This is a genomic window from Cupriavidus basilensis (assembly GCF_000876015.1).
Classification (GTDB): domain Bacteria; phylum Pseudomonadota; class Gammaproteobacteria; order Burkholderiales; family Burkholderiaceae; genus Cupriavidus; species Cupriavidus basilensis_B.
This window is the reverse complement of record NZ_BBQM01000028.1, coordinates 1-168,466: the sequence shown is the minus strand read 5'-3', so window position 1 is coordinate 168,466 and position 168,466 is coordinate 1. Positions and strand designations below refer to the sequence as shown.

The 168,466-nt window shown below is 70.5% G+C and carries 152 protein-coding genes; 77 read left to right on the top strand and 75 right to left on the bottom strand.

The features are described from left to right. The first annotated feature begins 493 nt into the window (after window positions 1–493). The 13 genes from KF708C_RS29970 (at window position 494) to KF708C_RS29920 (ending at window position 10,834) form a co-directional block, all read left to right on the top strand. Entirely contained in the window at window positions 494–739 is a 246-nt protein-coding gene (locus KF708C_RS29970) for a hypothetical protein (protein WP_059415172.1), read from the top strand. A 397-nt stretch (window positions 740–1,136) separates the two neighbouring features. Next, complete coding sequence (locus KF708C_RS35155; protein ID WP_082080108.1) at window positions 1,137–1,424, top strand: hypothetical protein; 288 nt, start codon at window positions 1,137–1,139, stop codon at window positions 1,422–1,424. 32 nt (window positions 1,425–1,456) lie between these two features. Next, on the top strand, window positions 1,457–1,789 hold the full coding sequence (locus tag KF708C_RS36160) for a hypothetical protein (protein WP_156174019.1): 333 nt from the start codon (window positions 1,457–1,459) through the stop codon (window positions 1,787–1,789). Between the two features lie 242 nt (window positions 1,790–2,031). Then, window positions 2,032–3,156, top strand: a complete 1,125-nt coding sequence (locus KF708C_RS29960; RefSeq protein ID WP_059415167.1) for a transglutaminase-like domain-containing protein — start codon at window positions 2,032–2,034, stop codon at window positions 3,154–3,156. Window positions 3,157–3,182: 26 nt separating this feature from the next. Beyond that, window positions 3,183–4,238, top strand: coding sequence for a selenide, water dikinase SelD (gene selD, locus KF708C_RS29955; RefSeq protein ID WP_370552879.1), 1,056 nt, complete (start codon window positions 3,183–3,185; stop codon window positions 4,236–4,238). Window positions 4,239–4,466: 228 nt separating this feature from the next. Then, window positions 4,467–5,255 (top strand): MetQ/NlpA family ABC transporter substrate-binding protein, encoded by a 789-nt coding sequence (locus KF708C_RS29950; protein WP_082080105.1) that lies wholly within the window; start codon window positions 4,467–4,469, stop codon window positions 5,253–5,255. Window positions 5,256–5,376: 121 nt separating this feature from the next. After that, window positions 5,377–6,771, top strand: coding sequence for a selenium-binding protein SBP56-related protein (locus KF708C_RS29945; protein WP_059415156.1), 1,395 nt, complete (start codon window positions 5,377–5,379; stop codon window positions 6,769–6,771). A gap of 9 nt (window positions 6,772–6,780) precedes the next feature. Next, window positions 6,781–7,455: a hypothetical protein gene (locus tag KF708C_RS29940; RefSeq protein WP_020204008.1), complete on the top strand. Its 675-nt coding sequence runs from the start codon at window positions 6,781–6,783 to the stop codon at window positions 7,453–7,455. A gap of 60 nt (window positions 7,456–7,515) precedes the next feature. After that, window positions 7,516–7,857 (top strand): FKBP-type peptidyl-prolyl cis-trans isomerase, encoded by a 342-nt coding sequence (locus KF708C_RS29935; protein WP_020204009.1) that lies wholly within the window; start codon window positions 7,516–7,518, stop codon window positions 7,855–7,857. Window positions 7,858–7,968: 111 nt separating this feature from the next. Beyond that, window positions 7,969–9,654, top strand: coding sequence for an FAD-dependent oxidoreductase (locus KF708C_RS29930; protein ID WP_197090448.1), 1,686 nt, complete (start codon window positions 7,969–7,971; stop codon window positions 9,652–9,654). Further along, window positions 9,651–10,016: a 4Fe-4S dicluster domain-containing protein gene (locus tag KF708C_RS29925; RefSeq protein WP_059415207.1), complete on the top strand. Its 366-nt coding sequence runs from the start codon at window positions 9,651–9,653 to the stop codon at window positions 10,014–10,016. The genes KF708C_RS29930 and KF708C_RS29925 overlap by 4 nt, the downstream gene beginning before the upstream one ends. Next, window positions 10,013–10,147 carry a hypothetical protein gene (locus KF708C_RS36965; protein ID WP_020204012.1) on the top strand — a complete coding sequence of 45 codons (135 nt, stop codon included), beginning with the start codon at window positions 10,013–10,015 and terminating at the stop codon, window positions 10,145–10,147. Before KF708C_RS29925 ends, KF708C_RS36965 begins: the two co-directional genes overlap by 4 nt. 228 nt (window positions 10,148–10,375) lie before the next feature. Beyond that, entirely contained in the window at window positions 10,376–10,834 is a 459-nt protein-coding gene (locus tag KF708C_RS29920; protein WP_059415153.1) for a hypothetical protein, read from the top strand. Window positions 10,835–10,911: 77 nt separating this feature from the next. On the opposite strand, the gene KF708C_RS29915 is transcribed toward KF708C_RS29920, so the two are convergent. Then, on the bottom strand, window positions 10,912–11,859 hold the full coding sequence (locus KF708C_RS29915) for a LysR family transcriptional regulator (protein WP_020204014.1): 948 nt from the start codon (window positions 11,857–11,859) through the stop codon (window positions 10,912–10,914). 154 nt (window positions 11,860–12,013) lie between these two features. Here KF708C_RS29915 and KF708C_RS29910 point away from each other — a divergent pair, with 154 nt between their 5' ends. The 3 genes from KF708C_RS29910 (at window position 12,014) to KF708C_RS29900 (ending at window position 15,480) form a co-directional block, all read left to right on the top strand. After that, window positions 12,014–13,843: a gamma-glutamyltransferase family protein gene (locus KF708C_RS29910; protein ID WP_059415151.1), complete on the top strand. Its 1,830-nt coding sequence runs from the start codon at window positions 12,014–12,016 to the stop codon at window positions 13,841–13,843. 118 nt (window positions 13,844–13,961) lie between these two features. Beyond that, on the top strand, window positions 13,962–14,942 hold the full coding sequence (locus KF708C_RS29905) for a Bug family tripartite tricarboxylate transporter substrate binding protein (RefSeq protein WP_059415145.1): 981 nt from the start codon (window positions 13,962–13,964) through the stop codon (window positions 14,940–14,942). Window positions 14,943–14,946: 4 nt separating this feature from the next. Further along, entirely contained in the window at window positions 14,947–15,480 is a 534-nt protein-coding gene (locus KF708C_RS29900) for a GAF domain-containing protein (RefSeq protein WP_059415139.1), read from the top strand. Between the two features lie 11 nt (window positions 15,481–15,491). On the opposite strand, the gene KF708C_RS29895 is transcribed toward KF708C_RS29900, so the two are convergent. The 3 genes from KF708C_RS29895 to KF708C_RS29885 form a co-directional block, all read right to left on the bottom strand. Then, window positions 15,492–17,984, bottom strand: coding sequence for a TonB-dependent siderophore receptor (locus tag KF708C_RS29895; RefSeq protein ID WP_059415138.1), 2,493 nt, complete (start codon window positions 17,982–17,984; stop codon window positions 15,492–15,494). A 148-nt stretch (window positions 17,985–18,132) separates the two neighbouring features. Beyond that, the gene (locus tag KF708C_RS29890) at window positions 18,133–19,173 is read right to left on the bottom strand and encodes a FecR domain-containing protein (protein WP_059415136.1); all 1,041 of its coding nucleotides are present in this window, start codon (window positions 19,171–19,173) and stop codon (window positions 18,133–18,135) included. Then, window positions 19,170–19,682 carry a sigma-70 family RNA polymerase sigma factor gene (locus tag KF708C_RS29885; RefSeq protein ID WP_020204020.1) on the bottom strand — a complete coding sequence of 171 codons (513 nt, stop codon included), beginning with the start codon at window positions 19,680–19,682 and terminating at the stop codon, window positions 19,170–19,172. Before KF708C_RS29885 ends, KF708C_RS29890 begins: the two co-directional genes overlap by 4 nt. 184 nt (window positions 19,683–19,866) lie before the next feature. Between KF708C_RS29885 and KF708C_RS29880 the strand changes: the two genes are divergently transcribed. From KF708C_RS29880 to KF708C_RS29860, 5 genes are all read left to right on the top strand, one after another. Continuing rightward, window positions 19,867–20,988: an AbrB family transcriptional regulator gene (locus tag KF708C_RS29880; protein WP_197090447.1), complete on the top strand. Its 1,122-nt coding sequence runs from the start codon at window positions 19,867–19,869 to the stop codon at window positions 20,986–20,988. A 24-nt stretch (window positions 20,989–21,012) separates the two neighbouring features. Then, the gene (locus KF708C_RS29875) at window positions 21,013–21,318 is read left to right on the top strand and encodes a hypothetical protein (RefSeq protein WP_059415133.1); all 306 of its coding nucleotides are present in this window, start codon (window positions 21,013–21,015) and stop codon (window positions 21,316–21,318) included. 69 nt (window positions 21,319–21,387) lie between these two features. Continuing rightward, a complete protein-coding gene (locus KF708C_RS29870; RefSeq protein WP_059415131.1) occupies window positions 21,388–22,026 on the top strand; it encodes a TetR/AcrR family transcriptional regulator in 639 nt (212 codons plus the stop codon). A gap of 241 nt (window positions 22,027–22,267) precedes the next feature. Next, window positions 22,268–22,789: a (2Fe-2S)-binding protein gene (locus KF708C_RS29865; protein WP_082080102.1), complete on the top strand. Its 522-nt coding sequence runs from the start codon at window positions 22,268–22,270 to the stop codon at window positions 22,787–22,789. Continuing rightward, window positions 22,786–25,098, top strand: a complete 2,313-nt coding sequence (locus tag KF708C_RS29860) for a xanthine dehydrogenase family protein molybdopterin-binding subunit (RefSeq protein WP_059415129.1) — start codon at window positions 22,786–22,788, stop codon at window positions 25,096–25,098. The genes KF708C_RS29865 and KF708C_RS29860 overlap by 4 nt, the downstream gene beginning before the upstream one ends. A 94-nt stretch (window positions 25,099–25,192) precedes the next feature. Here KF708C_RS29860 and KF708C_RS29855 read toward each other — a convergent pair whose 3' ends face one another. Further along, entirely contained in the window at window positions 25,193–26,101 is a 909-nt protein-coding gene (locus KF708C_RS29855) for a LysR family transcriptional regulator (RefSeq protein WP_020204026.1), read from the bottom strand. 163 nt (window positions 26,102–26,264) lie between these two features. Here KF708C_RS29855 and KF708C_RS29850 point away from each other — a divergent pair, with 163 nt between their 5' ends. Together KF708C_RS29850 and KF708C_RS29845 are read left to right on the top strand one after the other, a co-directional pair. Continuing rightward, window positions 26,265–26,948 carry a CoA transferase subunit A gene (locus KF708C_RS29850; RefSeq protein WP_370552878.1) on the top strand — a complete coding sequence of 228 codons (684 nt, stop codon included), beginning with the start codon at window positions 26,265–26,267 and terminating at the stop codon, window positions 26,946–26,948. Then, window positions 26,945–27,595 (top strand): 3-oxoacid CoA-transferase subunit B, encoded by a 651-nt coding sequence (locus tag KF708C_RS29845; protein ID WP_370552877.1) that lies wholly within the window; start codon window positions 26,945–26,947, stop codon window positions 27,593–27,595. The genes KF708C_RS29850 and KF708C_RS29845 overlap by 4 nt, the downstream gene beginning before the upstream one ends. 6 nt (window positions 27,596–27,601) lie before the next feature. Here KF708C_RS29845 and KF708C_RS29840 read toward each other — a convergent pair whose 3' ends face one another. After that, a complete protein-coding gene (locus tag KF708C_RS29840; protein ID WP_059415124.1) occupies window positions 27,602–28,633 on the bottom strand; it encodes an isocitrate/isopropylmalate dehydrogenase family protein in 1,032 nt (343 codons plus the stop codon). 562 nt (window positions 28,634–29,195) lie between these two features. On the opposite strand from KF708C_RS29840, the gene KF708C_RS36555 reads away from it, so the two are divergent. Then, window positions 29,196–29,585, top strand: coding sequence for a DUF1484 family protein (locus tag KF708C_RS36555; RefSeq protein WP_059415122.1), 390 nt, complete (start codon window positions 29,196–29,198; stop codon window positions 29,583–29,585). A gap of 101 nt (window positions 29,586–29,686) precedes the next feature. Here KF708C_RS36555 and KF708C_RS29830 read toward each other — a convergent pair whose 3' ends face one another. Next, window positions 29,687–30,166: a hypothetical protein gene (locus KF708C_RS29830; RefSeq protein WP_059415120.1), complete on the bottom strand. Its 480-nt coding sequence runs from the start codon at window positions 30,164–30,166 to the stop codon at window positions 29,687–29,689. 85 nt (window positions 30,167–30,251) lie between these two features. Further along, window positions 30,252–30,695: a MarR family winged helix-turn-helix transcriptional regulator gene (locus KF708C_RS29825; protein WP_059415118.1), complete on the bottom strand. Its 444-nt coding sequence runs from the start codon at window positions 30,693–30,695 to the stop codon at window positions 30,252–30,254. Window positions 30,696–30,799: 104 nt separating this feature from the next. On the opposite strand from KF708C_RS29825, the gene KF708C_RS29820 reads away from it, so the two are divergent. Beyond that, window positions 30,800–32,335 (top strand): DHA2 family efflux MFS transporter permease subunit, encoded by a 1,536-nt coding sequence (locus tag KF708C_RS29820; RefSeq protein ID WP_059415117.1) that lies wholly within the window; start codon window positions 30,800–30,802, stop codon window positions 32,333–32,335. A 10-nt stretch (window positions 32,336–32,345) separates the two neighbouring features. On the opposite strand, the gene KF708C_RS29815 is transcribed toward KF708C_RS29820, so the two are convergent. Continuing rightward, entirely contained in the window at window positions 32,346–33,026 is a 681-nt protein-coding gene (locus KF708C_RS29815) for an alpha/beta hydrolase (RefSeq protein ID WP_059415114.1), read from the bottom strand. Window positions 33,027–33,201: 175 nt separating this feature from the next. Between KF708C_RS29815 and KF708C_RS29810 the strand changes: the two genes are divergently transcribed. After that, window positions 33,202–33,642, top strand: coding sequence for a GFA family protein (locus KF708C_RS29810; protein ID WP_059415111.1), 441 nt, complete (start codon window positions 33,202–33,204; stop codon window positions 33,640–33,642). A 21-nt stretch (window positions 33,643–33,663) separates the two neighbouring features. On the opposite strand, the gene KF708C_RS29805 is transcribed toward KF708C_RS29810, so the two are convergent. The 4 genes from KF708C_RS29805 to KF708C_RS29790 all read right to left on the bottom strand — a co-directional run bounded on the left by KF708C_RS29805 (window position 33,664) and on the right by KF708C_RS29790 (window position 38,608). Next, a complete protein-coding gene (locus tag KF708C_RS29805) occupies window positions 33,664–35,061 on the bottom strand; it encodes a Dyp-type peroxidase (RefSeq protein WP_059415109.1) in 1,398 nt (465 codons plus the stop codon). Window positions 35,062–35,304: 243 nt separating this feature from the next. Next, complete coding sequence (locus tag KF708C_RS29800) at window positions 35,305–37,488, bottom strand: TonB-dependent receptor (protein WP_082080098.1); 2,184 nt, start codon at window positions 37,486–37,488, stop codon at window positions 35,305–35,307. 94 nt (window positions 37,489–37,582) lie between these two features. After that, the gene (nikR, locus tag KF708C_RS29795) at window positions 37,583–38,050 is read right to left on the bottom strand and encodes a nickel-responsive transcriptional regulator NikR (RefSeq protein ID WP_020204038.1); all 468 of its coding nucleotides are present in this window, start codon (window positions 38,048–38,050) and stop codon (window positions 37,583–37,585) included. Window positions 38,051–38,083: 33 nt separating this feature from the next. After that, window positions 38,084–38,608: a hypothetical protein gene (locus KF708C_RS29790; protein ID WP_059415107.1), complete on the bottom strand. Its 525-nt coding sequence runs from the start codon at window positions 38,606–38,608 to the stop codon at window positions 38,084–38,086. Between the two features lie 191 nt (window positions 38,609–38,799). On the opposite strand from KF708C_RS29790, the gene KF708C_RS29785 reads away from it, so the two are divergent. Beyond that, window positions 38,800–40,194: an MFS transporter gene (locus tag KF708C_RS29785; protein WP_059415197.1), complete on the top strand. Its 1,395-nt coding sequence runs from the start codon at window positions 38,800–38,802 to the stop codon at window positions 40,192–40,194. Between the two features lie 195 nt (window positions 40,195–40,389). Here KF708C_RS29785 and KF708C_RS29780 read toward each other — a convergent pair whose 3' ends face one another. From KF708C_RS29780 to KF708C_RS29770, 3 genes are all read right to left on the bottom strand, one after another. Next, a complete protein-coding gene (locus KF708C_RS29780) occupies window positions 40,390–41,367 on the bottom strand; it encodes a Bug family tripartite tricarboxylate transporter substrate binding protein (RefSeq protein ID WP_020204041.1) in 978 nt (325 codons plus the stop codon). Between the two features lie 89 nt (window positions 41,368–41,456). Next, on the bottom strand, window positions 41,457–42,269 hold the full coding sequence (locus KF708C_RS29775) for an SDR family oxidoreductase (RefSeq protein WP_059415106.1): 813 nt from the start codon (window positions 42,267–42,269) through the stop codon (window positions 41,457–41,459). A gap of 105 nt (window positions 42,270–42,374) precedes the next feature. Then, window positions 42,375–43,274, bottom strand: coding sequence for an IclR family transcriptional regulator (locus KF708C_RS29770; protein ID WP_059415099.1), 900 nt, complete (start codon window positions 43,272–43,274; stop codon window positions 42,375–42,377). Between the two features lie 476 nt (window positions 43,275–43,750). Between KF708C_RS29770 and KF708C_RS29765 the strand changes: the two genes are divergently transcribed. From KF708C_RS29765 to KF708C_RS29745, 5 genes are all read left to right on the top strand, one after another. Then, window positions 43,751–44,611, top strand: coding sequence for a branched-chain amino acid ABC transporter permease (locus tag KF708C_RS29765; protein ID WP_020204044.1), 861 nt, complete (start codon window positions 43,751–43,753; stop codon window positions 44,609–44,611). A 10-nt stretch (window positions 44,612–44,621) separates the two neighbouring features. Then, complete coding sequence (locus tag KF708C_RS29760) at window positions 44,622–45,653, top strand: branched-chain amino acid ABC transporter permease (protein ID WP_059415094.1); 1,032 nt, start codon at window positions 44,622–44,624, stop codon at window positions 45,651–45,653. Further along, window positions 45,646–46,410, top strand: coding sequence for an ABC transporter ATP-binding protein (locus KF708C_RS29755; RefSeq protein WP_059415091.1), 765 nt, complete (start codon window positions 45,646–45,648; stop codon window positions 46,408–46,410). Before KF708C_RS29760 ends, KF708C_RS29755 begins: the two co-directional genes overlap by 8 nt. Next, window positions 46,397–47,104, top strand: coding sequence for an ABC transporter ATP-binding protein (locus KF708C_RS29750; protein ID WP_020204047.1), 708 nt, complete (start codon window positions 46,397–46,399; stop codon window positions 47,102–47,104). The genes KF708C_RS29755 and KF708C_RS29750 overlap by 14 nt, the downstream gene beginning before the upstream one ends. 101 nt (window positions 47,105–47,205) lie before the next feature. Beyond that, entirely contained in the window at window positions 47,206–48,378 is a 1,173-nt protein-coding gene (locus KF708C_RS29745) for an ABC transporter substrate-binding protein (protein ID WP_059415089.1), read from the top strand. 80 nt (window positions 48,379–48,458) lie between these two features. Here KF708C_RS29745 and KF708C_RS29740 read toward each other — a convergent pair whose 3' ends face one another. Then, complete coding sequence (locus tag KF708C_RS29740) at window positions 48,459–50,921, bottom strand: DUF6600 domain-containing protein (protein ID WP_059415087.1); 2,463 nt, start codon at window positions 50,919–50,921, stop codon at window positions 48,459–48,461. Between the two features lie 296 nt (window positions 50,922–51,217). After that, complete coding sequence (locus tag KF708C_RS29735; protein WP_059415085.1) at window positions 51,218–52,534, bottom strand: putative bifunctional diguanylate cyclase/phosphodiesterase; 1,317 nt, start codon at window positions 52,532–52,534, stop codon at window positions 51,218–51,220. Window positions 52,535–52,901: 367 nt separating this feature from the next. On the opposite strand from KF708C_RS29735, the gene KF708C_RS29730 reads away from it, so the two are divergent. From KF708C_RS29730 to KF708C_RS29695, 8 genes are all read left to right on the top strand, one after another. Then, the gene (locus tag KF708C_RS29730; protein WP_059415083.1) at window positions 52,902–54,533 is read left to right on the top strand and encodes a methyl-accepting chemotaxis protein; all 1,632 of its coding nucleotides are present in this window, start codon (window positions 52,902–52,904) and stop codon (window positions 54,531–54,533) included. Window positions 54,534–54,558: 25 nt separating this feature from the next. Then, on the top strand, window positions 54,559–55,023 hold the full coding sequence (locus KF708C_RS29725; RefSeq protein ID WP_059415081.1) for a chemotaxis protein CheW: 465 nt from the start codon (window positions 54,559–54,561) through the stop codon (window positions 55,021–55,023). Then, complete coding sequence (locus KF708C_RS29720; protein ID WP_059415078.1) at window positions 55,020–56,354, top strand: CheR family methyltransferase; 1,335 nt, start codon at window positions 55,020–55,022, stop codon at window positions 56,352–56,354. Before KF708C_RS29725 ends, KF708C_RS29720 begins: the two co-directional genes overlap by 4 nt. Continuing rightward, on the top strand, window positions 56,347–57,096 hold the full coding sequence (locus KF708C_RS29715; protein WP_231586633.1) for a chemotaxis protein CheW: 750 nt from the start codon (window positions 56,347–56,349) through the stop codon (window positions 57,094–57,096). The genes KF708C_RS29720 and KF708C_RS29715 overlap by 8 nt, the downstream gene beginning before the upstream one ends. Continuing rightward, window positions 57,093–59,468 carry a hybrid sensor histidine kinase/response regulator gene (locus KF708C_RS29710; protein WP_059415075.1) on the top strand — a complete coding sequence of 792 codons (2,376 nt, stop codon included), beginning with the start codon at window positions 57,093–57,095 and terminating at the stop codon, window positions 59,466–59,468. The genes KF708C_RS29715 and KF708C_RS29710 overlap by 4 nt, the downstream gene beginning before the upstream one ends. After that, window positions 59,465–60,493: a chemotaxis response regulator protein-glutamate methylesterase gene (locus tag KF708C_RS29705; RefSeq protein ID WP_059415073.1), complete on the top strand. Its 1,029-nt coding sequence runs from the start codon at window positions 59,465–59,467 to the stop codon at window positions 60,491–60,493. The genes KF708C_RS29710 and KF708C_RS29705 overlap by 4 nt, the downstream gene beginning before the upstream one ends. 24 nt (window positions 60,494–60,517) lie before the next feature. After that, window positions 60,518–61,528 carry a response regulator gene (locus KF708C_RS29700; protein ID WP_059415070.1) on the top strand — a complete coding sequence of 337 codons (1,011 nt, stop codon included), beginning with the start codon at window positions 60,518–60,520 and terminating at the stop codon, window positions 61,526–61,528. Between the two features lie 351 nt (window positions 61,529–61,879). After that, window positions 61,880–62,662 (top strand): DUF4397 domain-containing protein, encoded by a 783-nt coding sequence (locus KF708C_RS29695; protein ID WP_059415068.1) that lies wholly within the window; start codon window positions 61,880–61,882, stop codon window positions 62,660–62,662. Between the two features lie 144 nt (window positions 62,663–62,806). Here KF708C_RS29695 and KF708C_RS29690 read toward each other — a convergent pair whose 3' ends face one another. From KF708C_RS29690 to KF708C_RS29680, 3 genes are all read right to left on the bottom strand, one after another. Then, on the bottom strand, window positions 62,807–63,109 hold the full coding sequence (locus KF708C_RS29690; protein WP_020206914.1) for a helix-turn-helix transcriptional regulator: 303 nt from the start codon (window positions 63,107–63,109) through the stop codon (window positions 62,807–62,809). A 222-nt stretch (window positions 63,110–63,331) separates the two neighbouring features. After that, window positions 63,332–64,834, bottom strand: a complete 1,503-nt coding sequence (locus KF708C_RS29685) for a tripartite tricarboxylate transporter permease (RefSeq protein ID WP_059415066.1) — start codon at window positions 64,832–64,834, stop codon at window positions 63,332–63,334. A 13-nt stretch (window positions 64,835–64,847) separates the two neighbouring features. After that, the gene (locus tag KF708C_RS29680; RefSeq protein WP_020206838.1) at window positions 64,848–65,309 is read right to left on the bottom strand and encodes a tripartite tricarboxylate transporter TctB family protein; all 462 of its coding nucleotides are present in this window, start codon (window positions 65,307–65,309) and stop codon (window positions 64,848–64,850) included. Window positions 65,310–65,481: 172 nt separating this feature from the next. Here KF708C_RS29680 and KF708C_RS36155 point away from each other — a divergent pair, with 172 nt between their 5' ends. Together KF708C_RS36155 and KF708C_RS29675 are read left to right on the top strand one after the other, a co-directional pair. After that, on the top strand, window positions 65,482–65,727 hold the full coding sequence (locus tag KF708C_RS36155) for a hypothetical protein (RefSeq protein ID WP_156174018.1): 246 nt from the start codon (window positions 65,482–65,484) through the stop codon (window positions 65,725–65,727). A 208-nt stretch (window positions 65,728–65,935) separates the two neighbouring features. Then, on the top strand, window positions 65,936–66,481 hold the full coding sequence (locus KF708C_RS29675) for a MarR family winged helix-turn-helix transcriptional regulator (RefSeq protein WP_059415064.1): 546 nt from the start codon (window positions 65,936–65,938) through the stop codon (window positions 66,479–66,481). Window positions 66,482–66,495: 14 nt separating this feature from the next. Here KF708C_RS29675 and KF708C_RS29670 read toward each other — a convergent pair whose 3' ends face one another. Further along, a complete protein-coding gene (locus tag KF708C_RS29670) occupies window positions 66,496–68,043 on the bottom strand; it encodes an MATE family efflux transporter (protein WP_059415062.1) in 1,548 nt (515 codons plus the stop codon). Between the two features lie 284 nt (window positions 68,044–68,327). Between KF708C_RS29670 and KF708C_RS29665 the strand changes: the two genes are divergently transcribed. After that, window positions 68,328–68,669 carry a hypothetical protein gene (locus KF708C_RS29665; RefSeq protein WP_020206841.1) on the top strand — a complete coding sequence of 114 codons (342 nt, stop codon included), beginning with the start codon at window positions 68,328–68,330 and terminating at the stop codon, window positions 68,667–68,669. A 78-nt stretch (window positions 68,670–68,747) separates the two neighbouring features. Here KF708C_RS29665 and KF708C_RS29660 read toward each other — a convergent pair whose 3' ends face one another. Genes KF708C_RS29660 through KF708C_RS29650 form a run of 3 tightly spaced genes read right to left on the bottom strand, consistent with a single transcriptional unit; the run spans window position 68,748 to window position 71,300 of the window. Then, on the bottom strand, window positions 68,748–69,500 hold the full coding sequence (locus tag KF708C_RS29660; RefSeq protein WP_059415192.1) for an enoyl-CoA hydratase/isomerase family protein: 753 nt from the start codon (window positions 69,498–69,500) through the stop codon (window positions 68,748–68,750). Beyond that, window positions 69,497–70,102, bottom strand: coding sequence for a cysteine dioxygenase (locus tag KF708C_RS29655; protein ID WP_059415060.1), 606 nt, complete (start codon window positions 70,100–70,102; stop codon window positions 69,497–69,499). Before KF708C_RS29655 ends, KF708C_RS29660 begins: the two co-directional genes overlap by 4 nt. A 19-nt stretch (window positions 70,103–70,121) precedes the next feature. Further along, entirely contained in the window at window positions 70,122–71,300 is a 1,179-nt protein-coding gene (locus KF708C_RS29650) for a CaiB/BaiF CoA transferase family protein (RefSeq protein ID WP_020206844.1), read from the bottom strand. A gap of 159 nt (window positions 71,301–71,459) precedes the next feature. On the opposite strand from KF708C_RS29650, the gene KF708C_RS29645 reads away from it, so the two are divergent. Both KF708C_RS29645 and KF708C_RS29640 read left to right on the top strand, forming a co-directional pair. After that, window positions 71,460–72,260 (top strand): IclR family transcriptional regulator, encoded by an 801-nt coding sequence (locus tag KF708C_RS29645; RefSeq protein WP_059415058.1) that lies wholly within the window; start codon window positions 71,460–71,462, stop codon window positions 72,258–72,260. 155 nt (window positions 72,261–72,415) lie between these two features. Then, window positions 72,416–73,843 (top strand): NAD-dependent succinate-semialdehyde dehydrogenase, encoded by a 1,428-nt coding sequence (locus tag KF708C_RS29640; RefSeq protein WP_020206846.1) that lies wholly within the window; start codon window positions 72,416–72,418, stop codon window positions 73,841–73,843. Between the two features lie 444 nt (window positions 73,844–74,287). Here the strand turns inward: KF708C_RS29640 and KF708C_RS29635 are convergent, their stop codons facing one another. From KF708C_RS29635 to KF708C_RS29605, 7 genes are all read right to left on the bottom strand, one after another. After that, window positions 74,288–75,514, bottom strand: coding sequence for a DUF2252 domain-containing protein (locus tag KF708C_RS29635; protein ID WP_020206303.1), 1,227 nt, complete (start codon window positions 75,512–75,514; stop codon window positions 74,288–74,290). Between the two features lie 46 nt (window positions 75,515–75,560). After that, window positions 75,561–75,923 carry a cytochrome C oxidase subunit IV family protein gene (locus KF708C_RS29630; RefSeq protein WP_020206302.1) on the bottom strand — a complete coding sequence of 121 codons (363 nt, stop codon included), beginning with the start codon at window positions 75,921–75,923 and terminating at the stop codon, window positions 75,561–75,563. Window positions 75,924–75,931: 8 nt separating this feature from the next. Then, window positions 75,932–76,627: a heme-copper oxidase subunit III family protein gene (locus KF708C_RS29625; RefSeq protein ID WP_020206301.1), complete on the bottom strand. Its 696-nt coding sequence runs from the start codon at window positions 76,625–76,627 to the stop codon at window positions 75,932–75,934. A 32-nt stretch (window positions 76,628–76,659) separates the two neighbouring features. After that, entirely contained in the window at window positions 76,660–77,316 is a 657-nt protein-coding gene (locus KF708C_RS29620; protein WP_059415056.1) for a cytochrome c oxidase subunit 3, read from the bottom strand. After that, complete coding sequence (ctaD, locus tag KF708C_RS29615; RefSeq protein WP_059415054.1) at window positions 77,313–79,067, bottom strand: cytochrome c oxidase subunit I; 1,755 nt, start codon at window positions 79,065–79,067, stop codon at window positions 77,313–77,315. The genes KF708C_RS29620 and ctaD overlap by 4 nt, the downstream gene beginning before the upstream one ends. A gap of 17 nt (window positions 79,068–79,084) precedes the next feature. After that, complete coding sequence (locus tag KF708C_RS29610) at window positions 79,085–80,272, bottom strand: cytochrome c oxidase subunit II (RefSeq protein ID WP_059415051.1); 1,188 nt, start codon at window positions 80,270–80,272, stop codon at window positions 79,085–79,087. Window positions 80,273–80,532: 260 nt separating this feature from the next. After that, entirely contained in the window at window positions 80,533–81,036 is a 504-nt protein-coding gene (locus KF708C_RS29605) for a hypothetical protein (RefSeq protein WP_059415045.1), read from the bottom strand. Between the two features lie 390 nt (window positions 81,037–81,426). Here KF708C_RS29605 and KF708C_RS29600 point away from each other — a divergent pair, with 390 nt between their 5' ends. Together KF708C_RS29600 and KF708C_RS36550 are read left to right on the top strand one after the other, a co-directional pair. Further along, entirely contained in the window at window positions 81,427–81,609 is a 183-nt protein-coding gene (locus KF708C_RS29600; protein WP_006163669.1) for a hypothetical protein, read from the top strand. 62 nt (window positions 81,610–81,671) lie between these two features. After that, window positions 81,672–81,848: a hypothetical protein gene (locus KF708C_RS36550; protein ID WP_020206295.1), complete on the top strand. Its 177-nt coding sequence runs from the start codon at window positions 81,672–81,674 to the stop codon at window positions 81,846–81,848. A 104-nt stretch (window positions 81,849–81,952) separates the two neighbouring features. On the opposite strand, the gene KF708C_RS29595 is transcribed toward KF708C_RS36550, so the two are convergent. Then, window positions 81,953–82,138, bottom strand: a complete 186-nt coding sequence (locus KF708C_RS29595) for a rubredoxin (protein WP_020206294.1) — start codon at window positions 82,136–82,138, stop codon at window positions 81,953–81,955. A gap of 85 nt (window positions 82,139–82,223) precedes the next feature. Beyond that, the gene (locus tag KF708C_RS29590) at window positions 82,224–86,171 is read right to left on the bottom strand and encodes a DUF748 domain-containing protein (RefSeq protein WP_059415041.1); all 3,948 of its coding nucleotides are present in this window, start codon (window positions 86,169–86,171) and stop codon (window positions 82,224–82,226) included. A gap of 509 nt (window positions 86,172–86,680) precedes the next feature. On the opposite strand from KF708C_RS29590, the gene KF708C_RS29585 reads away from it, so the two are divergent. Next, entirely contained in the window at window positions 86,681–87,994 is a 1,314-nt protein-coding gene (locus tag KF708C_RS29585) for an MFS transporter (protein WP_020206292.1), read from the top strand. Window positions 87,995–88,091: 97 nt separating this feature from the next. Here KF708C_RS29585 and KF708C_RS29580 read toward each other — a convergent pair whose 3' ends face one another. After that, on the bottom strand, window positions 88,092–89,264 hold the full coding sequence (locus tag KF708C_RS29580; protein WP_059415036.1) for an extracellular catalytic domain type 1 short-chain-length polyhydroxyalkanoate depolymerase: 1,173 nt from the start codon (window positions 89,262–89,264) through the stop codon (window positions 88,092–88,094). A 365-nt stretch (window positions 89,265–89,629) separates the two neighbouring features. Between KF708C_RS29580 and KF708C_RS29575 the strand changes: the two genes are divergently transcribed. Then, window positions 89,630–90,343, top strand: coding sequence for a Crp/Fnr family transcriptional regulator (locus tag KF708C_RS29575; RefSeq protein WP_082080095.1), 714 nt, complete (start codon window positions 89,630–89,632; stop codon window positions 90,341–90,343). Between the two features lie 128 nt (window positions 90,344–90,471). Then, window positions 90,472–91,002 carry a hypothetical protein gene (locus KF708C_RS29570; protein WP_020206289.1) on the top strand — a complete coding sequence of 177 codons (531 nt, stop codon included), beginning with the start codon at window positions 90,472–90,474 and terminating at the stop codon, window positions 91,000–91,002. Between the two features lie 15 nt (window positions 91,003–91,017). On the opposite strand, the gene KF708C_RS29565 is transcribed toward KF708C_RS29570, so the two are convergent. The 3 genes from KF708C_RS29565 to KF708C_RS36545 all read right to left on the bottom strand — a co-directional run bounded on the left by KF708C_RS29565 (window position 91,018) and on the right by KF708C_RS36545 (window position 92,612). Next, window positions 91,018–91,383: a hypothetical protein gene (locus KF708C_RS29565; RefSeq protein WP_231586632.1), complete on the bottom strand. Its 366-nt coding sequence runs from the start codon at window positions 91,381–91,383 to the stop codon at window positions 91,018–91,020. Between the two features lie 141 nt (window positions 91,384–91,524). Continuing rightward, a complete protein-coding gene (locus tag KF708C_RS29560; protein ID WP_020206287.1) occupies window positions 91,525–91,830 on the bottom strand; it encodes an IS3 family transposase in 306 nt (101 codons plus the stop codon). Window positions 91,831–92,372: 542 nt separating this feature from the next. Continuing rightward, window positions 92,373–92,612 carry a hypothetical protein gene (locus KF708C_RS36545; RefSeq protein ID WP_196812945.1) on the bottom strand — a complete coding sequence of 80 codons (240 nt, stop codon included), beginning with the start codon at window positions 92,610–92,612 and terminating at the stop codon, window positions 92,373–92,375. Between KF708C_RS36545 and KF708C_RS29555 the strand changes: the two genes are divergently transcribed. The 3 genes from KF708C_RS29555 to KF708C_RS29545 all read left to right on the top strand — a co-directional run bounded on the left by KF708C_RS29555 (window position 92,583) and on the right by KF708C_RS29545 (window position 95,855). Further along, complete coding sequence (locus KF708C_RS29555; RefSeq protein WP_059415186.1) at window positions 92,583–93,542, top strand: LysR family transcriptional regulator; 960 nt, start codon at window positions 92,583–92,585, stop codon at window positions 93,540–93,542. The two genes, KF708C_RS36545 and KF708C_RS29555, sit on opposite strands and share 30 nt — an antisense overlap. Before the next feature lie 197 nt (window positions 93,543–93,739). Further along, the gene (locus KF708C_RS29550) at window positions 93,740–94,435 is read left to right on the top strand and encodes a response regulator (protein ID WP_029044297.1); all 696 of its coding nucleotides are present in this window, start codon (window positions 93,740–93,742) and stop codon (window positions 94,433–94,435) included. Window positions 94,436–94,505: 70 nt separating this feature from the next. Then, complete coding sequence (locus tag KF708C_RS29545) at window positions 94,506–95,855, top strand: cobyrinate a,c-diamide synthase (RefSeq protein ID WP_059415030.1); 1,350 nt, start codon at window positions 94,506–94,508, stop codon at window positions 95,853–95,855. Window positions 95,856–95,892: 37 nt separating this feature from the next. Here KF708C_RS29545 and KF708C_RS29540 read toward each other — a convergent pair whose 3' ends face one another. From KF708C_RS29540 to KF708C_RS29500, 9 genes are all read right to left on the bottom strand, one after another. Then, window positions 95,893–96,384, bottom strand: coding sequence for a MarR family winged helix-turn-helix transcriptional regulator (locus KF708C_RS29540; RefSeq protein ID WP_059415028.1), 492 nt, complete (start codon window positions 96,382–96,384; stop codon window positions 95,893–95,895). 132 nt (window positions 96,385–96,516) lie between these two features. Beyond that, window positions 96,517–98,115: an MFS transporter gene (locus KF708C_RS29535; protein ID WP_059415026.1), complete on the bottom strand. Its 1,599-nt coding sequence runs from the start codon at window positions 98,113–98,115 to the stop codon at window positions 96,517–96,519. Window positions 98,116–98,300: 185 nt separating this feature from the next. Continuing rightward, on the bottom strand, window positions 98,301–100,508 hold the full coding sequence (locus tag KF708C_RS29530; protein ID WP_059415024.1) for a DEAD/DEAH box helicase: 2,208 nt from the start codon (window positions 100,506–100,508) through the stop codon (window positions 98,301–98,303). Between the two features lie 6 nt (window positions 100,509–100,514). Next, the gene (locus KF708C_RS29525; RefSeq protein ID WP_059415022.1) at window positions 100,515–101,813 is read right to left on the bottom strand and encodes an ATP-binding protein; all 1,299 of its coding nucleotides are present in this window, start codon (window positions 101,811–101,813) and stop codon (window positions 100,515–100,517) included. After that, complete coding sequence (locus tag KF708C_RS29520; protein ID WP_231586631.1) at window positions 101,810–104,011, bottom strand: TerB N-terminal domain-containing protein; 2,202 nt, start codon at window positions 104,009–104,011, stop codon at window positions 101,810–101,812. The genes KF708C_RS29525 and KF708C_RS29520 overlap by 4 nt, the downstream gene beginning before the upstream one ends. 595 nt (window positions 104,012–104,606) lie before the next feature. Continuing rightward, window positions 104,607–104,876 (bottom strand): hypothetical protein, encoded by a 270-nt coding sequence (locus KF708C_RS36150; protein ID WP_156174017.1) that lies wholly within the window; start codon window positions 104,874–104,876, stop codon window positions 104,607–104,609. 228 nt (window positions 104,877–105,104) lie between these two features. Continuing rightward, complete coding sequence (locus KF708C_RS29510; protein ID WP_059415017.1) at window positions 105,105–106,085, bottom strand: amidohydrolase family protein; 981 nt, start codon at window positions 106,083–106,085, stop codon at window positions 105,105–105,107. Between the two features lie 106 nt (window positions 106,086–106,191). After that, window positions 106,192–107,121, bottom strand: a complete 930-nt coding sequence (locus tag KF708C_RS29505; protein ID WP_020203087.1) for an MBL fold metallo-hydrolase — start codon at window positions 107,119–107,121, stop codon at window positions 106,192–106,194. A gap of 76 nt (window positions 107,122–107,197) precedes the next feature. Then, the gene (locus tag KF708C_RS29500; RefSeq protein ID WP_059415181.1) at window positions 107,198–108,646 is read right to left on the bottom strand and encodes an aldehyde dehydrogenase family protein; all 1,449 of its coding nucleotides are present in this window, start codon (window positions 108,644–108,646) and stop codon (window positions 107,198–107,200) included. Between the two features lie 219 nt (window positions 108,647–108,865). Between KF708C_RS29500 and KF708C_RS29495 the strand changes: the two genes are divergently transcribed. After that, a complete protein-coding gene (locus tag KF708C_RS29495) occupies window positions 108,866–109,648 on the top strand; it encodes a coniferyl-alcohol dehydrogenase (protein WP_059415015.1) in 783 nt (260 codons plus the stop codon). Here KF708C_RS29495 and KF708C_RS29490 read toward each other — a convergent pair. The 10 genes from KF708C_RS29490 to KF708C_RS29445 all read right to left on the bottom strand — a co-directional run bounded on the left by KF708C_RS29490 (window position 109,645) and on the right by KF708C_RS29445 (window position 121,433). Continuing rightward, entirely contained in the window at window positions 109,645–110,604 is a 960-nt protein-coding gene (locus KF708C_RS29490) for a helix-turn-helix domain-containing protein (RefSeq protein WP_059415013.1), read from the bottom strand. The two genes, KF708C_RS29495 and KF708C_RS29490, sit on opposite strands and share 4 nt — an antisense overlap. Before the next feature lie 45 nt (window positions 110,605–110,649). Then, window positions 110,650–111,984, bottom strand: coding sequence for an MFS transporter (locus tag KF708C_RS29485; RefSeq protein WP_059415011.1), 1,335 nt, complete (start codon window positions 111,982–111,984; stop codon window positions 110,650–110,652). A 60-nt stretch (window positions 111,985–112,044) separates the two neighbouring features. Next, window positions 112,045–113,505, bottom strand: a complete 1,461-nt coding sequence (locus tag KF708C_RS29480) for an aldehyde dehydrogenase family protein (RefSeq protein WP_059415008.1) — start codon at window positions 113,503–113,505, stop codon at window positions 112,045–112,047. Between the two features lie 46 nt (window positions 113,506–113,551). Then, on the bottom strand, window positions 113,552–114,556 hold the full coding sequence (locus KF708C_RS29475; protein ID WP_059415003.1) for a Bug family tripartite tricarboxylate transporter substrate binding protein: 1,005 nt from the start codon (window positions 114,554–114,556) through the stop codon (window positions 113,552–113,554). A gap of 57 nt (window positions 114,557–114,613) precedes the next feature. After that, complete coding sequence (locus tag KF708C_RS29470; RefSeq protein WP_059414997.1) at window positions 114,614–115,336, bottom strand: class II aldolase/adducin family protein; 723 nt, start codon at window positions 115,334–115,336, stop codon at window positions 114,614–114,616. 46 nt (window positions 115,337–115,382) lie between these two features. Then, window positions 115,383–116,480, bottom strand: coding sequence for a porin (locus KF708C_RS29465; protein WP_059414993.1), 1,098 nt, complete (start codon window positions 116,478–116,480; stop codon window positions 115,383–115,385). A gap of 88 nt (window positions 116,481–116,568) precedes the next feature. Beyond that, window positions 116,569–117,879 carry an MFS transporter gene (locus KF708C_RS29460; protein WP_020203078.1) on the bottom strand — a complete coding sequence of 437 codons (1,311 nt, stop codon included), beginning with the start codon at window positions 117,877–117,879 and terminating at the stop codon, window positions 116,569–116,571. An 88-nt stretch (window positions 117,880–117,967) separates the two neighbouring features. Beyond that, window positions 117,968–118,807, bottom strand: coding sequence for a VOC family protein (locus KF708C_RS29455; protein ID WP_020203077.1), 840 nt, complete (start codon window positions 118,805–118,807; stop codon window positions 117,968–117,970). 39 nt (window positions 118,808–118,846) lie between these two features. Beyond that, entirely contained in the window at window positions 118,847–120,544 is a 1,698-nt protein-coding gene (locus KF708C_RS29450; RefSeq protein ID WP_059414991.1) for a bifunctional 3-(3-hydroxy-phenyl)propionate/3-hydroxycinnamic acid hydroxylase, read from the bottom strand. A 40-nt stretch (window positions 120,545–120,584) separates the two neighbouring features. After that, the gene (locus tag KF708C_RS29445; protein ID WP_020203075.1) at window positions 120,585–121,433 is read right to left on the bottom strand and encodes a fumarylacetoacetate hydrolase family protein; all 849 of its coding nucleotides are present in this window, start codon (window positions 121,431–121,433) and stop codon (window positions 120,585–120,587) included. Between the two features lie 181 nt (window positions 121,434–121,614). On the opposite strand from KF708C_RS29445, the gene KF708C_RS29440 reads away from it, so the two are divergent. Beyond that, on the top strand, window positions 121,615–122,349 hold the full coding sequence (locus KF708C_RS29440) for an IclR family transcriptional regulator (RefSeq protein ID WP_020203074.1): 735 nt from the start codon (window positions 121,615–121,617) through the stop codon (window positions 122,347–122,349). Between the two features lie 52 nt (window positions 122,350–122,401). Here the strand turns inward: KF708C_RS29440 and KF708C_RS29435 are convergent, their stop codons facing one another. Together KF708C_RS29435 and KF708C_RS29430 are read right to left on the bottom strand one after the other, a co-directional pair. Next, window positions 122,402–122,875, bottom strand: coding sequence for a MaoC family dehydratase (locus KF708C_RS29435; RefSeq protein WP_059414989.1), 474 nt, complete (start codon window positions 122,873–122,875; stop codon window positions 122,402–122,404). 50 nt (window positions 122,876–122,925) lie between these two features. Then, window positions 122,926–123,900, bottom strand: coding sequence for a tripartite tricarboxylate transporter substrate binding protein (locus KF708C_RS29430; RefSeq protein WP_059414987.1), 975 nt, complete (start codon window positions 123,898–123,900; stop codon window positions 122,926–122,928). A 189-nt stretch (window positions 123,901–124,089) separates the two neighbouring features. Between KF708C_RS29430 and KF708C_RS29425 the strand changes: the two genes are divergently transcribed. Together KF708C_RS29425 and KF708C_RS29420 are read left to right on the top strand one after the other, a co-directional pair. Beyond that, window positions 124,090–124,998 carry a LysR family transcriptional regulator gene (locus KF708C_RS29425; protein ID WP_059414984.1) on the top strand — a complete coding sequence of 303 codons (909 nt, stop codon included), beginning with the start codon at window positions 124,090–124,092 and terminating at the stop codon, window positions 124,996–124,998. 98 nt (window positions 124,999–125,096) lie between these two features. After that, entirely contained in the window at window positions 125,097–126,287 is a 1,191-nt protein-coding gene (locus KF708C_RS29420) for a CaiB/BaiF CoA transferase family protein (RefSeq protein WP_082080092.1), read from the top strand. Between the two features lie 12 nt (window positions 126,288–126,299). Here KF708C_RS29420 and KF708C_RS29415 read toward each other — a convergent pair whose 3' ends face one another. Further along, window positions 126,300–127,580 (bottom strand): LLM class flavin-dependent oxidoreductase, encoded by a 1,281-nt coding sequence (locus KF708C_RS29415; RefSeq protein ID WP_059414979.1) that lies wholly within the window; start codon window positions 127,578–127,580, stop codon window positions 126,300–126,302. Between the two features lie 40 nt (window positions 127,581–127,620). Next, window positions 127,621–128,604 (bottom strand): Bug family tripartite tricarboxylate transporter substrate binding protein, encoded by a 984-nt coding sequence (locus tag KF708C_RS29410; RefSeq protein WP_020203068.1) that lies wholly within the window; start codon window positions 128,602–128,604, stop codon window positions 127,621–127,623. A 343-nt stretch (window positions 128,605–128,947) separates the two neighbouring features. Here KF708C_RS29410 and KF708C_RS29405 point away from each other — a divergent pair, with 343 nt between their 5' ends. From KF708C_RS29405 to KF708C_RS29375, 7 genes are read left to right on the top strand one after another with little or no spacing between them, the layout of a single operon-like run. Beyond that, window positions 128,948–130,333 (top strand): LLM class flavin-dependent oxidoreductase, encoded by a 1,386-nt coding sequence (locus KF708C_RS29405; RefSeq protein ID WP_059414977.1) that lies wholly within the window; start codon window positions 128,948–128,950, stop codon window positions 130,331–130,333. Between the two features lie 53 nt (window positions 130,334–130,386). Next, the gene (locus KF708C_RS29400) at window positions 130,387–130,932 is read left to right on the top strand and encodes a carboxymuconolactone decarboxylase family protein (protein ID WP_059414975.1); all 546 of its coding nucleotides are present in this window, start codon (window positions 130,387–130,389) and stop codon (window positions 130,930–130,932) included. A gap of 60 nt (window positions 130,933–130,992) precedes the next feature. Continuing rightward, complete coding sequence (locus tag KF708C_RS29395; RefSeq protein WP_059414969.1) at window positions 130,993–132,228, top strand: ABC transporter substrate-binding protein; 1,236 nt, start codon at window positions 130,993–130,995, stop codon at window positions 132,226–132,228. Further along, a complete protein-coding gene (locus tag KF708C_RS29390) occupies window positions 132,228–133,055 on the top strand; it encodes an ABC transporter ATP-binding protein (RefSeq protein ID WP_197090445.1) in 828 nt (275 codons plus the stop codon). The genes KF708C_RS29395 and KF708C_RS29390 overlap by 1 nt, the downstream gene beginning before the upstream one ends. Beyond that, window positions 133,052–133,825, top strand: a complete 774-nt coding sequence (locus KF708C_RS29385; RefSeq protein WP_231586630.1) for an ABC transporter ATP-binding protein — start codon at window positions 133,052–133,054, stop codon at window positions 133,823–133,825. The genes KF708C_RS29390 and KF708C_RS29385 overlap by 4 nt, the downstream gene beginning before the upstream one ends. A gap of 12 nt (window positions 133,826–133,837) precedes the next feature. Further along, complete coding sequence (locus tag KF708C_RS29380; protein WP_020203062.1) at window positions 133,838–134,716, top strand: branched-chain amino acid ABC transporter permease; 879 nt, start codon at window positions 133,838–133,840, stop codon at window positions 134,714–134,716. 11 nt (window positions 134,717–134,727) lie between these two features. After that, a complete protein-coding gene (locus KF708C_RS29375) occupies window positions 134,728–135,624 on the top strand; it encodes a branched-chain amino acid ABC transporter permease (RefSeq protein WP_020203061.1) in 897 nt (298 codons plus the stop codon). 32 nt (window positions 135,625–135,656) lie between these two features. Here the strand turns inward: KF708C_RS29375 and KF708C_RS29370 are convergent, their stop codons facing one another. Beyond that, window positions 135,657–136,487: an IclR family transcriptional regulator gene (locus tag KF708C_RS29370; protein WP_197090450.1), complete on the bottom strand. Its 831-nt coding sequence runs from the start codon at window positions 136,485–136,487 to the stop codon at window positions 135,657–135,659. A 296-nt stretch (window positions 136,488–136,783) separates the two neighbouring features. On the opposite strand from KF708C_RS29370, the gene KF708C_RS29365 reads away from it, so the two are divergent. The 4 genes from KF708C_RS29365 to KF708C_RS29350 all read left to right on the top strand — a co-directional run bounded on the left by KF708C_RS29365 (window position 136,784) and on the right by KF708C_RS29350 (window position 138,964). Next, entirely contained in the window at window positions 136,784–137,512 is a 729-nt protein-coding gene (locus tag KF708C_RS29365) for an SDR family oxidoreductase (RefSeq protein WP_059414961.1), read from the top strand. A gap of 100 nt (window positions 137,513–137,612) precedes the next feature. After that, a complete protein-coding gene (locus KF708C_RS29360; RefSeq protein ID WP_059414959.1) occupies window positions 137,613–138,230 on the top strand; it encodes a 2-hydroxychromene-2-carboxylate isomerase in 618 nt (205 codons plus the stop codon). 130 nt (window positions 138,231–138,360) lie between these two features. Then, window positions 138,361–138,657, top strand: coding sequence for a hypothetical protein (locus KF708C_RS29355; RefSeq protein WP_020203057.1), 297 nt, complete (start codon window positions 138,361–138,363; stop codon window positions 138,655–138,657). An 85-nt stretch (window positions 138,658–138,742) separates the two neighbouring features. Then, the gene (locus KF708C_RS29350) at window positions 138,743–138,964 is read left to right on the top strand and encodes a DUF2188 domain-containing protein (RefSeq protein WP_020423779.1); all 222 of its coding nucleotides are present in this window, start codon (window positions 138,743–138,745) and stop codon (window positions 138,962–138,964) included. An 82-nt stretch (window positions 138,965–139,046) separates the two neighbouring features. Here the strand turns inward: KF708C_RS29350 and KF708C_RS29345 are convergent, their stop codons facing one another. Further along, window positions 139,047–140,297 carry an MFS transporter gene (locus KF708C_RS29345; RefSeq protein ID WP_020203055.1) on the bottom strand — a complete coding sequence of 417 codons (1,251 nt, stop codon included), beginning with the start codon at window positions 140,295–140,297 and terminating at the stop codon, window positions 139,047–139,049. A 97-nt stretch (window positions 140,298–140,394) separates the two neighbouring features. Between KF708C_RS29345 and KF708C_RS29340 the strand changes: the two genes are divergently transcribed. Then, on the top strand, window positions 140,395–141,372 hold the full coding sequence (locus KF708C_RS29340) for a LysR family transcriptional regulator (RefSeq protein WP_059414957.1): 978 nt from the start codon (window positions 140,395–140,397) through the stop codon (window positions 141,370–141,372). 166 nt (window positions 141,373–141,538) lie between these two features. Here KF708C_RS29340 and KF708C_RS29335 read toward each other — a convergent pair whose 3' ends face one another. Both KF708C_RS29335 and KF708C_RS29330 read right to left on the bottom strand, forming a co-directional pair. Then, window positions 141,539–143,593, bottom strand: coding sequence for an NAD(+) synthase (locus tag KF708C_RS29335; RefSeq protein ID WP_020203053.1), 2,055 nt, complete (start codon window positions 143,591–143,593; stop codon window positions 141,539–141,541). A 144-nt stretch (window positions 143,594–143,737) separates the two neighbouring features. After that, the gene (locus tag KF708C_RS29330; RefSeq protein ID WP_059414955.1) at window positions 143,738–145,342 is read right to left on the bottom strand and encodes a hybrid sensor histidine kinase/response regulator; all 1,605 of its coding nucleotides are present in this window, start codon (window positions 145,340–145,342) and stop codon (window positions 143,738–143,740) included. Between the two features lie 267 nt (window positions 145,343–145,609). On the opposite strand from KF708C_RS29330, the gene KF708C_RS29325 reads away from it, so the two are divergent. The 4 genes from KF708C_RS29325 to ada all read left to right on the top strand — a co-directional run bounded on the left by KF708C_RS29325 (window position 145,610) and on the right by ada (window position 150,959). Next, window positions 145,610–147,916 (top strand): ATP-dependent DNA helicase, encoded by a 2,307-nt coding sequence (locus KF708C_RS29325; RefSeq protein WP_059414953.1) that lies wholly within the window; start codon window positions 145,610–145,612, stop codon window positions 147,914–147,916. A gap of 60 nt (window positions 147,917–147,976) precedes the next feature. After that, on the top strand, window positions 147,977–148,981 hold the full coding sequence (locus KF708C_RS29320) for a tripartite tricarboxylate transporter substrate binding protein (protein ID WP_059414951.1): 1,005 nt from the start codon (window positions 147,977–147,979) through the stop codon (window positions 148,979–148,981). 111 nt (window positions 148,982–149,092) lie between these two features. Beyond that, window positions 149,093–149,803, top strand: coding sequence for a 2OG-Fe(II) oxygenase (locus tag KF708C_RS29315; RefSeq protein WP_059414949.1), 711 nt, complete (start codon window positions 149,093–149,095; stop codon window positions 149,801–149,803). 67 nt (window positions 149,804–149,870) lie between these two features. Then, window positions 149,871–150,959, top strand: a complete 1,089-nt coding sequence (gene ada, locus KF708C_RS29310; protein WP_059414946.1) for a bifunctional DNA-binding transcriptional regulator/O6-methylguanine-DNA methyltransferase Ada — start codon at window positions 149,871–149,873, stop codon at window positions 150,957–150,959. 19 nt (window positions 150,960–150,978) lie between these two features. Here ada and KF708C_RS29305 read toward each other — a convergent pair whose 3' ends face one another. Genes KF708C_RS29305 through KF708C_RS29285 form a run of 5 tightly spaced genes read right to left on the bottom strand, consistent with a single transcriptional unit; the run spans window position 150,979 to window position 157,214 of the window. Then, on the bottom strand, window positions 150,979–151,797 hold the full coding sequence (locus KF708C_RS29305; protein WP_059414942.1) for an enoyl-CoA hydratase: 819 nt from the start codon (window positions 151,795–151,797) through the stop codon (window positions 150,979–150,981). A 14-nt stretch (window positions 151,798–151,811) separates the two neighbouring features. After that, a complete protein-coding gene (locus tag KF708C_RS29300; protein WP_059414939.1) occupies window positions 151,812–153,227 on the bottom strand; it encodes an aldehyde dehydrogenase family protein in 1,416 nt (471 codons plus the stop codon). Window positions 153,228–153,268: 41 nt separating this feature from the next. Continuing rightward, on the bottom strand, window positions 153,269–154,054 hold the full coding sequence (locus KF708C_RS29295) for an enoyl-CoA hydratase/isomerase family protein (RefSeq protein WP_020203045.1): 786 nt from the start codon (window positions 154,052–154,054) through the stop codon (window positions 153,269–153,271). A 43-nt stretch (window positions 154,055–154,097) separates the two neighbouring features. Beyond that, entirely contained in the window at window positions 154,098–156,170 is a 2,073-nt protein-coding gene (locus KF708C_RS29290; protein ID WP_059414932.1) for an acetate--CoA ligase family protein, read from the bottom strand. A 60-nt stretch (window positions 156,171–156,230) separates the two neighbouring features. Beyond that, window positions 156,231–157,214, bottom strand: a complete 984-nt coding sequence (locus KF708C_RS29285; protein ID WP_020203043.1) for a Bug family tripartite tricarboxylate transporter substrate binding protein — start codon at window positions 157,212–157,214, stop codon at window positions 156,231–156,233. A 157-nt stretch (window positions 157,215–157,371) separates the two neighbouring features. Here KF708C_RS29285 and KF708C_RS29280 point away from each other — a divergent pair, with 157 nt between their 5' ends. After that, on the top strand, window positions 157,372–158,298 hold the full coding sequence (locus KF708C_RS29280; protein ID WP_020203042.1) for a LysR family transcriptional regulator: 927 nt from the start codon (window positions 157,372–157,374) through the stop codon (window positions 158,296–158,298). Between the two features lie 24 nt (window positions 158,299–158,322). Here the strand turns inward: KF708C_RS29280 and KF708C_RS29275 are convergent, their stop codons facing one another. The 5 genes from KF708C_RS29275 to KF708C_RS29255 form a co-directional block, all read right to left on the bottom strand. After that, complete coding sequence (locus KF708C_RS29275) at window positions 158,323–159,162, bottom strand: ABC transporter permease (RefSeq protein WP_020203041.1); 840 nt, start codon at window positions 159,160–159,162, stop codon at window positions 158,323–158,325. 13 nt (window positions 159,163–159,175) lie between these two features. Continuing rightward, window positions 159,176–159,949 carry an ABC transporter ATP-binding protein gene (locus KF708C_RS29270; protein ID WP_059414926.1) on the bottom strand — a complete coding sequence of 258 codons (774 nt, stop codon included), beginning with the start codon at window positions 159,947–159,949 and terminating at the stop codon, window positions 159,176–159,178. A 17-nt stretch (window positions 159,950–159,966) separates the two neighbouring features. Continuing rightward, the gene (locus KF708C_RS29265; RefSeq protein WP_231586628.1) at window positions 159,967–160,971 is read right to left on the bottom strand and encodes an ABC transporter substrate-binding protein; all 1,005 of its coding nucleotides are present in this window, start codon (window positions 160,969–160,971) and stop codon (window positions 159,967–159,969) included. A gap of 120 nt (window positions 160,972–161,091) precedes the next feature. Further along, a complete protein-coding gene (locus tag KF708C_RS29260; RefSeq protein ID WP_059414922.1) occupies window positions 161,092–162,825 on the bottom strand; it encodes a hydantoinase B/oxoprolinase family protein in 1,734 nt (577 codons plus the stop codon). After that, a complete protein-coding gene (locus KF708C_RS29255) occupies window positions 162,822–164,957 on the bottom strand; it encodes a hydantoinase/oxoprolinase family protein (RefSeq protein WP_059414920.1) in 2,136 nt (711 codons plus the stop codon). Before KF708C_RS29255 ends, KF708C_RS29260 begins: the two co-directional genes overlap by 4 nt. 280 nt (window positions 164,958–165,237) lie before the next feature. Here KF708C_RS29255 and KF708C_RS29250 point away from each other — a divergent pair, with 280 nt between their 5' ends. From KF708C_RS29250 to tdh, 3 genes are all read left to right on the top strand, one after another. Continuing rightward, complete coding sequence (locus KF708C_RS29250) at window positions 165,238–165,963, top strand: TetR/AcrR family transcriptional regulator (protein ID WP_059414918.1); 726 nt, start codon at window positions 165,238–165,240, stop codon at window positions 165,961–165,963. Between the two features lie 115 nt (window positions 165,964–166,078). Next, window positions 166,079–167,281 (top strand): glycine C-acetyltransferase, encoded by a 1,203-nt coding sequence (locus tag KF708C_RS29245; protein WP_059414916.1) that lies wholly within the window; start codon window positions 166,079–166,081, stop codon window positions 167,279–167,281. A 47-nt stretch (window positions 167,282–167,328) separates the two neighbouring features. Further along, window positions 167,329–168,408 carry an L-threonine 3-dehydrogenase gene (tdh, locus tag KF708C_RS29240; RefSeq protein ID WP_059414914.1) on the top strand — a complete coding sequence of 360 codons (1,080 nt, stop codon included), beginning with the start codon at window positions 167,329–167,331 and terminating at the stop codon, window positions 168,406–168,408. Window positions 168,409–168,466 lie beyond the last annotated feature (58 nt).

Here is a 168,466-nt window from a genome sequence, read left to right as displayed (position 1 = left end):
CGATGCCCTGACCGCCCCTAAAAAGTAGATAATAATTCACATTACAAAATGTGGGTAGAGAATGGGGTAGCGGAAATATCGGAAGTCATCAGCGGCTTCGCTATTGGCTTTGTCAAGCGCCAATGGATGTTGCTGCTTTCCGCCACGAGGTTTTCCGGTTTCTTGCCGGACACGGCAACAGGCAAGGATTTGCACAGGGCGCGCTGTCTTGCCTTTCCCGCGGGTTTTCGAGGTTGAATGGCGCCCGGCCGGCGAAATGATGCCCGGCCTACGGCCGGAGATCGTCCGCCACGCGCCACGCCTCGCCCTCCAGATCGTCAGCGAATCCCTGCCCCGGCGCGGGGACGAGGCCCCGATCCGATCACTGTATATCCATACAGTAAACTCAACTATACGCACTCGGCCCAGGATGGCTCATACACTGTATATTCGTACAGTATCCAAACCGCTGCATTACCTGATTACCGCAGCCACCATCCGGAGAGTCGCCGTCATGTCCGATACCCGCGCCATCAAGTACATCGTCGTGCCATACCGTCAGGGCAAAGGCGACTCGCTCCAGCCCGGCGAGATCCGCCAGGCCTCCAGCGAGGTCGGCGCCATCCGCATCGCCAACGCAATGGCGTCCAGCTTCGCCGGCGTCGCCGCCTACGAAGTGCTGGTGGACGAGGAAACGGGCGAGATGGGGTCGCCGCGCATCCTGGTGCAGGAGGGGAGCATTCCGGCGCTTGGTGAGTGAGAAACGGGCAGTAGCCGCCAAAGTCACGGCGCCTGAGCCAGTTCCTTCGGGCGGCACGCTTTTGCGCCGTTGACGAAAAATCGGAAATCCTGACATGCAGTCCGCTTTTCCCGGCCCCTCGTGCCAAGCGGCATGGCCGTCGAACCAGCGCGCGCGTTCGGCTTCGAAGTGACGCCCCTTGCATCGAGACGTACGGTGCTCTCTGTGGGCACGGTAGAACGTTAGGGGTGCCCGAACCATGCGTATATACGCATCACCCATTCTCGGATGCATGGGCTCCACGTAAAAGATACCAATAATCCACATATCGTTGTCGCGATTACACTGAAACGCGGTGCAATGCCAAATCACGTGTAACACACCTTGAGAATCGAACCTTGCATCTGTATATACACCTATGAGTGTTGTCATCCCGCCGCGCATCAAGGCGAAGTTAGCCGATGAGAAGCATCGGGTCTCGGAGGAAGAGATTCGACAAGCCTTTGACAACATTTGCGGGAGTTTTCTGACCGATTCCCGAGCAGACCACCAGACTGATCCGCCAACCCTGTGGTTTGTCGCCGAAACGCGAGAAGGAAGACTTCTTAAGGTGATGTTCGTGCCACGAGATGGCAACAACATCGTGAAGTCAGCGTACGACGCCACTGAGAACATCCAGCGCATCTACGACAAATTCGCAAAGTGATACCCGCCGCGGCAACCACTCCAGGAGATGACATGACGCAAGCCGCCAAAATCCCAGATACCGAAGAAGCATGGGACAACGGTACGCTAGGCGCTGACGAGCAATATGTGCAAGTAGCGCCAAAGGCGCTCCAAGACGAAGTAAACGATTCGCTTGGCATGCAAGCAATCTCTATCCGCCTTCCGAAGGCATTGGTTGAGCAGTACAAGGTGATCTCCCGTTTCCACAAGATCGGGTATCAGCCCCTGATGCGCGACGCGCTTGCGCGTTTTGCCACCCACGAAATGAAGCGTCTTCTGGTCGAGATAGCCGAACAGCGCGACGAAGAAGCTGCCGCTGCGGTGAAACACGACAAGGCTGCTTAGTCTGCCGTTATCCATGGAAAGCCCATCTCCGGATGGGCTTTTTCTTTGTTGCCATCTGTCCGAAATCTGACGACATTCTTCGGACTCTCCCGTCGCCTCCCTGCCGTACCGCAACATCCCCGCACAGCACTTTTTTGCTCCCCCCTTCCGCCCCGGCGGCCTACTATGCATTGGTCAGGCGAACCGCCGCGACTACCGCGACTGCCCCGCGCCGCCCAGGCCACCGAACCGGAGGAATGCAAATGGACCGTCGTTCTTTCCTGAAAGCGGGCGCCGCCGCGCCCGTGCTGGCGGGCGCAGCCGGGATTCCCGGGCTGGCCCGCGCCGACGCGCCAGGCGCCGAGGCATTGCCGGCCGCCGAGGGCTGGCGTGTCTATGAAGTCACCACGGAGGTGACGCTGCCGCCCGCGGCCGCGCCGGCCAGCGTGTGGGTGCCGATCACCGCCGGGCGGATCGGCGACTACCAGCGCACGCTGTCCACCACCTGGGCCGCGCCCGGCGCACGCGCGGAAGACGCCCGCGCGCCCGGCTACGACGTGCGCATGCTGGCGCTGAACTGGCCCGCCGCCGCCGAAGGCCAGCCGCTGCATGCCACGCTGACCAACGTGGTGGCGCTGCGCGACCGCAAGGCGGATCTCGGCCAGCCGCCGTCGTCGCGCGGGCCGCGCGAATCGGCCGAGACCCTGCGCGAATACCTGCGGCCCACGCAACTGCTGCCGACCGACGGCATCGTCAAGGCCACCGCGCAGCAGATCACCGCCGGCGCGCCGGACGACATGACGCGCGCCCGCGCGCTCTACGAATGGGTGGTCGACCATACCTGCCGCGAGGCCAGCGTGCGCGGCTGCGGCGTGGGCGACGTGGCGGCCATGCTGCGCGCGGGCGGCATCATGGGCGGCAAGTGCGCGGACATCAACGCGCTGTTCGTGGCGCTGGCGCGCGCCTCGGGCATTCCGGCGCGCGATGCCTACGGCGTGCGCGTGGACAATTCCGCATACGGCTTCAAGGCGATGGGCAAGGCCGGTGACATCTCCAAGGCGCAGCACTGCCGCGCCGAGTTCTACAACGCCGGCTACGGCTGGGTGCCGGTGGACCCGGCCGACGTGCGCAAGGTGGCGCTCGAAGAGGTGCCCGGCGGGCTGCCGATGACGCACTGGAAGGTGCGCTCGGCGCGCGCGATGCTGTTCGGCGCCTGGGAGATGAACTGGGTGGCCTACAACCACGGCCACGACGTGGCGCTGCCGGGCAGCAAGGCGGCGCCGGTGCCGTTCCTGATGTACCCGAACGGCGAGACCGTCGCCGGCACGCTCGACAGCGTCGATCCCGCCGCGTTCGGCTACCGCATCGCCTCGCGCCGCATCGCATAGGGAGACCCATGACGGCAAACAACACGATGGCCGACCGGCCGGCCGCCGGCGCAATCAGGCTGACGGCCTTTTCCCACGGCGGCGGCTGCGGCTGCAAGATCGCGCCCGGCGTGCTCTCCGAGATCCTCAGGAACACGCGCGGCTTCCCGGCGCCGCCCGCGCTGATGGTCGGCATCGAGACCAGCGACGACGCCGCCGTCTACAGGCTCAACGACACCCAGGCGCTGGTCGCCACCACGGACTTCTTCATGCCGGTGGTGGACGACCCCTACGACTTCGGCCGCATCGCCGCGGCCAACGCCATCTCCGACGTCTACGCGATGGGCGGCACGCCGATCATGGCGCTGGCGCTGGTCGGCATGCCGGTGGACAAGCTGCCGCCGGAGGTCATCGGCACCATCCTGGCCGGCGGCGAGGCGGTCTGCGCGCAGGCGGGCATTCCCGTCGCGGGCGGCCACACCATCGACTCGGTCGAGCCGATCTACGGGCTGGTGGTGATGGGGCTGGTGCACCCCGACCACGTCAAGCGCAACAGCGCCGCGCGGCCCGGCGACGTGCTGATCCTCGGCAAGCCGCTCGGCGTGGGCATCATGTCGGCCGCCATCAAGAAGGACAAGCTGGACGCCGACGGCTACCGCGAGATGATCGCCAGCACCACGCGGCTCAACACGCCGGGCCGACGGCTGGCGGGCCTGGCGGGCGTGCACGCGCTCACCGACGTGACCGGCTTCGGCCTGCTCGGCCATCTGCTGGAAGTCTGCCGCGGCAGCGGCGTGGGCGCGCGGCTGGCGATGGACCGCATCCCGCTGCTGCCCGGCGTGGCGGCGCTGGCCGGCGCGGGCGTGGTCACTGGCGCGTCGGGGCGCAACTGGGCCAGCTACGGCGCCGAGGTGGCGCTGGCGGCAGGCATCACGCCGGCGCAGAAAGCCCTGCTGACCGATCCGCAGACCAGCGGCGGCCTGCTGGTGGCATGCGCGCCGGCGGCGGTGGACGACGTGCTCGCCGTGTTCCGCGACGAAGGCTTCGCGCATGCCGCCGTGATCGGCGAGACCACGGCGGGGCCGGCGCGCGTGACGGTGTGAGCGGCGGCGGCCGGGTGCTTCCTGGCCGCGCGCATCCCAACGTGTCCAAACGCATCCCGCGCGAGCCGCCCGCGACAACCGAACAAGCTATTGCCCCGCCCCGTTCTAAGCTAAGACGAAACCATCAGTTCGCGCGGCGTCGTGCCGTTCCTATACTTGGCGGCCACGCAACAGCCTGGGAACGGGACCATGAAACGATGGCACGCGGCCGCGCTGGCGGCTCTGGTGATGGCATTCGGCGCCGGCGCCGCGCAGGCACAAACGCAGGCACAAGCGCAGGCGCAGGAAAAAACGAAGATCAAGGTCGGCGTCTCGGTCGGCAATGCCGAGCAGACCTTCGAGGTGGTGCGCAAGGTCGCCGCGCGCGACGGCCTGGACATCCAGGTCATCACCTTCAGCGACTACCTGCAGCCCAACGAGGCGCTCGCCGCCGGCGACCTCGACGCCAACGCCTTCCAGCACAAGCCCTTCCTCGACAGCCAGATCAAGGCGCGCGGCTACAAGATCGTGCCGGTGGGCCTGACGCTGACCGCGCCGCTGGGCATCTACTCCAGGGCCTACAAGTCGGTCGCGCAACTGCCGCAGGGCGCGCGCATCGGCATCCAGAACGATCCGTCCAACGGCAACCGCGCGCTGCTGCTGCTGCAGAAGGCCGGGCTCATCAAGCTCAGGCCCGGCGTGGGCGAGAACGGCGTCAACGCCACCCCGCTCGACGTGGTGGAGAACCCGAAGAAGCTCAGGCTGATCGAGCTCGACGCCGCGCAACTGCCGCGCGCGCTCGACGACCTCGCCGCCGCCTCGATCAACAACGACTATGCCTATCGCGCCGGCCTCTCGCTGCAGCGCGACACCATCGCGGTGGAAGACGCGCGCGGCCCCTACGCCAACCTGATCGCCACGCGCGCCGAGGACAAGGACAAGCCGTGGGTGAAGAAGCTGGTGAAGGCCTACCAGTCGGAGGAAGTGCGCCGGTTCATCGAGACCGAGTTCAAGGGCTCGCTGATCCCGGCCTTCTGAGCGGTGCCGGGCCGCCCCGCCGGGGGCCGGCCGATCCCGCCGATGTGTCCTATAGTACAAAGCCGCGATAGCCGGTGGGGCAAGGCATGCGAGCCGTACAAGGCATACAAGGAGGCACATCATGGCAACCTGGAAGCCCGATCCGAGCTTTTACCCGTCGCCGCGCCTGGCGGCGAAGGCACCGCCCGAATCCCTCGCCTACGTGGCGATGTTCGATCCCACGCGCAGCCAGCCCGACGGCATCGCCGTGGTGGACACGGACCCGGCCTCGCCCGCCTACGCCACCATCGTCGGCCGGGTGGCCATGCCGCACACCGGCGACGAGCTGCATCACTTCGGCTGGAACGCCTGTTCCTCCTGCCTGTGCCCGAACGCGCCGCACCCGCACATGGAGCGGCGCTACCTGGTGGTGCCGGGCCTGCGCTCCTCGCGCGTCTACATCCTCGACACCAAACCCGATCCGCTGCACCCCGTCATCGTCAAGGTGATCGAGCCCGGCGAGCTGGCCGAGCGCACCGGCTACACGCGCCCGCACACCGTGCACTGCGGTCCCGCCGGCATCTACATCACGGCGCTCGGCAACGGCGCGGGCAAGGGGCCGGGCGGCATCATGCTGCTGGACCAGGAAAGCTTCGAGCCGCTCGGCCAGTGGGAAGTGGAGCGCGGCCCGCAGCAGTTCGCCTATGACGGCTGGTGGCATCTCGGCTACGACACGCTGGTGACCAGCGAATGGGGCACGCCGGACATGTTCGAGGACGGCCTGGTGCCCGAGATCCTGCTCGGCTCGCGCTACGGCCGGCGCCTGCATTTCTGGGACCTCAACAAGCGCAGGCACCTGCAGGAGATCGACTTCGGCGAGGAGCACCAGTTGGTGTTCGAGCTGCGCCCCGCGCACGACCCGACCCGGGCCTACGGCTTCGTCAACTGCGTCATCAGCCTCAAGGACCTGTCCTCGTCGATCTGGACCTGGTACCGCGACGGCGACAGATGGGCCGTGCGCAAGATCATCGAGATCCCGGCCGAACCCGCCGACCCGGACCTGCTGCCGCCCATCCTCAAGGACTTCAAGGCGGTGCCGCCGCTGGTGAGCGACATCGATCTGTCGATGGACGACCGCTTCCTCTACGTCTCGTGCTGGGGCACCGGCGACCTGCTGCAATACGACGTCTCCGACCCGTTCGCGCCGCAGCAGACCGGGCGCGTGCGCATCGGCGGCATCGTCTCGCGCGCCACGCACCCGGGCGCGGGCGGCGCCGCGCTCAACGGCGGCCCGCAGATGGTGGAGGTGAGCCGCGACGGCCGCCGCGTCTATTTCACCAACTCGCTGTACGGCGCGGTGGACGCGCAGTTCTACCCGGAAGGCATCGACGGCTGGATGGTCAAGCTCGACGCCGCGCCCGAGGGCGGCATCGCCTTCGACCCGCGCTTCTTCCTGCGCTGGCCGGCCGGCCACCGGCCGCACCAGGTGCGGCTGCAGGGCGGCGACTGCTCGTCCGACTCGTACTGCTACCCGTAGCGGCGCGCCATGCCCGGAGCCGCGCCGGATACCCATCTCGCCGCGCAATGGGCGGCGCTGTGGCCGCTCTGGTGGCCGTGGCTGGCGATTGCCGCGCTGGGCCTGTTCCACGGCATCAACCCGGCGATGGGCTGGCTGTTCGCGGTCGCGCTCGGGCTGCATCGCGGACGGCGCAAGGTGGTGCTGCTGGCGCTGCTGCCGATCGCGCTGGGACATGCGCTGGCGGTCGCGCTGGTGCTGGCCGCCGCGCTCACGCTCGGCAGTCTGCTGGACCCGGCGTGGATGGCGCGCATCGGCGGCGCCGCGCTGATCGGCTGGGCCGCGTGGCACGCGCTGCGCGGCCACCGCCGCCACCCGCGCGTGGGCATGCAGGCCGGCATGGCGGGGCTGGCGCTGTGGTCGTTCCTGATGGCCGGCGCGCACGGCGCCGGGCTGATGCTGGTGCCGGTGATGCTGCCGCTGTGCGCCGCCGCGGCGCCCGGCGGCGGCGCGCTGGTGCCGGCGCTGCTGGCGCTGGGCCTGCACACGCTGGCCATGCTGCTGGCCATCGGCACCGTGGCGCTGCTGGTGTACGACCGCCTCGGCGTGGCCTTCCTGCGCACCGGCTGGCTCAACCTGGACCGCGTGTGGACCGCCGCGCTGCTGGCCTGCGGCGCGTGGCTGCTGTTCGCGTCCGGCCACTGAGCGGGTACCATCGCGCACCACACGCCAGACACGCAAAGCGCAACCCAACCAGACAACGCAATGAGCACCGAACTGAAGATCGAAGACATCGAACCCGGCACCGGCAAGGCGGTCGTCAAGGGCGCCCTCATCACCACCGAGTACACCGGCTACCTGGAGGACGGCACCATGTTCGATTCCTCCCACGAGCGCGGCAAGCCGTTCCAGTGCGTGATCGGCACCGGCCGCGTCATCAAGGGCTGGGACATCGGCCTGATGGGCATGCGGACCGGCGGCAGGCGCCGGCTGTCCGTTCCCGCGCACCTCGCCTACGGCGAGCGGCAGGTGGGCGAGCACATCAAGCCGAATTCGAACCTGGTGTTCGAGATCGCGCTGCTGGAGGTGCTGACGCGCGACGACTGAGCGCGCCGCCAACCGTATAAGGTTTTCACCAATCCTTCGTTGTGCGCGCGGCGCGCCGTGGCTACTGTCATCCGATACATCCGCTATGCCACCGCCCCGGAGGACCGCCGCATGCCATCCCGCCCGCGCGAGCCGCGCGCCGCACCCGCCCCGCTGGACACCGCCCCGCCGAACGCCGATTGGCTGGACACCGACGTGCTGGTCATCGGCGGCGGCCCCGCCGGCACCTGGGCGGCCGTGGCCGCGGCCGAGCGCGGCGCGCGCGTGGTGCTGGCCGACAAGGGCTATTGCGGCGCTTCCGGCGCCACCGCGGCGGCCGGCACGGCGATCTGGCACGTCGCGCCCGACCCGGCCGCGCGCGCGGCGGCCAGGGCCAGCCGCTACACGCTGGGCGGCGAGCTGGCGGAGCCGGCCTGGATGGACCGCGTGCTGGACCGCACCCACGCCGGGCTGGAACGGCTGGCCGAATGGGGCTACCCGTTCCCGCAGGACGAGCACGGGCAAAGCCAGCGCATCTCGCTGCAGGGGCCCGAATACATGCGGCTGATGCGCCGGCGCGTGAAGGCCGCGGGCGGGCGCATCCTCGACCACAGCCCCGCGCTGGAACTGCTGGTGGACGACGGCGGCCGGGTGAGCGGCGCGCGCGGCCTGCGCCGCCAGCCGCGCGCCGGCCAGGCCGCGCAATGGCGCGTGCGCGCCGGCGCGGTGGTGATCGCCACCGGCGGCTGCGCGTTCCTGAGCCGCGCGCTGGGCTGCAACGTGCTCACCGGCGAAGGCCACCTGATGGCCGCCGAGGCCGGCGCCGAGCTGTCGGGCATGGAGTTCTCCAACGCCTACGGGCTCGGCCCCGCGTTCGCCTCCGTCACCAAGTCGCTGTTCTACCAGTGGGCCACGTTCTACGACGCGCAGGGCCAGGTGCTGGAAGGCGCCGGCTCCGCGCATGGCCGCGGCGTGATCGCGCGCGCCTTGCAGACGCAGGCCGTGCATGCGCGCCTGGACCGCGCCGACGCCCGCGTGCGCGCCTGGATGCGCAGCGCGCAGCCCAACTTCTTCCTGCCGTTCGACCGGCTCGGCATCGATCCCTTCACGCAGCGCTTTCCGGTCACGCTGCGCCTGGAAGGCACCGTGCGCGGCACCGGCGGCCTGCGCATCGCCGACGCGCAGTGCGCCACCGGCGTGCCCGGCCTGTACGCGGCCGGCGACGCGGCCACGCGCGAGCTGATCTGCGGCGGCTTCACCGGCGGCGGCAGCCACAACGCGGCCTGGGCGCTGTCGTCCGGCTGGTGGGCCGGCGAAGGCGCGGCGGCCTTCGCGCAAGGCGCGGGCGCGCACGGCGCGGAAGACCTGCGCGGCGCCGGCGGCAGCCCCGACGAGGGCGCGCAGGCCGCGCCCGATCCCCAGGCGCTGGTGGACGCCGTGCAGGCCGAAGTCTTTCCCTACGCGCGCAACTGGTTCCGCGACGGCGACACGCTTTCCGCCTCGCTCGCGCGCCTCGACGCGCTCTGGCGCACGTGGAGCCGCTACGCGCCGCCGCGCGACGACGCGCAGGCGCTGCGCGCGCGCGAAGCCACCGCCATGCTGGCCACCGCGCGCTGGATGTACCGCAGCGCGCTGGCGCGCACGGAAACGCGCGGCATGCACCGGCGCACCGACCATCCGGAGCTCGACGCGGGCCAGCGCTACCGCCTCGTCAGCGGCGGCCTCGACGAAGTGTGGACCGCGCGCGAGGCCGTGCGCGACGCGCCGCCGCAGGAGCGGCAGGAAGGCCCGAAGCCAGCATGGAGAGCCGCGGCATGATCGAGCTGCTCAACGGCGCGCGCTGCACGGGCTGCAATATCTGCGTGCGGGTCTGTCCGACCAACGTGTTCGCCATCGTGCCCGGCAAGATCCCCGCGATCGCGCGGCAGCGGGACTGCCAGACCTGCTTCATGTGCGAGCTGTATTGCCCCGAGGACGCGCTCTATGTGGCGCCGCTGGCCGATGCCTGCCAGCCGCCCGACCACGCCGCGGCGGAGCCGCCGCGCCACGCCGGCAGCTACCGCGCGGCGGTGGGCTGGGGCAAGGGGCGCGCGCCGACCGCCGCGCAGGACGGCAGCCACGCGCTGCTCGCGCTGGTGCGCCCGGCGCCGCGCGCCGGCGGCAAGCGCAGCGCGCCATGAAAGACCTGCTCGACTGGATCACCGCCATCGCCGCCGTGGTGCTGGTCTACGCGGCCTTGCGGCATCCGCTCTACCCGCCGCGCGGCGACAAGGAGAAGGAACCGGCCGGCAAGGACGATGCCGGGCACTGACGCCGCGCCCGGTGTCCTGCCCCGCAAATTTATATTCAAAAATTCTGAACGATAAATTCGGATAAGCACGGTCCCGGGCTTTGGTGGCTCTTCTATAGTTCGTCACATGGACGGCGCGCAAACAAGCAGCAGCAAGCAGCAACAAGCAGTAGCGCAGCGGCGGCGTCCTGGCAGATGCAGACGAACAATCAACGAAATTCAACGAATTTTCAGATACTGGAGCCCATCATGACCAAGACCTTCGCCCTCAAGCTCGCTTCCGCCCTCGTGCTCTCGCTGGCCGCCATCGGCGCCGCGCAGGCCGCTTCCGCCCGTGACCTGCAGGCCGGCGACAAGTACGGCTACAACTTCCGCAGCACCGTCCCGGCCGACCAGTACGGCTACGACTTCCGCACGCACGACACCTTCACCGACGGCGCCCGCAGCGGCAAGGCCGATCCGTTCACCGACGGCGCCCGCGTCGCCGGCCTCGACCGCAGCGGCGTCTCGGCCACGCCGGCCCGCGGCTTCGACCCGTACACCGAAGGCGCCCGCAGCGGCAAGGCCGATCCGTTCACCGACGGTGCCCGCATCGCCGGCCTCGACCGCAGCGGCGTCTCGGCCACGCCGGCCCGCGGCTTCGACCCGTACACCGAAGGCGCCCGCAGCGGCAAGGCCGACCCGTACACCGACGGCGCCAACGCCTGATGCGGACCACCCGCCGCTTCCATCGCGCCCGCGGCGCCGGCTGATCCCGGCGCCGTTTTTCTTTTGGCGGGCCGGATTCACTCCCGCTGCGGGACCGCCAGTTGCAGCGCGCGCACCAGCGCCAGCAGCGGCTCGCTCTGCCCGGCGCGGCGCAGCCACATCGCGCCGACCGCCGGCAGGTCCCAGGTCAGCGTGTGCGGCAGCACCGCGGCGGCGCCGGTGGCGGCCAGCTCGGCCGCCACCCCGCGCGGCACGATGGTGATGGCGCGCGGCTGGGTGCGCAGCAGCGTGGCGATGGTCTTGATCGAGTAGGTCTCCACCATCGGCGTGGGCGGCACCGCGCCGGCGGTGGCGAACAACGTGTTGACGGTGCGCCGGATCGGCGTGTGCCCGGGCGGCAGGATCCAGTCCAGCGCGGCCAGGCGCTGCCAGTCGAGCTTGCCGCGCGCCAGCCGCGCCGCCGCCGCGGTCGGCACCACCAGCGCCGGCTCCTCCCGGTACAGCGGCGCCTGCACGATGTCGTCGCCGGGCGCATAAAAGGAGCGCGCGATCACGCAATCCAGCTCGTGCGCGCGCAGCGCCGCCACCAGTTCGTCGGTGGTGCCCTCGCGCACCACCACCGCCGCGCGCGGCTGCTGGCGCAGGCCGTGCGAGCAGGCCGCGTCCAGCACCACCGGCGCCACGTAGGGAATCACGCCGATGCGCAGCCGCCCGTGCAGCCCGGCGCCGATCACGGCCAGCTCGCGGCCCAGCGCCTCGGTGTCGGCCATCGCCAGGCGCGCGTGGACCAGCACCGCCGCGCCCGTGTCGGTGGGCTCCAGCCCGCGCCGCGAGCGCGCGAACAGCGGCACCATGAAGATCTCCTCGATCTCGCGCAGCGCCTTGGTCACGGCGGGCTGGGACAGCCCCATCTCGGCCGCCACGCGCGAGACCGAGCGCTGCCGGTCCAGCGCCAGCAGCAGCGCGAGGTGCTTGAGCCGCAGGCGGGAAATCAGGTTGTGCTGGAGCTTGTCGGCGGATGGCATGGCGGGTCCGGTGCGTTCTGCGGAGTGTTCCGCGGGTCGTTCTTTGTATAACCAAACCTTCATACAACAATAATTATTCGGCTGCAAACGGTTATTCAGGACTCTTATACTGGCGTTCAGCCCTTCCTTGTCACCGATCCTTCACGGAGTCCCCATGTTCACCACCCGCCCGGAAATCGTCGGCACCTTCGGCGTGGCCTCGTCCACCCACTGGCTGGCCTCGCAGACCGCCATGAGCGTGCTGGAGCGCGGCGGCAACGCCTTCGACGCGGCGGTGGCGGCCGGCTTCGTGCTGCAGGTGGTGGAGCCGCACCTGAACGGCCCCGGCGGCGAGGTGCCGATCCTGCTGTGGAGCGAGCGCGAGCGCGCGGTGCGCTCGATCTGCGGGCAGGGCCCGGCGCCGGCGCTGGCGGACCCCGCCGCGATGCGCGCCAGGGGGCTGGACCTGGTGCCCGGCATCGGCCTGCTGCCGGCCACGGTGCCGGGTGCCTTCGGCGCCTGGCTGACCATGCTGCGCGACTACGGCACCTGGGAGCTGGCCGACGTGCTGGCCCCCGCCATCGCCTACGCGCGCCACGGTTTCCCGCTGGTGCCGCGCATCTCGCAGGCGATCCTGGCGGTGCGCGAGCTGTTCCAGCAGGAGTGGCACAGCTCGGCCGAGGTGTGGCTGCCGGGCGGCCGCGTGCCGCGCCCCGGCACCCTGCATGCCACGCCGGGCGTGGCGCGCACCTACACGCGCATCCTGGAGACGGCCGCGGCCGCCGGCGGCACGCGCGAGCAGCAGATCGACGCCGCGATGGCGTGCTGGTACCGCGGCTTCGTGGCCCGGGAGATCGACGAATTCTGCCGCACGCAGGCGGTGCGCGACACCACCGGCGAGCGCCACAAGGGCCTGCTGCGCCTCGACGACATGGCCAACTGGGCGCCGACCGTGGAAGCCCCGGCCACGCTGGACTTCGGCCGCTACACGGTGGCCAAGTGCGGCATCTGGAGCCAGGGCCCGGCCTTCCTGCAGCAGCTCGGCATGCTGCGGCACGCCGACCTGGCGGCCCACGCGCCCACCTCGCCGGAGTTCGTGCACCGCATCGCGGAGGCGGCCAAGCTCGCGATGGCCGACCGCCTGGCCTGGTACGGCGACCCGCGCTTCGGCGACGCGCCGCTGCCCGGCCTGCTCGAAGCCGGCTACCTGGCCGCGCGCGCGCAGCTGATCGGCCAGCAGGCCTCGCTGGAGATCCGCGCCGGCACGGTGGACGGCCGCGCGCCGCGCCTGCCCGACCTGGGCGCGGCCGAGCGCACGCTGCGCGATGCCGACGTGCGCTTCGGCGTGGGCGAGCCCACCTTCGCGGCGATGCCGCCGGTGACGGAGTGGGCCGAGCGCGAGATCTTCGTCGGCGACACCTGCCACATCGACGTGATCGACCGCCACGGCAACATGGTCGCGGCTACGCCGTCGGGCGGCTGGCTGTCGTCCAGCCCGGTGATCCCGGCGCTCGGCTTCGCGCTCAACACGCGCCTGCAGATGACCTGGCTGGAACCGGGCCTGCCCAACACGCTGGCGCCGGGCAAGCGCCCCTGCACCACGCTGTCGCCGTCGCTGGCGCTGCGCGACGGCGAGCCCTACATGGTGTTCGGCACGCCCGGCGGCGACCAGCAGGATCAGTGGTCGGTGGCGTTCTTCCTGCGCCACGCGGTGCACGGCATGAACCTGCAGGAAGCCATCGACGCGCCGGCCTGGCACATCGACCATTTCCCCGGCTCGTTCTGGCCACGCTCGGTGGTGCTCAACCGCCTGAGCGTGGAGTCGCGCCTGCCCGAAGAAACCATCGCCGAACTGCGCGCGCGCGGCCACGAGGTGAAGGTCGGCGAGCCGTGGTCGGAAGGCCGCATGTCCGCCTGCACGCGCGAGCGCGACGCGCAGGGGCGGCTGGTGCTGCGCGCCGGCGCCAACGCGCGCGGCATGCAGGGATACGCGGTGGGACGCTAGGCGCAGCGGCAATAAGCAGGACAAGGAGACGCAAGCCGGCGTGCAGCCGCCGCCGGACCACACCAATCAAAACCGGGCCGCCCCGCGCGGCCCGCATCGCCATCGGAGAGTTGAAGACATGAAAGCCGTACTCAAGCGCTGCCTGCTGGGCCTTGCCGCGTTCTCGCTGTTGTGTGCCGCGTCGGGCGCGGGCGCGGCGGATGCCTATCCGCAGAAACCCATCACGCTGATCGTGCCGTGGGCCGCCGGCGGCTCCACCGACATCCTGGCGCGCGTGCTGTCCGAGCAGTTGACGCGCTCGCTGGGCCAGCCGGTGATCGTCGACAACAAGCCGGGCGCCTCGGGCAACATCGGCTCCGCCGCGGTGGCGCGCGCCAAGCCCGACGGCTATACGCTGCTGGTCGGCTCCATGAGCACGCACGCGATGAACCCGGCGCTGATGCCCAACATGCCGTTCCGCGGCGTGGAGGACTTCACGCCGCTGGGCCTGCTCGCCTACGTCACCAACACGATGGTGATCCATCCCTCGGTGCCGGCGCACAACGTCAAGGAACTGATCGCCTACGCGCGCGCCAATCCGGGCAAGCTGGCCTACGCCAGCGCCGGCGCCGGCTCCACCAACCACCTGAGCGCCGTGCTGTTCGAGAAGATGGCCGGCGTGCAGATGCTGCACGTGCCGTACAAGGGCGGCGCGCCGGCGGTGGTGGACACCGTGGCCGGGCAGACCCAGCTGCTGTTCTCCGCCGGCACGCAGACGCTGACCCACGTGAAGGCCGGCAAGCTGCGCCTGCTCGCCGTCACCGAGAGCAAGCGCTCGCCGCTGCTGCCCAACGTGCCGACCGTGGCCGAGACCGTGCCCGGCTATGAACTGTCGGTCTGGTACGGCGCCTTCGGCCCGGCCGGCATGCCGCCCGCGCTGGTGACGCGCCTGAACCAGGAAATCAACCGGATCATGTCGCTGCCCGAGGTGAAGGAAAAGATGAACGCCATCGGCGTGGAAACCGCCACCTCCACGCCGCAGCAGTTCGCCACCATCCTGCGCCGCGACGCGGACCGCTACGGCAAGCTGATCCGCGAGCTGGGCATCAAGGCGGAATAAGGACGTGAGCGGCCTCATTTCCGACGCGGCCCGCGTGACGCTGCCGGCTGCCGTGCTGGACGCGCTGTGCGGCCAGCTGGCGCGCGCGGACGCGCCCGCCGCCGCCTTCGATGCGATCGGCAGCGCCACCGCGGCGCTGCTCGGCCCGGGCCTGCTGACCATCAACGCATGGCGGCGCGACAGCGCCGAGGTGGAGCGGCTGTGGTCCTCCGACCCCGCCGCCTATCCCGTCGGCGGCCGCAAGCACAAGCCCGATTCCCCGTGGTCGCGCCAGTTGCTGGGCCAGGGCGAAGTCTTCGTCGGCGAGGGCGACCACGCGCTGGCCGCCGTGTTCGACGACATCGCGGTGATCCGCGCGCTGGGCCTGTCCGCCGTGGTCAACGTGCCGGTGTGCGAGCGCGGGCAATGCGTGGGCACCTTCAATTTCCTGGCGGCGCGCGCCGCGTGGGCGCCGGGCGAGGTGGCGACGCTGCGCATGCTGGCGCAGATGGCCACGCCGGCGGTAGTGGCAGCGGCGGCGGCGAGCCGGGCGGACTGAAACGCCGCGCCTCAGTACGTCAGGCGCAGCGTCGCGGTGACGTTGCGCGGCGCGCCGAACTCGCCGAAGAAGGAGTTGGGCACGCGCGCGTAGTAGTGGCGGTCGGCGATGTTGTTGAGCGCCAGGAAAGCCTCCACGTGGCGGTTGAAGCGATAGCCCACGCGCGCGTTGAACAGCGCGTAGCCGCCCTGCGCCCAGTAGCCGCGCGTGGTGCCGCTTTGCGCCAGCATGCTGGCGCCGAGGAAGGTGCCGGCCAGCGGCCCGGACGAAAGCCGGTAGCTGGTGGCCAGCTTGAACAGGTGGCGCGGCTCCTCGGCGTCGTAGGCGCTGCCCTGCAGCGTGGGGCTGGAGGTGTAGCGCGTGTTCAGCAGCGTGTAGCCGGCCGAGAGGTTCCAGTTGGGCAGCGGCGTGCCGGCAAGCTCGGCCTCCCAGCCCTGGCTGCGCACCGCGCCGCTGGCGACCGAGCCGGTCGGGTGGTCCTGGTCGGCCACCGCGAGGTCGCTGCCGTTGATGCGGAAGGCCGCCACCGACGCGTTCAGGCGGCCGTCGAGGAAGGCGGCTTTCAGCCCCGCCTCGTACTGCTCGCCGGAGAACGGCGGCAGCGCGCCGCCGCTGAAGGTGGTCTGGGTCTGCGGCGAGAAGATCTTGGCGTAGCTGGTGTAGGCCGACAGTTGCGGCGTGATGCTGTAGACCAGCCCGGCATACGGAATGAACTTGTGCTCCTCCGACGCGGCCACGCTCCAGTCGCCGCCCGGCGCCGGCAGCACGGCGCGGGTCTTCTGCTGGAACCAGACCTCGCGCCCGCCCAGCACCAGCGACAGCGGCTCGAGCACCTGCAGCCGGGCCTGGCCGTACATGCCGTACTGGATGGTGCGGGTGTCGGTGCCGTCGTCGAAATGGCTCAGGTCGGGCGCGGGGATGACCGGGTTGAAGATGTCGTGCGTGCCGAGGTCGGCATAGGTGTTGAGGCTGTCCTGCCACAGCGACGAATAGTTGGCGCCGAACAGCAGGTGATGCTCGCGGCCGAACAGCTTCACGGTGCCCGACACGCTGGAGTCGAAGCCCAGCCACTCGTTGGTGTTGCGCTGCCCCTGCCCGAAATAGTCCGCCAGGCCGGTGCCCGCCTGCGGCGTGGCGGCATAGGCATACGTGCCGCGGCTCAGCGCATGGCGGTAGTACAGCGTGGTCTGCGACTTCCAGTCGTTGTCGAAGCGGTGCGTCACCGTGCCGTTGACTTCCTGCATCGACTGGTAGGAAGTGTTCCAGCCCGGCCCGTAGTTCTGCGAGCGGCCGCGCGGGCCGGTCACGGGCGTGCCGCTGGTGTCGACGCCCACGCCGTAGTCGAAATCGTCGAGCGGGTTGACCTGGTAGGCGGCCGACAGCGACACCGTGGTGCGCGGCGTGAGGTCGTACTCGATGACGCCGTAGGCCAGCCCGAGCTTGCTGCCCTGGCCGTCGACGAAGCCGTTGCTCTTGCTGCCCACCGCCACCGCGCGGCCGCGCAGCGTGCCGGCCTCGTTGAGCGGCCCGGTCACGTCCACCATCTCGCGCAGCGCGGCCCAGGAGCCGACCGAGGTTTCGCTGACGAAGCGGAACTTGTCGCCGGGCTGCTTGCGCACCAGGTTGACGCTGCCGCCAAGCGCGCCCTGCCCGTCCATCAGGCCGGAGGGGCCGCGGAAGACTTCGAGGCGGTCGTACATGGCGAGGTCGAACTGGGACTGGTACTGGATGCCGTTGAGCAGCGAGATGCCGTCGTACTGCACGTTCACGGGGAAGCCGCGCGCATTGAAATAGGCCGAGCCGTCGCCGTAGTTCACCGAGGTCAGGCCGGGCGTGTACAGCAGCGCGTCCTGCAGCGTGCGGATGTCCTGGTCGTCCAGTTGCTGGCGGGTCAGCACCGAGACCGAGCTGGGAATGTCCTTGCGCGCGACGGGCGCCTTGCCGAACATCGTCACGGCGCGCGCGCCATAGCTGCCGCTGCCCTCGGTGGCCGCGCTCGGCTCGCGCTGGCCGCGCACCTCCACGGCGGGCAGCGTGGGCCCGGCGGCGGCGGGTGCCGCGGCGGTGGCGACGGCCTTGCGCAGGCTGTAGCCGCTGCCGGCCTGCGGCACGGCCTCGAGCCCGGTGCCGTCCAGCAGCCGGCGCAGGCCGGCCTCGATGCCGTAGCTGCCCGACAGGCCTTGCGTGGCCAGGCCGCTGACGGCGGCCGCGTCATACGAGAGGTTGATGCCGGCGGCGCGCGCGAACTGGTTCAGCGCGGGCTCCAGCGGGCCGGCGGCGATGCCGTAGGCGTGGGCATCGGCCTGGGCCGTGGCCGTCTGCGCGGATGCGATGCGCGGCACGGCGACGCTCCCCAGCGCCAGGCCCAGCAGCGCGGCGCGCAGGGCCAGCGTCAGCGGGCGCGGGGCCGGCGCCAAGGTAGAGGCGCGGCCGGCGGCGAAGGTGGCATCGTTGGAGCGGACACGGCGGGACAGGCGCGGAAAACGGGAGGCGGGAGCGGTCATCGGCAGGATTCGGGCGGATCGGATACGGCAGGTTGCAAGAGGGCTTCTACTTGTCTGCCGAGCGAGAACGCCAATCCCCTCAGTTTTTTTCCGATTTTTTTTCGGGCGCGCGCCGCCGCTGCCCGCGCGCCGCGCTTCAGACCGCGCTTCAGACCGCGCCGTCCGGCCCGACCATGACCCAGAAGCGCGTCAGGAAGCGCACCCTGACCGGCAGCGTCTGCACCAGGAACTGCAGCGTGGCGCCGGTATCGCCCAGCTGGAACACGCCCGACACGGGCAGCGCGGCCACGCGCGCGTCGCAGGCGATATGGCCGACGCGGTAGCGCCCCAGCTCGGCCAGCAGCGCGTCCAGCCGCATGCTGCGCGCGGCGATCACGCCATCCACCCAGCCGGCCGGATCGGCCGCCGGCGCCGGCACCAGCGAGGCGCCGTCGGCGGCGAGCCGGCCGCTCTGCCCCGCATGCACGACGGGCGCGCCGGGATCGGCCGGCGCGCCGCTGGCCGGATGCAGTTGCACCGCGCCTTCCTGCACGCTGATGCGCGCGTCGGTCTCGTACAGCCGGACCGTGAAGCGCGTGCCCAGCGCCTGCATGGCGCCGAACGGCGTGCCGACCCAGAACGGCCGCCGCGCGCGCGCCTGCGCGTCGTGGCCGGTAGTGACCAGCATCTCGCCGCGGCGCAGCGCGATGCGGCGCTGCACGCTGTCCATGCGCACGTCGATGGCGCTGTCGGTGTTGAGCACGATCACGGTGCCGTCGGCCAGCGCGACGGTGCGGCGCTCGCCGGTGGCGGTGGCGTAGTCGGCCACCAGGCGCTGCCACGGCGCGTGGCGGTAGCCGGACCATCCCGCCGCCAGCGCCACGCCGCCGAAGGCCAGCGCGCGCAGGGCGTCGCGGCGCCGGCGCGCGCGCGCGCCGCGCAGGGCATCGGCGGCGTCCAGCGCGTCGTGCGCGAGCCGCGCCGGCAGCCGCGCGAAATCGGCGTTGAGCGACTGCACCCGCGCCCACGCGGCGGCATGCAGCGGGCTGGCCGCCAGCCAGCGGGCGAAGGCGGCGCGGCTCTGCGGCGTGGGCACGTTGAAGTCGAGGCGCACCGCCCAGGCGATGGCCTCGTCGACGATCTTGCCGGGAATCTCCGCGGCCTCCGCCGCCGCGGCCAGGCCGGCGGAGGCGCTGCGTGCCGCGCTCATGCGTGGAAGCGCAGCTGGTAGCAGTGGCGCAGCGCGCTGGCGACGTAGCGCTCCACCGTCGCCAGCGACACGCCCAGGCGCGTGGCGATCTGCGGGCAGGTCAGCCCGTCGAGCTGGGCCAGCAGGAAGGCGGTGCGGACCTTGGGCTTGAGGCTGTCGAGCATGGCGTCCACCGCGATCAGCGCTTCCAGGAACAGCAGCCGGCTCTCGGGCGACGGCGCCTCGGGCTCGGGCAGCGCGGCCAGCGTCTCCAGCCAGGCCTGCTCCAGCTCGCGCCGCCGCCAGCGCTCGACCACGAGGCCGTGGGCGATGGTGCTCAGGTAGGCGCGCGGCTCGCGCAATTCGTCGGCGGCCGGGCGCGACAGCAGGCGCATGAACACGTCCTGCGCCACGTCGGCGGCATCGAAGGCATTGCCGAGCTTGCGGCCAAGCCAGCCTTGCAGCCAGCGGTGGTGGTCGCTGTAGAGCGCGTGGATGCGATGGTGCGGGAGAGGTGCGGCGGCCGGCATCGTGGTTTCCCAGGCAGGGCTCGAGCCCCCGATCAATTGCAAATAAGAATTATTTTCAATTCTATCCAAGGGCATACCGGCCTGCAATGTCGGCGCGGGCCGCATTGACTTATGCGAGACCACCCTCTACTATCTTTTGCGAATCTATCCTCGCATATCGCCACCCCGCAAGCAGCGCGCCAACATGCCCGACGCCATCACGCAGGAACTGCCCGGCAGGTCCGGACCGCCCGGAGCGCCGGCCCGCAAGGCCGGACACGCGCTTCGCTGGACCGCCCTGGCCGGGTCTTCCGTGGCGCTCGCCGCCCTGCTGGAATGGCTGGGCCTGCCGGCGGCGCGGCTCTTCGGGCCGTTGCTGGCCGGCGTCGTGATGACCGCCGCCGGGGCGCGCCTGCGCGTGGCGCCGGCGGCATTTCTCGTGTCGCAGGGGCTGATCGGCTGCATGATCGCGAGGATGCTGCCGTCGTGGTTCTATGGCACCGTGGCCGGGCGCTGGCCGGTGTTTGCCGCCGGCGCGGCGTCGGTGATCGCGGCGAGCGTCGCGCTGGGCTGGTGGCTGACGCGCCGGCGCGTGCTGCCCGGCACCACGGCGCTGTGGGGGCTGAGTCCGGGTGCCGCCACCGCCATGATCGTGATGGCCGAGGCGTATGGCGGCGACGCCGCGCTGGTGGCCTTCATGCAGTACCTGCGCGTGGTCGTGGTGGCCGCGGTCGCCGCGGTGGTGGCCAGGGTGTGGGGCGTGGGCGAGCACCATGCGCACCTCGCCACCGGCTGGTTCCCGCCGGTCGCCTGGCTGCCGCTGCTCGGCACGCTCGCGCTGGCGGTGCTGGGCCCGCTGGCGGCGCACCGCCTGCGGATACGCGCCGGCGCCTTCCTGCTGCCGCTGTTCGCCGGCATGTACCTCGGCCACCAGGGCTGGCTCCGGCTCGAGCTGCCGCCGTGGCTGCTGATGCTGGCCTACGCCGTGATCGGCTGGCGCATCGGCTTTCGCTTCACCCGGCCGCTGCTCGCGCACGCGGCCAGGGCGCTGCCGCGGCTGCTGGCCTGCACGCTCGCGCTGGTCGGCGTGTGCGGCGCGCTCGCCGCGCTGCTGGTGGCGGCCACCGGCATCGATCCGCTCAGCGCCTACCTGGCCATGAGCCCGGGCGGCGCGGACACGGTGGCCATCATCGCGGCGTCCAGCCATGTCGACGTGCCGTTCGTCATGGCCATGCAGATGCTGCGCTTCATGACGGTGCTGCTGCTGGGGCCGCCGCTGGCGAGGTTTCTCGCCGGGCGCGCCCGCGGGCCGGCCGCGCTTCCCTGACCTTCGTTTCCCCTGCCTTTTGCCATGATCCACTTCGCCACCTTCTTGTGCGGGGCACTGCTCTGCAACAGCATTCCGCACCTGAGCTCGGGCCTGCGCGGCGTGCCGTTTCCCACGCCGTTCGGCCGCCCGCGCGGCGTCGGCGATTCCCCGCCCGTCGTCAACAGCCTGTGGGGCTTCCTCAACCTGGTGGCCGGCCTGTTGCTGCTGTCGCGCCATCCGGTCGGGCTGGCGCCCGGCGCGGACCTCGCGGTGCTGCTCGCGGGCGCGCTGGCGATGGGCATCTACCTGTCGCTGCATTTCGGCAAGGTCCGGCGCGGCCGGCGCTGAACGCGGGCGGCGCGGGCCGCGTGCTAGCATGCCTGGCTCGCCTATCGTCCCATCGCACACTCCGCCGACATGTCTTCCGAACCCAGCAGCCAGCCCGGCGCCGGCGCCACCGAACCGAAGCGCGAGCGCGGCCGCATCCGCGTCGCGGCGATCCTGGCGGCGGGCGCCGAGCTCTTCCTGGAAAAAGGCTACGAGGCCGCCACCATGACCGAGATCGCGGCGCGCTCGGACACGGCCATCGGCTCGCTCTACCGCTTCTTTCCGTCGAAGGAGGCGCTGGCCGACACCCTGCTGATGCGCTACGCCCGGCTGGCCATCGACGGCCTGGCGGAAGTGGAGCGGCGCGCCGCGGCGCTGTCGACCGAGGCGCTGGCGGCGGCGCTGGTGGACTCGATGCTGGCGCTCAAGGCCGAGCGCAGCTTCGCCATCGCGCTGCTCGACGCGGGCGCCGGCAGCGACGACAGACGCGCCCAGTTCCGCGCGGCGATGCGGCAGGGCATGCTGGCCATCCTGAAGAACGCCGCGCCCAACGTGCCGGCGGCGCGCGCCGAGGCGATGGCGGCGGTCCTGCTGCTCCTGCTCAAGGGCGTGCTGGGCGCGCGCGGCGCCGACCCGGACAAGCCGGCGCTGCGCCGCGCGGTGGCGAAGGAAACGCGCGAGCTGGTGCGCCTGTACCTGGCGGCGGCGCGCGCATTGCCCGAGGCGTAGCCCGGCACGCGAGCACCCGGCGGGGGGCCTTTCCCGGCGCGATGCGCCCGCGCCGGCCTCTCGATTCCATTTTCCGGAATTCAGAAATCCCGATCCTGCCATTCCCGCGCTCCGGGTGGCGGCATCACAATGCGCGTAGCGCAACGTTGCCGCTACAGCCTTCATGCTGGCGCGCCGCAGCGCAGGCGGCCGGCCCCGATGCCGGCCATCCCTCCCCGCTCGACCAATCCCCCGCAAAATCATGAGAACAATCACGATCAACGGTCAGCCGCATTCGATCGACCTGCCCGACGACGCCCCCCTGTTGTGGGCGGTGCGCGACCACCTCGGCCTGACCGGCACCAAGTTCGGCTGCGGCATGGCGCTGTGCGGCGCCTGCACCATGCACCTCGACGGGCAGCCCATCCGCTCGTGCGTGACGCCGATCTCGGCCGCGGACGGCAAGAAGATCACCACCATCGAAGGCCTGTCCGCGGACAAGACCGGCCAGGCGCTGCAGGCCGCGTGGGAGGAATTCGGCGTGCCGCAGTGCGGCTACTGCCAGGCGGGCCAGTTGATGTCCGCCACGGCGCTGCTGCATTCGAACCCGCATCCGACCGAGGCCGACATCGACGGCGCCATGAGCGGCAACATCTGCCGCTGCGGCACCTATACGCGCATCCGCGCGGCGATCCAGCACGTGGCCAAGTCGGGCGCAGCGGGCGCCAAACCGGGTGCGAAACCGGGCGCCGGCAAGGCCGCCGCCAAGCGGAGCGCCCAATGAACGCGCGCGACAACCTCACGGGCGCGGCCGCCCGCCCGCAATCGGCCGCGCGCCGCCGCTGGCTCAAGGGCATTGGCGCGGTCGCCGGCCTGACGCTCACGGTGGGCCTGGACGGCATCGTGCTGGCCGCCGAGGAAGCCAAGAAATATGGGCGCGACGGCATGCCGGGCGGCGCGGTGGACAGCCCGCTGGTGTTCCTCTCGATCGGCGAGGACGGCAAGGTCGCCATCGTCTGCCACCGCTCGGAGATGGGCCAGGGCGTGCGCACCAGCCTGCCGATGGTGGTGGCCGACGAGCTCGAGGCGGACTGGGCGCAGGTGCGCGTGGTGCAGGCCCCGGCCGACGAAACCCGCTACGGCAACCAGAACACCGACGGCTCGCGCAGCGTGCGGCATTTCTTCGAGCCGATGCGGCGCGTCGGCGCCAGCGCGCGCAGCATGCTGGAGAGTGCCGCCGCGGCGCGCTGGGGCGTGCCGGTAAGCGAGGTGCAGGCGCGCAACCACGCGGTGGTGCACACCCCCAGCGGCCGCAGCCTCGGCTACGGCGCGCTGGCGCAGGACGCCGCGCGCCTGCCCGTGCCGGCGCCCGCCAGCCTCAAGCTCAAGGACCCGGCGCAGTTCCGCTACATCGGCAAGGACAGCACGCGCAGCATCGACGGCCACGACATCGCCACCGGCCGCGCGCAGTACGGCATCGACGTGCGCCTGGACGGCATGCTGTACGCCGTGGTGGCGCGCCCGCCGGTGTACGGCGGCAAGGTGGCCAGCTTCGATGCCGCCGAAACCATGAAGGTGCCCGGCGTGGTCAAGGTGGTGGAGATCGCCGGCAGCCCCGAGCCGGCCATGTTCCACCCGCTTGGCGGCGTGGCGGTGATCGCCACCAATACCTGGTCGGCCATCAAGGGCCGCGAGGCGCTCAAGATCCAGTGGAACGACGGCCCCAACGCCAGCTACGAGTCCGCCGCGTTCCGCGCCAGCATGGAAAAGGCCGCGAGCCAGCCCGGCAAGGTGGTGCGCAACCAGGGCGACGCGATGACCGCGCTGGCCGGCCCCGGCAAGCGCGTCACCGCGCAGTACTACCTGCCGCACATCGCGCACGCGACGATGGAGCCGCCGGTGGCCACCGCGCGCGCGGCCGGCGGCAAGTGCGAGGTGTGGACCTCGGTGCAGGCGCCGCAGGCCACCTGCGAGACCGTGGCCGCGCACCTCGGCCTCAAGCCCGCCGACGTCACCGTGCACGTGACGCTGCTGGGCGGCGGCTTCGGGCGCAAGTCCAAGCCGGACTTCGCCGCCGAGGCCGCGCTGCTGTCCAGGGCGATGGACGGCAAGCCGGTCAAGGTCACATGGACGCGCGACGACGACCTGCACCACGACTATTTCCACACCGTCTCGGTCGAGCACATGGAGGCGCTGCTGTCGCCCGACGGCCGCGCGCAGGCGTGGCTGCACCGCACCGCGGCGTCAAGCATCAGCTCGATCTTCGTGGCGGGCTCGAAGAACGAGGCGCCGTTCGAGCTGGGCATGTCGGCGGTCAACGTGCCGTTCGACATCCCCAACGTGCGCGTGGAGAACCCGGACGTGCCCGCGCACACGCGCATCGGCTGGTTCCGCTCGGTGTCCAACGTCCCGCACGCATTCGCCGTGCAGTCGTTCGCGGCCGAGCTGGCCGCCGCGGCCGGGCGCGACCACCGCGACTACCTGCTGGCGCTGCTGGGCCCCGACCGCAAGATCGATCCGGCGCAGTTGTCCGACTCGTGGAACTACGGCGAATCGCCGCAGCAATATCCGCTCGACATCGCGCGCATGCGCAACGTGATCGAGGTGGCCACGCGCGAAGCCGGCTGGGGCCGGAAGCTGCCGAAGGGCCGCGGCCTCGGGCTGGCGGTGTGCTACAGCTTCGTGACCTACGTGGCGGCGGTGATCGAGGTGGCAGTGGACAAGGATGGCGGCATCCGCGTGCCGCGCATCGACATCGCGGTGGACTGCGGCGCGCAGGTCAACCCGGACCGCATCCGCTCGCAGGTCGAAGGCGCCTGCATCATGGGCATCAGCCTGGCCACCACGGGCGAGATCACCTTCAAGGACGGGCGTGTCCAGCAGGACAACTTCCACCAGTACGAGGTGATGCGCGCGCCGTCCGCGCCGCGCGCGATCCACGTGCACCTGGTGCCGGGCAGCTTCGACGCGCCGCTCGGCGGCGTGGGCGAGCCGGCGGTGCCGGTGATCGCGCCGGCGCTGTGCAACGCCATCTTCGCGGCCACCGGCAAGCGCATCCGCGCGCTGCCGATCCGCGAGCAGTTGAAGGCGTAACGGCATAACGACGCCGCGGCGGGCACCAGGGTGCAAGCCCCGGCGCCGCGCAGGGCCGGGCCTGGCGGGACCTCCGCCGCGCCCGGCCCTTTTTCTATTTGCGGCGTGGGCCCTTCCGTTCGCGGCACCGCGCCAGCAGTTGCAGCACCGCCGGCGAGCGCTCGTTGCGGCGATGGATCACCGCCAGGTGGGACAGCACGTCGTTGCGCGCGAGCGGCTTGAATACCACGTCCGGCGGCGCGAACGCGCGCATCGAGGCCGGCACGAACGCCACCCCGAAGCCGGCCGCCACCATGCTGATGATGGTGGCCATCTGCCGCGACAGCGCCTCCACGCGCGGCTGGAAGCCGGCATGGCCGCAGATGGCCTGCGTGATGGCATAGAAGCCGGTGCCGTGCTCGGTGTGCGTGCAGATGAAGGTCTCGTCGCGCAGCAGCGCCACGTCGACGCGCGCGCGGCGCGCCAGCGCGTGCGTGGCATGCAGGGCCACCACCACGGGCTCCGCGTCGATGTCGAACAGCGCCACGCCTTCGGGCAGCGCGCGCAGCGGCGGGCGCACGAAGCCGATGTCGAGCTCGCCGCGCGCCACGGCTTCCAGCTGCGCCGGCACGTCGGTCTCGCGCATGGCCATGACGACCGCCGGATGCTCCTGCCGGAAGCGGTGCACCAGCCCCGGCAGCAGGCCCGACAGCGCGGCCGAGGCCACGTAGCCGATCGACACGCTGCCGACGTCGCCGCGGCTGGCGCTGGCCGTGGCCAGCTCCGCCTGGCGCACCTGCCGCAGGATGCCGGCGGCTTCCTCGTGGAACACGCGGCCGACCTCGGTCAGCGCCAGGCGGCGCTTGTCGCGCGCGAGCAGCGGCGCGCCCGCCTGCTGCTCGATCCAGCGGAACTGCTGGCTCAGCGCCGGCTGCGAGATGCCGAGCCGCTCCGCCGCGCGGCCGAAATGCAGTTCTTCCGCCAGCGCCACGAAATAGCGGTAATGGCGCAGTTCCAGGTTCATCGCGCGCGTCTCCTCCGGGTTCCCGGTCTTTGCCATGTCGATAAGGCGAGCTTATCAAAGATTAAGCCAGCGATACTTGCACCTATGGCCGCGCAGGCCGCATGATGCTTGCCTTGGCGGCGCGCGGCGCCGCGCGCGGAGCGGGAGCGTGCCCGGCATGGAACTGGTGAACAAGCAGGTGGCCGACTGCGGCGAGGCCGTGGCCGGCCTGCACGACGGCGCCACCGTGATGGTGGGCGGCTTCGGCAGCTCGGGGCTGCCCGGCGGCCTGATCGACGCGGTGCTGGCGCACGGCGCGCGCGGCCTCACGGTGATCTCCAACAACGCCGGCTACGACGGCGAGGGCGTGGCCAGCCTGATCGCGGCGGGCCGCGTGCGCAAGCTGGTCTGCTCCTACCCGCTGACCGCCGGCGCCACGGCGTTCCGCGACGCCTACCGGCGCGGCGAGATCGAGCTCGAACTGGTGCCGCAGGGCACGCTGGTGGAGCGCATCCGCTGCGCGGGCGCCGGGCTGGGCGGTTTCTACTGCCCGATCACGGCCGGCACCATCCTCGGCGAGGGCAAGCCCGTGCGCGAGATCGGCGGCGTGCAGCACGTGCTGGAGCTGCCGCTGCGCGCGGACTTCGCGCTGATCCGCGGCCGCCACGCGGACCGCCTCGGCAATCTCGACTATCACCTCGCCGGGCGCAATTTCAATCCCGTCATGGCGACGGCCGCGCGCGTGGTGGCGGCCGAAGTGGACGGCATGGTCGAGGCCGGCGCGCTCGACCCGGAACAGGTCGTGACGCCGGGCATCTTCGTGCACCGGGTGGTGGTGGCAGACCAGCGATATGGAGGCGGGCGATGACGACGACGGCCATGACCGGATGGACCCGCGAGCAGATCGCGCGGCGCGCGGCGCTGGACATTCCCGCCGGCGCCTACGTCAACCTCGGCATCGGCCTGCCGACCCTGGTCGGCGACCTGATCCCGGCCGGGCGCGAGGTCTTCCTGCACAGCGAGAACGGCATCCTCCACCTCGGCCCGCGCCCGCCGGCCGGCGAGGAACACCCCGACCTCATCAACGCCAGCAAGCAGCCGGTCACGCTGCGCGCGGGCGCGGCGATCTTCGACTCCGCGCTGAGCTTCGCCATGATGCGCGGCGGCCATCTCGACCTGGCCATCCTCGGCGCCTATGAAGTGGCCGCCAACGGCGACCTCGCCAACTGGACCCGCGGCGACCCCGGCACGCCGCCCGCGGTGGGCGGCGCGATGGAGCTGGCCTACGGCGCGCGCGCGGTGTGGGTGCTGATGGAACACACCACGCGCGACGGCCGCCCGCGCCTGCTGGAGCGCTGCCGCCTGCCGCTGACCGCGCGCGGCGTGGTCGGGCGCATCTACACGGACCTCGCGGTGCTGCGCGTCACGCCCGCCGGCCTGCAGGTCGAGGCGATGGCCGAAGGCATGACGCTGGCGCGCCTGCAGGCGCTGACCGAGGCGCCGCTGCTGGCCTGAGACGCATCAGGCCAGGCGCTTCACCACGGCGTCGGTGAACTGCTGGGTGGTGGCCGAGCCCTTGAGGTCGCCGGTGCGCACCTGGTCCTGGTTGAGCGCGGCGTCGATGGCGCCGCGCAGCCGCGTGGCGAGGTCCTGCCGGCCCACGTGCTCGAGCATCAGGCCCGCGGCCAGCATCAGCGAGATCGGGTTGGCGATGCCCTTGCCGGCGATGTCCGGCGCCGAGCCGTGCACGGCCTCGAAGATGGCGGCGCTCTCGCCGATGTTGGCGCCCGGCGCCATGCCCAGGCCGCCCACCAGTCCGGCGATCTGGTCCGAGAGGATGTCGCCGAACAGGTTGGTACACAGCAGCATGTCGAACTGCCACGGATTGAGCACGAGCTGCATGGCGCAGGCGTCGACGATGCGGTCGTCCATCTCCACGCGGCCCGCGTAGTCCTGCGCCACCTCGCGCGCGGCATCGAGGAAGATCCCGGTCAGCGCCTTGAGGATGTTGGCCTTGTGCACCACGGTGATCTTCTTGCGGCCGTTCTTCACCGCGTACTCGAAGGCGAAGCGCGCGATGCGCCGGCAGGCGTCGCGCGTGTTGGTGCCGGTGGAGACCGCCACCGCGTGCGGGTCGTCGCCCACGGCGATGTAGTAGTCGTGCGCCACGTAGAAGCCGCCCACGTTCTCGCGCACCAGCACCAGGTCGATGTTCTCGAAGCGGCCCGGCACCAGCGTGCGCGCGGGCCGCACGTTGGCGTAGAGGTTGAACGCTTCGCGCAGGCGCACGTTGACCGAACGGAAGCCCCCGCCCACCGGCGTGGTGAGCGGTCCCTTGAGCGCCAGGCCGGTGCGGCGGATGCTCTCCAGCGTCGCCTCGGGCAGCGGGTCGCCGCCCTGCGCGATGCCGGCCATGCCGGCTTGCTGCACGTCCCAGGAGAACGGCGCGCCCAGCGCGTCCAGCAGCTTGACGGTGGCTTCCACGACTTCGGGGCCGATGCCGTCGCCGGGAATCAGGGTGGCGGGGATCTGTTTGGGTGTTTCGGTGGCCATTTGGGCGTCCTGTGGTTGAAATCAGGTTTACAAGGATAGGTGATCGGGCGCGCCGCGGCGCGCGGCGGCGTGCGCGATGGGGCCGCGCCAGTACGCCAGTGCCGCGTGACACCAGTCCCGGCGGCGGCCGGAACGCACCACGCCGAAACACAAAGTTCACAAATCCACGCCGCGCGCCGGCTTGACACCCCCGACCCCGATCGTCAAGAATCGCTGATCGGGTTGCCTGCGTGCCAGGCGCACCGCATGCGTCGCGCCGGGGCTGCGGCATTGGTGCCGGCAGCGGTGCTGGCAACCGTGCCGGCATTGATTGATGCCGGCGGCGGCAGTCGCACCGGCAGGCACCGCGGACACGGCAGGCACCGCAAGCACCGCAGCACCGCAAACACCGACGGTCTGGCCCCACGGGCAACAGGCCGCACGCTACCGCCAACGTGCCACGCGCACAGGCAACACGCATGGCGCCGGGGAAGCAGCGCAGAACCGCCAGGCGATCTTTCCGGGTCCGCTTCCCTTGCATGGGAACAAGCGCAAGCGGGCCGCCAATTCCAGGGAGGCTCCCTTGCGCCAGAACGCCCGCAACAGCACCAAGCCCGCCGCCGCAACCGCCGGCACCGCCGCCAGCGCGACGCTGCCGTCCGGCTCCGTCCTCAGCCAGCACGGCGAGCTCATCACCGAACTGATCGACCTGGCCGTCGCCGCCGGCCCCAAACCCGATTCCCGCGTGCCCGAGCTTGCCGGCCTGATCGAGGTGCTGGGCGAGGAAATCCGCCAGCGCGTGACCAGCGGCTGCGCCGAGCTCGAGAACGTCGGCGCGGGGCTGGACAGCGTGCTGATGCTGGCGGACATGCAAAGCGAGAGATCGGAGGATGCCTACGGCATGTACTGCCTGCTGAAGCTGCTCAAGCAGCAGCTCGACAAGGCAACGGGACAGTTGCGGCAGGTGCTCTGAGCCGGGCGCGCGCCGCTACCACGCGGCGGCGGCCGGGAAGCAGCAAGGAAGCGGCAAGGACAAGGACCGGGAAACCGGGGGCCGGCGCGGGCCCCGGCGGTTCAGGCCGTGGTGTTGACCATCGAACCTGAGGCGCTGCCGCTCTCGGCCAGCAGGGCCTGGGTCAGCGCGCCCATGGCCGTCTGCAGCGATGCCGAGGTGGAGGCAACCTGGGACTGGATCGCGCCCATCGCGGCCGCCTTGGACTCGTCGTCCATCTTGCTGGCCTGGATGGACTGGAGCTGGCGCTGTTCCTCGGCCAGTTGCTTCTGCAGGTCGGCGATCTGTTTCTTCAACTGCTTGACGGTGTCGGACTCGGTGCTGCTGCTGTCGCTGCTGGAGCCGCTGGCGCCGCCGGCAGGCGCGGCGCCCGACAGCGACGGGCCGGCAACGCGGCCGCCCGCGGCAGCGCCGGACGATGCCGACGACGCGGACGCGGCCTGGCTGTCCTGATTGCCCTGCTTGTCGGCCTGGGCGGCGTTGACGGGGGTGCTCGATCCGGGCAGCGTCACCTGCGGGTTGACTACGCTGATGCTCGACATGTCGGGTTGTCCGTTACGTTGGGGATGACCACATCATCGGCACGATCCCGCGAAACTTTAGGGCGAACAGAACCCGCGCGCCCGTTTATTTGTCGACGATGGTGCCGAGGTTGACCCGCACGCGCCGCAGCAGGCCGATCAGCTGGTCGCGCTCGTGCGCGCTCAGGCCGGCCAGCGCTTCCGCGGCCACCTCGTCGCCGACGCGGCGCGCCTTGTCCAGCGCCATCTCCGCCTTGTCCGTCATGCGCACCACGCGCTCGCGGCGGTCGTCCGGGTTGGGCTGGCGCTCGATCCAGCCGCCCTCCTCCATGCGGTCGAGCAGGCGGCCGGCGGAGATCGGCGCCACCTCCAGCAGGTCGGCCAGCCGCGCCTGGTTGACCTCGCCGTAGTGGCTCAGGTAGGCCAGCGCGCGGCACTGCGCGCGGGTCAGGTCGAGCGAGGACTTGGCCAGGTCGTCGAAGCGCTTGCCGCACAGGCGCCCGACATCCGAGACCAGGAAGCCAAAGCGCTTTTCGAGTTTCGTTTCCATGCAGCGATTGTACAAAGATCCGAGCGGCGCCCCGCGCATGCCACGCATGGGCGCCGCCGCCGTATAATAAGCATGCTTATCATCCTGCCAGGCCGTCCCCCGACATGTCCTCCCTAGCGGTGCCCGCGCGCGCCGAGATGCCGCTCAACCGGCCCATGATCACCATCGCGGTCATGGCCGCGACCCTGATCCAGACGCTCGACAGCACGATTGCCAATGTTGCGCTGCCGCACATGCAGGGCAGCCTGTCCGCCTCGCAGGACGAGATCACCTGGGTGCTGACCTCCTACATCGTGGCCGCGGCGATCGCCACGCCGCTGACCGGCTGGCTGTCCGACCGGCTCAGCGTCAAGCGGCTGCTGGCCATCTCCATCGCCGGCTTCACGGTGGCGTCGGCCTTCTGCGGACTGTCCGAGACGCTCGCGCAGATCGTCGCCTCGCGGCTGCTGCAGGGGCTCTTCGGCGCCGCGCTGGTGCCGCTGTCGCAGTCGATCCTGCTCGACATCAACCCGCGCGAGAAGCAGGGCCAGGCGATGGCGGTGTGGGGCATGGGCGTGATGGTGGGGCCGATCCTGGGCCCCACGCTGGGCGGCTGGCTGACCGACAGCTACAACTGGCGCTGGGTGTTCTTCATCAACGTGCCGATCGGCGCCTTCGCGCTGTCCGGCGTGCTGTCGTTCCTGCCGAGCCGGGCGCCGCAGCGCAGCGTGAAGTTCGACGCCTTCGGCTTCGTCACGCTGGGGCTGGCCATCGGCGCGCTGCAGGCCATGCTGGACCGCGGCGAGCAGCTCGACTGGTTCGGCTCGCTCGAGATCCGCGTCGAGGCCATCCTGGCGGCGCTGGCCTTTCTGTATTTCATCGCGCACACGGCCACGGCGGGCCCCGGCTCCTTCTTCCGCTATCAGTTGCTCAGGGACCGCAACTTCACCACCGGCGCCTGCTTCATCTTCGTGATCGGCGCGGTGATGTACGCCACGCGCGCGCTGCTGCCGCCGATGCTGCAGAACCTGATGGGCTACCCGGTCGCCACCACCGGGCTGGTGACGGCCCCGAGCGGCGCCGGCACCATGCTGGCCATGCTGCTGGCCGGGCGCCTGCTCAGGCGCATCGACGCGCGCCTGCTGCTGCTCTGCGGCTTCCTGATCTCGGCCTTCGCGCTGTGGCAGATGATGCAGTACACCATCGTGCTGTCGGTGTCGGACATCGTGTGGCCCGGCATCATCCAGGGCTTCGGGCTGGGGCTGGTGTTCGTGCCGCTGAGCGCGCTGACCTTCTCCACGCTGACGCCCGAGCTGCGCGCGGACGGCACCGCCACCTACAGCCTGATGCGCAATATCGGCAGCAGCATCGGCATCTCGGTGATCCAGACGCTGATGACGCGCAACACCCAGGTCGCGCACGCCGACCTCGCCGCCAACGTCAGCATCTTCAACCCGGCCATGCAGTCGATGCTGGCCGGCGGCTCGCGCTACGACCTCGCCGTGCTCAACCAGTCGATCAACCAGCAGGCGGCGATGATCGCCTACCTCAACGACTTCAAGGTCATGTTCGTGGCCACGCTGCTGGTGGTGCCGCTGATCCTGCTGATCCGGCCCAGCCACCACGCCGACGAGGCGGTCGCCCGCGCGGCGATGGACTGAAGCCGCGCGCTCAGGCCGCGCCGGCCGCGCGCGCCTGCTGGTCGAGGTACCGCGCCACCGCGCGCTGGAACACCGGCAGCTTGCCGGTGAAGAAATGGTTGGCGCCCGGCACCACCACCACCGGCAGCTCCTGCGGGCGCGCCCAGTCGAACACCCCCTGCAGCGGCGCGTTGGCGTCCTGCTCGCCGTGGACGACCAGGGCGCCGGCCGGCACCGCCGGGGTGTCGTAGCTGCGCCCGGCCGGCACCGGCCCGGCCGGCATGCCGGCCAGCACCAGGCTCGCCACGCGCTCGCCGCCGGCCGTGAGCCGCTGCGCCACGCGCGTCTGCACATAAGCCCCGAACGAGAACCCGGCCAGCGCCAGCGGCAGGCCCGGATGCGCGCGCATGAGCTGCCCGACCACCGCCAGGGTGTCCTCGGTCTCGCCCTCGCCCGCGTCGTGCTGGCCCTGCGTGCCGCCCACGCCGCGGAAATTGGGGCGCACGGCGAGCCAGCCGCGCGCCTCGAACAGCCGCGCCAGCGCCACCGGGATCTTGTGCGTGGCGCTGCCGCCGAGCAGCGGATGCGGATGGGCGATCACGGCGATACCCTTGAGGGCACCTGGCGGCGTGTCGGCCAGGGCCTCGACGCGGCCGGCGGCGCCGTCGAACCAGAGCGTGTTGTCGGGAGAGGAAGACGAAAGCGAGGACATGAGGGGCGAGGGGCGAGGAGCGCGGAAGATGGAAAGCGGCGCGCGCAGATGCGCGGCGACCCGGCATTGTAATGCGCCGGGCGCACGATGACCGATGCGCCGCCCGGCAGCCCGCGAGCGGCCGCGCCCGGCCGCAAGTAGAATGCACCTCGCCATACCAAGACAGGAGACAGCCATGCCGATTCCCGCCACGCTGGCGTGCCTTTGCGGCCAGGTCCAGTTGCGCATCGCCGGCGAGCCGGTGGCGAGAGCCAATTGCCACTGCCAGGCCTGCCGCGACTTCTACGCGACCCCGGTATTCGCCGCCACCGCCTGGGAGCCCGCGCAGGTAACAATTGCGCACGGCGCGGGGCACGTGGCCACCTATCACCACGCCACCCGCGCGCTGCAGCGCCAGTTCTGCCGCCATTGCGGCGAGACCCTGTTCGGCATCAACCGCCTGGGCATGTCGGTGGTGCCCAACAGCCTGTTCGCGCGCGCCGCCGGCGGCACACTGCCCGAGGCGCTGCAGCCGGCCATGCACCTGTTCTACCGCCACCGCGTGGTGGACGTGGCCGACGACCTGCCCAAGTACCTCGACGACTGGGACGGCCCGCTGCACAAGGCCGGCTTCTGAAACGCCGGCGGCGCGCGCCGCCTACGCGCCCAGCCCGCGCAGGAACGACAGGCTCGGCGCGAAGAAATACTCGCCGCCCTTCATCGTGACGTGCCCGGAGAAATCCAGCGGATCGCTCAGCGTCTGGCCGTAGACCACCGGCCAGCGCTGCTTGCCGCCGCCGGCCGGCTGCCCGATGACGGGATCGATGCCGGTGCCGCTGCCGGGGAAGCCGACGTTGTTGACCCACTTGACCTGCGTGAATTCGAACTGCCCGGCGATGTCGCTCTGGTAGGCCATGAACAGCAGCCCCACGCCGCCGGACGGCTTGTTGTCGATGCGGCCGTCGTTGGGATCGTCGCTGCGCGCGCCGTAGGGAATGCCCCGTCGCGCCATCAGGTGGCTTTTCGAGTTGGCGATGCCGTCGCGCGGGTTGCTCTTGCGGATATGCCCGGCGAACGGGCATTTCAGGCCATCGGGATCGCCCGCGTAGCTGAAGTTGTTGGGCACGCCCGGCGCCGCGAACGGCAGCTCGTCCGCGGACGCGACCACGGGCGTGCCGTTCTCGAAGCGGCCCACCACGCTGGCGCCGGCACGCTCGCCGATGCCGCCGAGCGTGTCGGCCAGCGCGTCCTCCCGCGCCTTGAAGGCCTTCACGTCCTGCTCCAGCTTGCGGAACACGAAATAGCTGCCGAAGCTCACCGCGAGCTTGCCGCCCGGGTCTTTGGCCAGCACCTGGCTCAGCGGAATGGCGGGGTTCCACTTGTCGATGCCGTCCGTGTTCTGCTGCTCGTTGTCCACGTCTTCCTGCAGCGGCAGCGGCTGGCTGCGGCCATCGACATAACCGAAATGCTCGATGCCCTGCTGGTCGCTGTTGAACAGCGCGTTGCCCATCTCCTCGCCGGCGATGCGCACCGCGCCCAGCGTGGCGGCCACGAGCTGGCGGAACTGCGCCGCGTCGCGGTCGCGCTGCGCGGCGGTGCTGCTGGCGATCAGCATCATGGCGTGCACGTCGCCGGCGAACGCGCCGCCCCAGGTAGACGGCGCCGGGTCGCCCAACTGGCGCGCCTTCATGCCGGCGAGGAAGGCGGCGTCGCCGGGCCTGGCGTCGGCGCGGCCCAGCGCGTCGTAGCCTTTGGCGGTGAGCAGCAGCGAAACGAAGGTGCCCGCGTCCAGCCCCGAGGCCTTGAACACCAGCGCGCCGGTCAACTGGTCCAGCGCCGAGCCGATCTGCACGGCGAGCGCAGACAGGAAGTGCCGGCTCGCGGCCTGCCGGGCCGGATCGAACACCAGGAACAGATTGGCCGTGCTGTGCCGGCCGTGGCCCTTGAGGATGTTTCCCTGCAGGTCGCTGAGCATGGCAAGCTCCGCGGCCGCGCTCGGCGTGGCGGCGGCGAGGCTTTTCTTCCATGACAAGGTCTGGCTGAGATCGAGGTCCATATTTCCTCCTTGCTGGAGATTGGACGTGACCGGTTCCCCCGGATGCGGCCGCCTCCTGCCGGGCAAGGCGCGGCTGGCGCGGCTCAACCACTCTAGGCACTCGGCGTGGCGGTGCAATTAGATCGATTGCAGGGGAGTGATGCGGCGTTTCTACTTCGTAAGGATGATGAAACGCCGGCCGGCGCCGACCTTCCCGACCCGCGCCCAACCCGCGCCAACATCGCAAAAATGCCCGGAAACCCGTCAAAAATTCCAGGTCGCGCCAATGCGCAGGGTGCGCGGCTCGGCCGGATGGACATGGTGGTCGTCGATGCCCGCGGGCGCGCCGCCGGCGCCGGGCGGCGAGGCCTCGCCCTTGAGCAGCGAGGCGTAGTAATAATCGATATCGTTGGCGCGCCGGCCCAGCGCGTTCAGCACTTCGGCGAAGACCCGCACGTTCTTCAGCACGCGGTAGCCGAGCTTGAGGTTGACCAGGAACGACGACGCCGAGCGCACGCTGTCGTCCTCGACCAGCGGGCGCGAGCCGAAGTAGCGCATGCGCGCGCCGAACGACCAGCGCCCGCGCTCGGCCGACGCGCCCATCGACGCGGTGGCCTGGATCGCTTCGGGAATGTCGTCGCCCACGCTGTCGTGGTCGCGGTAGCGCGCGCGGGAGAAGGCCGCGTCGGCATCGACGATGATGCCCGGCGCCGGCACGTAGTACGCCGCCAGCTCGACGCCGGTGCGGCGGCTCGGCCGGCTCGGCTCGGTGGTGCCGCTGTCGCCCGAGAACACCAGCTCGGAGCCGATGTCGAGCCGCCACAGCGAGGCCGACAACTGCAGGCCCGGCAGCACGTCGGCGCTGCGCACGCCCAGCTCGTAGCCGGTGGCCGGCACCAGCACGCTGACCTTCCGCGCGGGCGCGCCGCTGGCCGGGTCCACCGTGGTGGTGGCGCCGCGCACGTCGTTGCTGTGATAGCCGCGGCCCCAGTTGAGGAACACGTCGGTATGCGCGCCCGGCGACAGCACCAGGCCCAGCTTGGGGCTGACGATGTGGTCGCCGCCATTGCCGGAGTTGGCCGGGTTGTCGCTGGCCACGCCGTACCAGAACTGGTCCGCGCGCAGGCCGGCCACGGTGCGCAGCCACGGCAGCCACTGCACGGCGTTGCGCGCATAGAGCGCGGCGCTGGTCTCGTTGACGCGGTCGCTGCGCACCTGCTTGTAGACCTGCCGCGCCTCGGTGCCGTAGAGCGCGATGGGGTCGAGCCGGTCGTAGCGCAGTTGCGTGCCGAGCTCGGTCTCCGCGTCGCGCCCGGCCAGCTTGCCGAACCACGTGCGCGCGGCATTGGCGCCGGTGGTCACGCGGTTCTCGAACTGCTCGAACTGGTCGCCGCGCCCGGGGTTGTCGAGCGCGTAGGTGAAGTCGGAGAACAGTTGCAGGCGGCTCTTGATGACGTAGGCATTGGCCTTGACCAGCCCGTCCGGCAGCGGCCGCTGCCAGTCCGCCGACAGGCTGTAGCGCGACGACGCGCCGCCGTCGCTCGGGTCGATGTAGCCGAAGCGCGAGATCAAACCCTGGTCGATGGCGCGCTGCGGCACCTGGTCGGTGGACTGCCAGCGGTTCTTGTAGGCCATCGCCGTGACTGCCACGCGCTCGCCGCCGCCCAGCGGCAGGCTGTAGCGCAGCACGCCGTTGAGCTTGTGCACGCCCTCGGGCAGCACCCACGGCCCGTTCTCGCCCATCCATTCCAGCCCGTACAGCAGCGTGCCGGGCCCCGCCTGGAGCGAGTCGGCCAGCAGCCCGCGGCGGTAGCCGTGCTGGCCGATCTCGCCCTGGGCGATGCCCCGCGGCAGGCTCGGCGCGTAGTCCATGCGCACCGCGCCGGCGGCGGAGAAATCGCCCTCCTCGGCATGGTAGGTGCCCTTCTTGTAGGCGATGCCGCCGACCAGCTCGGGGATGACGAAATTGAGGTCGGTATAACCCTGGCCATGCGCGTGGGTGCGCATGTTGACCGGCATGCCGGCCACCGTGGTGGCGAGGTCGGTGCCGTGGTCCAGATTGAAGCCGCGCAGGAAATACTGGTTGGCCTTGCCGTCGCCGCTGTGCTGCGTGACGATCAGGCCCGGCACGGTCTCGAGCAGTTCGCCGGGCCGCAGCAGCGGCCGGGTCTCGAGCTGCTCGCGCGTGACGTAGCCCTCGCTGGCGCTGTCGCCGGCCAGCGCTTCGGCCGGCGCGCCGCGGACCGTCACCGCCTGCAACTGCGCATCGGGCCCGGCCTGCTGCAGGCCACCCGCGCCGGCGACGCCGTGCAGCCCCGCGCCGCAGCTTGCCGCGGCCCACAGCGCCAGCCGCAGCGGCCGGCGGCGCAACGCGCGCGGCAGGCCGGCAATGGCGGGCGCGCCCGCCGGGTCCGGGAAGCGCGGCAGGCGCCGGAGGTAGTCCCGCATCGTTATTTTTTTTGCAATATGAAAATGTATGAAGTTTTTAGCAAACTTCATACCATCGGGCAAGCACCATCACGGTGCGGATGCCCGGCGTCTTTCACTCGTGCGGGTGAGGATGCGGATCGGGATGCGGATGCGGGTGGGAGTGCGAGTGGAAGTCGTCGGCCTCGGCCATGACCACGTTCAGCGTCGCCTGGCGCACGCCGCGCTCGCTGCCGATGGCGTCGGCAAGCTGCCGCACGGCGCTGGCCGGGCCTTTCAGGATCACCGTCTCGATGCAGTTGTCGCTGTCGAGGTGGGCATGCATGGTCGAGACCGTGAGGCTGTGATGGGCGTGCTGGATGCGCGTGAGCCGCTCGGCCAGCTCGCGCTCGTGGTGGTTGTAGACGTAGGACAGGTTGGCCACGCAGGGGCCGTCGGCATCGCAGGCCTCGCGCCAGCGGTCGAGGTGGCTGCGCAGGATGTCGCGCACCGCCTCGGAGCGGTTGTCGTAGCCGCGCTCGGCGATCAGCCGGTCGAATTCCTCGGCAAGCTGGTTGTCCAGCGAAATGGTGAAGCGTTCCATGATGGGAGCGAGAAGGCCGGACGGGATGCGCGCCTACTTCGAGCGGCTGCTGTCGCCGCCGAGCGGGTCGAGCGTGATCTGCACCTGGCGCAGCACGCCCTGGTCGTCGAAGTAGCAGTTGAACAGCGAGGGCAGCATGCCGTCCTGGCGGAAGCGGTAGGACCACACCAGGCGCCGCATCAGCGGGAAATACTGCACCGGCTCGCGCGGCTTGCCGAAATGCTCTTCCACGTCGCGCTGGGTCCAGACGTCGACGCGGGCCTTGTAGATTTCCGCGTTGGTCAGCATCTGGCGGAAGCTGGTCAGCTTGCCGGCGGCGTCGAAATCGGCCGCGTAGGCCTGGTAGCCGAGCGGCTGCCGCGAGTAGATCCAGCGGGTCGTGCCGTCGGCCAGGTGGTAGACGTCGGTCGGGTTGCCGAAGGTGGTCTTGACCGCGTCTTCGGGCGCGCCGATCATCTTCTGCGCCGTTTCCACCGGCTGCAGCAGCGTGCAGGCCGGCAGCATGGCGGCGGCCGCGCACAGCAGCCAGCCGCCGAGATATCGTGAGGTAGTCTTCATGGTTTCGCTTCAGGTCCGGGCCGGCGCGGCGGCCCGGGGCGCCGCGCCAGCCTGCAATATAGATCATCGGCCGGCATGGCGTGCGGGCCTGCCGTGAAGCCGCCATTTGCGGACACCGCCGCGGCAGACGATAATTGCGCGGCCGCGCACGCCGCGCGGCGCTGTCCTCGCCGGTTCTCTTCCTCGCCTCCATGCAGCCACACCAAGGCCTACCCCGTCCCCAACGCACCTGGGCCATCCTCACCGTGTTCTGCGGCCTCATCATGGCCGTGCTCGACGGCTCGATCGCCAACATCGCGCTGCCGTCGATCTCGCGCAAGCTCGCCTCCGACCCGAGCAGCACCATCTGGGTGGTCAACGCCTACCAGCTCACCGTCACGGTGTGCCTGCTGCCGCTGTCCTCGCTGGGCGACATCCTCGGCTACAAGCGCGTGTACCGCACCGGGCTGGCGATCTTCCTGCTCGGCTCGCTGCTGTGCGCGCTCTCGCCCACGCTGCCGGTGCTGGTGGCCGCGCGCGTGCTGCAGGGCATCGGCGGCGCCGGCATCATGAGCGTGAACACGGCGCTGGTGCGCTTCATCTACCCGCCCACCAAGCTCGGCCGCGGCATCGGCCTCAACGCGCTGGTGGTCGGCATCACCATCGCCGTGGGGCCGTCGGTGGGCGCGCTGATCCTGTCGGTGGCAAGCTGGCAATGGCTGTTCGCCATCAACGTGCCGGTCGCGGTGTTCGCGCTGCTGCTGGCGCGCAGCGCACTGCCGGCCACGCCGCCGCAGCCGCACGGCTTCGACTACCGCAGCGCGCTGCTGTCGACGGTGGTGTTCGCGCTGTTCATCCTCAGCGTGGACGCCGCCGGGCACGCCGGCCTGCGCGCCGCCGCGGCCGCCGGGCTGGCGGCGGCGGCGCTGCTGGGCTGGTGGCTGGTGCGCATGCAGCGCGGCAAGCCCGCGCCGCTGGTGCCGGTGGACCTGTTCCGCAGCCGCGCCTTCACGCTGGCGGTGGGCACCTCGTTCTGCTCGTTCATGGCGCAGATGCTGTCCTTCGTGGCGCTGCCGTTCTACCTGGAATACCAGCTTGGCCGCTCGCTGCACGAAACCGGCCTGCTGATCACGCCGTGGCCGCTGATGGTGGCGGTCATGGCGCCGCTGTCGGGCCGGCTGTCGGACCGCTATCCGGCCAGCATCCTGGCCGGCATCGGCCTGGCGCTGCTCGGCAGCGGGCTGGTCGGCCTGGCCATGCTCGGCCCGGAGGCGTCGAGCTTCGGCATCGGCTGGCGCATGGCGATGTGCGGGCTCGGCTTCGGCCTGTTCCAGTCGCCCAACAACCGCGCCATGATCGGCGCCACGCCGCCCGCGCGCAGCGGCGGCGCCAGCGGCGCGCAGGCAACCACGCGGCTGCTCGGGCAGACCACCGGCACCGCCATCGTCGCGCTGCTGTTCAGCATCGAGCCGTCCGGCGCGGCCCGGCTGGCGCTGTTCGTCGCGGCCGCGGTGGCCGCGGCGGGCGCGGTGGTGAGCTTCAGCCGGCTGCGCAGCGGCAGCGGCAGCGGCTCGCAGGCGCAGGGCGCGGCCGAGGCGGACATCTGAGCGAAGGGCGCGTGGCGCGGCGCCGCCGGGGAAGTTCGCCGGCGTCGCCAGCACGCCCGGACACGGCGCCCAATGTCCGCGGCAACGTCAGGGATAGCCAGCGATGGCGCGGCCGCCTCCCCATGTCGGCTGACGCGGCAGGCGAACACGGGAAGCCGGCACCCGCGCCGGGCGCCGAATGCCGGAAGGCTCGCGCTACTCCGCCTTCGCGCCCGACTCCTTCACCACCTTGGCCCACTTCGCGATCTCGCTGCGCTGGTAGCTGGCCAGCTTCTCCGGCGTGCCGAGCACCGGGTCCAGGCCCAGCGTCTTGAGCTTGGCCTGCACATCGGGCAGCGTGTAGATGCGGTTGAGCTCGGCGTTGAGCCTGGCGATCACGTCCTTGGGCGTGTTGGCCGGCGCGAAGATGGCGAACCACGAATCGGCCTCGAAGCCGGGCAGGCCCTGCTCGGCCAGCGTGGGGATGTCCGGCGCCGAGGCGGTGCGCTTGGCGCTGGTCACGCCGAGCGCGCGCAGCTTGCCTTCCTTGACCACCGGCAGCGCCGACGGCAGGTTGTCGAACATCATCGTGATGTGGCCGCCGAGCAGGTCGGGGATGGCCATCGCGCGGCCCTTGTACGGCACGTGCGTGATCTTGACGCCCGCCATCGAGTTGAACAGCTCGCCCGCCACGTGCAGCGAGGTGCCGACGCCCGGCGTGCCGAAGGTGAGGCCGCCCGGCTTGGCCTTGGCCAGCGCGATCAGTTCCTGCACGTTCCTGGCCGGCACGGAAGGGTTGACCACCAGCACGTTGGGCGTGGACGCGACCAGGATCACCGGCGTGAAGTCCTTGACCATGTCGTATGGCATGTGCGCGTAGAGCGCGCCGTTGATCGAGTGCGTGCCCACCGTGCCCATCGCCAGCGTGTAGCCGTCGGGCGCGGCGTGGGCCACGGCCTCGGCGCCGATGTTGCCGCCGGCGCCGGGCTTGTTGTCGACCACCACCGGCTGGCCCAGCGAGATCTTCTCCGAGAAGATGCGCGCCAGGATGTCCGGCGCGCCACCGCTGGGAAAGCCGACCACGAGCCGGATCGGCTTGGACGGATAGGTGTCCGCGCGCGCCGGCGGCGCCGACAGGACGGACAAGGCGGTGCAGGCGGCCAGCATGGCCGCCGCGAGAGGTTTGCTGCGCATGGTTGTCTCCAGGTGTTTTTTTGCTTTTTGGGTAATACCGGTACTGCCGATGCTGCGGGTGCCGCGCGGCGCGCGGCCTTGCTCACTGCTTACACCACGCTGCCGCCGAACTCCGCCATCACTTTATCGTGCAGGCGGCGCATTCCCTTGAGCCAGCGGTCGTAGTCCTGGCCCTTGCGCTGGTAGTACTCCAGCACTTCGGGGTGCGGCAGGATCAGGAAGCGCTCGTCCTTCACGCCGGCGAGCGTGACCTGCGCCACGTGCTCCGGCGTGACCGAGCCGGCCTGCAGGAAGCCCTTGCGCGAGCCGTCCTCGCCGAACAGCATGTTGGTCTGCACGCCCTGCGGGCAGATGCAGCTTACCTTGATGCCGCGCTCGCCGTAGGTGATCGACAGCCATTCGGCGAAGCCGATGGCCGCGTGCTTGGTCACGGCGTAGGGCGCCGAGCCGATCTGCGACAGCAGCCCGGCGGCCGACACGGTGTTGACGAAATAGCCCTCGCCGCGCGCCAGCATCTGCGGCAGCACCGCGCGCGCGGCGTGGATGTGGGCCATCACGTTGATCTCCCAGATGCGCTGCCATTCCTGCGCGCTGGCGTCGAGGCCCTTGCGCAGGATGATGCCGGCGTTGGAGCAGAACACGTCGACCTGGCCGAAGCGCTCGGTGGCGGCGTCGGCCAGCGCCTGCACCGCGGCGGCATCGGCCACGTCGGTGCGCTGCGCGAAGACCTGGCAGGCGGGACTGGCCTGCGCCAGCTCCGCGGCCACCGTGCGCGCGCCGGCCTCGTCGAGGTCGGCCACCGCCACGCCGCGCGCGCCGCCGGCGGCGAAGGCCAGCGCCAGCGCGCGCCCGATGCCGGTGGCGGCGCCCGTCACGATCACGGTCTTGTTGCGGATGTCCATCGTTGTCTCCTTTGTTTTCTTTGTCTGTATTGCCTGCTGGATGTCTGGCCCTTGCGGCGCATGTCCGCCGGGCCGCGTCGATGCGCGATGATGCCCGTTATCCGCTTATCCGTGCCCCTGCCACAGGCGCCCCTGCAGCGCGTCGGCGAGTTCGCGGATGCGCGGGCCGAGATTGCCGTCGAGGATCTCGGGCGCGAGCCGCGTGGCCGCGCCGCCGATGTTGATGGCCAGCACTTCGGCGCCGCCTTCGAGCACCACCGGCGCGGCCGCGCCGCTCACGGTGCGGTCCCATTCCGCGTGCGCCACGCAGAAGCCGCGCCGGCCGTAGTCGCGCAGCGCGCGCTCTAGCTTGGCGCGCAGCGGCGCCCAGCGGCTGCCGTAGAACTGTTCGAGATCGGCGATGGCGGCGGCGCGCCGCGGCGCTTCCAGCCCGGCCAGCCACGCGCGGCCGATGGCGGAGGTGGCGGTGGGCAGGCGCGAGCCCGGCGCCAGCCGCATCACCAGCGCGCCGCGCGGCTGGCAGACCTCGAGGTAGACCATCTCGTGGCGGTCGGCGGTGGCCAGCGCCACGGTGCAGTCGGTGGCGAACGCGAGCGACTGCATCAGCGGCCGCGCGATCTCGCGGATGCGCGAGCCGGCGAGGTAGCGCTGGCCGAGCACCATCGCGCCCTGCCCGAGACGGTATTTCTCGAGCGATTCGGAATAGATCAGGTAGCCCAGGCTGGTGAGCGTGTAGGTCAGGCGCGAGACGGTCGGGCGCGGAATGCCCGCGCGCCGCGCGAGCTCGGCGTTGCCGAGGTAGTCGTCGTGCGGGCCGAACGCGCGCAGCAGGTCCAGTCCGCGCGCCAGCGCGGTGACGAAGTTGCGGTCGTCGCGCGCGGCGTCAGCGAGCGCGCCGGCGCACGGCGGCAGCGTATCGGCATCGGCGTCGGGCACGGACGCGGGCACGGATGCCGGCACGGGCACGGACACGGGCGACAGCGGGATCGACGAGGTGCGCTTCATGGATGGCGGCGACGCTGGAGACGGGCTGCAAACCGCGGGCCGTGAACTGCGGACCGCGGGCCGCGGGAGGACGCATTCCGCACCGCGCCGGCATGCCGAAGAAAACGGGTTGCGCCGGCTATTTCGCTGTGCGGAAGACTATTCCGTATTCCTTGACTGTGCCTCAGGCCGTATGCAACAGTCAATGAAAACGAACGATCGTGCTGGAAAGTGCATATGCATGCAAACGCATCGCGCTTTCACCGGCCGACGACACCGGCAGCGAGGCATCGCCCTCGCCCCGCCAATCCGCACTGCACAGGCATTGCACAGGAGACAGAACATGCACCGCACGACCCGCCAAGCCGCGTCACCGCCCGGCTGATCCCGCCCTCGCCTCATGAGCGGCGCCGCCTTCGCGCGGCGCCGCACGTTCCACGCCATCCGCGCCGCGGATTGCGTGTCTTCGTTCGTGATCCGCAAAGAGGTAAGCCGAGATGTTGTTTCTCCAACAAGTCCTGAACGGCCTCACGCTGGGCGGCGTGTACAGCCTGGTGGCGCTGGGCCTGACGCTGGTCTACGGCATCCTGCACGTGCCCAATTTCGCGCACGGCGCGTTCTACATGGCCGGCGCCTACGTCTCGTACTACATGATGGCCGCGCTCGGCCTGAACTACTGGCTGGCGATGGGCGCGGCGGCGCTCGCGGTGGCAGCGCTATCGATGCTGGCCGAGCGCCTGGTGTTCCATCCGCTGCGCAACGCGCCGGAGCTGCACGACATGATCGCCGCCATCGGCATCATGCTGTTCCTCGAAGCCGGCGCGCAGGCGCTGTGGGGCGCGGACTTCCTGCGCATGCCCACGCCCTACGGCCAGATGGTGGAGCTGTTCGGCCTGACCGCGCCGGCGCAGCGCCTGCTCATTATCGCCGCCGCGTTCGGCCTGATGGTGCTGCTGCACCTGTTCCTCACGCGCACCGTGACCGGCTCGACCATCGTGGCGATGGCGCAGAACCGCGAGGGCGCCGCGCTGGTCGGCATCGACGCCACGCGCGTCACGCTGCTGGTGTTCGCCATCTCGGGCGCGCTGGCGGCCATCGCCGCCACGCTGTACGCGCCGATCAACCTGGTCTACCCGAGCATGGGCAACCTGGTCATCACCAAGGCCTTCGTCATCATCATCCTCGGCGGCATGGGCAGCATCCCGGGCGCCATCGTGGGCGGGCTGATCATCGGCATGGCGGAGAGCTTCGGCGGCTTCTACGTCTCCACCGACTACAAGGACATCATCGCCTTCGTGCTGCTGGTGGCCATCCTGTCGGTCCGGCCGCAGGGCCTGTTTGCCGGCAAGACCGCCTGAGGAGCGCAGCATGACCAAGACACTGCAAGGCAAGACCGGCTGGGCGCTGCTGCTGGCGCTCGCCGTCGCGTTTCCGCTCATCACGCCCAACAGCTACTACCTGACGGTGATGACGCTGGCCTTCATCTACGCCATCGCTACGCTCGGGCTGAACCTGATCACCGGCTATACCGGCCAGCTCAACCTCGCGCACGGCGGCTTCATGGCGATCGGCGCGTACACGCTGGGCATCCTCACGGTGGACCACCAGGTGCCGTTCTGGTGGGCGTTCGCGCTGTCGGGCGTGGTGTGCATGGCGGTGGGCTACTTCGTCGGCGTGGTGTCGCTGCGCCTCAAGGGCCATTACTTCTCGATCTTCACGCTGTGCATCGGCTACATCATCTACCTGCTGATCGAAAAGTGGGAAAGCCTCACGCACGGCACGGTGGGCCTGATCGGCATTCCGGTGCCGGCCGCGGTGGGCCCGCTCGCGTTCGACAACGTGCAGGCACAGTACTACCTGGTGCTGTTCTTCCTGGCGGCGGGCACCTTCCTCATGCACCGCATCGTCACCTCGCTGCTGGGCCGCAGCTTCATGGCCGTGCGCAACAGCGACGCGCTGGCCGAGGCGCTGGGCATCAACCTGATGCGCACCAAGGTGCTGTCCTTCGTGCTGTCGGTGGGCTACGCGGGTTTCGCCGGCGCGCTGTACGCGGGCCAGGTGCGCTTTCTCGGTCCCGACATCGCGCGCACCGACCTGACCTTCGACATGGTGATGGCGATGCTGGTGGGCGGCACCGGCACGCTGCTCGGGCCGCTGCTGGGCGCGGTGCTGGTGCCGTGGGTCACGCAGACGCTGCAGTTCCTGCAGGACTACCGCATGCTGGTGTTCGGGCCGGTGCTGGTGCTGCTCATCATCTTCGTGCCGGATGGCATCGTCGGTTCGTGGCTCAAGCGCCAGGCGCGCCGCGCCGCCGCCGCGCGGCGCGGCGGCAAGGACCGCGCGCCGGCCGCCACGCCGGCCAGCACAACCGCAGCCAACGCAGGAGCCGACCATGCTTGAGATCCGCAACCTGACCCGCAAGTTCGGCGGCCTGACCGCGGTGAACGAGGTCTCGGTCACGTTCGAGACCGGCCACATCAACGCCATCATCGGCCCCAACGGCGCCGGCAAGACCACCTTCTTCAACCTGATCGCCGGCACGCACGCGCCCACCTCCGGGCAGATCCGGCTCAAGGGCCGGGACGTGGCCGGCCTGCGCGCCGACCAGATCGCGCGCCTGGGCGTGGCGCGCACGTTCCAGGCCACGCATCTGTTCGACCGCGCCACGGTGCTCGACAACCTGATCGTGGGCCACCGCCTGCGCACGCACTCGGGCCTGGCCGACGTGCTGTTCAACACGCGCCGGCTGCGCGAGGAAGAGCGCCTGTGCCGCGACAAGGCCGAGGAAGCGCTGGAGTTCGTCGGCCTTGCGCACCTCGCGCACGAGGTCGCCGCGGACATCACGCAGGAAGAGCGCAAGCGCGTGGCCTTCGCGCTGGCGCTGGCCACCGGCGCCGAGCTGCTGCTGCTCGACGAGCCGGCTGGCGGCGTCAACCCGGAAGAGACCGTGGGCCTGGCCGGGCTGATCCGCAAGATGGTCGGCCACGGCAAGACGGTCTGCCTGATCGAGCACAAGATGGACATGATCATGCGGCTGGCCGACAAGATCATGGTGCTCAACTACGGCGAGAAGATCGCCGAGGGCACGCCGGCGCAGATCCAGCAGGACCCGCACGTCATCGAAGCCTACCTGGGAGCCGACCATGTTGCAGCTTGAACGCGTCTCGCTGTCCTACGGCAGCTTCCGCGCGCTGGACAACATCACGCTGCACGCCGGCGCCGGCGAGCTGGTGGTGCTGCTCGGCGCCAACGGCGCCGGCAAGAGCTCGATCTTCCTGGCCATGAGCGGCATCCACCGCGCCAGCGGCGGCACCATGCGCTTCGACGGCCGCGAGCTGTCCGGCATGAAGCCGTCGCAGATCGTGCAGGCCGGGCTGGTGCACTGCCCCGAGGGACGCAAGCTGTTCCCGGCCATGAGCGTGCAGAAGAACCTGACGCTGGGCGCCTACGTGCACCGGCGCGACACGGCCGGCATCCGGCGCTCGCTGGAAGAGGTGTTCGAGATGTTCCCGATCCTGCGGCAGAAGAAGGACGACCCCGCCGGCTCGCTCTCGGGCGGCCAGCAGCAGATGGTGGCGCTCGGCCGCGCGCTGATGAGCCGCCCGCGCGCGCTGCTGCTCGACGAGCCGTCGCTGGGGCTGGCGCCGCTGGTGGTCAAGCAGATGTTCGAGGTGATCCAGCGCATCAACCGCGCCGGCACCACGGTGCTGCTGGCCGAGCAGAACGCCTACGCGGCGCTGGGCATCGCGCACCGCGCCTACGTGATCGAGAGCGGGCGCATCGTGATGGAGGGCGACCGCGACGCGCTGCTCGGGGACGAGGGGGTCAGGCGGGCGTATATCGGGGGCTGACGCCGCCGCGTGTTGCATGTTTTCTTCCCTCGCCCGCTTGCGGGAGAGGGAAGAAAACAAGAACAACAACAGGCAGTACCAACACAACAGGAGACAGCCAGATGCAAACCAAGACGATCCGCCGCTTCTTCCCGCTTGCCGCCACCGCCGTGGCCGCGCTGCTGGCATCGGGCGCCGCCTTCGCCCAGGAGGTGGTCAAGCTGGGCTACACCGGGCCGCTGTCGGGCGGCGCCGCGCTGTACGGCAAGAACGTGCTGTCCGGCATCCAGATGGCGGTGGACGAGATCAACGCCGCCGGCCTGGAGGTCAAGGGCAAGAAGGTCAAGCTGGAAGTGACCGCGCTCGACGACAAGTACGCGCCGGCCGAGGCCGCCATCAACGCGCGCCGGCTGGTGCAGCAGTACAAGACGCCGGCCGTGTTCGTGCCGCACTCGGGCGGCATCTTCGCGCTGCAGGCGTTCAACGAGCAGGAGAAATTCCTGGTGATGGCGTACTCCAGCGTGCCGCGCATCACCGATGCGGGCAACAAGCTGACCATCCGCATCCCGCCGGCCTATACCGGCTACATCGAGCCGTTCGTCAAGGCGCAGATGAAGCGCTACGGCAAGAACGTGGCGCTGGCGCCGGCCGACCACGACTACGCCAAGGCCTGGGTGCAGGCCTTCGTGCCGGCATGGGAAGGCGCGGGCGGCAAGGTGGTGGCCAACAACCCGATGTCCTACACCAAGGCCACCGACTTCTACAGCGGCGTGTCGCGCGTGCTGGCCGACAAACCCGACGTGATGTTCGTGGGCGGCCCGTCCGAGCCGACCGCGCTGGTGGTCAAGCAGGCGCGCGAGCTGGGCTTCAAGGGCGGCTTCATCGTGATGGACCAGGCCAAGCTCGACGAGATGGCCAAGGTCACGGGCGGCCTGGGCATGCTCGAAGGCGCGATCGGCGTGATGCCGCTGGCCAACGACAGCCGCCCGGCCGCGCAGACCTACAACGCCAAGTACAAGAAGCTGCACGAGGGGCGCGACGCCACCACCGAGATGTCGCTCAACTACACGATGGTGTACGTGCTGGCCAATGCGATGAAGCTGGCCGGCACCACCAGCGACGTGGCCGCGATCCGGGCCAGGATGCCGGAAGCGGTGAAGACGCTGGCCAGGGACGCCAACCCCAACGAGATCGAGAGCATCGACGCCAGGGGCGGCACCGTGGCCGATACCGTGGTGGGCTGGGTGCAGGGCGGCAAGATCGCCCAGGTGCGGCTGTCGGAACTGGCCAAGTAACGCTGCGCCGGACCGCGCGCGCCGGCCGGCGGCCAGCGCGCGCTTCGTGTCTCCCACGTCCGGTCACCCGGCGACGGCGCCTAGGTGTGCTGCTGCTGGCGCTGCAGCTCCTGCTGGCGGCGCTGCTGCTCCTGTTGCTGGCGCTGCATGTTCTGCTGCTGGCGTTGCATTTCCTGCTGCTGCCGCTGCATCTGCTCTTGCTGCTGGCGCTCCATCACCTGCTGCTGGCGCTGCTGCTCCTGGACCTGGCGCTCCTGCTGCTGGCGCATCTGCATGCGCTGCTGCTCCATCTGCTGGCGCTGCGTTTCCTGCTGCTGCCGCTGCATGGCCTGCTGTTGCTGCAAGGCCTGCTGGGCGCGCTGCTGCTCGCCGCGCTGGCGTTCCAGTTGCTGGCGCTGCATCTCCTGCTGTTGCTGAAGCGCCTGCTGCGCGCGCTGCTGGTCGCCGAGCTGGCGGGCCTGCTGCTGGCGCTGCATCTCCTGCTGTTGCTGGAGCGCCTGTTGCGCGCGCTGCTGGTCGCCGAGCTGGCGCGCCTGCTGCTGGCGCTGCATTTCCTGCTGTTGCTGGATCGCCTGCTGCGCGCGCTGCTGATCGCCGAACTGGCGCGCCTGCTGCTGGCGCTGCATGTCCTGCTGTTGCTGGAGCGCCTGCTGCGCGCGCTGCTGGTCGCCGAACTGGCGCGCCTGTTGCTGGCGCTGCATGTCCTGCTGTTGCTGGAGCGCCTGCTGGGCATGGAACTGGTCGCCGCGCTGGCGATCCAGTTGCTCGCGCTGCATGTCCTGCTGCTGCCGGATGGCCTGCTGTTGCTGCATGGCCTGTTGCTCGCGCGCCTGGTCGGGGCGGGTCGTCCAGCCGCGCGCGCGCGGGTCGCCGCCCGGCGCCGGCGGCTGGCCGCCGGGGGCCGCGCCCACGAAGCCCTGCGGCATGGCGCCGCGCGGGCCGCCTTCGGTGCGTTGCGGATTGAAGGCGGGGTTGGCGGGGTTGGCGGGGTTGGCCTGGCCGCCTTCGCCGCGCCCGCGCCAGGCCGGCGCGGCCTGGCTCAGCCGGACCTGGCCGCCGGCCGCGGCCGGGCCGGCGGGCTGGGCGTTGCCGCCGCGCCAGGCCGGGCCCGCGCCGGGCACGGTGCCGCCGCCGCGCGCAAGGCGCTGCGCCAGCTCGTCGCCGGCGGGGCGGCCGGGCGCGCGCACCGCGATGGCGGGACGGGCGAAGCCCTGCACGACCGCCGGCGGCGCCGGCCGGCCCGGGCGGGCACCCAGCAGGCTGGCCTTGACCGGCGCCAGCGGCGGCGCGCCGTTGGCCTCGCCGCGCGGCAGGTCACGCCAGGCCTCGTGGCGGGCGCCGGGCGGCACGCGCTGGCCCTGCACGAAGGCGCGCGCCGGCATGCCGGTGATGGCGCCCGGCACGTCGCGGTTGGCATAGGCGCCGCGCGCGCGGTCGTTGGCGAACTCGCGGTTGACGGTGAAGCGGTTGACGCGGCCGAGGTAGGCGGCGCTGGCGCCGTAGGCCGGCCGGTAGCTTTCATGCGGGCCGAGCGGATACCAGGCCACGCCGGGGCCGCCGCGGCCGCCGCCGACGAAGCCCACCAGCGCGGGCGCGTACACCGGGCGCACCGCGCGCGGCCCCGGCATCCAGCCCCAGCGGCTGCCGATGCGGGCCCAGCGGCCATAGTGGAACGGCGCGAAGCCCCACGGCGCCTCGTCGCACCAGGTCCAGCCCCACGGCGCCACCCAGGCCCACGAGCCGGTGCTGTACGGTGCCCAGTCGGCCGCCACCACGCGCGGGAACCACACCGCGCCGTAGCCAGGGTCTTCCTGCCAGTCGCCGTAGCCGTCCAGCGCGGCGTAGCCGGTCATCTCGGGCGGCACGTACATGGCCGAGGGCGAAGCATCCTCGCGCGCGTCGCGCGCCGTGGTCCAGCGGTCGAACTCGTCCTCGGGCGGATTGAAGGCGGTGCCGGCCTCGGCCAGGTCGCTGCCGGCGAAGCGGATCTGCTCGCCGCGGCGCATCTCGCGCGAGCGGCTCTCGCCGTACACCACGGCCGAGCCGTGGTGCATCGTGACCACGGTGGCGCTGCCGTCGGCGGCCACGTCGAGGCGGTAGTCGCCGGGCTCGCGCGGCACGAAGGCGAGGTTGGGCGTGTCGATCTCGACCGGCTGGTCGGGCGGCAGCGCGCGCACCCGCAGTTGCAGCGTGCCCTGGGTCAGCTTGACCTGGGTGGCGCTGTCGTCGAGGTTGAGCACCGTCGCCGCGGTGGCGCCGCCGAGCCGGATCGCGGTGGAGCCGGCATGCAGCTCGGCGCGCCCGCCGTTGTCGACCCACAGGCGGTCGCCGGTGGTGATCGGCCGGTTGAGCGCGGCCTGGGCCCAGTCGTCGGAGCCGGCGGGCGCCAGGCTCAGGCTGCCGGCGGCGTCGGTGATGGTGGCGATACGGTCGGAGGGATCGGCGGACTGCGCCAGCGCCGGCGCCAGCCAGGTGGCGCAAGCGATACCGATGGCCAGGAGCAGGGCCCGGGCGCCGGGGCCAAGCCTGCGGGCAGGAAACATGGAATTACCTCGTCGATGCGAAGGGCGGCGGGCCGGTGCCGGCTGTCCCTGTTGTCACGATACTGCGCCTGGCGGCAGCCGGCCGGCGCGGCGCATCTGACTTTGTAAGCACATATTTCCCCGCGGCGGCCAACGCGCCGCGCGCGCGGCCCGGCGGCGGGCGCGGGGAGCGGACCGGCGCCGCCGGGACGGGCGGCGGCCGGACAAAGCCGGAAACAAATTATCGCAGGGTGGCGGGGCAGGCGAACGGGAGGGGAGAAAGGACGGGACGGGACGCGGCGCGGTCCGGCGCCGGTTCAGCGCGCCTGCAGGAACTCGGTGAACTTGTCGGCCGACATCGGGCGGCCGTACAGGTAGCCCTGCACCTCGTGGCAGCCGTTGTCGCGCAGGAAGTCGCGCTGCTCCACGGTTTCCACGCCCTCGGCCACCACGCCGATGCCGAGCGTGGTGCCCACGTTGACCACGGCGCGCACGATGGCCGCGTCGACCGGGCTCTGGGTGACGTTGCGGATGAAGGACTGGTCGATCTTGATGCGGTCGACCGGGAAGGTCTTGAGGAAGCTCAGCGACGCATAGCCGGTGCCGAAGTCGTCGCAGGTCAGGGTCACGCCGTCGCGGCGCAGCGTCTGCAGCTGGCCGGAGAACTCGTCGCCCTGCTGCAGCGCGATGGTCTCGGTGATCTCCAGCTCCAGCCGCTCGGGCGCCAGCGCCAGCTCGCGCAGCACGTGGCGCACCTCGGTCAGCAGGCGGCTTTCGCTCAGTTGCGCGGCGAACAGGTTGATGGCCACGCGCGGCGCGTCGGCGAACTCCAGCGACCACATGCGCGCCTGCGCGCAGGCGGTATGGAGCAGCCACACGCCGACGTCGGCCGCCACGCTGCTGGCGGCCAGCGCGTCGATGAAGCTGGCCGGCGTGAGCAGGCCCTGGGTGGGATGGCGCCAGCGCATCAGGGCCTCGGCGCCGACCACGCGGCCGTCGCGCAGGTCGATCTGCGGCTGGTACAGGAGTTCGAACTGGCGTTGCGCGTAGGCGTCGCGCAGCGCCTGCACCAGCGACAGGCGGGTGGTCACGTCGGTGCGCATCTGCGGCTTGAAGAAGCGGATGGTGCGCCCGCCGTCACGCTTGGCCCGGCCCAGCGCCAGGCTGGCCGAGGCCAGCGCGTCGGAGGCGTTGTCGCCGCCGCCCGGCATCACGCAGGCGCCCAGGCTGGCCAGCACGTGGTGGCGGCGGTTGCCGTACTCGTGGGGTTCGGACTGCAGGGACAGGATGGCGGCGCTGACGTGGCGCACCAGGGTGGGATCGGCGATGGACGGCAGCAGCACGGCGAACTCGTCGCCGCCGACCCGCCCGAGCACGGCGTCGCGCGGCGAGGCGTCGCGCAGGCGGCGGGCCACCCGGCGCAGGATCTCGTCGCCCTCGGCATGGCCGTGCATGTCGTTGAAGGCGCGGAAATCGTCGATGCCGAGCAGCAAAAGCGCGCAGCGGGGGGCAGCCTCCGTGCGCAGGCGGTCTTCCAGCGTATTCAAGAATGCCTGGCGCGCGGCTACGCCGGTCAACGGATCGATGTCCGCGCTCGGCGAGGCGCCGGCCTTCGCCTCTGACCTGGCCACCATCCCTGCCCTGTTCGTGATTGTCGACATCGGTCCGATCTGTCTATTTGGCAAGTGTGACTAAAACCAGGAAAAAATCAAGCCGCGTCAAACCATGATATTGCGATATGTTGCGGGACGACAAATAGCATAATCGCAAAACGCTACCCCCCGCTGGCGCCATTGAAATGGCCGCACCCTTCCAGTACCCTACGCCGGCAAAGGCGTGCCTCCCCGCGTGCCACCCCGTGCCACCCCGGCACCTGCTCCGTTAGTGCCCGCTCTCATCTCATGACCCGCCAGACCTGCTGATTCGCGCCATGCGCGCCGGTGCCACCCGCCCTGACGCTGCCCGCCGCCCTTCCGGCAAAGAAAATACAAAAAACATCAAATGGGAAAAAGCTCCGCGACCCTCTGGACCATCCGCACGCGCATCCTGGCCAGCTTTGCCATGATCCTGGCGGTCATTTTGCTGACCTTCGTGGTCGCCTACGGCCGCCTGTCGGCCATCGAGGCCCACGCCACCGCGATGCGCGACGACGCGCTGCCGGGGCTGTACGCCAGCACCGCCATGCGCGGCGCGTGGGGCGAGCGCTACGTGCTGGCGTGGCAGAGCGTCACCGCCACCAGCGAAGCGGAGCGCCGCCAGTACGACGAGGCCAACGCGGCCCTGCGCACGCGCCTCGACGAGCTCGAGCAGCGCTACGCCAATTCGATCCGCCGCGCCGACGACCGCCAGCGCTTCGACAGGTACAAGGTGATCCGCCGCCAGTACGACGAGCTGTCGGCGCCGGTGTTCGCCGCCCGCGCCACGGAGGCGGCCGCGATGGAGGCCCGCCTGAGCGGCCCCGTCCATGCCGCCTGGAACGAAGGCCGGGCCGCCCTGCAGACCCTGCTCGACGACAACGACAAGGTCGCCGCCGAGGGCGCCACCACCATCAACAGCGCGGTCGAGACCGCCAAGATCAGCATCGAGATCTCGCTGATCGCCGCCCTGGCGGGGTCGCTGGTGGCCGGCTACCTGCTGTTCCGCTCGATCACCGTGCCGATGCGCTCGATCGTGCAGCTGCTGGCCGGCATGCGCGGCGGCGACCTGCGCCAGCGCCTGTCGCTCCGCCGCAAGGACGAATTCCTGGAGATCGAGCAGGGCTTCAACCAGATGACCGGCGAGCTGACCGGGCTGGTCGGGCAGGCCCAGCGCTCGGCCATCCAGGTCACCACCTCGGTCAACGAGATCGCCGCCACCGCGCGCCAGCAGCAGGCCACCGCCACCGAGACCGCGGCCACCACCACCGAGATCGGCGCCACCTCGCGCGAGATCTCCGCCACCTCGCGCGACCTGGTGCGCACCATGATCGAGGTCTCCAGCGCCGCCGAGCAGACCGCCGGGCTGGCCGGCACCGGCCAGGTCAGCCTGTCGCGCATGGAGACGACCATGCATCACGTGATGGAGGCCGCCGGCTCGGTCAACGCCAAGCTGGCCACCCTGAACGAAAAGGCCGGCAACATCAACCAGGTGGTCACGACCATCGCCAAGGTGGCCGACCAGACCAACCTGCTTTCGCTCAACGCCGCCATCGAGGCCGAGAAGGCCGGCGAGTACGGCCGCGGCTTCTCGGTGGTGGCCACCGAGATCCGCCGCCTGGCCGACCAGACCGCCGTGGCCACCTACGACATCGAGCAGATGGTGCGCGAGATCCAGTCCGCGGTGGCCGCCGGCGTGATGGGCATGGACAAGTTCGCCGAGGAAGTGCGGCGCGGCATGTCCGAGGTGACGCAGGTGGGCGACCAGCTTTCGCAGATCATCGGCCAGGTGCAGACGCTGGCGCCGCGCGTGCAGATGGTCAACGAGGGCATGCAGGCCCAGGCCGGCGGCGCCGAGCAGATCAACCAGGCGCTGATGCAGCTCTCCGAGGCGGCCCAGCAGACCGTGGAGTCGCTGCGCCAGTCGAGCCAGGCCATCGACGAGCTGACGCTGGTGGCCAACGACCTGCGCGCCGGCGTGTCGCGCTTCAAGGTCTGAGGCGCGCGGGCGCCGGCCATCTGCCATGAAACTCTTCCTGCTGTTCCGCATCGGCCCCGACCACTACGCGCTCGACGCCAGCGAAATCGAGGAAGTGCTGCCGCTGACCCGGCTCAAGCAGCTGCCCGAGGCGCCGCCATGGGTCAGCGGGCTGCTGGCGCGCCGCGGCGAGGTGGTGCCCGTGATCGACGTCAACGCGCTGGCCACCGGCATCCCGGCGGCCAGCCGCACCAGCACGCGCACGGTGCTGGTGCGCTACCGCCGCCACGCGGACGCGCCGGCGCGTCTGCTCGGCCTGCGCCTCGAATACGCCACCGAGACCTTGCGCTGCGAGCCCGCCGAGTTCGCCGACAGCGGCCTGGACGCCGCGCCGGCGCGCTACCTGGGCCCCGTGCGCAACGGCCCGCAGGGGCTGGTGCAGTGGGTCAGGATCGGCGCGCTGCTGCCCGATGACGTGCACGCCCGCCTGTTCCCCGGGGCGGCGTCATGACCACGGCCAGCCACATCGAGGCGCTGCTCAAGGAGCGCATCGGCCTGGACGCCAGCACGGTGGGCACCGGCATGATCGAGCGCGCGGTGCGCGAGCGCCTGGCCACGTCCGCCGCGCCCGACCACCATGCCTACTGGAACCTGCTGCACTCGCACCCGGACGAGCTCCAGGCGCTGATCGAGGCGGTGGTGGTGCCCGAGACCTGGTTCTTCCGCCACCGCGAGGCGCTGATGGCGCTCGGCCGCTTCGCCGCCATGCGCGTGTTCGGCGACGCCCGCGGGCATGCCGGCGAGGGGCCGCTGCGCATCCTCAGCGTGCCGTGCTCGACCGGCGAGGAGCCCTACTCGATCGTGATGGCGCTGCTCGACGCCGGCGTGCCGGAGCAGCGCTTCCAGGTCGACGCCATCGACATCAGCGCGCGCGCGCTCGAACGCGCGCGCCTGGGCCACTACGGCAGCAACTCGTTCCGCGGCGGGCAGCTCGACTTCCGCGACCGGCATTTCACCGCCGCGCCGGGCGGCTACGCGCTCAAGCCCAATGTGCTGGCCAAGGTGCGGCTGCTGCGCGGCAACCTGCTCGACCCGGCCCTGATGGCGGCCGAAGCCCCCTACCATTTCGTGTTCTGCCGCAACCTGCTGATCTATTTCGACCCGCCCACGCAGCAGCGCTCGCTGCGCGCGCTGGAGCGGCTGAGCCGGCCCGACGCCACGCTGTTCGTGGGGCCGGCCGAGGCCAGCCTGCTGACCCGGCACGGCTTCGTCTCGGCCGGCGTGCCGCTCGCCTTCGCCTTCACCCGGCGCGGCCCGCGCGAGGCGGGCGCGCCACATGCGCCACATGCGCCGCACGCGACACACACGCCGCCCGCCCGGCACGCGCCGCATGCGGCATGGGCCGCCGCGCCGACGCCGCGCCGCCCGCATGCGCCGCCGCCGGCCCAGCCGCCGCGCCGCGCGCCCGCCGCGCCGCGGCCGGCGGCATCGGCGCCGCCGCAGCCGCATGCCCCGGCGGCGGACGCCGGCGCCGACGCGCTGGCCCGGATCTCCCGGCTCGCCGACCGCGGCGACCTCGCCGCGGCGGTCTCGGCCTGCCTGGCGCACCTCGACGCGCAGCCGCCATCCGCCGCCGGCTACTGCCTGCTGGGCGTGCTGCACGATGCCACCAGCCGGCCCGCCGAGGCGCGCGAAGCGTACCGCCGCGCGCTCTACCTCGACCCGGCCCACCAGGAGTCGCTTTATCACATGGCCGCCATTCTCGAAGCCGACGGCGACAGCGCGGCGGCCGCCCGCCTGAGGCAGCGCGCCCAGCGCAACCAGCCGAGCCGCCATGACTGAGCCTGCTTCGACCGCCTCGCCCGCATTGACCGCATCGCCGCCGCCGGGCCACGGCCTGCCGGCCGGCGCGGCGCGCATCGTCATCGACAACTGCTGGCGCCGCATCGGCGTGCTCGGCGACAGCAGTTGCCCGCAGCTCGCCGTATACATCCGCTGCCGCAACTGCCCGGCCTACTCGCGCGCGGCGCTGGAGCTGCTCGACAACCTGCCCGCCGGCGAAGCCGGCCTGCCCGACGAGGCCACGCCCGCCGACGGCGCCGCGCGCGGCCCCGCCGTGTCCTGCCTGGTGTTCCGCGTCGGCGAGGAATGGCTGGCGCTGCCGGCCGCCGCGCTGGCCGAAGTCACCGCGCCATGCCCGGTGCACACGCTGCCGCACCGCCGCCACGCCGCCGTGCTGGGCCTGGCCAGCGTGCGCGGCAACCTGCTGGTGTGCATCTCGCTGGCGCGGCTGCTCGGCCAGGACCCGCCGGCGAACGCCGGCGCGGCCAATGGCGTGGCCGGCGGCGCCGGGCGCGGCGCCCGCCTGCTGGTGCTGGGCCAGGGCCGCGGCGCCATCGCGCTGCCGGTCGACGAGGTCACGGGCATCGAGCGCGTGGCCGAATCCGCGCTGCAGGCGCTGCCGACCACGCTGTCGCGCGCCTCCGCGCGCTATGCGCGCGCGCTGCTGCAAAGCGGCGGGCGCAGCGTCGGCCTGCTCGACGCCGGCCTGCTGCAGCAGGCCCTGACGCGGAGCCTGGCATGAATCCGGACCAGTTGCGCGACGCTTCCCTGCTCGAGCTGTTCGCGCTCGAGGCGCAGTCGCAGGCGGAAGTCCTCAACGCCGGCCTGCTCGCGCTGGAGCGCAACCCGGCCGCCGCCGACCAGCTCGAGGCCTGCATGCGCGCCGCCCATTCGCTCAAGGGCGCGGCGCGTATCGTCGGCCTCGACGGCGGCGTGCGCGTGGCCCACGTGATGGAAGACTGCCTGGTCGCCGCCCAGCGCGGCGAACTGGCGCTGCGGCCCGTGCACATCGACACCCTGCTGCACGGCACCGACCTGCTGCTGCGGCTGGGCAACCCGCCCGACGGCGACCTCGACTGGGCCGGCCACGCCGGCAAGGACGAGATCGACGCGCTGGTGACGCGCCTGGGCGCGCTGCTGGCCGGCAAGGCGGTCGACGACGCGCCGTGGGCGCCGGCCCCGGCCGCGCCGCCGGCACCAGCGCAAGTCACGCCGCAAGCCACGCCGGCCACGCCGCAGGCCGGGCCGGATGCCGCGCCCGAGCCCCCGATTGCGCCCGTGATTGCGCCCATGATCGCGCCCGCGGAACCGGCACGGGCCGCGGAGCCCCGGCCAGGCGAGCCCAGCGGCCTGCCCGAGGCGCAGGAGCGCATGCTGCGCGTGAGCGCCGACACGCTCGACCAGCTGCTCGCGCTGTCCGGCGCGGCCATGATCGAGGCCAACTGGCTCAAGCCGTTCGGCAACGCGCTGCAGCAGACGCGCCGCCTGCAGATGCGCGCGCTGCAGGCGCTCGATGCCGCGCAGGTGGCGCTGGCCGGCGGCGGCACCGCCGACGGCACCGCGCAGGCGCGGCTGGCGGACGCGCAGCAGCTGCTGGCCGAGAGCCACCGGCAGCTCTCGCAGCGCACCAGCGAGCTGGAGCAGTACGACCACCGCACCGGCCGCCTGTCGCGCCAGCTCTACGACCGCGCGCTGGCCAGCCGCATGCGGCCGCTGGCCGACGGCCTGGCCGGCTACTCGCGCATGGTGCGCGACCTCGGGCGCGCGCTCGGCAAGTCCGTGCATCTCGAACTGGTCGGCGAGAGCACCAAGGTGGACCGCGACATCCTCGAGCAGCTCGAGGCGCCGCTGGCGCACCTGCTGCGCAACGCCGTGGACCACGGCATCGAGACGCCCGAGGCGCGCCGCGCCGCCGGCAAGCCCGCCGAGGGCCGCATCACGCTCAACGCGCGCCACAACGCCGGCCGGCTGGTGATCGTGATCGCCGACGACGGCGCGGGGGTGGACCTCGACGCCCTGCGCCAGGCCATCGTGCGGCGCAGCCTGGCGCCCGCCGAGACCGTCGCCCGCCTGTCGCAGGCGGAGCTGCTCGACTTCCTGCTGCTGCCCGGCTTCAGCCTGCGCGAGACCGTCAGCGAGGTGTCCGGGCGCGGCGTCGGGCTGGACGCCGTGCAGGACATGATCCGCCAGGTGCGCGGCAGCATCCGCCTGGTGCAGGAAAGCGGGCGCGGCATGCAGTTCCACCTGGAGCTGCCGCTCACGCTGTCGGTGGTGCGCGCGCTGCTGGTGGAAGTCTCGGGCGAGGCCTACGCCTTCCCGCTGGCCTACGTGATGCAGGTGCTGCGCCTGGAGCGCGGCGCGATCGAGCAGCTGGAGAACCACCAGCATTTCCGCTTCGGCGAGCGCCACGTGGGCCTGGTCAGCGCGGCCCAGGTGCTGCAGCAGGCCGAGGCCCGCCTCGACGAGGACACCGTGCCGGTGGTGGTGCTGGGCGACCACGAGCGCACCTACGGCGTGGCGGTGGACCGCCTGCTCGGCGAGCGCATACTGGTGGTGCAGCCGCTCGCGGCCAGCCTCGGCAAGATCAAGGACATCGCCGCCGGCAGCATCACCGAGGACGGCACGCCGGTGCTGATCTTCGACGCCGAGGACATGATCCGCTCGGTGGAGAAGCTGCTCTCCGAAGGCAAGATCGACCGCATCCGGCGCGGCGGCGCGGAAGCCGCGCCGGTGCGCCGCAAGCGCGTGCTGGTGGTGGACGATTCGCTCACGGTGCGCGAGCTCGAGCGCAAGCTGCTGGCCAACCGCGGCTACGAGGTCGCGGTGGCGGTGGACGGCATGGACGCCTGGAACGTGCTGCGCGCGGAGAGCTTCGACCTGGTCATCACCGACATCGACATGCCGCGCATGGACGGCATCGAGCTGGTGACGCGCATCAAGCGCGAGGCGCGCCTGCAGCAGGTGCCGGTGATGGTGGTGTCGTACAAGGACCGGGAGCAGGACCGCCAGCGCGGCCTGCAGGCCGGCGCGGACTACTACTTGGCCAAGGGCAGCTTCCAGGACGCCGCGCTGCTCGACGCGGTACAGGACCTGATTGGGGAGGCGCGCGCATGAAGATCGGCATCGTCAACGATTCACCGCTGGCCGTGGTCGCCCTGCGGCGCGTGCTCGCGCTGGACCCCGAGCTGGAAGTCACGTGGGTGGCCGAGAACGGCGAGAGCGCCGTGCACCTGGCCGCCGCGCGCACCCCCGACCTGATCCTGATGGACCTGCTGATGCCGGTGATGGACGGCGTCGAGGCCACCCGCCGCATCATGGCCGCGAGCCCGTGCGCCATCGTGGTGGTGACGATGGACCTGGGCCGCAACGCCAGCCAGGTGTTCGACGCGATGGGCCACGGCGCCATCGACGCGGTCGACACGCCCTCGCTGGCGCAGCCCGACTCGCAACTGGCCAGCGGGCCGCTGCTGCGCAAGATCCGCAACATCGGCCGCCTGATCGAAGGCCGCGGCGTGCCCGCGCGCGCGCCGGCGCCGCCCGCGCGCAAGGCCCGCGCCGAATGGCTGGTGGCGCTGGGCGCCTCGGCCGGCGGCCCGGCCGCGCTGGCCACGCTGCTGGGCGCGCTGCCGCCCGGCTTCAACGCCGCCGTGATCGCCGTCCAGCACGTCGACGAAGCCTTCGCCGCAGGCATGGCGCAGTGGCTCGACGCGCAATGCAAGCTGCCCGTGCGGCTGGCCCGCGAGGGCGAGGCGCCGCAGCCCGGCACCGTGCTGCTGGCCGGCACCAACGACCACCTGCGCCTGCTCGGGCCGGCGCGCATGGCCTACACCGAAGAGCCGAGCGACTACCTCTACCGGCCGTCGATCGACGTCTTCTTCGAAAGCGTGGCCCGGCACTGGCGCGGCGATGCGGTGGGCGTGCTGCTCACCGGCATGGGCCGCGACGGCGCGCTGGGCCTCAAGGCCATGCGCGAGCGTGGCTACCTGACCATCGCCCAGGACCAGGCCACGAGCGCCGTCTATGGCATGCCGAAAGCCGCCGCCGCCATCGGCGCGGCCAGCGAGATCCTGCCGTTGCCGCAGATCGCCGCGCGCATCGCACGGGCCTGCGGCACCAGCACCAATGCCAACCAGCGGTAGGGAACCGGCAGCAAGAGGAACACAATGTCGATACAGATAGAACGCAACTACGCACAGCGCCCGGAGGAATACCTGGCGATGGTGCTGCTGGTGGACGACCAGGCCATGATCGGCGAAGCGGTGCGGCGCGAGCTCGAGCCCGAGAAGGACATCGACTTCCACTACTGCTCCAAGCCCGACGAGGCCGTCGCGGTGGCCGAGCGCACGCGGCCCACGGTGATCCTGCAGGACCTGGTGATGCCCGGCATCGACGGCCTGACGCTGGTGCGCCGCTACCGCGCCAACCCGGCCACGCGCGACATCCCCATCATCGTGCTGTCCACCAAGGAAGAGCCGATCATGAAGAGCGCGGCCTTCGCCGCCGGCGCCAACGACTACCTGGTCAAGCTGCCCGACACCATCGAGCTGGTGGCGCGCATCCGCTATCACTCGCGCTCCTACATCAACCTGCAGCAGCGCGACGAGGCCTACCGCGCGCTGCGCCAGAGCCAGCAGCAGCTGCTGGAGACCAACCTGGAGCTGCAGCGGCTGACCAACTCGGACGGCCTCACGGGCCTGTCCAACCGGCGCTACTTCGACGAATACCTCGGCGCCGAATGGCGGCGCGCGGCGCGCGAGCAGAGCCAGCTCGCGCTGCTGATGATCGACGTGGATTCGTTCAAGGCCTACAACGACACCTACGGCCACGTGGCCGGCGACGAGGTGCTGCGCCGCGTGGCCGGCGTGATCCGCGAGAACTGCACGCGCCCGGCCGACCTGCCCGCGCGCTTCGGCGGCGAGGAGTTCGCCATGATCCTGCCCGCCACCTCGCCCGGCGGCGCGCGCCTGCTGGCCGAGAAGGTCCGCCGTGCCATCGAGTCCATGCAGGTGCCGCACAGCGGCTCCCAGGTCGGGCCCTGCGTGACGGTCAGCATCGGCGGCACCGCCATCGTGCCGGGCCAGGACGAGCCGTTCAGCCGCCTGATCGAGATCGCCGACGCCGGGCTCTACCAAGCCAAGCGCAACGGCCGCAACCAGGTCGTCATGACCGCCTGAGCGCCGCGCCCGTGGGCGTGCGCCGCCGACCGCGGCGCGCGCCGCCGTCTCCTCCTTCTTCCCCTGCTTCCTCCCCCCTCCCGCGGCTCCCTTCGCGCCGCCCGCCATACATGGCGGCCGCGTCCTGTGGGAATCGTCCGACAAGCGTTTCGGAGCCTCGCCAATGTGCCGGCCCGCGCGCGCTGGCTATCGTTGCATCACGGCAGGCGCGGTTTCGCATCCTCTCCAGCGGGCGGCGAACGCCGCGGCAACACGCCTGAACAAGCAGCGTGGCGCGCGGGAACATCCGCCTGCGGCAATGGGCCGCGACCGCCACGGGTTCTCTCACTCACCTGCAAGAAGAGGGCATTCATGAAGCTTTCCAAATCCGGCCTGCTAGTGGGCCTTGCTCTGGCGGCAAGCGCGGTGTTGTCGGCATGCGGCGGCGGCGGCGACGATGGCATCGACGACCGCCTCGGCATCAGCAAGCCGTCGGTGCGCGTGATCCACGCCATCACCGGCGGCCCGAACCTCGACGTGCTGCAGAACGGCACCAAGACCGCGTTCCTCAACGAGCCCTACAAATTCGTGTCGAACTACTTCGACGTCGACACCGGATCGCAGCTGATCGCGTTCAACGTCACCAACACCAGCACGCAGCTCGGCAGCGCCGCCGTGGACGCCCACACCGGCCACAAGTACACCGTGGTCGCGCTGCCCGGCGCCACCGCCGCCGAGGTGCTCACCATCGACGACCCGTACGACAAGAGCCTGCTGTCGGACAAGGCCCGCGTGCGCACCCTGAACGCCTCGTTCAACGCGCAGAACATCGACGTCTACGTCACCACGCCGGCGGCCGACCTCAACGCGGTCTCGCCGAACATGGCGGCGGTCGGCTACAAGACGGCCAACCCCGCCACGGGCCAGGACTCGCTCTATCTGGACGGCGGCACCTATCGCCTGCGCATCACCACCGCCGGCACCAAGACCGTGATCTTCGATTCCGGCGCGCTCACGCTGGGCAACAACGCCGACTGGCTGATCACCACGATCCCGGTCGACGGCATCGGCGCGCTGGTGCCGAACCGGATCAAGGTGCTGGTCGCGCAGTCGAGCACCGGCGCCGGCGACGCGCAGGAACTGGTCTCGCAGTAGGGAAGGAAAAGGGAAGAGAAGGGAACGCGGCAGCCCGGCCGGCGCGATCGCCGTCACCGGGGCGTGCCAGGCGGGAAGATCCGGCAGGCGGGTCTTCCCGCTTTTTTTTGCCAGCGGCGCGCGCGGCGCGCCGGTGCCCGGGGCCTAGCGCTCCGGGGCGGGCTCGAGGTCGCCTTGCAGCACGTCCAGGTGCGACAGGTACTTGTCCAGTTCGTCCTTGCCGCTGTCCGTGATGCAGTAGACGCGGCCGCTGCCCTCGACCAGTTCCGCCGTGATCGCGCGCGCGATCAGCAAGCTGCGCAGGATCGGGCGCAGCGAGCGGATGTTGTTGTCGATGCCGTGCTCGCGCAGGCGCTCGACCAGGGTCAGTACGGTGGACGGACTCGCCTGGACGAGCTTGAGGATGTACAACCGCGAAACCAGGCGGTCCAGCGCCGGCGTCTTCATGCGGCGCCCGCGGCGCGCCAGCCAGTGACGCGATAGAGCTGAATGGAGCGGATCATCTTGCGCAGGCCCGGCACTGCCAAGCGCAGCCGGGCAGGTTCACTGCGAGCGTGCCGGCGGGAGCCGGAACGCGCCCTGCAAAAAAAAAGCGGGGTGCGCGAGGCACCCCGAATCTTGCGTTGTTCGTACCGGCGTATGGCGGCACCGGTACGGGGGCTTCGAAAACTATTCTTCCTGGAACGCTTCTTCGCGCTTGGCCTTGATCGACGGCAGCGCCACGACGGCAACCAGCGCGGCGGCGGCGATCAGCAGGCCCATCGACAGCGGGCGCGTCACGAACACCGTGAACTCGCCGCGCGACAGCAGCAGGGAGCGGCGGAAGTTTTCTTCCATCATCGGTCCGAGCACGAAACCGAGCAGCAGCGGCGCCGGTTCGCACTTGAGCTTCAGGAACAGGTAGCCGATGATGCCGAAGCCGGCCGCCATGAACACGTCGAAGGTCTGGTTGTTGACCGAGTACACGCCGATGCCGCAGAACACCAGGATGGCCGGGTACAGGTAGCGGTAAGGCACGGTCAGCAGCTTCACCCAGATCCCGATCATCGGCAGGTTCAGGATGATCAGCATCAGGTTGCCGATCCACATCGAGGCGATCAGGCCCCAGAACAGCGCGGGGTTGCTGGTCATGACCTGCGGGCCCGGCTGGATGTTGTGGATGGTCATCGCGCCCACCATCAGCGCCATCACGGCGTTGGGCGGAATGCCCAGCGTCAGCAGCGGGATGAAGGAGGTCTGCGCGGCCGCGTTGTTGGCCGATTCCGGACCAGCCACGCCTTCGATGGCGCCCTTGCCGAACTCATGCGAGTACTTGGAGGTCTTCTTTTCCAGCGAGTAGGCCGCGAACGAGGCCAGCGCCGCGCCGCCGCCGGGCAGGATGCCCAGCGCCGAACCCAGCAGCGTGCCGCGCAGCACCGCCGGCGCCATGCGCTTGAAGTCTTCCTTGGTCGGCCACAGGTTGGTCACGCGGTCGGTGAAGGTCTCGCGGTCTTCCTTCTGTTCCAGGTTCGCCACGATTTCGGCGAAACCGAACATGCCCATCGCCAGCGCGACGAAGTCGATGCCGTCGGTCAGTTCGGGGATGTCGAACGAGAAGCGCGCGGCGCCCGAGTTCACGTCGGTGCCGATCAGGCCCAGCAGCAGGCCCAGCACGATCATCGCCACGGCCTTGGGCAGCGAGCCGGAGGCCAGCACCACGGCGCCGATCAGGCCCAGCACCATCAGCGAGAAGTATTCGGCGGGGCCGAACTTGAACGCCAGTTCCGACAGCGGCGTGGCGAACGCGGCCAGGATCAGGGTAGCCACGCAGCCGGCGAAGAACGAGCCCAGGCCGGAAGTGGCCAGCGCCACCCCTGCCCGTCCGCGCCGCGCCATCTGGTAGCCGTCGATGGTGGTCACCACCGACGACGATTCACCGGGCAGGTTGACCAGGATGGCGGTGGTGGAGCCGCCGTACTGCGCGCCGTAATAGATGCCGGCCAGCATGATGAGCGCCGCCACCGGGGGCAGCGTGTAGGTCACCGGCAGCAGCATGGCGATGGTGGCCAGCGGCCCCAGGCCCGGCAGCACGCCGATCAGGGTACCCAGCACGCAGCCCAGGAAGGCGTATGCGAGGTTTTGCAGTGACAGTGCCGTGGAAAAACCCAGGGCAAGGTGATCGAACAATTCCATTGAGGCCGACTCCTTAACCGGTAATGAAAGCAGGCCACACCGGCATCTGCAGGTTGATGCCGTAGACGAACGCGCCCATGCTGATCAGCACCAGCACCACGGCGTTGGCCAGGGCGCCCTTCCAGCTGAATTCATGGCTGGCCATCGACGACACCAGCACCAGCACGAACACCGACAGCACCATGCCGAGCGGCTTGAGCAGCAGGCCGAACAGCACCACCGAACCGAGGATCCACAGCAGGGTCTTCAGGTCCCAGCGCGCGAGCTGGTCTTCCTCGCCCTTGCTCGACAGCGAGCCGATCAACACGAGTGCGCCCAGCACGGCCAGTACCAGCCCGAGCAGGAACGGAAAATATCCGGGGCCCATCTTTGCGGCAGTTCCCATGGAATAGCCGCGAGCGACCCAGGAAAAGCCCAGACCGACCAGGACGAACATCAGGCCGGAGGCAAAGTCCTTTTGGCTGCGTATGCGCAAAACGATTCTCCTCAAAGTACGTGAAAGCATCCGGCTGCGCGCGCAGGCTCTTGCATGCGCAGACGGTTTGATCGGCAGGTGTGAAGGCTCTCCTGCAGGATGGATGCAACCTTAGAGAGGCGATCTTTCAGCTTGCTTTCATTTGTCTTGACTTAGGGGTAATCACCGATGCATGAGGAACTTCACCACAAACGACAAATATCACGACGTGATCCATTTTCACGAATCGGGCGAAATCGGCGGGAAAACAGGGAGAAATCGCGCGCGCGCCGGATGCGGGCGCGTGGCTGGCGGCGATGCCGGCGGCGCGCAGGCGAAGCGCGCCTGCGCGGGACGTGGCGCGGGAAGTCACGCGGGGAACGACGCGGCGCCGGCATGCGCCGGAAGCCGCGCGGCGGCCGCGTTGAAAGCTGATTGAAAGGCGGCGCACGACGCTGCCACCCCGACCACGGGCGCACGATGACAGACAGAGCTTTCGATTGCCTTTCAGGTGGCGGCGGGCGGCAATATGCGGCGGCAGGCCGGCGGTGCGCCGGCTCTGCGATAATCTCAGAGCACGAATACGCGCGCCAGCCGGCGCCACGGCTTCCCCCCCTTCCATGCCTTTCACCCAAACCCGGACGACCATGAGCAAGACCGCACGGCCAGCCCACGCGGGCGCCGCCACCGACCCGGCCGCCACCGCCCCGGCGATTCCCCGCCCCGGCGAGGGCAAGCGCGGCGAGGCCGGTTATCTCGGCTACCTGCTGCGCCAGGCCGGCGCCGCCAACCGCCTGCGCCTGGAGCGCGCGCTGGCCGACCTGGGCGCCACCCCGCCGCAGTTCGTGGTGCTGACCATGCTGGGCGCCTATCCCGGCTTGTCCAATGCCGACCTCGCCCGGCTGGCGCTGCTCACGCCGCAGACCGTCAGCGTGATCGTCGCCAACCTGGAGAAGGCCGGCTCGATCCGGCGCCAGCCGCATCCGGTGCACGGCCGGATCCAGAACATCGTGCTGACGCCGGCCGGCGAGACGCTGCTGGCAGGCTGCCGCGAACGCGCGCTGCACAACGAGGCGCACCTGCGCGCGGGGCTGTCGGCGCAGGAGGAAGAAGTGGTGCGGCGCTGGCTGGCGGGACTGGCGCGCGGCACCGACGTGGACGGCGCCGCGGAAACGGAAACGGCCGGCGACTGACTCGGCGCCGGCGCTCAGCGCGGGTGCTGCCGGGCGGGCGCGCCGGCGGCGGCCTGCGCCAGCGCCGCCACCTCGTCGGCATCCTCGCCGGCGCCCGCCGTGCTCAGGGCTTCTTCGCACGGCGTGCCCATGCTGGTGTCCGGCGCCTGCGGCGCGAACTCCTGCCGCGGGGCCGGCGCCGCCGGCGTCACCGGCAGGATATGGCTGGCGCGCCAGTTGCCGAAGCGGTAGTAAGCCACCGCCAGCGTCACCGACACCACCGAGCCCAGCGGAAAGCTCCACCACACCGCGTCGGCGCCATAGTCGCTCGCCAGCAGCGAGGCGAACGGCAGGCGCACCACCCACATGGAGACGAACAGGATCACCAGCGGCGCCATCACCGCGCCGGTGGCGCGCACGGTGCCGAACAGCACGATGGTGAAGCCGAACAGGATGAAAGACCACAGCACGATCGCGTTGATATGCTGCGCGATGCCGATCGCGGTGCCGTCGTCGGGCAGGAACAGGCCCAGCGAATGGCGGTTGAACAGGTAGATCAGGCCCACCAGCGCGCCGGTCATCAGCAGGTTGAACAGCAGCCCCACGCGCGTGATGCGCGCCACCCGCTCCCACAGGCCGGCGCCCACGTTCTGCGCCACCATCGACGACACGCTCGCGCCCACCGCCAGCGCCGGCATCTGCACGTAGGTCCACAACTGCGACGCCACGCCATAGGCGGCCGTGGTCTGCGAGCCGTAGCGGTTGACCAGCGACATCATCACGATCGCCGACGACGAGATCACCACCATCTGCAGGCCCATCGGCAGGCCCTTGGCCACCAGCGCGCGCAGGATGGCGAAGTCCGGGCGCAGGTAGCCCAGCTGGTGCCGGCGCAGCGCGAGGAAATGGCCGCGGCGGTACAGCACCGCCAGCATCGCCGCGAGGCTGACCAGCTGCGCGATCAGCGTCGCCAGCGCGGAGCCGGCGATGCCGAGCCCGGGCAGCGGCCCGATGCCGAAGATCAGCAGCGGGTTGAGCGCCACGTCCAGCCCGACCGACAACAGCATGAAGTAGAACGGCGTGCGCGAATCCCCGGCGCCGCGCAGCGTCATCATCACGAAGTTGTAGAAATACATGAACGGCAGCGCCAGGAAGATGATGCGCAGGTAGCTCTCGGCCAGCGGCCTGGCGTCGGCCGGCGTGTCCATCGCCGCGAGGATGGCCGGCGTGAAGATGTAGCCCAGCGCCGATGCCAGCACCGAGAGCCCGACGAAGAAGCCGGTGCTGGTGCCCACCACGCGGCGCGCCTCGTCGAGGTCGCGCGCGCCCACCGCCTGCCCGATCATGATGGTGTTGGCCATGCTGATGCCGAACACCACGCCGAGCAGGAAGAACAGGATGATGTTGGCGTTGGAGGTGGCGGTCAGCGCCGCCTCGCCGAGGAAGTGCCCCACCCACACCGAGTTGATCGACGCGTTGAGCGACTGCAGGATGTTGCTGCCCAGCACGGGCAGCGAGAACAGCAGCAGGGTGCGCCCGATCGGGCCGGTGGTCAGTAGTTGCGCTTTGTGTCTGGTCGGCATGTCGCGGCCTGTCTCGTGCTGTTCTTGGTGGTTTCTTGTGCCCGCGCGGGGTGCGCGGGCGGAGGCCGTGCGCCCCCGCTGGCCACTATCTCACACTCCGCCGACAGGTCTTGTCGGTGGCCGTCTGTCGGACGGCAGGCCAATTGTAAGCAGATGTCCGGATCGGGGCACGCGCGGCGAAAAACGCCGGTCAAACAGGGGTGAAATGCGCAAGCCGGGGGAATGCCTCGGACCGCCGTCCCCGGCCAGCATCTGTACCGATCCACCAACAGCGAGGACCCGCCATGTCGAAGAACCAGCCCATCCGCTTCCTGCAAGTTGCCACCGCCGCCTCCGCCGGCCTGCTGTGCGCCGCCGCCTTCGCGCAGGCCCCGGCCATGCCCGCGGACAATGCCAACGCCGCCGTGCCGCCCGGCATGACCCAGGTCGAGCCGCCCAAGGACCCGCTGGTGCAGCGCCGCGAGGCCAACAAGCAGGCATCGGACGAATACAACGCCACCAGGAAGGCCGCGAAGCGCGAGTACAAGCAGGACGTGAAATCCGCGAAGCAGGTCAGGAGCGCGGAAAAGAAGGCCAACGACGCGGCGGCCAGGCAGGAACTGTCGGGCGGCTCGACGCGGAACTGACCGCGCCGCATCCGGCCCATGAAAAATGCCCCGGGGACACCCCGGGGCACTCATGTGCCAGCCCGAACGCCGTGCGGCTCAGCCGCCGGCGGACGCGGCGCGATAGGCCGCGATGCGCGCCTTGATGCCGGGCCGCGCGGCGGAATGCACGAGGTCGGCAAGCTGCCGCGCCGCACTGTCCGCGCCGTCGCGCGTGGCGGCATGGATGGCCGCCTGGGTGGCGGGGTCCAGCCGCCGCGCGCGCTGCGCGAGCTCGGCCACCACCGCGGCGCGCGCCGCTGCGCCGGTCTCCAGCGCGCCGGTGGCGAAGCCGCTGGCCAGCGCCGCCTCGGCGGCGAACGCGCCGCCGCCGGTGATCCACTCGCGCGCGCGCGCCGCGCCGACCAGCTGCGCCAGCCGCGCGCTGCCCAGCACCAGCCCGAACGCCGCGCCCGGAAACGCGAAGCTGCTGCCCGCCTCCACGCGCCGCTGCTCGCAGGCGGCCACGAGATCGGCGCCCGCGCCCATCGCCCGGCCCTGCACCAGCGCCAGCGTGGCGAACGGCGCGGCATGCACGCTTTGCAGCAGCAGCTCCACGCGCACGAAGCGCGCGAGCAGGGAATCGTCGCTCTCGGCGTCGAGGTCGCCGAGGTCGAAGCCGGTGCAGAAATGCCGGCCCGCGCCCTCCAGCACCAGCAGGCGCGTGCCGTCGCGGTGGCAGGTCTCCACCGCCGCCGACAGCGCCGCCACCAGTTCGCGCGAGAGCGCGTTGCCGCGCGCGGGGCGGTTGAGCGTCAGGCGCGTGACGCCGTCTTCACGGGCAATCAGCAGGATGTCCTGGCCTTCGCTCATGCCTTCGGCTCCGGCGCCCACAGGTTCGGCACGAGCGCGTTGGAATAGCCGGACACGAACGGCTTGGTGGCGCCGCTGTCGTCGGCATAGACATGGCGGCGGATGCGGCCGATGTTGCCGCCGTAGAGATGCACGCTGACCGAGACGCGGTCGTCGAACGCATTGCGCACGCGATGCACGTCGCCGAGCGTGGGAGAAACCGCCGCCACCTGCCCCGGCGACAGCAGCGCCGGCTCGCCGTCGGCGACCAGGCGCCCGCCTTCGACGCGGTAGCGCTGGTCGATCTCCGCGCCGCGCAGCATGCCGATCAGGCCCCACACGGTGTGGTCGTGCACCGGCGTCTGCTGGCCCGGCCCCCACACGAAGCTGACCAGCGAGAAGCGGTCGAGCGGATCGCCGTAGAGCAGGTGCTGCTGGTAGTAGACCGGATGCGGGCGCGCCATTTCCTCGGGCAGCCAGTCGTCGTGCGCCACCAGCGCCGACAGCGCCGCCGTGGCCTGCGCCAGCACGTCCGCCTCGCCGCTGCCGTCGCGCTCGGCCTGCGTCACCACGCGGCTGACGGTGGCGACGAATTCGCGCAGCCGCTCGATGTTGTTGCTCATGTCCGTGTCTCCAGGCAGGTCAGGCGTCGGCGCCGGCGGCGCCGCTCTCGTAGTGCGCGCGGATCGCCGCATTGTGCTCGCCCAGCGCGGGCGGGTCGCGGCGGATCGGCAGGCCCTGCCCGTCGAAGCGCAGCGGCGAGGCGAAGGTGCGCGTGCGGTGGCCGCCCGGCAGCGTCAGCGGTCGCACCCAGTCCATGTGCTCGACCTGCGGATCGTCCAGCGCGGCGGCGTAGTCGTTGATGCGCGCATGCGGCACGCCGGCCGCGTTGAAGGCGGCGATCCAGTGGTCCACGCCCGCCGTGGCGAAGCGCTCCTCCAGCAGGACCTTGAGCGCGGCCTGGTTGGCGGCGCGGTCGCGCGTGGTGGCGAAGCGCGCGTCCTGCGCCAGCGCCGGCAGGTCCACCACGCGCACCACTTCCAGCCACAGCTTCTGGTTGCCGGCGGCGATGGCGAAATAGCCGTCGGCCGCCTGGAAGGCCTGGTAGGGCGCGTTGCGCGGATGGGCCGAGCCGAGCTTGGCCGGGCTGCGGCCGTTGCCGAAATACTCGCTGGTCTGCAGCGCGGCGATGCCGAGCGTGCAGCCGTACATCGGCACGTCGATGTGGGCCCCGGCGCCGCCGGCGCGCACGCGCGCCAGCGCGCTGGCGATGGCGAACGCGCCGTACAGGCCCGAGGCGAAGTCGGCCAGCGGCACGCCGCACTTGACCGGCGCGCCGCCGGGCTCGCCGGTCACGCTCATCACGCCGGCGGCGGCCTGGATGGTCAGGTCGAAACCGCCCTCGCCGGCGCGCGGGCCGCTCTGCCCGTAAGCCGACACCGAGCAGTACACCAGCCCGGGCTTGTCCTCGCGAAAGCTGGCGTAGCCCAAGCCCAGCCGGTCCATCACGCCGGGGCGGTTGTTCTCGATCACCACGTCGGCGTCGAGGATCAGGCTGCGCGCCAGCGCGAGGTCGGCCGGGTCCTTGAGGTTCAGCGCCACCGACTGCTTGTTGCGGTTGAGCGAGGCGAAATTCTCGGAGTAGCCGTCCGACAGCGGCGGCCACTGGCGCAGGGTGTCGCCGTCGGGCGGCTCGACCTTGACCACCTCGGCGCCCATGTCGGACAGCAGCATGCCGCAGAACGGGCCGGCTGCGACGGTACAGAATTCCACCACCTTGACGCCCAGCAGCGGCAGGTCGTGTTGCGGGAGATCGCTCATCGGGAAAGTACCGGGAAGATATGCATGGAAGATGCGAGGATTATAGGGACGTTGCCAAATACGGTACTATCGTTCCACATTTGAGAACGCATATGCGCTGCCCGCATATGCGCGGACATTGTCCGGTCCCTCACCGCCGCCGCCGGAGGCATCGCGCCCATGAACAACACCTTGATCAAGGGGCTCGGCGTGGTCGAGCTGCTCGCGCACAGCGAGCGCCCGCTCGGCCTGACCGAGATCGCCGCCCACATGGGCCTGGCCAAGAGCAACGTGCACCGCCTGCTGCAAGCGCTCACCGACATGAATTACGTGATCCGCGATGCCTCCGGCACCGGCTACAGCGCGTCCATCAAGCTGTGGGAGCTGGGCTCCGCGGTGCTGGCGCGGCTGGACCTGCGCCGCCATGCCGAGGCGTGGATGGACAAGCTGATGCACGCCAGCGGCGAAAGCGTCCACCTGTCCGTGCTCGACCGCGGCGAGGTGGTCTACGTGCACAAGATCGACAGCGCCAACCCGGTGCGCGCCTATACGCAGATCGGCGGCCGCGCGCTGGCGCACTGCGTGGCCACCGGCAAGGCCATGCTGGCGTTCCAGCCCGAGGCCGCGCTGCAGCGGATGTCGGCCGCGCTGGTGCCGTCCACGCCCAACAGCATCGTCGACCCCGCGCAGTTCCTGCTGGAGATGGCCAGGGTGCGCAAGCAGGGCTACGCGGTCAACCGCGGCGAGTGGCGCGAGACCGTCTGCGGCGTGGCCGCGCCGATCGGCGACGGCAATGGGCAGGTGATCGCCGCGGTCGGCCTGTCCGGCCCCGCCGAGCGCTTCCGCCCGCAGCGGATCAAGGCCTTCGCCGAGCTGGTGCGCGGCGCCGCGGCGGAGATCTCCGACAGCCTCGGCGGCGGCGCGCGCCACGGCGCGCTGGCGCTGGCCGCGCGCGGCATGGCCACGCTGCGGCGCGGCTGAGCGGCCGGGCGGCGCCCGGGGGCTGCAGATATCGGCCCGACGCGCTAAGCTTGCGGCTTCGGCCAGGAATTCCCGGCCCGGGCGGTCATCGCCCCGGCCAACCTGCGGCACCACCGCCCCGGAGTGCCGCACTCACAACAATCAGGAGAAAAGGCATGTACCAGGATCTCGCCCTCTACATCGATGGAGAATTCATCAAGGGAGGGGACCGGCGCGAGCAGGACGTCATCAACCCGGCCACCCAGGAAGTGCTCGGCAAGCTGCCGCACGCCAGCCGCGCCGACCTGGACCGCGCCCTGGCCGCGGCGCAGCGCGCCTTCGAAAGCTGGAAGAAGACCTCGCCGCTGGAGCGCTCCAAGATCCTGCGCCGCGTGGCCGAGCTGAGCCGCGAGCGCGCCAAGGACATCGGCCGCAACATCACGCTGGACCAGGGCAAGCCGTTGGCCGAGGCCGTGGGCGAAGTCATGGTCTGCGCCGAGCATGCCGAATGGCACGCCGAGGAATGCCGCCGCATCTACGGCCGCGTGATCCCGCCGCGCCAGCCCAACGTGCGCCAGCTCGTGGTGCGCGAGCCGATCGGCGTGTGCGCCGCCTTCACGCCGTGGAACTTCCCGTTCAACCAGGCCATCCGCAAGATCGTCGCGGCCGTGGGCGCGGGCTGCACGCTGATCCTGAAGGGCCCGGAAGATTCGCCCAGCGCCGTGGTGGCGCTGGCCCAGCTGTTCCACGACGCCGGCCTGCCCCCGGGCGTGCTGAACATCGTGTGGGGCGTGCCGGGAGAGATCTCCACCTACCTGATCGAATCGCCGATCGTGCGCAAGATCTCGTTCACCGGCTCGGTGCCGGTAGGCAAGCAGCTGGCCGCGCTGGCCGGCGCGCACATGAAGCGCGTGACGATGGAGCTCGGCGGCCACTCGCCGGTGCTGGTGTTCGACGACGCCGACATCGAGCCGGCCGCCGAGATGCTGGCCCGCTTCAAGCTGCGCAACGCCGGCCAGGTGTGCGTCTCGCCGACGCGCTTCTACGTCCAGGAAAAGGCCTACGACAAGTTCCTCGCGCGCTTCACCGAAGTGATCGGCTCGGTCAAGGTCGGCGACGGCCTGGAAGACGGCACCCAGATGGGCCCGCTCGCGCATGAGCGCCGCATCGCCTCGATGGAACAGTTCCTGGACGACGCCAGCCACCGCGGCGGCAAGGTGGTCGCCGGCGGCTCGCGCATCGGCGACAAGGGCTTCTTCTTCGCGCCCACCGTGGTCACGGAACTGCCCGACGACGCCAAGCTGATGGTCGACGAACCGTTCGGCCCGGTCGCGCCGGTGACGCGCTTCAAGGACGCCGAGGAAGTGCTGCGCCGCGCCAACAGCCTGCCGTTCGGCCTGGCCTCCTACGTGTTCACCAACTCGCTCAAGACCGCGACGCTGGTGTCCAACGGCCTCGAAGCCGGCATGGTCAACATCAACCACTTCGGCATGGCACTGGCCGAAACGCCGTTCGGCGGCATCAAGGACTCCGGCATCGGCAGCGAAGGCGGCCAGGAAACCTTCGATGGCTACCTCGTGACCAAGTTCATCACGCAGGTCTGACAGCGCGCGTGAAAGTGGGCCCGCAGGTTGGCTGCAAGCGGCCAACCTGCGGGCCTTGTCTTTTCTGGGCTAGCGTCTCGCCCTGCCCCAGCGCCCCGACCCACCACGCCCACCACGAAACCATGAGGGTGCTATGTAGCGGCGGCCAAAACCGGTAACGGCAGATGCCTGAACAAGCAGTGCACTCGCCATCATAGGTCTGACCGCGAAACCAACACCGCCAGCAAAGTCGTGGCCGCCCGCACCGGTAACGGCAGGATGCCAGCAGAACCACAAACCCCACCACGAAACCACCAACAACCAGAAACCCCAACGTTTCTGCCCCTGCCGGCCAGGCAGTCCGCTTTCTTTGCCTACTTTCTTTTCGGACAAAAGAAAGTAGGTCGCGCCGGGGGCGCGAAAGCCTTTGACTTTGACTTTGACTTTGAAGTCAAGCAGCTGACGTCAAGCCTTCGACTTCGACCTTAAGCCACTCCCCTCCCTCCCCCTGGCCACCCGATAATCCTCCGCAAAATCCCTCCACTGCTTCTGCGCCATCTCACACCCATGCCGCGCCAGCCGCAGCACCGGCGCACGCCAGTGCCTGCCGGCCGCGAATTCCTGCAATTGCTCGATCCGGTCCGCCGCCTCATGCCCGCAGCCGCGCAGGTGCGCCCACGCGGCAACACGCGCCATCGTCAGCAACACCTCGCGCAATTGCGTGCGCCCGGTGTGCGGGCCGATGTTGACGCGGTCGGCGGTCGGCTGCAGTCCCTTGACCACGTAGGATGAAGCATCCATCGTCACCGCCGACAGCAGCGCCGGCGAGGCCGCCTGCATGGCGTGCTGGATCTGCACCACGCGCGCGGCCTCGCTCTGCCAGCGCGGCTGCGCGCGCAGCGGGATGCTCTTCCAGGCGCTGGGCGCGGCGCGCTTGATGTCGACCAGGCGCTGGGCCGCGCGGTCGTCGCCATTGTGGGCCAGCACCACGTAGCGCTCGAGCCCGAGGCTGCCCACGCCGGCGATGCGGCGCGCGGCATCGTCGGAGACCAAACGCCCGTGGCTCGACTGCTGCCCGAACTCGCGCAGGATGGCGGCGGCGCGCTTGCGCTGGCCCTTGAGCGGCGCCAGCGCGTGCTTGCCGTCGACCAGCAGGCGGCGCTTGCCGCCGCCGCGCACGGTGCGCTCGGCCAGCAGCTCGCCGCGGCGCCGGCGCTTGACCCGGCGCAGCAGCGTGGCGACCATGCCGGTGGCGGTGGCGCGCTCCACCCAGCGCGGCTTGCCGGAGGCCAGCACGGCAGCGTAGGTGTCGAGCATGCGCTCGGCGCCGGCGCGCGCGTCGGCGTCCGACAGCCCGAGCTGGGGCGCGGCGATCATCAGGCTGGAGAGCAGGCGCACCAGGTCCACCGTGAGCGGCGCGACCAGGGCGTCGTCGAAGTCGTTGAGGTCGAAGTAGACCAGGCCGTTGTCGCCCTTGAAGCTGCCCAGGTTCTCCAGGTGGAGGTCGCCGCAGACGTAGGTCACGGGCGCTTCGATCAGTGCCGCCTCGCCGCCCACGGCCGCGGCGTAGAGATGGTTGGTGCCGCGCAGGAAGGCGAACGGATCGGCCGCGATGGCGGCCAGCTTGCGCGTGAGCCGCTCGGGATCGCGGCCTTGGTTGTAGATCAGGATGGCTTCCGTGGCAGGGTGCATGGCTTCCTCTGGTGGACCGGCAACCCGCCAAGTGTACCTCCGCGCCCTAGTGGAAGAACGTGCCGCGCAGCAGGAACGTGTAGTCGGCCTCGGCCGCCATCAGCCCGACCAGCACCAGCAGGCACAGCGGCGGCAGCAGGATCGCGCAGATCAGCGCCAGCCGCTCCCACGCCATGTGCATGAACACGGCGACGATCAGCCCGGCCTTCATCACCATGAACAGCAGGATCAGCGTCCAGCGCAGGTAGCCCTCGAAATGGAAGTAGTCCACCAGGTAGGACAGCGTGGAGAGCACGAACAGCAGCGCCCAGATCTTCAGGTACAGGCCGATGGGATGCTGCTGGCCGTGCTGGGCGCCGTGCCCGGCCTCGGGGCTGGCGGGCGCGGCGGAAGACGTCGAGGTGGCCATGACGAGCCTCACCAGAGATAGAACAGCGCGAAGATGAAGACCCACACCAGGTCCACGAAGTGCCAGTACAGCCCGGCGATCTCCACGATCTGGTAGTTGCCGCCGGCCTCGTAGCGCCCGCGCAGCACCTTGGTCGCCACCACCAGCAGGTAGACCACGCCGCAGCTCACGTGCAGGCCGTGGAAGCCGGTGATCATGAAAAAGGCGGAGCCGAACTGCGCCGCGCCCATCGGGTTGCCCCACGGGCGCACGCCCTCCATGATCAGCTTGGTCCATTCGAAGGCCTGCATGGAGACGAAGGCCACGCCGAACAGCGCGGTGGCAAACATCAGCGCGGCGCATTTCGCGCGGTCGCGCCGGTAGGCGAAGTTCACCGCCATCGCCATCGTGCCGCTGCTGCTGATCAGCACGAAGGTCATGATGGCGATCAACAACAGCGGCACCTCGGCGTTGCCGACGTGCAGCGCGAAGACCTCGCTCGGGTTCGGCCACGGCACGGTGTTGGCGATGCGCACCGTCATGTAGCCGGTCAGGAAGCAACTGAAGATGAAGGTGTCGGACAACAGGAAGATCCACATCATGGCCTTGCCCCACGACACCCGGAAGGCCTGCTGGTCGGAACCCCAGTCGGCCACCAGCCCGCGCCAGCCGGCCGCCGCCGGCGCGCCCGCGGCGGCGGCGGAAGAAACGGGTTGCGATGACATCGGCTTACCTCCCTCGGCGTTGGCCCCGGCGCTCAGCCGCGGCCGCAGATGAAGCGCACGAATTCCGGCGTCAGCCAGCCGAGCGCGGCCAGCAGCACCAGCCACACGGCCAGCAGGAAATGCCAGTAGCGCGCGCACAGCGTGATTCGCAGCGCGGTGCGCCGCGCCATGAACGTGCCCGGCGGCGCGCGCATGGCGAGCGCCCAGCCGGCGAGGCCGCCCAGCACGTGCAGGCCGTGCATCGCGGTCAGCAGGAAAAAGAAGCTGCCGGCCGGGTTGTTGGCCGGCACCACGTGGATGGCGAGCAGGGCCTGCCACGCCCACAACTGCGAGCCGACGAAGGCCGCCGCCGCCAGCCCGCCCCAGCGCAGCGCGCGGCGCGCGCGCGACAGCCGGCCCGCGCGCGCGGCGCGCGGCGCCGCCAGCATGAGCGCGCTGCCCGCCGCCAGCAGCGCGGTGGACAGCCACACCTGCCACGGCAGCGCCACCGCGTGCCAGTCCGGCGAATCCATGCGCATGGCGTAGGCGGTGATGAACAGCGCGAACAGCGAGCACACCACGCCCATGAACACCCACAGGCCGGTGCTGGCCGGCGCCGGGCCGGCACGCTGCCGGCCCACGTCGCCGGGGCCGGGGCCGCCGCGGCGCTCGCCGCCGCCGTCGGCGCGGTAGATCAGGTTCACGCTCATGCCACGGCTCCTCGGCTGGGGTGCGGTTCGGGCTCGGCACCGCCGGCTTCGGGCGGCGCGTTCTGCGCGATGAAGTCCTCGCTCGCGCCGGGCACGCTGTAGGCGTAGGCCCAGCGGTACGCCACCGGCAGCTCGGCCCCCCAGTTGCCGTGCGCGGGCGGGGTCCGCGGCGTCTGCCATTCCAGCGAGGCGGCGCGCCACGGGTTGGCGCCGGCCGGCCGGCCATGCCGCACGCTCCAGGCCAGGTTGAAGATGAACACCAGCTGCGCCGCGGCCACGATGAAGGCCGCGACCGAGATGTAGGCGTTCATCACGTGCGCCGACTCGGGAATGAAGGCGTAGTTGTCGTAGGCGTAGTAGCGCCGCGGCATGCCGAGCACGCCGAGGTAGTGCATCGGGAAGAAGATCGCATAGGTGCCGACGAAGGTAATCCAGAAATGCACGCGGCCCAGCGTATCGTTGAGCATGCGCCCCGTCACCTTGGGGTACCAGTGGTAGATGCCGCCGAACACCACCAGGATCGGCGACACGCCCATCACCATGTGGAAGTGCGCGACCACGAAATACGTGTTGGACAGCGGGATGTCCACGCTGACGTTGCCGAGGAACAGCCCGGTCAGCCCGCCGATGACGAAGGTGCTGATGAAGGCGATGGCGAACAGCATCGGCACCGTGAAGTGGATGTCGGCGCGCCACAGCGTGAGCACCCAGTTGTAGACCTTGATCGCGGTGGGAATGGCGATAATCAGCGTGGTGGTGGCGAAGAAGAAGCCGAAGTACGGGTTCATGCCGCTGACGAACATGTGGTGCGCCCACACCACCACCGACAGCACGCCGATGGCCAGGATCGCCCACACCATCGTGCGGTAGCCGAAGATGCTCTTGCGCGAATGCACGCTCACCAGGTCGGAGACGATGCCGAAGGCCGGCAGCGCCACGATGTACACCTCGGGGTGGCCGAAGAACCAGAACAGGTGCTGGAACAGCAGCGGGCTGCCGCCCTTGTAGTCGAGATGCTGGCCCATCGACACCATCGCCGGCATGAAGAAGCTGGTGCCCAGCGTGCGGTCGAGCAGCATCATCACGCCCGAGACGAACAGCGCCGGGAACGCCAGCAGCGCCAGGATGGTGGCCATGAAGATGCCCCACACGGCCAGCGGCATGCGCATCAGCGTCATGCCCTCGGTGCGCGCCTGCAGCACGGTGGTGACGTAGTTGAGCCCGCCCATCGTGGCCGCCGCGATGAAGATCAGCAGCGACACCAGCATCAGGATGATGCCCCACTGATAGCCGGGCGTGCCCGGCAGGATGGCCTGCGGCGGATAGAGCGTCCAGCCCGCGCCGGTGGGCCCGCCCGGCACGAAGAAGCTCGCCAGCAGCACCAGCACGGACACCAGGTAGACCCAGAAGCTCAGCATGTTGAGGAACGGGAACACCATGTCGCGCGCGCCCACCATGAGCGGGATCAGGTAGTTGCCGAAGCCGCCGAGGAACAGCGCGGTGAGCAGGTAGATCACCATGATCATGCCGTGCATGGTGACGAACTGGTAGTAGCGGTTGGCGTCGATGAAGGCGAAATGCCCCGGGAAGCCGAGCTGCAGCCGCATCAGGTTGGACAGCAGCACGCCGATCAGCCCAACGAAGATGGCGACCAGCGTGTACTGCACCGCGATCACCTTGTGGTCCTGGCTCCAGATGTAGCGGGTGAAGAAACTGGTGGGGCCGTGGATGTCGTGGTCGGCGTAGGCCATTGGCTGCTCCTGTCAGCTTACCGGGCTGCCGCGCCCGATGCGGCGCCCGAACCGGCGCCCGCCTGCGTGGCGCCATCCTGCGCGCCGTTGGCGCGGATGTAGGCGACCAGCGCGCTCACTTCCTCTTCGCTCAGGGGAATCTTCGGCATCACCGGGCCGAAGCCCTTGACCAGCCGCTGCTGCGGCTCGGTGATCTCGGTCTTGAGGTAGCCGTCGTCCACCCTCGCGCTGCTGCCGTCGGCGAAGGTCTCGCTGCGCCCGTACAGGCCCTTCCAGCTCGGCCCCACGCCGACGCTGCCGTCGATGCTGTGGCAGCCGATGCAGCCCTTGCTCTGCGCCAGCGCGCGGCCCTGCGCCGCGAGCGTGCCGGCGGGCGCGCCGCCGGCGGCCGCCACCGCGCCCGGCGCGGGCGTCTTGAGCATGGTCAGGGCGAAGGTCGGCTGGCGCGCCAGCCAGGCCTGGAACGCGGCGTCGTCCTCCACCACCACCTTGCCGCGCATGTTGTAGTGGCCCACGCCGCAAAGCTGCGCGCACAGGATCTCGAAGGTGCCGGCCCTGGTCGGCGTGAACCAGAACGAAGTCACCATGCCCGGCACCATGTTCATGCGGGCGCGGAACGGCGGCACGTAGAAGTCGTGCAGCACGTCCTTGGAGCGCAGCAGCACCTTGACCGGGCGGTTCAGCGGCAGGTGCACCTCGGACGCGGCCACGATGATGTCGTCCTGCCCGCGCGGATCGTCGGGGTTCACGCCGAGCGGATTGTCCGCCGAGACGAAGCGCGCATCCGAAGTACCGAGCTGGCCGCCCTGGCCGGGAAAGCGGAAGCCCCATTGCCATTGCTGGCCCACCACCTCGAGCACCATCGCGTTGGCGGGCGGGCGCACGTATTCGGCGTAGACGAACAGGCCCGGCGCCAGCAGCACGATCACGCCGAGCGTGGTGCCGGCGGTCAGCCACAGTTCGAGCTTGCGGTTTTCCGGCTGGTAGGCGGCGCGCGCGCCCTGGCGATGGCGGTAGCGCCAGACGATGTAGCCGACGAACAGGTTGATGACGATGAAGAAGATGCCGGTGACGACCAGCGTGATGGTCAGCGTGTCGTCCATCTGCTTCCAGTTCGAAGCAAGCGGGGTCGCCCACCACGGGCTCAGTAAATGAAAGAGCACCGAAGCGACGACGATGACGACGAGTGCAATGGCGAGCGCCATACCGACCCTCCCCCCCGCGCATGGCTGACCGCGAACTCAGCGCAAGGTTGAGATAAGCCTAGTGCATGTGGTCCGCCCGGTGCAAGGCGCCGCCCGCATCGCTTTGGGTGCACTGCCACACAAACGCGCGGCGCGCAGGCGCGCCGGGCGCCGCATAAAAAGCGGCGAAGGAAGGCCTGGACCGTCCTTCGCCGCCGGTGGGCCGCGCCGCCCGTGTAGTGGCAATGCGCAAGGCCGAAAACGCGCCGCGTGGCCCGTGCTCAGTGCGATACATCCTTGTTTTCGAGCTTCCAGTACGCGATGGCCGCGGTCATGCCGAAGATCAGGTGGCCCGCCAGCGTGTGCCAGCCGCGCGCGTCGGCGAACCACGAGAAGAAGCGCGTCATGCCATAGAAGTCGATCAGGTAGACCGCCAGCCCGAACACCGCGCCGGTCAGCAGCACCATGCCGGCGCTGGAGTCGAAGTGGAACGGCGCGATGATGACCGCCAGGATCATGCCGAGCACCGCGCCCAGCACGAAGTGGATGACCAGCGCCACCGCCACCGTGCCCACGCTGAACAGGGAGGTCTGCAGCACGTCCGGCCCCATCACGATGGCCGCGATCATGCGCGTGGTGCCCCACGGATTGACGCCGGCCACCATGGTGGACCAGAACAGCTCGACCACCATCAGCAGCGCGCCGGCCGCAAGGCCGGACACGGCCGCCGCCATCCAGTCGGGCAGGCGACGCACGTAATGGTGCGATTGCATGTGAAGTTCCATAGCCACCTCCGATACGCTGGTTGCTGCAGTGGCGCCATCACGGGCGCCGCGGCCCGCTTGCGGGTCCGGCCTGCATACTGGTCAGCATAGGACAGGCGGGCCGGTCCGTCGGCCCGGCCGCATGCAAATATGCGCGCGGCGCGTGGCATGCCGCGCATTGCCGGCGGCGCGTGTGGCAGCCGCGGTACTTGCCGCGGCCGTGGCGGCGCCCTGCCTTTCCGGCGGCGCAAGGCAGGCCCGGCGGCGTCCGCCGGCGATGTTGCGGCGCAGCGTGCGGACCGCGGCGAAGCGGGTGCGTGCCGCTTAGGTGACAACCCCCACTTAATCGAGCTTGGCGTCCCCGCGACACTTTCTATACTGGAAACACAAGTAGAGAGACAGGAGACAGCCATGCTGCACTTCACGTCACATGATCTTGTTTTTCTGATCCCGATGGCGCTGGTTGGCATGATCGCTTTCGGCGGGATTCCGTTTACGGCCCGGGCCTTGCGCATCAGTTGCCGCGCGGCGGGCGCCATCTTCGGAGCCCTGCTGGCGGTGGCCCTGCTCGAAGCGTTGCCGTTGCTGATCTGAGCGCCGGCGGACGCATCGCGCGCCAGCCGGCTCGGGAGATGGCCGAGGGGAAGGAGGCCGCGATGACGCTTGGCCTGTTGGCCGCCATGATGGCGGCGCTGCTGCTGCTCACCGTGGTCGCGGCGATCTGGCGCTGCAGCCATCCCTATCGCATGCGCTACCGGCGCTGCGCGCAGCACCGGCGCCGCGCCGGTATCTGCCGGGAGATGCGGCGGCGCCAGCCGCCGGGCCTGACCTGAACGCGGCGGCCGTAGTCAACGTAGCGCTGTAGCCGCTAGGTCGCCTAATCGCTTGATCGCTTGATCGCCTGGTTGCTTGATCGCTGTCGCCGCCGTGCCGGCGGTCAGATCTCGATCATGGCGAACTCGCCCTTGCCCACGTCGCATTCGGGGCAGCGCCAGTCTTCCGGAATATCCTCCCAGCGCGTGCCGGGGGCGATGCCGTCTTCCGGCCAGCCTTGTTCTTCGTCATAGACCCAGCCGCAGATCAGGCAGACCCAGGTCTTGTAGGCAACGACTTCCTGCTGCAAAACGCACTCCTGTTTTCGATTCCGGGCCAGATCATACAAGCTTTTCGGCCCGCGGCGGCGTCCGCCGCGGGGAAAGCAGTCCGCCTCAGTCGCGGATGGCGAAGTCCACCCGGTTGGGCGCGCCCTTGTCCTTGATGCCCTCGGTGTCGAGCTTCGGCGCGGTCAGGAACAGGCGGTTTTCCGGCACCTTGCCGTCGCGCTCCAGCGACTGCTTAACCGCCAGCGCGCGCTGCTCGGCAAGCTGGCGCAGCTCCACGTTGGTCACCGGCGCGTTTTCCAGCAGCAGCTTTTCCATCTCCTGCGTCGGCAGCGACTTGGCCAGGCCGATCACGTTGCGCGGCTTCTTGAACGAAGCGCGCTTGTAGACCGCCTCCAGGTACTTCGGATATTCCTGCTGCGACACCGTCACCTTGGCGCCCTGCTCGCCTTCCTCGCTGTCGTCCGCCACGCCGCCCTGGCGGGCGCTGGAGCGCAGGTCGCGCGACTTCTGCTCGGCCACGCGCGCGTCGAGCCAGGCGCGCTGCGCGCCGGCCATGTCGGTGGCCGGGTCGATGCGCCCGCTGATCTCCAGCCGCAGCGACGGGCGGTCCGCCAGCGCCTTGCCCAGCGTGTCGATCTTCTGCCTGGCCGCCGGCGTGAGCGTGGCGGTGCCGGGCGGGAACTCGACGTAGCCCAGCTCGTCGCCGCCGCCGCCGAAGGCCGAGGCGATCAGCGAGAACGGCGAGGTGATGGCCTTGGTCAGCAGGTTGACGATCACGCGCACGATCACGCCGCCGATGCTGAACTCGGGGTCCGACAGCGAGCCCGAGACCGGCAGGTTGATGTCGATCACGCCGTTGCGGTCCTTGAGCAGCGACACCGCCAGCAGCACCGGCAGCTTGGTCGCCGTGGGGCTGTGGACCTTGTCGCCGAAGGTGAGCTGGTCCAGGTAGAGGTGGTTGCTCGCATCGAGCTTGCCGTTCTCGATCTTGTACGCCACGTCCACCGTGAGCTTGCCCTTGGTGATCGGATAACCGGCGTACTTGGCCGCGTAGGGGGTCAGGCGCGTGAGCTCCACGCCGGCGGCCTTGGCGGCGATGTCGAGGTAGAGCGGGTCGGCCAGCGGGTTGAGCTTGCCGTCGATGTTGACCGGCGCGTCGTCGTCGATGCGGCCCGCCAGCGTGAGGTCGGCCGGCGCCGGATCGGTCGAGGACACCTTGGAGACCGAGCCCTTCATGTCGGTCAGGTTGGCGGTGTAGTTGGGCCGGACGAAGAAGTCCGAGAAATTGATGTTGCCCTTGCTCACCGTCACGCCGCCCAGGCGGATCTGCGGCTTGGCCGCCGCCGTGGCGACGGGCGCCGGGGCCGGTGCCGGCGTGGGCGCGGCGGCCGGCGCGCTGGCCGGCGGCGCCGAGGCCGGGTTGGCCTGCGTCAGGCTGGTGCTCGGCGCGGCCTCGCCCTTGGCGGCGCCGCCCGCCATCACGTCCTGCAGGTTCAGGCGGCCGTTGGCGTTGAGGATCACGCGCGCGTAGAAATCGGACAGCGCCACGCTGCCCACGCCCACCTTCATCGGCCCCTTCGACTCGTCCATGACGAAGTCGATGCCGTTGACGGCCAGCGAGCGCCAGCGCAGGAAATCGTCGCCGGTGACGCGGTCCACGGTGCGCACGTTGCCAAGCTGCGCATTGCCGGCGAAACGCGCGGCGATCGGCTTGCCGCTGGGCGCGTCCACGCCCAGGCGGCCCTTGACGGTGGCCGTGCCGCCGCGCAGCGCGGCGTTGAAGCGGTCGGCCAGGTAGGGCTGCAGCGGCGCCAGGTCGATCTCGCGCAGGTCCACCTGCACCTGCGCCGCCGGCGCCGTGGGCTGCACCGTGCCGTCCAGCGCCATCACGCCGCGCCGGCCGCTCTCGGCCTTGAACTTGAGCGGGATCGCGCCGGGCGCCAGCGGCCATTGCAGCGCGCCGGTGCCGAGGCTGATGTTGCGGTACTGGTGGATCACCGGGCGGTCGCGGTTGGCGGCGGCCGGCGCGTAGTCGGTCAGCCGCACGCTGCCGCCGTCGAGCGCGAACTTGCCCAGCTGGGCTTTCCACGGCAGCGGCCTGGCGGCCGCGGGGCTCTCTGGCCGCGCCGCCTTGGCCGTGACCGTGGCCGAGCGCTGGCTGGCCTTCTGCCCGGACTGCGCCGCCCACAGACGCGCGCTCTCCAGCAGTTCGCCGCGGTGGTCGCGCGTGAGCGCGACCTGCGGCTTGGCCACCACCAGCTCGCCGGCGCTGAAAGTATGCCCGGCAAGGTCGAAGCCGATGTCGTCGAGCGCCACGCGCTCGGCGCGCATGACCGGCAGGCTGGCGGTGTCGTCGTCGTTGTCCGTGCGCGCGCGCGCGCGGCGCGCGCTGCCGGCGTTGCCGGCGCCCGCGGCGGGCACCGCCACCGGCTCCCGCGTGGCCACATACAGCGGCGCCAGTTCCACGCGCGACTTGTCCAGCGCGAACGCGAATTCCGGGCCGCCCCATGCCATCTTGTAGTGCAGCTCGGCGTTGACCGCGGTGTCGCCCAGCTGCGCGCGCAGCTCGGCCGGCCACCACGCGGCAAACCCCTGCGGCTTCACGCCGCTGGCCTGCAGCGTGCCGGTCATGGTGCCGCCGCGCAGGGTCAGCTCGCCTTCGTGGCTGAGGCTCTGGCCTTCGCCCAGGCCCAGCTTGGCCTGCACTTTGGCCGGCTTGTCGCTGTCGCCCGACAGGCCCGCGACCTCGGCGTCCAGCGGCCCGAGCGCCAGCGTGCCGGGCCCGGAGGGAGCCAGCTCGTCGCGCAGCGCGAGGCTGGCCTGCTTGACGCTGATCTGGTCGACCGCGTAGGACCACGGCTTCGGTGCCGGCTGCGCTGCCGGTTGCGGCGGCGCGATGCCGGCCGCGGCGGGTGCCGAGGCCGGGCCCGCCTTGGCGGCCGGCGCGGAAGCCGGCGCCGCCGCAGGTGCCGTGGCCGGCGTGGCCGCCGGGGCCGCCGGGGCCTGCGGCAGGAAAGCCTGGGCGAGGTCGAGCGTGCCGTCGGCGCGGCGCGTGGCGTTCACGGCCAGCCCTTCCACCGTCACGTTGCGCAGGTGCGCCTTCTGCGCCAGCGGCTCGATGCGGTCGATGTCGAGCGCCACGCGGCCGGCCTTCACCAGCGGCGAGCCGTCGTGCTTGCGGATGTCGGCCTCGCGCAGCGCCGCCGTGCCGGCCAGGAAGACGTCCTGCTTGTCCTTGGACTGGATGAAGCCGAGCGTCAGGCGCGTGTCCAGCAGGCCGCCCTTGACCTCGGCGTCCTTGAGCGCGGGCGCGAACGCCATGTAGCGCGGCAGGTCCAGCCCGTCGAGATTGAGGTTCAGGTGCGTCTCGCGCGAGGCGGCGAACGGCAGCATGGTGCCGTCGAGCGCCAGCGCGGAGCCGTTGATGCGCGCGCTCAGCGAGGGCCGCGTGACGATCTCCACGTCATGCGGCAGGTTGGACAGGAACGGCAGCGTGACGGTGAGGTTGTCGACGCGCTGGGTCTGCCCGAGCAGCTTGTCGTCGAACACCACGCTGCCGCCGGTCAGGGCGATGTTGTTGATCGAGAAGCGCGCCGGCTCGGACTTGGGCGAGGGCGGCTGCGCGGCGAAGCGCTCCTCGATGTCGGCATAGCTCATGCGGCCGCTGGCGTCGCGCGCCAGGCGCAGCGCCGGCCGGTCGATGTGCACCGCGTCCACCACCGGGGCCATGTGCCACAGCGAGGCGATGGCGCCGTCGATCTGCGCCTCGCCCAGCGTCAGCATGGGCGTGGTGCCGTCCGGCTCGTAGATGGTGAGGTCGGACACGGTGACCGCCAGCGAGAACGGCCGCACCTGGGCGCCGCCGATCGTGACCTTGCGCCCGAGCGCCTCGCTGGCCTGCTTTGCCGCGATGGACCTGATCAGCGGCGGCCCGCCGAAATAACCGGCCAGCCCGAATACCGCGAGCGCCGCCACGATGCCGCCGGCCACCCGCACGCCGGCCCTGCGCCGGGGCGTGGCGGTCACCGCCTGCATGGAGAACTTGATTGCCATGTGATCCTAGAGAGTTCGACCCCACTACCCCGCTACCCCGAATATCCTGAATATCCCGATACCCGCCCGATATCGCCCGATACCGCGGTGCTCCGTCATGCCGGCAACCCTGCATGCCGGGCCGCCGCTGCCGTGCGGCACCATCTTGTACGGAACCCGCCGGGCCGCGCGCAGGCCCTGCCACGCGGATATTCGGCGAGTCGGCCACTTTGTGGCCCTGATTTCACTTTTTATCCACATTATGGCAACGGATTGGGGCAATGCAAAGGCATTCAAACTAATCCGAAAGCGATTTCAAGACTGCAAAAAATCCATTCAACCGGACTTGTCCGGACCCGCATCCCGCCGATCTGGTATTGTTCCGCTTTTGCGAAGCGTCACGTCGCAAGCCAGCGGCTTATCCGCCACTTAGTGCCTGCTTCCCCCGCGCTGTAACCCTCCGGCCAGAACCCTCCACGTCAACCGTGTTGCGCGCTTCGCATGCGAACTTTTTCCATGCGAGTCTTCTCATGTCGATCACCAGCAGTACTGCCGGCGCAGACGGCACGCGCAACAGCGCGCAGCCGCGCCCCCTGACCAGGCAGGATTACAAGACGCTTGCCCTGGCGGCCCTCGGCGGCGCGCTTGAATTCTACGACTTCATCATCTTCGTCTTCTTCGCCACCGTCATCGGGCAGCTGTTCTTCCCGCCGTCGGTGCCGGACTGGCTGCGCCAGATGCAGACCTTCGGCATTTTCGCCGCCGGCTACCTGGCCCGCCCGCTGGGCGGCATCATCATGGCGCACTTCGGCGACCTGCTCGGGCGCAAGAAGATGTTCACGCTGTCCATCCTGCTGATGTCGGTGCCGACGCTGCTGATGGGCCTGCTGCCGACCTACCACGCGATCGGCCTGCTGGCGCCGCTGGCGCTGCTGATCCTGCGCGTGATGCAGGGCGCCGCCGTGGGCGGCGAAGTGCCCGGCGCCTGGGTGTTCGTCTCCGAGCACGTGCCGGCGCGCCGCACCGGCTACGCCTGCGGCACGCTGACCGCGGGGCTGACCGCCGGCATCCTGCTGGGCTCGCTGGTGGCCACCGGCATCAACAGCATCTTCACCCCGGCCGAGCTGACCGACTGGGGCTGGCGCGTGCCGTTCCTGCTCGGCGGCGTGTTCGGCATCGGCTCGATGTACCTGCGCCGCTGGCTGCACGAGACGCCGGTGTTCGCCGAGCTGCAGCAGCGCAAGGCGCTGGCCGCCGAGATGCCGCTCAAGGCGGTGGTGCGCGACCACCGCGGCGCGGTGGCGGTGTCGATGCTGCTGACGTGGATGCTGTCGGCCGGCATCGTGGTGGTGATCCTGATGACGCCGACCTTCCTGCAGAAGATCTACGGCTTCGACGGCCGCACCGCGCTGATGGCCAACAGCGTGGCCACGCTGTGCCTGACCGCGGGCTGCGTGGTGGCGGGGCTGCTGGCGGACAAGATCGGCGCGCGCGTCACGCTGTTCGTCGGCGGCCTGCTGCTGGCGATCAGCGTCTACGTGTTCTACAGCACGCTGCATGCGCGCCCGGACCTGCTGGTCCCGCTGTATGCCGTGACCGGCTTCCTGGTCGGCACCATCGGCGCGGTGCCGTTCGTGCTGGTCAAGGCCTTCCCGGCCCAGGTGCGCTTCTCGGGGCTGTCGTTCTCGTACAACGTGTCGTATGCGATCTTCGGCGGCCTGACGCCGATGATCGTCACGCTGATGCTCAAGAACGACCCGCTCGCGCCCGCCTATTACGTGGTGGCGCTGTGCGTGCTGGGCATGGTGACGGCGCTGTTCGTCAAGGACCGCTCGCACGCCTGAGCGCGGCGGGTAGTGCCGGAAAGGCTGTGCCGGAAAGGCTGTGCCGGAAAGGAAAGGGCCGCACGAGTGCGGCCCTTTTTCGTCATACGGCGCGGCTTCAGCGCCGATGCTGCCTGAAGAACTGCCACATCAGCGCGCTGGCGTCGGGGCCGATGGCCGAGTGGTAGGCATAGTCGCCGTCGCCGCCGCTCCAGGCATGGCCCAGGCCGGCGATCTCGCACACTTCCACCATGTCGCGGTTCCATACGCCGAAGCTGGCCTCGAGGTAGTCGCCGGCGGGCAGGCTCGCCGCGGGCGGGGCGGCCATGCGGGCCTCCCCGGCGTCCTCGCCCTCCCCCTCCCCGGCCGTCCCGGCCAGCGCGGGCGCGGCGTGGGCGGCGCGGCGCGCGGCGCGGCCGCTCATGCGCTCGTCGACGCGGTCGGCCATGCCGTTGTAGGCCAGGAACTGCCGCGCCAGCAGGCGCGCGTTGACCGGGTGCACCGCCTCGTCGTCCATGCCGTGCAGGATGATGGCGGGCATCTTCGCTCCGCCCGGCATGGCGCCGGCGGCGTCCAGCAGCACGGCCGGATCGGCGCTGGTGCCGTGCTGCATGGCGCGCAGGCCGTCGCGCGGCGTGTGCCCGGCGCCGACCACCACGCCGGAGTGCAGCCCCACCGCGGCGATCTTGCCGGGATAGCGCAGCGCCACCACCGCGGCCATGCTGGCGCCCGCGGACAGGCCGGCCAGGTAGACCTGGTCGGCGCGCACGTCGGGCCGCGCCATCAGCGCGTCGATCAGCACCGACAGCGCCTGCGCCTCGCGCCCGCCCTCGGTCGCGCCCAGGTCGAACCATTGCCAGCAGCGCTGCATCTGGCGCCGCAGCGGCTGTTGCGGATAGGCCACCATGAAGCCCTCGCGCTCGGCCAGCGCGTTCATGCGCGTGCCGGCGGCCAGGTCTTCCGGCGTCTGCCGGCAACCGTGCAGCATGACGACCAGCGGCATGGGGCGGTGCGCCGCGCGCGACGGCACGTACAGCCAGTAGGACAGGCGCGGCACCAGTTCGCCCGGCAGCGGCGCCAGATGATGGTGATGGGCCGACCAGTCGCCCGGCAACGGCCGCCGCGGCGGCAGGAGCAAGGGAGCGGGGGTGCGCGCCCGCAGGCGCGGGGAGGCGGGATTAAGGGTAGCGATACGCTCGAACCATGTTTGGAGTTGGCGCGCGGACTGCGGCTGCGCCCGGCTGATCTGCCGGAGTTGCGCATGCCAGTCCGCCGAAAGGCTCTTGGCCATGAAGACTCCTGCTGTCTGCATTGTTGCGATGCAGCATAGCACAGCCATCAAGGCGAGGTCGGCGTCGCTTTCCGGCAACATGTTATGAAAAACAGACATTACCGGACGCCACGTGGCGCAGCGGCCCCATGCAGGTTAACGTCATGCCGTCGAAAAAATTGAATTCTGCGTTTGAAATAATGCAGATCCGCCGAAGTTAGCGGCAGAAGCGGGCCGGTTATACTGCATTTGCATTTGTCGCAGGCAAATGGAGAGGCCAGGCCATGCCCGAAGCGAATATTTCGAGCTGTTCGCTGTGTTTGTTCCAGTCAGTGTGCCGCCAGGCGGAATCCGCACCCGGCCAGAGCCCGCGGGAACGTCCGCTGATGCCGGCCAGCACGCTGTGGCGCGCCGGCGAGACCGTGTACCGCCAGGCGCGGCCGGTACAGGCAGTATTTCCCATCCGCCAGGGCAGCGTCAAGTCGGTGTTCGAGTCGCCGCTGGGCTGGCGCCAGGTCACCGCCTTCGCCCACCCCGGCGACGTCCTGGGCCTGGAGGACCTCGACGACCCGCTCCATTGCACCGCCGCCGTCGCCATGCAGGACACCCGCTGCTGCGTGGTGCCGATCGAGGCCGCGCGCGAGCACCTGCACCAGGCCGCGTGCCGCGCGCCGATGCTCGGCGCGCTGCGCCGCAATGCGCAGCGCCAGCGCACGCTGCTGGTCGCGCTCGGCTCGATGAAGGCGGCGCAGCGCCTTGCCATGCTGCTGCTGGACCTGGCCGACGAGCAGCGCCGCCGCGGCCGGGCCGGCGAGGCCATGACGCTGGCCATGTCGCGCAACGACATCGCCAGCTATCTCGGCCTGACGCTGGAAACCGTCTCGCGCCTGCTGGCGCGCTTCGCCAGCGTGGGGCTGATCACGGTGCGGCAGCGGCAGTTGCGCATCGTCGACCCGGCTGGGCTCGATTCCGTCTACGCGGACCCCGAGCGCGTGCCGATCCGCCCGCCCGCCGAGGCGCCGGCCGCCGCGCTGGCCCCCTCGCCGGGCCGCGCGCCCGCGCGGCCGCTCGCGGGCACCGCGCGCATCCTGCCGGCGTAGGACGAACACCGACAGCACGCCCGTGCAAACGCGGCTATGGTCAGGTCATGCCGCCGCGTGCGGAGAACGGCGCCAGCCGCCGGTTCCCGGCACGCCCGGCGGCATCCGACCTACCTTCCGGTATCCGTATGCGGGATTTCCTTTTCGCCGCGCGCGCGCACGCGGCGCCGCTGGCCTTCCTGGTGATCGCCGGATTCGCGCCGGCCGCCGCGGCGCAGGCGCTCGCACCCGCCTCGCTTTCCAAGCTGGCCCGGCTGCTACTCGGCACCGTGGAGGGCAAGAGCACCGGCATGAGCGGCGTCACGCGGCTGACCGGCGGCGGCGGCACGCCCGATGCCGAGCTCGTGGCGGCATGCCAGGAGCTGACGCAGGCCGGACCGTTCCCGCTCGACAACGCGACCCGGCTCGAGGGATGCAGCGTCTCGCCCGGCAAGCGCGTGGTGTTCCGCCTCAGCCTGGTCGGCGTCGATGCCTCGCGAGAGGGGACCGTGGCCTTCATGGCGAGCGCGGGGCCGGTGCTGGCGAAAGGCATCTGCCGCAACCCGGACGTGCCGGTGCTCGGCCGTCTGGGCGTCACCCTGAACTACCGCTACCTGGGCAACGGCAACCAGCCCGTGGGCGAGGTCACGATCCCGCCGGAGCGCTGCGCGCAGAAGTGAGCGGCGCGGCCTGGCTCAGCGCCGCTCCTGGGCGCACTCCTGCCGGTAGGCTTCATTGAGCTTCTTGCGGTCGGCCTGACGCTCGATGGTCGGATGGGTGCTGCCGTCAGGCGCGGTCACGGTGGATTTGCCGGTGGACCACTGCGTGCCCGCGGGCAGCCCGTTGATCCGGTCCAGCAATTGCTGGCAATGGGTGCGCTGGGCCGGCGTGAGCGTGCCGTCGGCGGCGGGGCCGGCATTGTCGGCGGCCGGATCGAGCATCAGCGGCGGTGGCGGCGCGATCATCGGCGCGGGCACCTCCAGGTCGGCGGCCATGCCTGCCTGCCCGCCGCACAACCCGAAGCCCAGCAAGGCGGCCATGACGATCGAAACCCGTTTCATTTCCATTTCTCCCCAGCGGGAGGCGCGACGCGCCATCCCTGATGATCCGTATGTGTCCGTGGCCAGCGGCGGCGGCGCGAAAACCGCGCGGGCGCGGCTCCGCCCGCGAGGCAAACCCCGCGAGGCAAGGACGAGCCGGATCTAGCTTCGTTCCCTGCCGTTGCCGTTGCCGCCGCGGCCGTTGCGATGGCGGTTGCCCAGCAGTTCCAGCTTGAGCAACGCATCCGCAAGCATACTCTTAAGGCGGGTATTCTCCTCCTGCAGCTCGCGCAGCTTGCGGCTTTCCCCGCGCGCATCCGCGCCCGCGCCGCGGGCGTACTTGATGCGCCAGCCATAGAACGACGCATCGCTGAAGCCGTGGCGCGCGCACAGCTCGCGCACCGGCACGCCGGCCTGCGCTTCCGCGAGATAGCCGCGGATCTGTTCCTCCGAGAATCGTCTGTTCACTGCCTGCCTCCACTCGCAAACGCCGCGGGCGCCGCATGTGCCGCATGTATCGTGCGGGCGCGCGCGGCGCCGGTCCTACCCCTGCCCAACGTTATCACCCGCGCCGCAAAAGGCAATTCAGTGTGTTCAAGGCGCGTGTTAAGCAATTTGAAGACCCCGGCGCGGACATGAGAAAAACCGGGAAAGACAGGTGCAGTTAATTGGTTAACTGATTCTGCAGTGTGGAATGCATTCCAGATGACTCCAGCAAGCGCCGGATGGTACCCCCGAAAAACAGGGAGAAAAAATGCCGCCCACTCCGTCGACTCCCGACCCGTCTCCGGCTGCCGCAATGCGGGAAATCACGGCGCCGGCAAGCACGCGGCAGGACATTGCCGCCCTATTCCGGCAAGAAGAATCGCATGGCGCATCTGGAGAATCCCGCTCCGGGCGCGCTGGCAAGTTCCAGGGTTATGGATTAATCTTGTCTGGCATTAACTAAATTTCGAGCGCCGGCAACCGGGCTTCGCGCCCCGTGTCCGACTGGCGACAGGGCTCTCGCGCTAAGCCAGGTCGGCTGTCTTTTCCAGCGTGGGCGTCCATAAAACCGGGCTGCCATTTTCGAGAAATCGCGTCTTCATGATCCCGCGCCGGAAGCGGGCATGTCGAAGCGGCGCCGCGCGCCGCCGGGCCCGTCGAACCGGGCCTCCGGCCGCACTGAAAAGAAGAAACAGAAAAAGAAAAACCAAAGTTTCAAGTCGGGAGAAGCCACCATGCGGCACGTCAGCACCAAGCTCTTGCATGTCTTCGTTCTGCTGATGGAGTATCGCGACCTCAGCGCCGTCGCGGCCTGCACGCAAAGCCGGGTTCCCACCATTGCCTACAGCCTGGCGCGGCTGCGCGAAATCACCGGCGACCCGCTCTTCATCCGGCGCAACGGCACGCTCGAGCCGACGGCGCACGCGCTGCGGCTGGAGCAGACCGCGCGGCAGTTCCTGGCGAAGTGGTCGCGCCTGCTGCAGCCCGAGGCGCCCGCGGCGGCGCCCGCCGCCCGCCCGCGGCGGCGCCTTTCCATCGGCTTCTCGCCGTCGATCGGCGAGCCGGTCATCACCGAGATCCTCACCGCGCTGTGCGAGCGGTTTCCCGACGACCGCTTCGTGACGCGGCCGGTCTTCGCCGATGCCGCGCTGGCCGGCCAGTTGCACGACGGCGAGCTCGACTGCGCATTCGTGGTGGACAGCCGCTTCGTGCCGGACCAGGTCGCGCTGCACAGCATCATGGCCACGCCGCGGCGGCTGGTCAGCGTGTCGCGCCCCGGCCGCGCGCCGCACGCGGAGGGCAGGAACGAATGGATCCTGCTGCAGGAAGACACCGAGCCCGGCAGCCCGCTGCAGGCGTTCCTGAACCGGCTCGCCCACGATCCGGCATACCGCGAGACCGTGGTGCCGTCCTGGCACACCCAGGTGGCGCTGCTGCTGGCCGCGGGCGGCATCTGCCCGCTGCTCGACTTCAACGTGCCGCTGCTCACGCGCAGCCACAAGACGCGCCTGCTGGCGCCGCCGGCCAGCTTTCCCGAATGGGCCGCCCTGCATTTCTGGGCGCCGGCGCGCGCGGGCGCGGGCGAGGCCCTGCGCGGCATCATGGAGACCGGCAGCGCGGTCCTGCATGACCCGGTCGGCGCCATCGACCGCCGCCGCGAAGCCCGCGACATCCCCGCCGCGCACGCCGCCTGAACTGCCGCCTGAACCGCCGCCTGAACTACCGCCCGCACCGGCACGCGGACCTGCCCGCGGCCGGCCGGGCAGCCAGCCCGGTCCCCGATATTTCTCCTGCAGTTTGAGAATAGTCTCAGGCAATATGCCGAAAACGGCGCTTATTCTGCCTGGGCATCCGCTGCGCGAACACCGCGCGCCTGCCCAGGAAGATTGCCATGTCATTGAGAATCCTGATTGCCGATGACCATCCCGCCATCGCGCTCGCGGTCAGGAGCCAGTTGCGCGGACAGACCGGCTGGGAGATCTGCGCCGACGTGCGCGGCGCCGCCGAATTGCTGCAGGCCACGCGCGTGTTCCGCCCCGACCTCGTCGTCACCGACTATCACATGCCCTGCGCCGACGCCAGCGACGGCATCCGCCTGCTGGCCAGCCTGCGGCGGCACCACCCGGCGCTGGGCATCGTGGTGCTCACCATGATCACCAATCCGCTCGTGCTGCGCGCCATCCTCAACGCCGGCGCGCACGGCCTGCTGCTCAAGGACTCGCACCTGGACGAGCTGGTGACGGCCATCATCCGCGTCGAGCGCGGGCTGCGCTTCATCGGCGAGTCCGCCGCGCGCGTGCTGGAGCAGTCGGGCGCGCACTACGCGCCGGACCGCGCCGGCGCCGTCAGCCTGTCGGTGCGCGAGTCGGAGGTGCTGCGCCTCTACCTCAGCGGCAACTCCATCACCCGCATCGCCGGGCAGCTCTGCCGCAGCGTGAAGACCATCAGCCGCCAGAAGAACAGCGCCATGCGCAAGCTCGGCGCCAACAACGAGCGCGAACTGTTCGACTTCGCCGCGCAGCAGGGCCTGGTGCTGCCGCTGCGCGACGACGGACCCGGCGCGCCCGGCCATACCGAATGGCTATAATCGCTGCGCGCCGGCACCCCGCCGACCGCGCGCCCCTCCTCCACCCCCGACCATCCCCGCCGCCCTCATCATGCCCGTCCCCGCCGCCGCGCCCGCGGACCAGCCACTTGCCCCCGCCGGCAGCCTCAACGTGCCCGCGCTGCTGGTCGCCGCGCCCGCTTCGGGGCAAGGCAAGACCACCGTCACCGCCGCGCTGGCGTGGCTGCACCGCCGCCAGGGCCGCCGGGTGCGCGTCTTCAAGAGCGGCCCCGACTACCTCGACCCGTCCATCCTGGCCGCCGCGAGCGGCGCGCCGGTGCATTCGCTCGACCTGTGGATGACCGGCGCCGGCGATGCCGCGGCGCGCCTGGCGCAAGCCGCCGCCGAGGCGGACCTGATACTGGTGGAAGGGGTGATGGGCCTGCACGACGGCACGCCCAGCAGCGCGGACATCGCGCGCCATTTCGGGCTGCCGGTGCTCTGTGTGATCCAGGCCGGCGCGATGGCGCAGACCTTCGGCGCCGTGGCCTACGGCTTGGCCGGCTACGGCCAGCCGCTGCCGTCGATGCAGGTGCTAGCCAACGGCGTGGGTTCGACGCGGCATGCCGACATGCTGCGCGAGAGCCTGCCGGCGCATATCGGCTGGGCCGGCGGCCTCGCCCGCGACAAGGATGCCGCGCTGCCCGAGCGCCACCTCGGCCTGCACGCCGCCGACGAGCTGCCCGACCTGCCCGCGCGCCTCGACCGGCTGGCCGACGCGCTCGCCGGGCAGCCGGCCGGCAACCTGCCGCCGCCCGTGGCCATCGCCGCCGCCGCGCCGCTGCCGGCCCTGCCGCCGCTGCTGGCCGGCAAGACCATCGCCGTGGCCCGCGACGCGGCATTCCGCTTCCTCTATCCGGCCAATCTCGACACCCTGCAGGCGCTCGGCGCGCGCCTGGCCTTCTTCTCGCCGCTGGACGACGCGGCCCTGCCCGCCTGCGACGCGCTATGGCTGCCCGGCGGTTATCCCGAGCTGCACGCGGCGCGTCTGGCCGGCAACGCCGCCATGCTGGCCGCGCTGCGCGCCGCCCACGCCAATGGCCTGCCGATGCTGGCCGAATGCGGCGGCATGATGATGTTGTTCGAATCGCTGACGGACAAAGGCGGGCAGGCGCACGTCATGGCCGGCCTGCTGCCCGGCACCGTGGCCATGCAGCCGCGCCTGGCGGCGCTCGGCCACCAGTCGGTGGCGCTGCCCGAAGGCACCCTGCGCGGGCATACCTTCCACTACTCCAGCGCGCGCACGCCGCTGGCGCCCTGCTGCCACGCCACGGTGCCGCGCGACGGCTCGCGCGGCGAGGCGGTGTTCCGGCACGGCGCGCTGACCGCGTCATACACGCACTTCTATTTCCCCTCCAATCCGCTGGCGGTGGCGCGCCTGTTCGGCGCCGGGGCGGGTTAGCGCCAGGCCGGCGCTCAGGCGACGGTTCAGGCAACGCTCACGCGGCGTCGGCATCGGCCGCGTCGGCCTTCTCTTCCTTCTCCCGCTGCTGGGTGCGCTGCACCGCCACGGCAATGCCGGACTCGAGCTGCTCCAGCCCCTTGGACAGGTTGCGCATGGTGGTCTCGGAGACGTTTTCCAGCACGTCCCGCAGGAACGACGAGCGCAGCGGCAGCGCCTGCTCGACGATGCCGCGGCCCAGGTCGGACAGCGTGACGTTGGTCACGCGGTTGTCGCGCTCGCTGGTGTTGCGCTCCACCCAGCCCAGCTCCTGCAGAGCCTTGAGCTGGCGCGTGAGCGCGCCCGGGTCCATGCCCACGCGGTCGGCCAGCGGCTTCTGCGCGATGGGCCCGGCGTGGCCGTGCAAGGCGTAGAGGATGCGCCAGCGCGGCAGGGGATGGCCGATGCGCTGCTCGAACGCAGCCGCGTAGGCCCGGTAGGTCCGTCCGAACTGCTGTAGCACAGCCAGGCTTTGTCGCTCCAGTTCCAATCCATTCTCCTGCTTGGGCCGCCGCGCGCCACGCGGACGATGCACGCGCGGCGCGCGGCGGCCTCACCATCAACGGACCAGCCCGGCGTCCCGGCATGCCCCGGGACGATCCCGGGGCTGCCCAGGACAAATTCATTCAGCGGCCATGACCTGCGGCTTGACCGCGCGCTCCAGCTTCACCGGCGGCACGCGGCGCGAGCGCCACAGGCCCACCACGGCGATCACCGCGGCCAGCGCCAGGCCCACGTGGATCGCGCCGACCAGCGACAGCCGGGCCTGCTCGAGCAGCAGGGCGCCGTTGTGGCCGCCCGCCTGCAACTGCGACAGCAGGCTCGACTGCGAAGCCCGGTCGATCAGGATCTGCGGATCGGCCAGGCGCGCCTGCCATTCGCCGGCGCCCGCGCTCTGCAGCGCGTCGTGCACGCCGCTGATGTAGCTGCGCGTGACCAGCGTGCCCACCAGCGCCGTGCCGATCATGCCGCCCACCATGCGCAGCGACTGCAGCATGGCCGTGGCGATGCCGAGATGCTCCCGGCCCGCGGTCTGCTGCGCGAACACGGTCAGGTTCGGCATGATGAAGCCCAGGCCGAAGCCGCCCAGCAGCATGATGCCAAACAACACGTGGTGCGACATCGAGCGCGTGGCCTGCGACAGGCCCAGGCAGGCCAGCGCCAGCATCGCGAAGCCCGCATACAGCATGTTGTTGGGCTGGCGGATGCGGGTGATGATACGGCCATTCAGGATACTGCCCAGCGTGATGCACACCACCAGCGGCGTCACCAGCACGCCCGCCTCCTTCGGCGAATAGCCGAAACCGCCCTGGAACAGCAGCGGCGCGTACAGCAGCAGCGAGAACATCACGAAACCGACCAGCACCGCCAGCAGGAACAGCGGCGCCAGCCCCGGATTGCGGAACATCTCCAGCGGCAGGATCGGGTTCGGCGCGCGGCGCTCCCAGCGCCACAGCGCCACCAGCGCGCAGACCGACATCACCACCAGCCCGCCCGTCACCAGGCCGAAGCCGCGCTCCGGCATCAGCTCCACGCACAACTGCAGGCCGCCCAGCCCGGCGCCGATCAGCGCCGCGCCCAGCCAGTCCACCTTGATCGAACCCGTGTGCGTCTGCTGGCGCAGATGCGGCAGGTAGCGCCAGGCGAACAGCAGCCCCAGCAGGCCCACCGGCAGGTTCACGTAGAACACCGAGCGCCAGCCATACGCCTCGGTCAACAGCCCGCCCAGCGACGGCCCCACCGCGTTGGCGATACCGAAGGCCGCGCTCATCATCACCTGCCAGCGCAGCCGCACGTGCGAATCGGGAAAGAGATCGGGAATGCACGCGAAGGCCGTGCCCACCAGCATGCCGCCGCCAATGCCCTGCAGACCGCGCGCCAGCACCAGGAACGGCATGTTCGGCGCCATGCCGCACAGCACCGACGCCGCTGTGAACACCACGATCGACGCCATCACGAACGGCTTGCGCCCGTAATAGTCGCCCAGCCGCCCGAAGATCGGCACCGTGATCACCGAGAACAGCAGATAGGCCGTGGCCACCCAGGCGTAATACTCGAAGCCCTGCAGCTCCGCGACCACCGTGGGCAGCGCGGTCCCGACCACGGTCTGGTCGAGCGCCACCAACATCACCACGAAGGCGATGCCCAGCATCGCCAACAAGGACTCGCGGAACGGCAACACCTGTCCGCTGCTATGCGCCTGGTGAGGCTGCGACATCATTTTATTGCCCGGTCAATGATTGTAGAGTCAATCATTATAGGGTAGTTGGGAGCGGGCGGAGCGGGTCGTCGGCAAGATTTATGCGGTGTCGATGCGATGTCGAGACGCCGCTCGTTGCGGACCGCCCACGGATGACGGCCAGCCGGCGGACCGGGATTCCCCACATGAAACGGCAGTGCCCTGCTTCAAGCCGCCTCGGGGGAAACTGCCGACCTTATCCACGCAAGAGCCTCATCCAGATCCAGATACAAGCTGGCATATGCTTTCCTCAGCAGCGCGTCAGGAAGAGCCCAGTCCCACTTCTCGCGTTGCAGGTTTTTTGCGTCCAACAAGAGATTGTCCAAATCTGGAAATTCATCAGTGGCAGCATCAGCCAGAGCACTCAGAATGTCTTCCTCACTATGACCTCCCTTGTGGACTTCGACGCCCAGGTCGGATGGCGCGGCGGTGAAGCCCCTCCGTTTGAGCAGACAGGCAATTGCTTCATTCCCCGAGTCCCCAATCCAGGTCAAGATCATCAGTTGAGTTCCTGCATCAAGAAGAACCCGACCATCGAGTCCCATTCGGCCGTAAGCCTCCCGCCCCTCCGCGACAAACCGCCTCGCCGACTCGTCCAGGAACGGCAGATCGTTGTCTCCCGCCAGCAACGCTCGCATGCGTTGGCGCACACGGGTATGAACCCGCCCGCCGCCCCCGGAGAACAAAGGAGGCGTGCCTCCCTTCGCTGGCGAAACATAGATAACTTTCTGCTCCTCGTCAATTTCGTCGACGTACCACGTTCTTCCAGCGAAGAGGATTCGCTGCCCGACGGAGAGCATCAGCGAGACTGGAAGTGCCCCGAGCGGTCTGCCGCCAGCCACAATTCGGAACTCTTCGTCAGCGGCAAAAGCAGCGTAGAAAGTGTAGTGATTGACAAATTTCTCGCCGAGAGGACCATGCAAGAGCAGTCCGGAAGAGTCCTGCATCAAGAGTTCCTTCTGTCCAAGATGTCGCAACAGAGCGATAAAATCCGGTCTAGATGTCCCGGAAAACGGCGCGGACGGTGCACAAAGAAGTTGGTACGCCTGCGTTGCCGTCACGCCGCCGTTCTGCGAAATAAGCGAAAGCAGTTGCTGAATCAGCGTAGAAAGGTGGAGACCGTGAATCCTGGGAGGCTCGAACCATTTTTCTCCTAGCAACGTAATCATGGCTGCCATTTGTACGGTATTGAGCCGAAGAAGTGTCGCAATGGAACTCCCAGGGACACGCGCGTCCTCGACGCAATAGCCCCTGAGAATGGCCGGCTCGTTCTTCCGTCTCCCCGAACGTCCAAGTCGCTGCCGCAGGCTGGCAACGGAGGGCGGAGGTCCAATCTGGGCAATGCTTTTCACGGCTCCAATATCGATACCCAACTCCAACGTATTGGTACAAACCGCGGTGGCCGGCTGAGTCTTCTGCTTTAGCGCTGCCTCGGTTTCTGAGCGTATCTCTTTGGACAGACTGCCATGATGCGGCCAGAACTGGTTCGGTACATGGTGATGAGCGCAGAGCCCCTGCAATAGATGCGTATAACGTTCCACCTCCCGGCGGCTGTTGGGAAAGACAAGGTTGTTCGAGCCTCGGAGCACCTTGAAGAGATGCGAAGCTATGTGAGCAGGACTGGCAGATTTGACCTCCGCACTATCGTCGGCATCGCGATGGGGCACCGACGGTTCTTCATAACCCTTGATTGCCACTTTCAATTCAGCCCCCGCCGCGCGGGACTCGACGATTACCACACTGTCCGCCTTGCCAGGACGAAGATAGTCAGCCCCAAGTTGCATATCGCCAAGTGTCGCAGAGAGGCCCACTCGAGGAATGACCGTTTTGAGAACGCTCTCTATGCGACATATGAGCGACTGAAGCTGCTTTCCACGCTCTGAGCCTATGAAAGCATGCAGCTCATCGATGACAAAGAAGGCCGTATGCTGGAATATGGTGCGAACAGATGCCCCCCGGTTGCAGAGCATCGCCTCCAGGGATTCCGGGGTGATCAGCAAGACACCGTGCGGATCCTTCAAGAACCGGGCTTTCGACGAAGACGAAATATCACCATGCCAAGGCCAGACTGGCACGTCCAGGTCTTCGCACAGGCGATCCAACCGCCCGAACTGGTCGTTGATGAGAGCCTTCAGCGGACTGATATATACGATTAGCCCGGGCTTTTCCTGTGCAACCAGATACGTTAATGCCGGAAAAAAGGCGGCTTCCGTCTTCCCTGCGGCAGTAGCGGCGGCAATGATGACATCCGTGTTCCCCTTGACGATGTGAGGAATTGCCACCTCTTGGGCATCCCTGAGTTCCTCCCAGCCCTCGGCCCAAATGAAGCGCTGGATCCGGCTGTCGAGTGCAAAGAAGGAGCTCGAATCAGACATGCCAGCTTAGAGCTTGAACGATGTCAGTTCATCGTCCTCATCAATGGCAGCATCCGCTTGACCGCCTGCGTCTGGCGTGATCTCAATGCCCCCCAGCAGCGTCTGCCAATCTGCGCCGGGATTTTGCTCTAGAACCGCGAGCAAATCGATAAACGAAGTAATAGTCGTCCGCGGTGTCCGAAAATAGCTGTCTCCAATGCGCTTCGAGCAGTGCTCCATGAAGCTGAATATGCCATTGTCCGGCAGAAGAGACTTCGCTTCGTCACCAAATGCATAGACCTGGCGGATCTTCTGCAGCAGCACATAGAAGTCTTCTGGTGTCAGACTGGAGAGTCGAACGACGGGTCCGGTGAAATCGACGAGTCCGCCGGCAGTGAAGACGTTTTGAGCCAGGCGACTCTGTAGCGCTGGATAGCTATACAGTCCACGCCGTGTGTCCAGCAAGAACTCCGGCGTTCCTCCCAAGACGAAGCCGAGTCCAACTGCCGTTCCTTGTAACGAGTCGTTCAGAATGCGAAGAATCTGCTCGTAATTTGAATTCCGAGCCTGCGTATTTGCAAGCTTGTAGAGATTAACAAGTTCATCAAGGCAAACCAGCAGGCCCGAAAATCCTGCCAACCGGACGAAGCGGCCCAAGAGCTTGAGTTGGTCGTAGACGGAAGCGTCATCGACAATGGTTCGCACGCCCAGTGCCTGCCTTGCATCCGTCCTCGTTGAGAACTCTCCCCGAAGCCATCGGACTGCATCCGTCTTTAGTTGTTCATTACCCTCTTCCGCCCCACGGCAATAGGCGGCGATGACGTCAGCAAAATCGTAGCCGTTCACTAGTTCCGTCAATTGCTCCAGCTTTTGCCGCAACACCGCTTCCGTAGTCTGCCCGCCAGTTTTGGCTTCGGACCTGGCAGTCGCGATGAACTTTTCGACGATGCCCGCGAGTGCGCCTCCGTCCGGCTTCGTCCGGGTCGAGATGTTGCGCATCAGTTCCGCGTACAGAGACCTGGCCTGGCCGCCGCTCGAGTGCAAGCGCCGATCGGGATTGAGGTCGGCATTGGCCACAACCAGCTTCTTCTCCATAGCAACCGATCGGACCAAATTTAGAAAAAAAGTCTTCCCTGCGCCATACTCGCCTGTTACCAAACGGAAGGCGGCTCCTCCGTCAGCAACCCGGTCAATATCGGTGACTAGAGTTTCTATCTCGCGATTGCGTCCGACCTGCACAAGATGCTGCCCAGTTCGGGGCACCACACCGGCACGTAACGATTGGATTACCGCATCACGGTCTTTGGGACGGATTGTTGTTGTCATGCTTCGATCTTCTCCATCAGTTCGGCACTGATAGCAACCGGATCGTCGCCCTCAGTAAAAGGCATGTCGTGCACGTCGAATGAAGCTTCATTGATCCGCTCGAGTGCACCATCAAGCATGAGGTCCAGGTCAGCACAGACATCGACCAGCTCTTCCCGCGCCCACTGGGGCCGCGATAACAGCATACGAGCGAACGCACTGTGAGATTCGTCCAGCCCTAACAAGCCTGACAAAGGCGACTCCGCGACGACCGCAGGATGAACCGCCTGCACTGACGCACGCGTCTCTTCTTCCTTAAAAATCCCTGCCAGCAACGCAGAGACTTTTTCCGTATCCTTCTGCAATTCGGCGATCCGCATGGGGTCTAGCCTGAGACTGCCCTTCTCCGGCGTGGCTACGCCCTGGTTCGACACTCTCGGGGTATCAGTCAACTCACGTACCGATGTCGAATGCACGTCGCTGAACACCTTGGCCGTGTCGATATCAAGCACCTTGTAGACTTTCTCGAGCAACCTGATTTCGCCCGCAGACACGATTCCGTCGCTCTGCACCAACGCCGCCATAAAGACAGCAATCGACTCCTTGGCACTCTTGTCCAGGGGCTCCAACTTTTTCTTCAGAACAGCCAGAGACAGCGGCTCCATTCGCAGGAGTTCTATGTGTGCCCACAGCCGGTGACGCTGGGCCTCAGTCAAGTGGACCCACGCCTGCACTTCCTGACGCAGATGTTGCACCTCCCCGTCGCTAAATTCGCCGTCAGCACTGGCAACGGTCGAAGCCAACTGTAGTGTCAGCTGCGCGGCTCGATAAGCCGCCGTGCTGCCGGCGTTCAACCCGTCCGCAGTCTCGACGAAAAGAACAACCATGCCTTCAGGCTTTGGGACTCGCGCACCATTCAGAATATCCGGTTCGATACCAATGCCTGTGTCAGCCAGCGCTCTCGCCAACCCAGTTAAGCCCGGCCTCGTTAGCACCGATTTGGCACCCAGCAACTCCAATAGACCGGAGAGCTTGAGTTGCAGAACGCCATCAACCATGCGAGCCTTGAGCCCACGTAGAGTCTGCTGAGTGGTCTCCGGCCAGAGCCAAGCTGGCAACTGAATCAATGCCTCGAGAGAGTTTGCCGCGTCAGGGTACCTACCTAAGTAACGGCTGTAAGCATCCAAGTCTGCCGTCGCGGCGTCTATGATCTGCTGCAGCTTCTTCACCGGAGCGGTAAGGGCTGCCACATCCGGCACTCCTCCGAAACTCAGCGTCAGTTCATCAGCCCCAGCGAGCGCGGCCGAGGCCGGCCGGTACACCAGCTTCAATTTGGTGCGATTCCGTGGCAGTTTCAAACCTTCGCCGAACATTTCCTCATACTTCTGCGCAAACAGCCTTTCAAACTGCTCGGGACATCGAATTGCAGGAGTGCGAAGCCCTGCTGCCGGATCCAGACGTGCCCACGCCAGTGCCAAATGTGTTGGTACAGGAACGCCATCGACCGCGGCTTGTCCCAAGGCAAGACGAAGATAGAAGGGAAGCTCATAGCCTCGAGGGAATGTCGGCACTGGCCGCTCATACAGCCGCGATGAGGCATCGGCCAGAGTCAAATAATCGAGAAACTCACTCGCATAGCGCCGGAACGAGTACGAAACTTCTCCGCCGTATATTGCCAGGAGGCGCCGTACCTCATCGGCGATAGCCGGTCTATCAGCCCGTGCATTTGCATCGTTGCCAGCATCGACGATGACACGACGCTCCAGACCATAGAAGAATAGAAAAACATAGCCGACGTCGGCACCAGGATGCTTCCTGCCATCGGCCAGCCAATTCAGATAGGCCCGACGGGCCTTGGGCGATATATCAGAATAGCTCGGCCAGTAGTCTGTCTGCCGCACCCTAAAATCACTTTCCGCAGCAACAGCCTTGCGAGGATCTATCAGGCTTGGATCATTTCCCCCATGCAGTGATGGTAGTGACGTCCCGACATAGATCATGCCACCGGGGATCAAGATCTTGTCGCTGTCACTTTTTCCCGAAACTGTGATGACGGTGCCGGGGGGAATCCACTTTGCCGCCCCCATCCCCTTCGGTGGCGATGGAATACGAAAACCCGATGTGGCAAAGCCATGTGCCTCATCCGACGATCCCCCGACGCTATCGGCCAATACACTGGTATGTACTGCAACCGATCCTGCCTGATTTGGCGAGGTCATGGGCGTCCGCTTTGAACCTCTGAAGAACAACTTGAAAGCACCGTAGCCCGCTGCACAGACTCCCAAGAATATCCACCATTCCTTGGGTAGCGCAAAAATCAGGACAAGTATTATGAAAACCCCAATACCGACAATCCCCCCACTCCCTATATTTTTCTTTCGTCTGGCCATATTTTCCCCAGCTCGTATTTTTTGATATAGCGCCTATATGAATTGACTGAGAACATACCCCTGCAATGTCCGCTCCGATCGAGCATATTGCAGGCCAGTTACCTCGCTCAATCCAGGACCCCACTAGATAGCTTGCCGCTGTGAAATTGTGCCTCACAGAGGGATTGTCTTGGAAAAAAGCATGGGCATCTTTGGCCACACCCCTCTAACGAGGGGTGCCCGTGCCATCGACAGATAGGGACCCCTCATCGTTTCCGCCTCGGGGACGCCACATGCGCAATTGACTCTTGCGGCCTAAACAGCACGCTTCTGCCACGAATTGGAGATAGCGCTGGTCCGTCAAGGAATTGGAGGGTGGTGGTCAGTGACGCTGGCGCCTCGTCACAGTGCAACACAATGCCTGGCGAGTCACTAGATCCTTCGCCTACTTGAAAGCAGGATTGCGTACTGCTTCTGCATGCTCGACGCGAAGATGCCAGCGCCGAACAATGCTTGCGATCACGTTGAAGTCCCACTTGTTCCCGCGCAGGAGAATGTTCTGCGCGTCAACATTCAATGCAAGAATTCGGTGGCTAGATCGGTCGCGCGAGTATTTCAAACTCGTGACGACGACCGGTGCCCAGCACTGGAAATTTGAGACGAAGGCGTGCAGGATCGAGTGCCGCCACGCGCTGCCGGCCTTCAGCCACTCCATGAATGTGTCCAAGTTGACCACGCTGGACTCCCAACTCCATTCACTCGCCTAGCTGACGGATGCTGTCGAGACCGCTGGTTGAATCCATCCAATGCGATCCGCCTTCCGACGAGAGACATGTTGTGTCCCCGTACACAACAGGCATATGGAGAACCCTGGAAATTCCGCACGGGGTCTTTGTGACTTTGAAGAGGCTCCTCCTCGGTCAGGCATCCCTTCCGCGAACCCCTAAGCCCCGAACCGCGGAAACAGCCGCCGCACATTTTCCCGCGCGATCGCCGCGTGCTCCTGCGCCGTCAGGCCGCCGAGGCGGCGGAAGTTGTCGATGTTCTTCGCCACGTTCGCCGCCGGCTGGAACGGGAAGTCGGTGCCGAACAGGATCTGTGAAAGCGGCGCGAGCGTGCGCAGGCTGTCGAAGGTGGGCTGGTTCGCCGACATGGCCAGGTCGTAGTACAGGTTGCGGAACTCGTCGAGCACCGCTTCGCTGCTTTTCGGGGCCGGCTTCATGACCGGCATCGGCGCGAGCAGCGCGATGCGGTGCGCGATCGACGGCAGCACGCCGCCCGCGTGCGGCAGGATGAGCTTCAGGTTCGGGCAGCGGCGCAGCGTGTCGGAGAACACCAGGTCGATGACCGTGCGCGCGGTGTCGCACGGGAACTCGAACAGCGGCGCCGGGCGGCCGAGCCCGACGGCTTCGAGGCATTGCGGCGCCGTGGGGTGGAGGAAGATGGTGGCGTGGCGCTCGTTGAGCGCGTCGAAGATCGGGGCGAGCGCCGGGTTGCCCAGGTACTTGCCGTCGGTGTTGGTCTCGATGACGACGCCGTCGAGGCCGAGCTTGCCGAAGGCATGGTCGATCTCCTTGAGCGAGGCTTCGACATGCGGCAGCGGCAGCGTGGCGAAGCCGCCGAAGCGCCCCGGATGCGCGCGCACGGTCTCGGCGATGTCTTCGTTGATGCGGCGCGCCAGGCGCTCGCGCGCGCCGGCGTCGCGCAGGAAGCCGACGCTCGGCGAGGACACCGACAGCATCATGGTGTCGATGCCGCCCGCGTCCATGACGTCGATGGCGGCCTGCGCGGACCACGCGGGAATCGGGTAGCCGCCGTCGAGCGAGGCCAGGCCGGCGTCCGCGAGGGCCTGGCGGTAGGCGGGAGGCAGGCAGTGCGCGTGGACGTCGATGAGGCCACAGGTGCAGCGATAGGGTTGGGTCATGTCGATAGCCTTTGAGATCGGTGGCCTTGAGGTCGATGGCCTTGAAATCGATAACCTTTGAGCGGGAGGCGGCGATGGCCGGATGCGAGCGCGGCGAGCGGCGTGGCTACGACAGCGCCTCGGGCGCTTCCAGCTCGAGCCGGGTCGGCAGCCAGTCGTAGCCGTCCGCGTTGCGGCGCAGGTGTCCGCGCCCCGGGAACGGGAAGTGGTACGACAGGATTTCCATGTTCTCGCCGCAGGCCCAGTCGAGCACGCGCAGCCGCGACACCGCGGCGGCGGCGCTGTCGGAGTCGAACTTGAAGGCCCAGTTGGGCCGCTTGAGCAGCAGGATCTGGTGATGGCAGAGATCGCCCCAGTTGAGCAGCGCCCTGCCCTGGCTGGCGATCCGGTAAACCATGTGCCCCGGGCTGTGGCCGGGCGTCAGGTGAGCGGTGATGCCGGGCACCACTTCGTCGCCATCCGCGAGGAACGTGATGACGTCGCGATAGGCGAGGATGTTCAGGTGCGCGCCGCGGAAATGGTCTTTCATGTGCTCCGACATGGTGTCGCGGATATTGCCGAGATCGGTCCAGTATTCCATGTCGACGCGGTTGATGCAGACGCGCGCGTTCGGGTAGAGCTTGTTGCCGTCGTCGTCGACCAGTCCCCAGCAGTGGTCGGGATGCGCGTGCGTGAGCGCGATCACGTCGATCTGCTCCGGCGCGATGCCGGCCGCGCGCATGCTGGACAGCGCGCGCCCGGTCAGCTTGCCGAAGGTCTTGACGCCGAGCTCGGCGTTGATGCCCACGCCGGTGTCGAACAGCACCAGTTGCCTGCCGGTGTTGACGATCAGCAGGTTCTGGTCGAGCTCGATGGTCTCGGTCGGCAGGTAGGCGTCGGCCAGCAGGCGGTCGATCTCCTGCGGGTCGGCATGCGGAAAGGTGTCGCGCGGCGGGCCCATGTGCAGCAGGCCGTCGGTCACCACGGTGCATTCGAAGTCGCCGTGCCGGAAGCGCGTCCAGCCGGGTTGCTGGTTGCGTTGGATCGGTGCGCTCATGTTTGTCTCGCTCCTGGTTCGGCCGGCCGCGGCGGGCCCGCGCCCGCCGTGCCATGTTGCCGTGTTCGTGGGGGTTTCAGATCGGATAGGCAGCCGCGCCGGTGGCGATCGTCACCCAGCGCAGCTCGGTGAACTCGGCCACGCCGGCGCTGCCGCCGAAGCGGCCGTAGCCGGTGGCCTTGACGCCGCCGAACGGCATCTGCGGCTCGTCGCTGACGGTGGCGCCGTTGATGTGGCAGATGCCGGTCTCGAGGCGGCGCGCGATGTTGAGCGCGCGCGCGGCGTCGCTGCCGAACACCGAAGCCGACAGGCCGTACTCGGACTGGTTCGCCAGCGCGACCGCCTGTTCGTCGTCGGCCACGCGCGTGACGCATACCACCGGGCCGAAGGTCTCCTCGTGGAAGATGCGCATGGCGGGCGTCACGCCGTCGAGCACCGTGGCGGACATCAGCGCGCCGCGCGCGTCCCCGCCCGCGACCACGCGCGCGCCCTGTGCCACCGCGTCGGCGATCAGCGCATTGATGCGCTTGTGGGCGAGCGGGTCGGCGAGCGCGCCCAGCGCGTGCCCGCCGCTGGCCGGATCACCCGCGGTCAGGCCGCGCGCGCGCCCGGCGAGCTTGTCGACGAAGGCCTCGGCCACGCCGTCGGCCACCAGGATGCGCTCGGTGGACATGCAGATCTGCCCCTGGTTGAAGAACGCGCCGAAGGCGGCCGCGCGCACCGCGGCATCGAGGTCGGCGTCGTCGAGCACCAGGCAGGGCGCCTTGCCGCCCAGCTCCAGCAGCACCGGCTTGAGGTGCTCGGCGGCGCGGCGCGCCACCACGCGGCCGACGCGCGTCGACCCGGTGAAGTTGACGCGGCGCACGGCCGGATGGTCGATCAGCGCGCCCACGACGTCCTCGGCATCGGCCGGCGCGTGCGTGACGACGTTGACGATGCCGCCGTCCAGGCCGGCCTCGATCATCGCCTCGCCGATCAGCACGTGCACGCCGGGGCTGACGTCGGACGCCTTCAGGATCGCGGTGTTGCCGCACGCCAGCGCCATCGCCACCGCGCGCACGCCTAGCACGACCGGCGCGTTCCACGGCGCGATGCCGAGCACCACGCCGACCGGGCAGCGCATGGCCATCGCCACGCGCGCCTCGTCCGACGGGATGACCTCGCCCTGGATCCGCGTGGTCATGTACGCGGCCTCGCGCAGGATGGCGGCGGCGGCGTCGACATTGTGCCCGGCCCAGGCGCGCGCGGCGCCCGTTTCCGCCATCATCGTGTCGACCAGCGCGGCGCGCCGCCGCTCGAGCCGGTCGGCGGCCAGCAGCAGCTTGTGCCGGCGCGGCCCCGGGCCGAGCGCCGACCAGGCCGGGAACGCCGCCGCGGCGGCGTCGGCCGCGGCGCGCGCGTCGGCCACCGTGGCGGCGGCGGCGCGCGTGACGACGGCGCCGGACAGCGGGTTCCTGCGCTCGAACAGCGCGCCGGACGCGGCGGGAACCGCGCGGCCGGCAATCAGAAGGGAAAAATCTCGCAAGCGCGTCTCCATGCGGTAGTTGCTTCGTGACGCTACTGTAGGCACGCGGCGCGCGGCCGGCTTGCCTGTGAGGGAAGTAAACCGCGCCGCGGCGCGGCCCCTCCCCGCAGTTCACTGTCGGGCAAGACAGCCGCGCGGCGCGCCGGCATCATTGGCATCCAGTGACCGGCTACCCGCGCACCCGCGCACGGGCGCGCCGGCAATCCAGGAGGAATGTCCATGAAATTCGCAGACAAAGCGGTCGTCGTCACCGGCGCGGCGTCCGGCATCGGTGCCGCCTGCGCGGCGTACTTCAAGGCCGCCGGCGCGCACGTGATCGGCGTCGACCGCAATGCCGTGCCGGGAAGCGGCGTCGACCAGTTCGTGCAGGCCGACCTGTCCGACCCGGCCTCGATCGCGGCCGCGGCCGCGCGCATCGAGCGCGCCGACGCGCTGTGCAACATCGCCGGCCTGCCGCCCACGCGCGGCGCCGTGCCGGTGCTGCAGGTCAACTTCACCGGCCTGCGGCTGTTCACCGAGGCCCTGCTGCCCCGTCTCAACAACGGCGCGGCCATCGTCAACCTGGCCTCGCTGGCCGGCTTCGGCTGGCACCAGGACGCCGCGCAGGCGCTGGCGCTGCTCGAAGTCCGGCAGCCCGAAGACGTGCCGGCGTTCTGCGCGAGCCACGGCGTGGACGACGCGCGCGCCTATTTCCTGTCGAAGGAAGCGCTGGTGGTGTGGACCCTGCAATGCCGCTGGCGCTGGCGCGAGCGCGGCATCCGCATGAACGCGGTCAGCCCGGGGCCGGTGGAAACGCCGATCCACCAGGATTTCCTCAAGACCCTCGGCGAACGCGCCGAGGAGGACATGCGCCTCATGGAGCGCGCCGGGCGGCCCGCGGACATCGCTCCGCTGGTGGCCTTCCTGTGCAGCGACGAAAGCGCCTGGATCCGCGGCGCCAACATCCCCTGCGACGGCGGCATGGAAGCCCACGTGCTGAGCGGGATCCACCGGCTCGGCTAGCGCCGTCCCGCGAGGCTGGCCGCGCGGTAGTCGCGCGGCGTGGTGCCGAAGGCCTGCCTGAAGCTGCGGGAAAAATGCCCGCTGCTGACGAAGCCCCAGCGCATCGAGATCTCGGTGATCGAATGCGCGCCCAGCGCCGGGTCCGCCAGGTCCTGGCTGATCTGCGCCAGGCGCAGTTGCTGGATGTACCGGGCCAGCGTCATGCCGTCGGCGTCGAACACCATGTGCAGGTAGCGCTTCGAGCAATTGAGCGCCGCCGCGATCTGGTCGACGCACAGGTCCGCCCGCGCCAGATGGCAGCGCACGTATTCCACGATCCGCTCGCGCAGCACCGCCGGCAGCAGGTGCCGGGGCGCGGCGGCGAGCTGCTCCCGCACCGCCGCGGCCAGCGCCTCGCCCAGCTCGCCCGCTTGCGCTTCCGACATCGCAGCCCCCGCCAGCGCGCCGGCCATGCAGGCGGCCATCCGGCCACCGGCGCCGCCGCGCGCGCTGTGCGCGCGCAGCAGCACGGCGCGGCGCTCGCGCGGCGACAGCGGTAGCGCCGCGTGCGGCACCACCATCGTGGCCAGGTCCACCGGCCGGCTCGCGGTCATGCGGTACGGGCGCGCGGTGTCGTAGATGGCCCAGTCCCCCGGCGCCAGGCACGCGGCCAGGCCATCCTGCTCGAAGCGGGACTCGCCCTCGAACTGGACCACCACCTTGTAGCGGCGCGGCGCGTCGGCGGCATGCGCCGGCAGGTTGGTCGCGCGGTGGGCCTGCGCGGTCACGCGGCACAGCCGGGTCTGCCCGACGCTGGCCATGCGCAGCGCGCCGTCGAAGGCGTCGCGTCCATAGGTGTCGACATGCAGTCCGCCGAAGCTGCCGCGGATGGCTTTGCGCCAGAACCCGGACCGTTCATGCGGCGACACCGCGATGGTGGAAAGCGTCTCGAAGGGCCTGCTGGTATCGGTGGTCATGGCGGCAAGGAAAAGTAGCCGGGGCAACCACCCCGGCGAGAATCGTCAACGCGCGCCGGCCGTGGCCGGGGCCGGCGCGCCGCCGGCGCGGCGCATCGCCAGCACGGCGAACGCGGCAAGCAGCGACGGCATGGCGATCAGCGCGAAGGTCTGCGTGGTGTCCATGCCGGCGCCGACCAGCGCGCCGACCAGCAGCGGCCCGGTCGCGCCGCCGAGCCGGCCGGCCGCCAGGCCGCATCCCACGCCGGTCGAGCGGATGGCGGTGGGATAGCCCAGGGCCGCCAGGCCGATCATGCCGGAGGTGGCGCCGCCGACGCAGAACCCGGTCAGCATCGAGCACGCCGCGGCGAACGCGAGCTGCGCGCCGGCGAGCCCGGTCAGCGCCACCGCGACGCTGCCGCTGGCCAGCAGCATGGCCAGGAAGCGGAACGTGCCGAACCGCTCCATCAGCTTGCCGGCCAGCGCCACGCCGGCCACGCCGCCGACGTTGTTCCAGGCCAGCACCAGCGAGGTGTCCGGCAGGGACATGCCGTGCCCGCGCAGCAGCGTGGTGGTCCAGGCCAGCACGCCGATCAGCGTCATGAAGTTCAGGAAGAAGCCGAGCCACAGGAAGCCGGTGAAACGCGCGCGCCCGCCGGTAAACAGGTGCGAGGCCGGCATGCCCTGCGGCACCGCTTCGCGCATGCGCAGCGTGGCGCCGCGCTGCCGCGGGTCCACGCCGAGGCGGGCGAGGATGCGCTGCGTCGCCGCGCCCTGGCGCCCGGCCAGGATCAGGAAGCGCAGCGACTCCGGCACGCACAGGCACACCAGCAGCGCGCCGGCGATCGTCACCGCGCCGAAGGCCTGGAACATGGCCTGCCAGCCGAAGGCCGGGATCAGCCGGCTGCCGGCGAAGCCGGCCAGCACCCCGCCGGCCGGCACCGCCGCCCACAGCAGCGAGGCCACGCGCGCGCGCAGCCGCTGCGCGACGAACTCCGTCGCCAGGCTCACGAAGCACGGCGCCGCGCCGCCGAGGCCGATGCCGGTCAGCACGCGCAGCGCCAGCAGCATGCCGAAGCCGGTCGCCGCCGCGGTGCACAGCGAGGCCACGCCGAACAGCAGCGTGCACAGCACCAGCACGGACTTGCGGCCGAAGCGGTCGGCCAGCGGGCCGAAGAACAGCGCGCCGGCCATGAAGCCGATCTCGGACGCGGCGAACACCGGGCCCAGCTGCTCCGGCCCGAGTCCGAGCGAGTGCGCCATCGTCGGCGCGCTCAGGCCCATGATCTGGATGCTGGCGCCATCCATCAGCGCGATCAGGAAGCAGATGGCGAACAACAGCCACTGGAACGGCCCGAACGGCCGGGCATCGATCACATCTTCAACGTACAGCGGTTTCATTTCTCCTCCCGGGAAGGGATGTGGCTGGGGCAAGGCGCGGGGCAAGGGACGCGGCGCACCTCAGGCGCCGACGATGTTGACCGCCTTGGTCTCGGTGTAGCTCAGCATCTCCTCGATGCCCTCCTCGCGGCCCACGCCCGAGTTCTTGTAGCCGCCGAACGGCACGCCCTTGTAGTGGGTGCCGACGCCGTTGACCCAGATATAGCCCGCCTGCAGCCGGCGCACCGTGCGCATCGCCGTGCCCAGGTCGCGCGTCCACACCGAGGCGGTCAGGCCGTACTCGATGCCGTTGGCCATGTCGATGGCCTGCGCGGCGTCGGACCAGCGCATGATCGACAGGATCGGGCCGAACACCTCCTCCTGCGCGATGCGCATGCCGGGCGTGACGTCCGCGAACACGGTCGGCTCGACCCAGTAGCCGCGCGCGAAGGCGCTGCCGGCCGGGCGCCTGCCGCCGGCCACGAGCCGCGCGCCGTCCTGTTTCGCCGCCTCGATGTAGCCCAGCACCTTGTCGTGCTGGCCCCTGGAGTTGACCGGCCCCATCGTGCTGTCCGCCGCGCGCGGGTCGCCGATGCGGATGCGCCCGACGCGCTCCGCCACGCCCTCGACGAAGCGCTCGTAGAGGCTGTCGTGCACCAGCAGCCGGCTGGTGGAGCCGCACGACTGGCCCTGCCAGAGGAAGTTCATGCCGCGCACGGCCGCGTCGAGCGCGCCGTCCACGTCGGCGTCGGGAAACACGATCAGCGGGTTCTTGCCGCCGAGCTCGAGCGAGATGTGCTTGACGCAGACCTCGGCCGCGCTGCGCTGGATCTGGCGCGCCGTCTGCGGCGAGCCGATGAACGCGATGCGCTTGATGTCCGGATGGCGCGCGATGGCCTCGCCGGCGGCGCGGCCGGTGCCGGTGACGATGTTCATCACGCCGCGCGGAAACACGTCGCGCGCGATCTCCGCCAGCAGCGTGGCGGACAGCGAGCTGGTCTCGGGCGGCTTGACGATGACCGCGTTGCCGGCGATCAGCGCGGCCGCGGTGCGCGCGGTGGCGAACATGACCGGGTGGTTGAACGGCACGATGCGCCCGACGATGCCGTAGGGCTCGCGCAGCGTGATGTGCAGGTTGTCCGGCGTGGTGGCGGGAATCGACTCGCCCTTGAGCTCGTAGCCGAGCCCGGCGTAGTAGTTCAGCCCCCACGACGCGGCATGCACGTCGCCGCGCAGCGCGGCCAGCCTGTTGCCGGTGTCGGCGACCTCGGCCTCGAGCAGCGCCTCGGCGGCGGCCTCGATGCGGCGCGCGTACTCGCGCAGGCAGGCCGCGCGCCCTTCGATGCCCAGGCCGTGCCAGGCCGGCGCGGCCGCGCTCGCGGCGCGCGCCGCGCGCTCGATGTCCGCGGCGGCGCCGGCCGGCACCTGGCCGATGATTTCCTCGGTGGCGGGGTTGAGGCTTTCCAGCCATTGCCCGCCGGCGGCGGCGGTCAGCTCGCCGTCGATCAGCATGGCGCGTTTGTTGTCGGGTCCCAGCTTCATTGGTTCGTCTCCACGATGACTGCAATCAGGGGCGCGCGGGGGCGCGTCATTCGATACGGATGCCGTTGCGCCTGATGAACGACGCCCACTGCTCGCGTTCCTTGCGCATCGACGCCTGGAACGCGGCCGGCGTGTCGAACACCGGCACCAGGGCATTGGCTTCGAGCGCGCCCGCCAGCTCCGGGGTCTTCATCGCGGCGTTGAGCTCGTCGCTCATCTTCTTGAGGATCGGCGCCGGCACGCCGGCCGGCGCGAACACGCTGAACGAGGTCCAGATGTCGATCCGCGCGGGGCCGGGCTCGGCCAGCGAGGGCACGCCGGGCAGCATCGCGCTGGCCTGGTTCACGGCCAGCGGCTTGAGCTTGCCGGCCTTGATGTAGGGCTGCACCGAGCTCAGGTCCGTGAACATGAACTGCAGGCGTCCGCTGAGCAGGTCCTGGTAGGCCGCGCCCACGCCCTTGTACGGCACGTGCAGGAAGCGCGCGCCGGTGGCTTCCTCGATCATGCGCACGCCGAGGTAGGGCGGGCTGGCCTCGCCGGCCGAGCCGTAGGGAATCGCGCCGGGCCGCTCCTTGCCCAGCCGCACCAGCTCGCCGAGGCTGCCGATGCCGGCCGCCGGGTTGGCCACCAGCACCATCGGCGCGAGCACGCCGCGCGCCACCGGCACGAGGTCCTTCTCCACGTCGAACGGCAGCTTGCGGTACAGCGCGGGGCTGATGGCGACCGCGGCGTTGGCGGTCACGAGGAACGTATAGCCGTCCGCCGGCGCGTGCGCGACCACCTGGGTGCCGATGTGCCCGCTCGCGCCGGGACGGTTGTCGACCACGAACGACTGCTTCATCGAGCGCGACAGCAGCGTCGCGACCAGGCGCGCGTAGACGTCGGTCCCGCCGCCGGGCGCGGACGGCACGATGAGCCTGACGGGACGCGCGGGCCAGGGTTCCTGCGCCAGCGCCGGCAGCGCGGGCACCGCCGCGGCGAGCAGGCACAGCGCGCCGCGCGCGAGCGCCTCGCGGCGCGCAGGGGAACTGAGGGATGGGGGCGGCTTCATGTGGTTGGTCTCCTGGTATCGTTGGTGTTCTTTTGTTCTTTTCCTGGTGCGCGGCGCTCAGCGCAGCCCCGCGGTGGCCTGCCGCGCGGCGCGGCGCCACAGGTCCCAGGCGCGGCCGATCTGGCCGTCGTTGGCATGCTCGGCGGCCAGCCCTTCGGCCGCGGTGAGGTAGCGGATCTCGCCGCCCAGACGCGCGGCGTCGAGCACCAGGCGCGCGTTGGCCTGCGCATACACCGCGCAATAGACCGCCTTCTCGACCGAGTCCGCCGCCACGGTGACGCCGTGGCCGCGCATCAGCACGATGGTGGCGCCGCCCATCGCGGCGGCCAGCGCGTCGCCGAGGCAGCGGTCGCGGATCAGCATGTCCGAGCCGTCGCCGGCCACGTCGGCGATGTCGAACACCGGCGCGCCGCGCGCGAGAAAGCCGCTCATGTGGCACACCGGGCGCAGCGCCGCGCCGGACACCACGCCGAACGGGATCAGCGCGGGCGAGTGGCTGTGCACCACCGCCCGCACCTCGGGCCGCGCGCGGTAGAGCGCCGCGTGGATATGGCGCTCCAGGAACACCTTGCGGCCCTGCGCGTCGGCCGGCTCGCCGTCCAGGCCGAAGGCGAGGATGTCGCCCGCGCCGGCCTGCACCGGCGCCATGCTGCGCGACATCAGGAAGCGCTCGCCGTCCGGGTGCCGCGCGCTGACGTGGCCGAACGCATCCAGCACGCCTTCATGGAACAGGATGTGGCCGGCATCCACCAGGTCTTCGACGAGGGTGCGGATCGGCATGGTCGTCTCCTTGCGCAAGAGGGGTTAGAGAGGGGTCGGGAGGGGTTCAGAAAATATGCTTGATGCCGACCATCGCGCCGAGCTGGTTGCCGCCCGGCGCCGGGTTGGCGCCGATCGCGCCCGAGCTGACCGAGAGCGCGAGGTTGCCGCGGTTGTCCAGGAAGCCCGCCGTGCCGTACACCGAAGTGCGCTTGCTCAGCGCATAGGTGGCGCGCGCCGCGTACAGCCAGGCCTTGTCGGCGCTGTGGCGGAAGCGCAGGTAGAACGCCTCGGCGTCCACGCTGAACGCCGGCGTCAGCGCATAGGATGCACCGAGGAACCACAGGTCGCTGCGCGGCGTGGCGCTGCCGTCGTTGTCGCGCCTCAGCAGGCCGCCGCCGACCTTGCCGTTCTTGAAGTTGACGTAGCCGTTGACGGTCAGGCGGTCGTCGCGCAGGCGGCTGCTCGTCAGGCCGCCGAACGCGCCGGGGCCGCCGCGCAGCGAATCGTAGGCGGCGCTGACGCTCCACCAGCTGGTGTCGTACTTCAGCAGCACCGACCATTCGCGGCACGCGCGCTGGTCGGCGGGATTTTCGCCGGCGCAGTTGGCGCCGGACGGGCTCGGGCCCGCGTTGACCGTATCGCGGCCGAAGCTGTAGGTGCCGCCGACGGTGAGCCCGCCGAACGAGCCCTTGTAGGAGATCGCGTTGTCGGCGCGCGTGCTCGGCAGGTAGCTGTCGAGCGACGACGAGCCGAAGGTGTTCGGGCCCAGCATGTCCGGCTCCAGCATCGACCAGAACAGCATGGTGTACTGGCGGCCGAGCGCGACCTGCCCCCAGCTTCCCGACAGCCCCACCCACGCCTGCCGGCCGAACAGCCGGCCGCCCTGGTTGGAGGTGCCGGCGTCCGGCGCGAAGCCGGACTCCAGCACGAACTGGCTCTTGAGCCCGCCGCCGAGGTCCTCGGTGCCGCGCAGGCCCCAGCGCGACGGCACCGTGCCGGCCAGGCCCGGCATGCGCACCAGGTGGTCGCGCGCGGCGCCCACGCCGGACACGAATTCGATGCCGGTGTCGACGACGCCGTACAGCGTCACCGACTGCGCCTGGGCGTGACTCGCCCCGGCCGCGCAGGCGCACAGCGCCGCGGCCATTACCGACTGCTTCATGGTCTCCTCCGTTTTTTTTCTTGATGAAGGCCCCGCCGCGCGGTGGCGCGGCCGGCCTGATGGTGAAGCGATGGCGGAACCGTCCGGCCTAGCGCGGCGCCCGGTTGACGGCCACGGCGATGGCGGCGGCCAGCGCCGGCACGATGCCCGCCATGAAGATGTCGCCCGCGCTCCAGTTCCAGCCCAGCAGCACGCCGCCCAGCGCGGGGCCGCTGATGGAGCCGATGCGGCCGATGCCGACCGCGCAGCCGATGCCGGTGGCGCGCATGCGGGTGGGATAGATCTCGGCGGCCAGCGCGTTCAGGCCGGCCTGCGCCCCCTGCACCGTCACGCCGATCGCCAGGCTGGCCGCGATCACGACCGCGTAGTCATGCGGCCACGTGGCCAGCACCAGCGCCAGCGCGGCATAGGCCAGCAGCTCGCACAGCAGGACCGGCCGCGCGCCGAAGCGGTTCATCAGCGCGCCCTGCATCAGCGAGCCGAGCACGCCGCCGATGCTGAACGCCGTGATCGCCGCGATGCCGACCGAGGCCGGATGATGCGCGCCGATCAGCACCGCGGGCATCCAGCTGACGATGAAGTACAGCGCCACGAGGTTGAGGAAGTACGGAATCCACAGCAGGATGGTGCCCGCGGCGCGGCCCTCGGTGAACAGCAGCCGGATCGGCACGCCGGCCGCCGCGCCGTCGGCGGCGCGGTAGGACTCGTCGCCGCGCAGGTCCGGCGCGATGCGGCGCATGATGGCCGCCAGCCGCGCCATGTCCTGCCCGCGGGCGATCAGGAAGCGCGCCGACTCCGGCATGGTAAGCGCGATCAGCAGCGCCACCGCCAGCGGCAGCACGCCGCCCACCACGAACACCGCCTGCCAGCCCAGGCGCGGCAGCATGAGCGCGCACACCGCGCCGCCCAGCACGGCACCCAGCGGCATGCCGCACATCAGCGTGGTGACGGTGCTGCGCGCGTGGCGCCGCGGCGCGTACTCGGAAGCCAGCGCGATGGCGTTGGGCAGCGCGCCGCCCAGGCCGATGCCGGTCAGCAGGCGCAGCACCAGCAACTGCTCCAGCGATTGCGCGTAGGCCGTCGCCAGCGAGAGGCTGCCGAACAGCACGCAGGACAACACGATCATCGTCTTGCGGCCGTAGCGGTCGGCTAGCGGGCCGAGCACCACGGCGCCCAGCAGCATGCCGACCAGGCCGGCGCCGAAGACCGGGCCGAAGGCCTTGACCGGCACGCCGAGGCTGGCGCCGATGGACGGCGCCAGCATGCCGATGGTCTGGGTGTCGAAGCCGTCGAGCACCGCGACGAGGATGCACAGGCCGATGGCGAGGTACTGGAAGCGCCCGATCGGGCGGGCGTCGATGACTTCGTGGACGAACAGGGGCTGACCATGAGCGAGCATGGCGTTGTCTCCGGTAGCGGGGGTATCCCCCTCTTTTTTTCTGATGAATCGAAACAGGCGGCGCGCGCCGGCGCCGCGAACCCGCGGGTCAGGTGCGGATCCAGCCGCGCCCCCAGGAATTGAGCGTGTATTCCTCGTGGGGCCAGACGCCCGGCGCGCGCCCGGCGTCCACCCGCTCCAGCTCCGCCGACAGCTCCACGCGGTTGCCGTCCGGGTCCGTCACCATGAAGAACAGGTTGTTGCCGGGGCCGTGGCGGCCGGGGCCGAAGAAGATGCCGCGCCGCACGCGCGCGAAGCGGTCGCCCCAGTCGCGGATGTCGTTCCAGCAGCTGGTCTCGTAGCAGTGGTGGTCCCACGCGTTCTGCGAGCCCTGGAAGAACGCCAGCGAGTGGTGCTCGTCGTCCGAGCGCAGGAAGCACGTGGCGATCGCGCCGTCGTCGGCGACGACTTCGTCCGAGACCGTGAAGCCGATGCGCCGCACGTAGAAGTCGACCACGGTGGCAAGATCGGTGGTCTGGAACACCGTGTGCTGCAGCCGCGCGGACAGCCGGTCCGGCTCGCGCCCGGCGCGTGGCACGCCGAACAGCAGCACGCGCCCTTGCGGGTCCGCCACCGTGAACGCGCCCGGCGCGAAGAAGATCTCCCCGGCCGGGCCGGCATCGCGCGCCAGGTCCGCCAGGCGCGCGCGCAGCGCGGCCAGGTCCTGCGCCGAGCGCGCGGCGTAGGCCGCCACGGCGAGCCCGGCGTCTTCGCCCTGGCCGATCACCACGGCGCGCTCGCCGCCGGCCAGCGCCACGGTGCCGGCGGGCGCCGGCACGCGCCGGAGTTCGAACAGGTCCTGGTAGAAGGACGCGAGCGCGTCCGGCGCGGTGCTGCGCAGATGGAGGTGATGCAGCCGCAGCGGCGTGGAAGTCTGTAGTGTGGTCATGTTCGTCCTGCTTGTCTGTTGTGCCGGCCGGCGGCGCGCCTATGCGGCGCGCGCGGTGGCGACGAGTGCCGGCGCCGCGCCGGCGCGCGCCATGTCGATGCCGAGCCGCCGGCCCAGCGCCGCGGCCAGCGCCTCGGCGTCGTCGTGGCCGAACACGCCGGCCACGTAGCGGTCCGGGCGCACCACGACCACCTTGCCGGCCAGCGCGCGCAGCGTCTTCGGCGTGGCCTCGGGCGCCAGCGCCACCGGCACGTAGCCGTGCCGCGCGGCCAGCCTGAGCGCCTGGTCATCGAGCCGCGGCAGCAGCACCACGCGCCGCGTTTCCAGCCGGCGCCACAGCGCGCGCGCCCCGCCGGCCGTGTCGGCGGTATCGGCGTCGGCGTCGGTGTCGACGCCGGTGCCGGTCATGGCCGCCGCGCCGATGGCGACGTGCGCGAAGCCGTCGCCGGTGATCTCGTCGAGCGGCAGTTCGGTCCCGTCGGCGGTGCGCACCTTCGGCTGCGGCAGCATGGTGCCGACCAGCCCGGCGGTGTCGGCGGCGCTGGCCACCAGCAGGCCGTCGTGGAAGCGCGGCTTGGGCTTGAACTTCATCTGCAGGAAGTAGTCGCGCACCGGCGGCACCAGCGCCGTGGCGCGGAAGAACGCCGCGCAGGCCCATGCCGACAGGCGGCTGCGCGGCGCCATCACCACGCCCAGGTTCAGCGCCAGGCGGATCAGCGCCCAGGCATGGTCGCGCCGCTCGGTCTCGTAGGAGTCGAGCGCGGCCGGCGCGATCCGGTTGCGCAGCACCGCGGCGAGCTTCCAGCCCAGGTTGTGCGCGTCGCGCACGCCGCTGTTCATGCCCTGCCCCGCGTAGGGCGGCGTGAGGTGCGCCGCGTCGCCGGCCAGGAACACGCGCCCCGCGCGCCAGCGGTCCGCCACGCGGGCATGGAACGTGTAGACGGTCTTGCGCACCACCTCGGCCGGGCGGTTGCCGCGGAACGGGCGCAGCAGCTCGGCCAGGCGCTCGGGCCGCAGCACCTCCTCGTCGGTCTCGCCGGGCTTGAGCAGGAACTCGAAGCGGCGCGTGCGGTTGGGGCCGGGCACGTCGACCACCGGGCGCGACGGGTCGCAGTAGGCGCGCGTCTGCCAGAACGGATCGTCGTCGTTCTCGGTGTCGACCACCAGCCAGCGCGCGTTGAACGACGAGCCGGCCAGCGTCGCGCCGATCGACTGCCGCACGAAGCTGCGGCCGCCGTCGGTGCCGACCACGTAGGCCGCGTCGATGCGCAGCGGCCCGCCGGGGCCCTGCACCACCGCATGCGCGCCGTCCTCGTCCTGCGACAGCGCTTCGAGCGTGTGGCCGAACAGCACGCGCACCGACGCATGGCGCGCCAGCCCCTCGCGCAGCGCGGCCTCGAACAGCGGCTGGCGGAACGCATTGCGGCGCGGGTAGCCGTACTCGCTCGCGGTGGGCTCCACCTTGGCGAAGCAGCGCCCGCCCGGGCGGGTCAGGTAATGCACGCCGTAGCCGGGCACCACGTCCCGCATCACGGCCTCCACCAGGCCGATCGCCTGCATGGTGCGCAGCGATTCGTCGTCGATGGAGACCGCGCGCGGCTCGGCCACGGTGCTGGCCTTGCGGTCGATCAGGATGGTGTCGATGCCCTGCCGGCCGAGCACGTTGGCCAGCGTCAGGCCGGTCGGGCCCGCGCCGACCACCAGCACGGCGGCGGCGAGCGAAGTGGATTGCGTCATGAGTCTCTCCTCGGCCGGCGCGCGGCGGCGCCGGACAGCGTCATTCGTCCTGGATACCGTTGCGCAGGACGCCGATGCCGGAGATTTCCACCTCGACCACATCCCCCGCGCGCATCCACAGCGGCGGATTGCGGAACGCGCCCACGCCGCCGGTGGTGCCGGTGATGATCACGTCGCCCGGGCGCAGTTCGGTGAAGGTGGAGCAGTAGGCGATGACGTCGCCCACGCTGAAGATCAGGTCGTCGGTGCGCGCCTGCTGCACCACCTCGCCGTTCAGGCGCGTGGTCAGCGTCAGTTGCGACGGGTCGGGGATCTCGTCGCTGGTCACCAGCCACGGCCCGAACGCGCCGGTCTGCGGGAAGTTCTTGCCCGGCGTGAACTGGATGGTGTGCTTCTGCCAGTCGCGCACGCTGCCGTCGTTGTAGCAGGCATAGCCGGCCACGTAGCCGAGCGCGTCGGCCGCGGCGACGTGGCGCGCGGTCTTGCCGATGACGACGGCCAGCTCGCCCTCGAAGTCGAGCTTTTCCGATGCGCGCGGGCGCACGATCGGCTTGCCGTGGGCCACCTGCGAATCGGCGAAGCGCGTGAAGAACATCGGGTACCTGGGCATCTCCCGGCCGGTCTCGCGCACGTGCGAGGCGTAGTTGATGCCGACGCAGAGGATCTTGGCCGGATCGGGGATCACCGGCAGGAATTCGACGTCCGCCACGGCCAGCGACGGCTGGCTGTCGGCGGCGATCGCCGCGATGCGCGGCAGGGCGCCGCGCGCCAGCGCCTCGCGCAGGCTGGCGCCGACGGCGTCGCGATGCGGCGCGAGATCGACGATGCGGTCGCCGACGACGACGCCAAAGGCCTCGCGGCCACCGTGGGTGAAGCTGATGAGTCTCATGGAATCTCCTGGGTCCAAATGCGGTACCGCGCTTGGGGGGGCGCACCGAGTGAATGCATTATTCTCATATTGTGCGAATTATGCATTTAACGTTTACCACTATGCGCACCTGGCGAGATTCTTGCATTCAAGAAAGGGCTCGGTGATATGCTTCGGGGATGGAACCAAGGAGCATCGAAGAATGGCGACCGATCGTGCGCTCGGCGTACTGAAGCTGTTTTCGCTGGAGAAGCCGGTATGGACCGCCGAGGAAGCGGCCGCGCAGCTCGAGGTGTCGATCAGCAGCGCCTACCGCTACCTGTCGAACCTGATGGAGCTGGGGCTGGTCGCCACGGCCGGCGCGGGCCGCTACGTGCTGGGGCCGGCCATCATCCAGCTCGACCGCCAGATCCAGCTGACCGACCCGATGCTGCAGCAGGCGCGCCCGATCATGGACGAGCTGATCGCCTACGCGCCGCCGGGATCGGTGATGCTGCTGTGCCGCGCGTTCGGCGACTCGGTGCTGTGCGTGCACCAGGTGCTCAACCAGGGGCCGCAGGCCGTGGTGAGCTATGAGCGCGGCCGGCCGATGATCATGTTCCGCGGCGCCACCTCGCGCATCATCCTGGCGTTCCAGCAGACGCGCACGCTGCAGGCGCTGTACCACAAGCACGCGGACGAGATCCGCGCCGCCGGCCTGGGCGAGGACTGGGCCGCGTTCCGCCAGGCCCTCAGCCGCCTGCGCCGCGCGGGCCACGTCGTCTCGCACGGCGAGATCGACCCCGGCCGCGTCGGCATCGCCGCGCCCATCGTCAACGAGGACGGGCGCGCGATCGGCAGCCTCAGCTACGTGGTGGCGGCATCGGAAGTGGATGCGCGCGGCATCAACCGCCTGGTGCACCTGCTGGTGCCGGCCGCGGCGGAGATCCGCGCGTGAGCGGCGCCGCATCGCGCGGCGGCCGCGTCGGAACGCAGAGACGCGGCGGGCGCTAGCCCGCCTGCGGCGCCCGCTTGCGCAGCAGGTACTTCTGCGTCCCCTCCATGACGCACACACCGCGCTGGTTGCGCACTTCGGAGCGCATCACCAGCACGCCCGTGGTGCGGCCCGGGATCAGCTCGGCGACGGTCAGGCTGCCGTAGAGCGTGTCGCCGACGAAGACCGGCGCGAGGAAGCGGCTGCTCTGCTCGATGAAGGCCTTGAGCGACTGCTCCACCATGTGGGGAAACAGGCCGGCGCCCGCGGCGGTCTGGATCAGCACCTGGAAGCCGTGCGCGAGCATGTGCGGCATGCCGTGGGCGCGGCAATACTCGACGTCGTAGTGGACCGGATGGTTGTCGCCGCTGGCGAGCTGGAACGCGGCGAACAGCGCGTCCGTCATGGTGCGCGACGGCAGGTTCATGCGCTCGCCGACGGCGAAGTCCTCGAAGAAGCGCTGCGGGCATAGCTGGTAGTCGTGTTGCATCGGCTCGGTCTCCTGTGCGGGCTGGTGCCGCGTTTGTCGTGCTGCCGCGCTCAGTCGGCCTTCATGTTGGCGGCCACCGCCACCGGCTGCCACTTGGCGATCTCCGCGCGCACGAACTGGTCCAGCGCGTCCGGCGCCGGCTTCGGCTCGAGGATCAGCCCGAGCTCGCTGGCCTTGGCCTGCAGCGCGGGCTCCTGCAGCGTGCTGCCCAGCGTGGCGGCGAGCTTGCGCACGATCTCCGCGGGCGTCTTCGCCGGCGCGAACACGGCGTTCCACGTATAGGCCTCGTAGCCGGGCACCGCTTCCGCGATGGCGGGCGTGTCGGGCGTCTGCGGCAGGCGCCGCGCCATCGACGTGGCCAGCAGGCGCACGGTGCCGGCGCGCACCTGCGCCAGGCCCGTGGGCGCGCTGTCGATCATGAACGCGACGTGGCCGCCGATCAGGTCCGCCATCGCCGGCGCGCTGCCGCGATAAGGCACGTGCACGGCCCCGGTGCGGGCCATGTGGTTCAGCAGCTCGCCGCCGAGATGCGGAGCGCTGCCGACGCCCGCGGAACCGTAGTTGACCTTGCCCGGATGCGCCTTGAGGTAGGCGATGAATTCGCCGAGCGTCTGCGCCGGCACCGCCTTGTTGACCACCAGCACCAGCGGCGCGCGCGCCGCCAGCCCCACCGGCGCGAAGTCTTCGAGCGTGCGGTACGGCAGCGTGGCGTGGATGGCCGGGTTGACCGCGTGCGCGACCGTGGTGAGCAGCAGCGTGTAGCCGTCGGGCGCGGCCTTGGCGACGTTCTCCGTGCCGACGATGGTGCCCGCGCCGGAGCGGTTCTCGACCACCACCTGGGTCTTCAGTTGCCGGCTCCAGCCCTGCGCCAGCGCGCGCGCGAACGTGTCGGTGGGGCCGCCGGCGGCATACGGCACCACCAGGCGCACCGGCCGCGCGGGATACCCGGGCTGCGCCGCGGCGGGCCCCGTGAGTGCGGCGCCGAGGCAAAGCGCCGCGGCGAGTCTGGCCATCGGGGAAATCATGCTGGTGTCTCCGTCTTGTGCTTGCGGTATCCGGGCGGCATGCGCGGCATCGGCAGCCCCGGCGTGAGCCGACAATATAGAATCGGGTCCGGCACGGAGGCCAGTCGAAAGCTACGAGGGGTCCTTCGAAAACTTCTAATACGGGCCCCGGCGCCGCATGCGCCCGAGGCGGCCACGCGGGAGACACCATTGCGATTCGAACTGACCGACCTGCGCGTGTTCCTCGCCATCGCGCAGGCCAAGAGCCTGACCGCGGGCGCGTCCGACGTGCACCTGACCGCGCCGTCGGCCAGCTACCGGCTGAAGAACCTGGAACAGGCCGTCGGCGTGCCGCTGTTCAGGCGCACGCAGAAAGGCATGGCGCTGACCGCCGCCGGCGAGACCATGCTGCGCCACGCCAGGATCATCATGGGCAACGTCGAGCGGCTGCAGCACGAGATGCGCCGGCACACCGACGGCACCGAGGGCCACATCCGCGTGCACGCCAACAGCAGCACCATGAACAACCTGCCGGCGGCGCTCAGCCGCTTTCTCGCGGCGTATCCCAACGTCAACGTCGAGCTGGAGGAGCACCTCAGCCAGGACACCGCGCACGCGGTGCTGGAGCAGCGCGCCGACATCGGCCTGGTGGCCGGCGAGATCGACCTGCTCGGCCTGGAGTCGATCCGCTACGGCGAGGACGAACTGATGTTCGCCGTGCCGCCGCGCCATCCGCTCGGCCTGCGCGAGGGCGTCACGCTGACCGACGCGCTGCAGTACGAACTGGTGTCGATCGGCGCCAAGAGCAGCAACTTCCTGTTCCTCAAGGACATGGCGGCGAGAGCCGGCATGGAGCCGCGCGTGCGCGTGCACGCGCCGAACTTCCCGGCCGTCATCCGCTGCGTGCAGGAAGGCGCGGGCATCTCGCTGGTGCCGCGCACGGTGGCCGCGCCCGCGATCGCGCAGGGCCTGGTCGAGGGCGTCGTGCTGCACGAACCGTGGGCGCGGCGCGAGCACCGCATCGTCGCGCAGCGGCTCGGCGACCTGCCCGGCTACGCGCGCGCGTTCATCCGCTTCGTCACCGGCGAGGACCAGGCGCCGTCCGTTAGACATCCTTGAAGCGGCGTTAGGAAATCTCGACTGGCCGGCCTCGGTCTCCATTCCTATACTCGGTCGTCCGCGGGACCGTGCGCCCGCACCGATGCCTGGAGACCCCCTTGCCTTTCTCAGTTCCCCCACTGGACGGGATCACCGTCCTCGCCCTGGAACACGCGGTGGCCGCGCCCTTCGCCAGCCGCCAGCTGGCCGACCTGGGCGCGCGCGTCGTCAAGATCGAGCGGCCCGGCAGCGGCGATTTCGCGCGCGGCTACGACCAGACGGTCAACGGCATGTCGTCGTTCTTCGTCTGGGCCAACCGCGGCAAGGAGAGCCTGACGCTCGACCTCAAGGATGCGCGCGCGGCCGGCATCCTCCGGCAGTTGCTGGGCGAGGCCGACGTCTTCATCCAGAACCTGGCGCCGGGCGCGGCCAGCCGCATGGGGCTCGATTTCGACACGCTGCACGCGGCCTTCCCGAAGCTGATCGTGTGCGACATCTCGGGCTACGGCGACCACGGCCCCTACCGCGACAAGAAAGCCTACGACCTGCTGATCCAGGCCGCGGCCGGCCTGATCTCCGTGACCGGCACGCCGGACGAACCCTCGCGCGCGGGCATCTCGATCGCCGACATCGCCGCGGGCATGTACGCCTACACCGGCATCCTCTCGGCGCTGCTGCATCGCGGGCGCACCGGCACCGGCGTGCGGGTCGAGGTGACGATGCTCGAGGCGCTGGCCGAATGGATGTCCTATCCGCTGTATTTCGCCCACTACGGCGGCGAGCCGCCGCTGCGCAACGGCCTGTCGCACCCGGCCATCGCGCCCTACGGGCAGTACGGCACCGGCGACGGCAACCGCGTGATCTTCGGCCTGCAGAACGACCGCGAATGGCTGCGCTTCTGCGCCGAGGTGCTGGAAGACGCCGCGCTGGCGGCGGACGCGCGCTTCTCGACCAACCACCAGCGCGTGGCCAACCGGGCCGCGCTGGACGCGGAGATCGGCCGCCACCTGCAACGCATGACGCGCGCGGAGCTGGTCGCGCGGCTCGACCGTGGCGGCATCGCGAACGCGCCGCTCAACGACATGCATGAAGTGTGGGCGCACCCGCAGTTCGCCGCGCGCGGCCGCTGGCGCGAAGTGGCCACGCCGGCCGGCCCGGTGCGGGCGCTGCTGCCGCCCGCCACGCTGGGCGGCGTGCCGGCGCGCATGGGCGGCGTGCCGGACGTCGGCGAGCACACCGCGCCGATCCTCGCCGCGCTGGGCTTCAGCGGCGCGCAGGTGGAGGCGCTGCGCGCCGACGGCGCCGTGTAGCGGGCCGGCGCGTCAGGCCCGCGCCGGCAGCGGCAGCCCGAGGTTCCCGCGCAGCGTGTCGGCCTCGTATTCGCGGCGGAACACGCCGCGCTCCTGCAGGATCGGCACCACCTCGGCGGTGAAGTCGTCGAGGCCGCCGGGGAAGTAGGCCGGCATGATGTTGAAGCCGTCCGCGCCGCCGCCGTCCACCCAGTCGATCATGTGCTGCGCCACCTGCGCCGCGGTGCCGACCACGATCTGGTGGCCGCGCGCGCTGGCCACCAGGTGATAGAGCTGGCGCAGGGTCAGGCCGCGCTCGCGCGCGAGCTGGAGCAGCAGCACGCTGCGGCTGTGGACGCCCGCCTCCAGCGCGAGATCGGGCAGCGGGCCGTCGAGCGGATAGCCCGAGACGTCGATCATCAGTTGCTCGGTCAGGATGGCGAGCGCGTTGGACTGGTCGGTGAACGACTGCAGCAGCGCCAGCTTGTCGTGCGCCTCGGCCTCGGTGCGGCCGATGATCGGCATCAGCCCCGGCATGATCAGGCAGTGCGCCGGGTCGCGCCCCTGCGCCGCCACCTGGGCCTTGAGCCCCTGCGCGAACGCGCGCGCGGCGCCCAGGTCCTGCTGCGCGGTGAAGACCACCTCGGCGTGGCGCGCGGCCAGCGCCTGGCCGGGGCCGGACGAGCCGGCCTGGATCAGCACCGGATGCCCCTGCGGGCTGTTGGTGACGTTGAGCGGGCCGGCCACCGAGAAATGCCGGCCGCGATGGTTCAGCGCGTGCATCTTGGCCACGTCCACGTAGACGCCGGCCTGCTTGTCGAGCACGTAGGGATCGGGGTCCCACGACTGCCACAGGCCCTTGACCACGCTGACGAACTCCTCGGCGATCTCGTAGCGCTGCTCGTGGTCGGGGTGGCGCTCGCGGCTGAAGTTGATCGAGCCGTCGGCAAACGTGGTGACGATGTTCCACGCCGCCCGGCCGCGCGAGAGCTTGTCCACGGTGGCCAGCGTGCGCGCCAGGTTGAACGGCTCGCTGTAGGTGGTGGAGGCGGTGCCGGCCAGGCCGATGTGGCTCGTCACCATCGACAGCGCGGCCAGCATGGCGAGCGGGTCGGGCCGGGTGATCATCGACGGATGCGAGTCGGCGGTCGTCAGCAGGCGGTCGCCGAAGAACACCATGTCGAACTTGGCGCGCTCGGCGGCCTGCGTCATGCGCACCACCAGGTCGACGTTCTCGGTGCCGGCTTCGGCGCCGGGGTAGCGCCAGCCGGCGGCATGGTGGCCGGCGGCCAGCAGGAACAGTCCCAGCTTCATGGGGGGAATCTCCGGGAAAAACGTGGGTTGAATGATGTCGTCAGTTGCTTTGCACGCCGCCGGCCTGCACCACGCGCTGGGCGAGGTCGTGCACGGAGCGGATCTTCTGCGCGGTCTGCTCGGGCGTCAGCGCCTGCACCTCGACCTGCACGCGCGCGAGCGCCTCGACGGTGTCGCGCTCGTGCAGGATCTCCGCGATCCACCGGCGCAGCCGCGCCAGCACCTCGGGCGGCGTGCCCTTGGGCGCGGTGATGAAGAACGAGCCGGCCAGCGCGTCCTCCCAGTCATGGATGCCGGCCTGCTGGATCGACGGCACGCCGGGCAGCTCGGGCGCGCGGCTGCCGCCGAAGTAGGCCAGCGCGCGCAGCTTGCCGGCCTTGATGAACGAAGCGCTGAGCGGATCGAACACGATGTCCACATGGCCCGCCACCACGTCGGCCACCGCCGGCGCGCTGCCCTTGTAGGGCACGTGGCGGATGTCGATGCCGGCGATGCGCTTGAGCAGCTCGCCGGCCAGATGGCCCGGCGTGCCGTTGCCGGAGCTGGCATAGGTCAGCTGGCCGGGATGGGCGCGCGCGTAGGCGATCAGCTGCTGCAGCGTCTGCGCCGGCACCGCGGGATTGACCGCCACGGTGGCCAGCGAGTTGCCGACGTAGGCCACCGGCACCAGGTCGGAGAACGGGTCGAACCGCACCTTCATCAGTTGCGGCGCGATGGCGAGGTTGCCGATCGAGGTGTTCAGCAGCGTGTAGCCGTCGGCCGGCGCGCCGGCCACGAAACCCGCGCCGAGCGTGCCGCCGGCGCCGGGCTTGTAGTCGAGCACGACCGGCTGCCCGCTCTTCTCGGCCAGGCGCCGGGTGAGGATGCGCGCGACGTTGTCGTTGGTGCCGCCCGGCGTGTAGGGCACCACGTAGGTGATCGGCTTGGCCGGATAGGCGGCGTCGGCCAGGGCCGGAACGGCGGCGCAGGCGAGCAGCAGCGAGGCCAGGGCATGGCGCCGGAGGGAGGACAGTAGCGATGACATGAACGATGGGGGAGGAAATGGAAAGCGGGGAGCGCGCGCGTGGCGGGAAATCCGTTGGCGGGATCCCGCGGGCGCCGCGCGCGCGGCAGCGGCGGCGGCCCGCCTGTGCGCCGCCCGGTGGCGGCGGCGAGGAGGGCATGAAAAAACCGCCGCTCATCGTAGACGCTGGCGCGGCCAGACCGAACGACCGATTTGGCATATCCATAGCCGCTGCGCGCACGCATCAGGAAACACATATCCGTATGCGAAATGGGCGCTTGGCGCGGCGGCGCCGGCACGCAACAATCGCCGGTTCCGATGTTTCCGCTCGCGCGCCCGTGCCGGCCGCGCGGCCCGCCGTGCCATGCCTCGCCCGATCCGCCAGATCCGTTTCAACGCCTTCATGATGAATTGCGTGGTGCACCTTGCACCCGGGCAATGGACCGCGCCGGACGACCACGCGGCCGACTACCTCGATCCGGGCTACTGGGTCGCGCTGGCCAGGAAGCTGGAGGAAGGCCTGTTCGACAGCCTGTTCCTCGGCGACATCACCGGCGTCTACGACGTGTTCGGCGGCGCGGCCGACGCCGCGCTGCGCACCGCCGCGCAGGTGCCGATGAACGATCCGGTGCCGCTGATCCCGCTGATGGCGCACGCCACCCGGCACCTCGGCTTCGGCGTCACGGTCTCGGTGGCCTACGAGCCGCCCTACCTGCTGGCGCGCCGCCTGACCACGCTGGACCATCTGAGCGGCGGCCGCGTGGCGTGGAACGTGGTCACGTCCTACCTGGAAAGCGGCGCGCGCAGCCTGGGCCAGCGCGAGCTGCGCGCCCACGACGAGCGCTACGACCGCGCCGACGAATTCCTGGAAGTCTGCTACAAGCTGTGGGAAGGCAGCTGGGAGGACGGTGCCGTGCGGCGCGACAAGGCGCGCGGCGTCTACGCCGACCCCGCGCGCGTGCACGCGGTGCGGCACGAAGGCCGCTACTTCGACCTCGACGGCATCTTCCAGTGCGAGCCGTCCGCGCAGCGCACGCCGCTGCTGTTCCAGGCCGGCGGCTCGGCGCGCGGCACGCGCTTCGCCGCGCGCCATGCCGAGTGCATCTTCGTCGGCGCGCCCACGCGCAACGGCCTGCGCCGCGCGGTGGCATCGCTGCGCGCGGCGCTGGCCGAGGCCGGCCGCGCGCCGGACAGCGCGCTGCTGTTCGCCATGTTCACGGTCATCGTCGACGAGACCGCGGAGAAGGCGCAGGCGCGCTACGCCACCTACCGCGAGCGCGCCAGCTACGACGGCGCGCTCGCGCTGCTGTCGGGCTGGACCGGCATCGACCTGTCGCGCTACGCGCCCGACGACACGCTCGAATACGTCGACACCAAGGCCGGCCAGTCGGCGCTGGCCTCGTTCAGCAAGCTCGACCCGCAGCGCACCTGGACCGTGCGCGACGCCGTGGAGTTCGTCGCCATCGGCGGCCGCGGCCCGGTGGTGGTGGGCGATCCGGTGCAGGTGGCCGACGAACTGCAGGCGTGGATGGAGGACACCGGCATCGACGGCTTCAACCTGGCCTGGGTGGAATCGCCGCGCACCTTCCACGACGTGGTCGACTACCTGGTGCCGGAGCTGCAGCGCCGCGGCGCCTACAAGACCGCCTACGCGCCGGGCACGCTGCGCGACAAGCTGCTCGGCCACGGCCCGCGCCTGCAGGCGCCGCACCCCGGCGCCGGCTTCCGCGCGCCGGCCGGGGACGACTGATCCGCCCGCGCGGCCCTTCCGCACGCCCTCCCCTTTCACCAGCAGGACCACACATGCCCCGCATCAGCGAACTCGACCCCGCCACCTTTGACCCGGCCCGCCGCGAGCTGTTCGACCAGTTCACCGGCAACGGCGCCCATTTCGCCGACCAGTTCTCGGTGCTCGCGCACGTGGCGCCGGCCGTGGAGCACCTGCCGCGCATGCTGCTCGAGCTCAAGGCGCGCAACGGCGTGCCGTACCGCTACATCGAGCTGGCCATCGTGGTGGTGTCGCTGCTCAACGACTGCGACTACTGCGTGCGCAGCCACGCGCCGCGCCTGGCCGTGGAAGGCATCAGCGAGGATGGCGCGCGCCGCCTGCTCGACTATGCCGGCCATCCCGAGCTCGACGAGGTGGACAAGCTGGTGGTGGAATACGCGGTCGCCGTCACGCAGGCGCCGCAGCGCATCCGCGACCAGGTCTTCACGCGGCTGCGCGCGCATTTCAGCGAGGCGCAGGTGGTCGAACTGACGCTGCGCATCTCGCTGTGCGGCTTCTTCAACCGCTTCAACCAGGCGCTGCAGATCGGCGAGGACGCCACCGCCGTCCATCCGCGCTGATGGCGCCCGCCCGCATCTTATCTTCCGCTCTCTTCCGCCCTCTCCTGATCCCGACCTGCCATGACTGACTCTTCCTCGTTCGAGCGCCGCGCCTTCCTGCGCGCCGCGGGCGCATCGCTGGCCGCGCTGGCCGCGCCGCAACTGGCGCTGGCCCAGGGCGGCGGCCCCATCCGCATCGGCGTGCTGGTGCCGCTGTCCGGCGGCGGCGGCGCCTACGGCCAGGGCATGGCCAATGCCGCGCGCAAGGCCGCCGACTACATCAACGCCGAGGCCGGCGGCGTGCTGGGCGGGCGCAAGCTGGAAATCCTGGTGGAGGACAGCGAGAGCAACCCCACCGCCGGCGTGGCCGCGGCGCGCAAGCTGCTGGACGTGGGCAAGGTGTCGGCCATCGTCGGCCTGTGGAGCAGCGCGGTGGCGATGGCGATCAAGCCGCTGACCATCGAGAAAGGCATCCCGCTGCTGGTCAGCGGCTCCGGCGACGAGGTCACGCAGGGCGACAACAAGGGGCTGGTGTGGCGCTTCCAGGCGCGCGGCAGCGACTGGGGCGCGGTATTCGCGCGCGCCGCGCTCAAGGACGGCGCGCGCAAGGCCTCGCTGCTGGTGCTGCAGACGCCGTTCACGCTGAGCATGGTCGAGCCGTTCGCGGCCGAGTTCAGGAAGGGCGGCGGCCAGGTGCTCGACACGGTGTTCTACAACCCCAACCAGCCGTCGTATCGCGCCGAGGTGGAGAAGGTGTTCGGCAAGAAGCCGGACGCGGTGTTCCTGCCCAGCTACCTGCCCGACCTGTCGGCCATCGCGCGCGAGGTCTACCGCAGCGGCTTCAGCGACACGCGCATCTACGCCAACTCGTCGTCGGCCGATGCCGAGGGCGCCTTCATCAAGAACGTGGGCAAGGCGGTGGCCGAGGGCATCCACCACATCCAGTCGATCCCGCCGGCGGACTCCACCGCGTACAAGACCTTTGCCCGCGTCGCCGGCATCCCGGCCGGCACGCTGGCCATCTTCCCGTCCAACGTGTGGGACGAGATCTCGGTGCTGGCGCTGGCCATCGAGCGCGCCGGCAGCGCCGACCCGCAGGTGTTCGCCAGGTCCATCCTGCCGGTGGTCAACGGCCCCGGCAAGACCGTGGAGAATCCCGTCGACGGCCTCAAGGCGCTGCGCGCCAGGCAGGCGATCGCCTACAGCGGCGCCGGCTCGCGCTTCCAGTTCACGCCGACCGGCGACCAGTTGAACCGCGAGTATGGCCACTTCGTGATCCGCAACGGCGCCAACCAGCTCGTCGACACGCTCAAGTGATGACGCAGGCAGCCCTGGACAGCGCCCCCGCCGCCGCGCCGGCCCGCGCCGCGCCCGGCCAGCGCGCGCAGCGCGTGCTGGCGGCCGAGGCGGTCAGCGTGTCCTTCGGCGGCGTGCGCGCGCTCGACGGCGCCTCGGTCAGCCTGGCGCCGGGCCGCATCACCGGCCTGGTCGGGCCCAACGGCGCCGGCAAGTCGACCCTGTTCAACGTGCTGGCCGGCACGCAGCGGCCGCGGCGCGGCACGGTGCGGCTGGCCGGCGCCGACATCACGCGCATGCCGGTGCACCGGCGCGCGCACGCCGGCATCGCCCGCACCTTCCAGCTCGCGCGCGAGCTGGACAGCCTGAGCGTGCTGGAGAACCTGCTGCTGGCCGCGCCGCGCCAGCCCGGCGAGCGCCTGGGCAACCTGCTGTTGCGCCGCGGCGCCGTGCGCCGCGCCGAGGCCGCGGCCATCGAGCGCGCGCTGGCGCTGCTCGCCCGCGTGCGCCTGACGCGGCTGGCCGACCAGCCCGCCGGCGCGCTCTCCGGCGGCCAGAAGAAGCTGCTGGAGCTGTGCCGCGCGCTGATGCTGGAGCCGGACATCGTGCTGCTCGACGAGCCCGCCGCCGGCGTCAACCCGGCGCTGATCGAGGAGCTGTGCCAGTTCATCCTGGCGCTGCGCGGCGAGGGCAAGACCTTCGCCATCGTCGAGCACAACATGGACATGGTGGCCGCGCTGTGCGACCACGTCTACGTGCTGGCCGAAGGCCGGGTGCTCACGCAGGGCAGCTTCGACGCCGTGACCGCCGACACGCGCGTGCGCCAGGCCTACCTGGGAGAGCCATGATGGACGCGCCGCAAGAACTGGTGCTGGCGGGCGTGTCGGCCGGCTACCGGGGCAAGGACATCCTGCACGGCGTGAGCTTCACGGTGCCGCCGGGCGGCGCGCTGACCGTGATCGGCCCCAACGGCTCGGGCAAGTCCACGCTGCTCAAGGCGGTGGCCGGCCTGCTGCCGCTGTCGGCCGGCAGCGTGCGCCTGGGCACGCGCGAGCTCGGCCCGCTCGACGCCCCGGCGCGCGCGCGCCTGGGGCTGGCCTACGTGCCGCAGGAGGGCAACGTGTTCGCCAACCTCAGCGTGGCCGACAACCTGCGGCTGGGCTGGGAATTCCTGCACGCCGGCCGGGGCGCGGGCAGCGCGGCGCGGCGCCGGCGGCAGGAGTACGTGCTGGACCTGTTCCCCGAGATCCGCGCGCGCCTGCCGGGCAGCGCGGGGCTGCTCAGCGGCGGCCAGCGCCAGATGGTGGCGATGGCCTCGGCGCTGATGCAGACGCCGTCGCTGCTGGTGCTGGACGAGCCCTCGGCGGGCCTGTCGCCGCGCAACGCGGCGCTGCTGTTCGAGGTCATCGCGCGCATCCGCGCCACCGGCATCACGCTGCTGATGATCGAGCAGAACGTGCGCCTCGGGCTGGCCGCGGCCGACACCGGGCTGGTGCTGGCCGCCGGCCAGGTGCGGCTCGTGGCGCCGGCCGCGGGCCTGGCCGACGACGACGCGGTGCGCCAGCTCTACCTGGGCACGCGCGCGCACGACACCCGCCTCGCCGGCGGCGCTTCATAAAAGGCCACACCGATGCTTCAACTCATCTTCAACGGCCTGGTCTCCGGCCTGCTGGTGGCGCTGCCGGCGCTGGCGCTGGCGCTGAGCTTCAGCGTGCTGCGCTTCGCCAATTTCGCCATCGGCGCCATGCTGACGCTGGGCGCCTACCTGATCTACCTGTTCAACGCGGTGCTGGGCTGGCCGCTGCCGTGGGCCGCCGCGGCCGGCGTGGCGCTGGGCGGCGTGGTGGCAGTGGCGGTCGACTGGCTGGTCTACCGCCGCCTGCGCGAGCGCTCCGGCGTGACGCTGCTGGTGGCCAGCATGGGCGTGGCCTTCGTGCTGGAGAACGCGGTGCGCTTCGTCGCCGGCGGCACGCCGCTGGGCTACGACACCGAGCCGGCGCGCCCGTTCCGCGTGGCCGCGCTGGAGCCGCTGGGCGGCCTGCGCGTGAACTACGAGCAATGGCTGATCGTGCTGGTCGGCGCGGCCAGCCTGGCGCTGGTGTGGCTCGTGTTCCGCTGCACGCCGCTGGGCCGCGCCATGCGCGCGGTGGCGGACAATCCCGCGCTGGCGGCGGTGCGCGGCATCTCGCGCGCGCGCGTGGTGGCGCTGACGTGGTTCCTGTCGGGCGCGCTGGCCAGCGCCGCCGGCCTGCTGGTCGGGCTGGACGCCACGCTCGATCCGCAGATGGGCTGGAACTACGTGCTGCCGGTGTTCGCCGCCGCCATCCTCGGCGGCATCGCCAACCCGATGGCGGCGGTGTTCGGCGCGCTGGTGATGGGCGTGGCCGCCGAGGCCTCCACGCTGGCGCTGCCGTCGCACTACCGCACGCTGGTGGCCTTCGCCGTGCTCGCCGCGCTGCTGCTGGTGCGGCCGTGGGGCGTGTTCGGCCGCGCGCCGGTGCAGAAATAAGGAAGCGGACCATGAGCAGCTACCTGATCTCCCTGCTGATGCTGGTCTCCATCGCCGGCATCGCCGCGCTCGGACTGAACCTGCAATGGGGCCTGACCGGACTGGTCAACTTCGGCCTGTTCGGCTTCTACATGCTGGCCGCCTACGCCTGCGCGCAGCTCGCGCACCTGGGCTGGAACCCGTGGCTGGCGCTGGCCGCCGCCGCCGCGCTGGCCATGCTCGCCAGCGCGCTGACCAGCCTGATCTCCGCGCGGCTGTCCGAGGACTACCTTGCCATCGTCACGCTGGGGTTCGCCGAATGCCTGAAGCTGGTCGCGATCCACGAGGAATGGCTCACGCGCGGCAGCCTCGGCATCGCCAACATCCCGCGCCCGGTGGCCGGCGACGGCGCGCTGCTGGCCGTCGCGCTGGCGCTGCTGGCGGCGGTCTTCGCGCTGTTCGAGGTGGTGGCGCGCGCGCCGCTGGGCCGCACCGCGCGCGCGCTGCGCGACGACCCGCTGGTGGCCGCCACGCTGGGCAAGCCGGTGCTGTGGCTGCGCCTGCGGCTGTTCGCGCTGGGCGGCGGCGCCATCGGGCTGGCCGGCGGCATGCATGCGTTCTACTACCAGTACATCGACCCGACCCAGTTCGGCCCGATCCTCACCGCCTATGCCTTCATGGGCGTGATCATCGGCGGGCGCGGCAGCAACCGCGGCGTACTGCTGTCGGCGTTCACCGTGGTGGCGCTGCTCGAAGGCACGCGCTTCGTCAACGACTACGTGGCGTGGCTCAGCGCCAGCCAGCTCGCCTCGCTGCGGCTGATGCTGATCGGGCTGGGGCTGATCGTGGCGCTGATCTACCGGCCCGCCGGGCTGGTGGCCGAGTACCGCCTGCGCGCGGCCCCCGGCGCGGACCAGCCGTCCGCCTGAACGCGCGCCGCCGGCCAGGCGGAAACGCGCGGCTAGGCCGAAACGCGCTGGCCCAGCCCGCGGCCGATCTCGCGCACGGTCTCGACCAGCTTCGCGCGGACCTCGCCGAGCAGCCGCGCGGCCGGGAAATACTGCGCCGCGCCGGCCACGCTAAGCGCCATCATCGGCAGGCCGTGGCCCGGGCTGAACGGCATGGCGACCGCGTGCACCTCCTGCATCCAGTCGCCCAGCGACGACGCGCATCCGGTGGCCTGGCACTCCTCCACGGCGAGATCGATGCCGCGCTTGAGCGCCGGCCACGCGGCCTCGTCGAGCGCGCGCACGCGCTCCATCAGCTCGGCGCGCCCGGCCGGCGGCAGGCCCGCGAGGTGCGCGCGCCCGGCGGCCGTGGTGGCCAGCGGGATGCGCGAGCCCACGCCGAGGCTGAGCGTGACGATCGAGCCGCCGCGCGCGCATTCCAGGTACAGCATGGAGAGCCGGTCGCGGGTGGCGAGCGCGACCACGGCATCGGTCTCGGTGGCCAGCCGCTGCATCAGCGGCCGCGCCACCTGCCGCACGTCGAGGTCGGCCAGCATGGTGCTGCCGAGCGCCGCGGTGGCGGTGCCGAGCCGGTACTTGCCGCTCTCCGGCACCAGATGCAGGTAGCCCAGCCGCGTGAGCGTGTAGGTCAGGCGCGTGACGGTCGACTTGGGCAGGCCGCAGCGCTCGGCGATCTCGTGGTTGGCGAGGAAGCTGTCGCCGCCGGGAAAGCAGCGCAGCACTTCCAGCCCGCGCGCGAGCGCGGTCACGAAATGGCGGTCCGCGCCGGCCTCGGCGGGCGCCTGCGCGTCCGCGGCGTCTTCCATGTCCGCCATGTCCTCCATGTCCTGCCGCGCCGGCGCGCCTTCCTGGTGTCTTGCCATTGCCTCTGTCCGGTTCGATGATGCGGTGCCTGCGTCGGCAATCTCGCGCGGGCAAGGTAACACGAACGGCCGGCGGACTGCAATGCAGTCCTGCATGCCGGCTCCGTCACCCGGCCCGCGCCGCGCGCATCGCCGGCAACTGGCATCAGCAGCGGCGCCCGCTTGACTTGGCGCGATCCCCTACCCATACTTTGGACCGCTGTGCAGTTTTTGATTCCGCAAAAATCGTCCGCCCAGGACGAACCGGAGGAAGACAGATGACCCAGAAAAAGGCCGTGCTCGTGATCGGCGCCGGCGACGCCACCGGCGGCGCGATCGCCCGCCGCTTCGCCCGCGAGGGCTACATCGCCTGCGTCACGCGCAGGAACGCCGACAAGCTGGCGCCGCTGGTGGCGCAGATCGAGGCCGAGGGCGGCAGCGCGCACGCCTTCGGCTCCGACGCGCGCAAGGAAGAGGAGATGGCCGCGCTGTTCCGCGAGATCGAGGCCAATATCGCGCCGATCGAGGTCGCCGTGTTCAACATCGGCGCCAACGTGCGCTTCGACGTGGTGGACACCACCGCGCGCGTCTATTTCAAGGTCTGGGAAATGGCCTGCTTCGCCGGCTTCCTGATGGGCCGGGAAGCGGCCAGGGTCATGCTGCCGCGCCAGCGCGGCTCGATCTTCTTCACCGGCGCCACCGCCAGCCGGCGCGGCCGCGCCGGCTTCTCCGCGTTCGCCGGCGCCAAGCACGGCCTGCGCGCGCTGGCCCAGTCGATGGCGCGCGAGCTGGCGCCCAAGGGGCTGCACGTGGCGCACCCGATCATCGACGGCGCCATCGACACCGAGTTCATCCGCGAGAATTTCCCCGAGCGCTACAAGCTCAAGGAGCAGGACGGCATCCTCAACCCCGAGCACATCGCCGACGCCTACTGGATGCTGCACCAGCAGCCGCGCGACGCCTGGACCCACGAGCTCGACCTGCGCCCCTGGATCGAGAGCTGGTGATCGCGCCGCGGGCCGCAAGCCCCCCAGCGCCCGGCCCGCCGTTTCCCGCGCCAACCCGCCTCCCGCGGCAAGAACGAAAACCGAAGACAGAGACCGACAAATGCCCGACGTGAAAGTACAGTTCCTTTTCGATTTCGGCAGCCCCAACGCCTATCTCAGCCACAAGGTCATCCCCGCCATCGAAGAACGCACCGGCGTGCGCTTCGAGTACGTGCCGGTGCTGCTGGGCGGGCTGTTCCGCCTGACCGGCAACCGCTCGCCGGCCGAGGCGTTCGGCGGCATCAAGAACAAACCCGAATACGACATGCTCGAAATGCGGCGCTTCATCCAGCGCCACCGCATCGCCGGCTTCCGGCGCAACCCGCACTTCCCGGTCAACACGCTGCAGATCATGCGCGGCGCGGTGGCGGCGCAGCGCGACGGCACCTTCGAGACATACGTGGACACGGTCTTCGCCGACATGTGGGAGCACGAAAGGAAGATGGACGATCCCGAGGTCATCCGGGCCGCGCTGGACGCCGCGGGGCTCGATGGCGCGCAGATGCTCGCGCGCATCGCCGACACCGAGGTCAAGGCGCAACTGCTCGCCAATACGCAGGACGCATTCGAGCGCGGCGCGTTCGGCTCGCCCACGTTCTTCGTGGACGGCGAGATCTATTTCGGCAAGGACCGGCTGCGCGACGTGGAAGAGGAAATCGTGCGCCGCCGCGCCGGCTGAGGCTATCATCGGGGTCCGCCGCATTCCGCGCCGGCCATCGCGCCGGCGCGGCGGCACCGCAAGCCCCGGGCACGAGGAGGCAAAGCCGCTCCCGCCGGACGCCTGACCCACGCATCCGCAGGAGATTTCCATGCTGCTCTTGACCGTTGAAGAATGGCTGGCCACCAGGACCGAGCCGCACATCGACACCTTCGTCAGTTCGCGCACGCGCCTGGCGGCCTACGCGACCCGGCTCGAACTCGGCGACGCGCTGCGCCTGCTCAAGCGCTACAGCGACGTCTACAAGCAGAAATACTCGATGACGGCGGTGGCGTTCCGCCTGGTCAGCGTGGCGCAGATCGCCGACGACACCGACGAACAGGCGCTGCGCGACCTCGACGTCCAGCTCGTCACGCGCGACTTCGCCGACCGGCTGGCCGACGCCTAGGCCGCGCGGGCGTGTCAGACAGCCACCGATGGCAAATCCGTGCCGTCCGCGCACAATGGAGCCTCAGACGGCCACAGGAAACGCCATGCCAGCGCAATATCTTCACGTCAGGCCCTACGGCGACGGATGGGATGTGATCCAGGACGGTGCCCGCTACGCCAACTCGCACCATGCCACGCAGGCAGCCGCCATCCGCGCGGGCACGCGCGACGCGCGCCGCGACGGGGTGGCGCTGCTGATCCACGAGGCCGACGGCCGGATCTGCAACCAGTGCGCGTTCGAGCAGGACACCTTCGCGCTGGCCTGAATCCGCCTTCCCCCTCGGCTTCGGGCGCCATTCTGCGCCCATCCTACGCCGATCTCGCGTCTATCCCGCACTTACTTCGCGCTTACCTCGCGCTGGCCGCGCCCGGCCACAGCCGCACGGCCAGCGCCGCGCCCGCGGTGGCGGTGGACAGCGCCGTGACCGCCACCCAGCCCCAGTGCGCCAGCAGCACGCTGCCCAGCGCGGCGCCGGTGGCCATGCCGATGAACATGCCGCCGAACAGCACCGCGTTGAGGCGGCTGCGCGCGCCCGGCTCGATGCCGTAGACGATGGTCTGGTGCGCCACCAGCGTCACCTGCACGCCCAGGTCGAAGCCCAGCGCGCTGGCGGCGATCAGCCACAGGCGCGCATGCGGCGCCAGCAGCGGCGCGAGCAGCATGCCCGCGAACGACAGCGCCGTCAGCGCGGTGCCCAGCCGCGTGACCAGTTCCGGCCCGCGCCGGTCGGCCAGGCGCCCGGCCAGCGGCGCGGCCAGCGCCCCGGCCGCGCCGGCCAGGCCGAACGCGCCGGCGGCGGCGCTGCCCAGATGGAACGGCGCGCCGTGCAGCATGACCGCCAGCGTCGACCAGAACGCGCTGAAGCCCACCGACAGCAGCCCCTGCGCCAGCGCCGCGCGGCGCAGCGCGCCGTGCTTCACCCACAGCTTGCCGAGCGAGCCCAGCAGCGCGCGGTACGGCAGGTGCGTGGTGGGCCGGAAGCGCGGCAGCCCGCGCCAGGCCGCCGCGCCGATCAGCGCGATGCTGGCCGCCGCGATCACGTACATGGCGCGCCAGCCGAAGTGCTCCGCCACGAAGCCGCTGGCCACGCGCGACAGCAGGATGCCCAGCAGCAGCCCGGTCATCACGGTGCCGACCACCTTGCCGCGGTGCGCCTCGGGCGCCAGCGTGGCGGCGGCCGGCACGATGTCCTGCGCCATCGTCGCGGCCAGGCCCGTGGCCAGGCTGGCGGCCAGCAGCAGGCCGATGCCCGAGGCCGAGCCGCCCACCAGCAGCGCGACGCTCAGCGCCGCGGCCTTGACCAGGATGATGCGGCGGCGGTCGTAGCGGTCGCCCAGCGGCGCCAGCAGCAGGATGCCCAGCGCGTAGCCCAGCTGCGTGAAGGTCGGCACCAGCCCGACGGTGGCGTCGGAGGCGCCGATGTCGGCGCCCAGCACACCCAGCATCGGCTGGCTGTAATAAAGCGCCGCCACCGACAGGCCGGCGCCCGCGGCCAGCAGCAGGATCAGGCTCGCCGGCAGGCGCGGCGCCTCGCTTTCATGGTGCCGGGCGGCCGGATGCGGATCGGTGCCGGCTGGCACGGCTTGGACGGATGTCATGGTGTCTACCCTTGGCTTTTGACAGAGCCCCGAGTGTGGGTGCACGCCGGCGCGCGCGGTAGTACCGCGCTTCGCACAACTGATATACGCTTCGCGTATGAAAGCGCCCCGCTCCCCCGCCCAGCCTGCCTCCGCGTCCACCGACCGCGTCGAGCTGATGCAGACCTTCGTGCGCATCGTCGAGGCCGGCAGCCTGTCCGCCGCCGCCGCGCAGATGGGCACCACCCAGCCCACCGTGAGCCGCCGCCTGCAGATGCTGGAGCGCTCGCTGGGCCTGCGCCTGCTGCAGCGCTCCACGCACGCGATGAAGCTGACCGAGGACGGCGAGCGCTGCTACGGCCGCGCCAAGGAGCTGGTCGGCAGCTGGGAGGCGTTCGAGGCCGACCTGCGCGGCGCCCGTGACGAGCCCGAAGGCACGCTGCGCGTGGTGGTGCCGCACGCGTTCGGCCAGCAGCGGCTGGTGGGCCCGCTGGCGGCGTACCTGGGGCGCCACCCGCGCGTGAACGTGGAATGGCTGCTGCACGACCGCACCCCCGATTTCATCGCCGACGGCATCGACTGCGCCATCCACGTGGGCGAGGTCAGCGACCCGGCCGTGGTGGCGATCCGGCTGGCGCAGGTGCCGCGCATCGTGGTGGCGGCGCCGTCGCTGCTGGCGCAGCCCGATATGCAGCCCGACATGCAGCCCGATGCGCTGGCCGCGCTGCCCTGGCTGTCGATCCGCACCTTCTACCGCACCGAGGTCACGCTCACGCACGCGGCCAGCGGCGAGACCCGGCAACTGGCGTTCCGCCCGCGCGTGAGCACCGACAGCCTCTACGCGCTGCGCAGCGCGGCCATCCTGGGGCTCGGCGTGGCCGTGGCCTCGGCGTGGATGGTGGCCGACGACATCGCGCAGGGCCGCCTGGTGCACCTGGTGCCGCAATGGCAGGCGTCGCCGCTGCCGCTGCAACTGATCTATCCGTATGCGCGCTTCTATCCCGCCAAGCTGCGGCGCTTCGTGGAAACCATGCGCGAGGCGGTGCCGCGCGCGATGGCGGCCACCGGCGGGGCCGCCGCAGGGCAGGAAGAATAGGAAGTCATGCTGTCCGCGAATCGCTTACCCGGACAGCGGCCGGCGGCGCCACAGGCAGGCCATGCCGGACAACCGGTTCGGCACCCGCATCGCCCGGCGGCCGGCCACGCGGGCCACGCAGGCCACGCGGGGATAGCGCCGGCCGCCGGCAAATCCGCCGCCGGCCTCAGAGCGAATCCGGCACCTTCTCCAGGTCCGCCAGCCACACCACCGATTCCGAATCGCTCGGCGCGCGCCAGTCGCCGCGCGGCGACAGCGAGCCGCCCGAGCCCACCTTGGGCCCGTTCGGCACGCACGAGCGCTTGAACTGGCTGGTGCGGAAGAAGCGGTCGAGGAAGATGCGCAGGTTGCGCTTGATGTCGGCCACCTCGTACTGGTTGCGCGCCACGTGCTGGCCCTCCGGCCAGTTGCCCTGCTCGCGGTCGCCCCACGCGCTCAGCGCCAGGAAGGCGATCTTGCTCGGCGTGAAGCCGAAGCGCAGCGTGTAGTACAGGTTGAAATCCTGCAGCTCGTAGGGCCCGATGAAATGCTCGGTCTTCTGCTGCGGCGCGCTGGCCGAGTCGCCCGGCACCAGTTCCGGGCTGATCTCGGTCTCGAGCACGTCGATCAGCACGTCGGAGCCGGCCGCGCCGATCTGGCCGGTCTCCGCCACCCAGCGCACCAGATGCGAGATCAGCGTCTTGGGCACGCTGGCGTTGACGTTGTAGTGCGACATGTGGTCGCCCACGCCGTAGGTGCACCAGCCCAGCGCGAGTTCGCTCAGGTCGCCGGTGCCGATCACGATGGCCTGGTTGTGGTTGGCGAAGCGGAACAGGTGGTTGGTGCGCTCGCCGGCCTGCACGTTCTCGAAGGTCACGTCGTAGACCGGCTCGCCCGCCGCGTACGGATGGCCCAGGTCCTTGAGCATCTCGAGGCAGCTCGGGCGGATGTCGATCTCCCTCGCCGCGCAGCCCACTACGTCCATCAGCTTCCTGGCCTGCACCAGCGTGCGGTCGCTGGTGGCGAAGCCCGGCATGGTGATGCCGATGATGTTGGTGCGCGGCAGGCCGAGCCGGTCCATCGCCTTGGCGCACACCAGCAGCGCGTGCGTGGAGTCCAGCCCGCCGGACACGCCGATCACCACCTTGCGGATGCCGCTGGCCGACAGGCGCTGCGCCAGCGCCTGCACCTGGATGTTGTAGACCTCGTGGCAGCGCTCGTCGCGGCGGCGCGCGTCGGACGGCACGTAGGGAAAGCGCTCGAGCTTGCGCCGCAGCGGCAGCGCGTCCCGCATGCCCACGCCGGCTTCATAGCCGATCACGCGGAACTTGGCCACCTCGGCGGCATGGCGCCGCACCGAGTGGCCGAACGTGGTCTGGTGCATGCGCTCGCGCGACAGGCGCTCCAGGTCGACGTCGGCGAAGGTCAGGTGCGCGTCGTCGGCGAAGCGCTCGGACTCGGCCAGCAGCTCGCCGTTCTCGTAGATCAGCGCCTGCCCGTCCCAAGCCAGGTCGGTGGACGACTCGCCCTTGCCGGCCGAGCTGTACACATAGGCCGCCAGGCAGCGCGCCGACTGCTGACCGACCAGCTGGTGGCGGTAGCCGGCCTTGCCCACCACGATGTTGGACGCCGACAGGTTCACCAGCACGGTGGCACCGGCCAGCGCCGCGAACGACGACGGCGGCACCGGCACCCACAGGTCCTCGCAGATCTCCACGTGGAAGCGGAACGTGGCGATGTCGCCGGCCTCGAACAGCAGGCCCGCGCCGAACGGCACCTTCTGGCCCAGCAGCCGGATCTCGTCGACCGAGGCGTTGTCGGCCGAGCTGAATTGCCGCGCCTCGTAGAACTCCCAGTAGTTCGGCAGGTAGGTCTTGGGCACCACGCCCAGGATGCGCCCGCCGGCCACCACCGCCGCGCAGTTGAACAGCAGGTGCTCCACCCGCAGCGGCAGCCCGATCACCAGCGTGGTGGCGAGCGTGCGCGACGCCTCGACGATCTCGCCCAGCGCCGCCTCGCAGGCATCGAGCAGCGCGCGCTGGTGGAACAGGTCGTCGCAGGTGTAGGCGGACAGCCCCAGCTCCGGGAACGCCACCAGCGCCGCGCCCTGGCTGGCCGCCTGGCGCGCCAGCGCGATCGTGCCGGCCGCGTTGAAGGCCGGGTCGGCGACGCGGCAGACGGGCACGCCCACCGCCACGCGGGCGAAGCCGTGGGAATAGATATTGAGGAATTTGTCGGTCATCTCGTTCGTCCTTGCGCCGGCTGCGGCGGGCGGCCCGGCGCCGGCAAAGGCGCGGCGGCGCGGACGCGCCGCCAGCGTGGCAATGATGCAATTCTACGATGCGCGCCGGATGCGCGCCGCGCGGGGCCGCGCCGCGAGCGGATGCTATCCGCCGCGCGCGGCCTGCCGCCCGACGCCGGCCAGCAGCGTCTCCAGCTGCGCCAGCTCCAGCGGCTTGACCATGTGCGCGTGGAAACCCGCGCCGTGCGTGCCCGCCTGGTCGGCCGGCTGCCCGAAGCCGGTCATCGCCACGAACGTGGTGCCGGACAAGCCCGCTTGCGCGCGCAGCAGCTTGAGCAGCTCGTACCCGTTCATCACCGGCATGGCGATGTCGATCAGGGCCAGATGCGGCAGGAAGCGCGCCGCCAGCGCCTGCGCGGTCTCGCCCTCGTAGGCCACCCACACCTCGTGCCCCAGCATCTCCAGCAGCATGCCGAGGCTGTCGGCGGAATCGCGGTTGTCGTCCACCACCAGCACGCGCAGCGGGCGCGGGCGCGCCGCCGCCCCGGGCTGCGCCGGCGGCGCTTGCGGCGGCGTGCAGGGCAGCCGCACGGTGAAGGTACTGCCGCGGCCCTCGCCCGCGCTGGCCGCGCCGATGGTGCCGCCGTGCAGCTCCACCAGCGAGCGGCACAGCGACAGGCCGATGCCGAGCCCGCCGTTGCGCGTCTGCCCGGCGGGCATGCGCTGCACGAACAGGCGGAAGATGTCGTCCAGCGCGGCGGCCGGGATGCCGCAGCCGGGGTCCGACACGCGCAGCTCCAGCAGCCGGCCGCTGACCGCGGCGCCGAGCGCGATCCGGCTGCCGGCCGGAGAGAACTTGGAGGCGTTGTGCAGCAGGTTCTGCAGCACCTGGACCAGGCGCGTGAGGTCGCCGCGGAACACCACCGGCTGCGCCGGCAGGCTCACGTCGACCTGCTGGCCGCGCAGGTCCAGCGCCGGCCGCGCGGACTCGATGGCGCGCGCCACCAGGTCGCCCAGCTCCACGTTGCGCATGCGCAGCCCGACCTTGCCCGAGGTGATGCGCCCCACGTCGAGCAGGTCGTCCACCAGCCGCGTGAGGTGGCTGATCTGGCGGTCGATCATGTCGCGGCAGCGCGCCGCGCCGGGGCCCAGGCTGGTGTCCAGCCGCAGCAGGTTGACGGCGTTGCGCACCGGCGCCAGCGGGTTGCGCAACTCGTGCGACAGCGTGGCCAGGAACTCGTTCATGCGGCGGCTCGAGGCCTCGATCTCCTCCAGCCGCTTGCGCTCGCTCATGTCGCGCACGACCTTGGCGAAGCCGCGCACCGAGCGGTCTTCGCCATAGATGGGCGTGATGGTCACGTTGGCCCAGAACTGCGAGCCGTCCTTGCGCACGCGCCAGCCTTCGTCCTCGAAACGGCCTTCGCTGACCGCGCGCCGCAGCTCGTGTTCGGGCCAGCCCCGGGCGATGGCCTCCGGCGTGTAGAACGACGAGAAATGCCGGCCGATGACTTCCGCCGCCGCATACCCCTTCATGCGCTGCGCGCCGGGGCTCCAGCTCGAGACATGGCCGCCGCGGTCGAGCGTGTAGATGGCGTAGTCCTGGATGGCGTCGACCAGCGCGCGGTAGTCGGTCTCTCCGGGCTGGTCGGGCTGGTCGGGCTGGCCATGCTGGGCGGCGGTCGGCGGCGCGGACGCCTCGCCGGCGGGCGGCGGCGCTGCGGAGTCGGGCGGGCGGCGAGGCGCTTTCATGGCGGCGGCATGGGCTCGGGCGGCATGAGCTCGGGGGAACATGGACTCGGGAAAGCGGCGGCCCGAAGCAGCGGCCCGCCGTGATACGCAGCATACGCAAAAAAATCGCGGCACGGTCTGCCCGCGCCGGCGCCGCCATTGCGCGGCGGCGTGGCGCGGCTGCCGCGTGGCGGCCCGGATACTGTATATTCATACAGTCCAGATCCGCCCTTCCCCGCCAGCCGTGTTCTCCGCCGACCAGTGCGCGCCGCAGCGCACGCCGCCCCGATGACCTGCACCGTCGCCGTGCGCGCGCTGTGCGAGTTCACCGCCAAGCAGGGCGACCTCGACATCCGCTTCACGCCCTCGCCGAGCGCCGCCGAGGGGCAGGCCGCGCACGCGCTGGTGCAGGGCCGCCGCGGCGCCGGCTACCAGGCCGAGATCGCGCTGCAGGGCGAATACCGGCACCTGCTGGTGCGCGGCCGCGCCGACGGCTACGACGCCGGCGCCAACCTGCTCGAGGAAATCAAGACCGTGCGCGGCGACTGGGCCACGCTGCCGGAAAACCACCGGCAACTGCACCTGGCCCAGGCCAGGATCTATGCGTGGCTGATGTGCCGCAAGCTCGACCTGCCCGCCATGCGCATCGCGGTGGTGTACTTCGACATGGCGAGCCAGCGCGAGTCGGCCTGCACCGAGGCGCGCGACGCCGGCTGGCTGCGGGCGTTCTTCGAGGACAAGTGCGCGCGCTTCGTCGCGTGGGCCGAGCAGGAGACCGCCCACCGCGCCGCGCGCGACGCGGCGCTGGCGGCGATGGCCTTCCCGCACGCGGCGTTCCGGCGCGGCCAGCGCGAACTGGCCGAGGCGGCCTACCGCGCCGCGCGCGGCGGGCGCTGCCTGCTGGCGCAGGCGCCCACCGGCATCGGCAAGACCGGCGCCGCGCTGTTCTCCACGCTCAAGGCCGCGCCGGCGGGCGGGCTCGACAAGGTGTTCTACCTGACCGCCAAGACCACCGGCCGCCAGATGGCGCTCGATGCCGCGCGGGGCCTGCGCGCGGCCAACCCCGGCCTGCCGCTGCGCGTGCTGGAGCTGGCCGCGCGCGAGAAGTCCTGCGAGCATCCCGGCCAGGCCTGCCACGGCGAAGCCTGCCCGCTCGCGCGCGGCTTCTACGACCGCCTGCCCGCCGCGCGCCTGGAAGCCGCCGCGCAGCCCGTGCTCGACCGCGCCGCGCTGCGGCAGGCGGCGCTGGCCCACGGCGTGTGCCCCTACTACCTCGGCCAGGAAATGGCGCGCTGGGCCGACCTCGTGGTGGGCGACTACAACTACTACTTCGACCGCGGCGCCATGCTGCACGGCATGGCCGCCGCCGGCGACTGGCGCGTGGCGGTGCTGGTGGACGAAGCCCACAACCTGCTCGAGCGCGCGCGCAAGATGTACTCGGCGGAGCTGGACCCGGCCGTGCTGCCCGAGCTGCGCCGCGCCGCGCCGAAACCGCTGGCCGGCGCGCTGCGCCGCCTCGGCACGCAATGGGGCGCGCTGTCCCGCCCACGGGAAGCCGCGGGCGCGGCCCATGCGCCCCACGCGGACATTCCGCCCGCGTTCCTCGCCGCGCTCGAGCGCGCCGCCGCCGCCATCCTCGACCAGCTCGCCGAGGCGCCCGCCAGCGTGAGCCCCGCGCTGCAGCGCTTCTACTTCGACGCGCTGCACTTCTGCCGCCTGGCCGAATCGTTCGGTCCGCATTCGGTGTTCGACATCCGCCGCGACGGCGCGGCCGCGCCGGCGCGCCCCGGCAAGGGCCGCCTCGCCGTGCGCAACCTGATTCCCGCGCCGTTCCTCGCGCCGCGCTTCGGCGCGGCGCGCTGCGCCATCCTGTTCTCGGCCACGCTCCATCCCGCGCGCTTCGTGCGCGACACGCTCGGCCTGCCGCCGGACGCCGCCTGGCTCGACGTGCCGTCGCCGTTCCACGCCGGCCAGCTCGCCGTGCGCATCGCCGGCGGCATCTCCACGCGCTACCGCGACCGCGCGCGCTCGGTGCGCCCGATCGCCGAACTGCTGGCCGCGCAGTACCGCGAGCGCCCGGGCAACTACCTGGCGTTCTTCAGCAGCCACGACTACCTGCGCCAGGTGGCGGACGCCTTCGAGCTCGGCTGGCCCGACATTCCGGTGCGGCGGCAGGCGCGCGCCATGCGCGAGGCCGAGCAGGCCGGCTTCCTCGCCGCGTTCGAGCCGGGCGGCCGCGCCATCGGCTTCGCCGTGCTCGGCGGCGCCTTCGCCGAGGGCGTCGACCTGCCCGGCGACCGCCTGGTCGGTGCCTTCATCGCCACGCTCGGCCTGCCGCAGTTCAACGAGGTCAACGAACTCACGCGGCAGCGCATGGAAGCCGAGTTCGGCAGCGGCTACGAGTACGGCTACCTCTACCCCGGCCTGCAGAAGGTGGTGCAGGCCGCCGGCCGCGTGATCCGCACCGAGGCCGACCGCGGCGTGGTCCACCTGATCGACGACCGCTTCGCGCGCCCCGAGGTGCGGGCGCTGCTGCCGGCCTGGTGGGACGTGCGCGGCGCCGGCATCGAGGCCGCGGACCCGGCTGGGCGCTGACGCCGCCTGCCGCCGCCGGCTCGCTGCACTATCATGTCGGTCATCCGAAGACCGCATCACATGAGATTCCTATCCGTGGTACCCCGCCTGGCGGCCATCTCGCTGCTGGGCGCAACGCTGGCGGCGGCGCCCGCGCGCGCCGGCGCCAGCCCGGCCGCCGCCCGCGCCGGCGCCTTCCCGCAGCGGCCGATCCGGCTGGTGGTGACGTTCCCGCCGGGCGGCGGCACCGACACGCTGGCGCGCATCGTCGGCACCGAGCTCAGCCGCAGCCTGGGCCAGGCCGTGGTGGTGGACAACCGGCCCGGCGCCAGCGGCAACATCGGCGCCGAACTGGTGGCGCACAGCCGGGCGGACGGCTATACGCTGCTGATGGTCAACAGCAGCTTCGCCATCAACCCGGCCGTGTTCGGCAAGCTGCCGTTCTCGCCGCGCAAGGACTTCGGCGCGGTCGTCGCCTTTGCCTCGGTGCCGTCGGTGATCGCAGTGCCGGCGCATTCGCCCATCCACGGCTTCGCCGACCTGCTGGCCGCGGGCCGCGCGCCGCGTCCGCCCAGCTATGCGTCGTGCGGCAACGGCACGCCGCAGCACCTGGCTGGCGAGCTGCTCAAGATCTCGGCGCGCATCGACCTGCTGCACATTCCCTACAAGGGCTGCGCGCCCGCGCTCACCGACGTGCTGGGCGGCCAGGCCGACGTCAGCATCAACACGCTCACCAACACCCTGCCCTACCTCAAGAGCGGCAGGCTGCGCGCGCTGGCCGTGACCTCGCGCCAGCGCTCGCCCTTCCTGCCGGACGTGCCGACCGTGGCCGAGCTGGGCCTGCCCGGCTACGACGTCGACCAGTGGTTCGGCATCCTGGCGCCGGCGCGCACGCCGCCCGAGGTGGTGCGCAAGCTCAACGTGGAGATCGCGCGCGCGGTCGCCCGGCCGGAGATCCGCGCCAACCTCGCGCAACTGGGCTTTGCCGCCACCTACAGCACGCCGGCCGAGTTCCAGGGCGTGGTCGACGCGGACATGGCGCGCTGGCAGAAGCTGGCCGCGCGCATCGGCCTGCGGGCGGACTAGCCGCGCGCGGAATTCGGCCGAATTCGGCGGCAAGATGCGGAGTGACGCGCCGCCGCCGCCGGCGTAGCCTTGCCCATCATCGTTCACCGCCAGGAGTCCATCGTGACAGTCATGCAGGCAGGCGCGGCGGCGGTCGACAGGCTGCCCTGGGAGGCCATCGGGCAGGAACTCGACCAGCACGGCTGCGCCGTCATCGCGGGCCTGCTCGCGCCGCCGGCCTGCGACGCGCTGGCCGCGCTCTATCCGCGCGACGACCTCTTCCGCTCGCGCGTGATCATGAGCCGCCACGGCTTCGGCCGCGGCGAGTACAAGTACTTCGGCTACCCGCTGCCCGGCCCGGTCCGGGACCTGCGCGATGCGCTCTATCCGCACCTCGCGCCGGTGGCCAACCGCTGGCATGCCGCGATGGGCATCGACGCGCGCTATCCCGCGCGGCACGCGGACTTCCTGCGCCGCTGCCACGACGCCGGCCAGGCGCGCCCGACCCCGCTGCTGCTGCAATACGGCCCCGGCGACTACAATTGCCTGCACCAGGACCTGTACGGCGAGCACGTGTTCCCGCTCCAGGTGGCGGTCCTGCTGTCCGAGCCGGGCGAGGATTTCACCGGCGGCGAGTTCGTGCTGACCGAGCAGCGTCCGCGCATGCAGTCGCGCGCCGAGGTGGTGCCGCTGCGCAAGGGCGACGCGGTGGTGTTCGCGGTGAACCAGCGCCCGGTGCAGGGCACGCGCGGCAGCTACCGCGTCAAGCTGCGCCACGGCGTAAGCCGGCTGCGCACGGGCCGGCGGCACGTGCTGGGCATCATCTTCCACGACGCCGCCTGACGGCCTCCGGGAATTCGACCGCAAGCGCCGGAGTGCGCGGCGCGCGGCGGCGGCATACAGTGAGCACATGACCAAACCGACCCACGCCCCGGCCCGTACGCCAGCCACCTCCCCGACCGAACACGACCCCCGCTGGGCCCGCGTGCTGGCGCGCGACCCGGCGGCCGACGGCGATTTTGTCTATGCCGTCAAGACCACCGGCGTCTACTGCCGCCCGAGCAGCCCCTCGCGCCTGCCGCGCCCGGAGAACGTGGAGTTCTTCGACACGCCGCAGGCCGCCGAGGCCGCCGGCTACCGCCCCAGCAAACGCGCCGCCGCCGACCAGTCCGCCACCGCGGCGCAGCACGCCGCGCTGGTCGCCGAAGCCTGCCGCCGCATCGAGCACGCCGCCGAGCCGCCCGCGCTCGACACGCTCGCGCGCGAGGCCGGCCTGAGCCCCTTCCATTTCCACCGCGTGTTCAAGGCCGTCACCGGCCTCACGCCCAGGGCCTACGCCAGCGCGCACCGCGCGCGCCGCCTGCGCGACGGCCTGGGCCGCGCCGGCTCCGTCACCGAAGCCATCTACGAAGCCGGCTTCAATTCCAACAGCCGCTTCTACGAAGCCGCCGGCCAGATGCTCGGCATGACCGCCAGCCGCTACCGCGCCGGCGGCGCCGACACCGACATCCGCTTCGCCGTGGGCGAATGCTCGCTCGGCGCCATCCTGGTCGCGCAGAGCGAGCGCGGCGTCTGCGCGATCCTGCTCGGCGACGACCCCGACGCGCTCGCGCGCGAGCTGCAGGACCAGTTCCCGCGCGCCAACCTGATCGGCGGCGACGCCGGCTTCGAGCAGTTGGTCGCGCGCGTGGTCGGCCTGATCGAAGCGCCGTCGCTGGGCCTGGACCTGCCGCTCGACGTGCGCGGCACCGCATTCCAGGAGCGCGTGTGGCAGGCGCTGCGCGAGATCCCGCCCGGCACCACCGCCAGCTACGCCGAGATCGCCGCGCGCATCGGCGCGCCGAAGGCGGTGCGCGCGGTGGCGCAGGCCTGCGGCGCCAACCACATCGCCGTGGCCATTCCCTGCCATCGCGTGGTGCGCAGCGACGGCCAGCTCTCGGGCTACCGCTGGGGCGTGGAGCGCAAGCGGGAACTGCTCGGGCGCGAGGGGCAGGCGTGACGGGCCGCCGCGCTCTCGCTCACTCGCCGGTGAAGCGCGCCGGGCGGCGCTCGATGAAGTGCGCCACGCCTTCCTTGAAGTCGGCGCTCTGGATGCTCGCGAACATCGCCTCGTTGGCGTCGCGCGTGGCTTCGGCCAGGCTTTGGAACGGCACCTCGCCCAGTTGCCGCTTCATCACGCCGAGCGAGCGCGGCGAGACGTTCTGCGCGAGATCCTCGGCGTAGCGCAGCGTCTCGGGCAGCAGGCTGTCGGCCTCGTAGAGCCGGTTCACCAGCCCCATCCGCAGCGCTTCCTGGGCCGAGACCTTGCGCGCCGAATAGAGCAGGTCGGCCGCGTGGCCGGGTCCGACCACGCGCGGCAGCATCCAGGCGATGCCGTGCTCGGCGATCAGGCCACGCTTGGCGAACGCGGTGCTGAAGGCGGCCTTGTCGCTGGCGAAGCGGATGTCGCTGTACAGCGCGAACACCAGCCCGAGCCCGGCCGCCGCGCCGTTGACGGCGGCGATGACGGGCTTGCGCATGGCGGGGAAGTAGCCGTAGCGGGTCTGGTAGTCGGGGCGCCGGTTCATGTCGAACGGACGCATCCACTGCGCGGCGCGGATGTCGCCCGGCGGCAGGATCTCGAGCTCGTCGATGTCCATGCCAGCGCAGAAGCCGCGGCCGGCGCCGGTGAGCACCACCACGCGCACGGCGGCGTCGCGGTCGGCTTGCTCCATGACCTCGCGCAGCTCGGCTTCCATGACCCTGGTCAGCGCGTTGAGCTTGTCGGGCCGGTTGAGGGTGACGACGGCGATGCGGCCGTCGGTGCCGGCGCGGGAAAGCTGGATTTCGTTGTACATGGGTCGGTCCCGGTTCAAGTGGGTAGCTGGATGGATCTGGGCTCGAGAAATTCCTCCAGCCCGAAGGCGCCGCCTTCGCGGCCGACGCCCGACATGCCGAAGCCGCCGAACGGCGCCAGCGCGTTGAAGCGGCCGCCGTTGACGTCGACCTGCCCGGCGCGCAGCTCGCGCGCGACCGCCTCGCCCTGCTCCGGCGTGGCGGCCCACACCGTGGCGGCGAGGCCGTAGGGCGTGGCGTTGGCCAGCGCGATGGCGCCGTCCTGCGAGTCGTGGCAGAGCACCGCCAGCACCGGCCCGAACACTTCCTCGTTGGCCAGGCGGCTGTCGGGCCGCACCTCGCCGAACACCGTGGGCGCGACGAAATGCCCGCTGCCCGGCACCGCGGCCGCGCTGCCGCCGGCCACCAGGTCGCAGCCGGCCTGCTCGGCCTCGCGGATGAAATCCAGCACGCGCGCCTTCTGCGCGGCCGAGAGCAGCGGCCCCACGCGCGTGGCGGGGTCGGCGGGATCGCCCAGCGTCAGCGCCGCCGCGCCCTCGCGCAGCAGCGCGCGGCATTGGGCGTAGTCGGCGCGCGGCACCAGCAGGCGCGTGGTGGCGCTGCAGGTCTGGCCGCTGTTGAGCATGCACGAGGCCAGCGTGGCCTTGACCGCGCGCGCGAGGTCCGCGCCGGGCAGCACCACGGCGGCCGACTTGCCGCCGAGCTCCATCGACAGCCGCTTCATGTCGCCGGCGGCGATGGCGGCGATCCGGCGGCCGACCGCGGTAGAGCCGGTAAAGGACAGCATGGCGACGCCGGCATGCGCCACCAGTGCCTCGCCCACGGCGGCGGCGCCGAGCACTACGTTGAGCACGCCGTCCGGCAGGCCCGCGCGCTCGGCGGCCGCGATCAGGCGCGCGGTGGTGGCCGGGGCCAGCTCCGAAGGCTTGAGCACCACCGTGCAGCCGGCCAGCAGGGCCGGCGCGAGCTTGGCCGTGATCTGGTGCAGCGGATAGTTCCACGGCGTGATGGCCGCCACCACGCCGGCCGGCTCGAGCACGATGCGCGAATTGCCGACGGTGCGCTCGAAGCCGAAGCTGTCCGCCAGCGCCGCGGTGGCGCGCCACGCGGCCACCGGCGCATCGACCTGGATGCGCCGGGCCAGCTTGAGCGGCATGCCGACTTCGCGCGAGATCTCGCGCGCCAGTTCGCCGGACACGGCCTCCAGCGCATCGGCGATGGCCAGCAGGAACGGCGCCCGGCCGCGCGCACCGAGCGCGCGCCACGCCGGCAGCGCCAGCCGCGCGGCGCGCACGGCGGCGTCCGCGTCGGCCGCGCCGCCGAGCGTCACGGTGGCCAGCGGCGCGCCGGTGGCGGCGTCGCCGACATGGACCTCGCCGGCCGGCGTGGCGGGTACGCGCGCGCCGCCAATGTAGTGGTGGTCGATCCGCATCCCGGCCGTGGCCGCGAGCGTTACCGTGGTCGTTGCATCTGTCACTGTCCTTGCTCCTTGCTCTTGCGTTTTTCCAGGAAGGCCGCCATCACGCGCTGGGGCTCGCCGTCGGCATAGCACTCGAGCTGCGCGCGGATCCCCGCCACGCAGGCCTCGTCGAAGCCGGGCTGGCTCAGCGCGCGCAGGCGCTGCTTGGACAGCCGCACCGCCGTCGGCGGCAGCGCGGCCAAAACGCGCGCACGCGCCAGCGCGGCATCCATCAGCGCGTCCGCCGCGGCGAGTTCCGTCACCAGCCCGATCTCATAAGCGCGCTGCCCGCTCACGAGGTCGCCCGACAGCGACATCTGCGCGTTGTGGGTGTGGCCCACGTGCAGCGTCATCAGGTAAGACCCCACGATGCTGGCCAGGCCGGCCTTGACTTCGGGCTGGCCCCAGCGGCTGTCCGGCGTGGCGATGCGCCAGTCGGCGCACAGCGCCACCTGGAAGCCGGCGCCGGCGGCCACGCCGTGCACGGCGGCCACGCACGGCTTGTCGAGATCGCGCACGGCCTGGTACATGGCGCGCTGCCGGTTGAGCCACGGCACGATCTGCTGCCACGTGACCGCCGCCGCCTCGTCGAGGTCCTGTCCCGAGCAGAACGCGCGGGCGCCGGCGCCGGCCAGCACCACGGCGCGCACCGCCGGCGCGCGGTTGAGCTCGTCGAGGCTGGCGATCAGTTGCGCGCGCAGCGCATCGTTGACCGCGTTCATGCGGCCGGGGCGGTTCAGCGTGACCACCGCGACGCCGCCGTCCAGCGCGACCGCGACTTCGTTTTCCTGTACAGGCATGTGTGTGTTCCGTTGGTTGTCTTGGGATGACCGCGGCGGCGCCTCAGCGCATTTCCACCACCGCGTCGACCGCCACCACGCCCTGCCCGGCCGGCATCACCATCAGCGGATTGATGTCCACCGCCCTGAGCGAGGTGCGATAGGCCAGCGCGAAATCGCCGAGCGCCACGGCCGCCGCGGCGAGCGCGTCGAGATCGAGGGCCGGCACGTCGCGATAGCCGTCGAACAGCGGCGCGACACGCAGGCGCCGGCAGGCCGCGCGCGCCTCGTCCGCGCTGAACGGCGCCAGCAGCGTGACGATGTCCTGGCGCAACTCCAGCAGCGTGCCGCCCTCGCCGATCATGACCAGCGGGCCGAGCGCGGCGTCCACGGTCACGCCGAGCGCGAATTCGTGCGTGCCCTTGACCATCCGCGCCACCACCACGCGCGGCGCGGCCTCGCCGAGTTCGGCCAGCTTGCCAAGGCAGGCCCCGGCCGCCGCGCGCACGCCCGCGGCATCGGCCAGGCGCAGCCGCACCAGGCCGTGCTCGCTCTTGTGCGGCACGCCGGCCGCGCAGCCCTTGACCGCCACCGTGCCGCCGCCCAGCGCCGCGAACGCCGCCACCGCCTCGTCGGCGCTGGCGCATTGCCGGTGCGCGACCACCGGCACGCCGTGGCCGGCCAGCAGGGCGAGGCTGGCGTGCTCGTCGAGCAGGCCGCTGCCGTCCCACGTCCGCGCGGCGGGCAGCAGGCGCTCGCCGGCGCCGCCGAGTTGGCGGTGCGCGGCGTACTGGGCGAGCGCGCCGATGGCGTCGGCCTCGGTGGTGAAGGCGGGAATGCCGTGCGCGGCGAAGGCCGCGCGCACATCCTGCTGCGGCGCGCTGACGACGAGCGGCTTGGCATGCTCCGCGAGAAAAGCGGCGGCGTCGCGCGCCAGCGCCGGCACGTCGTAGCCCGGCCCGGCCACCGGGATGCCGATCATGACCATGTCGGCCTGCGGGTCGCCGCCCAGCACGTCCAGCACGCGCGGGAACATGTCGCCCTTGCCGAGCAGCGCGGCGGTCATGTCGAGCGGGTTGTTGACGCTGCCGAACTCCGGCAGGATCGCGGCCAGCCCGGCCCGGGTGGCCGGGGCCAGCTCCGCCAGCGGCAGCGCTGCGCGCTCGGCCAGGTCGGCGGCCATCACGCCCACCGCGCCGCTGTGGCTCATCACCACCGTGCGGCCGGCCGCGGGATCGTGGCCTTGCAGGTACAGCGGCGTGGCGCGGATGAACTCGTTCATGTCGCGCGCGCGCCAGATGCCGTGGCGCGCGAGGAACGCATCGATGGCGGCGTCGTTGCCGACCAGCGCGCCCGTGTGCGACGCCGCGGCCACCGCGCCGCGCCGGCTGCTGCCGCTCTTGAGCGCCACCACGTGCGCGCCGCGCGCGCGCGCCACGGCCGCCGCGGCGGCGAGACGCTCGGGGTCGGACAGCGTCTCCAGGTAGACCAGGATCACGCGGATGGCCGGATCGGCCGCCACCGCCTCGGCCATCGCGCAGGCATCGAGGTCGGCGTCGTTGCCGGTGGCCACCAGGTAGCGCACGCCGAACCCGGCCTGGCGCAGCAGCGCATACGGCATCACGCTGGCCGCGCCGCTCTGGCTGATGATGGCGATGGGACCGTCGGCGGGCGCCACTTCCATGAACATGGTGCTGAAATTGAGCACCGCGCCGCTGGCGAAGTTGGCGGTGCCCTGCGCATTGGGCCCGACCAGGCGCATGCCGCCGGCGTTGGCCGCGGCCACCAGCGCGGCCTGCCGCTCGCGGCCGGCCGCGCCGGTCTCGCCGAAGCCCGAGGCCATCACCACGGCGGCCTTGACGCCGAGCGCGCTGCACTGGCGCACCTGCGCCAGCGTGGCGTCGCCCGCCACCGCGATCACCACCGCGTCCGGCACCGCGCCGATCTCGGCGACGCTGGCATAGGCGCGGTGGCCCTGGATCTCGGCGCGGCCGGGATTGACCGGGTAGACCTTGCCGGCGAAACCGAAGCGGTTCAGGTAGTGGATCGGCCTGCCGCCGACCTTGTTGGGGTTGTCGGAGGCGCCGATGACGGCGACGGAGCGGGGGCTGAACAGGGCGTCGAAATGCGGACTCATCGGTGTGCTTGCGTGCGTGCTGTACGGGGGATCGGCAGGGGAATGCATGGCCATGCGCCTTCAGTCGAGGCTGGCGCCGGAGGCCTTGACCACGGCCGACCACTTGCCCGCGTCGTGCTGGATCATCTGCGCGAAGTCCTGCGGGGTGCCGGGCATCGGCCTGGCGCCGAGCGTGGCCAGTTGCGCCTTGACGTCCGGCATGCCCAGCACCTTCTGCAGCTCGCCGTTCAGGCGCGCGACCACGGCGCCCGGCGTGCCCTTCGGCGCGGACAGCCCGAACCAGATCGTCACGTCGAAGCCGGGCAGGCCCGACTCGGCCACCGTGGGCACCTTGGGCAGCGCCTCCGAGCGTGCCGGGCCGGTCACGGCCAGCGCGCGGACCTTGCCGGCGCCGATGTACTGCGCCTGGCTGGAGACGGTGTCGAACATCATCGAGATGCGCCCGCCCAGCAGGTCGGTGAAGGCGGCGGCGGATCCCTTGTAGGGCACGTGCACGATGTCGATGGCGGCCATCGACTTGAACAGCTCGCCGGACAGGTGGTTGGAGCTGCCATTGCCGGCCGAGCCGAACGTGAGCGTGCCCGGTTTCCGGCGCGCCAGCGCGATCAGGTCCTTGACGCTGGCCACGGCGGACGCGGGCGGCACCACCAGCACGTTGACCGTGGAGGCCACCGAGCCGACCGCGTCGAAGGCCTTGACCGGGTCGATCTTGAGCGTCCTGTACAGCGAGGGGTTGATCGCCATCGTCCCGGTGGTCGAGAAGAACAGCGTATAGCCGTCCGGCGCGGCCGCGGCGACGGCTTCGGTGGCAATGGTGCCGCCGGCGCCGCCGCGGTTGTCGATCACCACCGGCTGGCCCAACTGCTGCGACAGGTGCTGGCCGATCAGGCGGGCCATCGCGTCGGTCGGCCCGCCCGCCGGGAAGGGCACCACGAGCCGCAGCGGCTTGTCGGGATAGGCCGCGGCAAGGCCGGGGCTGGCGAGGCCGGCGAGCGCCAGAACGGCGGGCGCGATCCAGCGCAGGAAGGAAGCGGAAGGTCTCACGAATTGTCTCCATCGTTGTCTTGGCGCCGGCTCGGTGTGCTGCATGGCCAGGCATGACGGCAGTGTAGAGACCGCCGAGGAAATGCATAAGCGTAGAATCGGATATACCTGTTATCCACTATTTGCATGGGTGAGGACGGTCCCCGCCCGCGACGACATGAACATCAAGCAACTCGAAACGCTGGTGCTGGTGGCCGAGCTCGGCTCGCTGTCGCGCGCCGCCCGGGCCACCGGCGTGGCCCAGTCGCTGGTCAGCCGCAGCATCGGCCAGCTGGAAGCGCAGTGGGGCGACCGGCTGTTCGAGCGCACGGGCCGGGGCGTGGTGCTGTCGGAATTCGGCCGGCGCATCTTTCCGCAGGTGCAGTTGCTGCTGGCGCAGTCGGCGCGGCTGCAGGACGAGGTGAAGGACGCGGCGGGGGTGCCCTCGGGCGTGGTGCGCGTGGGCGTGCTGCCGTCGATGGCGCGCCGCGTGGTGACGCGGCTGTTCGAGGACACGCAGGCGAAGGCGCCCGGCGTGCTGCTTCACATCTCGGAGGGATTCAGCGGCCAGCTCGACGAGCAGCTCGCCTCGGGGCGGCTCGACATGGCGGTGGTCAACCGCTACGGGCACGGCCCGCGCCAGGACGAGGACATCGTCGGGCAGGTCGCCACCTACCTGGTCTGCGCCGGCACGCATGCGCTGGCGCGGCGGCGCGAGATCGCGCTGCGCGAGCTGGCGGGGCTGCCGCTGGTGCTGCCGCCCGCGCCCAACGGCCTGCGCTCGATCCTCGACCAGCACGCGCGCCAGCAGGGCATCGCGCTGAACGTGGTGCTGGAGGTCGAGTCGCTGGCGACCATGAAACAGGTGGTCATGGGCGGGCACGCCATGACCATCCTGCCGCTGCTCGGCGTGGACGACGAGATCCGCGCGGGGCAGCTCGGCGCGCTGGAGATCCGCAAGCCGGAAATACCACGCACGATCTCGATCGGCATCACGCGGCACCACCCGCTGTCGCGCGCGTCGCGCTACGTGCTCGCGCGGCTGCACGACGTGGTGCCGGCGCTGATCGCGGCCGGCACCGCCGGCGCGCCCGCGGCGCAGTGAGCGCGGGCGGCCCCGTTCCCGGCGCTAGCGCCTGGCTTGCGCCAGTTGCGGCACGCGCTCCGCGCCGGCGGCCGGTGCGTTGCCTTCCACCGGCCTGCCGCGCTGCGAGGCATGCCACGGCAGCAGCTTTTCCTCCGCCCACTCGAGCGCCTTGAACAGGATCACGCCGAGCGCGCACAGCAGCGCCAGCGCGACGAACACGGTCGGCGTGTCGAAGCTGCCCTGCGCCACCAGGATCACGTGGCCGAGGCCGGTCTCGCCAGCCACGAACTCGCCGACGATGGTGCCCACCAGCGCGAACGACACGCCCACCTTCATGCCGGCAAAGATGCCCGGCAGCGCGTTGGGAAAGCGGATCTTCCACAGCACCTTGCCGCGCGAGGCCTGGTTGGCGCGCGCCATGTTGAGCATCTCGGGGTCGATGGACTTGAGGCCGAGCACGGTGTCGATCAGGATCGGGAAGATCGCGATCAGCATGGCGATGGCGATCTTGGGCGCGGAGCCGGTGCCGAGCCAGATCACGAACAGCGGCGCCAGCGCGACCTTGGGCACGGCGTTGAGCGCCACCATCAGCGAATACAGCGTGCGCTCCAGGAAGCGCGAGTAGACGATGCCGATGGCCGCGCCCACGCCCAGCAGCACGGCGATGGCAAAGCCCGCCAGCGTGGTCAGCAAGGTGTCCAGGCTCTGCATCAGCAGGAAGCCCGGCTGCGACAGGAACTGCGCGAAGATCTTGCTCGGCGGCGGCAGCAGGAACTCGCGCACGCCGAACGCGCGCACCGCGCCTTCCCACGCCAGCAGCAGCACCACGATGGTGAGAACGGCCAGCCGGCTGTTCTCGGAACGTTTCCAGATCCGCTTCATTGCTTCATCCCCCTCATCCCCTGTAGATGCCAAGCTCGCGGAAGATCTGGCGGATCTGCGCGACATAGCCCGCGAACGCTTCGGTTTCCCGCACCGCCAGCCCGCGCGGGCGCTCCAGCTCGATCGGAATCACCGCGGCGACGCCGCCGGGATTGCGCGACATCACCACCACCCGGTCGCTCAGGTAGACGGCCTCGGAGATCGAGTGCGTGATGAACAGCACGGTCTTGCCGGTGGCCAGCCAGGTGCGCTGCAGCTCTTCGTTGAGGTCGTCGCGCGTGAACGGGTCGAGCGCGCCGAACGGCTCGTCCATCAGCAGCAGTTGCGGGTCCACCAGCAGCGCGCGGCAGATCGAGGCGCGCTGGCGCATGCCGCCGGAGAGTTCCCACGGGTAGCGGCTGGCGAACGCGCCGAGGCCGAACAGGTTGAGCACGGCGCGCGCGCGTTCCTCGAAATCGCGCCGGTCGAGGTCGTGGAACTCGGCGGCGATCAGCACGTTGTCGAGGATGGTGCGCCAGTCCAGCAGCAGGTCGCGCTGGAACACCACGCCCATGTTGGCGGGCGGCCCCACGATGGGGTCGCCCTGCAGCGCGAGGTGGCCGCTGGAGATGGGCTCCAGCCCGGCCACGCACTTGAGCAGCGTGCTCTTGCCGCAGCCGCTGGGCCCGACGATGCTGACGAACTCGCCTTCCTCGATGTCGAGGCTGACGTCCTTGAGCGCGTAAAGCGGCTCGCGCTGCGAGTGATAGATCTTGTTGAGCTGGCCGATCTGCAGGAATGCCGACATCTTTCCGTCTCCCGCGCCTAGTTCGCCAGCATGGCGTTGGTGTAGTAGTCGGCGGGCTTGTGCCCGGGCTTGATCATGCCGGCCTGCTCCATCGAGCGGATCGCGGCGGCCCAGTCGGCGTCGTCCTGGCGGCCGAACGGCAGGCTCTTCTGCGTGGGGCTGTCGAAGAACGGGCGGTAGGCCTGGATCTGCGCCTGCAGGATCTGCGGGTCGAGCTTGACGTTGGGGCGCTGCGCCTGGATCGCCGCCACGCCTTCGTCGATGTGGCCGTTGTAGATGTATTCCCACGCACGCACCTGGATCTGGGTGAACTTCCTGATCGCCGCGCCCTTCTCGGCCAGCCGCTGCGGCGTCGCCACCAGGCCGTAGCTGGGGAAGTTGATGCCGCTGTCGGACAGCAGCAGCGCCTTGGCCGGTCGCACCTTGGACACCATCGGCTGGCCGAACGGCGCCTGCGAGAGGAAGCCGTCGCTGTTGCCCGAGGCGTAGGTGGAGATCATCGCCGCCGGCGACACCATCACGATGCTGGCCTTGCCCTTGGCGATGCCGTTGGCCTTGAAGTAGGGATCGATGAACGGCGCCCAAGGGCTGGTGGTGAAGCACACCAGCTTCTTGCCGATCAGGTCCTGCACCGACTTCACGCCGAGCTTCTCGTCCACCATCACGGCAAGGTCGCCCTTGCGCGCGAAGCCGGCGATGGACATCAGCTCCAGCCCGTTTTCCCTGGCCACCGCCATCGTGCCGAGCTGCACCTGGCCCACGTCGGCCTGGCCGGCGGCCAGCAGCTGCAGCGTGTTGATGGTGCCGGTGCCGTCCTGCACCTCCACATCGAGCCCGGCCTCCTGGAACCAGCCTTTTTGCCTGGCGAGGTGCATGGCCGCATGCATGCCCCACGGCGAGTAATCCATCCGCACCAGCAGCTTCTGGTCGGCAGCCTGCGCCGCGCAGGCGGCGGTCAGCAGCATCGATGTCGCGGCGGCCGCGCAGACGCGCCAGGCCAGTTTCATGACAGAAGAACGCATCGTAGTTTCCTTGTGGGCGTGGGCGGGTCTCGATGTGTACCCGCCTCCGGTGTGACCGTGAATCCGTGAAAGCGTGAATCCTGCTGCGCGAGCGCTGCCGTATCGACGGCCTGCGCCGGCCTACGCCGCCTTCGCCAGCCGCCGCGCGCGCAGCGCGGCGGTGGCCGCGGCGTCGACCTCGCCGGTGGCCGGGTCCGCCACCGCCTGGTAGTGCTCGCGCACGAAGGCCGCGCTGAGCTTGTGGTTCCACACGTCCTCGCGGATGCGCGCGAAGTCGCGCGCGAGCGGATCGCCGAAGCCGCCGCCGCCGGGCTGGATGTGCGTGACCAGGTCGCCGCGCGCGATCGTCATGCCGACCTTGCTCGGCAGCTCGGTGGTGGCCCCGTCGTGCTCAAGCAGGTTGCGTGCCGGGCTGGCCGCCCCGCCGCCGGCCAGGCCGTATGGCGAGAACTTCATGCGGTCCGCGCGCAGCTGCAGCAGCGCGTCCGGCGCCAGCACGCGGTAGCTGCGGCGGATGCCGAGGCCGCCGCGGAACTGGCCCGCGCCGCAGGAATCCTCGACCAGCTCGTAGGCTTCCACGCGCACCGGATGCTGCGCCTCGAGCGTTTCCACCGGCGTGTTGGAGAGGTTCTGCGAGGCGTTGGTGATGGCCTCGATGCCGTCGCTGGCCGGACGCCCGCCCCAGGCGCCGCAGATCATGTCGACGATGATGTACGGCTTGCCGTTGTCGCCCTTGCCGGACAGGCACACCACGGTGTTGCCGCCTTCGCCGGCGGCGGGAATGCGGTCCGGCACGATCTGCGCGAGCGCGCCGAGCATGGCGTCGAACACGCGGTAGCCGGTCAGCGCGCGCGCCGCCACCGCGCTGGGCGGCAGCGGGTTGAGTACCGAGCCTTCGGGCACGCGCACCTCGATGCAGCGGAACACGCCCGCGTTGTTGGGCACGTCGCCCTTGAGCGCGCAGCGCACGCTCAGGTAGGTGCACGACCTGGTGTACGACAGCGTGGAGTTGATGGCCGCGCGCACCTGCGGCGACGAGCCAGTGTAGTCCGCGCTGACGTGGTCGTCGTGCACGGTCAGCGCCACGCGGATCGGGATCGGCTCGGGCGAGAGGCCGTCGTCGTCGATGTAGTCGGTGAAGTGGAAGGTGCCCTTGGGCCATCCGCGGATTTCCTCGCGCGTGAGGCGCTCGGCATAGTCCAGCAGCTCGTTCAGGTAGGCGCGCGTGTCCGCGCGGCCGTAGCGGTCGAACAGCGCGGTCAGCTCGCGCACGCCGACCTGGGTGGCGGCGTACTGCGCCTTGAGGTCGCCCAGCACGCGGTCCGGCACGCGCACGTTCTGCGCGATGATGCGCTCGAGCGTGTCGTTGACCTGGCCGGCCTCGTACAGCTTGAGCACCGGGATGCGCAGGCCCTCCTGGTAGATCTCGGTGGAATCGCTGGCGTTGGAGCCCGGCACGCGGCCGCCCACGTCGGTGTGGTGGCAGATCACCACGCACCAGCCTTCCAGCTCGCCGCGGTAGAAGAACGGCACGAACATGAAGATGTCCGGCAGGTGCATGCCGCCCTGGTACGGGTCGTTGACGATGACTGCGTCGCCGGGCCGCAGCGCGTCGCCGTAGCGCGCCCGCACCGCTTCCATCGCCTCGGGAATGGCGCCCAGGTGCAGCGCGATGGTCTTGGCCTGCGCCACCATGCGGCCGTGGCGGTCGCAGATGGCGGCGGAGTAGTCCATCACGTCCTTGACGATCTCGGAGCGCGCGGTGCGGATGACCGTGTAGGCCACTTCGTCGACGATGGAATCCATCGCGTTCTTGACGACCGCGAAGGTCACCGGGTCGAACTGCGTGCTCATGCTGCCTCCTGGGGGCTGTCGATGTCGATGATGATGTTGCCGATCTTGTCGGCGCGCGCCGAGGCGCCGGGCGGCACCACGATGGTGGTGTCGTAGGACTCGATGACAAGCGGGCCCTGGCGCGGCGCCGCGGTGATGGCCGAGCGCGGCACCAGCAGCGTTTCGCGCGGTGCCTGGCCGCGCCCGAAGCTCACCGGGCGCGTGCCGGCCACGCCGTGCAGCGCGCTGGCGTCCACCTGGATGGCGTCGAAGTCCAGCCGCTGGTCGCTGCGGCCGTAGGCGCTCAGGCGGATGTTGACCAGTTCGAGCGGCTCGTCGTTGCGGTAGCCGAAGGTCTGCTGGTAGAGCGCGCCGAAGTCTTCCACCAGTTGCGCGATGGCGGCGGCGTCGGGCACGCTGCCGTCCCGTCCGCCCGCCAGCGGGATGGTCAGCTCCGAGCTCTGGCCCAGGTAGCGCAGGTCGATGCCCACGGCGATCTCCACCGCCTCCCGTCCGTAGCCTTCCAGCGCGAGCACCTCCTGGCCTTGCTGGCGCAGTTCCGCGATCACCGCGCCGATGCCGGCCGCGTCGCACTCGGCCAGCGGGCGCAGGATGGCCTTGACGAAGTTGTGCTCGGCGTCGGCGCACAGCATGCCGGCCGAGCAGAACACGCCCGCCATGACCGGCGCGATCACGCGCCGGATGCCCAGCAGCATGGCCACGTCCACCGCGTGCAGCGGGCCGCCGCCGCCGAAGGCGATCATGGTCATGTCGCGCGGATCGCGCCCGCGCTCCACCGTCACGGCGCGCAGCGCGCGCGCCATGCTGACGTTGGCCACGTGGCGGATGCCGTGCGCGGCGGCCAGCGTGTCGAGGCCGAGCGGCGCGCCGATGTGCGTGTCGATGGCGCGCGCCGACTGCGCCGGGTCCACCTTGAGGCTGCCGCCGGCGAGCGCTGTGGGATTGAGATAACCGAGCACCATGTTGGCGTCGGTCACGGTGGGGCGGTCGTTGCCGCGGCCGTAGCAGGCCGGACCCGGGTTGGCGCCGGCCGATTCCGGCCCCACGCACAGCAGGCCGCCGGCATCGATCCACGCCAGCGAGCCGCCGCCCGCGCCCACCTCGGCGATGTCGATGGCGGGCACCTTGAGCACATAGCCGCCGCCCTTGACGAAGCGGCTCGGCGCGCTGATGCCGTCGCGGAACTCGTATTCGGTGGTCAGCGACGGCACGCCGTCGGTGATGATGGAAGCCTTGGCGGTGGTGCCGCCCATGTCGAACACGATCAGGTCGCGGCCGCCGCCGAGCGCGCCGATCCGCGCCGCGCCGGCCACGCCGCCGGCCGGGCCGGAGGCCACCGCGAACACCGGCTTGTCGCTGGCGCTGCCCACGCCCATCATGCCGCCGTTGGAGGCCATCACCTGCAGCGACGCGGTCACGCCCATGCGGCCGAGGTCGTCCTTGAGGCGGCGCAGGTAGGTGCGCATGGCCGGCAGGATGTAGGCGTTCACCACGGTCGTGCTGGTGCGCTCGTATTCCTTGATCTCCGGCAGCACGTCGCACGATGCGGTCACCAGCAGGCGCGGGAACTCCCGCTCCAGGCTCGCCTTGGCCGCGAGTTCGTGCGCCGGGTTGATATAGCTGTTGATGAAGCAGATCGCCAGCGCCTCCACGCCCTCTTCCACCAGCCCGCGCGCCACGCGCAGCACCTCGTCGGCGTCGAGCGGCACCACGATGTTGCCGCGCGCGTCGATGCGCTCGTTGAGGCCGCGGCGGTAGCGCCGCGGCGCCAGCGGCAGCGGCTTCTGCCAGCCCAGGTCGAACATGGTGGGCGTGCGGATGCGGCCGATCTCCAGCACGTCGCGGAAACCCGCCGTGGTCAGCACGCCGGTGCGCGCGCCGACCTTCTGCAGGATGGTGTTGGAGGCCGTGGTGGTGCCGTGCACGATCTCGGTAATGTCGCCCGGCGCGATGCCGGCCTGCGCGATCAGCGCCCCCAGGCCGGTCACGATGGCCTCGCCGAGGTCGTGCGGCGTGGTCGAGGTCTTGTTGACGAACAGGCGGCCGTCCGGCATGGCCAGGACGATGTCCGTGAAAGTACCGCCGATGTCGCAGCCGACGCGCACGCCCGCCTTGCTTCCTGCTTGAACCATGTCCTCTCCAGATTCCAGGTTTGTGAGGCGCGGGCGACTTGCCCGTGCCGCGCGAGCCCTTGCCCGGGACCGCGCACCGATTCATCAGCTAACTAACTAGTCAGTACAATAGAAGACCGGTTTTTGCTTGTCAACCGGGTTTTCACGGAGCACAAGAATGTTGCCTGGCAAGGCTTTGCGCATGGTTTTTGTGCACGGCGGGCGGTGTACACTAACCATCTGGTTAGCGCACGCACCATCGCGGCGCAGCGCCCCGCACAACTTCAAGGAACCCCTCGCCATGCCAGCCACCGCCAAGACCGCGCGCAAGCCCAAGCCTCGCGATGCCCAGGCCACGCGCGAAAAAATCCTGCAGATGGCGTCGAAGGAATTCGCCGCCAAGGGCTTCGACGGCGCGCGCGTCGACAGCATTGTCGCGCGCAGCAAGATCAGCAAGAACCTCGTCTACCACTACTTCGACAGCAAGGAAGCGCTGTTCATCGAAGTCATGGAGCGCGCCTATGCCGCCATGCGCGAGCGCCAGAACGAGCTCGGCCTGACCGGCGACAACCCGGTCGACGACATGCGCGCGCTGGTGATGCACACCATCCAGCATTTCGTCGAGCAGCCCGAATTCATCCTGCTGCTGGGCACCGAGAACCTGCACAAGGCCGAGCACATCCGCCAGTCCAAGGTCATTCCCGCCATGTTCAACCCGCTCAAGAGCGCGCTGGCGGAAATCCTCGAGCGCGGCAAGGCGCAGGGCGTGTTCCGCCCCGACGCGGACTGGGTGGATCTGTATGTGTCGATCTCCGGCCTGGGCTCGTACTTCATCTCGAACCGCTACACCTTGTCCTTCGTGCTCGGCGTGGACCTCGGCGCGCCCGAGCGCGTGGCCTCGCGGCTGCGCCACGTGCCGGACATGGTGATGAGCTACCTGTGCAATTTCGGCGAGGCGCGCGCCGGCGCGCCGGGCTGCCCGCAAGTCGCGGCCAGCGTGGCCAGGGCGGAAGCGCCGCAGCCCTGAGGTCGGCGCGGGTGGCGAGGGCGGCACGACATTTTCCTGCGCGCGCGCGGCATCGGGCATACCATAGGCGCTGGCATTCTGGGCATTGCACGAAACCACCACGCCAGGGGATCCCATGCGCGACCGTTATCTTTCCCATCTCCGCGACACCCTCGACACCATCCGCGCCGACGGCTTCCACAAGGCCGAGCGCGTGATCGCCAGCCCGCAGGCGGCCGACATCCGGCTGGCCGGCGGCGAGCGGGTGCTGAATTTCTGCGCCAACAACTACCTCGGCCTGGCCGACGACGCGCGCCTGATCGAGGCGGCGCGGCGCGGGCTGGAGGAGGACGGCTTCGGCATGGCGTCGGTGCGCTTCATCTGCGGCACGCAGTCGGTGCACAAGACGCTGGAGGCCGCGCTCGCGCGCTTCCTCGGCACCGGCGACAGCATCCTCTACTCGAGCTGCTTCGACGCCAACGGCGGCCTGTTCGAGACGCTGCTCGACGACCAGGACGCAGTCATCAGCGACGAGCTCAACCACGCCAGCATCATCGACGGCGTGCGCCTGTGCAAGGCCAGGCGCTACCGTTACCGCAACAACGACATGGCCGACCTGGAGGCGCGCCTGCGGGAGGCCGACGCCGCCGGCGCGCGCTTCAAGCTGATCGCCACCGACGGCGTGTTCTCGATGGACGGCATCATCGCCGACCTGCGCGCGATCTGCGACCTGGCGGACCAGTACGGCGCGCTGGTGATGGTGGACGACTCGCACGCGGTCGGCTTCGTCGGCGCGCACGGGCGCGGCACGCCCGAGCTGTGCGGCGTGGAGGGGCGCGTGGACATCATCACCGGCACGCTGGGCAAGGCGCTGGGCGGCGCGTCCGGCGGCTACGTGGCGGCGCACCGCGAGATCGTGGACCTGCTGCGGCAGCGCTCGCGCCCCTACCTGTTCTCCAACTCGCTGGCGCCGAGCATCGCCGCGGCCACGCTCAAGGTGCTGGCGCTGCTGGCCAGCGACGAAGGCGCCGCGCTGCGCCGGCGCGTGCGCGAGAACGGCGAGCACTTCCGCCGCGAGATGAGCGCGCTGGGCTTCACGCTGGTGCCGGGCCAGCACCCGATCATCCCGGTCATGCTGGGCGACGCCGCGCTGGCCACCAGCATGGCCGACGCGCTGCTGGCCGAGCACGTGTACGTGGTCGGCTTCTCGTTCCCGGTGGTGCCCAAGGGCCGCGCGCGCATCCGCACGCAGATGAGCGCCGCGCACAGCGCGGAGCACATCGAACGCGCGGTCGCCGCGTTCGCCAGGGTCGGCCGGCGCTTCGGCGCCATCGCCTGAGCCCGCGCGCCGCATCGGTACAGGACAGCACAGCAAGGAGTCCAGCCATGAAAGCCCTCGCCAAGACCGAACGCGCGCCCGGCCTGGCCATGACCGACGTGCCGGTGCCGGAGGTCGGCCACAACGACGTGATGATCCGCATCCGCCAGACCGCCATCTGCGGCACCGACATCCACATCTGGAAATGGGACGAGTGGGCGCAGCACACCATCCCGGTGCCGATGCAGGTCGGGCACGAATACGTGGGCGAGATCGTCGCGCTCGGGCAGGAAGTGCGCGGGCTGGCCATCGGCGACCGCGTCTCTGGCGAGGGGCACATCACCTGCGGCTTCTGCCGCAACTGCCGCGCCGGGCGCCGCCACCTGTGCCGCAACTCGGTCGGCGTCGGCGTCAACCGGCCCGGCGCCTTCGCCGAATACCTGGTGATCCCCGCCTTCAACGCCTTCCGCATCCCCGACGACATCCCGGACGAGATCGCCGCCATCTTCGACCCGTTCGGCAACGCCACCCACACCGCGCTGTCGTTCAACCTCGTGGGCGAGGACGTGCTCATCACCGGCGCCGGCCCGATCGGCATCATGGCCGCGGCCATCGCCCGCCACGTGGGCGCGCGCAACGTGGTCATCACCGACGTCAACGACTACCGCCTCGCGCTGGCCCGCAGGATGGGCGCCACGCGCGCGGTCAACGTGCAGCATGAAAACCTCGGGGACGTGGCCGCCGAGCTGCACATGACCGAGGGTTTCGACGTCGGCATGGAGATGTCGGGCGTGCCGAGCGCGTTCGCCACCATGCTCGAGCACATGAACCACGGCGGCAAGATCGCCATGCTGGGCATCCCGCCGTCGCAGATGGCGATCGACTGGAACCAGATCATCTTCAAGGGCCTGGAGATCAAGGGCATCTACGGCCGCGAGATGTTCGAGACCTGGTACAAGATGGTCGCCATGCTGCAAAGCGGGCTCGACCTGACGCCCATGATCACGCACCGCTTCGGCGTGGACGACTTCCAGGCCGGCTTCGCGGCCATGCTGTCGGGCAACAGCGGCAAGGTGGTGCTGGACTGGACCGGCGCGCATCATAACGCGACGATGCTCGCTCCTGTGGAGCCATGCGGGGCGAACTGATAGATTGACACGGTGTGATTCCTGGTGGGTCATCGTTGCCTGCCCCGTTTGCCCTACA

Bases quoted from the DNA above. Each gene is read 5' to 3' on its own strand.
- KF708C_RS29970 (WP_059415172.1), top strand. From the start codon at position 494: ATGTCCGATACCCGCGCCATCAAGTACATCGTCGTGCCATACCGTCAG.
- KF708C_RS35155 (WP_082080108.1), top strand. From the start codon at position 1,137: ATGAGTGTTGTCATCCCGCCGCGCATCAAGGCGAAGTTAGCCGATGAG.
- KF708C_RS36160 (WP_156174019.1), top strand. From the start codon at position 1,457: ATGACGCAAGCCGCCAAAATCCCAGATACCGAAGAAGCATGGGACAAC.
- KF708C_RS29960 (WP_059415167.1), top strand. From the start codon at position 2,032: ATGGACCGTCGTTCTTTCCTGAAAGCGGGCGCCGCCGCGCCCGTGCTG.
- selD (WP_370552879.1), top strand. From the start codon at position 3,183: ATGGCCGACCGGCCGGCCGCCGGCGCAATCAGGCTGACGGCCTTTTCC.
- KF708C_RS29950 (WP_082080105.1), top strand. From the start codon at position 4,467: ATGGCATTCGGCGCCGGCGCCGCGCAGGCACAAACGCAGGCACAAGCG.
- KF708C_RS29945 (WP_059415156.1), top strand. From the start codon at position 5,377: ATGGCAACCTGGAAGCCCGATCCGAGCTTTTACCCGTCGCCGCGCCTG.
- KF708C_RS29940 (WP_020204008.1), top strand. From the start codon at position 6,781: ATGCCCGGAGCCGCGCCGGATACCCATCTCGCCGCGCAATGGGCGGCG.
- KF708C_RS29935 (WP_020204009.1), top strand. From the start codon at position 7,516: ATGAGCACCGAACTGAAGATCGAAGACATCGAACCCGGCACCGGCAAG.
- KF708C_RS29930 (WP_197090448.1), top strand. From the start codon at position 7,969: ATGCCATCCCGCCCGCGCGAGCCGCGCGCCGCACCCGCCCCGCTGGAC.
- KF708C_RS29925 (WP_059415207.1), top strand. From the start codon at position 9,651: ATGATCGAGCTGCTCAACGGCGCGCGCTGCACGGGCTGCAATATCTGC.
- KF708C_RS36965 (WP_020204012.1), top strand. From the start codon at position 10,013: ATGAAAGACCTGCTCGACTGGATCACCGCCATCGCCGCCGTGGTGCTG.
- KF708C_RS29920 (WP_059415153.1), top strand. From the start codon at position 10,376: ATGACCAAGACCTTCGCCCTCAAGCTCGCTTCCGCCCTCGTGCTCTCG.
- KF708C_RS29915 (WP_020204014.1), bottom strand. From the start codon at position 11,859: ATGCCATCCGCCGACAAGCTCCAGCACAACCTGATTTCCCGCCTGCGG.
- KF708C_RS29910 (WP_059415151.1), top strand. From the start codon at position 12,014: ATGTTCACCACCCGCCCGGAAATCGTCGGCACCTTCGGCGTGGCCTCG.
- KF708C_RS29905 (WP_059415145.1), top strand. From the start codon at position 13,962: ATGAAAGCCGTACTCAAGCGCTGCCTGCTGGGCCTTGCCGCGTTCTCG.
- KF708C_RS29895 (WP_059415138.1), bottom strand. From the start codon at position 17,984: ATGACCGCTCCCGCCTCCCGTTTTCCGCGCCTGTCCCGCCGTGTCCGC.
- KF708C_RS29890 (WP_059415136.1), bottom strand. From the start codon at position 19,173: ATGAGCGCGGCACGCAGCGCCTCCGCCGGCCTGGCCGCGGCGGCGGAG.
- KF708C_RS29885 (WP_020204020.1), bottom strand. From the start codon at position 19,682: ATGCCGGCCGCCGCACCTCTCCCGCACCATCGCATCCACGCGCTCTAC.
- KF708C_RS29880 (WP_197090447.1), top strand. From the start codon at position 19,867: ATGCCCGACGCCATCACGCAGGAACTGCCCGGCAGGTCCGGACCGCCC.
- KF708C_RS29875 (WP_059415133.1), top strand. From the start codon at position 21,013: ATGATCCACTTCGCCACCTTCTTGTGCGGGGCACTGCTCTGCAACAGC.
- KF708C_RS29870 (WP_059415131.1), top strand. From the start codon at position 21,388: ATGTCTTCCGAACCCAGCAGCCAGCCCGGCGCCGGCGCCACCGAACCG.
- KF708C_RS29865 (WP_082080102.1), top strand. From the start codon at position 22,268: ATGAGAACAATCACGATCAACGGTCAGCCGCATTCGATCGACCTGCCC.
- KF708C_RS29860 (WP_059415129.1), top strand. From the start codon at position 22,786: ATGAACGCGCGCGACAACCTCACGGGCGCGGCCGCCCGCCCGCAATCG.
- KF708C_RS29855 (WP_020204026.1), bottom strand. From the start codon at position 26,101: ATGAACCTGGAACTGCGCCATTACCGCTATTTCGTGGCGCTGGCGGAA.
- KF708C_RS29845 (WP_370552877.1), top strand. From the start codon at position 26,945: ATGACGACGACGGCCATGACCGGATGGACCCGCGAGCAGATCGCGCGG.
- KF708C_RS29840 (WP_059415124.1), bottom strand. From the start codon at position 28,633: ATGGCCACCGAAACACCCAAACAGATCCCCGCCACCCTGATTCCCGGC.
- KF708C_RS29830 (WP_059415120.1), bottom strand. From the start codon at position 30,166: ATGTCGAGCATCAGCGTAGTCAACCCGCAGGTGACGCTGCCCGGATCG.
- KF708C_RS29825 (WP_059415118.1), bottom strand. From the start codon at position 30,695: ATGGAAACGAAACTCGAAAAGCGCTTTGGCTTCCTGGTCTCGGATGTC.
- KF708C_RS29820 (WP_059415117.1), top strand. From the start codon at position 30,800: ATGTCCTCCCTAGCGGTGCCCGCGCGCGCCGAGATGCCGCTCAACCGG.
- KF708C_RS29815 (WP_059415114.1), bottom strand. From the start codon at position 33,026: ATGTCCTCGCTTTCGTCTTCCTCTCCCGACAACACGCTCTGGTTCGAC.
- KF708C_RS29810 (WP_059415111.1), top strand. From the start codon at position 33,202: ATGCCGATTCCCGCCACGCTGGCGTGCCTTTGCGGCCAGGTCCAGTTG.
- KF708C_RS29805 (WP_059415109.1), bottom strand. From the start codon at position 35,061: ATGGACCTCGATCTCAGCCAGACCTTGTCATGGAAGAAAAGCCTCGCC.
- KF708C_RS29800 (WP_082080098.1), bottom strand. From the start codon at position 37,488: ATGCGGGACTACCTCCGGCGCCTGCCGCGCTTCCCGGACCCGGCGGGC.
- nikR (WP_020204038.1), bottom strand. From the start codon at position 38,050: ATGGAACGCTTCACCATTTCGCTGGACAACCAGCTTGCCGAGGAATTC.
- KF708C_RS29790 (WP_059415107.1), bottom strand. From the start codon at position 38,608: ATGAAGACTACCTCACGATATCTCGGCGGCTGGCTGCTGTGCGCGGCC.
- KF708C_RS29785 (WP_059415197.1), top strand. From the start codon at position 38,800: ATGCAGCCACACCAAGGCCTACCCCGTCCCCAACGCACCTGGGCCATC.
- KF708C_RS29780 (WP_020204041.1), bottom strand. From the start codon at position 41,367: ATGCGCAGCAAACCTCTCGCGGCGGCCATGCTGGCCGCCTGCACCGCC.
- KF708C_RS29775 (WP_059415106.1), bottom strand. From the start codon at position 42,269: ATGGACATCCGCAACAAGACCGTGATCGTGACGGGCGCCGCCACCGGC.
- KF708C_RS29770 (WP_059415099.1), bottom strand. From the start codon at position 43,274: ATGAAGCGCACCTCGTCGATCCCGCTGTCGCCCGTGTCCGTGCCCGTG.
- KF708C_RS29765 (WP_020204044.1), top strand. From the start codon at position 43,751: ATGTTGTTTCTCCAACAAGTCCTGAACGGCCTCACGCTGGGCGGCGTG.
- KF708C_RS29760 (WP_059415094.1), top strand. From the start codon at position 44,622: ATGACCAAGACACTGCAAGGCAAGACCGGCTGGGCGCTGCTGCTGGCG.
- KF708C_RS29755 (WP_059415091.1), top strand. From the start codon at position 45,646: ATGCTTGAGATCCGCAACCTGACCCGCAAGTTCGGCGGCCTGACCGCG.
- KF708C_RS29750 (WP_020204047.1), top strand. From the start codon at position 46,397: ATGTTGCAGCTTGAACGCGTCTCGCTGTCCTACGGCAGCTTCCGCGCG.
- KF708C_RS29745 (WP_059415089.1), top strand. From the start codon at position 47,206: ATGCAAACCAAGACGATCCGCCGCTTCTTCCCGCTTGCCGCCACCGCC.
- KF708C_RS29740 (WP_059415087.1), bottom strand. From the start codon at position 50,921: ATGTTTCCTGCCCGCAGGCTTGGCCCCGGCGCCCGGGCCCTGCTCCTG.
- KF708C_RS29735 (WP_059415085.1), bottom strand. From the start codon at position 52,534: ATGGTGGCCAGGTCAGAGGCGAAGGCCGGCGCCTCGCCGAGCGCGGAC.
- KF708C_RS29730 (WP_059415083.1), top strand. From the start codon at position 52,902: ATGGGAAAAAGCTCCGCGACCCTCTGGACCATCCGCACGCGCATCCTG.
- KF708C_RS29725 (WP_059415081.1), top strand. From the start codon at position 54,559: ATGAAACTCTTCCTGCTGTTCCGCATCGGCCCCGACCACTACGCGCTC.
- KF708C_RS29720 (WP_059415078.1), top strand. From the start codon at position 55,020: ATGACCACGGCCAGCCACATCGAGGCGCTGCTCAAGGAGCGCATCGGC.
- KF708C_RS29715 (WP_231586633.1), top strand. From the start codon at position 56,347: ATGACTGAGCCTGCTTCGACCGCCTCGCCCGCATTGACCGCATCGCCG.
- KF708C_RS29710 (WP_059415075.1), top strand. From the start codon at position 57,093: ATGAATCCGGACCAGTTGCGCGACGCTTCCCTGCTCGAGCTGTTCGCG.
- KF708C_RS29705 (WP_059415073.1), top strand. From the start codon at position 59,465: ATGAAGATCGGCATCGTCAACGATTCACCGCTGGCCGTGGTCGCCCTG.
- KF708C_RS29700 (WP_059415070.1), top strand. From the start codon at position 60,518: ATGTCGATACAGATAGAACGCAACTACGCACAGCGCCCGGAGGAATAC.
- KF708C_RS29695 (WP_059415068.1), top strand. From the start codon at position 61,880: ATGAAGCTTTCCAAATCCGGCCTGCTAGTGGGCCTTGCTCTGGCGGCA.
- KF708C_RS29690 (WP_020206914.1), bottom strand. From the start codon at position 63,109: ATGAAGACGCCGGCGCTGGACCGCCTGGTTTCGCGGTTGTACATCCTC.
- KF708C_RS29685 (WP_059415066.1), bottom strand. From the start codon at position 64,834: ATGGAATTGTTCGATCACCTTGCCCTGGGTTTTTCCACGGCACTGTCA.
- KF708C_RS36155 (WP_156174018.1), top strand. From the start codon at position 65,482: ATGAGGAACTTCACCACAAACGACAAATATCACGACGTGATCCATTTT.
- KF708C_RS29675 (WP_059415064.1), top strand. From the start codon at position 65,936: ATGAGCAAGACCGCACGGCCAGCCCACGCGGGCGCCGCCACCGACCCG.
- KF708C_RS29670 (WP_059415062.1), bottom strand. From the start codon at position 68,043: ATGCCGACCAGACACAAAGCGCAACTACTGACCACCGGCCCGATCGGG.
- KF708C_RS29665 (WP_020206841.1), top strand. From the start codon at position 68,328: ATGTCGAAGAACCAGCCCATCCGCTTCCTGCAAGTTGCCACCGCCGCC.
- KF708C_RS29660 (WP_059415192.1), bottom strand. From the start codon at position 69,500: ATGAGCGAAGGCCAGGACATCCTGCTGATTGCCCGTGAAGACGGCGTC.
- KF708C_RS29655 (WP_059415060.1), bottom strand. From the start codon at position 70,102: ATGAGCAACAACATCGAGCGGCTGCGCGAATTCGTCGCCACCGTCAGC.
- KF708C_RS29650 (WP_020206844.1), bottom strand. From the start codon at position 71,300: ATGAGCGATCTCCCGCAACACGACCTGCCGCTGCTGGGCGTCAAGGTG.
- KF708C_RS29645 (WP_059415058.1), top strand. From the start codon at position 71,460: ATGAACAACACCTTGATCAAGGGGCTCGGCGTGGTCGAGCTGCTCGCG.
- KF708C_RS29640 (WP_020206846.1), top strand. From the start codon at position 72,416: ATGTACCAGGATCTCGCCCTCTACATCGATGGAGAATTCATCAAGGGA.
- KF708C_RS29635 (WP_020206303.1), bottom strand. From the start codon at position 75,514: ATGCACCCTGCCACGGAAGCCATCCTGATCTACAACCAAGGCCGCGAT.
- KF708C_RS29630 (WP_020206302.1), bottom strand. From the start codon at position 75,923: ATGGCCACCTCGACGTCTTCCGCCGCGCCCGCCAGCCCCGAGGCCGGG.
- KF708C_RS29625 (WP_020206301.1), bottom strand. From the start codon at position 76,627: ATGTCATCGCAACCCGTTTCTTCCGCCGCCGCCGCGGGCGCGCCGGCG.
- KF708C_RS29620 (WP_059415056.1), bottom strand. From the start codon at position 77,316: ATGAGCGTGAACCTGATCTACCGCGCCGACGGCGGCGGCGAGCGCCGC.
- ctaD (WP_059415054.1), bottom strand. From the start codon at position 79,067: ATGGCCTACGCCGACCACGACATCCACGGCCCCACCAGTTTCTTCACC.
- KF708C_RS29610 (WP_059415051.1), bottom strand. From the start codon at position 80,272: ATGGCGCTCGCCATTGCACTCGTCGTCATCGTCGTCGCTTCGGTGCTC.
- KF708C_RS29605 (WP_059415045.1), bottom strand. From the start codon at position 81,036: ATGGAACTTCACATGCAATCGCACCATTACGTGCGTCGCCTGCCCGAC.
- KF708C_RS29600 (WP_006163669.1), top strand. From the start codon at position 81,427: ATGCTGCACTTCACGTCACATGATCTTGTTTTTCTGATCCCGATGGCG.
- KF708C_RS36550 (WP_020206295.1), top strand. From the start codon at position 81,672: ATGACGCTTGGCCTGTTGGCCGCCATGATGGCGGCGCTGCTGCTGCTC.
- KF708C_RS29590 (WP_059415041.1), bottom strand. From the start codon at position 86,171: ATGGCAATCAAGTTCTCCATGCAGGCGGTGACCGCCACGCCCCGGCGC.
- KF708C_RS29585 (WP_020206292.1), top strand. From the start codon at position 86,681: ATGTCGATCACCAGCAGTACTGCCGGCGCAGACGGCACGCGCAACAGC.
- KF708C_RS29580 (WP_059415036.1), bottom strand. From the start codon at position 89,264: ATGGCCAAGAGCCTTTCGGCGGACTGGCATGCGCAACTCCGGCAGATC.
- KF708C_RS29575 (WP_082080095.1), top strand. From the start codon at position 89,630: ATGCCGGCCAGCACGCTGTGGCGCGCCGGCGAGACCGTGTACCGCCAG.
- KF708C_RS29570 (WP_020206289.1), top strand. From the start codon at position 90,472: ATGCGGGATTTCCTTTTCGCCGCGCGCGCGCACGCGGCGCCGCTGGCC.
- KF708C_RS29565 (WP_231586632.1), bottom strand. From the start codon at position 91,383: ATGAAACGGGTTTCGATCGTCATGGCCGCCTTGCTGGGCTTCGGGTTG.
- KF708C_RS29555 (WP_059415186.1), top strand. From the start codon at position 92,583: ATGCGGCACGTCAGCACCAAGCTCTTGCATGTCTTCGTTCTGCTGATG.
- KF708C_RS36545 (WP_196812945.1), bottom strand. From the start codon at position 92,612: ATGCAAGAGCTTGGTGCTGACGTGCCGCATGGTGGCTTCTCCCGACTT.
- KF708C_RS29550 (WP_029044297.1), top strand. From the start codon at position 93,740: ATGTCATTGAGAATCCTGATTGCCGATGACCATCCCGCCATCGCGCTC.
- KF708C_RS29545 (WP_059415030.1), top strand. From the start codon at position 94,506: ATGCCCGTCCCCGCCGCCGCGCCCGCGGACCAGCCACTTGCCCCCGCC.
- KF708C_RS29535 (WP_059415026.1), bottom strand. From the start codon at position 98,115: ATGATGTCGCAGCCTCACCAGGCGCATAGCAGCGGACAGGTGTTGCCG.
- KF708C_RS29530 (WP_059415024.1), bottom strand. From the start codon at position 100,508: ATGTCTGATTCGAGCTCCTTCTTTGCACTCGACAGCCGGATCCAGCGC.
- KF708C_RS29525 (WP_059415022.1), bottom strand. From the start codon at position 101,813: ATGACAACAACAATCCGTCCCAAAGACCGTGATGCGGTAATCCAATCG.
- KF708C_RS29520 (WP_231586631.1), bottom strand. From the start codon at position 104,011: ATGACCTCGCCAAATCAGGCAGGATCGGTTGCAGTACATACCAGTGTA.
- KF708C_RS36150 (WP_156174017.1), bottom strand. From the start codon at position 104,876: ATGGAGTGGCTGAAGGCCGGCAGCGCGTGGCGGCACTCGATCCTGCAC.
- KF708C_RS29510 (WP_059415017.1), bottom strand. From the start codon at position 106,085: ATGACCCAACCCTATCGCTGCACCTGTGGCCTCATCGACGTCCACGCG.
- KF708C_RS29505 (WP_020203087.1), bottom strand. From the start codon at position 107,121: ATGAGCGCACCGATCCAACGCAACCAGCAACCCGGCTGGACGCGCTTC.
- KF708C_RS29495 (WP_059415015.1), top strand. From the start codon at position 108,866: ATGAAATTCGCAGACAAAGCGGTCGTCGTCACCGGCGCGGCGTCCGGC.
- KF708C_RS29490 (WP_059415013.1), bottom strand. From the start codon at position 110,604: ATGACCACCGATACCAGCAGGCCCTTCGAGACGCTTTCCACCATCGCG.
- KF708C_RS29485 (WP_059415011.1), bottom strand. From the start codon at position 111,984: ATGAAACCGCTGTACGTTGAAGATGTGATCGATGCCCGGCCGTTCGGG.
- KF708C_RS29480 (WP_059415008.1), bottom strand. From the start codon at position 113,505: ATGAAGCTGGGACCCGACAACAAACGCGCCATGCTGATCGACGGCGAG.
- KF708C_RS29475 (WP_059415003.1), bottom strand. From the start codon at position 114,556: ATGAAGCCGCCCCCATCCCTCAGTTCCCCTGCGCGCCGCGAGGCGCTC.
- KF708C_RS29470 (WP_059414997.1), bottom strand. From the start codon at position 115,336: ATGCCGATCCGCACCCTCGTCGAAGACCTGGTGGATGCCGGCCACATC.
- KF708C_RS29465 (WP_059414993.1), bottom strand. From the start codon at position 116,480: ATGAAGCAGTCGGTAATGGCCGCGGCGCTGTGCGCCTGCGCGGCCGGG.
- KF708C_RS29460 (WP_020203078.1), bottom strand. From the start codon at position 117,879: ATGCTCGCTCATGGTCAGCCCCTGTTCGTCCACGAAGTCATCGACGCC.
- KF708C_RS29455 (WP_020203077.1), bottom strand. From the start codon at position 118,807: ATGACCACACTACAGACTTCCACGCCGCTGCGGCTGCATCACCTCCAT.
- KF708C_RS29450 (WP_059414991.1), bottom strand. From the start codon at position 120,544: ATGACGCAATCCACTTCGCTCGCCGCCGCCGTGCTGGTGGTCGGCGCG.
- KF708C_RS29445 (WP_020203075.1), bottom strand. From the start codon at position 121,433: ATGAGACTCATCAGCTTCACCCACGGTGGCCGCGAGGCCTTTGGCGTC.
- KF708C_RS29440 (WP_020203074.1), top strand. From the start codon at position 121,615: ATGGCGACCGATCGTGCGCTCGGCGTACTGAAGCTGTTTTCGCTGGAG.
- KF708C_RS29435 (WP_059414989.1), bottom strand. From the start codon at position 122,875: ATGCAACACGACTACCAGCTATGCCCGCAGCGCTTCTTCGAGGACTTC.
- KF708C_RS29430 (WP_059414987.1), bottom strand. From the start codon at position 123,900: ATGATTTCCCCGATGGCCAGACTCGCCGCGGCGCTTTGCCTCGGCGCC.
- KF708C_RS29415 (WP_059414979.1), bottom strand. From the start codon at position 127,580: ATGAAGCTGGGACTGTTCCTGCTGGCCGCCGGCCACCATGCCGCCGGC.
- KF708C_RS29410 (WP_020203068.1), bottom strand. From the start codon at position 128,604: ATGTCATCGCTACTGTCCTCCCTCCGGCGCCATGCCCTGGCCTCGCTG.
- KF708C_RS29405 (WP_059414977.1), top strand. From the start codon at position 128,948: ATGCCTCGCCCGATCCGCCAGATCCGTTTCAACGCCTTCATGATGAAT.
- KF708C_RS29400 (WP_059414975.1), top strand. From the start codon at position 130,387: ATGCCCCGCATCAGCGAACTCGACCCCGCCACCTTTGACCCGGCCCGC.
- KF708C_RS29395 (WP_059414969.1), top strand. From the start codon at position 130,993: ATGACTGACTCTTCCTCGTTCGAGCGCCGCGCCTTCCTGCGCGCCGCG.
- KF708C_RS29390 (WP_197090445.1), top strand. From the start codon at position 132,228: ATGACGCAGGCAGCCCTGGACAGCGCCCCCGCCGCCGCGCCGGCCCGC.
- KF708C_RS29385 (WP_231586630.1), top strand. From the start codon at position 133,052: ATGATGGACGCGCCGCAAGAACTGGTGCTGGCGGGCGTGTCGGCCGGC.
- KF708C_RS29380 (WP_020203062.1), top strand. From the start codon at position 133,838: ATGCTTCAACTCATCTTCAACGGCCTGGTCTCCGGCCTGCTGGTGGCG.
- KF708C_RS29375 (WP_020203061.1), top strand. From the start codon at position 134,728: ATGAGCAGCTACCTGATCTCCCTGCTGATGCTGGTCTCCATCGCCGGC.
- KF708C_RS29370 (WP_197090450.1), bottom strand. From the start codon at position 136,487: ATGGAGGACATGGCGGACATGGAAGACGCCGCGGACGCGCAGGCGCCC.
- KF708C_RS29365 (WP_059414961.1), top strand. From the start codon at position 136,784: ATGACCCAGAAAAAGGCCGTGCTCGTGATCGGCGCCGGCGACGCCACC.
- KF708C_RS29360 (WP_059414959.1), top strand. From the start codon at position 137,613: ATGCCCGACGTGAAAGTACAGTTCCTTTTCGATTTCGGCAGCCCCAAC.
- KF708C_RS29355 (WP_020203057.1), top strand. From the start codon at position 138,361: ATGCTGCTCTTGACCGTTGAAGAATGGCTGGCCACCAGGACCGAGCCG.
- KF708C_RS29350 (WP_020423779.1), top strand. From the start codon at position 138,743: ATGCCAGCGCAATATCTTCACGTCAGGCCCTACGGCGACGGATGGGAT.
- KF708C_RS29345 (WP_020203055.1), bottom strand. From the start codon at position 140,297: ATGACATCCGTCCAAGCCGTGCCAGCCGGCACCGATCCGCATCCGGCC.
- KF708C_RS29340 (WP_059414957.1), top strand. From the start codon at position 140,395: ATGAAAGCGCCCCGCTCCCCCGCCCAGCCTGCCTCCGCGTCCACCGAC.
- KF708C_RS29335 (WP_020203053.1), bottom strand. From the start codon at position 143,593: ATGACCGACAAATTCCTCAATATCTATTCCCACGGCTTCGCCCGCGTG.
- KF708C_RS29330 (WP_059414955.1), bottom strand. From the start codon at position 145,342: ATGAAAGCGCCTCGCCGCCCGCCCGACTCCGCAGCGCCGCCGCCCGCC.
- KF708C_RS29325 (WP_059414953.1), top strand. From the start codon at position 145,610: ATGACCTGCACCGTCGCCGTGCGCGCGCTGTGCGAGTTCACCGCCAAG.
- KF708C_RS29320 (WP_059414951.1), top strand. From the start codon at position 147,977: ATGAGATTCCTATCCGTGGTACCCCGCCTGGCGGCCATCTCGCTGCTG.
- KF708C_RS29315 (WP_059414949.1), top strand. From the start codon at position 149,093: ATGCAGGCAGGCGCGGCGGCGGTCGACAGGCTGCCCTGGGAGGCCATC.
- ada (WP_059414946.1), top strand. From the start codon at position 149,871: ATGACCAAACCGACCCACGCCCCGGCCCGTACGCCAGCCACCTCCCCG.
- KF708C_RS29305 (WP_059414942.1), bottom strand. From the start codon at position 151,797: ATGTACAACGAAATCCAGCTTTCCCGCGCCGGCACCGACGGCCGCATC.
- KF708C_RS29300 (WP_059414939.1), bottom strand. From the start codon at position 153,227: ATGCGGATCGACCACCACTACATTGGCGGCGCGCGCGTACCCGCCACG.
- KF708C_RS29295 (WP_020203045.1), bottom strand. From the start codon at position 154,054: ATGCCTGTACAGGAAAACGAAGTCGCGGTCGCGCTGGACGGCGGCGTC.
- KF708C_RS29290 (WP_059414932.1), bottom strand. From the start codon at position 156,170: ATGAGTCCGCATTTCGACGCCCTGTTCAGCCCCCGCTCCGTCGCCGTC.
- KF708C_RS29280 (WP_020203042.1), top strand. From the start codon at position 157,372: ATGAACATCAAGCAACTCGAAACGCTGGTGCTGGTGGCCGAGCTCGGC.
- KF708C_RS29275 (WP_020203041.1), bottom strand. From the start codon at position 159,162: ATGAAGCGGATCTGGAAACGTTCCGAGAACAGCCGGCTGGCCGTTCTC.
- KF708C_RS29270 (WP_059414926.1), bottom strand. From the start codon at position 159,949: ATGTCGGCATTCCTGCAGATCGGCCAGCTCAACAAGATCTATCACTCG.
- KF708C_RS29265 (WP_231586628.1), bottom strand. From the start codon at position 160,971: ATGCGTTCTTCTGTCATGAAACTGGCCTGGCGCGTCTGCGCGGCCGCC.
- KF708C_RS29260 (WP_059414922.1), bottom strand. From the start codon at position 162,825: ATGAGCACGCAGTTCGACCCGGTGACCTTCGCGGTCGTCAAGAACGCG.
- KF708C_RS29255 (WP_059414920.1), bottom strand. From the start codon at position 164,957: ATGGTTCAAGCAGGAAGCAAGGCGGGCGTGCGCGTCGGCTGCGACATC.
- KF708C_RS29250 (WP_059414918.1), top strand. From the start codon at position 165,238: ATGCCAGCCACCGCCAAGACCGCGCGCAAGCCCAAGCCTCGCGATGCC.
- KF708C_RS29245 (WP_059414916.1), top strand. From the start codon at position 166,079: ATGCGCGACCGTTATCTTTCCCATCTCCGCGACACCCTCGACACCATC.
- tdh (WP_059414914.1), top strand. From the start codon at position 167,329: ATGAAAGCCCTCGCCAAGACCGAACGCGCGCCCGGCCTGGCCATGACC.